Source organism: Patescibacteria group bacterium (genome assembly GCA_041650895.1).
Classification (GTDB): domain Bacteria; phylum Patescibacteriota; class Patescibacteriia; order 2-01-FULL-39-33; family 2-01-FULL-39-33; genus CAISTG01.
In genome coordinates, this window is sequence record JBAZKF010000001.1 from 1 (window position 1) to 230,686 (window position 230,686).

At 42.5% G+C, this 230,686-nt stretch carries 224 protein-coding genes, 6 tRNA genes and 1 other RNA gene; 49 read left to right on the forward strand and 182 right to left on the reverse strand.

The window, feature by feature from the left end; all coding sequences use genetic code 11:
* Positions 1–390 precede the first annotated feature (390 nt).
* The 13 genes from WC473_00005 (at position 391) to WC473_00065 (ending at position 11,316) form a co-directional block, all read left to right on the forward strand.
* The gene (locus WC473_00005; protein MFA5124198.1) at positions 391–732 is read left to right on the forward strand and encodes a GIY-YIG nuclease family protein; all 342 of its coding nucleotides are present in this window, start codon (positions 391–393) and stop codon (positions 730–732) included.
* Positions 733–817: 85 nt separating this feature from the next.
* Positions 818–3,175, forward strand: a complete 2,358-nt coding sequence (pheT, locus tag WC473_00010) for a phenylalanine--tRNA ligase subunit beta (GenBank protein ID MFA5124199.1) — start codon at positions 818–820, stop codon at positions 3,173–3,175.
* Positions 3,176–3,193: 18 nt separating this feature from the next.
* On the forward strand, positions 3,194–3,502 hold the full coding sequence (locus WC473_00015; protein MFA5124200.1) for a hypothetical protein: 309 nt from the start codon (positions 3,194–3,196) through the stop codon (positions 3,500–3,502).
* 9 nt (positions 3,503–3,511) lie between these two features.
* The gene (locus WC473_00020; GenBank protein MFA5124201.1) at positions 3,512–3,742 is read left to right on the forward strand and encodes a hypothetical protein; all 231 of its coding nucleotides are present in this window, start codon (positions 3,512–3,514) and stop codon (positions 3,740–3,742) included.
* Positions 3,743–3,874: 132 nt separating this feature from the next.
* A complete protein-coding gene (locus WC473_00025; GenBank protein MFA5124202.1) occupies positions 3,875–4,414 on the forward strand; it encodes a hypothetical protein in 540 nt (179 codons plus the stop codon).
* 77 nt (positions 4,415–4,491) lie between these two features.
* Positions 4,492–4,818, forward strand: a complete 327-nt coding sequence (locus tag WC473_00030) for a hypothetical protein (protein MFA5124203.1) — start codon at positions 4,492–4,494, stop codon at positions 4,816–4,818.
* Positions 4,808–6,316, forward strand: a complete 1,509-nt coding sequence (lysS, locus tag WC473_00035) for a lysine--tRNA ligase (GenBank protein MFA5124204.1) — start codon at positions 4,808–4,810, stop codon at positions 6,314–6,316. Before WC473_00030 ends, lysS begins: the two co-directional genes overlap by 11 nt.
* A 3-nt stretch (positions 6,317–6,319) precedes the next feature.
* On the forward strand, positions 6,320–7,027 hold the full coding sequence (locus tag WC473_00040; protein ID MFA5124205.1) for a peptidylprolyl isomerase: 708 nt from the start codon (positions 6,320–6,322) through the stop codon (positions 7,025–7,027).
* A gap of 10 nt (positions 7,028–7,037) precedes the next feature.
* A complete protein-coding gene (locus tag WC473_00045; GenBank protein ID MFA5124206.1) occupies positions 7,038–7,508 on the forward strand; it encodes a hypothetical protein in 471 nt (156 codons plus the stop codon).
* 27 nt (positions 7,509–7,535) lie between these two features.
* On the forward strand, positions 7,536–8,789 hold the full coding sequence (gene serS / locus WC473_00050) for a serine--tRNA ligase (protein ID MFA5124207.1): 1,254 nt from the start codon (positions 7,536–7,538) through the stop codon (positions 8,787–8,789).
* A gap of 12 nt (positions 8,790–8,801) precedes the next feature.
* Positions 8,802–9,380, forward strand: a complete 579-nt coding sequence (locus tag WC473_00055; GenBank protein ID MFA5124208.1) for a histidine phosphatase family protein — start codon at positions 8,802–8,804, stop codon at positions 9,378–9,380.
* Between the two features lie 14 nt (positions 9,381–9,394).
* On the forward strand, positions 9,395–10,243 hold the full coding sequence (locus WC473_00060; protein MFA5124209.1) for a hypothetical protein: 849 nt from the start codon (positions 9,395–9,397) through the stop codon (positions 10,241–10,243).
* Between the two features lie 104 nt (positions 10,244–10,347).
* A complete protein-coding gene (locus tag WC473_00065; GenBank protein MFA5124210.1) occupies positions 10,348–11,316 on the forward strand; it encodes a tyrosine-type recombinase/integrase in 969 nt (322 codons plus the stop codon).
* A gap of 48 nt (positions 11,317–11,364) precedes the next feature.
* Here the strand turns inward: WC473_00065 and WC473_00070 are convergent, their stop codons facing one another.
* Positions 11,365–11,589: a hypothetical protein gene (locus tag WC473_00070; GenBank protein ID MFA5124211.1), complete on the reverse strand. Its 225-nt coding sequence runs from the start codon at positions 11,587–11,589 to the stop codon at positions 11,365–11,367.
* Positions 11,590–11,695: 106 nt separating this feature from the next.
* A complete protein-coding gene (locus WC473_00075; GenBank protein MFA5124212.1) occupies positions 11,696–12,919 on the reverse strand; it encodes a peptidoglycan DD-metalloendopeptidase family protein in 1,224 nt (407 codons plus the stop codon).
* A 126-nt stretch (positions 12,920–13,045) separates the two neighbouring features.
* Here WC473_00075 and WC473_00080 point away from each other — a divergent pair, with 126 nt between their 5' ends.
* Positions 13,046–13,273 (forward strand): hypothetical protein, encoded by a 228-nt coding sequence (locus tag WC473_00080; GenBank protein MFA5124213.1) that lies wholly within the window; start codon positions 13,046–13,048, stop codon positions 13,271–13,273.
* An 87-nt stretch (positions 13,274–13,360) separates the two neighbouring features.
* On the opposite strand, the gene gltX is transcribed toward WC473_00080, so the two are convergent.
* The 3 genes from gltX to WC473_00095 form a co-directional block, all read right to left on the reverse strand.
* Positions 13,361–14,848, reverse strand: coding sequence for a glutamate--tRNA ligase (gene gltX, locus WC473_00085; protein MFA5124214.1), 1,488 nt, complete (start codon positions 14,846–14,848; stop codon positions 13,361–13,363).
* A gap of 77 nt (positions 14,849–14,925) precedes the next feature.
* Entirely contained in the window at positions 14,926–15,675 is a 750-nt protein-coding gene (locus WC473_00090) for a WecB/TagA/CpsF family glycosyltransferase (protein MFA5124215.1), read from the reverse strand.
* 4 nt (positions 15,676–15,679) lie between these two features.
* A complete protein-coding gene (locus WC473_00095) occupies positions 15,680–16,426 on the reverse strand; it encodes a hypothetical protein (protein ID MFA5124216.1) in 747 nt (248 codons plus the stop codon).
* A 109-nt stretch (positions 16,427–16,535) separates the two neighbouring features.
* Between WC473_00095 and WC473_00100 the strand changes: the two genes are divergently transcribed.
* Complete coding sequence (locus WC473_00100; GenBank protein MFA5124217.1) at positions 16,536–17,954, forward strand: hypothetical protein; 1,419 nt, start codon at positions 16,536–16,538, stop codon at positions 17,952–17,954.
* A gap of 10 nt (positions 17,955–17,964) precedes the next feature.
* A complete protein-coding gene (gene amrB, locus WC473_00105; GenBank protein ID MFA5124218.1) occupies positions 17,965–18,756 on the forward strand; it encodes an AmmeMemoRadiSam system protein B in 792 nt (263 codons plus the stop codon).
* A gap of 51 nt (positions 18,757–18,807) precedes the next feature.
* On the opposite strand, the gene WC473_00110 is transcribed toward amrB, so the two are convergent.
* Positions 18,808–19,083 carry a hypothetical protein gene (locus tag WC473_00110; GenBank protein ID MFA5124219.1) on the reverse strand — a complete coding sequence of 92 codons (276 nt, stop codon included), beginning with the start codon at positions 19,081–19,083 and terminating at the stop codon, positions 18,808–18,810.
* 85 nt (positions 19,084–19,168) lie between these two features.
* On the opposite strand from WC473_00110, the gene def reads away from it, so the two are divergent.
* Both def and fmt read left to right on the forward strand, forming a co-directional pair.
* Entirely contained in the window at positions 19,169–19,630 is a 462-nt protein-coding gene (gene def, locus WC473_00115) for a peptide deformylase (protein MFA5124220.1), read from the forward strand.
* Between the two features lie 5 nt (positions 19,631–19,635).
* Positions 19,636–20,580 carry a methionyl-tRNA formyltransferase gene (gene fmt, locus WC473_00120; GenBank protein ID MFA5124221.1) on the forward strand — a complete coding sequence of 315 codons (945 nt, stop codon included), beginning with the start codon at positions 19,636–19,638 and terminating at the stop codon, positions 20,578–20,580.
* A gap of 23 nt (positions 20,581–20,603) precedes the next feature.
* Here fmt and WC473_00125 read toward each other — a convergent pair whose 3' ends face one another.
* The 15 genes from WC473_00125 to WC473_00195 all read right to left on the reverse strand — a co-directional run bounded on the left by WC473_00125 (position 20,604) and on the right by WC473_00195 (position 35,381).
* Positions 20,604–21,914, reverse strand: coding sequence for an O-antigen polymerase (locus WC473_00125; GenBank protein MFA5124222.1), 1,311 nt, complete (start codon positions 21,912–21,914; stop codon positions 20,604–20,606).
* A gap of 9 nt (positions 21,915–21,923) precedes the next feature.
* Entirely contained in the window at positions 21,924–22,703 is a 780-nt protein-coding gene (locus WC473_00130; GenBank protein MFA5124223.1) for a glycosyltransferase family 2 protein, read from the reverse strand.
* A gap of 81 nt (positions 22,704–22,784) precedes the next feature.
* Positions 22,785–23,090: a 50S ribosomal protein L21 gene (gene rplU / locus WC473_00135; protein ID MFA5124224.1), complete on the reverse strand. Its 306-nt coding sequence runs from the start codon at positions 23,088–23,090 to the stop codon at positions 22,785–22,787.
* Between the two features lie 127 nt (positions 23,091–23,217).
* Positions 23,218–24,408, reverse strand: a complete 1,191-nt coding sequence (locus WC473_00140) for a radical SAM protein (protein ID MFA5124225.1) — start codon at positions 24,406–24,408, stop codon at positions 23,218–23,220.
* Entirely contained in the window at positions 24,401–24,865 is a 465-nt protein-coding gene (locus tag WC473_00145; GenBank protein MFA5124226.1) for a hypothetical protein, read from the reverse strand. Before WC473_00145 ends, WC473_00140 begins: the two co-directional genes overlap by 8 nt.
* A 138-nt stretch (positions 24,866–25,003) precedes the next feature.
* Positions 25,004–25,909, reverse strand: coding sequence for a protein translocase subunit SecF (secF, locus tag WC473_00150; protein MFA5124227.1), 906 nt, complete (start codon positions 25,907–25,909; stop codon positions 25,004–25,006).
* A 27-nt stretch (positions 25,910–25,936) separates the two neighbouring features.
* On the reverse strand, positions 25,937–27,763 hold the full coding sequence (gene secD / locus WC473_00155) for a protein translocase subunit SecD (protein MFA5124228.1): 1,827 nt from the start codon (positions 27,761–27,763) through the stop codon (positions 25,937–25,939).
* A gap of 117 nt (positions 27,764–27,880) precedes the next feature.
* Entirely contained in the window at positions 27,881–28,879 is a 999-nt protein-coding gene (gene gap, locus WC473_00160; protein ID MFA5124229.1) for a type I glyceraldehyde-3-phosphate dehydrogenase, read from the reverse strand.
* Between the two features lie 152 nt (positions 28,880–29,031).
* A complete protein-coding gene (locus WC473_00165; GenBank protein MFA5124230.1) occupies positions 29,032–29,244 on the reverse strand; it encodes a hypothetical protein in 213 nt (70 codons plus the stop codon).
* A 15-nt stretch (positions 29,245–29,259) separates the two neighbouring features.
* The gene (locus tag WC473_00170; GenBank protein MFA5124231.1) at positions 29,260–29,508 is read right to left on the reverse strand and encodes a hypothetical protein; all 249 of its coding nucleotides are present in this window, start codon (positions 29,506–29,508) and stop codon (positions 29,260–29,262) included.
* A gap of 187 nt (positions 29,509–29,695) precedes the next feature.
* Positions 29,696–30,499, reverse strand: a complete 804-nt coding sequence (gene ricT / locus WC473_00175; GenBank protein MFA5124232.1) for a regulatory iron-sulfur-containing complex subunit RicT — start codon at positions 30,497–30,499, stop codon at positions 29,696–29,698.
* Positions 30,500–30,517: 18 nt separating this feature from the next.
* On the reverse strand, positions 30,518–31,306 hold the full coding sequence (tsf, locus tag WC473_00180; protein ID MFA5124233.1) for a translation elongation factor Ts: 789 nt from the start codon (positions 31,304–31,306) through the stop codon (positions 30,518–30,520).
* Positions 31,307–31,392: 86 nt separating this feature from the next.
* Positions 31,393–32,094, reverse strand: a complete 702-nt coding sequence (gene rpsB, locus WC473_00185) for a 30S ribosomal protein S2 (protein ID MFA5124234.1) — start codon at positions 32,092–32,094, stop codon at positions 31,393–31,395.
* A 231-nt stretch (positions 32,095–32,325) separates the two neighbouring features.
* Positions 32,326–33,642, reverse strand: a complete 1,317-nt coding sequence (locus WC473_00190) for a hypothetical protein (protein MFA5124235.1) — start codon at positions 33,640–33,642, stop codon at positions 32,326–32,328.
* A gap of 179 nt (positions 33,643–33,821) precedes the next feature.
* Positions 33,822–35,381, reverse strand: a complete 1,560-nt coding sequence (locus tag WC473_00195; protein ID MFA5124236.1) for a hypothetical protein — start codon at positions 35,379–35,381, stop codon at positions 33,822–33,824.
* Between the two features lie 189 nt (positions 35,382–35,570).
* On the opposite strand from WC473_00195, the gene rpmE reads away from it, so the two are divergent.
* The gene (gene rpmE, locus WC473_00200; protein ID MFA5124237.1) at positions 35,571–35,873 is read left to right on the forward strand and encodes a 50S ribosomal protein L31; all 303 of its coding nucleotides are present in this window, start codon (positions 35,571–35,573) and stop codon (positions 35,871–35,873) included.
* 76 nt (positions 35,874–35,949) lie between these two features.
* Entirely contained in the window at positions 35,950–37,020 is a 1,071-nt protein-coding gene (prfA, locus tag WC473_00205) for a peptide chain release factor 1 (protein MFA5124238.1), read from the forward strand.
* Positions 37,021–37,080: 60 nt separating this feature from the next.
* Here prfA and WC473_00210 read toward each other — a convergent pair whose 3' ends face one another.
* Positions 37,081–37,680, reverse strand: coding sequence for a hypothetical protein (locus WC473_00210; protein ID MFA5124239.1), 600 nt, complete (start codon positions 37,678–37,680; stop codon positions 37,081–37,083).
* Between the two features lie 77 nt (positions 37,681–37,757).
* On the opposite strand from WC473_00210, the gene prmC reads away from it, so the two are divergent.
* Positions 37,758–38,615 (forward strand): peptide chain release factor N(5)-glutamine methyltransferase, encoded by an 858-nt coding sequence (gene prmC / locus WC473_00215; protein ID MFA5124240.1) that lies wholly within the window; start codon positions 37,758–37,760, stop codon positions 38,613–38,615.
* Positions 38,616–38,666: 51 nt separating this feature from the next.
* Here the strand turns inward: prmC and WC473_00220 are convergent, their stop codons facing one another.
* The 6 genes from WC473_00220 to WC473_00245 form a co-directional block, all read right to left on the reverse strand.
* Complete coding sequence (locus WC473_00220; protein MFA5124241.1) at positions 38,667–39,341, reverse strand: 50S ribosomal protein L25; 675 nt, start codon at positions 39,339–39,341, stop codon at positions 38,667–38,669.
* Between the two features lie 159 nt (positions 39,342–39,500).
* Complete coding sequence (locus WC473_00225; protein MFA5124242.1) at positions 39,501–40,109, reverse strand: hypothetical protein; 609 nt, start codon at positions 40,107–40,109, stop codon at positions 39,501–39,503.
* 37 nt (positions 40,110–40,146) lie between these two features.
* Positions 40,147–41,166, reverse strand: coding sequence for a radical SAM protein (locus tag WC473_00230; GenBank protein MFA5124243.1), 1,020 nt, complete (start codon positions 41,164–41,166; stop codon positions 40,147–40,149).
* A gap of 100 nt (positions 41,167–41,266) precedes the next feature.
* Entirely contained in the window at positions 41,267–42,376 is a 1,110-nt protein-coding gene (gene rodA / locus WC473_00235) for a rod shape-determining protein RodA (GenBank protein MFA5124244.1), read from the reverse strand.
* Positions 42,377–42,450: 74 nt separating this feature from the next.
* Positions 42,451–43,689, reverse strand: coding sequence for an ABC transporter permease (locus WC473_00240; protein MFA5124245.1), 1,239 nt, complete (start codon positions 43,687–43,689; stop codon positions 42,451–42,453).
* A 15-nt stretch (positions 43,690–43,704) separates the two neighbouring features.
* Positions 43,705–46,713 (reverse strand): UvrD-helicase domain-containing protein, encoded by a 3,009-nt coding sequence (locus WC473_00245; protein MFA5124246.1) that lies wholly within the window; start codon positions 46,711–46,713, stop codon positions 43,705–43,707.
* Between the two features lie 132 nt (positions 46,714–46,845).
* Between WC473_00245 and WC473_00250 the strand changes: the two genes are divergently transcribed.
* Positions 46,846–47,115 (forward strand): hypothetical protein, encoded by a 270-nt coding sequence (locus tag WC473_00250; GenBank protein MFA5124247.1) that lies wholly within the window; start codon positions 46,846–46,848, stop codon positions 47,113–47,115.
* A 138-nt stretch (positions 47,116–47,253) separates the two neighbouring features.
* On the opposite strand, the gene WC473_00255 is transcribed toward WC473_00250, so the two are convergent.
* Both WC473_00255 and WC473_00260 read right to left on the reverse strand, forming a co-directional pair.
* Positions 47,254–47,324, reverse strand: a tRNA-Gln gene (locus WC473_00255).
* Positions 47,325–47,587: 263 nt separating this feature from the next.
* Positions 47,588–47,710: a hypothetical protein gene (locus WC473_00260; GenBank protein MFA5124248.1), complete on the reverse strand. Its 123-nt coding sequence runs from the start codon at positions 47,708–47,710 to the stop codon at positions 47,588–47,590.
* 1,164 nt (positions 47,711–48,874) lie between these two features.
* On the opposite strand from WC473_00260, the gene recR reads away from it, so the two are divergent.
* Complete coding sequence (gene recR / locus WC473_00265; protein MFA5124249.1) at positions 48,875–49,471, forward strand: recombination mediator RecR; 597 nt, start codon at positions 48,875–48,877, stop codon at positions 49,469–49,471.
* Positions 49,472–49,488: 17 nt separating this feature from the next.
* Here recR and WC473_00270 read toward each other — a convergent pair whose 3' ends face one another.
* From WC473_00270 to WC473_00450, 37 genes are all read right to left on the reverse strand, one after another.
* Positions 49,489–49,968: a hypothetical protein gene (locus WC473_00270; GenBank protein MFA5124250.1), complete on the reverse strand. Its 480-nt coding sequence runs from the start codon at positions 49,966–49,968 to the stop codon at positions 49,489–49,491.
* Between the two features lie 4 nt (positions 49,969–49,972).
* Positions 49,973–50,656, reverse strand: coding sequence for a pseudouridine synthase (locus WC473_00275; GenBank protein MFA5124251.1), 684 nt, complete (start codon positions 50,654–50,656; stop codon positions 49,973–49,975).
* 158 nt (positions 50,657–50,814) lie between these two features.
* Positions 50,815–51,498, reverse strand: coding sequence for a glycosyltransferase family A protein (locus tag WC473_00280; protein ID MFA5124252.1), 684 nt, complete (start codon positions 51,496–51,498; stop codon positions 50,815–50,817).
* Between the two features lie 3 nt (positions 51,499–51,501).
* The gene (locus WC473_00285) at positions 51,502–52,617 is read right to left on the reverse strand and encodes a glycosyltransferase family 4 protein (protein ID MFA5124253.1); all 1,116 of its coding nucleotides are present in this window, start codon (positions 52,615–52,617) and stop codon (positions 51,502–51,504) included.
* Positions 52,614–54,059: a flippase gene (locus WC473_00290; GenBank protein MFA5124254.1), complete on the reverse strand. Its 1,446-nt coding sequence runs from the start codon at positions 54,057–54,059 to the stop codon at positions 52,614–52,616. The genes WC473_00285 and WC473_00290 overlap by 4 nt, the downstream gene beginning before the upstream one ends.
* 121 nt (positions 54,060–54,180) lie before the next feature.
* Positions 54,181–54,513 carry a hypothetical protein gene (locus WC473_00295; GenBank protein MFA5124255.1) on the reverse strand — a complete coding sequence of 111 codons (333 nt, stop codon included), beginning with the start codon at positions 54,511–54,513 and terminating at the stop codon, positions 54,181–54,183.
* Positions 54,514–54,644: 131 nt separating this feature from the next.
* Positions 54,645–55,673 carry a pilus assembly protein PilM gene (pilM, locus tag WC473_00300; GenBank protein MFA5124256.1) on the reverse strand — a complete coding sequence of 343 codons (1,029 nt, stop codon included), beginning with the start codon at positions 55,671–55,673 and terminating at the stop codon, positions 54,645–54,647.
* A gap of 206 nt (positions 55,674–55,879) precedes the next feature.
* Positions 55,880–56,320, reverse strand: coding sequence for a 30S ribosomal protein S9 (rpsI, locus tag WC473_00305; GenBank protein MFA5124257.1), 441 nt, complete (start codon positions 56,318–56,320; stop codon positions 55,880–55,882).
* Between the two features lie 21 nt (positions 56,321–56,341).
* Complete coding sequence (gene rplM / locus WC473_00310) at positions 56,342–56,701, reverse strand: 50S ribosomal protein L13 (GenBank protein MFA5124258.1); 360 nt, start codon at positions 56,699–56,701, stop codon at positions 56,342–56,344.
* 13 nt (positions 56,702–56,714) lie between these two features.
* Positions 56,715–57,065, reverse strand: a complete 351-nt coding sequence (gene rplQ / locus WC473_00315; GenBank protein ID MFA5124259.1) for a 50S ribosomal protein L17 — start codon at positions 57,063–57,065, stop codon at positions 56,715–56,717.
* Positions 57,066–57,177: 112 nt separating this feature from the next.
* Positions 57,178–58,056, reverse strand: coding sequence for a DNA-directed RNA polymerase subunit alpha (rpoA, locus tag WC473_00320; GenBank protein MFA5124260.1), 879 nt, complete (start codon positions 58,054–58,056; stop codon positions 57,178–57,180).
* A 71-nt stretch (positions 58,057–58,127) separates the two neighbouring features.
* Positions 58,128–58,766 carry a 30S ribosomal protein S4 gene (gene rpsD, locus WC473_00325; protein MFA5124261.1) on the reverse strand — a complete coding sequence of 213 codons (639 nt, stop codon included), beginning with the start codon at positions 58,764–58,766 and terminating at the stop codon, positions 58,128–58,130.
* A 38-nt stretch (positions 58,767–58,804) separates the two neighbouring features.
* Positions 58,805–59,245, reverse strand: coding sequence for a 30S ribosomal protein S11 (gene rpsK / locus WC473_00330; GenBank protein ID MFA5124262.1), 441 nt, complete (start codon positions 59,243–59,245; stop codon positions 58,805–58,807).
* A gap of 66 nt (positions 59,246–59,311) precedes the next feature.
* Entirely contained in the window at positions 59,312–59,707 is a 396-nt protein-coding gene (gene rpsM / locus WC473_00335; protein ID MFA5124263.1) for a 30S ribosomal protein S13, read from the reverse strand.
* Between the two features lie 45 nt (positions 59,708–59,752).
* On the reverse strand, positions 59,753–59,866 hold the full coding sequence (gene rpmJ / locus WC473_00340) for a 50S ribosomal protein L36 (GenBank protein ID MFA5124264.1): 114 nt from the start codon (positions 59,864–59,866) through the stop codon (positions 59,753–59,755).
* 95 nt (positions 59,867–59,961) lie between these two features.
* A complete protein-coding gene (gene infA / locus WC473_00345) occupies positions 59,962–60,201 on the reverse strand; it encodes a translation initiation factor IF-1 (protein ID MFA5124265.1) in 240 nt (79 codons plus the stop codon).
* Between the two features lie 295 nt (positions 60,202–60,496).
* Positions 60,497–60,694: a hypothetical protein gene (locus WC473_00350; protein MFA5124266.1), complete on the reverse strand. Its 198-nt coding sequence runs from the start codon at positions 60,692–60,694 to the stop codon at positions 60,497–60,499.
* A gap of 74 nt (positions 60,695–60,768) precedes the next feature.
* A complete protein-coding gene (locus tag WC473_00355; protein MFA5124267.1) occupies positions 60,769–62,547 on the reverse strand; it encodes an alanine--tRNA ligase in 1,779 nt (592 codons plus the stop codon).
* Positions 62,548–62,778: 231 nt separating this feature from the next.
* Positions 62,779–63,564, reverse strand: coding sequence for a hypothetical protein (locus WC473_00360; protein MFA5124268.1), 786 nt, complete (start codon positions 63,562–63,564; stop codon positions 62,779–62,781).
* A gap of 222 nt (positions 63,565–63,786) precedes the next feature.
* Positions 63,787–64,305 (reverse strand): hypothetical protein, encoded by a 519-nt coding sequence (locus tag WC473_00365; GenBank protein MFA5124269.1) that lies wholly within the window; start codon positions 64,303–64,305, stop codon positions 63,787–63,789.
* Between the two features lie 30 nt (positions 64,306–64,335).
* A complete protein-coding gene (locus WC473_00370; protein MFA5124270.1) occupies positions 64,336–65,082 on the reverse strand; it encodes a lysophospholipid acyltransferase family protein in 747 nt (248 codons plus the stop codon).
* Between the two features lie 77 nt (positions 65,083–65,159).
* Positions 65,160–66,254 (reverse strand): tRNA 2-thiouridine(34) synthase MnmA, encoded by a 1,095-nt coding sequence (mnmA, locus tag WC473_00375; protein ID MFA5124271.1) that lies wholly within the window; start codon positions 66,252–66,254, stop codon positions 65,160–65,162.
* Between the two features lie 178 nt (positions 66,255–66,432).
* The gene (locus WC473_00380) at positions 66,433–67,164 is read right to left on the reverse strand and encodes a hypothetical protein (protein MFA5124272.1); all 732 of its coding nucleotides are present in this window, start codon (positions 67,162–67,164) and stop codon (positions 66,433–66,435) included.
* A gap of 271 nt (positions 67,165–67,435) precedes the next feature.
* Positions 67,436–68,668 (reverse strand): NAD(P)/FAD-dependent oxidoreductase, encoded by a 1,233-nt coding sequence (locus WC473_00385; protein MFA5124273.1) that lies wholly within the window; start codon positions 68,666–68,668, stop codon positions 67,436–67,438.
* Between the two features lie 75 nt (positions 68,669–68,743).
* Positions 68,744–69,070 carry a DUF488 domain-containing protein gene (locus WC473_00390; GenBank protein MFA5124274.1) on the reverse strand — a complete coding sequence of 109 codons (327 nt, stop codon included), beginning with the start codon at positions 69,068–69,070 and terminating at the stop codon, positions 68,744–68,746.
* A gap of 166 nt (positions 69,071–69,236) precedes the next feature.
* Positions 69,237–69,893 carry an HD domain-containing protein gene (locus tag WC473_00395; protein MFA5124275.1) on the reverse strand — a complete coding sequence of 219 codons (657 nt, stop codon included), beginning with the start codon at positions 69,891–69,893 and terminating at the stop codon, positions 69,237–69,239.
* A gap of 662 nt (positions 69,894–70,555) precedes the next feature.
* Positions 70,556–70,927 (reverse strand): hypothetical protein, encoded by a 372-nt coding sequence (locus WC473_00400; GenBank protein MFA5124276.1) that lies wholly within the window; start codon positions 70,925–70,927, stop codon positions 70,556–70,558.
* A 14-nt stretch (positions 70,928–70,941) separates the two neighbouring features.
* Complete coding sequence (locus WC473_00405; GenBank protein MFA5124277.1) at positions 70,942–71,403, reverse strand: hypothetical protein; 462 nt, start codon at positions 71,401–71,403, stop codon at positions 70,942–70,944.
* Positions 71,404–71,720: 317 nt separating this feature from the next.
* Positions 71,721–72,026, reverse strand: coding sequence for a hypothetical protein (locus tag WC473_00410; protein ID MFA5124278.1), 306 nt, complete (start codon positions 72,024–72,026; stop codon positions 71,721–71,723).
* A 433-nt stretch (positions 72,027–72,459) separates the two neighbouring features.
* Entirely contained in the window at positions 72,460–73,149 is a 690-nt protein-coding gene (locus WC473_00415) for a DUF5672 family protein (protein MFA5124279.1), read from the reverse strand.
* Positions 73,150–73,272: 123 nt separating this feature from the next.
* Positions 73,273–73,740: a hypothetical protein gene (locus WC473_00420; protein ID MFA5124280.1), complete on the reverse strand. Its 468-nt coding sequence runs from the start codon at positions 73,738–73,740 to the stop codon at positions 73,273–73,275.
* A gap of 282 nt (positions 73,741–74,022) precedes the next feature.
* On the reverse strand, positions 74,023–74,457 hold the full coding sequence (locus tag WC473_00425) for a GNAT family N-acetyltransferase (protein ID MFA5124281.1): 435 nt from the start codon (positions 74,455–74,457) through the stop codon (positions 74,023–74,025).
* Between the two features lie 3 nt (positions 74,458–74,460).
* Positions 74,461–75,162 (reverse strand): tRNA-dependent cyclodipeptide synthase, encoded by a 702-nt coding sequence (locus WC473_00430; protein MFA5124282.1) that lies wholly within the window; start codon positions 75,160–75,162, stop codon positions 74,461–74,463.
* A gap of 36 nt (positions 75,163–75,198) precedes the next feature.
* Positions 75,199–75,396 (reverse strand): hypothetical protein, encoded by a 198-nt coding sequence (locus WC473_00435; GenBank protein ID MFA5124283.1) that lies wholly within the window; start codon positions 75,394–75,396, stop codon positions 75,199–75,201.
* 77 nt (positions 75,397–75,473) lie between these two features.
* A complete protein-coding gene (locus tag WC473_00440) occupies positions 75,474–77,261 on the reverse strand; it encodes a caspase family protein (GenBank protein MFA5124284.1) in 1,788 nt (595 codons plus the stop codon).
* 8 nt (positions 77,262–77,269) lie between these two features.
* Complete coding sequence (locus WC473_00445) at positions 77,270–77,476, reverse strand: helix-turn-helix transcriptional regulator (GenBank protein MFA5124285.1); 207 nt, start codon at positions 77,474–77,476, stop codon at positions 77,270–77,272.
* 1,839 nt (positions 77,477–79,315) lie between these two features.
* A tRNA-Gln gene (locus WC473_00450) sits at positions 79,316–79,389 on the reverse strand.
* Between the two features lie 93 nt (positions 79,390–79,482).
* On the opposite strand from WC473_00450, the gene rnpB reads away from it, so the two are divergent.
* An RNA gene (rnpB, locus tag WC473_00455) (RNase P RNA component class A) lies at positions 79,483–79,891 on the forward strand.
* Positions 79,892–79,927: 36 nt separating this feature from the next.
* Here the strand turns inward: rnpB and WC473_00460 are convergent.
* The 3 genes from WC473_00460 to lepA form a co-directional block, all read right to left on the reverse strand.
* Positions 79,928–80,323, reverse strand: coding sequence for a ribonuclease HI family protein (locus tag WC473_00460; GenBank protein ID MFA5124286.1), 396 nt, complete (start codon positions 80,321–80,323; stop codon positions 79,928–79,930).
* A gap of 148 nt (positions 80,324–80,471) precedes the next feature.
* Positions 80,472–82,196, reverse strand: coding sequence for a single-stranded-DNA-specific exonuclease RecJ (recJ, locus tag WC473_00465; protein ID MFA5124287.1), 1,725 nt, complete (start codon positions 82,194–82,196; stop codon positions 80,472–80,474).
* Positions 82,197–82,419: 223 nt separating this feature from the next.
* Positions 82,420–84,195, reverse strand: a complete 1,776-nt coding sequence (gene lepA / locus WC473_00470; protein MFA5124288.1) for a translation elongation factor 4 — start codon at positions 84,193–84,195, stop codon at positions 82,420–82,422.
* Positions 84,196–84,319: 124 nt separating this feature from the next.
* Between lepA and WC473_00475 the strand changes: the two genes are divergently transcribed.
* Positions 84,320–84,925, forward strand: a complete 606-nt coding sequence (locus WC473_00475) for a hypothetical protein (protein ID MFA5124289.1) — start codon at positions 84,320–84,322, stop codon at positions 84,923–84,925.
* A 67-nt stretch (positions 84,926–84,992) separates the two neighbouring features.
* Here WC473_00475 and murJ read toward each other — a convergent pair whose 3' ends face one another.
* From murJ to WC473_00535, 12 genes are all read right to left on the reverse strand, one after another.
* On the reverse strand, positions 84,993–86,708 hold the full coding sequence (murJ, locus tag WC473_00480; GenBank protein ID MFA5124290.1) for a murein biosynthesis integral membrane protein MurJ: 1,716 nt from the start codon (positions 86,706–86,708) through the stop codon (positions 84,993–84,995).
* 46 nt (positions 86,709–86,754) lie between these two features.
* On the reverse strand, positions 86,755–88,812 hold the full coding sequence (locus tag WC473_00485; protein ID MFA5124291.1) for an acetate--CoA ligase family protein: 2,058 nt from the start codon (positions 88,810–88,812) through the stop codon (positions 86,755–86,757).
* A gap of 104 nt (positions 88,813–88,916) precedes the next feature.
* Positions 88,917–89,249 (reverse strand): hypothetical protein, encoded by a 333-nt coding sequence (locus WC473_00490; GenBank protein ID MFA5124292.1) that lies wholly within the window; start codon positions 89,247–89,249, stop codon positions 88,917–88,919.
* A gap of 471 nt (positions 89,250–89,720) precedes the next feature.
* The gene (locus WC473_00495; protein ID MFA5124293.1) at positions 89,721–90,605 is read right to left on the reverse strand and encodes a hypothetical protein; all 885 of its coding nucleotides are present in this window, start codon (positions 90,603–90,605) and stop codon (positions 89,721–89,723) included.
* 229 nt (positions 90,606–90,834) lie between these two features.
* The gene (gene ppdK / locus WC473_00500; GenBank protein ID MFA5124294.1) at positions 90,835–93,480 is read right to left on the reverse strand and encodes a pyruvate, phosphate dikinase; all 2,646 of its coding nucleotides are present in this window, start codon (positions 93,478–93,480) and stop codon (positions 90,835–90,837) included.
* 128 nt (positions 93,481–93,608) lie between these two features.
* A complete protein-coding gene (locus tag WC473_00505) occupies positions 93,609–94,559 on the reverse strand; it encodes a PfkB family carbohydrate kinase (GenBank protein ID MFA5124295.1) in 951 nt (316 codons plus the stop codon).
* An 86-nt stretch (positions 94,560–94,645) separates the two neighbouring features.
* Positions 94,646–95,215 carry an L-threonylcarbamoyladenylate synthase gene (locus WC473_00510; protein ID MFA5124296.1) on the reverse strand — a complete coding sequence of 190 codons (570 nt, stop codon included), beginning with the start codon at positions 95,213–95,215 and terminating at the stop codon, positions 94,646–94,648.
* A gap of 34 nt (positions 95,216–95,249) precedes the next feature.
* Positions 95,250–95,888 carry a tRNA pseudouridine(55) synthase TruB gene (gene truB / locus WC473_00515; protein MFA5124297.1) on the reverse strand — a complete coding sequence of 213 codons (639 nt, stop codon included), beginning with the start codon at positions 95,886–95,888 and terminating at the stop codon, positions 95,250–95,252.
* A 58-nt stretch (positions 95,889–95,946) separates the two neighbouring features.
* Complete coding sequence (locus tag WC473_00520) at positions 95,947–96,228, reverse strand: hypothetical protein (GenBank protein MFA5124298.1); 282 nt, start codon at positions 96,226–96,228, stop codon at positions 95,947–95,949.
* Positions 96,229–96,236: 8 nt separating this feature from the next.
* Positions 96,237–96,938, reverse strand: a complete 702-nt coding sequence (locus WC473_00525) for a hypothetical protein (protein ID MFA5124299.1) — start codon at positions 96,936–96,938, stop codon at positions 96,237–96,239.
* A 29-nt stretch (positions 96,939–96,967) separates the two neighbouring features.
* Positions 96,968–97,762: a YciC family protein gene (locus tag WC473_00530; protein ID MFA5124300.1), complete on the reverse strand. Its 795-nt coding sequence runs from the start codon at positions 97,760–97,762 to the stop codon at positions 96,968–96,970.
* Between the two features lie 53 nt (positions 97,763–97,815).
* On the reverse strand, positions 97,816–98,967 hold the full coding sequence (locus WC473_00535; GenBank protein ID MFA5124301.1) for a GIY-YIG nuclease family protein: 1,152 nt from the start codon (positions 98,965–98,967) through the stop codon (positions 97,816–97,818).
* A gap of 246 nt (positions 98,968–99,213) precedes the next feature.
* Between WC473_00535 and WC473_00540 the strand changes: the two genes are divergently transcribed.
* Complete coding sequence (locus tag WC473_00540) at positions 99,214–99,486, forward strand: 50S ribosomal protein L27 (protein MFA5124302.1); 273 nt, start codon at positions 99,214–99,216, stop codon at positions 99,484–99,486.
* Positions 99,487–99,612: 126 nt separating this feature from the next.
* On the opposite strand, the gene WC473_00545 is transcribed toward WC473_00540, so the two are convergent.
* From WC473_00545 to tgt, 7 genes are all read right to left on the reverse strand, one after another.
* Positions 99,613–100,641: a transglycosylase SLT domain-containing protein gene (locus WC473_00545; protein MFA5124303.1), complete on the reverse strand. Its 1,029-nt coding sequence runs from the start codon at positions 100,639–100,641 to the stop codon at positions 99,613–99,615.
* 207 nt (positions 100,642–100,848) lie between these two features.
* Positions 100,849–102,474: a CTP synthase gene (locus WC473_00550; protein ID MFA5124304.1), complete on the reverse strand. Its 1,626-nt coding sequence runs from the start codon at positions 102,472–102,474 to the stop codon at positions 100,849–100,851.
* A 21-nt stretch (positions 102,475–102,495) separates the two neighbouring features.
* Positions 102,496–103,098: an ATP-binding protein gene (locus WC473_00555; GenBank protein MFA5124305.1), complete on the reverse strand. Its 603-nt coding sequence runs from the start codon at positions 103,096–103,098 to the stop codon at positions 102,496–102,498.
* A 95-nt stretch (positions 103,099–103,193) separates the two neighbouring features.
* Positions 103,194–103,631 carry a 50S ribosomal protein L9 gene (gene rplI, locus WC473_00560; GenBank protein MFA5124306.1) on the reverse strand — a complete coding sequence of 146 codons (438 nt, stop codon included), beginning with the start codon at positions 103,629–103,631 and terminating at the stop codon, positions 103,194–103,196.
* A 4-nt stretch (positions 103,632–103,635) separates the two neighbouring features.
* Positions 103,636–104,970, reverse strand: coding sequence for a S41 family peptidase (locus WC473_00565; protein MFA5124307.1), 1,335 nt, complete (start codon positions 104,968–104,970; stop codon positions 103,636–103,638).
* 226 nt (positions 104,971–105,196) lie between these two features.
* Positions 105,197–106,249 carry a DHH family phosphoesterase gene (locus tag WC473_00570; GenBank protein ID MFA5124308.1) on the reverse strand — a complete coding sequence of 351 codons (1,053 nt, stop codon included), beginning with the start codon at positions 106,247–106,249 and terminating at the stop codon, positions 105,197–105,199.
* 174 nt (positions 106,250–106,423) lie between these two features.
* Positions 106,424–107,548 (reverse strand): tRNA guanosine(34) transglycosylase Tgt, encoded by a 1,125-nt coding sequence (gene tgt, locus WC473_00575; GenBank protein MFA5124309.1) that lies wholly within the window; start codon positions 107,546–107,548, stop codon positions 106,424–106,426.
* 104 nt (positions 107,549–107,652) lie between these two features.
* Between tgt and WC473_00580 the strand changes: the two genes are divergently transcribed.
* The gene (locus WC473_00580; GenBank protein MFA5124310.1) at positions 107,653–108,612 is read left to right on the forward strand and encodes a hypothetical protein; all 960 of its coding nucleotides are present in this window, start codon (positions 107,653–107,655) and stop codon (positions 108,610–108,612) included.
* A 76-nt stretch (positions 108,613–108,688) separates the two neighbouring features.
* Here WC473_00580 and WC473_00585 read toward each other — a convergent pair whose 3' ends face one another.
* The 3 genes from WC473_00585 to WC473_00595 form a co-directional block, all read right to left on the reverse strand.
* Positions 108,689–110,707: a hypothetical protein gene (locus WC473_00585; protein ID MFA5124311.1), complete on the reverse strand. Its 2,019-nt coding sequence runs from the start codon at positions 110,705–110,707 to the stop codon at positions 108,689–108,691.
* 136 nt (positions 110,708–110,843) lie between these two features.
* Positions 110,844–113,762, reverse strand: a complete 2,919-nt coding sequence (locus WC473_00590; protein ID MFA5124312.1) for a DUF4012 domain-containing protein — start codon at positions 113,760–113,762, stop codon at positions 110,844–110,846.
* A gap of 158 nt (positions 113,763–113,920) precedes the next feature.
* On the reverse strand, positions 113,921–115,042 hold the full coding sequence (locus WC473_00595; GenBank protein MFA5124313.1) for a glycosyltransferase family 1 protein: 1,122 nt from the start codon (positions 115,040–115,042) through the stop codon (positions 113,921–113,923).
* Between the two features lie 226 nt (positions 115,043–115,268).
* Between WC473_00595 and WC473_00600 the strand changes: the two genes are divergently transcribed.
* Positions 115,269–115,640 carry a hypothetical protein gene (locus tag WC473_00600; protein MFA5124314.1) on the forward strand — a complete coding sequence of 124 codons (372 nt, stop codon included), beginning with the start codon at positions 115,269–115,271 and terminating at the stop codon, positions 115,638–115,640.
* Between the two features lie 38 nt (positions 115,641–115,678).
* On the forward strand, positions 115,679–116,008 hold the full coding sequence (locus tag WC473_00605) for a hypothetical protein (protein ID MFA5124315.1): 330 nt from the start codon (positions 115,679–115,681) through the stop codon (positions 116,006–116,008).
* 86 nt (positions 116,009–116,094) lie between these two features.
* On the opposite strand, the gene WC473_00610 is transcribed toward WC473_00605, so the two are convergent.
* The 6 genes from WC473_00610 to WC473_00635 all read right to left on the reverse strand — a co-directional run bounded on the left by WC473_00610 (position 116,095) and on the right by WC473_00635 (position 121,508).
* A complete protein-coding gene (locus tag WC473_00610) occupies positions 116,095–117,189 on the reverse strand; it encodes a glycosyltransferase family 1 protein (GenBank protein MFA5124316.1) in 1,095 nt (364 codons plus the stop codon).
* A gap of 47 nt (positions 117,190–117,236) precedes the next feature.
* Positions 117,237–118,331, reverse strand: coding sequence for a glycosyltransferase (locus WC473_00615; GenBank protein MFA5124317.1), 1,095 nt, complete (start codon positions 118,329–118,331; stop codon positions 117,237–117,239).
* 132 nt (positions 118,332–118,463) lie between these two features.
* Positions 118,464–118,610, reverse strand: a complete 147-nt coding sequence (locus tag WC473_00620; GenBank protein MFA5124318.1) for a hypothetical protein — start codon at positions 118,608–118,610, stop codon at positions 118,464–118,466.
* A 123-nt stretch (positions 118,611–118,733) separates the two neighbouring features.
* A complete protein-coding gene (locus tag WC473_00625) occupies positions 118,734–119,186 on the reverse strand; it encodes a hypothetical protein (GenBank protein ID MFA5124319.1) in 453 nt (150 codons plus the stop codon).
* Between the two features lie 190 nt (positions 119,187–119,376).
* Entirely contained in the window at positions 119,377–119,814 is a 438-nt protein-coding gene (locus tag WC473_00630) for an HAD family hydrolase (protein ID MFA5124320.1), read from the reverse strand.
* A 320-nt stretch (positions 119,815–120,134) separates the two neighbouring features.
* Positions 120,135–121,508: a radical SAM protein gene (locus tag WC473_00635; protein MFA5124321.1), complete on the reverse strand. Its 1,374-nt coding sequence runs from the start codon at positions 121,506–121,508 to the stop codon at positions 120,135–120,137.
* Positions 121,509–122,023: 515 nt separating this feature from the next.
* On the opposite strand from WC473_00635, the gene WC473_00640 reads away from it, so the two are divergent.
* Positions 122,024–122,185, forward strand: coding sequence for a recombinase family protein (locus WC473_00640; GenBank protein ID MFA5124322.1), 162 nt, complete (start codon positions 122,024–122,026; stop codon positions 122,183–122,185).
* A 1,356-nt stretch (positions 122,186–123,541) separates the two neighbouring features.
* On the opposite strand, the gene WC473_00645 is transcribed toward WC473_00640, so the two are convergent.
* Positions 123,542–123,617 (reverse strand) — tRNA-Lys (locus tag WC473_00645).
* 445 nt (positions 123,618–124,062) lie between these two features.
* On the opposite strand from WC473_00645, the gene WC473_00650 reads away from it, so the two are divergent.
* The 3 genes from WC473_00650 (at position 124,063) to WC473_00660 (ending at position 126,190) form a co-directional block, all read left to right on the forward strand.
* On the forward strand, positions 124,063–124,449 hold the full coding sequence (locus tag WC473_00650) for a hypothetical protein (GenBank protein MFA5124323.1): 387 nt from the start codon (positions 124,063–124,065) through the stop codon (positions 124,447–124,449).
* 27 nt (positions 124,450–124,476) lie between these two features.
* On the forward strand, positions 124,477–124,980 hold the full coding sequence (locus WC473_00655; GenBank protein ID MFA5124324.1) for a hypothetical protein: 504 nt from the start codon (positions 124,477–124,479) through the stop codon (positions 124,978–124,980).
* Positions 124,981–125,062: 82 nt separating this feature from the next.
* A complete protein-coding gene (locus WC473_00660; GenBank protein MFA5124325.1) occupies positions 125,063–126,190 on the forward strand; it encodes a hypothetical protein in 1,128 nt (375 codons plus the stop codon).
* 160 nt (positions 126,191–126,350) lie between these two features.
* On the opposite strand, the gene WC473_00665 is transcribed toward WC473_00660, so the two are convergent.
* The gene (locus WC473_00665) at positions 126,351–127,139 is read right to left on the reverse strand and encodes a hypothetical protein (GenBank protein ID MFA5124326.1); all 789 of its coding nucleotides are present in this window, start codon (positions 127,137–127,139) and stop codon (positions 126,351–126,353) included.
* Between the two features lie 240 nt (positions 127,140–127,379).
* Between WC473_00665 and dnaB the strand changes: the two genes are divergently transcribed.
* Together dnaB and WC473_00675 are read left to right on the forward strand one after the other, a co-directional pair.
* Positions 127,380–128,753 carry a replicative DNA helicase gene (dnaB, locus tag WC473_00670; GenBank protein MFA5124327.1) on the forward strand — a complete coding sequence of 458 codons (1,374 nt, stop codon included), beginning with the start codon at positions 127,380–127,382 and terminating at the stop codon, positions 128,751–128,753.
* A 99-nt stretch (positions 128,754–128,852) separates the two neighbouring features.
* Positions 128,853–129,149, forward strand: a complete 297-nt coding sequence (locus WC473_00675; protein ID MFA5124328.1) for a YbaB/EbfC family nucleoid-associated protein — start codon at positions 128,853–128,855, stop codon at positions 129,147–129,149.
* Between the two features lie 89 nt (positions 129,150–129,238).
* On the opposite strand, the gene WC473_00680 is transcribed toward WC473_00675, so the two are convergent.
* From WC473_00680 to WC473_00750, 15 genes are all read right to left on the reverse strand, one after another.
* Entirely contained in the window at positions 129,239–129,685 is a 447-nt protein-coding gene (locus WC473_00680) for a hypothetical protein (protein MFA5124329.1), read from the reverse strand.
* A 289-nt stretch (positions 129,686–129,974) separates the two neighbouring features.
* Entirely contained in the window at positions 129,975–130,616 is a 642-nt protein-coding gene (locus tag WC473_00685) for a hypothetical protein (protein MFA5124330.1), read from the reverse strand.
* Positions 130,617–130,783: 167 nt separating this feature from the next.
* Complete coding sequence (locus tag WC473_00690) at positions 130,784–131,542, reverse strand: hypothetical protein (protein MFA5124331.1); 759 nt, start codon at positions 131,540–131,542, stop codon at positions 130,784–130,786.
* 60 nt (positions 131,543–131,602) lie between these two features.
* Positions 131,603–132,889: a Mur ligase family protein gene (locus WC473_00695; protein MFA5124332.1), complete on the reverse strand. Its 1,287-nt coding sequence runs from the start codon at positions 132,887–132,889 to the stop codon at positions 131,603–131,605.
* Between the two features lie 70 nt (positions 132,890–132,959).
* Complete coding sequence (locus WC473_00700; protein ID MFA5124333.1) at positions 132,960–134,816, reverse strand: penicillin-binding protein 2; 1,857 nt, start codon at positions 134,814–134,816, stop codon at positions 132,960–132,962.
* 23 nt (positions 134,817–134,839) lie between these two features.
* Entirely contained in the window at positions 134,840–135,214 is a 375-nt protein-coding gene (locus WC473_00705; protein MFA5124334.1) for a hypothetical protein, read from the reverse strand.
* A 48-nt stretch (positions 135,215–135,262) separates the two neighbouring features.
* Positions 135,263–136,150, reverse strand: coding sequence for a 16S rRNA (cytosine(1402)-N(4))-methyltransferase RsmH (rsmH, locus tag WC473_00710; GenBank protein MFA5124335.1), 888 nt, complete (start codon positions 136,148–136,150; stop codon positions 135,263–135,265).
* Positions 136,151–136,206: 56 nt separating this feature from the next.
* Positions 136,207–136,635, reverse strand: a complete 429-nt coding sequence (gene mraZ / locus WC473_00715; GenBank protein ID MFA5124336.1) for a division/cell wall cluster transcriptional repressor MraZ — start codon at positions 136,633–136,635, stop codon at positions 136,207–136,209.
* Between the two features lie 236 nt (positions 136,636–136,871).
* On the reverse strand, positions 136,872–137,285 hold the full coding sequence (gene tsaB / locus WC473_00720; protein ID MFA5124337.1) for a tRNA (adenosine(37)-N6)-threonylcarbamoyltransferase complex dimerization subunit type 1 TsaB: 414 nt from the start codon (positions 137,283–137,285) through the stop codon (positions 136,872–136,874).
* Positions 137,286–137,303: 18 nt separating this feature from the next.
* A complete protein-coding gene (locus WC473_00725; protein MFA5124338.1) occupies positions 137,304–137,696 on the reverse strand; it encodes a hypothetical protein in 393 nt (130 codons plus the stop codon).
* Positions 137,697–137,878: 182 nt separating this feature from the next.
* Positions 137,879–138,112: a hypothetical protein gene (locus tag WC473_00730; protein MFA5124339.1), complete on the reverse strand. Its 234-nt coding sequence runs from the start codon at positions 138,110–138,112 to the stop codon at positions 137,879–137,881.
* A 545-nt stretch (positions 138,113–138,657) separates the two neighbouring features.
* On the reverse strand, positions 138,658–138,936 hold the full coding sequence (locus WC473_00735) for a hypothetical protein (GenBank protein MFA5124340.1): 279 nt from the start codon (positions 138,934–138,936) through the stop codon (positions 138,658–138,660).
* 219 nt (positions 138,937–139,155) lie between these two features.
* Complete coding sequence (locus WC473_00740; GenBank protein ID MFA5124341.1) at positions 139,156–139,623, reverse strand: hypothetical protein; 468 nt, start codon at positions 139,621–139,623, stop codon at positions 139,156–139,158.
* Positions 139,624–139,969: 346 nt separating this feature from the next.
* A complete protein-coding gene (locus WC473_00745; GenBank protein MFA5124342.1) occupies positions 139,970–141,370 on the reverse strand; it encodes a L,D-transpeptidase family protein in 1,401 nt (466 codons plus the stop codon).
* Between the two features lie 33 nt (positions 141,371–141,403).
* Positions 141,404–142,009, reverse strand: a complete 606-nt coding sequence (locus WC473_00750) for a hypothetical protein (GenBank protein MFA5124343.1) — start codon at positions 142,007–142,009, stop codon at positions 141,404–141,406.
* 103 nt (positions 142,010–142,112) lie between these two features.
* Between WC473_00750 and WC473_00755 the strand changes: the two genes are divergently transcribed.
* Positions 142,113–144,344: a hypothetical protein gene (locus WC473_00755; GenBank protein MFA5124344.1), complete on the forward strand. Its 2,232-nt coding sequence runs from the start codon at positions 142,113–142,115 to the stop codon at positions 144,342–144,344.
* A gap of 93 nt (positions 144,345–144,437) precedes the next feature.
* Here WC473_00755 and rplL read toward each other — a convergent pair whose 3' ends face one another.
* The 3 genes from rplL to WC473_00770 form a co-directional block, all read right to left on the reverse strand.
* Positions 144,438–144,830 (reverse strand): 50S ribosomal protein L7/L12, encoded by a 393-nt coding sequence (gene rplL, locus WC473_00760; GenBank protein ID MFA5124345.1) that lies wholly within the window; start codon positions 144,828–144,830, stop codon positions 144,438–144,440.
* A 29-nt stretch (positions 144,831–144,859) separates the two neighbouring features.
* A complete protein-coding gene (gene rplJ, locus WC473_00765) occupies positions 144,860–145,363 on the reverse strand; it encodes a 50S ribosomal protein L10 (GenBank protein MFA5124346.1) in 504 nt (167 codons plus the stop codon).
* Between the two features lie 209 nt (positions 145,364–145,572).
* Positions 145,573–147,792, reverse strand: coding sequence for a helicase-related protein (locus WC473_00770; GenBank protein ID MFA5124347.1), 2,220 nt, complete (start codon positions 147,790–147,792; stop codon positions 145,573–145,575).
* A 379-nt stretch (positions 147,793–148,171) separates the two neighbouring features.
* Between WC473_00770 and murA the strand changes: the two genes are divergently transcribed.
* The 4 genes from murA to WC473_00790 all read left to right on the forward strand — a co-directional run bounded on the left by murA (position 148,172) and on the right by WC473_00790 (position 151,953).
* Positions 148,172–149,425: a UDP-N-acetylglucosamine 1-carboxyvinyltransferase gene (gene murA / locus WC473_00775; protein MFA5124348.1), complete on the forward strand. Its 1,254-nt coding sequence runs from the start codon at positions 148,172–148,174 to the stop codon at positions 149,423–149,425.
* A 1-nt stretch (position 149,426) separates the two neighbouring features.
* Positions 149,427–150,755, forward strand: coding sequence for a PEGA domain-containing protein (locus WC473_00780; protein MFA5124349.1), 1,329 nt, complete (start codon positions 149,427–149,429; stop codon positions 150,753–150,755).
* A 147-nt stretch (positions 150,756–150,902) separates the two neighbouring features.
* Positions 150,903–151,490 (forward strand): deaminase, encoded by a 588-nt coding sequence (locus tag WC473_00785; GenBank protein ID MFA5124350.1) that lies wholly within the window; start codon positions 150,903–150,905, stop codon positions 151,488–151,490.
* 37 nt (positions 151,491–151,527) lie between these two features.
* Positions 151,528–151,953 carry a hypothetical protein gene (locus WC473_00790; protein ID MFA5124351.1) on the forward strand — a complete coding sequence of 142 codons (426 nt, stop codon included), beginning with the start codon at positions 151,528–151,530 and terminating at the stop codon, positions 151,951–151,953.
* A 43-nt stretch (positions 151,954–151,996) separates the two neighbouring features.
* On the opposite strand, the gene WC473_00795 is transcribed toward WC473_00790, so the two are convergent.
* The 20 genes from WC473_00795 to WC473_00890 all read right to left on the reverse strand — a co-directional run bounded on the left by WC473_00795 (position 151,997) and on the right by WC473_00890 (position 168,637).
* The gene (locus WC473_00795; GenBank protein MFA5124352.1) at positions 151,997–152,404 is read right to left on the reverse strand and encodes an HIT family protein; all 408 of its coding nucleotides are present in this window, start codon (positions 152,402–152,404) and stop codon (positions 151,997–151,999) included.
* A 37-nt stretch (positions 152,405–152,441) separates the two neighbouring features.
* Entirely contained in the window at positions 152,442–154,160 is a 1,719-nt protein-coding gene (locus tag WC473_00800) for a hypothetical protein (protein MFA5124353.1), read from the reverse strand.
* A gap of 88 nt (positions 154,161–154,248) precedes the next feature.
* Positions 154,249–155,124 (reverse strand): TatD family hydrolase, encoded by an 876-nt coding sequence (locus WC473_00805; protein MFA5124354.1) that lies wholly within the window; start codon positions 155,122–155,124, stop codon positions 154,249–154,251.
* A 3-nt stretch (positions 155,125–155,127) separates the two neighbouring features.
* The gene (locus WC473_00810; protein MFA5124355.1) at positions 155,128–155,652 is read right to left on the reverse strand and encodes a CvpA family protein; all 525 of its coding nucleotides are present in this window, start codon (positions 155,650–155,652) and stop codon (positions 155,128–155,130) included.
* A 25-nt stretch (positions 155,653–155,677) separates the two neighbouring features.
* Positions 155,678–157,174, reverse strand: a complete 1,497-nt coding sequence (metG, locus tag WC473_00815; GenBank protein MFA5124356.1) for a methionine--tRNA ligase — start codon at positions 157,172–157,174, stop codon at positions 155,678–155,680.
* Positions 157,175–157,238: 64 nt separating this feature from the next.
* Positions 157,239–157,925, reverse strand: coding sequence for a 16S rRNA (cytidine(1402)-2'-O)-methyltransferase (rsmI, locus tag WC473_00820; GenBank protein MFA5124357.1), 687 nt, complete (start codon positions 157,923–157,925; stop codon positions 157,239–157,241).
* A gap of 105 nt (positions 157,926–158,030) precedes the next feature.
* Positions 158,031–158,954: a hypothetical protein gene (locus WC473_00825; protein ID MFA5124358.1), complete on the reverse strand. Its 924-nt coding sequence runs from the start codon at positions 158,952–158,954 to the stop codon at positions 158,031–158,033.
* 32 nt (positions 158,955–158,986) lie between these two features.
* Positions 158,987–160,138 (reverse strand): LUD domain-containing protein, encoded by a 1,152-nt coding sequence (locus tag WC473_00830; GenBank protein ID MFA5124359.1) that lies wholly within the window; start codon positions 160,136–160,138, stop codon positions 158,987–158,989.
* Between the two features lie 2 nt (positions 160,139–160,140).
* Entirely contained in the window at positions 160,141–160,878 is a 738-nt protein-coding gene (locus WC473_00835) for a (Fe-S)-binding protein (GenBank protein MFA5124360.1), read from the reverse strand.
* Positions 160,879–161,093: 215 nt separating this feature from the next.
* Positions 161,094–161,783 (reverse strand): hypothetical protein, encoded by a 690-nt coding sequence (locus WC473_00840; protein ID MFA5124361.1) that lies wholly within the window; start codon positions 161,781–161,783, stop codon positions 161,094–161,096.
* 232 nt (positions 161,784–162,015) lie between these two features.
* Positions 162,016–163,086 carry a cytochrome c biogenesis CcdA family protein gene (locus WC473_00845; protein ID MFA5124362.1) on the reverse strand — a complete coding sequence of 357 codons (1,071 nt, stop codon included), beginning with the start codon at positions 163,084–163,086 and terminating at the stop codon, positions 162,016–162,018.
* A gap of 31 nt (positions 163,087–163,117) precedes the next feature.
* Positions 163,118–163,867: a ZIP family metal transporter gene (locus WC473_00850; GenBank protein ID MFA5124363.1), complete on the reverse strand. Its 750-nt coding sequence runs from the start codon at positions 163,865–163,867 to the stop codon at positions 163,118–163,120.
* 18 nt (positions 163,868–163,885) lie between these two features.
* Positions 163,886–163,959, reverse strand: a tRNA-Val gene (locus WC473_00855).
* 5 nt (positions 163,960–163,964) lie between these two features.
* A tRNA-Ala gene (locus WC473_00860) sits at positions 163,965–164,035 on the reverse strand.
* A 36-nt stretch (positions 164,036–164,071) separates the two neighbouring features.
* On the reverse strand, positions 164,072–164,848 hold the full coding sequence (locus tag WC473_00865) for an SIMPL domain-containing protein (protein ID MFA5124364.1): 777 nt from the start codon (positions 164,846–164,848) through the stop codon (positions 164,072–164,074).
* Positions 164,849–164,941: 93 nt separating this feature from the next.
* On the reverse strand, positions 164,942–165,994 hold the full coding sequence (locus WC473_00870) for a glycosyltransferase family 2 protein (protein ID MFA5124365.1): 1,053 nt from the start codon (positions 165,992–165,994) through the stop codon (positions 164,942–164,944).
* Positions 165,978–166,313, reverse strand: a complete 336-nt coding sequence (locus WC473_00875) for a DUF2304 domain-containing protein (protein MFA5124366.1) — start codon at positions 166,311–166,313, stop codon at positions 165,978–165,980. Before WC473_00875 ends, WC473_00870 begins: the two co-directional genes overlap by 17 nt.
* A gap of 75 nt (positions 166,314–166,388) precedes the next feature.
* Positions 166,389–167,051 (reverse strand): glycosyltransferase family 2 protein, encoded by a 663-nt coding sequence (locus tag WC473_00880; protein MFA5124367.1) that lies wholly within the window; start codon positions 167,049–167,051, stop codon positions 166,389–166,391.
* A 3-nt stretch (positions 167,052–167,054) separates the two neighbouring features.
* Entirely contained in the window at positions 167,055–168,095 is a 1,041-nt protein-coding gene (locus WC473_00885) for an NAD-dependent epimerase/dehydratase family protein (protein ID MFA5124368.1), read from the reverse strand.
* A 113-nt stretch (positions 168,096–168,208) separates the two neighbouring features.
* On the reverse strand, positions 168,209–168,637 hold the full coding sequence (locus tag WC473_00890; protein MFA5124369.1) for a GtrA family protein: 429 nt from the start codon (positions 168,635–168,637) through the stop codon (positions 168,209–168,211).
* Positions 168,638–168,746: 109 nt separating this feature from the next.
* Here WC473_00890 and WC473_00895 point away from each other — a divergent pair, with 109 nt between their 5' ends.
* From WC473_00895 to WC473_00920, 6 genes are read left to right on the forward strand one after another with little or no spacing between them, the layout of a single operon-like run.
* Entirely contained in the window at positions 168,747–170,084 is a 1,338-nt protein-coding gene (locus WC473_00895) for a sugar transferase (protein ID MFA5124370.1), read from the forward strand.
* 13 nt (positions 170,085–170,097) lie between these two features.
* On the forward strand, positions 170,098–170,976 hold the full coding sequence (locus WC473_00900) for a glycosyltransferase family 2 protein (protein MFA5124371.1): 879 nt from the start codon (positions 170,098–170,100) through the stop codon (positions 170,974–170,976).
* A 14-nt stretch (positions 170,977–170,990) separates the two neighbouring features.
* The gene (locus WC473_00905) at positions 170,991–171,695 is read left to right on the forward strand and encodes a class I SAM-dependent methyltransferase (GenBank protein ID MFA5124372.1); all 705 of its coding nucleotides are present in this window, start codon (positions 170,991–170,993) and stop codon (positions 171,693–171,695) included.
* Positions 171,682–172,521, forward strand: a complete 840-nt coding sequence (locus tag WC473_00910) for a polysaccharide deacetylase family protein (protein ID MFA5124373.1) — start codon at positions 171,682–171,684, stop codon at positions 172,519–172,521. Before WC473_00905 ends, WC473_00910 begins: the two co-directional genes overlap by 14 nt.
* Positions 172,511–173,512, forward strand: coding sequence for a GNAT family N-acetyltransferase (locus WC473_00915; protein ID MFA5124374.1), 1,002 nt, complete (start codon positions 172,511–172,513; stop codon positions 173,510–173,512). The genes WC473_00910 and WC473_00915 overlap by 11 nt, the downstream gene beginning before the upstream one ends.
* 4 nt (positions 173,513–173,516) lie before the next feature.
* On the forward strand, positions 173,517–174,935 hold the full coding sequence (locus tag WC473_00920) for a radical SAM protein (protein ID MFA5124375.1): 1,419 nt from the start codon (positions 173,517–173,519) through the stop codon (positions 174,933–174,935).
* A 3-nt stretch (positions 174,936–174,938) separates the two neighbouring features.
* On the opposite strand, the gene WC473_00925 is transcribed toward WC473_00920, so the two are convergent.
* From WC473_00925 to WC473_01065, 29 genes are all read right to left on the reverse strand, one after another.
* Positions 174,939–176,366: a radical SAM protein gene (locus tag WC473_00925; protein ID MFA5124376.1), complete on the reverse strand. Its 1,428-nt coding sequence runs from the start codon at positions 176,364–176,366 to the stop codon at positions 174,939–174,941.
* Positions 176,363–177,337, reverse strand: a complete 975-nt coding sequence (locus WC473_00930) for a lysylphosphatidylglycerol synthase transmembrane domain-containing protein (GenBank protein ID MFA5124377.1) — start codon at positions 177,335–177,337, stop codon at positions 176,363–176,365. Before WC473_00930 ends, WC473_00925 begins: the two co-directional genes overlap by 4 nt.
* On the reverse strand, positions 177,337–179,172 hold the full coding sequence (locus WC473_00935; protein MFA5124378.1) for a hypothetical protein: 1,836 nt from the start codon (positions 179,170–179,172) through the stop codon (positions 177,337–177,339). Before WC473_00935 ends, WC473_00930 begins: the two co-directional genes overlap by 1 nt.
* A 9-nt stretch (positions 179,173–179,181) precedes the next feature.
* Entirely contained in the window at positions 179,182–180,270 is a 1,089-nt protein-coding gene (locus WC473_00940; protein ID MFA5124379.1) for a radical SAM protein, read from the reverse strand.
* A gap of 3 nt (positions 180,271–180,273) precedes the next feature.
* Positions 180,274–181,230 (reverse strand): glycosyltransferase family 2 protein, encoded by a 957-nt coding sequence (locus WC473_00945; protein MFA5124380.1) that lies wholly within the window; start codon positions 181,228–181,230, stop codon positions 180,274–180,276.
* A gap of 4 nt (positions 181,231–181,234) precedes the next feature.
* Positions 181,235–182,659, reverse strand: a complete 1,425-nt coding sequence (locus WC473_00950) for a radical SAM protein (protein MFA5124381.1) — start codon at positions 182,657–182,659, stop codon at positions 181,235–181,237.
* Positions 182,660–182,667: 8 nt separating this feature from the next.
* Positions 182,668–183,897 (reverse strand): glycosyltransferase family 4 protein, encoded by a 1,230-nt coding sequence (locus WC473_00955; protein ID MFA5124382.1) that lies wholly within the window; start codon positions 183,895–183,897, stop codon positions 182,668–182,670.
* Positions 183,898–183,900: 3 nt separating this feature from the next.
* Positions 183,901–185,235, reverse strand: a complete 1,335-nt coding sequence (locus WC473_00960) for an oligosaccharide flippase family protein (protein MFA5124383.1) — start codon at positions 185,233–185,235, stop codon at positions 183,901–183,903.
* Between the two features lie 10 nt (positions 185,236–185,245).
* The gene (locus WC473_00965) at positions 185,246–186,742 is read right to left on the reverse strand and encodes a radical SAM protein (protein ID MFA5124384.1); all 1,497 of its coding nucleotides are present in this window, start codon (positions 186,740–186,742) and stop codon (positions 185,246–185,248) included.
* A gap of 63 nt (positions 186,743–186,805) precedes the next feature.
* Positions 186,806–187,936, reverse strand: coding sequence for a glycosyltransferase family 9 protein (locus WC473_00970; protein ID MFA5124385.1), 1,131 nt, complete (start codon positions 187,934–187,936; stop codon positions 186,806–186,808).
* A 2-nt stretch (positions 187,937–187,938) separates the two neighbouring features.
* A complete protein-coding gene (locus WC473_00975; protein ID MFA5124386.1) occupies positions 187,939–189,354 on the reverse strand; it encodes a radical SAM protein in 1,416 nt (471 codons plus the stop codon).
* A 1-nt stretch (position 189,355) separates the two neighbouring features.
* Positions 189,356–190,726, reverse strand: a complete 1,371-nt coding sequence (locus WC473_00980) for a radical SAM protein (GenBank protein MFA5124387.1) — start codon at positions 190,724–190,726, stop codon at positions 189,356–189,358.
* Positions 190,719–193,283 (reverse strand): radical SAM protein, encoded by a 2,565-nt coding sequence (locus WC473_00985; GenBank protein MFA5124388.1) that lies wholly within the window; start codon positions 193,281–193,283, stop codon positions 190,719–190,721. Before WC473_00985 ends, WC473_00980 begins: the two co-directional genes overlap by 8 nt.
* An 11-nt stretch (positions 193,284–193,294) precedes the next feature.
* Positions 193,295–194,734, reverse strand: a complete 1,440-nt coding sequence (locus WC473_00990; protein MFA5124389.1) for a radical SAM protein — start codon at positions 194,732–194,734, stop codon at positions 193,295–193,297.
* An 18-nt stretch (positions 194,735–194,752) separates the two neighbouring features.
* Complete coding sequence (locus tag WC473_00995) at positions 194,753–195,448, reverse strand: glycosyltransferase family 2 protein (protein ID MFA5124390.1); 696 nt, start codon at positions 195,446–195,448, stop codon at positions 194,753–194,755.
* A gap of 4 nt (positions 195,449–195,452) precedes the next feature.
* Positions 195,453–196,109 carry a methyltransferase domain-containing protein gene (locus WC473_01000; GenBank protein MFA5124391.1) on the reverse strand — a complete coding sequence of 219 codons (657 nt, stop codon included), beginning with the start codon at positions 196,107–196,109 and terminating at the stop codon, positions 195,453–195,455.
* A gap of 9 nt (positions 196,110–196,118) precedes the next feature.
* Positions 196,119–197,237 carry a glycosyltransferase family 4 protein gene (locus WC473_01005; protein ID MFA5124392.1) on the reverse strand — a complete coding sequence of 373 codons (1,119 nt, stop codon included), beginning with the start codon at positions 197,235–197,237 and terminating at the stop codon, positions 196,119–196,121.
* On the reverse strand, positions 197,234–199,393 hold the full coding sequence (locus tag WC473_01010) for a radical SAM protein (GenBank protein MFA5124393.1): 2,160 nt from the start codon (positions 199,391–199,393) through the stop codon (positions 197,234–197,236). The genes WC473_01005 and WC473_01010 overlap by 4 nt, the downstream gene beginning before the upstream one ends.
* A complete protein-coding gene (locus tag WC473_01015) occupies positions 199,380–200,459 on the reverse strand; it encodes a glycosyltransferase (GenBank protein ID MFA5124394.1) in 1,080 nt (359 codons plus the stop codon). The genes WC473_01010 and WC473_01015 overlap by 14 nt, the downstream gene beginning before the upstream one ends.
* 4 nt (positions 200,460–200,463) lie before the next feature.
* Positions 200,464–201,198: a polysaccharide deacetylase family protein gene (locus WC473_01020; GenBank protein ID MFA5124395.1), complete on the reverse strand. Its 735-nt coding sequence runs from the start codon at positions 201,196–201,198 to the stop codon at positions 200,464–200,466.
* Entirely contained in the window at positions 201,182–202,273 is a 1,092-nt protein-coding gene (locus WC473_01025) for a glycosyltransferase family 4 protein (GenBank protein ID MFA5124396.1), read from the reverse strand. Before WC473_01025 ends, WC473_01020 begins: the two co-directional genes overlap by 17 nt.
* A complete protein-coding gene (locus tag WC473_01030; protein MFA5124397.1) occupies positions 202,254–202,856 on the reverse strand; it encodes a class I SAM-dependent methyltransferase in 603 nt (200 codons plus the stop codon). The genes WC473_01025 and WC473_01030 overlap by 20 nt, the downstream gene beginning before the upstream one ends.
* Positions 202,847–203,542 carry a glycosyltransferase family 2 protein gene (locus WC473_01035; protein MFA5124398.1) on the reverse strand — a complete coding sequence of 232 codons (696 nt, stop codon included), beginning with the start codon at positions 203,540–203,542 and terminating at the stop codon, positions 202,847–202,849. Before WC473_01035 ends, WC473_01030 begins: the two co-directional genes overlap by 10 nt.
* A gap of 15 nt (positions 203,543–203,557) precedes the next feature.
* Positions 203,558–205,030 (reverse strand): radical SAM protein, encoded by a 1,473-nt coding sequence (locus WC473_01040; protein ID MFA5124399.1) that lies wholly within the window; start codon positions 205,028–205,030, stop codon positions 203,558–203,560.
* A gap of 5 nt (positions 205,031–205,035) precedes the next feature.
* Positions 205,036–207,243, reverse strand: a complete 2,208-nt coding sequence (locus WC473_01045) for a glycosyltransferase (protein MFA5124400.1) — start codon at positions 207,241–207,243, stop codon at positions 205,036–205,038.
* Positions 207,244–207,251: 8 nt separating this feature from the next.
* Positions 207,252–208,697: a radical SAM protein gene (locus WC473_01050; GenBank protein MFA5124401.1), complete on the reverse strand. Its 1,446-nt coding sequence runs from the start codon at positions 208,695–208,697 to the stop codon at positions 207,252–207,254.
* The gene (locus WC473_01055; protein MFA5124402.1) at positions 208,694–209,845 is read right to left on the reverse strand and encodes a glycosyltransferase family 4 protein; all 1,152 of its coding nucleotides are present in this window, start codon (positions 209,843–209,845) and stop codon (positions 208,694–208,696) included. Before WC473_01055 ends, WC473_01050 begins: the two co-directional genes overlap by 4 nt.
* The gene (locus tag WC473_01060; GenBank protein ID MFA5124403.1) at positions 209,832–210,974 is read right to left on the reverse strand and encodes a glycosyltransferase family 4 protein; all 1,143 of its coding nucleotides are present in this window, start codon (positions 210,972–210,974) and stop codon (positions 209,832–209,834) included. The genes WC473_01055 and WC473_01060 overlap by 14 nt, the downstream gene beginning before the upstream one ends.
* Before the next feature lie 65 nt (positions 210,975–211,039).
* On the reverse strand, positions 211,040–211,891 hold the full coding sequence (locus tag WC473_01065) for a hypothetical protein (protein MFA5124404.1): 852 nt from the start codon (positions 211,889–211,891) through the stop codon (positions 211,040–211,042).
* A 75-nt stretch (positions 211,892–211,966) separates the two neighbouring features.
* On the opposite strand from WC473_01065, the gene WC473_01070 reads away from it, so the two are divergent.
* On the forward strand, positions 211,967–213,115 hold the full coding sequence (locus tag WC473_01070; protein MFA5124405.1) for a glycosyltransferase family 4 protein: 1,149 nt from the start codon (positions 211,967–211,969) through the stop codon (positions 213,113–213,115).
* A gap of 55 nt (positions 213,116–213,170) precedes the next feature.
* Here WC473_01070 and WC473_01075 read toward each other — a convergent pair whose 3' ends face one another.
* Positions 213,171–215,498, reverse strand: a complete 2,328-nt coding sequence (locus WC473_01075; GenBank protein ID MFA5124406.1) for an O-antigen ligase family protein — start codon at positions 215,496–215,498, stop codon at positions 213,171–213,173.
* A 163-nt stretch (positions 215,499–215,661) separates the two neighbouring features.
* Here WC473_01075 and WC473_01080 point away from each other — a divergent pair.
* Positions 215,662–215,733, forward strand: a tRNA-Glu gene (locus WC473_01080).
* Positions 215,734–215,854: 121 nt separating this feature from the next.
* On the opposite strand, the gene WC473_01085 is transcribed toward WC473_01080, so the two are convergent.
* The 10 genes from WC473_01085 to WC473_01130 form a co-directional block, all read right to left on the reverse strand.
* A complete protein-coding gene (locus WC473_01085) occupies positions 215,855–216,247 on the reverse strand; it encodes a hypothetical protein (GenBank protein ID MFA5124407.1) in 393 nt (130 codons plus the stop codon).
* Positions 216,248–216,553: 306 nt separating this feature from the next.
* The gene (locus WC473_01090; GenBank protein MFA5124408.1) at positions 216,554–217,135 is read right to left on the reverse strand and encodes a hypothetical protein; all 582 of its coding nucleotides are present in this window, start codon (positions 217,133–217,135) and stop codon (positions 216,554–216,556) included.
* 216 nt (positions 217,136–217,351) lie between these two features.
* Complete coding sequence (locus WC473_01095) at positions 217,352–217,816, reverse strand: hypothetical protein (protein ID MFA5124409.1); 465 nt, start codon at positions 217,814–217,816, stop codon at positions 217,352–217,354.
* 45 nt (positions 217,817–217,861) lie between these two features.
* Entirely contained in the window at positions 217,862–219,085 is a 1,224-nt protein-coding gene (locus WC473_01100; GenBank protein ID MFA5124410.1) for an ABC transporter permease, read from the reverse strand.
* Between the two features lie 3 nt (positions 219,086–219,088).
* On the reverse strand, positions 219,089–219,775 hold the full coding sequence (locus tag WC473_01105) for an ABC transporter ATP-binding protein (protein MFA5124411.1): 687 nt from the start codon (positions 219,773–219,775) through the stop codon (positions 219,089–219,091).
* A 12-nt stretch (positions 219,776–219,787) separates the two neighbouring features.
* Positions 219,788–221,557, reverse strand: coding sequence for an efflux RND transporter periplasmic adaptor subunit (locus WC473_01110; protein ID MFA5124412.1), 1,770 nt, complete (start codon positions 221,555–221,557; stop codon positions 219,788–219,790).
* 47 nt (positions 221,558–221,604) lie between these two features.
* Positions 221,605–222,108, reverse strand: a complete 504-nt coding sequence (locus WC473_01115) for a hypothetical protein (protein ID MFA5124413.1) — start codon at positions 222,106–222,108, stop codon at positions 221,605–221,607.
* A 41-nt stretch (positions 222,109–222,149) separates the two neighbouring features.
* Positions 222,150–222,554: a hypothetical protein gene (locus WC473_01120; protein MFA5124414.1), complete on the reverse strand. Its 405-nt coding sequence runs from the start codon at positions 222,552–222,554 to the stop codon at positions 222,150–222,152.
* 61 nt (positions 222,555–222,615) lie between these two features.
* The gene (locus WC473_01125; GenBank protein MFA5124415.1) at positions 222,616–223,185 is read right to left on the reverse strand and encodes a sigma-70 family RNA polymerase sigma factor; all 570 of its coding nucleotides are present in this window, start codon (positions 223,183–223,185) and stop codon (positions 222,616–222,618) included.
* Between the two features lie 30 nt (positions 223,186–223,215).
* The gene (locus WC473_01130) at positions 223,216–223,899 is read right to left on the reverse strand and encodes a hypothetical protein (GenBank protein MFA5124416.1); all 684 of its coding nucleotides are present in this window, start codon (positions 223,897–223,899) and stop codon (positions 223,216–223,218) included.
* A 151-nt stretch (positions 223,900–224,050) separates the two neighbouring features.
* On the opposite strand from WC473_01130, the gene WC473_01135 reads away from it, so the two are divergent.
* Entirely contained in the window at positions 224,051–224,755 is a 705-nt protein-coding gene (locus WC473_01135; GenBank protein MFA5124417.1) for an HD domain-containing protein, read from the forward strand.
* Positions 224,756–224,861: 106 nt separating this feature from the next.
* On the opposite strand, the gene WC473_01140 is transcribed toward WC473_01135, so the two are convergent.
* The 4 genes from WC473_01140 to WC473_01155 form a co-directional block, all read right to left on the reverse strand.
* Complete coding sequence (locus WC473_01140; GenBank protein MFA5124418.1) at positions 224,862–226,139, reverse strand: ice-binding family protein; 1,278 nt, start codon at positions 226,137–226,139, stop codon at positions 224,862–224,864.
* Positions 226,140–226,327: 188 nt separating this feature from the next.
* The gene (locus WC473_01145; protein MFA5124419.1) at positions 226,328–227,545 is read right to left on the reverse strand and encodes a hypothetical protein; all 1,218 of its coding nucleotides are present in this window, start codon (positions 227,543–227,545) and stop codon (positions 226,328–226,330) included.
* A 143-nt stretch (positions 227,546–227,688) separates the two neighbouring features.
* Positions 227,689–229,872 carry an O-antigen ligase family protein gene (locus tag WC473_01150; protein MFA5124420.1) on the reverse strand — a complete coding sequence of 728 codons (2,184 nt, stop codon included), beginning with the start codon at positions 229,870–229,872 and terminating at the stop codon, positions 227,689–227,691.
* Position 229,873: 1 nt separating this feature from the next.
* Complete coding sequence (locus WC473_01155) at positions 229,874–230,638, reverse strand: tetratricopeptide repeat protein (protein ID MFA5124421.1); 765 nt, start codon at positions 230,636–230,638, stop codon at positions 229,874–229,876.
* Positions 230,639–230,686: the final 48 nt, after the last annotated feature.

Genomic DNA, 230,686 nt, shown 5'->3' on the forward strand with positions numbered 1-230,686 from the left:
ACGAATACGGACAGGATATTAATGGAACTATCGCCAGAGAAAAGCAAATTAAGAAATGGAATAGGAAAAAGAAAGAATTTTTAATCAAGACGATTAATCCAAAATGGATTGATTTAAGTAAAGAGATGTTCGGTTTTTAAAATTAAGCGATCCCTCCACTCGGTCTTGAGGCCTCGGTCGAGATGACAATATAAAATAATAAAGAAAAATACTGAAAAATAAAATATGAACTTAAATATCTCTTACAACTGGCTAAAGTCGCTCGCCCGTTGTCATTCCGACCGAAGCGAAGCGTAGTGGAGGAATCCCTTTTGACAGTAAAAACCCATTAAAATAGTTTATTTAGAGTTAAAAGCGATCCCTCCACTCGGCCTTGAGGCCTCGGTCGGGATGACAAAATGGTTTAATGACGCCGATTGGGATGACAAAACGCACTCTATGACCAAATATTACTATTTGTATATTATGGCTTCCGAATCGGGAACTTTATATGTGGGGATGACTAATAATCTTGGACGCCGGGTCTGGGAGCATAAGAATGAAATTATAGAGGGATTTACTAAAAAATACGGTTGCAAAAGGTTAGTTTATTACGAATACGGACAGGATATTAATGGAACTATCGCCAGAGAAAAGCAAATTAAGAAATGGAATAGGAAAAAGAAAGAATTTTTAATCAAGACGATTAATCCAAAATGGATTGATTTAAGTAAAGAGATATTCGGTTTTTAAAATTAAGCGGTCCCTCCACTCGGCCTTGAGGCCTCGGTCGAGATGACAATATAAAATAATAAAGAAAAATACTGAAAAATAAAATATGAATTTAAATATCTCTTACAACTGGCTAAAGTCGTATGTCAAAACCAGTTTGACACCCCAAGAATTTGCCAAAAAGATTTCTTTGTCTGGCCCCTCGGTTGATCGCATTAATGTCGTTAAACCGAATTTTAGTAAAGTTGTTGTCGGCCAAATCAAAAAAATTGATCAGCATCCTAATGCGGACAAACTTCATGTCTGCAAAGTTAATGTTGGCAAGGATGAGTTGCAGATCGTCTGCGGGGCGCCCAACATCAAAGAAGGCCAGAAAGTTCCAGTGGTCTTGGTCGGCGGCAAAGTCGGCGAATTTGAAATCAAAGAAGCTAAGCTTCGCGGCTTAGAAAGTTTTGGCATGATGTGCAGCCAAAAAGAATTGGGGTTGGGCGAGGATCACACCGGAATTTATATCTTGCCGGCGGATGCCAAAGTCGGCGAGCCGTTAGAGAAGGCCATGCCCATGGATGATGCGGTTTTGGATATTGAAATCACTTCCAACCGTCCCGATGCCATGAGCGTTATCGGCATTGCCCGAGAAGCATCCGCGATTTTAGACAGCAAGTTTTTATACCAGACGCCTAAGCCGAATTTAACTATCAAAGGCGTTAAAAAGAATTTAAAGGTAAAAGTGCAAGAATCCAGGCTGTGTCCGAGATACTCGGCTATAATCATGACCGATGCCAAAGTCAGTCCGTCGCCATTATGGATGCAACAGCGCTTGCTCGCTTCCGGTTTGCGCCCGATCAATAATTTAGTGGATATCACGAATTATATTTTATTGGAATTCGGCCAGCCCATGCATGTTTTTGATTATGAGAAATTGTCTGGCGCGGAAATCAATATCCGCAAAGCCAAGAAAGGCGAAAGAATTTTGGCGCTTGACGGCGAAGAGTATGAATTATCCGCCGATCAGCTGGTAATCGCCGATAAGCAGAATCCGGTGGCGGTGGCCGGCGTCATGGGCGGAGAATTGTCAGCCGCGGCTTCAGGTACCAAAACTATAGTCTTTGAGTGCGCTAATTTTAATCCGGTTTCAGTCAGGAAGACCTCCAGAACCCTGAATTTGCGTTCTGAGAGCTCTGCTTTATATGAGAAGGGAATTAGCCCGGAAAATGTCACCGCCGCCATGTTGCGCGCCATTGAGTTGGCTCAGGAACTCTGCAGCGCCAAAGTTGCCGGCAAATTGATTGACGAAAAATCATACAAATACCAAGATAAAGAAATTGTTTTGGCGCAAGAGCGGGTTGATTCCGCCTTGGGCGTCAAGATTAAGCCGGCAGAAATCAAGAAAAATCTGGAAGCCCTGGGTTTTAAAGTGTCAGCCAAGCAGAATAAATTCAAAGTAACGATTCCCTGGTGGCGCGATAACGACATGGAGGGCCAGCATGATTTGATTGAGGAAATCGCCCGTATGCACGGCTACCAGAATCTGCCGACGGAATTAATGTCCGGCGTCTTGCCTCAAGCCGCCGCTGCCGCTAACTTTGCGCTGGAAGATAGGATTAAGGATATCCTGGCCGGTTTCGGCTTAACCGAGGTTTATACTTATTCTTTCATTTCCGAAAAGCAAATCTTGGGCGCGGGCTTGAAGCTGGCTGATCATATTAAGATCGCCAATCCTTTAAGCGCCGATTTTGAATATATGCGTCGTTCGCTTTTACCCGGCGTCTTGCAGATTATCGCCGATAATCAGGGATTTTTTCCGGCCGGCAAACTGTTTGATTTGAGCCAGGTGTATCTGCCTTTGGGCCCGAATGATTTGGCTGCTGAGAGATTTAAGCTATTAGTGGCTTGCTATGGCATTAATCTTGAAGATGCGGCCGTCGATGCTCGGGGGGTTTTGGATGGCTTAGCCCAAAGATTATATCTGCCCGCCTTGTCATTCCGATCAGAACATAGCGAAACAGAGGAATCGGTTAATAAAATTTATTGCGGTGATACGGAGTTGGGGAAAATTTATATTGTTAAAAATAAAATCTTGTCCGCTTTCAGCATCAAGAAAGCCGTGGCCGTGGTGGAATTGGATTTTGATGCCGTAGCCTCCTTGGCCAAATCCGCTCCGACCTATCGCCCGATTCCGAAATTTCCGGCAATTGAATTGGATTTATCGATGGAGATTGATAATGTGGTCACTTTTGCCGAGGTGGCTAATGTTGCTAGTGATGCCGGCGCGCCATTGATTGATAAAGTTGATTTCTTATCGGTTTATCAGGGCGAGAAGATTACGGAGGGTAAGAAGGCCTTGGCGATTAGGATTGTTTATCGTGATTTAAATAAAACACTGGAATTAACAGAAGCGCAAAAAGCTCATGATAAAGTTGTCGCCGAATTAAAAAAGAGTTATAATATAAGTGTAAGATAAAAACTTAATTTAATTCCCATGCTTGTCACATCAAAAGACCTATTCTGGGTCGTATTATCGTTCGTTATTCTTTTTGGCGGTATTTGCACCAGCTTCGCTATCTTTTATTTCGCCATGATTTTGCGAGATGGCTGGTACATTACCAAAGCCATTAGGCGTAAAGTGGAAGCGGTAGAGAAAGTCATGACCGCTTTCAAGTCCAAGGTGGAGAACACCGCCAGTTTTGTGCCACCGTTAATTGACGGCGTATCCAAATTAATTGAAGCTGTGGCGGAAAAGAAAAGATCTTCCGCTACCAAAGCCGGCAAAAAATCAAAAAGGAAATAATTTTACAATATGCTATCATCAATCGCTTTATTGCCGATTTTCGGCTATCCGGCCATTATGTATGGGGGAATTATCACTTTTATTCTTTTCCTCCTTGTCGCTTTGATCGGTTATCGGATTTTTAAGGGCAAATGCAAACTGTCTAATCCAATCAAGTGGCATCAGACTATGGCGCTTCTGGCGCTGATCTTGGCCGTGATTCACGGCATCCTGGGTCTGTCAATTTTATTGGGGTTTTAAAGATGATTAGAAATAACCGGTTGAAACCGGTTATTTTTTCGTTCTTGACTTTTTATTTATTTTTTGGTATCATAAGCAGTCGCACCTTGAAACTATTTATTTGCGGGTATTGCACATAAAGGAGAATCAACAATGAAAATTATCAGATGGTATTCCGGCGATACCAGATTTGTCCTGGTGATCGGTTTTTTGGCCTTTAAGTTTGCCAAGATTAATCCGTTTATGGCTTTAAAATGCGGGCTCAAGCAATTTAGTAATAGCCCTCACATAAGGCAGATGATCAAAAAGTACGGTTATACTTGCTCGTTTTCCCCGCTCTACTGGCTATTCCGCGGGGTTATGGCCAATTGGTCGGAATGGTGCTATTACCGGCGTACCCGTTTGCCAATTCTTGCCCCGACCCATCTGTCTTTGGGCTTAGTCAATATTCAGGCGGCCGGTGCTTATCCGCAAGTAACCGAAAAATATTTCAGAGACCAAATCAGCCACATCATCGGCCATGACGAGAATGATGATGAGGATATCCATGCCGATCCGCATACTCTCCGTCAAATAGAAAATTATGTCGTTCTTAATGGTAGATTGAAGATTATTGATTACGGATCGCCAAAATCATGGACGTTTTTGGAAAAATGGGGAAGAAAGATATTTGATGAGTTTATCGTTCTATAAGCCGAGTGCCCAAGCCACGGTTAGCCGTGGCTTTTTTATTTGCTATTTTTTGCTGATTTTCGTATAATATAAGCATTATGAAGATAGAAAAAGGGCCGGTAAATTCGGTTTTAATTGAAGCGGGATTGCAGGAATTTATCAGAAATCGCAAGATTCAAGAAGCTGATTTTCCGCTTTTGGAAGAGTTGGCAGAGATTCCCAAAGATTTCCTATTTGTTGAATTGCATAATTTTTTTAATTCTAATCGAGAAAGAAGTGCCGAGGAGTTGGAACACCAGCTTTCTATTATGGAAGAGGGCGATAAGAAGCGTTATTTTGAGTTATTGTTATGTTTTGCCCGGACTTATGACTGGACCGCTTGTTATAATTTGGTAAGAGTATTGGAAAGAAGATATGAAAAATAAAAATAATATGCCTCAACAATCAGCAATCAATCCTCTGGATGAAAAAGTAATGCGTCTTAAGCGTTTGGAAGAGATTAGAAGTTCCGGCATCAATCCTTATCCGGAAAAATTTGATAAGCGGCAGAGCTTGGCCGAGGCCAAAGCTGGCAAAGAGGGGACTAAGGTTCAGACAGCCGGCCGGATTATCACTATCAGAAGCATGGGCAAGATCGCTTTTTGCCATCTATCGGATTGGAGCGGCAAATGCCAAGCCGTGTTAAATATTATGGAAATTGGCGAAGAGAAATTCAAGTGGTTTAAGGATCATATGGATATGGGGGATTTTGTCGGAGTTAGCGGGGAAATCTTTACCACCAAAGCCGGCGAGATTTCTGTCTTGGTTAAGGAATATAAATTTTTAGGCAAGGCTTTATTGCCCTTGCCGGAAAAATTCCACGGTCTTAAGGATACGGATACGATTTATCGCCAGAGATATTTGGATTTAATCGTTAATGATGAAGCCAAGAAGCGTTTCCAGTTCCGGAGCGATTTTATCCGTGTTATTCGTGAATTCTATTGGCGGGAAAAATTTATTGAGGTGGAAACCCCGACTTTCATGCATCAGGCTACCGGTGCGACTGCCACGCCGTATAAGACGCATAACAACGCCTTGGATATTGATTTGTTTTTGCGCATTTCCCATGAGTTACCGCTTAAGGAACTGATTGTCGGCGGGATGGAAAAGATTTTTGAATTGGGTAAAGCGTTTCGTAATGAGGGCGTTGATCCGTCACATCTGCCCGAGCATACCCATTTGGAGCATTATTGCGCTTATTGGAATTTTGAAGATAATATCAAATTCACCGAGCAGATGTTTGATTATATTTTTGACCAATTAGGATTGGACAAAAAGATTAAGATTGAAAACAGGGAAGGGGAGAAGCAGTTGGTTGATTTTTCCACGCCCTGGCCTCGCGTTAATTTCATTGACCTGATCAAAAAAGATGCCGGCCTGGATATTATGGCTTATAGCGATGCCAAGCAGCTTCTGAAAGATATTAAGAAAAAGAAAATTGAGTTTGAGGACATGGACGGAATGAGTTTGTCGGGGTTGGTGGATAACCTCTACAAGAAAGTTAGCCGGCCCAAAATTGTCGGACCAGTGATTCTATATCATTATCCCAAATATTTACAGCCTTTAGCACGCCTTAATGACGATGATAATAATATTGTGGATCAATTCCAGCTCATAGTTAACGGTTGGGAAATCGTTAAGGCGTATTCCGAGTTGGTTGATCCGATTGATCAGCAAGAGCGTTTTGATGGCCAGAAATCAGCCAAAACCAAGGGTGAGGGCGAAGTAATGGAAGGTGATGATGAGTTTATTACCGCATTGGAGCATGGCGCGCCACCCATTTCCGGTTGGGGTATGGGCATTGATCGGACAGTCGCAATTCTAACCGGCCAAACTAATTTGCGCGATGTGGTATTATTTCCGCTTTTAAGACCTAAAGAATAGAGTATGAAAAAGAGTTATTTATTAATCGCTTTAATTATTTTTTCCTTTGCTTTGACCGGCTGTGGCATTCAGCAGGAAGCTAAAGTTTCTGTGCCGGCCGGGAGCGTTGCGGTTATTAGTCGGACAGTAACAGAATCGCCAATCGTTAATTCGAATAATGCCAGTTCCAGCCAAGCAACTTCATCTGCCATAACTAATAAAATATTTTCTATGCCGGAAATGATTATTGATCAAAACAAAACCTACACCGCTGTTTTACACACCAACCAGGGCGATATTACTGTCGCCTTAAACGCCAAAGCTACGCCGATCGCAGTTAATAATTTTGTCTATTTGGCCAGGAATAATTTTTATGATAATACGGTATTCCATCGCGTCATTAAGGATTTCATGATCCAGGGTGGCGATCCCAAGGGCGATGGCACCGGCGGGCCGGGCTATAATTTTGCCGATGAGAAGTTTACCGGCGAATATACCCGCGGCACCTTGGCCATGGCTAATTCCGGCCCCAATACCAATGGCTCGCAATTCTTCATTATGCACGCCGACGTGCCCTTACAGAAAGACTATGTTATCTTCGGCCACGTCACTAAGGGGTTGGAAGCGGTGGATAAAATTGCCACAGCTAAGACGACCTTGGGCGCTGATGGCGCCATGAGCAAACCAGTTACCCCAGTCAAGATTAATTCCATAGAAATAATTGAGAAATAATTTAATAACTATGAAAAAATTATTGTTAATTCTGCCGATTCTCGCTTTAATTTTGGCCGGTTGCGGCAAGGCCGACCGGGGCAAAGTTATCGTTGGCGATGTGGCTAATACTTATAACGCCGCTCAAGAGCTTAATCAGGATATGAATGATCCTAATAAAATTTCCTCAGAAGAGAATGTGGAGAATATCTATACGATTATGAATTATCAGGGCAGTGAATCCAAAGAGATTGTAAAAACAACAATCAAAGAGGGGATAGAAGCCGGAAAAAAACAGGATGAATTGGATAAGGATTTGATCAGAACTGCCGCTGCTAATGACAGCGGTTTAGGCACCGGTTATATGTTAGGCTACATTTTCGGTTGTAAGGCCGTTACCGGCAATGAGGACAAATGCAACGACGACATGGGTGAAAAATACCAAGCAATTATGGTGGAAGAGATGCAACAACAATTCCAAAATATGACCGCGACGCAATAAATATTTTAGATTTTTATAATCAATTTTATGTTAGATATCAAACAGCTCCGCGAGAATACGGAGAAAATCAAGGAGGGATTGTTAAAAAGAATGGATAAAAAGGTTCTGGAATCAGCTTTGAGCAAGATTTTAAAGTTGGATAACGAACGTCGCGAAGTTTTGCAGAAAACTGAGGACTTGAAGTCAGAACGCAATAAAGCGTCAAAAACCAAACCGACCCCGGAGATTATTGAGAAGATGAAATCGGTAGGAGAGGAGATTAAGGCCTTAGACACCCAATTAGGGGGGATTGAGGCTGATTTTGAATTGGCGATGGCTGAACTGCCGAATGTGCCGGCTGACGATGTCTTATCCGGCGATAAGGAGAATAACAAGGTCATCAGATCATCCGGCAGTAAACCGGAATTCTCTTTCACACCTAAAGATCATGTGGAGCTGGCGACTGAGCTGGGTCTGATTGACTATGAAAGAGGAGTGAAGATGTCCGGTTCCGGTTTTTGGATTTATAAGGGGCAAGGTGCATTATTAGAGTGGGCGTTGTTGAATTATTTTTTGGATTTTCATACTAAAAACGGTTATACCTTCATTTTGCCGCCATATTTATTAACCGAGAAGTCGGCCTATACCTCAGGCCATCTGCCCAAATTCCGCGATGATCTGTTTTGGACGCAAGATCAGCTTTGTCTTAATGCCACTTCGGAAATGATGCTGGGCAATTATCATCGCGATGAGATTTTGGATGAAAAAGAATTGCCGCTTAAATATTGCGCTTACTCGGCTTGTTTCCGCCGTGAAGCCGGCTCTTATCGCAAAGAGGAGAGGGGAATGATCCGCGGGCATCAGTTTAATAAAATTGAAATGTTCCAATTTACCAAGGCAGGCGAGTCTTGGCCGGCTTTTGATGAATTGACTCGCAATGCCGAGTCGTTGGTTGAGGGTTTGGGCTTGCATTTCCAGACAGTGCAATTGGCGGCCGGCGACGCTTCTGCGGCTATGGCCAAAACCATTGATATTGAGGTGTGGATTCCGTCTATGGGTATTTATAAAGAAGTCTCCTCAGCTTCTAACGCTCTTGATTATCAGGCGCGACGTGGCAATATTCGTTACAAAGACGCTGAGACAGGTAAGAATGAATATGTTCATACCCTGAATGCTTCAGGATTGGCCACCAGCCGTTTATTTCCCGCAATTCTTGAACAGTTCCAGCAAGCCGATGGCTCAGTGGTTATTCCTGAAGTTTTACGCAAATGGACGGGGTTCGACAAAATTGAAAAAAAGTAAGTTTATCTATTTATGGGGAAAATATTCATCGTGCGGCATGGGCAAGATACTGATAATGTGGCCAAGATATTAAACGGCCGCAGGGACACGGAATTGACTGATTTGGGCCGGGAACAGGCCAAGGCAACCGCTCAAAAACTTGCTGCTGCTTACAGTATTAAAATAATTTATTCATCGCCGCTTAAGAGGTGTTACGAAACCGCCCGGATTATTGCCGAATTTTTGCATGTAGATGAAATTATAGTTGATGAGCATTTAATAGAAAGGGAGTTTGGAATTTTAACCGGCAAACCATTAGCCGATATACCAAAGTATACGGATAAAATTTTGCATAGCGACGGGGTGAATTATTTTTTGGAAGCAGAGGGCACCGAGGATTTTTCCTCTGCTTATGAGAGAGGAAAAAAGATTTTGGATGAGATAAAAGAGAGGCATCCCCAAGATAATATTTTAATCGTTACTCATGGCGATACCGGCAAGATGATTCGCGCCGCCTTTCATGATTGGGGCTGGGAAAAAGGATTAATGATGCCGTATTTTGATAATGCTTCAGTTTTGGAGCTTTTTAACACGCAGGATATCATCAATTAAATTAGGAATGCAGCATGATTAAGGATTATTCTTACACCGGCGGGAAATCGGGAGTCAAGAAGGATTATCAGGTTAAGAACTTCAATAATCCCTACTTTCATCCGGAAAAAAAGAGTTTAACCAAGCACTTCAACACCAAGCTGTATCTGCAGATCCTCTTGGCTCTTTTTTTATTGTATGTGATTATTTATAGCGACTTGTTTAAGATTACTGCCGTTGGCATTTCCGGTACGGATTTAATTGATCAAAATGAAATCGGAGCCATGGCTGAGAAAGAGCTGAGCGGTTATAAGCTTTTTTTGTTTCCTCGCCGTAATATGATTTTTTTTAATCAGAAAAGACTGGAGCGGGAGATTAACAGCCGTTACGCCTTGAATAAGTTGGAAATAAAAAAAAGCTGGCATCGTTTGGATATCAGTTTGGAAGAAAAAGTCGCTTATCTTATCGCCACCAACAATCAGACGTCATATTTTGTTGACATGACCGGTACGATTATCAAGGAGTTGTCGCCTCAAGAGGTGATTGATTATTCACCGCGTTTTCCCCGATTGGTTTTGGCGCAGGAAATAAAAATCGGCGATCGACCGATTTCCGGAAGATTTGTCAATTATGTTTTGGAATTGGATAAAGATTTAAAGAGCCGTAACATCAAGGTTAAAGATTATCAGAGCGGGGGAGTGGATCAGGTGTTTATGAATGCCGAAGCCGGTTGGCAGGCTAAATTCTCCATTAACACCAATATCAAGTTCTCTCTGGAGAACCTCTACTTCTTTTTAGATAAGAAGCTTAAAGGTAAGGCGTTCCAATATATTGATTTGCGCATCGGTGATCATGTCTATGTTTTTCCGGAGCAGGGAATATAATCTTTATTATTATTTGCCTTAGTTTGCGTTTTTATTATATAATATATTTAACTTCGTATAACGCAGGATAACCGATGTAGTATCATCAAATAAGCCTATTAATTATGAAAAAGTCTTCGGAACCATTAATTAAGCATATCAATGACTTTTTAGATTATATTGAAGTGGAAAAAGGCCTTTCCCCTGTTTCCGCTAAGAATTATCACAATTTTCTCAAAGTGTTTATTGTTTGGCTCAAAGATAATAATCTATCTCAGATTAAACCCCATGAGTTGGATAGCAAGCATATTTGGGACTTCCGCCTCTACTTGTCGCATAAAAAGGATCAGAAAGGCCAATATTTAAAAAAAACCACTCAGAGCTATTATTTGAGGGCCTTAAGGCAATTATTGAACTATTTTACTGAGAAGGATATCAGTTCCCTGCCGGCGGAAAAAATTAAATTACCTAAATTGACTGATAAAGACAGACAAATAAAATTTTTTTCTTATAGTCAGGTTGAGCATTTGTTATCGATGCCGGATTTAAACGATATTTCCGGTTTGCGTGATCGGGTTATTTTGGAAGTCTTTTTTTCTACCGGTATGCGTGTCTCCGAGTTAACTTCGCTTAACTTGAAGCAATTTGATATTAGGGGAATTTTGAATAATAAAATCAAGGATTTGGAATTATCAATAGCCGGCAAGGGCGGCAAGGTCAGGACTATTTATTTTTCGCCTCGAGCCATTAAATATTTAGCTTTATATCTAAAAGTGCGTCAAGAAGACATGCTCATTCCCCTATTTATTAATTATAGTCGCAATACCGGCGATAAAGGCGAGCGTCGTTTAACTCCTAGGGCAATTGAAAATCTGGTTAAGAAGTATACGATTATGGCTGGACTGCCGATTAATGCTACGCCCCATACCCTTAGGCATAGTTACGCCACTGATTTATTGGAGCAAGGGGCTGATCTAAGATCAGTTCAAGAGTTATTGGGCCATAGTAATGTGGCCACCACTCAAATCTATACTCACGTTACTAATCCTCGGCTAAGAGATGTCTATAAAAAATTTCATAGTGGCAGTAGATAAACAAAAAAACAACCGGTGTTTGCCGGTTGTTTTATTAAGATTCGATTCTTATATTTTTTCCTCTTCTTCCTCGTCCTCGTCTGTGTCCTCATCTTCATCTTCGTCAATTTCCTCGACGTCTTCCTCGTCATCAGTGTTGGAATCGTCGATCATGTTGCTGCAGCCGCAAGCGCAGTCCGGGCCGCAAGCGCAACAATGAAAGCAGAGCGAGGTGTCGCAGCTGCATTTGCTGTCGTCACTAACGGGCATACCGCATTTGACGCATGTGTCCATACATTTAGAATAGTTATTTTTATTAGGGTTTTTTACCCTTTTTATATTATAGCAAAGATAATAAGAGAAATAAATATGGCTGTCAACCCCCCCAAATAATAAATATTTATGGCAAATAATTAAGTGGATCAACTGGGACTCCATTGGCTCTGACTTCAAAGTGCAGATGCGGTCCGGAGGAAAAGCCAGTACTACCGGATAAGCCGATTAATTGGCCTTTAGTGACATACTCGTCGCTACCTACATTAATGGAGCTTAGATGAGCGTAAAGCGTGGAAATATTGTTGCCATGGATAATCATGATGTAATTGCCGTACCATTTGGTATTTCGGCCGATAGTCGCCACATAGCCGGTATCGGCAGCTTTGACTGGAGTACCGGTTTTGACGCCGATATCAATGCCGGAATGCTCAAATAGATAGCGGTAAGGATATTCAGGATCATGAAAAATGGAAGTTAAACGCTGGCTGGCGGTCGGCCAGCTTAGGGCTGCCGTTCCCAATTGATTAAAGCGTTCTTTTTCTCCTTTTTTAGATAATTGATCACGAAGCTTTTTTTCTAATGCGGCAACCTGGGCATTGGCCGCGGCTTGCTCTTTTTTTAGATCGGTAATTAATGTCTGAAATTTACTTTCTGACTTCTTGGTTTCTGTAATCAGGTAATTTTTTTCTTGTTGTTTATCGTTTAATATTGATTTCTCATCTTCTAATTTATTCAGGGTATCGGCCAGTTGCTGTTTGCTTTGATCCAACTCTTTTTTTTGGTCAACTAATTTGTCGCTTAATTCTTGCAAGCGATTAAGCGTTTTTTGCAGGTCGCTTCTAATGTCCTCGGAATATTTTATTTGGTCAAAAAATTCGGAAAAAGAGTTGTTGCCCAAGAGTATGGAAATATAGTCTTTATCATCATATCGAGCTATTAGGCGCAAAACGTTGGCTAATTTGTTTTTTTCATTTTCCATTAACCCCTCATTCTTTTTGATGTTAATATTAGTGCGTTCAATTTCCAGTTGGACTTCTTTGACTTCCTCTTCTTTGATTTGGATATCTAAATTGGTTTTGCCTATTTGGTTGCTCAGTATGTTTAGTTGGTTTTGTAAGCTGACTTGTTCTAAACGATTGTATTTTACATTGGTTTGGTATTCGGTAATTTTTTGGGTCAGTTGGTCTATTTTGGCTTTTTGCGCTTCTATTTGCTTGTTAAGTTCATCGGCGGCCGCTTGATCATTACTCCCCTGTTCTGCCGCTCGGGTAAATTGAAGAGTGCCAAAAACAGCCAAGATTGCTAGGCAGAAGATAAATATTAATTTTGCGATTTTTTTGCCTTCCATTTTTATTAATTATAACAAATTATTCGGCGTTTGACAAAATGGAGGTTTTTTATTAACATTTTAATTGTTTGCCTTAGAATTTTAGAATAGCAAGCTTAATAATCCTATGGGAAAGGAGGAATAGTCATGATAATTCCGAAGACAGGCGGGCAAGTTGTTTGTGACGGAGTGAAGGCAGGTAAGGAATGCGGACAAATTCTTAATATTATGTTGCCGCCGGTCAAGGATTTTTTCAGTTACTGGGTAAACGTTTTGCAACAAGCATTGGATTGTGGTTGGACTTGCAACTACGACAATGGAAAGATTTTTTGTCCTCGATGTTCCCGACCGACTGATGATGGCGCAGGGAAATAAAACAGGTTGCAGTTTTGTAAAGATAGCACTTTAGATTGACTGAATGCATAAAGCAGTGATTTTGAAACCACTGCTTTTTATTTTTATTTAACTTAATTTTTTTATCGCCTGTCCGATCCTGTCCAGAGTTTTTTCTTTACCCAATATCTCAGCGATTTCAAACGGCGTTGGAGATTTTTCTTGGCCGGTTAAGGCGGCTCTAAGCGGCCAGAGCACTGCACCGTTGGTCAGGTTGGAATTCTTAATCCAAATTAATAGGGATTTCTCCAAATTTTCCTTAGACCAATCAGTCAGCCGTTTTAGCTCTTCGGTCACCAAAGATAGATTTTTCAAGGCAGTTTGCTTGTCTGATTTTTTCCAAATCAGTAGTTCCGGCCGGTAGTCCATCGTATCAGTAAATAAGAATTTTATTCCCTCCCCCGCCTCGGACAGCTTGCTTATGCGTTCCTGCTCAATCGCTAATATTTTTTCAATTTCAAAACCCTCAGGTAAAGCCCCGACATTATTTTCCAGGTATGGCCGGGCCAGTTGAACAAATTTTGTATTCGATAGTTTTTTGATGTATTCGCCGTTTAGCCAGTCAAGTTTTTGTTGATCAAAAATGGCTCCGGCTTTGTGGACTTTGGCGAGAGAGAACTGCTTGATTAGTTCGTCTAAGCTAAAAACCTCCTGTTCGGTTCCTGGATTCCAGCCCAAAAGCGCCACGTAGTTTATTAGCGCTTCCGGCAGATATCCGGCCTTCATATAATCCTCTACGGCCACGTCGCCTTGCCTTTTGGACAGCTTGGATCTGTCTTTATTTAGGATTAGAGGTAGGTGGGCATAAACAGGCGCTGTCCAACCGAAGTACTCAAACAGAACAATGTGTTTGGGTGTTGATGGCAACCACTCTTCGGCGCGAATGACGTGAGTTGATTTCATTAGGTGGTCATCAACCACATGAGCCAAATGATAAGTGGGAAAGCCGTCGGCTTTAAGTAATACCTGATCATCCAATTCTTTTGAGTTGATCATAACCTTGCCCCTGATCAAGTCATTGAATTTTATCTCCCTGTTCTCCGGCATCCTCATTCTGATAACATGCTTCTCGCCCTTGGCTAGGCGCTCCTTAACTTCTTCGGCGGTGAGTTTTTTACATTGGCCGTCGTAGCGGGTTGGACGCTTAAGTTCCTCCTGCTCCCGTCTGAGCTTTTCCAGTCGTTCAGGAGTGCAAAAGCAGTAGTAAGCGTAACCTTGGTTAACCAACTCCTGGGCGTATTTTTGGTATGAATCTAGGCGCTTAGATTGCGTGTAGGGGCCAAATTTGCCCTTTTCTGAGGGTTTTCCCGCCCGATCCAGTAAAACACCCTCATCCGGCTTAATACCCGCCCATTTTAGTACTTTTAGCAGGTTCTCCACCGCTCCCGAGACCTCGCGGCTTTGATCCGTGTCCTCAATGCGCAAAAAGAAAGTCCCGCCGTTTTGCTTGGCGAATAAGTATTCATATAGGGCGCTGCGCAAAGACCCCAAGTGAACATAACCGGTCGGGCTGGGTGCAAAACGGGTGCGAACCTTGGATTTGAATAAATTAAACATATTTTATTTGTTAGAGATAAAGTGATTAGGAACCGGAAAGTAAGAGATGGCCGATTATTGTACTGTTAACTGTTTTATTATTTTTGTTTAGGTGTTCTTTTATTTTTAAATTTTTCTTTTATCGCCAGCCGACTGAATACTACTGTGGCGCGCCAGATTCTTCCTATTCGTCGCGGTTCAATTATCAATCGATATAACCATTCCAGGCCGATAAAACGTAGACAATAGGGTGCGCGTCTAATTTTTCCGGCTAAGTAGTCAAAGGTGCCACCGACGCCTATAGCTACTTTAATGCCGGGCATTCTATCTAAATTTTCCTTAATCCATATCTCTTGTTTGACTTGGCCAAAAGCGACTAACAAAATATTGGCGCCAGAAGCGTTGATTCTTTCAATCACTGCTTCATTACGTTCTAATCGTTTGCCGTCAGGATTTATTTTGCCGCCGTCTTCCGCTCTGACAATTCCAGTGAACACAAATTTTGTTCGTGTTGCTTCAGCTACGCCGGGCGCGCCTCCTAGCAAATAAATTTTTGCCGTTGGCAGTTTTCCCGCTAACAGTTCACGACTCAAATCCGCCCCAGTCACGCGGGGTAACCGGCGTCTATACAGTAACTTGGCGGCCAGAACCAGGCCAAAGCCGTCGCAGGTGTTAAGGGCGGTTTGATTAAGCAGGTTTTGGAAATCAGGATAATCTTGCGCCATAACGACAAATTCCGGATTGACCGTAGCAACCTGATGCTGGCCCTCGTCAGCCAGCCACTCCCCTATCCGTGTCAAGACTTGGCTTTGATTAAGTTCGTCGATTTTTATTCCTAATATTTGCATTTATTTATTGCCGATTTAAATAATCAACAGTCATTTTTATTATACTGGAACCGTCAGTGGAAAAACTGTCACTTAAGGACATGGCGCCATCAATGCCGTTTTTAAAGAAACTCAAGTCGATCTCCGTTGATTGTACTAACCCGTTGACCGTAAAACCTTTTGTCTCTAATTGCTTTTTATAATATTCGTACAAGTCTTCTTTGGTTTTATTAATATTATCCCAGGATAGGGAGACCGTTTTAATTTCTTTTTTTACGTTGCCGTCGGTTGTTTTGACATCCTTAACGGTCGGATTATCCGGAATGTTTTCCGGTGTCCTGTTTTGGGCGATGATCTGGGTCTTTAAATCGGGGTATAAGCGGTCGGCAATCATTTGTATGGCCCAATCGGGCAGGGCCGCTGATAATTGTTCGATTTTTTCTTTGCTTTCTGGCGACAGGACTTTGATGCTGGCTTGATTGAGCTGATAGATAACCAGATCTTTAGGGAAATCATCGGGCAGTTCTTCAACGGTTTTAATGATCGGACCGGAAATGTAAACAGTCAAAAAAATAGCGCAAGCCAGAACGGTTGCGATCATTAGAAAAAAGCAGCTGAAAAATTCCAGGCAAGAATGGTGTCCGGAAGGCCGGTGGCTGCGATAATGCCGCGGTTCCTCCGGTTCTATCTCTATCCCTCTGCTTTCTGCCTCGGCTAAAACGTTTTTGGCCGCTTCAATCTCGTCCAGCGTGATGTTTTTGTCGCTTTCCATGTGTATAGGATAACAAAAAAGGCTGATTTTTGCAATTAAGTTTTATTTGTTGTGCGGCTTTCCGGTTTATGGTATAATATTTATGGAAGATAAATAACCACTATTTACAATGAAGTTGAATAAACTCTTTATTTTTACGTTCTGTTTTTCTTTAACCGCTTTAATCGCCGTTACCGCCCAAGCCGCTGATTTTAGCGCCGGTTATTTGATTTCTGACGCTGAAATGAATGATTATAACGCTATGGATTTAAGCGATATCCAGCGCTTTCTGGAAAAACGCAACGGCACTTTGGAAAATTACATCACCTTTGACAAGGAAGGTAATCCCAAGACGGCAGTTCAGACGTTTTTTGAAACTTCCCGCAATTGGCAGATCAACCCCAAGTATCTGTTGGTTTTGGTGCAAAAAGAGCAGAGCCTATTGGATGACACCAGTCCATCCCAAAAACAATATGATTGGGCAACCGGTTACGGCGTTTGCGACAGTTGTTCCATGGACGATCCCAATATTCAGCGTTTCAAGGGATTTTATCGCCAAGTGAATTCCGCCGCCGCTCAAACGCGATATTACATGGATAACATCAAAGAATTTTCTTTTCAACCGGGTAAGACTTATAATATTGACGGCCAGACTGTAACTATAAAAAATACGGCCACCGCCGGCCTGTTCAATTATACCCCGCACATTCATGGCAATCAGTTGTTTTGGAATTTATGGAATAAATATTTCGGCAAATCTTGGCCTGATGGCAGTTTATTGCAAGTTGAAGATAGTGATCAAGTGTATTATATTGAAAACGGAGTTAAACGTTTAATCGCTTCTAAAGCCGTGTTTGCCTCGCGTTTCAATAATAGTAATATCCTGACAGTCAATCAAACCGATCTAGATACTTATGATGATGGCGCACCGATCAAATACCTGAATTTCTCCATCTTGCAAAGTACAACCACCGGCGAAATGTATATGATCATCAACGATGTTAAGCGCCGTATTGTCAGTAATGTTGTCTTTAAAAAATTAGGCTTTGGCGATGATGATCTGGTAAAAGTTATTGATTCTGAATTGCAGTTGTACAAAGACGGTCCGGATATTACTGAATACACTATTTATCCGACCGGAACTTTATTACAAGATAATAAAGCCAAGACAGCTGACGCTGGGGTATATTATGTTATCAGCGGTGAAAAGAAGCCCGTATTAACTAAAGAGATATTGGTTGCCAACTTTCCCGGCATGACCGTCAAGAAGGTTTCTAGTGTAGAGTTAGATAAGTATATGACCGGATCCAACGTAACTCTGCCCGATGGTTCATTGGTCAAAATAGACCCCAAGGCATTGAAAGTCAAAACTAAAGAAGCTCTGGCCGCTGCCAGTACGGTTTATGTTATTTCGCACGGTAAACGTTTGCCTATTATTTCCGGCGCAGTATTCAAACAGATGGGCTACAACAGTAAGAGTATTAAGGTTGTTTCCGAAGCGACTCTCAATACTCATGATTTAGGTCCTCTCATCACCGGACAACAGTAATTACAAACATATGTCACTCATATTTGCAGCTATTACGCCGCATCCGCCGATTTTGATACCGGCTATTGGCAAAGACAACATCAAACAGATTGATAAAACCAAATTGGCCATGGAAAAATTGGAGGAAGAATTGTATTCGGCCAAACCGGACATTATCATGATTATTTCACCTCATGGCGAAATGAGCGCGGATTCTTTTACGGTGAATTTAAGCGACAGTTATGAGGTTAATTTTGAGTCGTTCGGCGATTTTACCACTAAACTTAAATTGAAGGGGGAAACCGTCTTGATGACTATGGGTAAAGAAAAGATTGCCGCTAAATCACCATTAAATATCATTTCTGAGTCAATACTTGATCATGGCGCCGGTGTTCCCCTATTTTATTTGATGCGTCACCTGCCGCAGGTGCCGATTATTCCGCTGTCGTTTTCTATGTTAGATAATCAGGCTCATGTGGAGTTTGGCAAGAGTTTGAAAGAGCTTATTTTGAGCACCGATAAGCGCGTGGCCGTTATTGCTTCCGGCGATTTATCGCACTGTTTGACTAAGAATGCCCCCGTCCCCTATAATCCGGCCGGTAAGGATTTCGATCAGACATTAATTGAGTTGGTTAAGAAATGCGATACACAAGGCATAACCAATCTTGATCGTAAACTGGTTAATGACGCAGCCGAATGCGGTTTACGTTCCATCCTGATATTATCCGGTATCTTAAGCGATATGAAGTGTCAGCCCGAGGTCTTGAGCTATGAAGGGCCGTTCGGCGTCGGTTATCTGGTAGTAGAAATAAAATTGGATTAAAATTTTTATAAAATCACTCCGGCGGAATGCTCGGAGTGATTTTTTATTGTGTTATTTTTTTGCATTAGTCGGGTTATCTATTAGTTTGAAAAAATACCGCCATTTCGCTCCGCTTCGGCAAAGCTCCTTAGTTTCATTGAGTGCTCGTTCTACTGGTTCCTTGGGGTTGTCGCGGCAAACTTTAAAGACCGAGCTTTTTTTGAAAGCCGGTACGCCTAACTCTTGAATGATTTGTAAAGCTAAGTCTTGCCATTGGTAAGCGGGAGCTTTCCTAATTTGTCTTTTTTGCAAGAGCAAGCCTATTTTCTGCGGTTGAGTTTTGAACATATTATCATTTTATCAAGTAAGATTAAGTTAGTAAAGTTTGATTTTTTTCTTGAAACATGTTATAATTTTTTTATAATTTAAAATAATGTTAAAAATACTGACCATACCCCATCCCCTACTAAGGAAAAAGGCTCTGACGATTAAAAACCCCTTAGATAAGGAAATACAGAAGCTTATTCCTCAGATGGTAGAAATTATGCTGGCTAAAGATGGAGTCGGCTTAGCCGCGCCCCAGATCGGCCAGGGCATCAGATTAATAACCGTCCGCCATAAGGATGGTAATTTAGTCATGCTTAATCCTCAAATTATCAAAAAGTCAATGATTAAAGAGTGGGACGAAGAGGGCTGTTTGTCGGTGCCTAATATTTATGGCGATGTCAGGCGTTGCAAAAAGATCACAGTCAAGTTTGTTGATAGTACCGGTAAATCAAGGAAGCTAACCGGCGAGGGGTTATTAGCCCGTGTTGTCCAACATGAGGTTGATCATTTAGACGGGGTGTTGTTTATTGATAAGGCTAAGAACTTAAGAAAATTGGAAACAGTATAAATAAAATGAAACCACTTAAGATAATTTTCGTTGGTACGCCGGAATTCGCTGTTCCCTACTTGCGCGGCTTGTTGGCTGATGCCGATTTTGAGGTTATCGGTGTGATCACTCAGCCGGATCGTCCTAGTGGGCGCAAGCAAGAATTTACTTCTCCACCGGTCAAGTTTTTGGCGGTGGAAAAAAAACTAAATATTTGGCAGCCGGAAAGATTAAGGGGTAATCAAGAATTATTGGAAGAAATTAAGAAAATAGATTTTGATTATTTGGTAGTCACGGCTTACGGCTTGATTATTCCCGCAGAATTTTTGGCTTTGGCTAAGTCCGGCAATATTAATGTCCATCCGTCCCTATTGCCTAAATACCGGGGCGCTTCCCCTATTCAGAGTGCCATACTTAATGGCGAGACCGAGACCGGTGTGACTATTATGTTAATGGACGAGAAAATGGATCATGGAGCGATTTTAACGCAAAAAAGTATTATTTTAACTGGTGAAGAAACTAATGAGTCATTGCATTTTCAGTTAGCCGAGTTGGGCGTGCCCTTATTGGTTGAAACCATTAAGGATTTTACCGCCGGAAAGATTAAGCCACAGAAGCAGGATCATGAGATGGCGACATTTTGCACTACAATCGATAAGGAACAGGCGCAGATTGATTGGAATAAGACGGCTGAAGAAATAAAAAGGAAAATTTATGCTTTTTATCCTTGGCCGGTGGCGTGGACGACTTTAGGCGGTTTGCGACTTAAAATTTTTCCGCCGGTCGCGATTATTGCCAACGTTATGGGCAGTTCTGAGCCGGGGCAAATCAAAGTTGACGGCGGTTTGGCTGTTTGTTGTGGCGAGAGGTGGCTGGAATTAAAACAATTACAGTTGGCAGGTAAAAAGGCTATGTCTGCATCGGATTTTGTCAGGGGTTATGCCGGCTTGGCTGGCCAAGTATTGAAATAAATATTGAAATAAAGTGGTAAAATTTAGGAACGTCCTTGCGGGCGTTTTTTTGTTTGTCTGGTTATTAAATAAATACACAGTAAAGCGGTTAAATCCATGAATAATTCTTCCCGTTGGAAGTAGTTGGTATAAATGGACATAATACAGACGAAAGAAAAATAGGCGAATAACATGGTGGTCAGCGGATTAGGCCGGCGCCAGGCAAAAGCGTAAATCACTCCCAATAGCACGCCCCAGCCCAGTCCGGCTAAAGCAATCCCCCACCAACCGAAGTCCAGAAAGTATGCAAACAAGAAAGTAGCAGTAATCCACCAGGGTAAAAATATTGCCGGCCAATCAATGGGCGCGGAAAATTGTGGCCAGTGAAAAATTTTTAAAGCTGAATTAAAAACCGCTAACTCGGTTCGGCCGAGATAATATTGTCCCGCATAGAGTTCCATTCCCCTGTCCAGCGCCTGCAGATTGAAAGACGGGATTAAATAGATCGGCGTTAAGAATTGCAAGTAAGGCGGTAAGCTGACTTGGGAAATGGTTGTCAGATAAGAAAAAGGATTATACTCTCCGGTATAGTTGTAATCGCGATAAGTGATGAATTGCCGAAAAGCCGGAATGGCAATGGAAACGCTTAAGATTACTACTCCAGCTAAAACAGTGCTAACTAAGAATTTTTTGAATTTAATGGTCTCCAGGTTAATAATAAGATAACCGAAATAGCACAAGAGTACAGTAATTACGATGATTAGGCGGGAGGCATACAAGGATAAGGTGATGAAACCGATAATAATCGTCAGCCAATAAAAAATTTTCTTTCCGCGAGTCAGACGTTGTTTGTCTAAGATTAATTCCAAGAAAGACAGCGGAATAAATAAACGGGGTAAAAGAGATAGCCACTCAAAAACACCGAAGATTTCTTTGTTAATGATAAAGCGCATTTTGTCGGGAATGGAAGATAGGATGGGCAGAGTGCCGAAGCGGCTGAAGATGTAAATATTAGCCGCAATACTGGCCAAAACCATCAGGCCGATTACCCAAGTTATTAGGCGATTATCCATTCGTGGTCTTTTTTCTGTAGTCGCCAGCTTTTTGGCAGTTAAATGCTTGGCTAAATAATATGCCGCAATAAAGAGCGGGAAAAACAGGCTTAATGCCAGCCATAAGCGCCAGGTCAAAGGCCGCTCCAGCGGACTTAAATGCAACTGGCTGACGGCCAGAGCGGCAGACCAGAGAGATAATAAAAGTTTGGCCGGAGAGAATCTTTCCCGGCCAAAAAAATAAAACCAGCCGAAGATAATTGCGGCTAGAATAAAAATAAAAAATAGAAACCAAGACAGCATAAAAAATAATTAGCTCAAGCTGTTTTTTATAAAATATAGCAAGGCTGACTTAAAGAAACGCCATTGATTAGTTACGACTTTTTGTTGCCCAAAGCTTTTTCCGCCGTAGTGGACGATTTTTGTTTCCGGCGTATAGATTATTTTGTAACCGGCTCGGCTGACGCGTCGGCAGAAGTCAACCTCCTCAAACCAGACAAAAAATCTTTCATCCAATAACCCGACTTTATCCAGAACTATGCGCGGAATGAGCATAAAAGCGCCCATCACCTGTTCTACTGCTTGTTCTTTCGTGTAATCGAAATCTTCAGCCAAGTAATGGCCGATTGATTTTAAATGAGGGAAGAGCTTAGGCAGTTTTAGGAGCATAAGGATTACCGGCCAAAGAGTCGGCAAACGCCTGACTGAGGGTTGTAAACGGCCATCGGGATAAACCATTTGCACACCCAGAACTCCGCAGGTTGAATGACGTTTAGCGGCCGCCAATGATTTGCTTAAGGTGTCGGGAAATATTTCGGTGTCAGGATTAAGCAATAGAACATACTCCCCCGCCGCTTGCTTAATGGCCAGATTGTTGGCCCTAGCAAAGCCAAGATTCCTGTCACTGGCGATTAAGTGTGATTGGGGGAATCTTTTATTAACCATTTCCGTCGTGCCATCGCTGGAAGCGTTGTCCACGACAAAAACTTCCACAGTCAAGTCGCCTTGATTCCGGTAAATTGAGTCAAGGCATTTCTCCAATAGGTCTTTAACTTTATAGGAGACAATGATGATGGAGAGTTGCGGTTTCATAACTGTTACAATTATACCATGCTCTGGCGTCAGAGCAAACAAAACGCCGCCCTCTTTGCGGGAGAGCGGCGGCGGAAAAAATTAAATTTTTTCAATTATGATCTCGGTGAAACACTGGCGATGGCCGAATTTCTTGCGGTATCTTGTTTTTCTTTTGTATTTAATGCCGGTAACCTTGTCGGCGCGTCCTTGGCCGATTATTTTGGCCAGGACTTTGCCAGCCAAAGTCGGTTCGCCCATCTCAACTTTTTCGCCATCGGCGACAAGCAGAGTTTCCAGTTCAATTTTGGAGCCGTCGGCGTCAACCAACTTTTCCACTTTAATCTTATCGTTTTCTTTAACCAGGTATTGTTTCCCACCGGTCTTGATAACAGCGATTTTTGCCATATTTGTTTGTTTTGGTATTTACTTAACTATTTTAGCTCAATTGGCGTCTTTTGTCAAGGCGGTTATTCAGGGGTATAAAAAAAACTCTTTCCGGCTTAATTGAGCCAAAAAGAGTTTGCCTAATGTCCTAAATCACTTTTAATTTTACATCTGATCGTACCGTATCTTTATAGAGTACGCCATATTTGCCCCACAAGTATTCATCAATAATCCTACAGGATTCCAGGTAGTGGCTATCCCACTCTCTAATTTTTTTAGCGCTGAATTCTTTCGGATCCTTGCCCTCCCTTAAGGCCTTGGCCTTGAGTCGGGCGACAGTCGGTCCGTAGGACTTTATCGGGCCAATATGGACGCGCAAAGCGAAGTTATCAATGTGTTTTTCAATCATTTCCAGCCAACCTTTTAAGGTGGCCGGATTTGGGTTATACATCTGCGGATAAATATCCAACCCCGCTTCAACTAGCGTGCGCAGGCAGAAGACTTGATCGGAAATGGTGGCATTGGCTTGGACGTTATCATGAAGATTGGCGTTGTCGGTGCCCTTAATGGCAGCCAAAACTTTAACCGGAAAAACTGCCAGGTGGCGGTAATAATCAATCGGCCATAAATGGGGTGTGGAAAGATTGGTGTCCACTTGCCCGACAATATCTTCTCCTCGTTCTTCAATTCGGCGCCAGAGTTTAATGATCCAATCCAGCGCTACAGTCGGCTCACCGCCGGAAACGCGCAGGACCTTAATATTCAAATCAATTCCGGTTTGTTCCCTATAGATTTCCCGTACTTTGTCTCTGGCTATTAGAAAGCTGTCAATAACATCGTCAGCATCAACCAGCCATTTCTTTCTGGTTTCCTGTAGGCCGTCATTGAGTTCATTATCCACGAAGCAGTATAAACATCCGCCGTCACAGGTTCCGGAATGGAAATTACAGCCGGCCACTTGCAGAATGAATGGCGCGTTATAATCCAGGGCGCGGGACAGCTCATAACCGGCTACATGTTTATACCATAGGGCAAAATCAAATTCCTGACGTTTGAGGTATTCCTCGACTTCACCTGGTGACATTCTACTGAGATCAACAAAATTCTTGCCGTAAGCTTTAGCCGCCAAGGGATCAACATCTTTGGCATTGAATTTAAAACGAAAAACCTTTCGCCCGTCTTTGTTAGGCATTAATTCTATAACCTTGCTGGTGTCTTTGCCCTGCAAGGTAGCGGAAAAATCAGCCACTAACAGCCGGCCGCCAGGCGTGATTAGTGTCTGGCGTAAGGCTTGAGCACGGTCTAAAGGACTTTGGACATACGATGGATTTTTAGGCATAATGCTTTTCTCCTTTCTTCAGCAGTTTTACGAGTTCATTGGTTAGTGCCTGTATTTTTTGGCATTTTTCCGGTGTTAGCGTTTCTAGAACCTGTTGTCCTTGATAATGCAATTTTTTTAAGAAAATGTATTCCGACTTGTTCTGCGTGTTAATTTCAGTAATTAAATCGGCCATTTCCATACACCATAAAGCAGTCCCTATTGAATCCTCGTACCAATCGCCATTGCATCCCGAGTAGTGGTAGAACCGGCAATTTTGGAAAAAATCAGCAAAGCGTTTCTGACTGCTTAATTCTTTCAGTACATTGCATATCCTGCCTATACGACTGTCAATTATTGCCTCGCAATCGCTCAGGCGGCTGATTAGTTTTGGTCCGGATAAATGGAAAACCACGATCAGTAGATCCAGTATGTCAAGTTTTTTAGCCGGTGTCTTGTTGCGCGTTTTTGTTGGCATATCTGTTGCCTCCCTCGGTTGTCGCTGGTTTATTAAGTTTTAATGTTCGGTTGAGTTATCTTACTATATTGAGGCCAAATGTCAAATAAATTAAAAATATCCCCGCAGATCATGTCTGCGAGGATGTTATTATGTCGATTATTTTTTTAATTTTTTGTCCCAGATATTCCAGTCTACCAATAGACAGGAAGCAATAAAGATTGAGGAGTAAGTGCCGATAAGAATACCAACCAGAAGCGCCAGAGTAAAGTTTTTGGTGCTGGCTCCGCCGAACAGGTAGAGGCAGAATAAAACCAATAATACTGTTAAGGAAGTGTTAATGGAACGCGTTACGGTTTGGTTGATTGAATCATTAACTACCTCATCAAATTTTCCGGTATAAAATCTGCCTAAATTTTCTCTGGTGCGGTCAAACACCACAATAGTATCATGAACGGAAAAACCCATAATAGTCAGTAGCGCGGTAATAAACAGGCCATCAACTTCTATGCCGACAAAATGTCCCAGGACGGCAAATAAACCGACGACAATGGTAATATCATGAATCAAAGCTAAAATCGCCGTGATGCCGTATTTCCAGGACTCTACCGGTTTGGACACCTTACGAAAAGCGAAAGCAATGTAAAGGATAATACATAAAGAAGCCACGGCGATGGCCATCCAGGCTTTTTTTTGCAGTTCTTGCCCGATTACCGGGCCGATTGATTCAAATCTTAATTCTTGGGTTTGGCCGGGGAACTTTTCGTCAATTGACTGCAAAACTTGCTGATGTTGATCTTCATTAACATTTTGAAATTTCAAGATGACATTTTTGTCTCCTGACGGTTGAATGATTACTTCGCCCAAGTCAAGATGATTAGTCGCTTCTTGGATTTCCGCATTTTGCGGCCGGTTGTCGGCAAAAGATAATTCTAAGAGCGAGCCGCCGGTAAAGTCTAGACCTGGTTTCAATCCCCAGGCGATGATGGCTAAAACGGAAGCGACAAATAAAACGCCTGATGCCAAGTAGTAATATTTTCGATTCTTGATGATTTGTAGTTTCATATGTTCTTTGTAAATGAGAATCGTTGATTAAATTTTTTTCTTGACTCCATATAGCCACTTGTTTTGAGCCCATTTCCATTTAGCGGTCAAGAGCAGGAATTGCCGGCTGATGACAATAGCCGAGAACATGGAAACAGCGATACCCAGGGCCAGAGTAAAAGCAAAGCCGCGGATGATACTGGAGCCGAACCAGAATAGAATAGCGCAAGTAATCAAGGAAGAGAAATTGGAATCGCGGATAGAAGTCCAGGCACGGCCAAAACCCTCATCAATCGCCTTCATTAAGTCTTTACCGGTGCGTAGCTCTTCTTTTAGGCGTTCAAAAATTAAAACGTTGGCATCCACGGCCATACCGATAGACAAAATGAAACCAGTGATACCGGCCAAAGTCATGGTTACATGAACGATTTTAAACAAAGCTAAGGAGATGGCGGTATAAATTACCAAAGCGACAACCGATAGTAAGCCGGGTAAGCGATAAAAGCCGATCATAAATAAAGCCACGGCCAGCAAGCCGATAAAACCGGCGAATAGGCTCTTTTGCACCGCTGCTTGACCTAGAGTGGCTCCGACAGTGGTTTGGGAAACTAATTTAATCGGCACAGGCAAGGCTCCGGCATTTAAGCGTTGGGCTAATTTTTTAGCTTCGTCTTGGGTAAAATTGCCTTGGATTACGGCTTGGCCGCCTAAAATCGGTTCATTGACTTTAGGGATGGAAATCGCCGTACCGTCCAAGAAGATAGCGACCGGTTTGCCTACGTTTCTAGTGGTGATATCAGCAAACAACTGTGCTCCCTCATTGTCAAATTCTAAAGATACCTGTGGCACTAAAGCGGTTTGATCATACTCTACGGAAGCTTTTTTTAGATTTTTTCCCGAAAGTTTGGTGTTAATCCATTCTGGTTCTTGGGCTATGCCTAAGTCAGTCGAGGTCTTGGTTTTTAGTAAAATATGGCGGACACTAACCGTACGGTTATCCCCTGTCCCCTGATCCCCTTCCAATTTAATAATGTGATAACCAAAGGTAGTTTTGACCAAATCGGTATAAACCTCGCCAACTTTTAATTTATTGAAAGCAACATCGTCAAATTCAGTAACGAATTGTCCCTTTTTAACGCCTTCATATAACCCACCACTGTCTTTACTGCCGGGATCTTCGCTGTATTGTTTGGCTAAAGCGGAAAAATCACCGCCATTTTTTATCTGTTGTAAAACATCTACGGCTTGCTTACGCACTGTCAGATTCATGTCATCCAATTGTTTTTGTTGTTCCGGAGTCAATTGTTGCGCTTGCGGATTCTCTTCTTTGAATTCCAAAAGCGGCGTTTCGCCGATTATTTTGATGGCGGAATTAATGTCATAAACTCCGGCCAACTCCACGCTGATGCGTGGATTATCGCCGGACATGGATGTTTGGACGACCGGTTCGGAAACACCTAAGGTATTGACACGTCGTTCAATTACATCTTTGACCCCGGCTAAAGCGTCGTTTTTGCCAGCTAGAGAGATTTGAGATAAATCGGCGTCATAAGTCAGTTGAGCACCGCCTAGAAGATCAAGGCCTAAACGGAAGGGCAGGCCGTAAGATGATAATTCGATTTGTTTGATATTGCGCCAAACCAACCGACTGCTATTATCGGAAACGTTTTTTTCCATTTTGGGAAAAACATTCAGATTGGAGACGACGGGAATAGCTGATAGTCCGGCGTCTATCGTGTCGGCTGCTTTATTTTTGAAGCCAATAATATCAATATAGGCGGTAATCAAAAATAAAACGGCAATACCAAAAAGCACCCAGCGGAGTCGGCCTCTTTGACCGGGTTTTAGCAGTTTTTCGAAGAAATTTTGCGGCATGTGTTTCTGTGGATAAGAGTTAAAATGATGGATAAATCTTAACAAAATTGAGAAAAAAAGGCAAGAACAGGTTAGAGACTCGCCTTTTAAGCTATTGTATATTCAACTGGTTGCCGATTAAATGGCCATAGCCATTTCCACTAAACGATTGGAGTAACCCCATTCGTTATCATACCAAGCCAGAATTTTGACTAGATTGCCGTCAACAACTCGGGTATACTTTAAATCCACAATGGCTGATTCGGTGGTGCCGATAATATCGGAAGAAACTAACTCGTCATCGCCGTCGGCAATAGCCAGAATGTTTTTGTATAGAGGGTGTGAAGACATTTTGCGGAAAGTATCATTAATCTCTTCAATGGTAACGTTTTTTTTGAGGACGGCTGTGATATCTGATAGCGAACCGCAGATAACCGGTACACGGATGGAAATGCCGTCAAATTTGTCCTTGAGTGTCGGGATAACTAAGGTTGTCGCTTTGGCAGCGCCGGTAGATGAAGGCGCCATATTGGCAGCGCCGGCTCGGCCGCGCCTTAAATCCTTGGCATCAGGTCCATCAACTAGGCGTTGGCTGGCAGTATAGGCATGGACTGTAGTCATAATTGATTTAATGACACCAAACTTTGATTCCAAAATTTGCATCACTGGAGCAATACAGTTAGTAGTGCAGGAAGCATTGGAGATTATTTTGTCTTGGCCGATCTTTTTTTTCGTTAATTCGGTGCCGAATACCAGAGTCGTTACTTCATCCTTGGCCGGCGCGGACAGGATGACTTTTTTGGCTCCGGCTAAGGTGTGTTTTTTTAGGTCTTCAGCTTTTTCAAAGACACCGGTGCATTCCAAGACTGCGTCAACCTTGTATTTTTTCCAAGGTAGTCTAGCTGGATCTTTCTCAGCAAAAACCGGTATTTTTTTACCGTCGACAATAATATTTTGCTTGTCGTAGGTGACTTTTTTACCGTACCGGCCGTAAACCGTATCATGCTTGAGCATGTAAGCTAAAGTTCGGGTATCGGTCAGATCGTTGATGGCGACAATTTGCACCCCTCTCTTTTCCAGAGCTATTTTAAAGGCACAGCGGCCGATACGGCCAAAGCCGTTAATGGCTATTCTCATAGATTTGTATTAGTTAGCTTGATTTGTTGGTATTATAGCATAAAAATAAGAAATCAGGAAAATAATAGGCCGAGGAGATTATGGCGGAAGAAACAAAAAAAACCGCCAAGCGCATAGAGCGCGAGGCGGTGGTAAGGTGCGTGCATTCTCAGCTATTCATCGGGCGGTTTTATTTCTGATTCTAATCTTTGCAGTTCTTGCTGTAATTGCTGGATTATTAGCTGATCTTTGTTAATCAGGCTTTTTAGACGTTGACGGAATCTCAGCGTAATCGGTTCATTCAATAGTTCTTCCCATTGACGATTAGCTAAAGTTAATTGCGCCAGCGTTTTTCTTATTTGTTTGATGCGGCGCTTGACACACATACCAGTCCCCCTGTCTTAGGCGGACGGTTCAGTGGCCGAGGCGTTATTGCCGTCGCGTAGCAGTTTTCGTGTTTCGATTAACACTCGATAGCATAAATCTAAACTAGTCTCATAGGTTATTTTTACTCCCGGTTTTATTACCATCGGTAGAGCGACGGAACAGGTTCCGGGAAATTCTTTCGACATTTCATCCATTAACCCAATTATCTGTCGGATTTTTTTCTTTATTTGTTTTTGTTTCGGTGATTTGGGAACGGTACCCATGACGCTTTCTCCTTTTTGGTTGCCGACATTGAATTAATCTATGGTTTTAAAAGCCAAACTTTGTTATTTTGTTGTAATGTCCTTATTGGTGCCGACCTGAATGGAATGAAAAATTTAGTTTAATCTTAAATTTTTCACTTTATCCAGATCAACAATGGAAAGCGGAAGCCAGTTATGATGGCGCAGGTTAATCCTTAGTTATTGGAATTTCTACAACTACTGCTTTATTTTGATCTCGTTCCTTATCCAGCTCCACATCAACGCTACAACGCAGGACGTGCCAGCCGACGACTACGCCGCGGCCGTGTTTGGTTTTAACTTTAGTGCCTAAGGCCGGTAACTTTGCTATCAGATCTTGATAGTAGGATTCTTCGTAAGCCAGACAGCATTTGAGGCGGCCACAAATGCCGGACAAGCGTTCGGCTCCGCGATGCACTATTTGCTGGTCTTCGGCGAAATCTGAAGACACGTTGCCGAGTTTTTTCAGATGACCGCGACAACATTGTCCAAGTCCGCAAGAGCCGACATCGCCCACCAACTTGGCTTCATCTCTGACGCCGATTTGTTGTAAACGTATTACGCGATTAAAAGTTCGGCTTAATTCTTTGACTAGTTCACGGAAATCAATACGGCCGTCAGCGATGAATGCAAAAGATAATCTTTGGCCGTCAATAGAAAAATGAGCATCAACGATTTTCATTTCCAGCCCGTAGCGTTTAACCGCCTCTCGGCAATCCCGAATCACTTCGTTTTTATTTTGGCGGTTTTTTTCCAACGCTTCCCAATCGTCGGCCTTGGCTAATCGCTCAACGTTATTGGCGATGGCTTTAGCCTCTTCCTCTCCCGCTTCTTTGAGTTCTGTGATCTTTCCCGCTTCTTCGCCATATTCGGTATTGATAACGGCAAAATCACCGATAGACAAAGTCAGGCCGCCAGTATTGGCGGCACTGAGCTTTTCCCATTGGTTTATTTCAACTGTGGCGATGATCATATTTACTGATAGGCGGTATTAACAGCTGGACGTGCCTTCCAAAATGTATTTGGCCCAGTTGGATATTTTGGCTTCACCCAGAAGATCTTTGATTTTTTTGCTGTCGTCCTTAATGAAGATTTGATTAAGCAGGCAGTTTTCTTCGTAAAATTTATTGAGTTTGCCTTCAATAATCTTATCCCAGATTTGTTCCGGTTTGTTTTCGCTTTTGAGCTGTTCGCGATAGATTTCTTTTTCTTTTTCAATTACGGCAGCATCAACGGCAGACGGTTCCAGCCAGCGCGGGCTCATAGCCACTATTTGCATGGCAATGTCATTAGCTAATGTTTCATTGCCACCGGTTAAAACGCAGATGCCGGCCACTTTGAGGTTGGCATGGATATAGCGCCCCACGACTTCGCCTTCATAAATCCCGAAACCGGAAAGTTGCATATTCTCCCCTACTTTCATCACTAATTCCTTAAGCTGATTTTCTGCCCAAATTTTAAATTCCTCGGGTTGAGAAACTAAAAGTTTATCCGCAAAGGATTGAACGGTATTGCGGAAATCTTCCGTACGCGATACGAAATCCGTTTCGCAAGCCAAGCCCACGATAGCGGTTTTCTTGCTGTCGCCGGAAACGGCGATAACGCCTTCTTTGACAGCGCGGTCGGCTTTTTTGGCGGCCTTGATTTCGCCTTTCTTGCGCATGATTTCGACTGCTTGATCCAGATTGCCCCTCGCTTCTTCTAAGGCAGTTTTGCAATCGCTTAAACCGGCGCCGGTTTTTTCGCGCAGTTGGGAAATGAGCTTAACATCAATGGACATATGATAGAAAATTAAAATTTTATAAAGTCAAAGCCATAAGATCAATAATGATTTTGTTCATTACTTTACAGGCTTTGGATTACGGATTATACTGTTTCCTTTTTTTGTTTCACCTTGCCAAAATTAATGGCCTCGGCGATAACGCGAGTGATCAGATCAACTGAGTTAAGGGCGTCATCGTTGGCCGGAATGGGATAGGTGAATAAATCAGGATTGATGTTAGTGTCGCACGGCCCGATAATCGGAATTTTTCTTTTTTTTGCTTCTAAAACGGCGGTTTTTTCCCGTTTGGCATCAAGAACAAAGACGGCGTCGGGCAAACGATTCAAGCTTTCCAGTCCACCGACCATCTTATCTAAGCGTTCAATCTCTTTACTGATCATTACTTGCTCTTTTTTGGTGTATTTTGCCAAGGCGCCGGAATCACGTTGTTCTTTCAATGAGCGGTATTTTTTTATCAGTTTTCCGACATTGACGAAATTAGTGAATAGTCCGCCGACCCAGCGTTCTTTAATGTAAGGCATGCCGGCCTGTTTGGCATACTTTTCAATCAACGGTTTGGCTTGGCTTTTGGTGCCAACAAAAAGAATATTGCCGCCGTTAGCGCCGATTTTCTCGGCAAACTCGGCTGCCTCTTTAAGTTTGGCCAGAGTTTGTTCCAAATCAATGATATGGACCCCGTTGCGTTCGGCAAAGATGAATGGTTTCATCTTGGGATGCCAGCGGCCTTTTTGATGGCCGAAGTGGACTCCTGCCTGGAGGAGTTCCATTAATGTTGGTAAATTCATAGTTTTCCTTTCTTTCTTTGCAGTCCCTAATCCGCGGGTTGGCCGCAGATTGGCCCGATTTTAGTTGATTTTATATTACGGGCAAGGATTGATTCGGGGCTGCTGTTTATTAATAAAATGTATTAAAAGATTATCATAAATCAACGGATAAGTCAAATCTTGATCTGCTGGAAATAAAAACCACCCCCGGAGGGAGTGGTGTAAAATGAGCTATTTTGGCTTTAGCCGTCGTTACTTTTTCGGCCAGGACCTGTCAGCCGGCCATTCGGCGATGGAAACAGTATCAATCTTAGCGCCAGTTTCAGTCAAGTAAAGTTGAGTATTTGAGGTAATGGCGTCAATGATATACCCTCTGTATCGCGCCGATTCTTCGGATATATTGGTCATAATACTACCGGCGCTGTCTATTGCCGGATCGGCGAGATTTGACCATACCGTCTCTACCGGCAGACATTCTGCCAATACCTGCATTGCCTCATTTTCGACAATGCCGGTAATATACTCTTCAAGAGCTTCTTGATGGCCGAAGGCTTGGAGATTTTTCAGATAACTCTCATCACTGAGCAGAGTGTAGCCAACGGTTAATCGTAGTTTATTTTTCCCGATTTGGGGTACTTCAACTGCGATGCCGTTTCTGGCGGCGGCTATGCCCGGAGCGTATTTCTTGGTAAATAGATTTATCCATGATCCGTTATAAACTAACAGTTTATCATTATTATTGGTGGCAAAACGGGCGCAGAATTCTCCATTAGATCGATTAACAAGAACAACCGGGTTGAGCCGATTGGCTAAAGTGTAAGTCGGGACCTTAAACACCATAAAGGCGGATATAATAAGGGCCGTAATAAAAAATGTCTTAATCGATTTTCTTCTAATACCTGCTTCCTCTATTGCTAAACTCAATAACATCGCCGGGAATAAGACCGTAAGAATGATGAATAGTAAACTAAGAGTAGTATCTGCCAGAAAAATATTGAACAATATGCACAGGTAGATTGTCAGGCCGATAACGGCAATAATTGTGACTATGGGGATTATCAATTCTATAATAAAATCCATGACGTCCGGACCGAATTCATTCCACCAGTTCTTTGTTCCTTTGGTTGCTTGGGTAAAGCCATAAAATAGCCAGCCTAGAATCAGACCGAATGGACTGATGGTTCTCTTTAACATTCGCACTGCCTTATTGGGCGGTTTTAGCAAGGCTTTGGCTTGCGACAGACTGACAATTCGATTGGACGTCAATGAAGCGATCAATCTCCTGTATTGCGAGTTCAAAGAAGGTAAGAGTTCGGGTTGCCATTCCATTCCCGTGGCTAAATGAAATAATGTTAGACCTAATTGATGGAAGGCTTCGCGTACATCCTTGACCGAATTTGTCTGGCCGTAACCAACTTTATTATTATGGTTGATGAAAATATTTCCTGGTTCGTACCTTACTAATTCTTTTCCTTCTTTCAGACGCTCTTCCATATCTTCCAGCAGTCCCGACGCAATAGTATACAGCAGGTCATCGTTTAACTTGACTTCGAAACTTTTCTTCCTCATCGTGCCGTTCTCCTTCATGGTTATGGCAACAATTGTTCCGGTTAAAGTTTGAGACCAAAATTGTAAGGTGCTTGTTATCCATATAACAATACGGTAACTTAGCATAATACCACAAAAATGTCAAATAACATAAATAAAAAAGCCGCTTTCCAGAGAAAAGCGGCGCTGAATGAACTGTATTATTTGGCTTCCTGCTCGGCCATGACTTTGGCCGGCGGGTTGCACGGTGAAGCGGATGAATCGGCCTGCGTTTGTTTTGCGGCCATCTCTCCTGGCCCCCTTGGCTCCTTGATCTCAAGATAATTGTATTGATCCTGGAATTGTTCGCGCAGTTGGTTTTGGATATTATCCATAATTCCCCGGCGTTTATTGTTTATTGCTTTTTGCCGGCGCGACAGGAGTTCGTTTCTGACTAAATTAACAGTGACATCGCGTATGACTTGGTAATCAACTTCTGACAGTGTGCCGTCCGCGCCTTTGGCTTCTACGGTTATGCCGCTAAGTTCTTGATCAATTACCTCAAGCGGTTTAACGGCGCCGCTTTCGGTTATGGCCTTTTTAGCCGCGGTTTGGCCGGCGTTAATAAGCTCTTGTTCCAGATCGGCTTGCGTCTGCTTATTTTTCATCATCCGCTTCCAGTCGCTTTCAAATGTCGCCTGGTCTGTTATGGCATACTTGATCCAGAAGCAGAACTTTTCTCCGTTTTTATCATTGTCCAGCGGCACCTCAACTGGGATGCCCTCGCGTTGGATGATTATGCCCGGCGCATAGCTTCTGGTGAACAAATTGACATACGCGTTTTCGTAATGCGGGATGTAATGTTTGTCTCCGCTATCGGCGATACGGCCGATTAAATTGCCGTTGGAACGATCAATTACCACTAAGGGAGGACAAAAGCCAGCCGTTGGAGTCTCAAAGACTTCATAAATTGAAAGCGAGGTGATTAAGATCAAAAAGACAAAAAATCCCCTGGAGATGCAGTCATCCTCTGTCATGTTGGTAAGCATAGCGCACATTAAGGATACTGTGGCTCCTAGTATAAAGGAGGCAACTATAATTAGAAGGCCACAAAACCAAGCCAGACTAAAGCTGAAATAAGCAATATTGACAACAGCCAAGCAAATAAATGAAGCAACAGCAATAACAATCAGCGTTATGTAGATAATAAGCGAAAACTTACGCTTTATAAGTTTCAATAATTTCAATAGTTTGGTTGCCGTTTTTTTTGTTTGCGGATAAACATCGCCGGCCTTAGTCATTAGCCATTTGAAAGTCAAAACCACCCCCTGGCCAGCTAAAGCAATCAGCCAAAGCATAGCCATTATTATCGGCTTCAAAGCGCCATTGGCGAGACGTTTTATAGCCGGCGGCGGTTTGAGCATGGCTTCCACTTGGGGCAAGCTGGCCGCCGATTGCGATAACAGCAACCTAAGGAGGGGCCACATTTTTGATTTGAACGGCTCATAAACAAAACCGCCTTCATTATAAGATGATCGGCCGGTGGCTAAGTGGTAAAGGGTAACACCTAAGGCGTAGAGCCCGTCACAAACATTGTTGGCCGTTTTGATTTTAGCCGATTGCTCACAGCGGACCCGACCCTTGTTGTCAATAAAAATATCTCGCGGGTCGTAGATGATATAAGTGCCATTTTCCGCCTGCTCCTGGAATTGCTGGAAGATGAAGCGAGCGACTTTGCCCAAGTCATCATCAAGCATTAACCGATTCGATACTTTTTGCATGATTTCTCCTTTGGCTGTTCGGCCGGTTGTTTGTCTATAGACTTAATATCTTTTTAAATTTTAAGGTGCCAATCCGACTATGCCGGAATAGAGAATCTTAGCATATTTTAGATAAAATGTCAATCTATTGACATTTTGGCTAAAATCAGATATAATTAGCCATATTATCAATTAACGTATTAAGCGTTTATGAAAAAAGAAGTCCACCCTCAGTATTATCCTCAAGCCAAGGTCATCTGCGCCTGCGGCAATGTTTTTGGTGTCGGGTCCACCCAAGAAGAGATTCATGTTGAAATCTGCTCTGCTTGCCATCCGTTTTATACCGGTAAACAGAAGTTATTGGATACGGCGCGCCGTGTTGACAAGTTCGTCAAGCGCGTTGAAGCTAAGGCTGTTAAAGTCGGCGGCAAGAAGGTTAAGAAAGAAAAACAAAAAGCCATCAAAGCCGCTAAGAAAGCCGACCAAGAAGGAGTCAAAATCATCAAAAAATAACTGCGATAGATAAAAGGATCCCCAGCGCCTTAGCGGTGGCGGATTCTTTTTATTTAAGGTATAATGTAAGAGAAATATGCAAGATAAATTGCAACAATTGCAAATCAGGTTTGAGGAATTAGAACGTCTACTGCAGCTAGACGCCGTGATTAACGATCCTGCCAAAATCAAAGAAGTGTCGCAGGAGTATGATGATTTGAAAGAAATTATCGCCGCCAAGAAGCAATTGGATAAAACCAATGCGGAGTTGGCGGGAGTGGAAAAGATGTTTTTGGATAATAAAGATGACCAGGAATTATACAAGATATCACTGGAAGAGAAAACTGATTTAACACGCCAAAAAGAAGAAACAGAAAAATTAATCAAATCGTTATTAATTCCCAAAGACCCGGCTGATAAGAAGAATGTTATTGTGGAGATTCGCGCCGGCGCCGGTGGCGATGAAGCGGCGCTGTTTGCGGCCGAGTTGTTCCGTCTTTATAACCGCTATGCGGAAAAACATAATTGGAAAACCAAGCTGATTTCTGACAGTCGTATTGGCATTGGCGGATTCAAGGAAGTGATTTTTGAAATCGCCGGCAATGGCGTTTACGGCCGGTTGAAATTTGAAAGCGGTGTGCATCGTGTCCAGCGCGTACCGGAAACCGAGAAAAAGGGTCGCGTCCATACTTCCACCGTTACTGTCGTTGTGTTGCCGGAGGTGGAGGAAATGGATATGAGAATTGAATCCAAAGACATCCGCATCGACACTTTTTGCGCCGGCGGTCATGGCGGCCAGTCGGTCAATACCACCTACTCGGCCGTACGCATCACCCATCTGCCTACCGGACTGGCTGTGTCTTGCCAGGACGAACGCAGCCAGTTGCAGAATCGTGAGAAAGCCATGTTAGTACTGCGCTCCCGCTTGTATGATCTGAAACGCCAAGAAGAAGAAGCCAAACTTTCGGCGACTCGCAAATCGCAAATCGGTACCGGCGATCGGAGTGAAAAAATCCGCACTTACAATTTCCCTCAGGATCGCATTACTGATCATCGCATCAATGAGAATTTTTCCAATATTCCCGGAGTTATGGATGGCGATTTAGACAGGATTTTGGATCGTCTTAAAGAATATTATGACGCCCAAGCCATTAGCGGGCAGGAATAATCAAGAAATAAAATAAAAAGCGTTCCTTTTAGGGAACGCTTTGTTAGTCAAAGTGCTTACTTAATAACGACTGTTAGGGCTGTCGGGCAGATTTTTATGCGGACGGAGTTGAATGGCATCATCCAATTTGAAGCGTTTACGTGTAGATTGATAATGAGCCTGTAAGAGTAGCGGTTGTTTGCCTTCCAATTGATTACCCCAACGCAGTTTACAGAGCCCGATGAGATACTCGGCATGGCCGTTCTGAAACGCCGGTGACTCATGGATGGCGCGAATCGGACGCCATTCATCATCCGTTAAGATTAAAATACTATTTTTGTAAGGCGAGACGCGGAAGAGACGGGTAAGATAATCAATTTTGCTGGTGTAATGCATGAGCGAGAATAGCCACATCCAATATTGGTGCAGTTCGTTATCTTGAATCGGTTCGCCGTTTAGGCGGCAGGTCATAGCTATTGCCGGTGGCAATTTGAATTCTTTAATAAGAAGTGAGCGCGGTATTTTGGCGTAATTCATGCTGGCAAGGCATAGGGTTACCATTATATCTTTATTCGGCCGTTGGCCGGTTGCTTTGGCCTCCCAGAATTGAACTACGGCCTTCAGGTAATTATCAATAATTTGTCTGTATTCTTCCAAAGCGTCGCTACAGCCACAAGACATGTTCAAGTCCTCCTTCGTTTATTGTTTTTGTTAAGGTTCTATTTAGTAAATAATATATTATCATCTTTGTTTCCATTATGTCAATAGCTGAAATATTGCAGCCAGCTGTCAAAAAATTAAAAAATCGGAATATCATTTCGGCTGAACTGGACGCAGAATTGCTTCTGGCTTCTGTTTTAGCTCGGTCGCGCGAGTTTGTTTTGGCTCATCCGGAATTTAAGCTGACTGCCAAGCAATTGGGCAGGTTTAAAAGTCTGCTGGAACGTCGGATTAATTATGAACCGATAGCCTATATTCTGGGGAGTAAAGAGTTTTTTGGCTTGGAACTCAAGGTTAACAGAAACGTCCTAATCCCCCGCCCAGAAACTGAAACCGTGGTGGAAATGGCGCTTGATTATTGTCGCCGTTTAAAAATTAAGAAGCCGTGGTTGATTGATGTCGGCACTGGTTCTGGTGCCATTGCTTTAGCCCTGAAAAAAACCTTGCCTCAAGCGGAAGTTTTGGCTGTAGATAATTCAACACCGGCTGTGGCTTTAGCTAAACAGAATGCCAAACATCATGAATTGGAGATAAAGTTTATAAAAAGCGACTTACTTAGTCGGGTTAGTGATACTGAGCTAAAAGGTTCAGTAATTGTCGCCAATCTGCCTTATTTGAGTCCGATAACGATTAAACGGTATGCTCCGGCCTTAAAACGACAGTTAGCTTATGAGCCCAAAGTTGCTCTTTATGCCGGCCGTTACGGCACTGACGCTTATGACAATCTATTCCGGCAGTTGGTTTCTCGTCCGGTTCGGCCACGGGCCGTGTTTTGCGAAATCGGGCCATGCCATTGGCGAGAATATTACCGAGTGGCTAAGAAATATTTTCCTCTGCAGAAGCTGGAAATCAAGCCTGATCTGGCTGGCAAGAAAAGGTGTTTGATTATCTATTAGTAGTTAGTATAAAAAAACAACCCGCTTGCGCAGGTTGTTTTTAATTTCAAACTATTTTTTATCCTTGTCTTCATTAGCGGTTGCAGTTTCGCCTTCGGCAGGAACAGTTTCGCCTTCGGCAGGAACAGTTTCGCCTTCGGCAGGAACAGCCGGAGTTTCTTCCACTTCAACTTTCGGTCGAGCCACATTAGCTATAGCATCGTCAGGATGATGATGTAGAACTTCCAGGGTTGCCGGGATTTTTAGGTCGGCTAAGGTGATGACATCGTCAAAAGTATTCAAAGGTGTGATATCAACTACGATTTCATGGATCAAATCAGTCGGTAAACAGTGCACTTCCAATTCGGAAACATTATGCACTAATACTCCGGCGTCTTCCTTAACGGCGCGGGATTCGCCGGTGAATGTTAGAGGAATGGTGGCGTGCATCTTTTCTTTCATATTGATCTGATGCAAGTCGGCATGGGTAATGCGTCCTTTGACCGGTTCAAATTGGACTTCGGAAATAATCGTTTTGATCGGCGCTCCGCCGTCAATACTTAAGTCAATAATGGTGCTCTCGCCAGCTTCTTTCAATACCTTTTCAAATTCAATATAATTGAATTCTAGATTCTGATTGGTTTGGCCGTGGCCGTAGATTACCGCCGGGACAGAGCCTTGGGCTCTTAGTGCTTGGACTTTTTTGCCCAATTCTTTACGGGTTTTAGCTTTTAGATTCAATGTCATATATGGATGTTAATTCGTAATAACCAGGTTACTTTAGCATTAAATTATTTTTTTGTCAAATTAGCGTTACCTGCTTGCAGTATGGCGAATAACTAGCTTTAAAATAAGAAAAAAAGCCCCATTAATTGGGGCTTCGTTTGGTTTAATTAAAGGTGCTGATTATTCGGCGGGAACGGAAGGTTCGGTGTTAGTGTTCTTTTTAGTAAAGGCGCCGTATTTAATCATTGCTGTCCCTGAACCGCCGGGCCAGTCAGAGAAAGCTCCATAAAAAGTCATTATGCCGTCCGGCGTACTGGGCGGGAAAAATGGTCGCCTCCTCAGTTGCCGGGGAAGGGGCGAGCTTTCCGGAGGTAGTTCCGGGATGGGGGGTAAATTATTGTTTTGGTCTAGCTGTTCAATTAGCACTTGTTCCGCCGTCTTGAAAACAATTTCTTGTTTCTCGTGATCATAATCAGCAAACAAGCGGTTAAAGGCAAAAACAATTTGCAAATCATCATTAAGCAGGACGCCGTAGTCGCAAATAGTTTCTTCGGCACCAAAAATTCTAATGGCTAAATTGATCATCCCGGTTTCTTGGGGATAAGTGGCCATAAATTCTTCAGCTAATTTGGTTTGGCCTCGCATGACAATTAAATAATAATCTCGCGTCATTTCTTCCATAGAGTCTTGGGGATTCTGCCGATTCGGTAACTTTACTTCGACTTGATGACGCTGTAGGTCAAGCCGTAAAAAATTAAGGGCACCGTCGCCAGTTTTTGGGTTGCTCATCTTTTCTCTCCTTCTCGATTGTTGATTGACGTTTAAATTAGTTAGATAAGCTATGCATGCAACAGAATGGCGCTCGTCCGAACTTATCAAAATGAGCTAAGGCCATGGATTTGCACCCGCCTTGGCACCAGGAGTATTCCTGGCAGTTTTGGCAAATTCCCGCCGCTTGGCAAATTTTATCATCTCGAAAAAATCTCATAACTTCGCTGTCTTGTTGCCAGATCTCCCGCAATGTTTTTTGCCGTATGTTACCGAGAATAAAGCGTTCGTCCATTAGTGATAAACAAGGTAATACGTTGCCACAGGCATCAATGCCGACGGTCTGTTTGCCGGCAGTGCAGCCGGGCCAGTCAGAGCCGCGCAAGATGTTGCAATCGTAGTTGAAGCAATCAGCCGCTCTAATATCCAAACGATGATCGTAGTTCCGTCGCAACCACGCCAAGGTGAGGCAAACATGGCGAAAGATTCTTTCATTAATCATTAGTTTGCTGTTACCCTTGGCTCGATCTATCGGTGAGATCAACTGGACTTGCCAGCCGGAAGCCCCGACTTGATATAATGTATTAGCCAAGTTGTGTAGCATCATATAGTTTAGGCGGTTGACAGTAGTAATGGCGGTAACTGGCAGGCCGATAGAGTTAGCTGTGGCGATGGCGTTTAGCGCTCTGCGCCAAGACTGGCAGTTGCCACGGATATAATTATGCACAGTCGCATCGCCGTCAATGGAAACGCCGATGGTGTAGGCCCCGGAATCTTTAAGACGTTTAGCCAAATCATCGGTCATAGTCAGACCGTTGGTGATTAAGGCGAAGCCAAGCTGTTTTTCCTTTAAGCCATCAAGCAGTTGCGGAAAATCATCTTTAATAGTCGTTTCACCGCCGGATAAAGCCAACTGTTTTAATCCTAGTTCTCGCAGTTGATCAAAAACTCCCAGCCATTCATCGGCTGTCAGCTCATTAGCTTTAAGGGCTTTTACGCAACCGGAGCCACAGTGCCTGCAATTGAGGTTGCAGCTTGCGGTCGTTTCTATCACTGCGTTAGTAATCTTATCAAACAATACATTATCCTCCTTTCTATTTTTTGTTGAATTGCCTGGTTATACTGTTAGGTTGTAAGGATCTTTTGATGTTTCATCTTATTCCTAAAAGCAAAAGTTGTCAAGTGGTGCGATGGCCATATCTGGCGATGGATAAATTGATGCCGATAAGTATCATCATGGTCAGCAAAAAACTGCCACCGTAAGAAACTAACGGTAAAGAAATTCCGGTTACCGGCAATAAGCCGACGCACATACCGATATTAATGAAGACATGGGAAAACACCAGGGCGGCGGTCAGCAGGGCAATAAACATGCCCAAGTCATCGGGCGCGCGCGTGGCAATGCGATATAAGCGAAAAAAGAACAAACTGAATAATCCTAAGACTAGGCAGACGCCGACAAAGCCGATTTCTTCAGCGACGACGGAAAAAATAAAATCTGTCTGGCTTTCCGGAATAAACTTAAGCTGGCTTTGGCTGCCGAAGCCTAATCCTCGACCCATCAGTTTTCCGGCGCCGACGGCAATGATGGACTGGCGCACATTGTATCCCCTGCCTTGCGGATCCAGTGACGGGTTAATAAAAGTGAAGATGCGGGCTTGCTGATAATCTTGAAAAACAAAAAACCAGGCAAAGAGCAATGAGGCTGTAATTAAACCGAAGATTAAAAAGATTTGCCAGCGTTTTTGGACGATTAATATGAATGCCGCTAGCCAGATAAAAAACAGTACCATGGCTGATCCGAAGTCCGGCTGTAAGGCGACTAAGCATAACGGTACGGCTACGATAGCTCCCAAGAATATCAAATGCCAGAATTTGTATAAGGTGCGGCTGTAGCGACTGCAAATGTCAGCCAGAACGATAATTAAGAATATTTTGGTCAGTTCTACCGGTTGGAAACTCATAAAGCCAAAATCAAACCAACCGCGAGCCCCGTTGACCACCTGACCCAAAGGAGTTAAAACCAAAATCAATAGCACAATGGATACGGCATAACCGATCCAGCCGACATAGCGGAAAACCCGGTAATCCAGAAAAGAGATCGCGCCGGCTGCGCTCAGGGAAATAAACAACCAGAGGATTTGTTTGCGGAAATTATCAAATTCGCCCAAACCGCGGCCCAAGGCAACACTATAAATGGCGGCTAAGCCGAAAAGCATTAAAAAAATCGAGCTAGCCAAAAGCCACCAATCGATTTTTTTGAATAAATTTGTAATTAAAGTTTGCATGTTTACTTATTTTATCAAATACGGCGAATATGAAAAAAAATGGCGTAATATTTTTGTGTAATATCCGTAGTTGATTATTCGTGTCTTAAGGCCGCAATGGGATTCATATTGGCCGCATGGCGCGCGGGATAGTAGCCGAAAATCAGGCCAACAGCGCCACAGAAGCCGAAAGCGATAATAATGGATTGCGGCGGTAAAATGAATTGCCAACTATAACCCAATAGTCCGGCGGCAAAACTGATAAAATAGGCAAAACTGATGCCGACAATTATGCCCAAAGCCCCGCCTATCAAAGTGATTATAATCGCTTCATAAAGAAATTGCCAGAGGATTTGGGCTTTCTTGGCTCCGACGGCTTTACGCAGGCCGATTTCAAAGGTGCGTTCGGAAACCGACACGTACATAATGTTCATAATGCCCACGCCGCCGACCAGCAATGAAATGCCGGCAATGGCGATTAGAAGCAAAGTGATGCCATCAAAAATAGTATTAATCATATCCCGAGCCTCGGTCATAGTGGTTACGGAAAAGTCATCGTATTGGGCATCATCTATTTCATGACGGGTACGTAATAGGTAGATAATATCATCAGCCGTTTGGTCCTCTTTGGAAGTGTCAGTAATATTAGTAGTAACGGTTTGGATATAATCAATGCCCATGATGATTTTTTGCAAAGTTTTTACCGGCACATAAGCTAATTGGTCAAAATCAAAACCGAAAGTGGCTCCAGCCTCATCCATTACGCCGACAACGCGAAATTTATTTTTGCCGATTTTTATTTCTTGCCCCAATGGTTCTTGATTGCCGAACAATTTAGCTGATAGTTTACTGCCTAAAACCACTACGCGCGCCAATTCATTATCCTCATCTAAAGTGAAAAACCGGCCGGTTTTGACTTTAGTCTTACCCATCTCCACATAAGCCGGCAAAGTGCCCATCAGGTTGACTGATTTTTGTTGATCCTGAAATGATATCACTTCCTGATCCATAATCATCACATAGTAGTTTTCAATATTGGGCAGTTTGCCGATAGCTTCAGCGTCTTCCATAGTCATAGTGGTTACGGCTACACCCTGCGCCATGCTGGTGGCATTTTGAGCGGAGTTTTTGCCCGTGGTCGGCACTTTGACTTCTATTTGGATTATTTTTGAACCAAATGCTTCCAGTTGGCCGAGAATTTCTCCCTTGAGTCCTTCCCCTGCCGACATGACGATAATCACCGCGGCAATGCCGATAATAATGCCGATCACCGTTAAAACGGTACGGGTTTTGTTATTTTGCAATGATTTTAAAGCAATGTTAAGCGATTGCATATTGCGGTATGTGATTTAAGCGCGGAAATCGCAGATGCCGTTGTAGTCGCACCATTTACAGGTGTTTTCCGACGGTTGAGGCGGGAATTTTCCGCGTTTTATTTTAGTTACGGTATCAATTATTTTTTCTTTCATTTTTTCCAGTTCTTTGGCCGTGCCCAAAAATGATAATTCCGAATTGTTATCAAAGTAATAATAGGCTAATTCTTTGACTGGTTGTCGTAGTATCTGTTCGGCGGCCAATTGATAAATTAATAATTGATCTTTGTCGTCCGTTTCCAGCTTTTTTTTGGGACTGCCGGTTTTGTAGTCAATCAGCCGCAATCCGCCGTTAACTTCATCGATGCGGTCAATGGCGCCACGCACCGACACCTCCGGTGCCAGCTTGACAGTGAAGCCTTTTTCCAGTTCCAGAGCCAGGGTCGGCGTTTGTTGCCAATGGCCAAAAAAATTTTTCAGGCAGTCCAGGCCGTGATCATGGTATTTGCGTTTGGTCAGCACATCAGGATACCATTCATCCACAAATGACATTTCATAGAGATCTTTGACTTCGTCCCAGGATATCTCCAGCGATTCGCCGGTTTCGCCAAATAGATTTTTTTGTTTGGCCTCGGCCTTGGTGCGCGCCAGAATGAAGAATTTCTGCATGGTTGAATGCATGGTCTTGCCGAAAGAAAAAACTGGTTTGCCTTTTATGGGCAAGCGCAGGATGTGGGCGAAGCGGTATTGGTAAGGGCAAGATTCAAATGATTTCAGCTGGGTGAAGGAGATGGTGGGCAGAAGTGGTTTATTGCCGGATGGCAAAGACTCGTCTACGGCCTTGGATTTGACCGTAGACAGTAAGTCGGAACCGGATACGGCCAGCGTTGTTGCGGCCAAGGCAAAACCATCTTCATTTAGCTCCAGCAAGAAGCGGGAAAGTTTCTTGGTTCTGGCGCCACCGTAGTCTTCGGCTGAGGAAAAGTATAACCCCTGCTTAGCCCGCGTCATAGCGACATAAAACAGCCGTCGCTCTTCTTGCAGATGCGCGTCGCCTTCGGGCAAGATTTCCTTAGTCAGGGCCGTAGGTAATTCCAGCCGGTCGTTTCTACTGCCCGAGGGGAATTTTCTGTCAACCAAGTTGGCGATAAAAACATATTTAAACTCCAATCCTTTGGCCGAGTGAACAGTCATAATTCTGACTGAATCGGGACTGAGGTCTTCCAAATTTGGTGCCAAAGCTCCTTCCTCCCCCGCTTCCAGTTCCAGTTCCATTAGAGCGCGGAAATTGTTCAAACTATGATCCAGATTATCTTTTTCAAACATCTGCATTTTGCGATAAAACTGGTTAAGGTAATTGAGCTCTTGGCGGTTCTCCAAGTTATCCTTGGCGGTTAACCGTTTGAGATAGCCTGTTGCTTCCAGAAACTCCTGGCACAGTTCTGTCGGCCTGGCGCCGGCTTGGGCGCGGGCGGTTTGCGCTTCAATCAACCCTGCGATCTTAAGCAGTTTTTTTCTGCCTTCTTCGGATAGCCCGGATAGCAAGGAATTCTGTTTGGCGGCTTCAAATAGCGACCAGGCGTGCTTCCCCGCCTGATAATTGAGCGTGCCGAAATCAGTCAGGTTGATTTGCCAGGCCGGCAAGCTTAAAACGCGGAACATGGCGATGTTTTCGCGGTAATCATCCAGCACCTTGAACCAGTTCATGATGTCCAAGATGATTTTTTTGCCGTAAAGCCCGCGTGAGGCCATGAAAATATAAGGGATATTGGCTGATTCCAAGAGATAACAAAAGTTGTCCGCTGAAGCGTTGGCGCGCACCAGAATGGCAAAGTCCGACCACTTGGTTTCCTTATTGGAATTATACAATTCAATTATTTTATCTACTACCGCTTTGGCCTCATCAGCAATGGTTTGACCATGAAGATGATTGATTTCTCCGACGCCCGCTAAATGAGTGGCGAGTTTTTTTGATAATTTTTTCTGTCCTTTGGATAGTTTTGCTTCCAGACGATCGGGGTTGTTCCGTTGGATGAAGTTATAAGACAAGTCCAAGATATTCTGGCAGGAACGGTAATTGTCGGTCAGCAATATTTCTTTGGCGCCGGGAAAATCATCTTTGAACTGCAAAATATTGGATACTGATGCGCCGCGGAATTTGTAGATTGATTGGTCATCGTCGCCGACCACTGTTAAATTGTTTTTGGGTTCGGCTAAGAGCTTGACCAGCTCGTATTGCGCCCAGTTGGTGTCTTGGAATTCATCCACTAGAATATATTTGAATTGCGAACGGTATTTATATAATACTGTTTTCCTGGTTTTGAATAGTTTAAGGGTGTAATTAATCAGATCGCCGAAATCCAAGGCGTTGTTTTCCAGTAGCAGTTGCTGGTAGGTGTGGTAAGCATCGGCGATCTCCAGTTGTTTGGCGATTTCTTCCGTTTTCAGCGCAGCGATTTCTGTCGGCGACAAGTCTTCTTGCCCCCCTTCTTTGATTATTGATTTAAGAAAATCAGCCGAGTCGCAATTTAATTTTAAATTTTCCGCATATTCCAAATAAGCGTCGGCGGAGATTTCTTCATCCTTGGCGCGAGAAAATAACTTTAGCAAATCATGAATGAATTTGGTGGGATTGCCTAAGGGACGATAATGCTTAAGATTGAAACGATCCAGATTCTGGCGCACCAAAAGCCATTGCTCGGTCTGGGTGAGCAAGCGGAAGTCAGCCGGCAAACCGATTTCCAGGCCGTATTCTTTGAGAATGCGTTCGCAGAAAGCGTGGAAGGTAGAAATCCATAAGTCGTTATAGCCTAAAGGCAGAAGTTGATCCACACGTTCTTCCATTTCGGACGCGGCTTTTTCGGTAAAGGTCAGAGCCAAAATTTCCTCTGCGTGGATATTTTTTTCCATTATCAAGTAAGCGATTTTCCTGGTGATAACCGTGGTCTTGCCCGTACCCGCCCCGGCGATAATTAAAAGGGGCCCGCTGTCATGTAAAACAGCGTCTTTTTGGCTGGAATTCAGGTCGGCTAATTGATTATTCATGGATATACTTTAACATATTTTACTTGTCTTACCAAGGTCTTAACTCTTAATATTTTAAGTGATAAAATATTGTTATTAATTAATTTGGCGTTGTAACAGTAGATTAACAGAAGCAAAGGAAAGGATTAGAAAATGGCGGAGAACATCGGAATCAAGCGAAAAAGCGGACAGGTCAAAGATGGAAAATGGTTAGTGTTGACAGAAAGTACTGGTGAGCCGGGCGTGGGTTTTCGGCATAGTTGTGGCGCGGAAATTATGGCGCAACAAGTCGCTCGTCCCATTTGGGATGGGCCATTTCCCCTTTCTGGCAGTGGCCGGTGCAGTTATGAGAAAGTTCCTTATTGTCCACAATGCGAAGAGATACCAAACTATCATGGCGCACCGATAACTCCTCGGAGTTAATTTTTCTAAATAAAGTACCAACTATGAACGGGATGACACTATCATCCCGTTTTTTTATTTGATATGTCGTAGATATTTGAATTAGTACGCGTTAGTTTTTTTATTTGAGTTAAGACAAAACAAAAATCACGTCCATAGCTCGGGGACAGGGGCTCGAACCCCGATTAACGGCTTCAAAGGCCGCTGTCCTACCATTAGACGATCCCCGAGTTATAGACGCGATTTTTCATTAACGCCTTATCTGGTTTTAATTATTTGCTTCGGGGCAAAGCCCCTGTCCAGGGTTGGCGTCCAATCTGCCACTGGCAGATTGTCCGACGCTCGACTGCGTCTACCGATTGGTCTCGCTTCCAACCAGTCGCAGATTACTGCGACCCATTAGACGACCCCCGAGTTATAGACGCGATTTTTCATTAACGCCTTATCTGGTTTTAATTATTTGCTTCGGGGCAAAGCCCCTGTCCAAAATGTTTTACTTATTGTAAGGCCGGCCAGTCACTTTGGTTTCAAACTTCTTTTTTTTGGCGCTTTTTTTATCTTCCAGTTTAACTAAGCGAGGCACTTTGATTTTCGGATCTCTTTTTCTTTTTGCCATATGATTTTATTATTCTGAGACAAAATGGGATAATCTCGGATTGTGGAGATTATTGATTTTGCTTTTATTTTAATTTTAACCTGTATTTGATTCTAACAAATTTATTGCCATTTGGCAAGATTTTGCCAAAAAAAAGAGCCCCCGTAACTCTAGTCTCACACCCATGAAACATTACTATTTATTGGTGTGTGGCCGGTTGGCGGGGGGTATAAAGGAAGGTGCTATTTCGAGTAGTGGCGGGGATCGGGGCGCCCTTCTGGCATCTCGGCCGAGTCCGGAAACGGCTCCACGTGCATGCCCAATGCATGCGACAATTCTTGAGCCGTGACATGCGAGAGCTCCGCTAAACACCGCGCAGATGCCTATTTTACTATCTCATTATGGCAGCGCGCGATTGACAGGTGCGGACCTTATTTCACAGAATCTCCGGATAGTTCGGGCCACATCTCGCGCCCCGATCCCCAAATTTTAGCCGGTGGTGATTATTCCTGAGGGGCCCGGCTTTGCCCCTAAGTACATCGTTTTCTCTTTGGCACGGGGTTTCACTCCGTTTTTTGGTGGCCGATTTCGTTAGGCCTTTTTCTGGGCCGGCTTAACGCACCGCTTTCACTAATGGTCGGTGCGCCTAACCATCTGGCAACATGGTCGGGATACTCCCAAATCGGGTAGTCCCCTGCTATATTTTTATTCAAGTTGCCAGTTCGTTAGCCTAGGTAACTACACGAATCCTACGGGATAGCGACTCATTATGAGCCCTCCAGTAATTTTGGCCGACGTTGGCCACGCGCCATTCTAACTGTCCGGATGGTCGCCAAAGGCGAGCCCCGGAAAAAAACGATACTACTGCTGACTGTTAAGGAGCTTAGTGAGACGAGACGGAAGCGGCCCTTTGGGCCTAGGAATGGAACGATAATGGTTGGTTCCTCCACTTTCCGTCTCGTCTCACCTTGAGCTTCAATCATATCACATCGTGAATATTTTGTCAATAGCTTTATCCACAGGTTAACTATAAACAATTAAAATTTAATCTAAATTTAGCTAAAATAAATTAGATTAATTTATGATTAAAATACCGATAATCCGTTATGGGCGGACTTATCACAGTAAATGTAAGTTCAATGACAGGCTTGCTCCAATAGCGTCTATCAGTTAGAATGAAGTTATATGTCCGAATCAAATATCAAAATTCTTATTGAAAAGTTTGCCAGATTTCCCTCAATTGGCCCAAAAACAGCCGAGAGGATGGTGTATTATCTGTTAAAACAAGCGCCGGAAAGGATGGATGAGTTGGCTTTGGCCATTTCTCAACTCAGAAATAGCGTTACCACCTGCAGTATTTGCTTCAATTTTAGCGAATCCAATCCTTGTCCGATCTGCGCCGATTCCAGGCGCGATCGTCGGGTCATTTGTATCGTGGCCAAACCGCAAGACATTTCGGCCATAGAGAAAACCGGTTCATACAATGGCGTTTATCATGTCCTGGGTGGTAACATTAATCCGTTGGAGAACATCATGCCCGAGAACCTGCGGCTCAAGGAACTTTTAGCCAGGATTAAAGATAACGAGGTGTGCGAGTTGATTTTAGCTTTAAATCCTGATATGATCGGTGGGACCACTTCTATTTATCTGTCTAAATTGTTAAAGCAGTTCTCCCATGTGACAGTAACGCGTTTGGCGCGCGGTCTGCCCATGGGCGCCGATTTAGAGTATGCTGATGAAGTAACATTAGAAAGCGCTATCTCCGGCCGCAGGGAAGTATAAATTAAAAAACAACCGGTTTAAACCGGTTGTTTTTTAATCGCGTCTTTTTTTTCGTAATGTTCTTTTTCCGCTTCAGAAAACATTTTTGCCCCGCGTTTGAATTCATCAATTAGTATGTCAATAAAATCATTGAATATTTGGCAATGCTTCTGATCGGTTTGCAGTTTTCTGTCTCTTAAACTTAAGATTATGTCGCTGTTTCTTCTTTGCGCAAATTCCAAAACATTAGTCATAGCTGAATTAATCCGACGGATAAGATCTCTTTTTTCCTCATCGGGCAGATTTTCATTTTCTAACATACCCAGTAGTTCTTCATAGATTTCATAAAAATGACCAATGGCGGTTTTTCGGGCAATTTCTATATCCTCATCGTTGATGTAAGAGTTGCGTTCTTTTGCCTGAGAAACCCAATCGGTGAAGAATTCCTCTTTCCCCCATTTGGTGTCGGGCATGATATCTTCCACTAAAGAAATTTCTTTTCCTTCAAAAATAGCCATAAATTTATGATAAAAAAGCTTTTTGAGGCGTTATTATTTGATATTCCCCTTCTTTTAATCCTCCCAATTTCAGTTTGCCTATTCTAATTCTTTTTAAATCCTTCACTTCGTAACCCAGTTGTTCGGCCATGCGGCGGATTTGGCGATTGACGCCTTCTTTCAGAATCAAAGTTACTTGGTTGCCTCGCTGTTTTACGATTTTTATCGGTTGGAGTTTTTTGCCGTCCAAAATCAATCCCCGCTCTATTTTTTGTGCGTCGGTTTTATTCAGAGGCCGATCCAGCTCAACTTTGTATTCTTTTTCGTGGCCGAACTTGGCTTGGGTCAAGCGATAGGCGAAATCGCCGTCATTGGTTAGGATAATCAGCCCGCGCGAATCTTTGTCCAGCCGTCCGACCGGATAGATGCGTTGCTTGATTTTAACTAAATCCAATACCGACTTGCCTTGCGAACCGGTGGAAGAAGTGATATATCCCATGGGCTTGTTAAGCGCCAGATAGATTTTCTTCGTTTCTGCCGCCAGTTTCTTGCCGGCTAACTCCACTGTGTCATTGTTTTCATCAATTGCCAAGCCCAAATCCTTGACGCTTTGGCCGTTGACTTTCACCTTGCCGGCCTTAATCAGCTCATCGGCTTTCCGTCGCGAGCACACGCCAGCTTGAGCAATGTATTTGTTTAAACGAATCATAATTTTTCGTCATTGTGAACGGAGTCAGTCCCTTGTCATTTCGACCGGATCGAAGCGGAGTGGAGAAATCGCTTGCATTTAATTAATAACCAAGGGATTTCTCGACTACGCTCGAAATGACACTGTGGTCGCATTTTAGAATACGAAAATAAAATAAATTAAATTCCATGTTTTTCTTGCACAATCTTTTTCCACTTCTCATAATTTTCTTTAGCCGGCAACTTCAGCCAAGGCAACTTGTACACAAACGATGGCAGCCATTGGCTCATGGTTCCGCCGGTCGTGACTTTAAACAATACTTCGGGAATAAAGACGCCCTTGCCGCCTCTTTCGGCCAGAGTTAAAAACAGATCCCAGTCTTGGAATTTTTTTAAGGTCGCATCAAAGCCGGGAAGTTTTTCCCGCCTAATTAAAGAGCAAGTATGAATATATGGCTGCTGTTTTAATTTTTCCGCATCAAACGGCCAGAGTTTGAATTTTTTCCAGCCCCAAAGGAATTGGCTGTAAGCAAAGCTGGCTTCGGATATGGTCTTAAGCGCCAAATGCATTTTTTCTAAGGCCTGGGGCTTAAGAACGATATCAGCGTCAACAAAAATCACTTCCTTACCGGAAGATTGGCTGAAACCGTAGTTACGCGCCGCCGGAGCGCCTTTGTTTTCTTGGTTCAAGATGGTTAAACGATGACTGCAAGTGGTTAAAGCTAAAAGCAAATCATCGGTGGATCCGTCGTTGACTATAATAATCTCGTAATCCTTAAAGGTTTGGTTAAAGATGCTGTCTAAGCAGGCGGTGATGGTCTTGCTGGCGTTATATGCCGGGATGATGATGGATATTTGCGGCATAGCTTAATTATCAATTGTATTTTTGATTTTTTCAATTTGTTTGCTCCAATCAAACTCTCGCGCTCTTTTTTGTCCGGCCTCTGTCAGGCGTCGCCACAATTCCCGATCGGTGGCGATTTTAATTATCGCCTCTTTTATCTCTCTAGTGATCTGCGGGTCAACTAGAATGCCGGTCACCCCGCCTATTACCGCCTCCTTGGAACCGCCGAATTTTGACGCGATGACGGCGGTTTTGGTCGCTGCGGCTTCCAGATAACCAATACCGAAGCCCTCGGGTTTTAATGATGCTGTAACATAAATATGAGCTAATTGCAAGTAAAAAGCTTTAGCCTCAGGAATATTAGTCACTTCTCCGGCGAAGATTACATTGTATTTCAATCCTAATTGTTGAGCTAAGTTTTTTAATTTTTCTTCTTGCGAACCGCCGCCGACGATAATATATTTGAGTTCCGGCACGACAGATAACAGTTCTGGCATTATTTTAATAATTGCTTCAATGTTTTTTTCCGGCTCCAGCCGGCACATGGACAGCATAATAGTGTCATTGTCATCCAGCCCCAACAGCTTTTTCTTACCGGCAAAATCTTCGTCCGGCTTATTGAGTGCTTCATAGTTGATGCCCGGATAAATTACTGTTACCTTCTGTTTGTTGCCGATTAATTTACTTATTTCCTCGCCCAGATATTCGCTATTGGCGATAAATTTGCGACATAAGGGGCTGTTATAGACTTGTTTCAGCATCCTTTTTTGCCACCAATTGTTGCCTATTTGGGTAATGTCCGTGCCATGGGTAAAGACATAAAATGGCAGTTTAAATTTGCCGGCTAAAGAATTATAAGGGTGGAAATGGCCAAAAATTAACCGTTCTATTTTTTCTGTTTGGATGATACCGCTAATGTCTTTGGCCAGCGGCCGCCAGCGTGGCGGGATTTTGCCACTAAAAAAATCAGTGCGGTAAATGTGGTAAGGTTGAGTTTGATCAAATTCTTTCTCCCCCGCTTGAGCTTGCGCCAGGACGCAAATCTCGGCCGGCGCCAAACGCGACAGCAGGTTAAGGTAATAATTTTGCACTCCCCCGGCTTGTGGCGGGAAAAAGTTGGTAATTAGCAGTTTTTTCATAATTCGCTTTTCCCTTTAAAATCCCTCACTAAGTCTTTAAACGAGCCCAAACGGAACAAGCCCAAGGCGTAGGCCGCGGCAAAATAAGTCATACCGCCAACGGCAATTGCCACAATAAAATGTGTTCGTTCCTTAAGCAACCAGACCGCTAAATACATTATAAGGCAGGCTAGAAGAATTTTTGAGGCCGACCAAAGCAGGAATTTCCAGTCATAATCAATCACTTGGCCGACAACAATAGTACCCAAGCCGAATAATAAAGCATAGCTGGCAATATTGGCTATGGCCGATCCGTTATAACCCCAGATAGGAATCAGGATTAGATTGGCGATGAAAGAAAAGCCGGCCACTATTCCCAGATGCCAAGTGTTTCTGGCTTGGCGATCGCAGGCATTGAGCATGGCGCCGACGGGAAAACACAAGAAGACGAAAACCAATGACAGCATTAGGATATCCAGGGGTAAAACAGAAGCCGTATAATGGTTGCCAAAAACCGGACCAATTACCTTGTCAGCGATGGAAATTACGCCAATAGATATGGGTAAAGAAAAAAACATCAGCCAATACATGGATTTGACAAAAAGTTTGGATAATTTTTCCTTGCTGTGGGCGAAGTAATTGGCGAATGCCGGGTAGATTGAAGCGGAAAAAGCCAGGGCGATGAATTGCAGAGCAAAGGCCACCTTAAAAGCCACGGAATAGATGCCCACGGCGTAATCTCCGGCCAGCTTTGATAGCAAGACAATATCAATGGCTGAAAAAATACGATTAAAAATTCCAGCTAAGGCAAAAGGAATGGAAATAAGCACTAATTGCCTGATTGTCAGCCAGTCAAAAGAAAAAATTATCGGCACACTATATTTGTGGCGTAAATTAATTGTGGACCATAAAAAATTGATCAGACTGCCTAAAACATAAACAGCCATTACCCAGGTCAGCGGCGCGCCACAGAACAATAATCCTCCGCCAATAATTAAAACCGTTAGTTGATTAATGATAACTCCCAAACTTTCATACATGAGATCCTGGTGTCCGCGCAGAGTGCCATAGACGCTTAATGAAAGTGAATCTAACAGCATGACAAAACCGGAAATATACACTAGCGACTTAGTGAGCGGTGGATAACCCAGAATATTAACCAGAATCACAATAATCAAATAAACCAAGGCCGAAGCTACGAGTTTATAACCGAGGATATTGGCGAGGTATTTGGCGGAATGTTCGCGATTCTTGGCCACTTCGCGGATCAGTACTTGGGTCAGTCCTAAATCCAAGAACATGGCAAAAATGGAGGTAAAGCTCAAAGCAAAAGTAAATCTTCCTTGATCGGCCACGCCGATGGAACGCGCTAAGATAATGAAATATAAAAACGACAGCGCCTTTTGGACAGCCAGTGATGCGCTGTAAAAAAAAGTATTTTTGGCTAAACTTCTGTTGGACATAATGGCAATCAGACGATAAGTCAGGAGTATTAAAACATATGAATTATACCATAAAAATAAGCAAAAAATAAAGCCCGCTAAAGATAGTGGTAGCGGGCGGGAAAGGTGCAAAATGTTGCGATTATGATTCTGCCGGCGCATTAGTCATAGCGTCATAGAATTTCCAATCAATACCGGACAGTAAGATGGAGGTAGAAGAGTTGCCGCAGATTAGGGCAAAAATCGGAAAGAGCCGCGGGAGTTCCTTGGGGCAGTGCTTAAGGCAATTGGAATAGAGCTCCGATATGATCTGTTGCAAACAACCGACGCAGATTTTAGTATCTTTGTCAACCAATTGCGCTCGTTTGACCATTAAAGCGGACATTAATTCTTGTAGAATCATTTGTCGTTCATGTGGTTTAGCGGATTGTTTTGCCGCCTTGACCAGTAATTCGTAGATTCTTTCTTCAGTCATGGCGGGTACCTCCTAAGGTTAACAACCTGGCTTAACTTTAGCAGATCTAAACCTTAGTGGCAATTAAGTTATCCCCCAAGATAAAAAGCGTCCGCAATGGACGCTTGTAATTAAAGTTCTCTTATTAGCGATTAAGGCGCCAAGTTGATATCAAGGCCGTGCTCCGGATAGAGATATTGAAAGTTCAATCCGGCAGTCGGGATCCAAAAGCCGTCGTCGCTGATAATTCTATCCACTTCAACTCCCAGTCTTTCCTTTAGCAATTCGTCTATGCCAGGCATTAACGATCCTTCGCCGGTTAGCCAGATTTGGCAGATTTTTCGGCTGTCACGCAAACCGTTGAAGTAGGCTATGGATCTGGAGATTTCTGAAACCAGATTACTCAATATTTTTTGGACGGCTGGTCCTGTACAACGCAAGGGAATCAAGCCCATTTTACCTTTTTCTGCCTCAGGATATGCTATCCCCAGCTCCTGGCTTAGGGCCGAAGTGATATCGGCGCCACCCAAACTGATTGAACGGAATAAGGGCGAACAGTGACCGCTTTGTGCATAAGGTTTTCCCAGGCATAAAACTTCGGTATGTTGGCAGCCAACATCAACAACAGCAAGGCCTGGTTGGATAAGTCCGTAACGATTCAGCCAATTGTAGGTAGCGATGGAGTTAACTCCCAGAAAATTGACCCTGTAGCCGGCGTCGTTTACCATTTTTATCTTTTGGAGAGCTACATCTCTCTTGACGGCGACGATAAGCACTTCATATCCGCCGTCATCGTCCCGATCGAGGATATCAAAATCATAAATGATTTGATCAAGACTAAACGGAATTTGCTGCAGAAGTTCAAATTCAACAAATAGTCTTAACTTTGAGTTGGCCGCCAGAGCCGGAGAAAGATGGCGTACGCGGCTGAAAACCGCCGTACTAGGCAAAAGTGTGGCCACCCTTTTCCGTCTGTCAATGCCGCCAAAAACAGTGTTTAATGCCTCGGCTGTTGCCCTATTTTGTTCTTCTTTATCCGCGGGGTTTTCAATGGTTATGCTACTGGAACGGTTATTCCACCCCTGACGCATTAAACGCACTGTTCCAGCACCGACATCAAGAAATAATTCACTCTGTCGATTAGCTCTTTTCTTTTTGAATTGTTTTTCCGTCTGACTCATGTCGCGTCCCTTTCTTTGGTTGGTGAGCCTATTAAGATTGTTAATGTACTTTTCTCACTATTTGATCCGTTTGTATTATAGCACTATTAATTAATTTGTCAATAGCGAGTGGCGGGGGTTTTAATCAGCCGATAAAAATAGATTTTCAAATAAAAAACCGCATAATATTGAATTACGCGGTTTTTTATTATAACATTTAAGATATTTTAGCGTTTAGACCACTGCGGAGCGCGACGGGCGCGTTTCAAGCCAGGTTTTTTTCTTTCTTTGACTCTGGGATCGCGAGTCATTAATCCCTCGGCTTTCATAGCCGGTCGCAATTCCGGATTGAGTTGTTCCAATGCTCGGGCAATGCCGTGGCGGGAAGCCGCAGCTTGGCCATTTTTACCGCCGCCGGCTACATGGATGGAAACAGTGGTATTCTTATCGTGGCCGGTCAGAACTAACGGCTTTAAGACGACATCTTGCAGGTCTTTGGTGGGAAAATAAACCTTATAATCAAGATTATTGACTATGATTTCTCCTTTGCCCTTCAGATACAGGCGGACATTGGCGGAGGATGTTTTTCGGCCACCTCGGCCATAAAAAAACTTGCCTTCCGGCTTAACAATCTCGACTTCTTTAATTTCTTTCTTTTTGGTAACCATAATATATTATTGCCAAAACAATTAGTTAGTGGTTTTTAACCGCTTAATCATCTGATCGCGCAGTTTATTCTTGGGTAACATACCCCAAACGGCTCGTCTGAGGACTTCGCCGGCATTCTCTTTCATAACCACGCTGGCTTTTTTGATTCTTAATCCGCCGGGGTGGGTGGTATGCCATTTGTATTCTTTTTGATCCATTTTCTTTCCGGTTAACTTCAGTTTGGAACAATTAGCAACTTCAACGAAGTCGCCGGCATCAATATTCGGAACAAAGGTGGCTTTGTTTTTACCGCGTAAGATAATGGCGATGCGCGTGGCTAAGCGCCCGACCGGTTGGTCAGTGGCATCAAGCTGATGGGTTTTTCTTTCTATTTCCTTCATAAAATAAGTTAAATTAGACGAATTCAATAATAGCCACTTCCGCTCCGTCATTGACGCGCGGAGCCAATTTGACGATTCTGGTGTAGCCGCCTTTGCGGTCTTTATACTTCGGGCCCAAAACCTCAAACAACTTTTTGACCGCACCCTGAGTGTAAAGCACTCTTAAGGCCTCACGGCGATTGTGCAGGGTGTCGTTCTTGGCCAAGGTGATTAGTTTTTCCACTTTGGGGCGGGTTACTTGGGCTTTGGCTTTAGTGGTTTTGATTTTTTCATATACCACAAGAGAGGTAGCCAAGCTGCGTAACAATGCTTCTCTTGGCGCCTTTTCACGACCTAGTACTTTTCCTTTTCTGTTATGTCTCATAATATATTGGTCATAAAGTCTAATGGCCTATAAAGTCTAAAGTTTGTCAGGCCGGTTATATTTCTCCGGCTGTTAGTTTTACGGACTTTACGGATACTTGACTTTGTTCTGTTTATTCTTCGATTTTTTTGGGTCGGCCGCGCTTCTTGGGTTTAGGTTCTTCCCCGGTTTCTTCGCCGATTTTTTCTTCGGTCTCCTCAACGACTCCGGTGTTTTCTTCCAAAATCTCCTCCGCTTTTTCTTCAGCGGCGATTTCCGGCAGAATGATCGGCGCCTCAATATCAATTTCTTCCATTTCTCTGGCTCCGCCTTCCATAATCCAGCTGAATTGATTGGTTAGGATTTCAGCCGCTTTTTTTACGGCGTCTTCCGGAGAGATGGTGCCGTCAGTTTCAATAGTCAAAATTAGTTTGTCATAATCGGTGCGTTGGCCGACGCGAGTCGCCTCTACTTCTAAACCGACATTAATAACCGGAGTAAAAATAGAATCAGTCAAAATCGTGCCGATTTCTCCCTTGCCCTTACTCTGATCCTCTACTGGAACATAACCAATGCCTTTAGCTACGGTTAATTCCATTTCTATTTCGGCGTTTTCCGCGCTTAGCGAGGTAATGACGGCGTCTTTATTGACCACCTCAGCATCAATTGATTGCTGGATGTCGGCGCCGGTAACTTTCTTTTTTCCCTCGGCCTTAAGCTGCAGGGTAACCGGTTCATCGGAGTAGACTTTGAATCTCAGGGTTTTTAGGTTAAGAATGATCTCCAGGACATCCTCCGGTACATTTTCCATGGCCGAAAATTCGTGTTTGACACCCTTGATTTTAACAGCGGTAACAGCGCCACCCGGTAAAGATGACAGGATGATTCGTCTTAGGGCATTGCCCAAAGTCAGACCGTAACCGGGAAAGCAGGGCTCGATTACAATTTGAGCCGATTTGCCCGGAACTGATTCTTCAACGATGAATTTTTTAGGCAAAGGAATGTGTTTCATAATATTTCCTCCTTGGCTGCCGGAGCTTTAGCGCAGACAGCTCGTTAACTTAAAAGTAATTAAATTATTTATTATTTGCTGTAGTACTCGACGATGGTTCGCCAGTCAATATTGACTGCAATATCTCCCAATTTAGGCTGGCTGGTAATCTTGCCTTCAATTTTTTCCGAGTCAATAGTCAGCCAAGCGGGGATATTAGTCAGTTTGCTTAATTTTTGTTTAATTTCTTTGTAGCCGGAGCTCTTTAAGATTTTGTCGGATAGAGTAATGATATCGCCGACTTTCATTTGATAAGAAGGGATATTGACTTTTTTGTTATTAACTCTGACATTGCCGTGGCTGACTAATTGGCGGGCGGCGCGTCGGGAAGTGGCAAAGCCCAGGCGATAAACCGTATTGTCCAAGCGTCCTTCCAGAAATCTGAAGAGCCATTCGCCGGTGTTGCCGACTTTGCTTAATGATTTTTTGAAGTAAATCAAGAACTGCGCTTCATAAATTCCATACATGCGCTTAGCTTTCTGTTTTTCCATCAATTGTTTGCCGAAATTGGTTTTTTTACCAACACGTTGCAATGGGCCGTGCATGCCGGGCGGAAAATTACGTTTCACCATGGGGCATTTGGCGGAATTGCATTTTTCGCCTTTCAAAAATAATTTTTCACCGGCGCGGCGGCAAGATTTGCATTGGAGATTTCTAGTGAAGTTAGACATAAGAGGATAAGAAATAAAGAAATAGGTATAAGATAAAATTAAACGCGGCGAGGTCTGGGCGCGCGACAACCGTTATGAGGAATCGGAGTAATGTCTTTAATAGTGGAAACAATAAAGCCGTTAGCGTTAATGGCGCGAACTGCTGATTCGCGACCGCCGCCAATACCGCGAACAAATACCGAGACTTCTCTTAAGCCGTATTTTTTAACTTTTTCCGCAGCTGTTCTGACGATGATCGTCGCGGCGTAAGGAGTGGCCTTTTTAGGTCCTTTAAAACCGCATTGGCCGGCTGAACACCAGGACAACACATTGCCGTTTTGATCGGTAAAAGTGACAATAGTATTATTGTAGGTGGACTTAACATAAGCCCGGCCGCTGGATACCTGGCGGGCGGCTACGGTTTTTTTGACTTTCTTTTTCGACTTGTCGGCCGGTTTAGCGGCTACGGTGTCAGCGTTGGCTTCCACTGGAGCAGTCATAACGGTCGGTTCGTTTGTCAACAATTCTTCAGACATAATTATATTGGTATTTGGCTATTATATTGATTAAGTTTTTTGGCTGGTATCTTTTCTGCCAGAACCCATGGTCTTTCGGACATTGCCTCGCACAGTGCGATTGTTGGTTTTGGTGCGTTGGCCGCGAGCCGGCAATCCTTTCATGTGGCGGATTCCTCGGTAGGCTTTGATTTCTTTCAAGCGTTTGATATTGCTCATGACTTCACGACGCAAATCGCCTTCAATACTAAAGCCGCCTTTTTCTACGGCTGTTCTTAAGGCGATTACTTGTTCTTCAGTCAAATCGTTAACTCTGGTGTCAGGACTGATTTTGATGCTGGCCAGGATTTTGCTGGCGCGCGGTTTACCTACGCCAAAAATATAAGTTAAAGCGATTTCTACTCTTTTATTATTGGGGATGGTAACTCCTGCGATTCTAACTGCCATAATATTTTAGTTTATAAAGTTTATAAAGTCTGCTTGACTTGATTATTACCCTTGGCGTTGCTTATGCTTGGGATTTTTACAAATAACAACCAGGCGCTTCTTGCGTCTGATAACTTGGCAATCCTTGCAGATTTTTTTAACTGAAGCTCTAACTTTCATAAAGATAAAAATTGAGAAATAAGAAATTAAGGTAGGCAAAACTCACTCTTGGCTTTTAGCCATTAGCTGTATGCTGTATGCCATAAGCTACTGAATTAATAACGATAAGTAATGCGTCCGCGAGTCAGATCATAAGGCGTCATTTGGATTTTGACTTTATCGCCGGGTAACAGGCGGATGTTAAACATTCGCATTTTGCCGGACAAATGAGCCAAGATTTCATGGCCGTTCATTAACTTAACGCGGAAATTGGCTGACGGCAATGATTCCGTCACCTCGCCATCTAACTCCAAGAAATCCTTAGAGTCGGCGGCATTTTCTGGTTGTTGTGACATTGTAAGGTTATTCTTTAATAACAAATTACTTTAATGATCCTTGTTTTAGCCTTTGATTGGTTAAAACAGTGAATAAAGCTAAATTTTTTTCAGATAAAACAAAAACTCACGGCTCCCCTCTTTGCATCCAAAATCTGTCATACTTTTAAGGAAATTAAGCCAAATTTTGTCTTTTTCAAATCTGAGATAATTATAGCAGATTGAGTATATTTGTCAATACTTGCCGAATTTAATTTAATTTTATAGTAATTTCGGCTTATTGTCAAGAAAAACCCGCCGCCAAATGGCAAACGGGTTAGGGTTTTGTCTTACCAGCCCCATTTTGCTCATTTAGCTTTCTTTTCAGGCCTTTGTTTTCTCGACGCAAACGTTCGTTATCATTAATGATTTGCATCATGCCGTAAAGCAGGAAGCCAAAAAGCGCTAATACTAAAGTAAAAACGAAATAGTGTTGGCAAAATATTAAAAGAACTAAATAAGCTGATTCTTTCATTATCCCCTCCTTTCACGATTATTGTTCCGCCGGGATGTCTATTTAGACAACGGCGGGTATTAGGATTTTTACAATTAATCAAGAATTGCCTTGATGCGCCTGATGCCGGATGAAGATGCTTCCTCTTTGACAATTTTAAAATGTCCGATTTCTCCGGTATTTTTAGCGTGTGGTCCGCCACAGATTTCTTTGGAAAAGCATTGTTCAAAGGTGGCATCGCCGCCAATGCTGTAAACTTTGACGCGGTCGCCGTATTTGCTGTCAAAAATTCCCATGGCTTCACATTTGCGGGCTTTTTCAATGGACAACTCTTCACTGACAACGGGTAGATTCTTTTTTATTTGCTCATTGACTAGATTTTCTATTTGTTCCAGTTGTTCAGGCGTAACTTTTTCCGGATGCGAAAAATCAAACCGAATGCGTTCGGCGGTGATATTGGAACCGCGTTGAAAAACATGATCACCCAAGATTCGGCGCATGGCCGCCAGCATTAAGTGGGTGGCAGTGTGCATACGCGCCGATAATTCGGAGTTGTCAGCCAGGCCACCCTTGAATTTTTTTTCCGCTCCTTGGCGCGAGGTCTGCTGATGTTTGGCAAATTCTCTTTGGTACTCTTCTTCGTCGATTGTTAATCCTTTCTCTTTGGCTAATTCCCGCGTCATCTCAATCGGAAAACCGTAAGTAGAAAAGAGCTGGAAAGCGTCTGTGCCGGAGATTTTTTTGTTTTCTATTTTTAACTTATCAAATTTTTTTAAGCCGTTCTCTAAAGTAGTATTGAACTTTTCTTCTTCTTTATTGAGCTCATCAATGATTTGATCGCGCTTCTCTCGCAGTTCCTTGTAGAAACCGCCTTGCAGTTCAATCACTGCTTCGGCTACTTGGTAAGTGAAGGGAGAGTTGACGCCCAGTTCGACTCCAAACCGAATGGCTCGGCGCAATAAACGACGTAAGACATAACCTTGCTCTACATTAGACGGAACTACGCCGTCAGCCAAAAGAAAGGTGGCGGCGCGCAAATGGTCGGCGATAATTCTGACCGGTTTTAATTCTTCCGGTCCTAATTCAGCAGGCAAGAGGCCGCATAAGGCGCAGACCTGGGCGACAATACTATAAAGCGGGTCAATGTCATAAGCACTGGATTTGCCGTCCAAAGTGGCCACGGTGCGTTCCACACCCATGCCGGTGTCCACGTTTTTCTGTGTCAGCTCGTCATATTTGCCGTCGGCTGTCTTGTTATAAACCATGAATACGTTATTCCAGATTTCCACCCAGTGTTTGTCGCTCGGATCAAATTCCGCCGGTGCCGGCTCTTCGCCGGACCAATAAAACATTTCCGTATCCGGGCCACATGGGCCGGTCTGGCCGGCCGGGCCCCACCAATTGTCGGCTTTGGGCAGGTAAGCGATGCGCGCCGGTTGAACCCCCAGTTCCTGCCAGAGAGCGAATGATTCTCTGTCTTGTGGCGCATCATCATCACCGGCAAAACAAGTAAAAGCCAGTTTGTCCAAAGAAATTCCTAATTCCTTGGTTAAAAAATTAAAACTTAAAGTGATAGCCTCTTTTTTGCCATAATCGCCCAATGACCAATTGCCCAACATTTCAAATAAGGTCAGATGCCAAGCATCGCCGACATCGTCAATATCGCCGGTACGAATGCATTTTTGGACATTGACTAACCGTTTGCCGCAGGGATGTTTTTCACCTAATAAGTATGGTACTAAGGGGTGCATGCCGGCAGTAGTGAATAGGGCGGTTGGATCATTCTCCGGCACTAACGGCGCGCCGGGAATAATGGCGTGGCCGTTCTTTTCAAAATACTCAAGAAATTTTGTTTTGAGATCTTTGGCAGTCATAGTTCGATGCGTGGCTTATGGCGTATAGTTAATGACCAAAACCTTGATTAATTTAGTTTATTGGAAGTCCTTTAAATACTCCGTCCGCTTGGCGGCGGGATCAACTTCATATATGAAATGATAACAAAATCAGCTGATTTTGGCAAATTTAAACTAATTAAAATGTGGTTGAATAAATTGCGTAAAATGAAAACGCCCGGCGGATGTATACCGCGCGGGCGTTAAAGTGCGTTATACAGTCGGTTTAGTCGGCTCCGGGGTGGCCAGTCCCCTCTTGATGAGCTTCGTTGCTTCCTCAGTATTCAGTGACCCGAAAAAAGCATAATTCATCTCCTTTAAAATTACCAAGCTTAGTATTTCTGTTCCAGCCAGGTAATCGAATTGCTCACGGACGCGACTTGATAAGTCCCCGATATTAACAGAGGTAAAAACCTTGCTGTGGTCGCTGCAACGAAAACATCTCTTTATCGCATTGCTTAATCGACCGCGATATTTTTCATCAAGCAGATGTTTCGATATTCCTTGTGCGTTATTCACTAAGTGAACAAGAATGTCGTCCAGGCCATCATTAAAATCCTGGGGTATTCGACGGTCCCATGATCCTGCCAATTCCAATAAAGATAAAATAAGACCAAGCTTGAATTCATCACTGCAGTAAAAATAATTCTGGCATAGGGCCTCCATCCACTTCTTAATCGTAAGGCCGTTTATGTTGTTTTGACTATCTAAAACATGTTTAGTCACTATGTTGATAATACGGCAGGTATCGTCTATCCCATGGTCACATGATTTTATTGTGCCATCAATACTTCTGACGATTTTCTTAAAATCTAGTTTACCGCCATGAAGGAGTATTATTATTTTCGATACCTCGCCATCTATCGCTTGGAGTCCCTTACATAGGACTTTCACCAGACAACCCAATGCTTCCGGAGTTGCCATTCCTAAACAATCGATCAGGTTCAGGGTTGGGTCTGTGCCGGCAACCGCCGTTGATTGCGAATCTTCATTAGCCATGATGCGTTCCTTCCTGGCCTATCGGCCATCTTCTTCTTTCAAAGAACATTCTCCCTCTCAGGAGATGAATACGGAACATCCGTATATCTGATCTATGATAGCATAATTTTATAGATAAGTCAAGTTGCTGTTTGAAGATTAAATAATTTTATCTAATTTTAAATAAAAAGCACCGATTAATCGGTGCTAAAAAGTGCTGTTAACATTGACCATAGGCGGTCGTCAGAATTTGTCAATTAATTCTTCAACTCTTTTATGATCCAGTTCTTTTTGTCGGTTTTTGGCCTCGGCCACCTCTGTTTCTGTGGCCGGATAAAAGTCGTAGCTGGCCTGGCACCATCCTCCTGTTTCAGCTAATTGGAGACAGAGAGAGTTCAAATAGCGTAAATAATAACTCGGCCATTTACCTGTTAATCGCACTAAATCAAATCCGGTCGGGTCCAGTGGTTTTTTTGCTTGTTCATCATTATGGGTAGTCTGGAAATAATATTCCCCCGCTTTAATGTCTTTCACCGGCAAGCGCAATCGTGATTTTTCCTCTTTGGCCAGGCGTTTTAAGGCTGCTTGATATTTCTTATAGCCGGGAAAATAATCCCTGACTTTTTGGACTGCCCCGCTAACGCTGTTGCAGGTTTGTTCCATTACTGTGTCGCAATCTTTGCAACCGAACCAGTTTAAACCGCTATGGCGGTATAATTTAGGCAGGAGATCCATTGGCTTGCCGCATTTCGGACAGAGCATGATTCTTTCCTCCCTTGTCTTGTTGTTGTTTTATGCAAGTGCTTGAGCTATAACTGTTTCCAATTTTTTTCTCAATTCATTAAAATCAAAATTCTCATATTCCGCGGGTAGAATCGGCGGCAGGAATTCAAAAGTTATGATCCCCGGTCTGACCATTAAGCTGCCGCGCCTCCATGACTGATAGGCACCTCTGATTACGCAAGGAATGATAACGGGCTGGGCATTTTTTGCCAAATGAAAAGCGCCTTTTTTAAACTCTTGCAACCGGCCGGTTTTGCTTCTCTCGCCTTCCGGAAAGACCGCTAGTGATTCGCCGGCATTGATCGCCTTTTCTATTTTTTTCATAGAGGCGATTGCTTGTTTGCGATCTTTATTGTCTACGGGAATAATGCCGTGGGCCTTCATCATCCAGCCCCAAATCGGCAATCGGAAGTATTTGGCGGCACCGACGCCGGTGATTCTTTCCGGCATGGCGTATGCCACCAAAAAGGCGTCCAGAAAAGATTGATGATTAATCAGATACAGATATGGTCCGTCGGCCGAGTTCGGTATTTGTCCCTTGAACTCCACTCGTTGGCCGAGAATTTTCAGGCAAAGCCAGCCACAGGGTCGAATCCAGAAGTGCCATAAGAATTCCCGTGGCAGAAACAGTAGCCAGACAATATAAAGGATACAGCAAATGGCTGCAGAACAGCAGAAAATCGGAAGGAGAATTAACGACCTTAAGGCGACAAGAAGCCAAGCGATTAACTCGCCGATTTGTTTCAATAAGCGCATTAGTCATCTCCTTTTGTTTTTATTTTTCAAAGGACTTGGTGTTGACGCAATATACCATAAATAATCCCGTTAGTCAATCATTCTATAACACCTCCGCCGAGCAATTGATTATTGTCGTAAAAAACGATTGATTGTCCGGGGGTGGCGGCGCGAGGAGACTGGACGAATTCCGCCAGATAGCGCCGACCGATTTTTTTGACTCGGCATTTTTCCGGCCGGACATGATAGCGGATCTGCGCTTCGCAGGATAAGGGTAGCTGGATTTTTCCCGTCAGCCAGTTGGCGGACTTAAAAAATACCCGTCGATTATACAGTTTATCGCTATCGAATTTTTTTGACACTACTAACTTGTTTTTTTTGCGGTTAAAGCCGATGACATACCAAGGCCCGCCCGATAAGCCGATGCCACTGCGTTGGCCCAGGGTATAAAGGGATAGTCCTTGATGCTTGCCGACAGCCTCGCCTTTTTCATTAATAATTTCTCCTTCTTTCAGTCCCAAATATTTTTTTAGGAATCTCGTGTGGCTTTGGCCGACAAAACAGATTTCTTGGCTATCGGGTTTGGCGTGCACGGCCAATTTGAATTTTTTGGCTAATCCCCTAACCTGGTCCTTGGTGTAACCGGCTAAGGGGAACAAGAGATGTTTTAATTGTTCTTGCTTTAGGTTGTATAAAAAATATGTTTGATCTTTGTTTTTATCTTTGGGGCGGTATAAATCAAATTGGCGTATGGCTCCTGTTTTTAGATTTTTAACTTGCGGTTTGAGCCGCACATAATGTCCCGTGGCGACATAATCCGCATCAAAAACTGTCCGCGCATAATCCAGTAGTAATTTGAACTTGATGAACTTATTGCAAGCTACGCAGGGGTTGGGCGTCCGGCCGGCTTTGTATTCGGCCAAGAATTCGTCAACAATTATTTTTTTGAACTCTTTGCCGAAGTTGACTTTATGGATCGGGATATCCAGTAGGTGCGCCACCTCTTTGGCCTCATTCCAGGCCGCCAAACTGCAACAGCGATTCTCGCCATACTTCTCTCCGCTGGGAAACCAAAATTGCATAAAAACGCCCATGACATTATAGCCTTGGTTTTTTAATAGTGCCGCAACTACCGAGGAATCCACTCCGCCGGACATGGCCACTACGACTTTTTTGTCTTGATTTTTTTTCATACTTCAATCATAGCCGATATTTTTCAGAAAAACAAACAAGGGAGGGAAGATTATTTTTATAGACCCGATGTTTACTGAGATTGTTATCAGACTGCTTAAAAATTATCAATAAAAAATGCCGGAATGGATTTCCGGCGTGGTGCTTGAATGGTCAGATTTTAAAAGCGTAATTTTTTACCTAACAGCCTTTGCTTTTCGGCTGGTTGAATTTAGCAAAGCTGGACAGTAAAATTCGTTCAAAATATCCCTTGCAGAAATTGTACAAGTTTTCATATAACCTGACCACGAATTCTCGCAGGATCGTATGTGGCATTGATAGCGGCCACCAAACCCACCAGAAGAGCAGCTTCTCCTTGTATTTTTCGAGACTGGGTTTGTTATCGACGCTATATGTATCGCAAGAGTTATCCCATTCTCGCAATAGATCATCGGGGATTTGGGCTCCCTTAATATTTTTATGGTTAAGGAACCATTCAAGGTGCTTGCCATATTTTTCCGCCAAAGAAATACTCAGCAACTTTAATTTGATGCTTGCATAAACCAGGCCGATCACGATGTAGCCGACAATAATGCCGACGATAACCCAGGGATTGGCGTAGGCGTATTTAAATAGCATCATAAAGGGATTAAAGGCGCCAACAAGCCACATAATAACCAGGCCGACCGCAATCAAAATTATGGGCGTTCGCCATTCGTCATCAGTGCAGTAGCATATAAGGATAACCAGCCAGACGGAACAATAAATCCAGAAGCCCAGTCCGCCGAATACGAAAAGATTGAATATGGTCCAACTGCTCAACCCCGCGAAGAACGATGAAGCTGGGACACTATCGGCCTGACTGACCACGCAACCAGACATAGCTATTGCACCCAGTGAGAATAACAGAGTCAACAACAACGCCTTTTTCATTTGTCCGTCTCCCTTGCCTTGTTTGTTCCTTTATTTTTTTATCAAACAAATTGATTATTAAAGAGCGTCGATCGTCATTAATTAATTGTCTAGCGCATCCCTTCCTCCTTTGGTTGTCTCAACTTTATCTGGAATGATAATTAAGCTTAGCAAAGATGTCGCATATTGTCAATATATAGCGAATAACTGACAGTATTCCAACAAAAGTCGGCAATTTTAAAGATTTTATTTAAAAAACAATGATTTTTGGTATTTGGGATATTTGGATTTTTTAGGCGGCGTTGTCGCCGGCGACATAGCCGGTGGTCCAGCAGATTTGTAAATTGAAACCGCCCGTCGGTCCGTCTAAATCCAAGATTTCTCCGGCTAAATATAAGTTAGCAATGATTTTTGAACGCATGGTTTTAGGGTCGATTTCATTGATTTTGACTCCGCCCTTGGTGATTATGGCTCTGTCATACCCTTCTAATCTATTAATGGCGGCCTTAAGTCCCTTGAATGATGAAACCAATGATTTTCTTTCTGCGCGAGTAACAACGTTGGCTTGCTTGTCAGGATCGATTCCGGCTGACTTTAAGGCAACATCAATCAGTTTGGTTGGCGCCAAAACGGTTAGAGAATTTTTTATGGTTTTATTTTTTTGTGCTTGCCATAATTCCCTAAGATTAGTATCAATTTGGCTCTCGGTTTTCGATGGAAAAAAGTCCACAATGATGGCGGTGTCGGAGCTTAGCCTGTCAGTAATCAGTCGGCTTAGGTTAATCGCGGCCGGACCGCTGATGCCGTTAGCGGTAAAGATGATATCGCCGTTTTCTTGAGCTATTAAGCGGTTGTTTTGTTTGACTGTTAACTTGATTTTTTTAAAGCTTACGCCCTCTAATGATTTATTGGTCCTTTCTTGCAAGACGATCGGAGTTAAGGCTGGCCGCGGCTCAATGATTGTGTGTCCTAATTTTTGCAACCAAGCATAGGCTTCGCCGGTTGAGCCGGTCAAGGGGTAAGATTTGCCCCCGGTTGCCAACAGATAGTTTTTAGCTGTTATTTCTTCGCCCTTGGCTAAAATAATTTTTTGGATTTTATTATTTTGAGCAACGATTTTTTTTACGGCTGAGTCGGTTTTTATTTTTATCTGATATTTTTTTAAGTCAGCAAGCAGGGCTTTTAGGATGTCTCGCGCCTGATCGCTTTGAGGCAGGACCCGATTATTGTCCTCTACTTTCGTTTTGACTCCCCTGGCGGCAAAAAAAGCGATTGCATCTGCGGCGTCAAATTGGCTGAAGCCGGATAGTAAAAATTTGCCATTATTGCCGTAGCAATCAGCCAGTATTCTATGGTTGTCAATTTTATTGGTTAGGTTGCAACGGCCATTGCCGCTAAGCAGCAATTTTATTCCCGGTTGGCGGTTTTTTTCAATTATAATCACTTTAGCGCCGAGTTCCCCGGCGCGATTGGCGGCCATTAGTCCGGCTGGTCCGGCACCGATTATCGCTAAATCATAAATCATATTGATAATTATATCATGGTTTATGTTATTTATATATTGTTTATTTAATAGTGAAATAAAAACCACTGAAATTAATCAGCGGTGTTTAATTAGTAGCTTAGGAATAAACAATTGGCAAGCTTCTGCTAGAAGCCGGCGATGGCAATGTTCGCATGTTTCTTCAATACACAGCAAAGTCACGTCATTTTTTATCGCCAAACAAGCCAAGTAATTTATTAATGAACATTTTGGTTCTTGTTTGATCTCGTTAAGATATCTTGTTTCAAACTCCGCCCAAGAAATGCCTCTCTTGCAGTAATCACCGATGAGTTTAGGCGACGGACCCAGAATAGGCATATGAATATCAAATTTTTGTATCCGCGCATCAGGAGTGATGCCGTCTGAAAGTGTATGCCGGCTCATAATTGATATCCGTATTCCGTCTTGGGGCTCAGGACTTTCCAGAATGCATTTGGTGAATAAAGCCATTATGGATTCCTTTCTTAGGTACGAACGAACTATATGAAGTGTTAGCTTACAATTTTTAATTGTTTCCGTCAATACTAATACTTATTTGCTTAGAATATCCCTATTTAACTCCTTTCCATTCATTGAAAAATTCCTGCAAAAATTGTTCCATATATTTGTGCCTTTTAGCGGCCATTTTCTTGCCCGTAACCGTGTTCATATTATCTTTTAGTTTCAATAATTTGCTATAGAAATGATGAATGGTGGATATATCCTCTTTATTTTCATCAAAGTATTTGCGTTTAAACGATTTTTCCGGAACCCACATATTTAAAGATTGAGCGCCTCCGTATGCAAATGTCCGACCAATTCCAATAGCTCCCATAGCATCTAAGTTATCGGCATCCTGAATAATCAAGGTTTCAATGTCCGAGACGGTTTTGCCTCTTTTAGAAAAATTATATTCCTCGTGGTATTCAATACAATGCAGTATTTTATTTTTTTGTTCAGAAGTCAATTTTGTCTCATTAATAATTTTATTGATTTTTGGCAATGAATTTTTTGGCGAGCAAAAATTGCCAGTCTCGTTTCCTATGATTCTGTGGATGTCGTGCAAAAACGCTCCAACGGCAATAACTGTCCTATCCCCCCCTTCCTTCTTTTGCAAATAATTAGCGATGTTCAGAACCCTTTTCAAATGGTAAATATCGTGCCCACTACTTTCATTAGAAAATAATGATTTTATTTTTTTTTCAATTTTACTAATAATCATTTCCATAAGTATTTTTTATTCATAACATAATGTTACCAAAACATCATAAAAAAATCCAATGTTCACATCTCGGTATCAAAAATATCCCTAAGGGGGTGTTTTGTCGCATCTGCGGGACAGGGATTTACGCGCTCGGTTGTCGCCAAAAAGCGACAACCCCACTTGTCCTGAGTAGCCGTCAATCGCTCCCAGGGTCGCGATTGCCGTCGCTCAATTATCCGTCTCGGCTTCTGCCTCGACTTATATCTCGCTCGCTACCTGTTCGAATCACTCACATAGACAAATAAAAATACAGCTAATTAAGCTGTATTTTTATTTGCTGACTGACTCGGTCTAGAACCGATCCATATCAAGTATTATAAGGGTTTTCGGAATTATTTTCAGAGGCAATTTTAGGCGTCTCGGTCGGGTATAAATATGTTATGAAATGCGACAAATGCGACAGTACTTTGATACTATTTTAAATATAGAATTTTGGACAAAAAAATGAGACAAATGAGACACTAAAACAGGATTTTCAAAAAGAAACACAAAAGTGTAATTTGTGTCTAATTTTAGATTAAAATTTGATGAGACAGTAAAAAATTGACTGCCTCATTTTCAATAAATAAAAACCGCCACCCAAGGATAAACCCTGAGTGGCGTGATGTGTGCAATTGCCGCGTTGCTTAGCGACTGATTGGCAGGAATCCCAGCGATCCCCAATGATCGCGTTCGAGGGAGCGATCAAACGTCAATCCGTCGGAGCCGAAGTGGCCAATAGAAACGCGATCGTAGTTTCCGCCATAAGAGACTGTCGGCGTTGCAGGCGGAATCAAATCGGGTTGATTGAAATGAGCGCTGAGCAGCTCGTCGAGCGTGGCCAGCCGATAACCCCACCACTTGGAAAGGATGGAGATTCGTCTGAAATTCGCGCCGCGCGCCGCTTGGAAGAAGGCCAATTCGCCTGCACCTTGCGGGCGGTAAGCCTTTTGCCGCAGCACTTTGCCGCGCAAATAGGCCACGATAACCCACAAATAATCCAGAATAGTCTGTTTCATGTCGTATCTCTCCTTTATTGGATTTCGTTGATGGCTTTAGTGAGCGAATCGCTGTCTTTTGCGTAGCTGACGCGTTGCGCCGTTTCAAAAAGTTTGAATATACCATCACAGAAGTTTCCGCGATGAGTATTCTGATAGAGGGCAATCATCTTTTGGATAACGATCATGAGCGCCCGCGCCTTCTTGGAATCTTTCGATTCATCCAAGATATGGTCAGTTCTGAGCTCTTCCTCGAATCTCATCTCGCCCTTGCGAGTATCGGAGAGATAGTATATGGATACTCTGACGTTTTCATTCTTGTAATCCTTCGGTTCGACGACGATTCCCTCGATTTCCCAAATCGTTGCGGTCGGATGCCGCCTTCTGGCGGAAACAATCTTGACGGTAATATCATACGCGTCATGGGTGTGGATATAGTCGGGCGTATGAAATTCTACTGTCCGCTCACCCAGCTCAGTATCGAAAAGGGCAAGCATGAGATCGAGTTTTGATGGACCGCCGTCCACCAGGTGTGTTTCTTCTTTTCTTTGTGTCATACGACACTCCTTTCAATGTGCTGCTGCGCATTAGCCGAGGAACGCGCACAACCTCCTTATTCCCCGCCATTCAAGCAAGGAAACGACTTAGCCATACAGCTAAGAATTACTATATATTAGCATATAGACATTATTTTGTCAAGTATTTTATCCACAATTAATCGAAATATTATGTATATTTACCTAAAATTAAACAAAAAAATGCCAGTAATTATTGGCATTTTTATCGCAAATATTAATAATTCTATCTTTTCTTACTATTTCTGCTTTTCCTGGTATTCTAACACTTTTTCCATCGGAGAAAGGCCGCCCAAAGCCATATGAGGGAAGTAATTCCAAGCGTCAGTTATTGTTTCTAAAATATTACTTAATTCCGAGACATCACCGCCCCGGTCGAACCTAGCAATAATCGTCGACATATCATCATTATCTTCTTCTTGATAAATGGCATCAAGAATATCTTCCAGTGCAAAGTCGCTCTCGGTTTCTGCAAGCAAATCAATAATGTCTTGTTGGATTGCTTCGCCTTCAGATAGGATTTGTTGTTGGGAAAGGGGTTGCATAATGATTTATTATAAAATATATACCACTTGAAAATGAAAAAGATTTTACGCCTGAAGATTTTGCTTGGTATAATATGACAATAATAATTGCTGATAATAAAAAACATGACATCTCAAATGATGAGTTGAAGAACAGAGTCAAAGATTTCCTTTTATTTGCAATAAGATAATATTGAATACTAAAAATACCACGGCAAAACCGTGGTATTTTTGAAGCTAAATAATTGAGGGGACTCAGTCATTTGAATTAGCGTGTATTGGCTGGAGGTTTTTAATAAAATCCGAACCGAATTTCAGAAAAGCTTGCCCTGAGCGAAGTCGAATGGGTCATAATCGGTCGGGCGGAACCTGCCTGCCGGCAAACAGGCGAAACATTTGGACGACTGAGGCGGAATTGCAATTTCCAATCTTTTAGTGATATTAATAATAGAATCTAGAAATGTTCATTCGGTTTTTCTCTCAATTCATTCTTAATCCCATATTCGGGATGCTTCTTTATCCAGTCTGAAATGTCAGTCCATTTAAGGCCATGAAAACCAAATTGACCATTCCATTTGGCACCGTATTCTTTATTTTTTTCAAAACTGAATTTGTGCGCTAATTTAACTGGAGCGAATTTTATGCCTAAGTTTTCTAAATATTTACGTTTAATGACAGAAATAATCCAATCTTCATTTTCCGCATATTTGTGGCTTGGTGAATCTTCAATATTAATACTTGGATCATTTTGCAATATTTCTAGCAGTTTCTTGCTTCGCAGACTAAAACCGCCATTGCCAACAACCAACTTATCTTTTACCCATAATGGTGCACCAATATAATCGTATTTCAAATATTCATCATCCCAAGCAGTGGAATTCAAAATAAAACCGTCATATTGAATAATCAAAACAAAATCAGTCTTTATATAATTATTCAACTCCTTGAGAATGAATTGCGAGTATTTTTTAATCGATTCTACGGGGTTGATTTTGATGACATTTTTATTATCGGAAGAAATTGATGATAATAATTTAATATCGGCAAATTCAAAATCTTTGCAACAAATTTCTGCGGCTTTTATAAGTCGATCAATATCAACACAGTCAAGACCAAACAGTGTTACATTTTTTAGTTTTTTCATTTCTATGGATTGATAAAATGTTTTTGAGTTCTGAAAATTGTAATTAGCTAACACTGACACGGTCTCATAATAGTTATCTAAAAAATTATTGCCCCATCACGCCACTCACTATAGCTTTTGTAATCATTTTTTAATTGAATGCTTATCGGAAAATTTAGGGTTTGCAATGAATTCAGAAGTATCCGTATTGATAAATCCGATGATGTTTTCTGGAGAAATAACATTACTATCTTCCGTTTTAGAAAAAATATGTTCACTTGATGCCTTGATTGATCTTTCACGTGCTGAATATCCTCCAAAATCAGAAGAGTCGAATCCTTTGGGTACTGCAATTAGAATAATAATTGTTCTGCCACCATAATCCCAACCATCTAACTTGTGTAGCAAAGAATCTTGATTTTCTGGAATTCTACAGGCGATATCATGTATGGCGTTCCATTTGGTTCGAAGTCCTTTTTCAAGAATACTATCAGCTATTTCTCGATTTGAAACTCCATGACCCCAAATATCAACTGATTGTTGATATGTTTCCAATGTTTTTAACAAATGGGTGTGTCGACTTTCAGAAGATTTTTTTTCAAACTTGTTCATAAATCTCAAGTTTATTTTACTATCTTGTTGTTAAAATATCAAACAGTTCTAACGTCCACATTTCGGTATACAAAAATACCCCTAAAATAGGGGCATTTTGTCGCATCTGGAGGTCTTTAATCAAATCCGAACCGAATTTCAGAAAAGCTTGCCCTGAGCGAAGTCGAATGGGTCATAACCGGTCGGGCGGAATTCCCCCCCAAACCCCTCCTTCCGCCCGACCGAAACATCTGGACGGCTGAGGCGAAATTGCAATTTCCAATTTTTCTTTGGCGGCATTAATTATATAATTTTATCAACCCACAGAACAGTGCCTTCTCTTTTAAATCCATATCTTTCGATAAACTTAGAAAATAACTCCTGATCTTCGGCATTCACACAAAGCATAATATAAGTATATCCAAGATCTTTAACTTGCTTCAATCCTTCCTCTGTTAATTTTGCGGCCACTCCCAATCCGCGAGCGGATGGTGTCACGTAAAGATTTTCCCAAGTAATTTTCTTTGTTGGTATGTGAGCGGAATAAAAAGAAAAGCCAATAATTTCATTTTTTGTTTTTGCCACTAACAGAACATCACTAGGACTTTGACACCATTTTTTTAATTGTTCTTTACTCCAAAAAATTCCACTAGCACTAGCAAATTCTTTCTGTAAAGCACCTAGTTTATAAATCTCATCAATGTCCGTAATATTCATTCTAGATATTTGAAAATCCATATATTATTCGATATCGGCTATGCCTGTTTTATTTATAATTCTTAATTTATTCCTTAAACCATTATACTCATTACTTTTAATAATTTTTACTACTAATTCATCAAATTTACCTAATCCCGGATACAAAATAACTGAATACAATTCACCACGATTAATAATCGAAACTCCATTCAAAAATAATGGCAATTCTTGTAGGACATAAAGAGCCACTGACTCGGCTCGATCTTTTGAAATAGTGCGTCCTCGTATTTTTAGCATTTCGTTAGAAATTTCCATTACCGAATTATAAAAAGCCTTTTGTTCAGAAAATTCCCTCATTAATACCTCTCGTTGTTTAACAAATTTTGGCGTTAAAGCATCATCATAGTTGGCGATAACAACCTTCTTTTGATCTTTTGCGGGCAATCTTGAGACGATTACTTCGACTTCTTGTCTTTTCTCATCTTCCATTTCGAAAGCCTTTTTTAATGATTGTGCTCTGCTTAAATTATCAATATACCTTAAATTAGAAACCTGAAGTCTCCCTGGGATTAAAATTAACAAGGATTTTTTAGTATGTATGAGGCCAAAATCAATAAGTTTTTCAAGATTATTTTTCGTGAACCATTTATTACCAAAACTTAAACCTATCCAAAGATTATATCTTTTTTTAAAGATATAATCTTTGGGAATTAATAATGTTTCTTTTATTTGAATTATTTCCATATACGATTAATCTTATATGATCATACCAAAATTATTTTATTCACAATAATAAAATACGCCACCATATTGATTTTTTTCTTGAAAGCTTAGGCTATCATAATCTTCAACACAGCTTCTAAATTTATCGTATTTATCTTCAGATTCATAATAATTATCTGACCACTCCTCAGCAGTCATACTTTCATATTTACCAATACTACAACCACTTAAAAACAGGAGAAATAGTAATGACATAAATACAATGTAATATTTTTTTATCATAACAAATATACATTTTATTTTAGATTCAAACTAATATTATAAAATTAACTTTATTTAATCCCAGCCACTTTTTTTTCTTCGTCTGTCATTAGATGCGCGGGATTAATAGACTCCCACCAATAATTATTAAGACCTCTTTTTTGTATCGTTGTGATGTATTCAATTAATTTTAGTCTTACCTCAGTTTCTTGTAAATTCATTAATCCTGCAAGCTGTATACGAATATTTTTATCAAATAGAATTTTTTTTACGAATGGCATAATTCTCTCTCCATAATATCTGCCAAAATCAGCCCATAAAGGTTCCCCATTATGCTCGGACAGTACAACAAGTAGGAAATTGGCCTGAAATTGAAAATTTTCAATTTTTCCATCCATTTTTGGTACTAATTCAATAAGCCAATCTTGATTTTTTAAATATTCCCTAATGTATTCATTCACTTTAGTTGAATGACCAGTCAGGGCACGAGTATAATGAAAATGATTATCTTCTAAAAAAGACATCGGTGGCTGATCAAAGTAATTTGGATTATCGAACTTAGTTTCAAGTAAAATTTTGAGTGGCGCATAATTATCTCTGGCTATACAAATAGTAGCTATAATGTATAAGATTTCAACAATTATAACTTCCGGAACCGCAATCAGAGAAATTAGACCGGATTTATTATTTGTAAGTTCAACTAAAGCTGTCAGATATTCACAGTATATTTTTATCTGATTTTTGTTGCCATATACTGAAATTGTAGCACCTAAATATATATACTGATAACTACTCGCTTCCATGCGCGAAATAGCCTCTGGTATGCGATCCACATCCTGACCAATTTCCTGAAAAATTATTTCCCATTCCTTTTTTATTTTAGTGATTAATTTGTGGCACAATCTCTCAAAATTTAATATATTAATAGTTTCCACACTAGACCCGGAAGAACCAACAACAAAATTAATTGTTTCCTGCAAAAGTTTGTTTTTTTCATCCATCGTTAAATCAATCACTGGCACAGAAAAAATAGCATTTTGTAATTCTGGCGTTTTTGGTATCTCAATGGTTTCGGGCTTTAAATGCAACCTCTTTTTAAACACTGGGAGAGTGAGATTACCCTCTAATTTACCTAACATGGTTGGTGTTTGAGTGTGTTTCCATTTGTCCCTAGCACGAGAGCTTACACCTTCTGCGATTGGACTAAAAATGTCTGTAGCTGAAAAATATTCACTAGGACGATTTTTTTGGAGTTCATCAAGTACATAATATGTAAATAAACCATTTTTAAGTTCAGGATCTTCGATTGAAAGTTCATCATCTTTACTGGCAGTAAAAATCATACTACCATTACCAATTACTGTATTTGAAAATGATTTAATATTTTTAAATCCCTTGGTATTGGGGATTGGGTAATTTTTGGCATTTTTACTTACTGACCCACTAAAACAAGAATCAATAAAAATTAAATTTACTTTTGATTTTAGGGATGTGAAAATATTTTTTATATCCTCTACTGATAAACAAGTATTTACAATATCATGAGTTGCATCATACGGCACTAAAAAGCTAAGTCCTGAATTAATATTATTAGGATCATCAACTAATGCTCCGTGACCGGAATAGAAAAAGAAGAAAACGTCATCTGACTCGATATTATCCAGTAATTCTTTTCCTAACGCAGTCTTGATTTCTGAAAGAGTCGCCTCTTCATCAACTAAAAGTTTATTATACCCAATATTGCTAATATTTTGTTGAAATAATGAGAAAAACTCTGTTGCATCTTTTTCTGCAAACGCTAGATTTGTAATTTGATTCTTATGCTTAGAAATTCCAATCGCAACAATATGATGTTTCATGAAATTAATTATTTTAGTAATTCCCACGCTTCAACTCCCAAGGCATTGGCTAATTTATATAAATTTTCTAATGTAGGGTTTACCCGGCCACTTTCCACCCGGCAGATATAGGCGCGGTCAATTCTGCTTGAACGAAAAACGTCGCCTTGAGTTAGGCCTTTTTCCTCTCGTATCCGTTTAAAATTAACGGCAAGTTTTTTGCTTAATTTATGCATAGTTATTCACAGATATTTTACCAATTATTGTATATCTTAACAATATTGTTGTATAATACAATAGAGAAGTGGGGGTTTGTGTTAAAAAAAAGAAAAAGTTTGATTTTGTCCAAAATATAGTTCGAGCCGATTTTTTTAATCTGGTTCTTTGGCGGTTTTATTCCGCCTCAGCCGTCCAGATGTTTCGGTCGGGCGGAAGGAGGGGTTTGGGGGGGGAATTCCGCCTGACCGATCATAATTTTTGTTGAAATTCGGTTCGGATTTGTTCATAAACACCCAGCCAGTTTCGCTTTTCATTTTTTAAAACAGAATTCCAACCGTTTTTTGGCTTAAATTCAAATTTTTTGCCTTGGTTCCGATTACTATCGGAACGCCAGAATCAAACTTTTTCTTTTTCTTTAATTCAATACAAATATGAAATACTTTCTTTACGCCCGCAAGTCGACAGACGAAGAGGAGCGTCAAGTCCTTTCAATTGAAGCCCAGCTCGCAGAGCTGAAGGAGTTAGCCGCCAAAGAAAAATTGGAAATTGCTGACTCGCTCTGCGAGTCTAAAACCGCCAAAGAACCAGGCCGAAAAATTTTCGGCGAAATGCTCGCTCGGATTGAAAAAGGTGAAGCCGACGGAATTTTAGCGTGGCACCCAGATAGATTGGCCAGAAATAGCGTTGATGGTGGGAAGATTATCTACATGGTGGATATTGGCCAGATTAAAACGCTGAAATTCCCGACTTTTTGGTTTGAGAATACTCCGCAAGGTAAATTCATGCTCAATATCGCTTTCGGCCAGAGCAAATACTATATTGATAATTTAAGCGAAAATGTTAAGCGCGGATTCAGACAAAAGTTAAGGCGTGGCGAATATCCCAACAAAGCGCCTATTGGCTATCTTAATGACCGCATGGCTAAAACCGTGCTTATTGATCCTCTGCGCGCCAAGCTGATAATCAAGATGTTTGAGATGTACAGCACGGGAGAATTTTCGCTTAAATTTCTAAAAGATAAGTTTTGCGATATCGGTCTGACCAGTAAGCGAGGAAAAATCCTGACTGTCGGCATGATTTCTAATATATTGAGCAATCCCTTTTATTGCGGAGTATTCAAGTTTAATGGCGAAATATACCAAGGCAAGTACGAGCCGATTATTTCCAAGAAGCTTTTTGATGAAGTTCAGGCGGTAATGCGGGATCGCGGCCGGCCGCTCGGGCAAGACAAGCACGACTACGCATTTACAGGACTAATGAAATGCAAATGCGGCGCCTGCATTACCGCTGAACGGCAAAAAGGCCATATCTATTATCGCTGTACGAAAAAGCTCGGAGCCTGCGATGAAAAGTATATCCGCGAAGAAAACTTGCTGGAGCAATTCTATGGCCTTTTTCAAAAAGCTTCTTTGTCTGATGACTGGATTGACAAGATGCTCGCCAAACTGGACGAGGAACAGAAAAGCGATATGAAGTCATCTATTGGTCTGATTGATGAGGTTAAAGCGCAAATTGGTGGCCTAGAGAGCAAGTTAGACAAGTTATTAGATGACCGATTAGAAGGGTTATTGGACAAGGACGACTATTTGCGCAAGAAAGAACAGCTCATCAATCAAAAAATCACTTTTGAGGACAAAATCCAGTCAATCAGGCAAACAGGAAATAATTGGCTCGAACCGATGAGAGAATTCCTTTTCGCCAATAAACAAACCAAAAAAGTCGCCAATGGCGGCGACCTTCTAGAGATTAGAGCATTTATTAAAAAAATCGGCTCGAACTTTATTTTGCAAGGCAAAAAATTTGAATTTAAGCCAAAAAACGGTTGGAATTCTGTTTTAAAAAATGAAAAGCGAAACTGGCTGCGGGACAGGGACTCGAACCCCGATACCACCCTCCAGAGGGGCGTGTCCTACCATTAGACGATCCCGCATTATTTTTTCTATTTAGCAGTATAGCACATAAATCAGGATAAATCAAGGCGTAGTCTTGACAAAATTAAACATCTGTGATAAAATTATAACACTGAGTATGACGGATAGTTACTCTTTGGCCTTAGGCCGAAGAGAGGAAAGTCCGAACACCCTTTTCGGCGCAAGCCGGAATGTCGCGGTAATGGGTAACGCCCACCCGGACAGTCGTAAGGCTGGCCGAGGACCAGTTCCACAGAGACAATACTAACGAGATGCGCAAGTATTTCGCGAAAGGTGAAAAGTGTAGCGAAGTATTAAGTTGAGAGTGAGATATCTCCTCAAATTAATGCCACCCTACTCAACTCCCAGCGATGGGCAGTTGTGGTAAACTCTACCTGGTGCAACCCCGTTTCGGGGGCTTGATCATGCCGGTAACGGCAATGACAGACAGATGACTATCGTTTTTTACGGCCGCAAGGTTAGTAAAAAATACAGAATTCGGCTTATAGTCATATTCAGTTAAAAAATACTTCGCTGCTGCGAGGTATTTTTTTATATTTATTCGTGTCTATCAATCGCTTCGTTGACTAGTTTGTCCGCTAATTTGTTTTGCTCGCGATAGATGTGTTTGAAAGTGACTCTTTTGAATTTGGTGCTTAGGTTATAGACTTTAATGAACAGTACTCCCAGATCCTTATCTTTGACTCGGTATTCGCGATTTAATTGCTTTACCACCAGTTCGGAATCCAAAAGGCATTCAGCCTCGGTTACCCCGTTTTCTAAGGCATGCTCCAGAGCCAAAATTAAAGCGCGATACTCCGCCTGGTTATTGGTGGCTTCGCCGATATAGCGTTTAAGTTCCAGTTGTTTCTCGCCGATTTTTATTACGGCTCCGATACCGGCCGGACCGGGATTGCCCCGCGCTCCGCCATCAGAATAAATTATTGCTTTCATATTGACTTTTTCAGTATAAAGAGTTATGTTTCTATTATTGTTCTTTAATTATAACTTCAAATAGCGTAATCAACAACCTGAAAGGAGAAAGCCATGATCGTTAAATCCGATCCGATAAGAATTTTCACACCGCCCATATGAGGCGGTTTTATTTTTCACTTATTTTTAAATCTTCAATTTTCAATTGCAATTCTTTATTGCCGTTCCATTCATTTACGCCAAGCTCAAAAACTATATCAATCTTGTCCCCCGCTTTGAGTCGCGCGCACCATTCGCCAAAAGAAAAGCCAATTAACTTGTGTAAGTTGGATAAATCCCCGTTTTGCGACACTAACACCTTAAGATGTTTGCCGTCGACTCCGACCGTCTGCACTTGCTCCACCGACAAACCGAAAGCGGCAAATAGCGGTTGTTCGTTATCTTCGCCGAACGGTTCAAATTTACTGACTTCCTCTAATAATTGCCAATCGATTTGGGATAGTTTTATTTCCGTATCAATCAACAAAGTCGGAGTCAGATCAAGCCCGATTAATTTTCCTTTCGCCAATTGTCGGATTTTCTCTTTAAATTTTTGAAAATTATCCTCGCCAATAATCGTCAAACCGCAAGCCTGGGGATGTCCGCCATATTTGGCGAGCAAGTCATGGCATTGCTTAAGCGCCTCGGTAATGTCAAATTCCTCAATGCTTCTTCCAGATGCCAAATACTTGTCGCCTTCTTTGGTGAATACCAGGGCCGGCCGGCGATGCTTGTCAGCCAAACGTCCGGCTACCAGCCCGACTACTCCTGCCGCCCAACCCTCGCCTTCAGCGATTAGAATATGTTCTTCTTCGGCGGTTTTAGCTATTTGAATGAAGGCGGCTTCTAGAATCTTACTGGTGATCTGCTGCCTTTCCTTGTTGTTATTTTCAAGAAATTGCGCCCATTTTTCCGCCTCTTCCTCCGATTCGGCAGTCAATAGATTAAATGCCACGGAAGCGTGGCCAACTCGTCCGGCGGCGTTGATTCGCGGTACAATCCGCCAACCTAAGTATTCGGTGTCTAAGCTGTTGTGGCGATTATTAACTAATTCCATCATTTTTGCCAAACCCAAGTTGCGGGTCTTCTCCATTACCATCAAGCCGTATTTGACTATAATCCTATTTTCGCCCAGTAGCGGTACAATGTCGCCGACCGTAGCGATTGCCGCCAAATCCAACAGCCATTTTTCGTAACCCTCAGGCAATTGAATCGGACTATTATTCTCCTGCTGATATTTAATGATGGCCTGTATGAATTTAAAAGCTACGCCAGCGCCGCATAACGGGCTTTCGGGATAACCGCAAGATTTGACCTGAGGGTCAATAATTGCCAACGCCTGAGGCAACTCCAGTGGCTCTTCATGGTGATCCAGAATAATGACATCTATGCCGGCCGTGGTAAATTCGGCAATTTCTTTTTTATTGGCAATACCGCAATCTACGGTGATGACAAGATTGAATTTTTGATTAATAATCTGCTGAACAATCTTTGTGTTCAAGCCGTAGCCCTCGCTTTCGCGAAAAGGAATGTAGGTATCAACATGGGCTCCCAGAGCGGAAAGCGTTTGGAATAATATGGTGGTAGAACAAACGCCGTCAGCGTCATAATCGCCATAAACCATGATATGCTCCCCAGCCAGCAAAGCCTGGAACAAGCGTTCTACGGCCAAGCGCATATCTTTGAATAAGTAAGGATCAAATAATTGCCGGTCAAAATCAGGGCTAAGGAACTCCTCAATCTTATTTTTTTCCGTTAATCCTCGGTTAAACAAAAGCTGTAAGACCAGCTCGTTGTAGTTGGGGTGTTGTCTGGTCAATTCCGGAGTAATTTTGTCTTTAATTTTCCAAATCATTGACTGGGGGTGGTTAATTCCGTTATAATTGACTTATATGAAAATACGTAAAAAGCGCTTAATGAAAATAGTCTGGATTATCGTAACCGTCCTAATGATTACTTCCATGGTCTTCTTTTCTTTATTGCCAATTTTAGGTTAAATATCAGAATAAAAATAAAATAGTCTAGTTGCCATTCTGGGTGGAGGAAAAGTTATTACCGCGCTTAGAATGGTATTTTATTTATCTTTTTAATACCGCTAAAAAAGCGTCGGCCGGAATATCCACTTTGCCCATAGCCATCATTTTTTTCTTGCCTTTCTTCTGTTTTTCTAAAAGTTTGGCGCGACGAGTCCAATCGCCGCCATAAAGCTTAGCGGTAACATCTTTGCGCAGGGCGGAAATGCGTTCTGAGGCAATAATTTTGCCGCCGATAGCCGCTTGGATTTTAACCATAAACTGTTGGCGAGGCAGGGTTTCTTTTAGGGTATCCACTATTTTGCGTCCTACCTGCTGAGCGTTATCCTTATAAGTGATAAGGGACAGGGCCTCCACTTTTTCTTCCGCTACCAAGATATCCATTTTTACCACCTCAGTCGCCTCATAGTCGTAAAAGTCATAATTAAGCGAGGCATAACCGCTGGTAATGGATTTGAGCTTATCATAAAAATCAACAATGATTTGAGTCAGAGGCAGATAATAATGAAGAACCGCCAAGTCTTCGTCCAAATATTCGGTATTAATATAAATTCCGCGCTTCTCGGTGGATAATTGCATGACTCCGCCCAGATATTCTTTGGGTGTAAAAATGTCAACCTTCATTATCGGTTCTTCTACTTGTTTATAATAAGTCGGATCGGGGAATTCTTGCGGATTATAGACGTCTTTTATTTCTCCGTTGGCCATATGTACTTTATAAGCCACACTGGGAATAGTCACCACTAATTCCAAATTGAATTCACGTCTCAATCGTTCTTGGAAAATTTCTAAATGCAACAACCCCAGAAAACCGCAACGAAAACCAAAACCCAGAGCCGAGGAATTTTCCGGCTCGTAAGACAGGGCGGCATCGTTTAATTTTAGTTTTTCAATGGCTTCACGCAAATGACTGAAATCGGAACCGTCTTTACAGAAAATTCCGGCGTAAACCATAGGTTTAACTTGTTTGTAACCGGGCAGAGGCTCTACGGTCAGATCTTTTATGGTTATAGTATCGCCGACACGGCATTGTGCGACTTCATGCAGGCCCGTGACGATATAACCGATTTCTCCCGAAGATAGTGTTTTATCTTTGATGTACTTGGGGGCAAAATGTCCGACCTCCAACCCTTCGGCCAACTGCTGGTTATAGACAAATTTGATATGGTCTCCTGGCTTAATGCTACCATCAAAAATTCTGACATAAGCAATGACGCCGCGGTATTCATCATAGACTGAATCAAAAATCAGGGCGCGCAAAGATTTGTCCGGGGATAGTTTCGGTGCCGGAACTTGAGCGATTATGGCTGACAATAATTCCGTTACGCCTTGGCCGGTTTTGCCTGACACATGAAAGATTTCTTCTTTTCGACAGCCTAACAGCTTGATTATTTCTTCAGAAACGCGCTCCACTTGAGCATTAGGCAAATCAATTTTGTTGATTACCGGAATAATTGTTAAATTGGCATCAAGCGCCAAATACAAGTTGGCTAAGGTTTGGGCTTGGATGCCCTGCGTGGCGTCAACCAACAGTACTGCTCCCTCAACAGCATATAGACTGCGCGATACTTCGTAAGTAAAATCTACATGTCCCGGAGTATCAATCAAGTTAAGCTCATAGCCTTGATACTGCATGCGAACCGGTGTTAATTTGATGGTGATTCCCCGTTCCCGTTCAATGTCCATTTGATCCAAAAGCTGTTCTTTCATGTCACGTTTGGAGATGGTTCCGGTCAATTCCAACATACGGTCAGCCAAAGTTGACTTGCCGTGATCAATATGGGCGATAATACAGAAATTACGGATATTATTTGAACTCATAGATTAAGGTAATGGAAAAATTTTAACATAATTCGGCCAAATTTACAAATTTGACTTTTTTATTATTTTATGATAGTATTCGCTAAATGCAGTACCTTTAAACTAGAATAGAAGGAGAATCACCATGGTTAAGCACCAAACGACCGGGTCAAGCCGTTTGACGACAAAAATCGTCATGGCTGCCGCCTTGATAGCCGCTTTGGTATTAACCGGCGCGGCCACAACTGGCAAATCGAGCATTAAAACGCGTGACTTGCAAATAAGATTAGAGACAAAAAAGGAAAAAAGCGGGGAAGAAAAGGTTAAATCGGTCAAACCGGAAAAACCCAATCCTACCAAGGAAAAACTCGAGTTTCCGTTAGCTAAAGGTGATATTCCCGATGAGAAGCTGTATGTTGGCTCGGCCGGTATGATGGTAATAAACCCGCGCTGTATTGATTATGCCGAATTGGTCAGAGCCACTTCATCCTATCAAGAGTTAAAAGAACGCAAGTTAGCGCCCAGCAGTGCCGCTTATTGGTTTCTAATTACTGAAAGCGGCGATATTGCTTGGCGGGAAACCAATAGGTATGCTGAAAAGCAAAATATCACTTTGATCACTGATCGAGAAAATCTGGTGAAATTCCTCAAAAAGCAAACACGCTTCAAGGATAATACCCCCGAGGAGTTGATTGGCTGGTTTGATGTTACCGATCAAATCAGCGAAATAATAAAGAACCTTAAGAAATGAACGCCCCGACTCACTTGTTGAGCCGGGGTTTTTATTTGGTGGGTAGTTAATAATTAACCGATTAAAGCTAAGTGCTGCTACCGTTATTAATTCCGCTATCAGTCATGACCACCGCTGATCTGAATAATTTGCGCTTCATGGAAGTCAGAAAAATAAACATTTCCTCAATCTTTAAGATTAATCCCAATACCACATAACCTAATAGTCCCAGCAAGCCGGCAATAAATCCCTGGAAAAAAATTCCCCAGAATGTTTGCATGGACACATAATCATCAAAAAGTTGCAAAGAAAAGTAGCTTACTAGTCCCCCGCCGATGGAGGCTATAGTGATGCGCCAAGTGGAATTGGCGATGCGTCTGATATCTAGTCGACCAATCTTGTTTCTTAAAAGTATCATTAGCAAGACCAGCTCAAAGATTGCTGATATTGACATGGCTGTCGGTAAAGCCAAAACCCGCATATCCACATAACCCCATAAATCCGACAGGCGCAAGAGAGCGGTGGCGGCAAAAGAAAACCAATTTTGGAAGGAAAAAATAAAACGAAAAATCAATAGTGCCGCTACATTGACTATCATAGACAGTAATCCGGCGTAAAACGGTGTTTTGGTATCATGCAAGGCGTAAAAACTGCGAATGATAAGGGGGTAAGCGCCGGCGGCGAATAAGCCGATACAGAAAATAGCTAAAGAGGCGGCGGTCAAGCGGGTGTCATACCAATCAAATCGTCCGGCGCCCAGAAGTACACGGACGATTTGCGCGCGCAAAACATAAAGTATAATAGCTACCGGCACAATCAAAAACAGCGTTTGGCGAAAAGTAGTGGAGACGACTGTTACAAATTCTTGATTTTTCTTTTGTGCCGCCAGGGCAGATAATACCGGTAGAGCCGCTATGCCCAAAGATACGCCAAAGATACCCAAAGGAAAATTTTGTAAATTGTTGGAAAAAGTAAAAATAGACAGGGATCCGGCAGCCAAAGTTGAAGCTACCACGGTGATGATTAAAAAATTGAATTGACTGATACCCAAAGAGATAGTGCGCGGTACCATCATCTTAAACACTTCCATAACATGTTTATTGCGCCAATTGAAATCCAAGCGGTATTTGAAGTCAGAACCGAATAATGGTAAGAGCTGAATGATCATATGCAGGAAAGCGCCAATGACAACACCCCAGGCCAAACCCATGACGCCGAATGGTTTAATCAAAAACAAAGCGCCAAAAATAATACCGAGATTATAAATAATCGGCGCCAAAGAATACAGAAGGAACTTACGTTGGGATTGTAAAACCGAAGAGAAGATTGATGATAAGCCGAGAAAAATCGGCGACAAGAACATAATACGGGATAGAGCGATGACTAAGCCCATCTTTTCCGGCGCAAATCCCGGAGTGATCAAAGGCATTAATAGCGGAGCCAGGGCAAATAGCACGCCACAAGCGATCAATAAAGCGATTGATAAAAGATTTAAAATACTGTTAATTAGTTTCCAAGCCTCTTTTTCCTGATGTTTGGCCAGAAGCGAGGTAAAAACCGGAATCAAGCCGGCCGAAACTGCGCCTAAAATCAAAAGATTATACACCAAGTCGGGTAAACGAAAGGCGGCATAATAAGCGTCAAGAATATCGCCAGCGCCGAATTGTGAGGCTAATACTCTGTCTCTGATTACGCCCAATAGCCGGCTGGCGACAGATAAACCGCCAATAATAATAGCCGCCGAGGTAATGCTCTGCGACTCTTTGTTTATTTTACTGATCAATTTTTTGATTTTTTTAAACATTGACAATAGTAACAAAATTTGCTAAACTGCAGTTTTTTAATTTTTTTTATTTTGCCATCCTGACATCAACTACTTTTACTCCCCTGCCCCTATCCAGCACCATAATCGGATTAAAATCAATTTCTTTCAGTTCCGGATATTTTGCTACCAGACAAGAAAATCTTACCAATAAATCAGCCAAAGCGCCAATATCAGCCGGTTTTTGGCCGCGCGTACCGGCTAAAAGCGGATAGATTTTCAATTCTTCAATCATTTTTTGCGCTTCATTTTTGTTAATAGGCGCCACACGAAAGACTACGTCCTTAAACACTTCTGTATAAATTCCGCCTAAACCAAGCATAATAACGGCGCCGAATTGAGGATCTCGCTTTAGGCCGACAATCACTTGTTGGCCGCTAACCATCTCGCCTAAAAGATACCCCTTAATTTTGACTCCTTTGACTTTCTGAACAATATCCGTGTTCATCTTTTTTATAGCGGCCAGCAATTCCGTCTCATTATTTATGCCCACTTTAACCCCGCCTACATCGGACTTATGTATTACTTGAGGCGAAATAACTTTAAGTGCAATGGGGTAACCGACTCTTTTACCGGCCTTGGCGGCTAAGGAAATATCTGCAATAAACTCGGCGCGGTGCACTGGGATATCATTTTTAATCAGTAGTTGCCGACAGACATCCTCCGTCAATTCATTGGATAATATTTTATTGGGCTTAATGGCGGGGGCTTTTACTGTCGGTTGTTTATTTTTGAGGTATTGGTAATATTTGGCCATAGTGCTTAAGACACTGACGGCCTGCTCAGGAAAGTTGAATTGCGGTAATTTATTATCGGCAAAAGTCTGATAATATTTGACAATCTCCAATTCACCCAAAAAACATAGGACGATTGTTTTACTTGTGGTTTTTTTGATTCGGCCGATCGCTTCAGCCGTCTCTTTTATCTGCGTCATTCTCTGCGGGGTTAGCGCTACGATTATGGCGTCAACGTTCTTATCTTTAACCACTTCGCGCAGAGCGATCTCATAACGGTCAGCCAGAGCATCACCTAAAACATCAACCGGATTATGGTTGCTGGCTGCGGCCGGTAAAACTTTTTTTAATTTAGCTTTGGTCGTTTCAGATAATTCGGCTAATTTTAATTTATAGTCTGGCAACCAGTCAGTCAAAAGAATGCCCGGGCCGCCGGCGTTGGTGACAATAGCCACGCGATTGCCGCGAGGTAAATCTTGGTAGGCAAAACCCTCAGCCAAATTAAAAAAATCCATAACATCACGCGCCTCAATCACGCCGGATTGCTTAAAGGCGGCGCTATAAACCTGGGCAGTGCCAGCCAGCGATCCGGTATGGGAAGAAACAGCTTGACTGCCGTCCGCGGTCTTACCTGATTTTAAAACAATAATCGGCTTTTTATCGGAAATTTTATTGGCTATAGATAAGAACTTTTGGCCATCATTAATGCTTTCCAGATAAGCCATTATGACCTTGCTGTTTTTATCTTGGTTGAAATATTCCAAAAGATCCAGTTCGTTAATATCACACTTATTGCCCATGGACACAAAATAAGAAAAGCCGAGTTTCTGGGCTTCGGCCGTATCTAAAATAGCCGTACCTAAAGCGCCGGATTGGGAAAAGAAGGCTACATTGCCCGCCTTGGGGAAGGTGGCGGCAAAGGAAGCGTTTACTGACGGCTTAGTATTGATATAACCTAAGCAGTTCGGACCGAGTATCCGCAGTTTATATTTATTTTTTAATTGCAGTAATTTTTCTTCCAATTTAACTCCCTCACCGCCAACTTCTTTAAAACCAGAAGAAATAATCAAAATATTTTTTGTTCCTCTCTTGCCACAATCTTCCACTACAGCCAATACAAATTGCGCCGGCACGACAATAATCGCTAAATCAGGAATCTGTGGCGTTTTTAAAATTGACGAATATGCCGGCTTGCCCTCTATCTTGGTTTCAGAAGGATTAATGGGAAAAATCTCGCCCCGGTAATTGACCAAGAGATTCTTTATCACATCATTGCCGACTTTACCGGTATGATTGGAGGCGCCGATTATTGCTACGCTTCGCGGGTTAAAAAACGATTTAAGGCTATTCATAGTATCTAATTTATAATAATCTAATTTTACCATAAATATCCGATTCAGCCAAAATAAAAAGCGGGTTAACTAAAGCAACCCGCTAACTCTGATAAAAAGAGCAATTAATTGTAATTGGCAACCCGAATTTCAGCGCCGTCGCTGAAACCTCCGCCAGCCGCCATTGCCGCTCCGCCGGCCCCGCCAGCTAAGCCGGCCCCGCCAACCAAAGTGTACACATTGGAACTAGCCACTAACTCCGCTAATGCACCCTCAAGGGCAAGCGGGTTACCAATCGGCACTGGCGAATCGATCACCGCTCCGTTTTGATTGGCATTATTAGTAATGGGTACAGATAATGATTGAGTCTGGGCTTCAAGCTTATTGCTAGTGAAGTTTCCTCCGATGATTGAAAGAGCGATTAGGCTGATAAAAATCCACAACACTTTCTTTTTCATGGTTTTCCCTCCTGTTGCAGTCTCTTTTACAAAAAACAATTAAGTGCTTATTACTATAAACTAAATAACAAATTAAGTCAAATAAAAACATTAACAATTAAAAAAACTGACTCGAAATTAATCGAGTCAGCGGTCTGAAATGTTCTAGGTTGGCCCAGTCAATGCCGCTGATAATAAGCGGCAGGTCGTATACACGTCATTGCCGTCGCCATCAACAATTACGGTTTTTTAACTTCCTTAATTATCGCTCGTTTTACCATCGGAGCGAAAAAATCATCGCCCCTCAATAAACGAAGCCACTGCTGCCCAGTTTGTCCGTGTTTTTTATAATTATTAGATATTAGAGAATTTTCTGCCTCCATTATTGAGGTAAATGGCCCCCTAACATCAATATCATCGGAATGGGATTTGGTGATAATAATTACGTAATTTCCAGTCCCCATCTCTACTATCCTTTCAAATGTTCTAGTCCTAGTCTTCCCAGGCGAAATCAATGTTTACATTCAGCCCCCCAAACGCGTCCGATTCCACGTAAGGAAAGGACAACGCATCAGAGAAACTGAATTCGGCCCAGTCAATGCCGCTGATAATAAGCGGCAGGTCGCAATACACGTCATTGCCGTCGCCATCAACGACGTAGAGTACGCCACCGCCGAAGTTTAGTGGCAGGTAGGACTTAAAGACCATTTCCGCCTTGCCCCAAACCCATGAGGCATAGTAACTCGCGCCGTCCGGAGAAATCAGCGTTGAATGACCATATCCCCACTCATCAGCCTGATACCAACCGGGCAGGTTGGTGACGCTAAATTGGAAAGGATAGTTGTAAACAAAGTTCATCACCAGGTTTTCATTCCTGTTGATGCCACCCTCCACGGTAACATCCTTCCAGCCAAACAATAGCTGATTGCCGTAGTCATCCTGGAAAGAGATAGACAGGTAGTAAGTCCCGGGCCGAATTCCGCCGCAATGAGCGCGGAATTGATGGTCGATGATCGGCACATAGAAGGAGTAATAATCGGTCCCGCCTCCCTTACCTATTTCCACTCCATTATCGGTAGAATATAGGTAGATGTAAATGCGTGTGGCCTGATCCTTGAGTGAATCTCCAATTTCTTGGAGTTCCTCCTGATTCAAGCCACTAATTCCGTCGCCGTTGTAACCGCCACCCTTTTCCAGGGATTTGGTCACTTCGCCGACGAAATCGTGGTTGATCTTTTCGACGACGGCCGACAAATCTCCTTCGATCCAGAACCCGCCGAGTTCGGCTTCGGGGATGGTTTCGGTAATCGGCGGACAGCCCGCCAGAGTCATAGCCGAGACAGTCAGAATGGCAAAGAGAATGGTAGTGTAACGCATGATGCTTTCCTCCTAAGGTAAGATTGTAACGACCCACACATCAGCCCCACATTAGGACTAATACATAATCATATCATACTTTGTTAATTTTGTCAATAGGTTTATCCACTCTGCCAGATAGTTGATTACAATTTTAGCCAAATTTAGACAAAATTAATTATGATAAAACAAAAAGATAACTAAAAAAGCCGGCAAAAACCGGCTTTTTTATCTAAAATTAAATTATTACCTATTTTCCATTATTTTCCTTAATCACCGCCTGGGCCGCGGCTAACCGAGCAATCGGTACGCGGAATGGCGAACAAGACACATAATTAAAACCTTCACGATGACAGAAATTGACAGTTTTGGGTTCTCCGCCATGTTCGCCACAGATGCCAATCTTCAAGTCTTCTTTGGCGCTTCTGCCTTTCTTAATGGCGATGCGGATAAGCTCGCCGATGCCTTCCTGATCAAGCACTTCAAAAGGATCATATTCAAAAATACCTTGAGTCACATATTCTTTCAAGAATTTTCCAGCGTCATCACGGGATAAACCGGCGCCCATCTGAGTCAGGTCATTAGTGCCGAAAGAAAAGAATTCTGCTCCGGCCTCCACAATCTTATCAGCAATCAGCGCCGCGCGAGGCACTTCAATCATGGTACCGATTTTGTATTTTAATTGGCTATTGGCAGTGGTCAATTTTTCTTCCACCACCTTAACGATGCGTTCTTTGAGGATAGAGAACTCTTTGACTGTAGCGACCAAAGGAATCATGATTTCCGGTTCCACTTTAATCCCCTCTTTTTCTACGGCAATCGCCGCTTCAATCACGGCCGCGGCTTGCATGTCATTGATTTCCGGATAAGTGATGGCCAAACGGCAGCCACGATGACCCAGCATGGGGTTAAATTCGTGTAAATCGTCAATTTTGGTTTTCAACACCTCAATCGGCACATTCATTTCAGCAGAAAGTTCCGCAATGTCTTTTTCTTCTTTGGGCAAGAATTCATGCAATGGCGGATCTAGGAAGCGAATAGTTACGGCATGGCCATCCATAGCCTTAAACAAACCGATAAAATCTTTTCTTTGATAGGGTAACAGTTTAGCCAGGGCTTTTTCTCGGCCGGCTATATCAGAAGCTAAAATCATTTCTCTGACAGCTTTGATTCTATCACCCTCAAAAAACATATGCTCGGTGCGGCATAAGCCGATGCCCTCAGCGCCGAATTTTCTGGCGACCATGGCATCATGAGGCGTGTCAGCGTTAGTGCGAATCTTAAGTTTTCTAACTTCATCGGCCCAATCCATTAAGGTACCGAAGTTACCGGAAAGTTCCGGATCCTTGGTGCCAAGCTTGCCGTTATACACTTCGCCAGTGGAGCCATCCAAAGAGATAAATTCTCCTTCTTTTAACGTCAGACCCTTATCTTTAATAGTTAAGGTTCTGGCTTTTTCATCAATAATGATGTCAGCGCAACCGGCAACGCAACAAGTGCCCATACCGCGGGCCACCACGGCCGCGTGAGAGGTCATACCGCCTCGAGCAGTCAAAATGCCTTTGGCCGAATGCATACCGTCAATATCTTCAGGAGAGGTTTCGGTGCGGACCAAGATGACATCCAAACCGGCTTGAGTTTTTTCAAACGCTTCAGTGGCAGTAAAAACGACTTCACCGACAGCCGCTCCGGGAGAAGCCGGCAAACCGCGAGCAATAACTTCACCTTCGGTTTTAGCCAAAGGATCCAGTTGTTTATGTAATAATTGATTTAATTGATTCGGTTCTACGCGCATTAAAGCTTCATCTTTGGAGATTGCTCCTTCGGTAACTAATTCTACAGCGATGCGCACAGCGGCCGCGGCAGTTCTTTTGCCGTTTCTGGCCTGCAGAATAAATAATCGCCCTTGCTGAATGGTGAATTCCATATCTTGCATATCGCGATAATGTTTTTCTACTGTATTGCAAGTATCAACCAACTCTTTGTAAATAGCCGGATTCTGTTGTTCCAAAGTGGATACGGCAAGCGGAGTACGAATACCGGCGACCACATCTTCGCCTTGCGCGTTCATTAAATATTCGCCATAAAATTTGGCTTCGCCGGTAGAGGGATTGCGGGTAAAGCAAACACCTGTGCCCGAATCTTCTCCCAGGTTGCCGAACACCATGGTCTGAATATTAACAGCGGTGCCGATCAATCCCTTAATATCATTGATTTGGCGGTAGCGGATGGCGCGATAGTTGTTCCAAGAATTAAACACGGCATTGATCGCAGCATATAGCTGATCAATCGGGTCTTGCGGGAAATCCACTCCTTTGACTTCTTTGATTTTAGCTTTATAGCGATTGGCGACTTCCTGCAAATCTTCGGCCGTCAAATCAGTGTCAAATTTAGCACCCTTGGTATCTTTGACATTCTCCAAAATATGTTCGAATTCGGCATGCTCCACTTCCATCACCACATTACCAAACATTTGAATCAAACGACGATAAGAATCCCAAGCAAAACGGGCGTTGCCGGTCTTGGTGGCCAAACCCAAAACGGATTGGTCGTTAAGGCCTAAATTCAAAATTGTATCCATCATGCCAGGTAAAGAAGCCGCGGCGCCAGAGCGAACGGAAACTAATAACGGATCATTGGCATCGCCCAAAGTCTTGGACATCTTTTCTTCCAACTGTTTTAATTTGGTGTTGGTTTGTTCCTTGACTTCATCAGTGATGGTTTTGCCGGCTTTGTAATACAAATCGCAAACTTCGGTAGTTAAGGTAAATCCCGGAGGGACATTAATACCCAGACTGGACATTTCCGCCAAGTTGGCGCCTTTGCCGCCGAGAAGTTCTTTCATGCTTTTATTCCCTTCTTCAAAGGAATAGACGTACTTTTTCACATCAGACATAATTTATATTGAGTTATTTATTATTCACTTGTAGGTTATGGTCGGTGGCTTGCGAAAAACAGACTAAAATAAAATGACAGGTACGCAAGTCTGCGTGCCTATCACTCCTTAGAAATAATACTTGATATTTATTTTTCTATTTCTCTTTTCGTGAGTAGGCCTTTTTGCGCTCCGATGTGGGCTACGACTGAGGCGGAATTCTTGATGCCCCAGGTGAGCGCTTCTTTTATGTTTTTATCATAAACCAGAGCTGAAGTCAAGGCCGATCCGAAAGCATCGCCAACACCCAAGGTATTAATCGGTTTAGACGACCTGGCTTTCATATAGTACTGTTTTTTGTCGTCTATGGCATAGGCGCCGTTAGCGCCATCGGTAATAACCGCCACCTTGGGCCCAAGGGATTTGAGATGTGCTAATAAACCTTTCATGTCTTTAAGTTTTTTAAATTCCAGAGCCTCATCATGATTAACTATCAGCACTTCTATCTTATTTAAATATTTCTTAATGGCCGGGATATTTTTGAGTTGCTCATTGCCGGGATTCCAAACAATCTTTCTTTCGGTAGCGACCAGTTTATCCATAATTTTTTGCCAACCGACAGCCGGCAGAGACGTAACATAAAACCATTTGGCATTAATGGCCAATGAAGGCAAATCTTTATCGTTTAGCGCGGTATTGGCACCACGATGCACAAAAGCGATATGTTCCTTGCTGGGATTGTCAACGGTCAGGATGACTGTGAAACCGGTGGGATTTTTTTCATCCAGTTTAACTAAGCTGATATCAACTTTGTTGGCAGTCAAATTAACTAATATCCGCTTGCCAAAATCGTCTTTGCCTACGCGACATAAGGCCGCAGTTTTCAAACCTAAGCGCGCCGCCGAAACAGCAACATTGGAACAACCGCCACCGAAGGTGTTAAAAACCCTATCGGCCACGATTTTGGCGCCGTATTCAAAAGCCAAGAGCTTCTGTTTGACGGCATTGCCGGTAGAGACCAGCTCACCTTCCTTGGAATAAAAGGAAATATCCACGGTGGCACCGCCGACGGTTATCAAGTCAAATTGCTTCTTGGGCATATAATTATATTTTATTCGCTATGGTATATGGTATATTTTAACAAAATTTTCCGGCTTTTACAATCGGCCGGAGCAACTCAATCAGACTACCTTTCTATTTTTGCCTTTCCTTGGCGTAAAACCTCCACTTGGCCGTTTTTTATCCCAATCAAAGTTGACGGCAGGGATATTCTTTTGCCGCGACCATAATAAAAGTCAGGATTATCGCCAAAATACTTCTTCGCTCCCTTAATGTCATCAGCCGGACTCTCTCCCTCCGGATTAGCGCTCGGTGCCACTAACGGGCCGGTCTGAGCAACCAAATCTCTAAGCCATTTCTTATTCGGTAACCGGAAAGCCAACGATTTGGTCCCGCGATGCAAATATTTAAACTTGGAATTCATGCAAGGCAAAATTACACTGACGGCATTAGGCCAGATTTTGAGTAGTACTTTTTTATCTCTTGCCGGCAGTTTAATGCCGAATGAATTTAAATCGGCCAAAGAAGAAATAATAATAATCAGCGGTTTTTCCGGCGAACGATGGCGAACACGATAAATTCGCTCAACCGTTTTTTTATTGGTAGCTCGACCAAGCAGGCCGTAAATAGTGTCGGTCGGCATCACTCCGATTCCGCCTGATTTTAATATTTTTGTTATTTCTTTTCTAGTTGTCATATTTTATTAGGCCTGGCCTAACCAATAATCCGAATTATCTTGTTATTTCCTCAGCTTTAATGGCATCTTCCAGCTGATATTCCCCCACTCTGATCCGTACCAAGTCGGACATATAAGCGCCGCAACCAAGCATCTGCCCCAAATCCCGCGCTAATGATCTAATATAAACCCCGGGGCCGGTAACGACTCTGATTTTTAAATCGGGATATTTATATTCAATCAATTCAATGCTTTTGATTAACACCGGCCTGGCTACTAATTCCAACTTACCGCCTTGACGCGCTGTTTTATAAGCGGGTCGGCCAGAAATTTTTATAGCGGAAAATTGCGGCGGTACTTGCTGGATCTCTCCAATGAAACCCTTAATCGCCTCCAATATCTCCTCTCGTTCAGGCTTATATTCACTAACAATGCTTTTTGCCCCTTCTTCATCGTCAGTAGTGCTGATCACGCCCAACCTGATATCCGCCACATACTCTTTTTCTTTGGCTACCTCTTCGGAGATCTTTTTTGTCGCTTCTCTGCCGATAGCCACAACCAAAACGCCGGATGCCAGGGGGTCCAGTGTGCCGGCGTGGCCGACTTTCTTTACGCCCGTACGCCGTCTGACTTGAGCGACAATATCAAATGAAGTCGGGCCTTTTGGCTTATTGATGGCAATGATGTTTTCCATGATATTAATCTAACAAAAAAGCGGACTTTATAAAAGCCCGCCTTGGTCAAATAAAAAATTATAAACCTAAATCCTTATCAGATAAGTTAGTCGCCTCAAAACCGGTGGTTTTTATTGTCTCCATAGTTGCATCCAAATCCTCCAACGACTGATCAAGATCCACTTCCGTTATTTCCGGTTCTTCCGCCGGCTGAACCGCTTGGCTTTCAATTGGCGCCGCCGCTTTTTCCCCTTGATTATCTTGCAGATTGATCTCCTGCGACGTTCCGCAACCAGCCAATAATCCGCCAACCACAAATACTACTGACAATAAAGCGATCAATGATAAATGTTTCTTCATATGTTTTGTTACTGCGTTAAATTATTAACGGTGGTTGATTCGATTAGATCTGGATTCGGCAAGGCCGACTGGGGCGCGGCCGGAGAAGAGGTGGAATTGCCGGCAGACATGGCTTTGATGATGGCCCTAACTCTGGCTATCTCGGCTTTAATTGTAGTGTTATAGTAAGCCCTAATATCCAACGCGTCGGCATTAACAGTTTTTAAAGCAGTCTGCGCTTCCTTAAGTTCAAGCTTGAATTGTCCAGCTGATTTGCCACAAACCGATTCCTGACCCTGTTTGAGTAATGAGACATAAGTGGCATAATCATCGCTGAATTTTTTTATTTTTGTATCCAGAACGGCCAAATCCGCTTTGAGTGCCGTCACATCTATACCGCGGGCGACTAAGCGATCGGACATGGCGGACAGCTTGTCTTTGAGTGTCTGGTACGCCTGCATATGCCTGACTTTGCTGTTATCAAAATTGGATACCTTAATTTGAATCTTTGATTCAATCACCGGACAACGGGCAATCGCTCCGGCCGCCACTTTTTTGACTAAGTTAATTGTGGAAGTCACTTGGGCGGCCACTGTTTGCGCTTTGGGGATATTGCCGAATTTAAGATCTGCCGGAGTCAAAGCGCGAGTGGAAATTCCGGCTGCCATCGTCCCCTCTGCCAAAAGTAAAGGCAATAAAACGAGAGTTAACAAAATAATTTTTTTCTTCATATGTTTCTGATATTGCTAATATTACTAAGCTACTTTTTAATTTGTTGCAATGATTGATATAGCAAGATAATGTAGATCAAATACATCGGACCCAAAACCAGTTGGGCTAAATCCAATAAGATCGTAGCGACTTCCTGATTGGCTAGACGCAATAAGCCGGCAATAAAAGAAACCAAGAATACCACCAAGAGCCACAAAAGCAATCGGCCGAAAACCGCCCACCAATAACCCTTAGTCAGTTCCCGGCTTCGTTTAAGCGAACCAATAATCGATGTATCCTCAAAAATTAGAATCACCGACGCCAAGCAGAATATTACCGCCCAAAGAAATCCCGGTATGATGAATAGAATCAGACCGCCGACAATAATCAAACCGAAAAGCAAACCGACAACAAAATATTTAACCCAATACTTCACTGAGCCCTTAATCGCTTCCGTTAAACTTAATTTTCCATCCGACTTCAAAATTAACAACTGGCCGATCACCATTGATAGCGACACTGCCAGCCCTAAAATACACACTATGATTACCAGAATGATCTTGCCCCATAAAGGTAAGGCGTCAAAACCGCCGGCAGTAACGAAAGAGAAGCCTAGAGAAGAAATAACAGGATCAGTAACTTTGGCGACTTGAGCCTCACTGGCCGGCAAATAACGGATTATTCCCAGCACCCAAGCCAGCAGAGTCGCAATTCCCATAATAATCATGGGAATCAAGGTTAAAATAACTAGTTTTTGCCAATTTTTTACGTACAAATCCCAAGTCGCCCTTAACAGAGCGCCGGGTTCCGTTAATATCGGCTTAACGTTTGAATTTTTATCCATATGTTTTTAAATTATGACTATATTATAGCACAAATCAAAAGCAGTGGTAAAGCTTAGCGAATTCTCATTTTTTTCTGGCGAGCCGAATTGCCGAAACGATGCGCTTCATCCCGGGCCTGTTTTAAAGTAATCAGCATATTAACAGCCAACTCCCGGACGTTTTTGGGGGTACCGGCGGAATAAACCAGTTTATCTCCGCCAAATTTGGATAAACCCAGAAGCGGTTTGACAACTTTCAATTTTTTGAACAGTTTACTGATCTGATTGATTTGCGGACGGCCGCCGTCAACCAAAAATAGATCGGGCAGGGGCCATTCCGGATGGTTAAGACGGCGACTGATCATTTCTTCCAATGCTTGCACGTCATTGTTGGTCACTGTTTTTATGTTGAATAAACGATACTGCGATTTGTCCGGCTGATCGCCGATAAATACAGCCATGGCGCCGACAGTTTCTTTACCCGATAAGTGAGAAACATCATACGCCTCAATCCGTCCGACACCGCCGTTGCCGGATATTTCATCTCGACTGATTAATGAAGCGTCGGAAATGTGGCGGAAAGCCCCGGATAGTTCCGGATTCTCTTTAGCTAATTTTTTTACTAACTGCTTTTTTTTGCCTTCAAACAGCCAGATAATGTTTCTGATATTCTTTTTGTACTCCTGGGGCGTAATAGCTGAAACGCAAGCGCCCGGACATAAGCCGATTTGATAATCAAAACAAGGCTGGCCGCTGCCGGGCTGACAAGTGGAATAAGGGAAAAGTCGTCTGATGATCCGCAAAGCATTCTTAATCAAGGTGGCGTTAAGGTATGGCCCGAAAATATGCGCTCGCCCTGGCGAATATTTCCCCAAATCCTTGCCTCGGACGATTATGGGCTTGGGCCAATCGCTTTTGGCGATCACGACGTAAGCAAACGAGCGGTCGTCTTTGTCTTTGACATTATACTTGGGCCAGAATTTTTTAATAAGATTAGCTTCCAAGATTATCGCTTCCAAAACGGAATCAGTCTTATTATATTTTATATTTTTGGCTAAGGATACCATCTCCCCTATCCGCAATTCCATATCCGGACGGAAATATTGCAAAACCCGATGGCGCAGATTGGTGGCGCGTCCGATATATAATATTTTGCCTTTACCATCTAACCAACGATAGACACCCGGAGATAGTGGCAGTTTTTTAGCTTTTTCTTTGAGATTCATAATTTTACCAGGTTAAATGCTGTTGCAAGAATTATTGCTTCATAGCACTCCACGGGATTAATCTTAACATAACGCGACTTTAACGACAAAATCCGCCGAATAATCATTAGTTTCTTTATTACCGCCACCAATTTATCCGTCTGACTAACGGTTTTGCCAATATCGGCCTAATTGCTTGACAAATTAACCAAAATACGCTAATATTATATCAATCGTTAAAAAATCAACATTTAAGCAAAATATACTATGTCAACAAAAAAAGCAGGCGGCAGTACAAGATTAGGCCGAGATTCCAATGCGCAACGCTTAGGCATTAAGCTTTACGGAGGCGAAACCGCCCAGTCCGGCAATATTATCGTGCGCCAACGCGGTACACATTATCGCGCCGGCAATGGCACCAAACAAGCCAAGGATGATTCCATTTTTGCCGTTCAAACGGGTAAGGTTGGCTTTAACAAAAAGAAAGTCAAAAAGTTTACCGGTAAGCTTGAGTACGCTCAGGTTGTTTCTGTGCAATAAATCTGGCAATAAAAGCTGCGGCTTAAAAAGATTTATATTTTAAACACCCCGTTTTATTCGGGGTGTTTTATTTTTTCAATAAAAATCGCCGCCTCGGTAAAACCCGAGACGGCGAGCAAGGTACGATTAAGATAAAGGAGATGCGGACTGGGGCGACTCAGTCAGTGATGCCAGTAGCGACTGACTGGTTAAGACCGCTTCTTTGGCGCACAATTCAATCCGCTCCCAGACAATAGCATGGAATTCCTTAACCTTCTTTTCGTAGTTTTTGGCGCCACCGGAGTAACGCGCCAATGCTTTGGACCAGTTGCCCTTTTCCTTAACCAGAAAATAGTGCAAGACGAAGGCGCCCATGCGAATGTTATGTTCCGGGTTTTTCAGAATACTAATGAGATTTTCCCGGAATTTCTCCACTTGACGAACTCTTTCCCGTGCCTCCTTTTTATTTTTAGCGGGCTTAATGAACTTCGGTTCTGACCAAAGACCGAAGCGCTTGGCTACTCCTTGGCCGGTACCGTATTGAACCTGCATCAAGCCATACGCTTCGGCGCAAGATTTGGCGTTCGGATCATGCCATGATTCGGTATGGGCAATCGCCACTAAAATCCCCCGCGGGAATTTATAATGGCTTTCCCATTTCTCAAAATCACGCGCCCACCTGTTGGCTTCCGCATCCGACACGCGGTGGTTGTCCCGTTGAATAAAGGCGACATAGACATTAATAACTTCTTGTGGCGACAACAACTCCAAATTAACCAAGGTCGAATCAGTCGCCTCAATTGATTGACTAAGAATCACTGACTCGGACTCGCCTGAACTGACTGCTTGTTGTTGCAGAAAAATCTTCTCTGCCTGCAATAGTTCAGAGTCCAATTCTCGCTCGTCAATAAAATCAACCGGCTCAATAGCATTCATTATCGTTAAGGCCGGCCGATCTGACTCGATCCGTTTAATCCGACAGTCTGCCCGACATTTTGCGGTATCAATGCCGGCCGCCAGAACTTGGCCTTCGCCCAGCCAGGCACCCAGCGCCACAACGGCAGAAAACGCTAAAAATGCCATAACCAACATCAGATTAACGCGTTGGATGAAAAAGTTAACGCATCCTTGGACAATCCGAATATCAGCCGATTTGCCATCAAAAAAACTGTTCATTGTAAATGTTCCTTTTGATATCTTCCCTAATTTTAGGGATTTTTTTTGACACAAGTTGGTCACAGCGACCAATGTTTATTATTATATCACACCTTTACTTTTTTGTCAAGATGTTTATCCACAGGGGGGCTAACATGCCTATCTTGATCTTTTAGAACCCAAAACCCGCCTCGGACATAGCCGTGACGGGTTTTAAATTTACCTGAATCATTTTTTTAATCCCGCTTTAATCAAGCCGAAAAACAAGGGATGCGGTTTAAGCGGCCGGGATTTGAATTCCGGATGAAATTGCACACCCACAAAAAACGGGTGCTGATCTTTAGGTAGTTCAATAATTTCCGTCAGTTGGCCGTCCGGACTTAAGCCAGAAAATACTAAGCCATGTTCTTCCATCTTTTGTTTGTAAGCCAAGTTAAACTCATAGCGATGCCGATGGCGTTCTGATATTTCCGCCGTTTGATATAAATCCCTAACCAGACTCCCCTCCTGCAAAATGCAAGGATAAGCGCCTAAGCGCATAGTATTGCCATATTGCTTATTGGCCAGTTTTTCTTCTTGTTCGGGAATAATATGAATAACCGGATTCATGGTATGCGGGTTAATCTCAGTGGTATGCGCATCGGTCAGGCTGCAGACATGGCGGGCGAATTCAATAGTCGCCAGTTGCATGCCATAGCATAAACCCAAATAAGGTATTTTATTTTCCCGCGCAAATCTAATCGCCTTGATTTTTCCTTCGATGCCGCGGCTGCCAAACCCGCCCGGCACCACTAAACAGTCAAAATCCCTTAGTTCATTCAGCTTATCCGGTTCCTTTTCGTATAAATCAGAATTAATCCACTCAATCAATGGTTGGCGATTATTATGCCAGGCGGCATATTTCAAACTTTCAATGACTGAAATATAAGCGTCAGATAAAACAAAATCACCGCTTTCAAAATATTTGCCGACAATGCCGATTCTAACTGTTTCTGTTGCGGCGTTTATTTTATCTACAAACGCTCGCCACTCCGCCAGATCCTGTTGGCGCGATTCCAGATTCAAAACCCTTAAAATCTTATTGCCCAAATCTTCTTTCTCAAAATTAATAGGAATATCATAAACGCTTTCTACATCCGGAGCAGAAATAACATTCCCCGGTTGGATATTACAAAACAAAGCCAGTTTGGCGCGGCGCGGCTCATCCACGGGATGACTGGAACGGCATAGCAGAAAATCCGGTTGAATACCCACTTCATTAATGGCACGCACCGCCATTTGCGTCGGCTTGGTTTTCATTTCACCGATTTTCGCCGGCACCGGCAAGTAGCTGACCATGACAAATGCCACATCGCCGGGATTTTGGAACTTAAGCATTCTGGCCGCCTCCAGATACAAGACATTCTGGAACTCGCCGACTGTACCGCCGATTTCAATAATACTAATCTCCGCGTCCGCTTTTTCCATGGCGCGATTAATGCGATCAATCACTTCGTAAGGGATGTGCGGCACCGCCTCTACGCATTTGCCGCCGTATTCCAAGTTGCGTTCACGATTAATGACTGACTGGTAGACGCGCCCGGAAGTCATATAATTATCGCGGCAAATGTTCTGGTCTAAGAATCTTTCATAATTGCCGATGTCCTGATCAGTTTCATCGCCGTCTTCGGTTACAAATACTTCCCCATGCTCCACCGGATTCATGGTACCGGCATCCACATTAAGGTAGGGGTCGATCTTTATGGCTGTAACCCTAAAACCTTTAGAGGCCAAAATTTTACCAATGGAAGCTGAAGCGATGCCTTTGCCGACGCCAGACATCACTCCGCCCATGACGAAAATGTACTTGGACATAATATTTGATTATTATTTATTTTATAAATATTTTCTTACCACCTCCAACGCTTTATGGAATTTCTCTTCTAAACTCCAAGTACTGGGTATCACCTGCCAATTCGGGTGGCTCTGCCAAACTTCCTTAATCAACAGGTCGTGCTTTATCGCCTCCTCCAGCGAAGTGTAGCGATTTTCATTGTTATGCTTGCCGTATTTTTCCGGTTGCGACAATGCGATGGTTTCCAGGTGAATGACCGAATCGTAATCCAATAATTCTTTTTCAAAATCAATGCCATACATAACTACGAATTCTTCAATTCCGCCCGGCATATAGGCCGCCCCTGATGGCAGGCCATTATCGCACAATAGAAGTTTGGCGCCTTTGCGATCAGCCATCAGCGAATAAGTGTTTTCCAAGGACTTCTGTAAATACAAAACGCTTTTCTGAAAAGAGTGTTGCCACCCATTGCACCAATCCAAGTGTTTGCCGGGCATGGGAAAACCGCCGGCCAAAAGCAAGGTCGCCGCTTCCGGTACGGTAATAATAATATCGCCAAACTCTTCTTTCAAAAGATTGATGATGGAAGTCTTGCCGGCACACGGCCCGCCGGTAATAACCACCTTTTTGATATCTTGGCTCATAATTTGGACGGATAAAATAAATAAATAGCAATAGCAATAAAATAAAAATAGAGGCAACGAGTCCTCTATTCAATAATGAAAAATAAAAAATCCCCTCATACGCGAACTAAGATTATTATTTCGGACATTAAACCATGGCCAAAGTCAACCTGAGCCTTAAAATCCCCGACTTCCTTCAAATGGCCGGGAAAAATCACTTTGCTCCCGCCGATATCAAAGCCTGATTTCTTCAGCGCGGCTTTGACTTCCTGTTCGGTTACAGCCGCATACAGCTTGCCGTTTTCATTGGCTTTGCCTGTGATTTGTATTTTGCGGCCGCGAATCTTTTCCGCTATTGCTTTGTATCGATTGACGGCGCTTTCCTGCGTCTTGATTTTTTTGTCTGCTTCCTGTTTAATCTTAATCAAATTTTCCGCCGTAGCCGCTAAAGCCAATCCTTGCGGAATTAAAAAATTCTGCGCATAGCCTTCGGCCACGTCTTTGACATCGCCCCGTTTATAAACTTTGGAATTTTTTAAGTAAATAACTTTCATATCGTTATTTCAATAATTCTACCGCCTTATCCAACTGCGGATCGCGATCATAATTAAAATCGTCTTCGGTTAAGTCCACTTTAACGTCCGGCTCGATTCCTTGTTCATCAATTGACGTACCACTAGGAGTAAACCACTTGGCAATGGTTAATTTGATCTGGCTGCCGTCGGGCAAATCAGTTAAATCCTGCACTGAGCCTTTGCCGAAGGTTTTCATGCCGACCAGCGTGGCTTTGCCCCAGTCCTTTAGGGCGCCGGAAACTATTTCTGAAGCTGAAGCGCTGCCGCCGTCAACCAAGACTACGGTTTTGTAATTAGCTAAGCGCGGTTGGGTATAGGCGCGATGATCCGTCTTGGCGCCATCACGATTCCTCTCCGACACCACGACTCCCTCGCCGTTCCATTCGCCGGCTATTTCTACGGCTGACTCCAGATAGCCACCAGGATTGTTGCGCAAGTCCAAAATGATTCCTTTAACTCCCGACTTGGCTAATATATTGGAGATGGCGCTATCAAAAAGCGGCATCGTATCGCCATTAAACTGTCGAACTTTAAGGTGGGCGATCGTGCCCCCGGCTAAATATTCCAAAGCCAGGCTTTTGACCACAATGGGCGCTCGGGTGATTTCAATCACCTGCGATTCTGTCCAGCCCTCGCGATAAATCGTCAAATTAACCTTAGTTCCGGCTTTACCGCGAATCAAATTAACGGCTTGCTGGGAACTCATATCTTCGGTGGAGGTGCCATTGATCTTTAAAATCCAATCTTTCGGTTTTAACCCGGCTCTCATGGCCGGTGAGTCATCTAAAGGCGAAACAATAATAAGCTGACTGTTTTTGACGGCGATTTCCGCGCCAATGCCTTCGAAGGTGCCATTAAGATCTTCCTGAAATTGCTGAGCGTCAGAAGGGGTAAGGAAAACTGAATAAGGATCGCCTAAAGCCGCCACCATACCCTGCAAAGAACCATAAAACAACTTGGTATCAGGTATGTCCCGGGCGTAATATTTATCATGGATAATACCCAAGGTGTCCCAATACAACTGAAAATTAACGTCCTTCTTGAGATAAGCGGGCAAGACTGATATAGCGGCGTCATCAACAGTAGAGCTTGCCGACTCGGCCGCCCTCGCTTCGCTAGTTGCTATTATTTGATTATCCGATCCTTTAATGATCTTAACATCGGATATTATATTGCCCCGTCCGCCAACCGCCGCGCCGATAATAAAACTAATAAGCACCAAAACGACGGTTATCCACAAGGCCAAAGGTTGACGCAAAAAAGACCAGTGCGAAGGATTGTCTGCTATTGTTGGATTATTATTGGGCATGGAGTCCATAAATCTTTTAGTCATTACTCAAATAAAGCTGTTTGATCCTGCGAGCGGTAAAAACGAAACAACTTTTGACATCATTATAGCATAAATCGCCGGCATGGCAAAACCGTCCTCTAACCGCTATCTGTCAGCTAATAAAATAAAAACCTCGGATTAAAATCCGAGGGTGTAAAAGTACGTGTTTTAAGCGGCAACAATTGGCAATTAGATGCTGAAGTTGCTAATAAGGCTAATTCAGAATTAAATTGGTAATCAACGCCTGGGCCGTCGCTATCCGTTGCATCTTATTGATGGAAGAGTGGAAAAAACCGAACGCAAAAGGCAATTGGACTCCGCCTTCCCATAATCCCCATTTGGAAACTTTGGCTCCGCCAGATCCGAAACGGGAACGTATGAACTCATCAAGGGGCGTGCCGAAATCGGTGCCGCGTGCCGAAATCACAATTTGATTGTCATCAACCGTGGCCCAAACTACAGCCAAAGAAAACCCCTTGATCCGAATAAAAAAATCCGCTACGCGAGCAATGACCGTGGCTTCTTTTGAAGTTACCTCTCCGGCATAAGCCACCACCTTCATGCCTTGAACAGACATGGAGTTCAAAGCGCATTTAAGCGCTTCCATGTAGATTTGGGAAATCTGATAGTTAATGAAAAATTGCAGATCCGCTTCTTTGGCCAGACCGGCGACTTCGGCAAACGCTTCGCGATCCTTGCCACCGGCACTGATTAGTCCCTTGGTATCCATATAAATACCCAAAGAAAGCAGTAGGGGCAAATCTTTAAAATCGCCGTTGAACTTAGCGGTGTTCAACAAGTCCAAACCCGCGATGAGCTCGCACATCATGGTGGCGCAGGCGCCAAAATCTTCCAGCCAAATAAAATTCTCGTCGGTTTCCCGGAGTCTGTCATTTCGATGATGATCAATGACTATCGTAAGTTGCAATTTATCCTTAGCGTGTTTGAGCCGACTGTCGGAGGGCGAGTTGGCATCAACCATAACATAACTGTTGCTATCCGGAAAATCATTCCAACTGCCAATCGGTTGCATCCGCCGTTCTAAAGACAATTTATTGATGATGGCCTCATTCTGTTCATCGGCGGATTCGTCGCAGTAAAGGACTGTAATCTGCTCAATACCGAATGACTTGGCAATAAATCTCATAGCTTCAGCGGAGGCCATGGAGTCGGGATCCAAGTGAGTCAGAATTACAACCAGCGGTTTGCTGTTATCTTTTATTTGCCCTAAAATACGCTTAAATTTTTCCAAACGATCATTTTCCATCGTAATTCTCCCTGCTGATTCTGTCGGATCAGCTTGTTATTTATGCATTTCTTGGTTTTAACGTGCTTCTCAACAGTTTATTCTACCTGATTTTTATCTTATTGTCAAGGGCCAGCTGAGGATAAAAAACATCCGAGTTTATCGGATGTTAATCATGATTTATAATAATTATTTTTATAAGTTGCCTTTTTTAATTTGTCGCCGAATATCCCCCATCAATTGCAAATAAAAATCAAGATTATTAAGGGTGGCCAAACGCATAGCTAAAGGTTCGCCGGTTTTGAACAGATGATGCAGATAAGCTTTGCTGTATTGTTTGAGGTTGGTTTGATTGATGGGAGAGAAATCGTGTTTGAATTTAGCGTTGGTAATGTTGATGGCTTGATAATCAAATTGTGAATTGACTTTCGACTTTATAGACTTGCGACATTCGACTTGCACATACAGTCTTCCATGACGGGCTTCGCGGGTCGGGATGACGCAATCAAACATATCCACGCCTCGTTTGACCGCTTCAATAATATTTTCCGGCGTGCCCACGCCCATCAAATATCTCGGTTTATCCGCTGGCATCTGCGGCGCCAGATAATCCAACACCTCGTACATTTCTTTGTTGGTCTCGCCTACAGCCAATCCGCCGACCGCATAACCGTCAAAATCCAGTTTAACTAAATCGGCGAGGGATTGTTCTCGTAAATCGCGATAGACTCCGCCTTGAATGATAGCAAAATACAATTGCTTGTTTTGATCTTTGGCTTTGGACTTTCGGCTTTTAATCACTTTTGCCGCCTCCTTTGCCCATTTGGTTGTAACTTCAACCGCTTCTTTGACTTCTTGATGTTTGGCGGTTGAAGGCGGACAGACGTCCAAAATCATGGCGATGTCCGAACCGATAGTTTTCTGAATATCCAAGACCGATTTAGGCGTCAAGATGTGCTTACTACCATCCAAGTGCGATCTGAACTCCACACCATGAGGCAGGATTTTCCTGATTTTGGATAGCGAAAACACCTGAAAACCGCCGGAGTCGGTCAGGATGGCTCCGCGCCAATCCATAAACTTATGCAAACCGCCGGCGGCAGACAGCACTTCCCTGCCCGGCGTCAAATACAAATGATAGGTGTTGGATAATAATATCGGCGAACCAAGATCTTTAACATCATCGGCAGATAGATTTTTGACTGCGCCCTTAGTGGCAATCGGCATAAAAAACGGCGTCTTAATGATGCCGTGAGCGGTTTTTAATTTTCCTAACCGCGCTTGAGATTCATTGGATTTTTTAAGCAGTTTAAAACTCATCTTGACAAAATTTTATCTGTTTGTTATAATGATAAGTCATGAATAAAGCACTTTAAAAATATAGTTCAATAAACCAACAAACAACAATTCTGGAGGGACAACTCATGAATCATCAGAACAATTTGTCAGAAGCACGTAAAGAATGCCAGAAGGTCTTGATAGCGATTCTGCTTGGCTCTGCCATCGGCGGAGTTATCACCCTAAAATATTTGCCTGGACTATGGTGGATATTGGGCGCCTTCATCGGCGGATTTATCGCGGTGATCTCGTATCAGCCATCAACTGTCTGGAAAGCACTGCTTTTTATCGGCAAATCACTGGTTTATATCTGCCGCTTAGTGAAGGCGGGTTGGCAATATATTATTGTATTCCTGATTATAACGATAATTTTTGAAGTCGGTATGGTGGCAGGCATGGGGTTTATGCACTGTGGCTTATTCATTTGCCAGCACAACAACCTTCATTATTGGGATAATGGGACACGTTTACCCATTACCAATACCTATGAAGGCAATACTGATGATATCGTCTTTGGAGGCCTTTGTATTTTTCTAATAACCATGATTGTGTTCATGAGCTTGTTATCACCACTAATTAACAGATTAATCGACTGGTATAGGAGAAAAATTAACCAACCGAAAGATGATGACGTTGATCACTGGTTTATTGTATTCCTCCACCTATCGCTAATCTTCAACCTGATCGGCCTTACCCTTTTCGGACTGTTCAATCCCTGGACGGCGGAAGCAACCTGGGGTTATATCGCGCCTTACTGCCTGATTGGCTTAGTTTTATTAGGAATGATGATAATCGTAATATTATGGCTTCTGTTCGTCTGGCTGGTAATAAAGTGCGTCTACTGGCTTTGGATCGTAGGCCGGTGGCTAATCAGGCTGATATTCAATGACGGCCGATTGACCTGCTTTGTTTGCGCCTTTTTCGGTGTAGCCGGCAGTGTCGGGTTTGACGTCGGAATTGTCGGTATCGCAACCTCGGCTTTAATCTCTGCTATTTTCGGATCTATAGCAAGAGCTTTCGTTCTTCATGGCCCTGTACAAAAATAACGTGCAGACATGAACCGCACTTTATCCGCCCTGGCGCTTTTGCGCCGGGGCGATTTTATTTGCCGGTACCGCCGCGCTATTCCACTATACCTGACAAATTACCAATAATCGGATCGGAAAAAGCCGTGGTAACCGCCCTGATCGTCTTGGAAATATCCGAACCTGTTTCCAAGTCCTTGGCCGTCAATTTAAACTCCGGAATCAGAATCAACACTCGACCGATATCGTCAGTCGTCGGCTTAATGGACACGTTAAAATCAATAGCGGCATCTTTGACTGATTTGGGAAGTTTGGAAATCCGCCAAGACAGCCTTTTAGTTTTGGAATTATACAAAAAATCTCCGGTATTGTGGTTTTCCTTGTCATCCCAATTGACAAATTTTGGCAAAATAGCGCTAACTTCAATATTACCGATGTCATGCAGATTATTAGTCAAAGACAGACGAATATTATAAGAAGAAGTTTCATCGGCTTGGGGTGTAATCGGTCCAGAACCTAGGGGTAAATTATCTTCATTATAATAACGCGCCCCGGCAATCAAACTTAAGTCGGAATTAATGGAATTAGTGATGGTTTTTGAATTAATAGTATTAACGCCATCCGTATTTTTAACTTTGGCTTGAGCCGAGCTTTCTACGCTGAATTTAGACACATCCAGCGAGCTGATGGCCGCCAAATCCTTAACCCTTAACTGAAAAGACACCGCGCCTTCTTCGCTGGGACGCAAATTCAACAAACTGGGTAACTCTTTACCGGTCCAAACAATCACATCCTCGCCGACTTTACCCAGATGATCACTGCTTAAGGTCGCCCAGTCCAAAATCTGAGAATCTAATTTAACTGTTAACTCCACATTCTTTATGTCTTCGGTACCGGTATTCTTAAAATTAATCGTATACACCAACAAATCGCCGAAAGACACCGGTTGATCCTCGCCTGAACCATTGACCACCACGCTCAAGCTTAATTGATCCCTAACCACAGCGGTAATGGCCGATTGCTCGCTTTGCAGGATATACTCGCTTTGATTTTTCAAATTGACTTTAACTTTGAATTCCTGATTGCCTGAATCAATAATACCCGAGTAATTGCCGCCAATGGTTATTTTTTTGTCGCTGGTGGTGGCGATATCGGTGGAAGTTGCCAGATTGGCTATAGCCCAGACATTGTTGGTGCCATCTTTAGCGGCAGGCGTAGTGGAAGACAAAACAAATCCCGGCGGATATTCAGCCACTACCTCCAAATCAGTCAAGACCTCGGTGCCGACATTGCGCAAGTCAACAGTGTAAAAAATATTCTGATTGGCCAGGGTTTTATCGGGTCCGGATACGGTCAAAATAATCGTGGAAGCGTTAACGCCCATATCCAAGTTGAATTTCTGGCTGAACTCAGCGTTTAAATTGGCCGGCTTGAAAGTCATGGCGCCACTAATGTTTTGCACAGAATTCAAAGGAGCGATAATTATTCCGCGCAATTCTATTTTTTGCGTTTCGCCAATTTTTAAAACCGAAATATTCCAAGTATTCTTCTTGTCGCCGGTTGCCAATGGTGAAGAAGAAACGAGCTGAAAGGTGTCGGGATATTTTAATTCTATATCTAAATCATAAAGATTGACTCGCTCGCGATTAGTAATAATAACGGTATAAATGCCCTCCTGGCCGGAAACAATGGAAATAGGCGGTTCTAATTTGAAAGTCACGCGTTCGTTGGTAAAAGTATCACTGTTAAGATTAGCAAAAATCAGGTAAATGATAGCCGCACCGACCAACAACACTGCCAAAACCGCGATCAAAGTATAAACTATGGTTTGCCACAAAGGCCGTTCATTAAGCTCCAATCTGGTCAAATCCGGTATGACTCCGTCATCATCAGTATAAACCTCAGCTAAATCGCGGGAAATTTCTTTTTGCCTGCCGGCACTGCCGTGCTTTAATTGAAACAAACTGCGTTTAGCGGGTTTAGCCGCCGGCCGATTATTTTTTTCCATCACTTCAACAATATCATCCTGCATGATGCCGACGTTATTTTTCATTTCCGGCGATTCTTGATCATTGGCTTGATCGCTAATCTTGCTTTTTAAATTTTGTTCTGACATAAAATAATAAGTGTTCCATAATTTTCAATAATCAATTCGCAAACAATTTCCTTATGATAAAATCATAAAAATTAAATGATTCGGTCATTGTTTGGAAATTGCAAATTAAAAATTATGTGTTATAAGTTATTTAAAATCATTTAATGAAGGCGATGCTTAAATAGCGGTTTTGATCCGTTAAAGCCCGGGAATACACGTTATTGTTTTCTACTGTGGCAGACTTAGGATAAATCAGCTTGGGCGACAAATTATCGCTGTAAGTGACAACGCTTTGGATCTGGTCGTTACTGCGTCCGGATTGTTTCTGAAAAACAAAGTTATACGGCGCTATTTCCGGAGTGAAAAAGTCAGCCGCCGACATGATTAATCCTTTGGGTTTAAAATTTTTTCCGACCTTAAACGGCAAGCGATAAATCAACACCGCTTCCTGACTTTCACCCGGACCGATTACTGTCCAATTGGCAAAAACCGTATAATTGTTTTCTTGATAAATTTTAGTTCCTCCGATACTGTCAACCGCTCCTGTTTCTCCCGCCAACGAGTCACTTTCAACTGCGCCTTGATCCAAATCCTTGTAAGCGGAATCGGCAAAATCTTTAAAGCCGTAAGCGCCCAAAAGTTCACTGCCTGAAGGCACATAAACCCGCAGATAAGTATTATTGGCCGTCTTTCTTAACGGGTCTTCCGCCGAAGAAGCGTTATAGCGACTGATAACGACTCGATCTATGACCGAACCGTCAGCTTTTATTTCCGCTTGATGGTATATGCTTTGACGCACCAGATCATCGGTTTTACCGCCACCGATATTGGTAGTGACGACATTTAAGTAGTCCGTGTAAGGGGCGGGCGTTGCCAGGGCGCCGGCCCAATCATTTTTGAGCGCAAATTCCTGCAAGTCGCCACTGGTAAAATACAACTGAATATCACTGGATCTAAGGGCGCCGGCAATAACCTCAGCCAGACGCAGATTGTCTTTGGGCGGCAAATTGAAAATCTTATCCAGAATTTTTGGCGCTAATTCCGATAATATTTTCTTAGGTTTGGACTTATCCGCCGCTTGCAGTTCAATACTGCGTTGCAATTCCTCTTCAAAATTATCAGCAGTGATCGTTTTACCGTATTGCGACAAACTAATCGGCCCGGTCACTTGGAGTAAGTTTTTGAGCCAGCCGGAATTGATGGCGATCACGCCGTCTACGGTCGGCCCGCCGGATTTTTCATAAAACCATTTGATGTTAGCCGCCGAAGTCGGCCAATCAGGCCACCAATTGGCGTCCTGGAATTCCCAACGACTACAAACCAAACGCAACGGTTCGGGCGGAGTCAATATCTTATTAAAACCGGCTTTAACATCATAAGTGCCACCTTGCGGGATAGTGATTTTCTCTATTTTGCCGTTTTTAAAATCAACCAAAGCATAACTGCCCATGAATCCGCCGGTAGCGCGCAGCTCATTGTCATTCTGGAATACCAGTAAATAACGGCGCAATTCATTATCGCCCAAAACGGCAGCGGAAAAATCCAAGGTTTCTTGAAGTTGACTTAACGCACTGACAGCTTGGGGCAAGGCGCTTTTAAGTTTGATAAATTGCTCCTTACTGCTCTCTGGCAAATGAGCCGGATTGACTGATTCGGCGTTAGAGGCGGCGGCGGATAATTCAGCCACGGCCGGCTTGACCGCCGAAGAAAAACTCCTAACCCGATTAGATAATGATAAGTCAGTGGAAGAAGAAATGTCATTGATGCCGGACAATAATCCGGAAGCGGCGGCGGACAAATGCTCCCCCATCTCCAGGGTGTTCTTACCGCTTTTATAAATATTACCAGCCGGAGTTATATCAGCCAAAACAGTAATAAACGATTTAATTTGGTCTAATTGCGACCGCGCCGATTGAAAACTCTGCTGAGCCGAGGCAAAATCAGTTTGCGCTGAAGCAAAATCAAGGGTCTTGAGTTTATCACCGGCATCAGACATATTGCCCACCGCTTGCTCGGCTACGCCCATCACTTCGCCTCTGACACTTAAAGCATTATCCCAATAAGTGATGACTTTGACTGAACCGAATAGGGCCAAAAGTACGCCGCAAAAAACCGCTGCCGGCCGAAGTAGCGATTTGCGGAATTCAAAATTGGAAAAAGAAAAGTCCAACTGACGTTTAGGCCAGCCGACTGACGGCGGCTGAGAATTCAAAACTACGCCTCGACGCAAAAAAGGATTGGTTTCCAAATATTTTTCCCGTACATCCTTGGCCGAAAGTGGCGTTGGCAACGGGCGAATCTTAGTTTGAGGCGAGTACTCCTTAATCAATTCTGCAATGGTCGGCGCCTCATTAACGATGATTAAATCACTGATCACCGCCGCTTTATGCGGTTCATCGCCGGGTTTGGGCAAATAGATCACCTGATCACGGGACTTGGCTTTGCGGACAAACAGATACATCAGCCAAAAAAACTTATACACAGACAAATAAACACGATAAAACTGATTGGTAATAAACAAAAACAAATTGACAAAAGATATTTCCGCCAGGCGATCAATTGCGTTGTTGCCGGTTTGAGCCGGCAGTTTGGATTCCAATTTGGCGCGGGAAAATAGAATAAGAAAAAAAATCTTAATGATCTGGGCGGTTCTTAATAGATACAAGTATATTTCACTGCGCGAAAAATCAAAAAACTCTAAAATCCCGAATCGAGACAATATCTTTCCGGCCGGCATATCCTCTACCGGCCAATCGCGGCGTTGCTCCGGTTTATTCTTCTCTATCCTTCCGGCCTTGGATAGATTCAATAAATGGGGGGAACGATAAACATCCAATTGATTTTCGGCAATGCGCAAATTAAAAGTTTTGAGCGGTGGCTGATTGACGATTATCTCGGTTTTATCGGCCGGTTTGCCGATCGCGCTACCACTAGGACTGCCGTCTGGCGCAAACAAAATATCAGCCGTTTTGCGGCTGGAAGCGCGTGATTTTCGGACCGTTTTTTTGACTTTCTTCTCCAAATCAAAAAACTTTGGCTCAAGTCCTTCTTTGTTTAAAGATTTTTTCTTTGCCACCTTGATAAATTTTGTTTACATCTGGATATATTATAACACAAACACCAGAAGTCAAACAACTCCGGGTGTGGATAACATTAATGACTTATAATTGATAACGATGATACCATTTATATTTTATGCTTGAGACATCAATACAAATGAATTATACGGATAATCTATTTAACTATTGAATCATACAACACGACTGTTTCCTCGGCCATCCTCTGCCAAGAAAATCGCTTAATATTTTCCCGCGCCCGATCAATCAACTGCTGCCGCAGATCGGCATCAGCCAAAACTGAAACAATCTTATCCGCCATACTCTTGGAACTTTGAGGGTCAAAATAGGCCGCTGAATCATCCAAGACTTCCGGCAAGCAACTGGCATTTGACGAAACTACCGGCAAGCCATAACTCTGAGCTTCCAACGGCGGCAGGCCGAATCCTTCCATTAATGACGGAAAAGCATACAAACGCGCATTGGAATACAAACAAACCAATTCTTCATCTGTCAAATAGCCGGGTAAAATTATTTTATTTTTCAACTCTTCTTTTATTCCCTCACCCAAGCGCTGATAAAAAAAGCTTTCTTTGCCGGCCAGAACCAATTGCCAATCAGGCTGTTGCCTTAAAATGATTTCAAACGCTTCAATCAGTTTTTCCAGATTTTTGTGCGGATAAGCCGAACCGACATAAAGCAAAAAATCCTGTTTGATGCCTAGCCTCTCAAACAATAACGGACAAGAAACCGGCGACAGGCGCGGTAAATCCGTCCCCTCATAAACCACCGAGATTTTTTCCGGCCGGATTTCCAGTAAGCGCGCAATATCATCTTTGGTGTAGCGGGAAACAGCGATGATTTTTCTGGCACGCTTGGCCGCCCGAGAAATTACCAGCCGATACATTGCTAATTTAAATTTATACAACCAGGGGTTAAGGGTGGTGGCTCGACTGGACGGATAATGGCTGACAATCAAATCATGGATGGTTACAACATAACGGCCGAAAAAAAACAGTGGAACATTGAAGTGAGTAAAGTGAACTAAATCCGGCTGGTGGGAATAAATTAAAAACGGTAAAAGAATCTGTTCAAACAAGCCATAAACCCGGAAATCTGCGCGATATTTTTTGAAGTTGGGATTCTGTGGCTGATACTCATCATAATTCTGTTGTTGCAACAAGATGACATACTGATTATGCGTGTCCGTGACTTCCAGGTTTTTGATAAGTTCCTGGGTGTAACGGCCAATACCGGCATGTTTAGTGCCATAAAGGCGCGCGTCTATTAGTATTTTCATAATGCATTAATATTAACACTTATTTGATTTTTGAACAAAAATAACGTATATTGTAAGTAACTGTTTTATCTTATTTTAGGTATTTTATTGCTCTTAGAAGCATGCAAGCCATATTCTGTGGATAACTGTCTTGACAAAATAATCAAGGTGTGCTATAATTATATAATGTAGTTTTTGTAATTTTTTGAAGATAGGCGTGGACATTAACAACTGAAGGAGTGTAAGTATGCCTTTGGAAGCCGAGGAAAACTGGGGACTCTGGTATGACTTGATGGAAACCCCGCCGGAAGTGCCGGATCTGGGACACCAGAAACCGCCACGCCGAAAACGGCTGAAAATCCGTCTGCCTGGCGGCCGTCGTAAAGTCCTAAAGGGCAAACGTGGCGGTGAAAACGTACCCTGGTATGCAAGGTACAAGGATTCCTGGGGTAGCTTTCCGACACGCTCGGAGCGCCTGGACGCGCGCCATGATTTGCGCGAGGCCATAAGGGATGCCGTGGAAGAGGAACCGTCCTCCTTAAAACAACCCCGACGCGAGCTTGTCTTCGCTTCGTATGGCGGAGACGGCGAGGGCAACGCCGGTTGCCTGATGTACTAAACTAACCGATGAAATTGAAATATAAGGAGACTGGTGAGATGGAAACAAATCCGATTGGTCGCATTCTCATTATTGTAGGGGTTGCAATGAGCGTGATCATGTTATTCTTTACCATAAGCAATGCGACGAACGACGAGAAAGCCAGAAAGGTTGCGGAGACCTACGGATTTTCCAGTGTTATGATCATTGACCAAAAAAACGAAATTGACAGCCACGGCAACAGTATCGGCGTATTCTATTGCGTCGCCACTAACGCCGGTGGCAATCCTGCGGTGGTCAAGGTGATCAAATCGCTGGACGGCGGCGATTGGAAAATCCGCGTTCAAGGCGATATGCCTGATTTCCCGGCGCCACTAAAGCACCCATAAAAACTTCGCACCTTACTCCCCGCTTGGGCCTTCTGCTCAAGCGGGTGTTTTATTTATATTTATGAAAGGTAACTCGCTCAATAATATTAAGAAACAATGCTTTTCAATGTCTCCTCCGCTGTTTTATCCCAACCAAACATCTTAGCCCGCTCGCGTCCGCGACTGGAAAGCTCTGCGCCCAACTCATTATTCCGCCATAACTCAGACATCGCTTCAGTGATACTGTTTATATCATAAGGGTCAACCAACAGACCGCAATCAGCCAATACCTCACCCTGTGACGAATTGTTGCCGGCGATAACCGGACAGCCCGAAGCCATAGCTTCCAAAATAGGCAAACCAAAACCCTCATAAAATGACGGGTAAACCAAAGCGCGCGCCAATCGGTATAAGGCCGGCTTATCTGCTTCCGGCACGTAACCGATCATTTTTATCCTCTCATTACTTTTAATGGCTTTTAACTCCTTCTGATTCTTCCAACCGCCGGCGCCGGCTATAACCAGTTGAGTCTCAGGTATTTTTTCTAACGCCTTTAAAACGCCGAGCAAGTTCTTGCGCGGCTCCAGCGAAGAAACAAACAACAAAAACTTATCCGGCAAATCATACTTTTCTTTCACTGCTCTTAATTCCTCGGCCGGAATTTCCTGCTGATACTTCTCCCCCACCCCCAAATATACAGTCTTAATCTTTTCAACCGGCAAGGCCAACAAATCAACCAAGTCCCGCTTGGTACTTTCGCTATCGGCTATAATAGTATCGGCGCGATTCAATACTCCCGAAGCCAAAATCAATTTATGCCACCATTGCTGTCGAAATGTAAAGAATTCCGGATGAATTAAAAAAGACAGGTCATGGACGGCAATGATCAACCGGCAAGAATCGGCAACGGAAATAAAATTAAGATTCGGCGCAAAAAACGCCTCCGCCCCGCCACAAAGCTTATCCAATTTCGGTCGGCCGGTAGAACCCAAACTCAGATTCAATAGTTTATTGGGATAACGGAAAATCTTTGTTTGGTAGCCCAGGTCCGATAAATCGACTGCCTGGGATGAGTTGGCAAACAATAGCCAATCATGACCATTATCAATTAAACGCAGGTGCCGTGACAGATTATGAGCATACCAGGAAACGCCGGAATATTTTGCGTCCAACAGGCAACGGCCATCAAAAATTATTTTCATAAATTATCAACTTTAGATCATTCGCTTCACTCGTAATGACAGGATAATTATTTGGGTAAAGTTATTGTCCTGATAAACTCCATCATGTTCTCCTTAAATCGCTCGGTAGAAAATTGCTCGGCATGCCGACTAATCGCCTGAGGATCGTATTTCTCCGGCTGGAAACGGATTACCATATCAGCCAAATCTTCCCAAATCTGTTCATCAAATAATTCTCCGCTCAAACCAGGCTCAATAGTCTCAGTGGCACCGCCACGGTTATAGGCGATTACCGGCCGGCCCGAAGCCATGGCTTCAATGGCGGTAATGCCAAAGTCCTCTTCCTGCGGGTTTATGTACGCTAAACAATTAGCATATAATTCCCTTTTGGTTTCATCGTTTACCCGGCCCAAAAATTCCACATTCGGCTTAGCCAGCGACTTTAAACGTTTTAGCTCCGGCCCCAGGCCAAAAACCTTAAGCGGTATGCCCAAACGGGAAAAAGCCCGCACCGTCAGATCAAATCTTTTATAAGGCACCAGCCGTCCGCCGGCCAAAAAATATTTTTTCGGCTTGTCGGAGATCGTGAACTGCGCCGTATCCACCGGCGGATAAACCACTTGGCTACCGCGCTGATAGTATTTCTTGATCCTGCCGGCCACAGTCTGCGAATTGGCAATAAAATAATCCACGCGGTCAACGGCCAGACGATCCCAAGTGCGCAATTGGCGCAAGGTCAAGGGCAAGAATTTTTTAATCGGCATGATGACTTTGAGTTCATCCAGATAATTATGAGTGTCGTGCCACAGGTAGCGGGTCGGCGTATGGCAATAACAAATATGGATTGTGCCGGGATGCGTAATAACACCCTTGGCAAAAGATGAGGCCGAAGAAATGACCAAATCATAACCTCGCAAATCATGACTCTCAATAGCGGCAGGCATCAACGGCAAATACCATTGGTATTTTTTTACGCCCCAAGGAAACGACTGCAAGAAAGAAGTATTGATTTTCTTGTCTGCAAAGTAACTGTTGGTCTTGGCTTTGTCCGCGACAATAGTGAATATCGGCGCTTCAGGAAACATTCCCTTAAGCACCTTTAATACTTGTTCGGCGCCCCCGTCCTGCACCAGATGATCGTGGATCAAAGCGATTTTGGGCATAAAGATAATGCTGTTATTTTAGCCGATAGACAAAAATTAGGCAAACTAAAACCGTTTAAGGCTTCTCTAATTAAAAAAGCTCTGTGCAATATTGAACAGAGCGTAACTATGGATTGCATGCAGTAATAGCATTTATGCCTTTAATGCAGCATCAATGATTTTCAAAGCGATTTCTTCACTAAACTCGCTTATTAGTTGGCTATATATCTCTTTTGTAACATCAAATCCCGCAGCGATTACCTTAATAGCTTGATTCTCACCAAAACCCGCGCTTTGCATTGCGCCATAAATTTTCTTTAAAGCCTCAAAATATCCTTTGGAGTAACTCTTCTTATATCCATCTTCCTATGTCTCATCCATAGACACTTCTAATGAGTCAGGCATATTATTCCTCCTTTCTCATTATTCAATACTAAATACTAAAGTATTGGCAGCAACCCAGCAATTTTCAAAACATTTTGCCTGCTCTCCAGGCCAACGGAAAATCAATCCATCGGATTTGCCTGACAACCGATTGCATTTGCCGTTCAATTGAATAAATGAAAGAAATGATTCTCTGCTTTCCATATAAACCTTATCAGAATAATGTGTCGAAGAATGAGAGGGAGCAATAAGAAAAACAAAAGCCTTGCCGTAACGTTTTTCCAATTCACCTTTAATAACACAGCGGAATTCCACACTACCAACAGTAACCGTTTGTGAATGCAAATCTCGCGGATCGTACGCTTCCCATTCCAATGAACAAATATCGCCATGTTTTAAAACGGCCGATAAAGCCTCAAGCTCATTACGCTCTTTTGGCAATCTGGCTGTAATTGTGAACAATTTTTTCTCCGGCTCATAATCAAATCTCATACCTTGCTCCTTTCTGTCTTTTCGTCTATGCAGTAATTTAAAATCGTAATTTTGTTTTCAAGGTTCGACTAATAGGTCATTTTACCAGATATTTTAAAATTGTCAAACTAAAACTGTTTAAGGCTTCTCTGTGTCTTAATATTAAATCAATAATTTAAAAGCAAAAAACGTCTACTCGCTTGAGTAAACGTTAAAAATCGGAAATAACTACTTGGGAAAAACTGAATTTATCAGCAACAATTTTATAGCTCGGAACTAAGACCTTATGGGCTTGTAAAGGCGCTTGCGACAAATCTTTATCATAATCATTGCCGATTACCAACAATTCCTCATCCTTAATGCCAAAAAATCGTAAAATCTGCTGATAAATCTTAGGGTACATGGAAAGCCTGAAAAAACCATCGAATATTTCCAAGCCAAAAGGCGCTGTACCATTAAGGGTGGCGGCTAAATCCAATTGCATGTTAGTCAAATCGGAGTCAGAACTGGTAACTGTTTTAATTTTCAAATTTTTAGCATGCGAAATGAATTCTATAAAGCCCGGCCGTGGCGGCAAAGCATTTTCATAGTCATCAGAACAAAGAATGGTCCCGTAAACATCAAAAGCTATCACTTTTATTTGAGCCATGATCATCTCCTTTTATTGTAAAGACATGACTAAACGAACCTTCTAATGCTGTATTTTAAAGATAGCTCGAACGCATTTTGGCTGTCCGCCAGAGGCGGACGCAGATTTTCTTCCCGACGAAATCCAATCCTGATTCTGATTTACGGCAATTTCCAGTTTTTCAATGAGTTAATCATAACTCATTTCAGTAAATTTTTCAAGAGCTGATTTATTGAAAAATTTACTGGGTTTGGCGGCAAATTCTTTTAGCTCTTTGAAAATTAAATAAAAAAAGAGGTGGCCGTCAACCGTGTTGACTTCCACCTCGGGTACTAATCGACTTACTCGATTCTATCTAAGAATCCCAAAATCGATTTCTCTAACTCCGGATGTCTGCGTATCTTGTCCGCATAGTGCCTTTTCTGCTTATCCGCAGAGTGATACTCGCTGACGATCTCTTGGCGCGCCCGATCCCATTGTTTCTGATCCATTCCGGTTTTGTAGATGACCTTGTCTGTTGTGTAGTCGTCATAGCCGGTAATGGTGTCGCCGGGATTCAATCGGTTTGCCGTTACTGTTCCAGGAAACGGCACTTCAAAACTGACACGTAACTGGTCGGCTCGAAACGGCAAAGATTCGAGAGCTTGCTTTTCAGCTTCAACATCGGTGGCAGTCATGCCAAGACCGCCGATCATGAAATATGCGCGTGTCAGAATTCCAGCTTCGTCGCACAAGCCATAAGCCAACTCAGGATTTCCGGGTCGTTTGCCTCTTTCAGTGCGGACATCAGTTCGAGCAAATTCCAAGCCCATCATCGCCATAAATATTCCGGCGCGCTTCATGGCCTGCACCATTTCGCGATCCAAATTGAAATCAGGCAGACAGAAAGCGGGAAACGGACCTCGTTTTTCCATTTGCTGGCAGAGTTCCATTACCCAACCGCGGTCGGCGTTGAATAACGGATTGGCGATGATGTAAACAAGACCCGGTCCGAATCGTTTATCGAGCGCGCACATCTCATCGACGATATTGGTCGGCGAACGATGTAGGGTCTTGGGCGACATTATCCACGATGAACAATAGTCGCACCGGCCGTCGCAACCGAATGATCCGGCGATTGTGATACGTTTTGTCGGGTTTTTGATCAGTGTTTCCGGTGGGGCGAAGAGAATTTCATTCTTCGTGAATCTCGCCATGAACTCCTCAAAACGCAACGGCCACGGCAAGTCATCTAACGGATAAGGAGATTGACAGCCACCAGACAACTCTCTGACTTGAACAACACCTCGTTTGGCGCTACCAGCAGAGATATCATCCAACAACTGTGGCAATGCTCTCTCGCCTCGTCCCTTTACTACGAAATCGGCTCGTCCCTCTTCAAAAACTACCTTGGCCATTCTACCGACTCCTGCATGGTATCCGCCGTAAATGATCGGCACCTTCCCCTTGAAATTTTCGGCCACGCGATCGGCCAAAGATTTCGTATAGCTGTAAGGGAAAAGAGCCACTGCATCACAATCGCCGGCCTTGACGGCGGAGATAATCTGTTCTACTTGTGCGGTATCTTGCCGTACATAGCGAACTGACCAGCCAGCAAATTGTTCGACGCAAGCCGCAACAAGTTGAGCGCCGATTTCTTCCCGACCGATTCGGGTTTGACCGCTACGATCGGTTACAACCGATAAATCTGTGTCAACAAAAACAATCGTTGGCATAAAACCCTCCTTTCAGTCGAGTTTTGCTAATAACACCTGATGTTTCAAAGAACATCCCTCACATTGGGAATATCCAATTTTAGCAAATATTTATCAAAATGTCAACCCAAATAAAAAATGTCTGAAATGCGTCAAAAAAAACAGAAATCATAATAATTTCTGCAGTCAAATAAACATAAAAATTTTCTTTTACCAAAATGCGGTTCGACCCGATATTTTTTCCGGTTCTTTGGCGGTTTTTTAAATCAGAATCAGGATTGGATTTCGTCGGGAAGAAAATCTGCGTCCGCCTCTGGCGGACAGCCAAAATGCGTTCGAGCTATCTTTAAAATACAGCACCAGAAAGGAATAGTCAAATTTTTCCGCTCCTCGCCACCGCAGGCGGCGACCAAATCATACGGAATTTTATAATCAAAAAGTAATTGGCGGTTTTGTCTGAATATTAATTCAGGGTAAAAGAAAAATTTTATGTTTATTTGTCATTATCAGAATTAAATTATCATTAAAATATCAATATGAAATACTTCATTTACGCTCGCAAGAGCACCGAAGACGAGGATCGTCAGATACTTTCAATCGAAGCTCAGATTACTGAGCTAAAAGAATTTGCCGCCAAACCCAGTAAATTTTTCAATAAATCAGCTCTTGAAAAATTTACTGAAATGAGTTATGATTAACTCATTGAAAAACTGGAAATTGCCGATTCATTTTTTGAATCAAAAACCGCCAAAGAACCGGGCCGAAAGATTTTCGGCGAAATACTGGCCAGAATAGAGCAAGGCCAAGCTGATGGCATCCTATCGTGGCATCCAGATCGCTTGGCGCGTAATAGCGTTGACGGTGGCAAGATTATTCATTTGGTTGATAGAGGAGTGATAAAGGCCCTCAAATTTCCTTGCTTCTGGTTTGAACCCACCCCGCAAGGATTATTTATGCTAAATATCGCTTTCGGCCAATCAAAATATTTTGTGGACAATTTACGGGAGAACGTAAAGCGAGGATTAAGACAAAAGCTAAGGAACGGTGTTTGGCCGTCTTTTGCGCCAGTGGGCTATCTAAACAATGCGAGAACTCGAGGCATTGATGTGGATACTGTTAAGAGCGACAAAATCAGGAAAGTGTTTGAACTTTACGCCACTGGCAATTATGCGCTTTTGTCTTTAGTTAATTGGTGCGAAGCTAACGGCTTGACTGGCGGTTATCATCGCAAATTGTCCGTTAATGCGATATTTAGCATGTTACAAAATATTTTCTACCTTGGTTTGATGCGCTACAAGGGTGAAGTATTTGAGGGCACTCACGAGCCATTAATATCAAAGAAATTGTTTGAAGAGGTGCAAAAAGTGCGCAATACCCGAGCGAGGACACGAAAAAAATTACACAGAGAGTTTGCATTTACTGGACTAATGAAATGCTTGTGCGGTTGCTTCATTACCGCAGAAACACAGAAAGGCCACAACTATTATCGTTGTACGAAAAAACGAGGCGAATGCACTGAAAAGCACTTTTTGCGCGAGGAAGAATTGGAATCACAAATCAAACAATATCTTCAAACAATTGCTTTGAACGACCAAGACCAGGAAAAGATTATGATTGAGTTGGACAAAGACGAACTAACAGCCAAAACGCAAGCTCAGACCAATGTTCAAAATCTCAAAAGCGAGTTAGAGAATATTAATCAGCAATTAGAGAAACTGCTTGATGTCTATTTGAGCGATACAATCTCGACTGACGAATACACCGCTAGAAAACAAAAAATCCTAACTCGCAAGTTAGAACTTAATGAGAAAATCAAAGATTTTGAACATAATAACTGGTCTTGGGTCGAACCGGCTCGTGAGTTTATTTTATCGCTCAACCAAGCTGATAATCTGCTACGAAATTCAGAAAAGTCAGATCTGGCCGCATTTCTAAAAAATATCGGGTCGAACCGCATTTTACAAAACCGCCAATTGCTTTTTGATTATAAAATTCCGTATGATTTGGTCGCCGCCTGCGGTGGCGAGGAGCGGAAAAATTTGACTATTCCTTTCTGGTGCGCCCAGCTGGACTCGAACCAGCGACCATCAGCTTAAAAGGCTGTTGCTCTACCGACTGAGCTATAGGCGCGTAATGTTTAGTATTAAATTGTTTTATCTTTCTTAGTTGCTGTTCGACCTGTCGGTCGAAGTTGCTCTTCCTCAACAGCGCTGATTTTATGAAACTATTTAATATTATACAGTAAATAATTTCTTTTGGCAAGTCCCTTGTGGAGAAATAAATCAAAACAAATATTGCTCTTGACAAAATATTAAAAATACTGTAAGATATGTTGAAGTTCGTTAAAAGCACTTTAAAACTTAATGTTTCAGATTAGCCGTTAAACAGCCAACCGCCCAAATCATTGGGCAAAATAGGAGAAAAAGCCATGGCCCCGCATTGTCTGCTACCCAATTGTATACTACTCATCTTCCTTTTTCTTGTTGCCTTGCAAATCACGCCGTTTATAATTTTTTGGGCCTGGCTAAGCTGTTCCGCGATCAAGGCATTTGTTACCGACAATAAATCCTGGCACTTGAGTAAAAAACAGGATTGGTTTCTCTATAACTTTTGCCTATACCGATCTTTTCTTTACGAGGTTGTTAGTTTTACGGAACTTAGCGATGATATTGAGCGTGGCTATCAAGCAATAAAAAGCACCAACAACAATTACTTGGTTGTTATAAGGGATGTACTTATTATTTATCTTATTAACCTCATCATCTTGGCCATCTCATTCTTTGCCCTAACGGTTATATTAGTAGTCGTTACCATAACTTTCCCGATCAGTCTTTATGTTTTCCTGGCCATGTCAGGGTTCGCTTTGATCATTGGGACTGGTTATGTGTCCTTACGCCTGGCGCGTTTCTTCTATCGCCTGCAAAGAAGGCTGAACATATCCGGAGAAAAAATAAAGTTTTAAAACCGCAACCAATTGGGAGGATAAAAAATGCATTCCTTCATGCCCTTTGCCGGCTGGCTTTTCCTAATGGTCTTTGTCTTGACCCCCGTCTCTTACTACAGCTGTTTGCTTATCAATTGGACTATTCTTTATGTTAAAGACGAAAAATGGCAAGCCTCCAAAACAATCAGGGATCTGCGTTATTATCTCTGTTGGGAGTGGCTGATTTCTGGAATTCTCGATGTGCTGAACCGAACAGAAAATAACTTGCTAGACCTAACAGGAAATAACTATTATGATAACATCTTAAAGGAAGGCATAGACTACTACATCGGAATTCCCTTTATTGCGAATGTCATTATGTTTATTTTCTTTATTTGCGTTACTCTGGTGAGTCTGATAATTCTTATAGAATTTGGCTTATTCTGGCTCTTAGCAATATTGGGGCTGATACTCTGTGCCGCGATTTATTACCTTGTTATTCGCTTGATACGCTTCTTCTATCGTATGCAAAAAAAATTAAACAAAAAAGGCAAAGAGGTGGCTTTTTGAGAACCGCCGGAAACCAACATATGAGCCAAACCCGTCTTGCGCTCATAGAACTAAACACTGTTATATCGGATAGGAGGCATGAATGACGAATAAAGAAAATCCCGATGCCATTACTTTACCAAAAATCAAAGGAGTGGTAGAAATACCCAACTGCGGACTTTATGCCAAGGGTCCGCGAAAATTAAGAAAGCTCTTTGAGTGGCTAAGCCAATACTACGATATTGAGGACTGTTCCAAGAATGAAAGCTACCCCTCTCCCGGCACTTGGTATGCCAGAATAAAGCCGAGCTTGGTGCATGAATGTGTCAAATGTAATTGGTGCGGATCCTATATAAACCCAGTGGGAGTCGGTATCCATGGTCATCGTTGCGAAATCTGCAATAAGATAACAATGGAAAGATTCACCCATAACGGCACGATCCGTTTCCGTTTCGCAGATGACTGCGATATTTCCGATATTGAAATGAGAATATTCGGCTATGATGACGCTACCGAAAGCATACTGCTCTATCCGAATATAGTATCAAGCGAAAGATGCTTCATACTTACACAACAACAAGCTCATAAAAAATTCAAAAGATTTTCTGCTAGCTGGCAAGAGGTGGAACGCAACGGCCAAAAGCTGATCGCCATCCCCAGAAGCAATATTAATTCGGTTGAGATCATAGGCCAAAAAAGACATTATAAAGCAGTCAGACTATTTGCCGGTAAAGAGTACGATGGTTGGCCCCTCAACGATCTGCCCGTCACTGAGTCATACATGATTTATGAGGCCTGGCGTTGGGCGCCACTTAGGCCATCGCCAAAACTGCACGAGAGCATAATCCATGCCGCAGGCATGGTCAGTCGAGTTGATTTTTATTATCAGGATGGTCGCCGGGCCTTTGACGACATTCACCTTCAACGCATGCGGCGATTTGTCCATCATTTTACCACTCTTGACCTTAATGAGTGGGATCGGATGATCAGCCAAAATGATTTATCCGGCCCAAGCATGATTAGGGCGATCGCTCGTCTCTGCCACCCCAACGCACAAGTACGAAATAAACCGAACATCAGCAATTTAATTGACGCCACTGCTAAAATCGCTGATGGAGAAAGTCTTTGTATGAATGAAATGATGGCCGCAGCCGATGCTCTGAAAAATCCCAGAATCTGCAGGGAGTTCATTGATATTATGGGATGTGGTATCAAAATCCAAAACATATAAAACAAAACAAGCACCTTACGGAGCTCCGGCCAAACTGGAGCTCTTTTTAATTTCCGCCTTCTTAATATTAAGAAGGCTTTTTTAATACAAAATTTTAACACAAAAAAAGCCGGCGCCATAAAGCAACCGGCCCTAACAAAAAGTTTCAAATGAGCAAAAGTCAAATGGAAAGGGAGGAACGATAACCGTCGAGCTGTTCCTTCCAAACCTGAAGGAGTTTTGGCTGAGCCGGTTCTGTTACAAACCATTGAACCTTTTGCCAATACGACAAATAAGGTGACGGATTAAATAGACGATCACTAAGAGCTAACTGCTCAATCAATGCCCGGCCATTGGAAAATTCTGCGAATAAGCTATTAACAGCACGGATACCAGTCAGACCCAAATCAGCCCAAGTTACCAGGATTTCGCCATCACTTGAAGCCAACTCTTTGGCTATAGGCGGAGCAGATTCATCACTCTCAACTAATATTTCAAACATGCGCCGGTTAGGCAGACGATCGCCTGCCGATACATAACAGCCGTTTGCTGTCGGCCATAACACAATCCCGCACTTCTTAAAATGGATAAAACAAGAAGCACACAAAGAAATTCGCAAATCAAATTTACTCTTTTGACCTTCCACTAAGCGGAAATTCCACCAATTGCTGGGCAAAAAATCCGAATTATTTTCTTGCGGATTATTATCCACTAAAGTAAAAATTTCATTATAGCAATCGGGACGCAGTTGCTGCCGAATCCCTAGGGAAGCCAAAACCGCCAGCAATCTATTATCCAATACATATTCTTTAATCGGTTTGGAAGACGCTCCCGGCCGATCCGAATATAAATAGCCAAACTCCAACCCCTTAAAGGCTATGGCCTTTTGCAGAAGATCCGATTCCGTTAAAGCTTCTTGACCGACTACCAAAGGTCCGAACATTGGAGGCGAAACGACTTTATTTCCCATAATCCTACTCCTTTCTATTGTTGTTCAGTACTGTTTAAAGTGCGAATTAAACAAAATCTGTCTAATTGTCTGGATAGAGATTACAACAAAGTGGGCAAAAAAGCAAGCCTTTGGACCTAATAAAGTTATACCCCTTGGCGTGTGCATAAACTGTCCAAAACTCTTCAAAACCGGTGGTTTGCCAAGGTGGGACAATTAAGGTAAAATGTAAGGGACTTGAATGCCCTAAAGGTGACAAATATGTCCGACAACTCCTTACGCAAACTGCCGCCGCAAAACCTGGAAGCCGAGCAATCGCTTTTAGGCGCTTTATTGATTGACAAGGATGCCATTATCAAAATCGCCGATCTCATCACATCCGAAGATTTTTACCAGACGGCGCACGGCATTATCTATTCTGTCATTTTGGAATTGTTTGAACGCAAAGATCCGATTGACATTTTAAGTTTGAGTAGCCGATTGAATGAATTGGGTAAAATCGATCTGGTTGGCGGACGCAGTTATCTGATTACCCTGACCAACCAAGTGCCTTCGGCGGCGCATGTCGTATCTTATGCGCAAATCATCCAGAAAAAAGCCACCCTGCGCCGACTGATTGCCGCCGCTTCCAATATTTTGGATCTGGGCTATCAAGAAGACAAAGAAGTCAACGAAATCCTGGACAAGTCCGAGCAGTCTGTTTTCGCGGTTTCGCAAAAATTCTTAAAAGAAAAATTCACCCACATCAAAGATGTGCTGACTGGCGCCTTTGACCGCATTGACGAATTGCATCGCGAGAAAGGCAAGTTGCGCGGTTTGCCCACCGGCTTTACTGAAATGGATAACGTTTTAGGGGGGTTGCAAAAATCCGATTTGATTATTCTGGCCGCCCGCCCTTCGGTCGGCAAGACGGCTTTGGCCTTGGATATCGCCCGCAACGCCGCCATCCGCCACAAAAAATCCGTCGGCATCTTCTCGTTGGAAATGTCCAAGGAGCAATTAGTTGATCGTTTGATTTCTGGCGAAGCAGGAGTAGATATGTGGAAGATGCGTACCGGCCGACTATCCGAAGCCGGCGAAGATTTCCCCCGTATCGGCCACGCCATGAGCGAATTGTCGGAAAGCAATATTTTTATTGACGATTTTGCCAACACTAATGTCATGGAACTCCGCACCAAGGCGCGAAGATTGCAAATTGAACATGGACTGGATTTGATCATCCTGGATTATTTGCAATTAATGGAGGGTTCGGGTAGCCGCCAATCATCGGAAAGCCGCGTGCAAGAAATCGCCGAAATATCCCGCGCTCTTAAGGGTTTGGCGCGCGAACTCAATATCCCCGTTTTGGCGCTATCCCAGTTATCCCGCGCCGTGGAAATGAATAAGCCGGCCATCCCTAAGTTATCGCATTTGCGCGAATCCGGCTCCATTGAACAGGACGCGGATGTGGTTATGTTTATTTATCGCAAGGCCTCCGACAGGAATTTTGACATCAATTCCTTAACCGAAGAAGAAAAGCACTCGGCGGAAATCCATGTCGCCAAACACCGCAATGGCCCGACCGGCCTGGTGCATTTGTATTTTGAAGGCAATACTGTATCATTTAAAAATTTAGACAGAAGCTATAATCAATAACCGGCTATAAAGTCTGCAAAGTCAATGGTCTGCTGGTAAACAGAGCCAATAAACCTAAAAAATTAACTTTAATAACTTTTAACTCTTAACCAAACTTATATGTTCAGTAAAATCAAAGCCATTCAGGATTTAAAAAATCAAGCCAACACCATCAAAAAAGCCTTAGCTGAAGAAGCAATTGAAGGCCAAGGCGGTTGGGGCAAAGTGAAAATCTCCATGGATGGTAATCAGGAAGTCAAATCCGTAGTCATTGATCAGGAAATCGTGGGCGATAAAACCAAACTGGAAACGGCCGTCAAAGAAGCGGTCAATGACGCCGTCAAAAAAGTCCAGCGCGTCATGGCCAACAAGATGTCGCAAATGGGCGGACTCAATATTCCGGGAATGGGCAAATAAATAAAGAGGCCACACAACAAAACAAATAAAAAAACGCTTCACGGCTTTGCCCGCGAGGCGTTTTAATGTACAACATGATTGTGCTTGTACTACAAGCCTAATAACTCTCTTTCCAGTGATGTCAATCTATGTTTAAGGTGGCTATTCCTCTTTATATGACCGCGCAATCGCGGTATCTCTTTCTCTGAAAGAATTTCTATCAAGGAGGGACAACTGCCGGAAACCGACTTCTTCCCAGAAGGCCATACAAAATCGGCAGTATTCGGGATAAAACCATTCCGGCCATCCTGAGTCAAAACAAGGACCTCCCTGACAACCCCATCTCCGCCCCACCAGCCGATGCCATAACTGGCGATTGAGGCCAGAATTGAATCATCATAAAATCCCCGAGAATCAAAATCACAGGCCAAGCATACTGAGTGTTCGCGCTTACTGCTAAGAACTTCATAGCATCTGGCTAAACGCCAACCGGACAAATCCTGCAAATCTGTCAAATCAAGAATGGTTTGTTTAGGTATTACTCGTTTTTTAGGCATTATTTGTCTCCTTGGGCTTAGCCCGGTCTTTTTACATCGTTTACGTTAATTGGTTTTAATGGACTGTTTAGTTGACACTTTATTATATCATACCATAAATATTTTGTCAATAGTGATAATCTCCGATGGACTTCCACCTCAAACCGTGGCATATTCTATTACAGCAGGATATAAAACACGATAAAATTACTTCGGCTAAAAAACACCTCGGGTCAAGCTATGAGGTGTTTTTTATATAATCGTCCTGCCGAGATAACAAATTACGCCAACGTTCAAGTAGCGTTAATAGCTATCTGCGAACAAAATTGTCAACAGACGGGTGTTTCTCTAATAACGGCACCAATCCGCTTATTATCTCTAATAATCGTTGCCGAGATTTTATCAGCCGGCCGCCAAAACGTTCTTCATAATCAGGAATACCGGCAATAATATTACCAACATCATTAATAGCATTTACAAAATCATACGATGAATTAATTTTGTCAAAAAGCGGATCAAGATCAACTAAATATATATGGCTGACTGAATCGCCCTTCTGCTGACCGAAGATATACTGAGAAAAACTATCCACATCGCATAAATACTCTTTGCCGGATTCACCTGATTTAATAACATCAAAGTAATAACTGCCCAATGAAAGGATAAGATCATCAAATTCTGAAATAAGCCTTTTTTTATCAGCCGATGACAATGGCGTAGAGTCTGTTTCATCGACTAACTTGGATAAATTATGGCCTTCCACCTTATTGGCCAGAACAAAAACCGCCGGCCTGTTAGCATTATCCTTACCGACAACAAACTGCATTTTGGGCAAGCGAACATGGTAATCATCAGCCAATTCCCTAAACAAATCATTGCCAATATGCGCCTGCTCAACAACGGTCCTGCTAACATCGGCTTCTTGACTATCAGTATCTCTGTCAAAAGCCATCGCCCTAACAAACACCTGATCTTACCCTTGTCTAATTTCTCCTAAATGCAATTCGTTGTACCTTGAGTGCACAAAATCAACCCTAGCCAAAGGAACCTGATTCTCTCCCTCGTTCCTTGGCAGGCGTCCCCGATACCAATTTACGCTCTCTCTATTTTCCATAATGATTATAATTCATTCAAATAATCCCGCATATTATTCTTCAAACTCGCATCCGCCACCAGATTAGGCTGCTTCAGAAATTCAGAAATTTTTAATTTGAGTTTTTCTTTTACCGGACTTAAATCTATCCCTAAATCTTCCTCGATTCCCTTAACGTCATAAACCAGACTACTTAATGCCGCTCGTGATAAATGATCCTGGTTATTAATGCGAATTTCAATATCAATCATGTAGGGGTGTTTCTCTTTTTCCTGGCCTATACATCCATAAACATACTGTTTGGTTGGAAAAACATCCCAGAATAACTCTTGATCAGAGACTAGACAATCAAAATAATAATCAACTAACCCCGACCATGTTTCAATCAAATCTTGCCTCAAGACCTCCGCTTCGTTTGGTGAAATATCATCTTTTTTCAACAAATCCAAATTAATACCATTTACTTTATTAACAACCGCGTAAGCGGCTAATTTCCCTTCACTATCATTGCCAATCGCAAAAATGAACGGAGCGATTTTGACATGATAATGATCTCTCAAACGTTGAAAAATTTCTTGAGCCTCGTTAAGATTATCCCTAAGATCCGCTAACTCAAAGCGATCATCCCAACTAGACAAAAGTCTCACAACCGAATCAGAGCCAAGCTCATTTTCTGACATAGTGCCAAAACCCGCATCTACAAAACTATCTAGTTTCGGATTAAGCGGTATTTCTGAAGTATCTAATTTAGCGAAATCAATTGATTTACGTGTTAAATTTCTCATAATAAATTCAGTCGTATATTTTTTCAGCCGTATTATTTCTGTGGTTTGTATGCGCAATGATTACTTCAGCCAACTGTCATCTTGCCTGACTAATAATTCTTTAGCCAAGGACAAATCAGCTAAAATAATCTTAACCGTTTTCTCCATACGCATGCCTTGCGACCCCTTGATCAGCACCAGATCTCCGGCATTAAGTTCTTTGAGTAAATAGTCACCTGCTTCTTCGCTATCAACAAATTTAATCACATGCTTCCTACTAAATCCGGCTTCTATGGCCGCCTCGGCGATAATTTTGACCCTATCGCCGACCACGATCAGCAAGTCAATTCCCTCCTGCGCCACAGTCTGACCGACTAAACGATGTCCCTTATCCTCAAAGTCTCCCAGCTCCAGCATATCGCCCAATACCGCGATTTTCCGCCCATTAGCCGGCAATTTACCAAGCACCTGAACCGCCGCCACCGTCGGTTCGGGACTGGCATTATAAGTATCATCAATAATCAATGAATCCCTGACACCTTCAATGAGTCGCATGCGTCCGGAAGGCGCACGAAAACTCTGCAGGGCCTCGGTTATTTCCACTAAATTCAAGCCCATGATTATGCCGACCGCTACTGCGGCCAAAGCGCCATAAATCAAATGTTCGCCTAAAACCTCAGGCAGAAACACCGGCACCACCTTGCCATCGTAAGACAGCTTAAAACTAACACCTTGCAAATCGTTTTTCTGGCTTAGCAGAGTAACGTCATGCGCCCGCACCGCCGCTTCGGAACTAAAGCCGTAAGTCAAGAATCTGCCTTTAACGTTATTTTTTAACTTAGCCGTGTGTTCATTATCGGCGTTTAAAACCCCCCAGCCTCCGGCGCGCAATCGTTCTACCAATATTCCCTTCTCGTGAGCGATGTTTTCTATGGTTTTAAAATATTCCAAATGCACCGGGCCGATATTGGTAATAACGCCAATATCCGGTTTCGCCAATCTGACCAGATACGCCATATCGCCCGGCCGATCAACTCCCATTTCCAAAATCAACGCCTCGGGAAAAGTTTTGTCATCAATCACCCACAGCTTAACGGCATTAAAAAACAGCTTCAGCCAGCCAAGCAAATTACCACCGGGCGACAGCTCGCCCAAAATCGTCAACGGCAAACCGATTTCATTATTATAATTCTTGATATTTTGCCGGACACGAAATTTGTCCTTAAGTACGGTAAAAATCGCCTCTTTGGTTGAGGATTTACCGATGGAACCGGTTACGCCGATAACTTTCGGCTCATATTTATTCAAGACGGCTCGCGCCAAAACAAATAATATTCTTTGTAAGATTTTTTTCAAGAAAGATTTCATAATTTAAGCGGGATCTGCGATTTATCTTTGAATTAACACTTAATACAGGATATAAACAACATATCATGGACTACTTGTCGTGTGGTACATTATAATACTCCAGAGCGAATTTGGCAACCTCCGTAAAAACCGGCGCCGCCACTGTCTCGCCCAGCCGGCCCTCAATCGGCTCGTCTACACGGACAAAAATAGCAATGCGCGGGTTCTCAAACGGCGCAAAGCCGACAAAGGAGCCGATAATGCTGTCATCTGATTTATAACCGCCGCGCATGTCCGGCACTTGCGCCGTACCGGTTTTTCCGCCTACGCGCCAACCGGGAATCTGCGCTTTCTTGGCATGGCCGTTCTCCACCACCGACACCAACATGCCTTTCATCAGAAGAGAAGTTTTGGGCGAAATCACTTGTTTGATTTCTTGCGGTTGGATCTGTTTGGTTTGGCCGTCAATAACTATCTGATCAACCACGTACGGTTTCATTAATTTGCCGCCGTTTATAATCGCCGAAAAGGCAGTAATCATCTGAATTGGCGTCACACTGATGCCTTGGCCGAAGGTAGCGGTAGCCGTATTTATTTCCCCTTTGCGACTCAAGTTGGAGATATTGCCGGTAGTTTCTTTAAACAAATCAATGCCGGTAAAATCGCCAAAACCGAAAGCTTTAACATATTGAGTAAAAACCTTGGTCGTCATTTGACGCATGGCGAAGATTACGCCGGTATTGATGGAATACTCCAGAACATTGGTCATGGTGGACAAACCGTAAGATTTATTTTCAAAATTCCTAATCTTATAATCGGTATAGTCCACTACGCCGGTATCCGTATAAGTCGTTGACGGAAGAACAGCGCCGGAATCAATGGCCGCGGCCATGGTAACAGCCTTAAAAATAGAACCCGGCTCATAGGAGTCATTAATCGCTTTAACGTTATAAACTGAGGCATCTTCAACCCTATTATACTCGTTAGGATCATAATCGGGAAAACTGCACATGGCCAGAATTTTTCCGCTGAACGGATCCATCACGATGATAGAACCGCTTTTTGATTTGTGCTGATCCAAAGACTTCTTTAATGATTGACAAGCTTGGTATTGCAAGGGGCGGTTAATAGTCAAAATTAAATTGGCGCCATCCACTTTTTCCCTTAGATAGTTTTTACCTAAAGCGATGACATTGCCCAAAACATCCTGTTCGGAAAAAATTTCACCGGCTCGGCCGGCCAGCAACTGATCGTAATAGCCTTCCAAACCATACTTACCGCTACGATCATTGCCGTCGTAGCCCAAAAAGCCGAACAATTGTCCGCCTAAAGATTTTTCCGTATAAAAACGATAACTCTTTTCGTTAAAACCGATGCCTTTAAATTGCAATTCTTTCAACATCTCAAAAACACTGTCTTCCAAACGTTCCCGCACTAAAAAATATGATTTTTCTTTTTGATTGAAAACATTGATCAATTCGTTCTTAGTCGCATCTCTGATTGTTTGTTCGGCGTACTTGTCCAAATCAGAAAAATCGGTAGAGGTGGCGTTGCCACGGAGCCGTTCGGCTAAGTCCTGAGCCGCTTGCCGGTCATCTTCGCTCAAACCTAGGATTTCAAGCAGTTTCTCCGCGGTAGTGGTGGCATCAACTATTTCTTTGGGTATGGCATAAATGACGTGCATCGTACGATTAGTGACCAACGGATAAGAAATATTTTTATCGCCCGTCTTCTCCTGAACCAGGATGGAACCGCGTTCGGGGAATAATTTTTTGTAGATTTCATGCTGGTCGGCGGCCAGCGCGGTATAAAAAGCGCCGCGCAGGATCTGCACATCAAACAATCTTCCCATCAAAACAACGCCGACAATCAAAAAAACAACCGACAGTACGGTAATACGTCCGCGGTTGTCAGAAACTTTGGTTTTGGGATGCTGATAAACTGTCATATCCGTCGAATACCGTGAACTGGCTAACGTTTAGCTATCTGATTAGATGTTCTTACCATGACGATTTCCGGACTGCCGGCTGGGACCAAGTTAAAATCAACGGCCGAGGCGGTTATTTGATCCATGGACTGCAATTTCAAGTAATTAATGGTCAACCGCCCGTTTTCTGACTGCAGTTTGGTGATGCCATTTTCCAAATCTTTGATTTGATAACCGATGGTAGCGGTCAAATTAGTCTGAGTCAAATAAACAATGCCCAGAATCGCGGCTACGACATATATTCCTATTAGAGAACGTTTGCCCGTCAAGCTATTCCAAACCTGCAAACGCCAGTTAATTTTGGTTTTAAGTTCTTTAAAGTGATGATTGCATTTTTCTTTTTTCCAAAATTTGCACATAGGGTTGTATATTTAATTTAAATTTAAATATTAGCGATGGCCCGCACTTTAAATTCTTTCTACGACTCTCAATTTGGCGGAGCGGCTCCGCGGATTGTTGGCTGTTTCCTCTGCCCCGGCTTCTACCGGCTTTCGGGTGATAATCTTGATTCGTGGCGCCTCACTGCCGGCCATGTCTTTAAAAAATCTCTTGACCAGGCGATCCTCGCCCGAATGAAAGGAAATAACGGCTAATCGTCCGCCCGACGACAAGAGATCAATGGCCTGAGGCAAAGTGGCAACAATATTGCCGAATTCATCATTGACCGCTATGCGCAAGGCCTGAAAGACTCGCGTAGCCGGATGCTTTTTGGACGGCGTCTTGAATTTTTTCTGGTAAATGCCGGAAACGACTTCCACCAAGGTTTCTACTGTTTCTATTTTCAGGCCCTGCTGACGCGTGGCGATTATCTCGCGCGCGATCGGCTTAGCCAACGGCTCTTCGCCATAATCGGTAAAAATCCTGATTAATTCCGCTTCGCTTGAATTGTTGATCAATTCGGCGGCGCTTTGGCCGGCCGTCGGATTAAAACGCAAGTCCAACGCGCCCGTTGACCGGAAGCTGAAACCGCGCTCATCATCGGCCAACTGATCGGACGAAAGCCCCAAGTCCAACAAAATGCCTTTAATCGAACCGAGGTCCGGAATCTCGCTGACAATTCTTTTTAAGTTGCGATAATTATTATTAACCAAAATAAGATTTCCATTGGCGCTGTCTTGAATCGTTTCGGCATCCCAGTCAATCCCCAATACCTTGCCTCCAGGCTTGATCAGTTCCAAAATCGCCAGAGAGTGACCGCCGCCGCCAAAAGTGCAATCAATAAAGTTGTCGCCCGGCTGAGGATTAAGATAGTGCAAGACTTCCTTAAGCAAAACCGGTTCATGAATGGAGGGCATAACTGGTAGCCACAGTATGTGGCTTATGACTTATGATTAATGCTGATTGTTAATGATTATGATTTGAGATCATGCAAGGCTTCGGCGATCTCGTTGTAGCTCTTTTCTGTTTCCGCCTGATAACTGTTCCACCTGGCTTCATCCCAAATTTCCAAACGGTTATACAGTCCGGCAATAACCACGTTTTTACTCAAACCGGCGAAACGACGCAAATAGTCGGGAAGAATTATACGTCCTTGCTTGTCAAATTCCACTTCGGCGGCGCCCGCCAACATGGAACGGGAAAAGGCGCGATTGCCGGATTTGTCTATGGGCAGATCAGCAATACCTTCAGCCATCTTCTGCCATTCCTTCTGCGGATACAGAAACAAGCAGTTATCCAACCCCTTGGTTACAACGGCTTTCTTGAGTTCAGGACGAAACTTAGCGGGCACAGCAACGCGTCCCTTGTCGTCCAAGTTATGATTGTATTGACCGATGAACATAAATAAAAACTTTCTCAATTGTGGTTTTTGCTAATTATATTTCACCACATTTCACCACTCTGATATAATTATACACCACTTAGCACCACCAAGCAACCACAATTCAACATTTTATTGCAATAAAAAAATAGCCAATTTTAGCTATTTTTAAGTAATATTTTTTAATATTTTTCAGGCGGTGGATAACTTTTTTGCTTAATGAAAATTAACTAAAAAACTTATCCACAACTGGCCGATTATTTGGCTTTTGCCTTAGTAATATTGGGTTCGCGATCATAGTAAGGCAACACGATTTGCGACGGTTTGACCCCCTTAAGCCGTTCCTGTATCTTAGTCACCAACTCCCTGGCCGAAGAAAACTCGTCAACCTTAACGCCGGCAATAGGCAAATTACGGCCAAAGGCCAAAGCATTGGCTACGGCCACGCCGATACGCACCGAAGTAAACCCGCCGGGCCCGACGACCACGCCAATCCCCCTTAATTTGTCCCAGGCAATCTTATTGGCTGTTAAATAAGCGGCGATAGCCGGCACCAATTTTTCCGAATGATGAAATTTGCCCGTCACCTTTTTGCGCTTGAAGTCATCGCGATTGCGCGCTAAAAACAACTCAAAATGATCGGCGGGAGTCGTGTTAATAATAAGAATCATAGTTAAAATTTTATTGCATTAATCGTTAATCAGCTTCTGCCTCTTTCTCCGACGCCAATTAACCAAAAACAAGATCCCCACTAAAAACGCCCCGCCGGAAATTTCCAACATCCAGAACAACATATACCACTCGAAAGGGTTGTTAAGCACCATGGCAATGTATGTCAGTCCAAACAGGACAAAAACAATCCCGCCGACTATCTCGTATTTCCAAGAAACGATAATGATCGCCAAAAGGATTAAGGCCGGGATATTGTGTATCAACAGGCCGAGTACCGTCGGCCAAAATCGCAGCCCCATAGAGAAGATATCCAAAGAAAACAGGGCCAGAAAGCCGACAAACAGCAACCCCAAAATCCTGGGTAACCAATAGATTAACTGATTGATTACTTTGTTTTTTTCTAATGACATAGGATTTGAGTTATTAATAAAAAAAATTAAAGGCCAACTCTTAATTTTACTTTATTAAAAAGTCATAATTTTTAGGTTTTACTTCATGATGAGGTAGGGGTTCCAGACGTAGGGTTTCCATAGCGATTTAAATTAATTTAATAATTAAAAGCTGACGTTTCGTCATAATGTGGCACAAATAATCATCCGACATTAACCAATGCGCCTACGGCAACAACCGTTAAAATCAAAATACCGATACCCAACAAGAAAGATAGAATACAGGCGATTAGCCAAATATTATTAATCTTTATGTTTTGCTCTCGGCCCAATATCTTCCTAAACAACATAACCACTCCCCAGGCCAATACAAACAAAAATAACAAAATAATCGCCCAAAAAATTGCTTTTATCACTAACGCCGGTATTAATGACATAGGATTTGAGTTATTAATAAAAGTTTTAGTTATTAATTGACAATAGAAATAGACTCAAAAACATTACCTTATTCTAGCTATTTTTACTTCAAGTATTAACAAAATAATAATTATGCGCTAATTTATCAATTATAAGTTACGAAACAATGCGATAGGAGTAGTACAGCCAGAAAAGGAGAAAAGCGATGGATCAACATAGGCACGAGTTTGGAGAGAATTTAGATCCTCATTGCAGTTGTGGCGTGGTACTCTGTGGCTCTACTAGTCCTGATAAAAATTTTGCATGTAATTTGCGTAGAGGGCATGTAGGACCATGTGTAAACACCATTTACCCACAGAATGGAATATGGGATAAAACCACGCCCCAGAATACTCCCCAGGAATAAAGCCTGGGAACAAAAGAAACCTGTCCGAGTCCCAAGTATGACTTAAAACTGCTTTTTTATTTTGCCAGCAGGCAGAATATTGGCTAACAAGTCAATAAAACAAATACTTTTAGGAAACGGGGAAGAAGTAATGCCTCCCCCTAAAATCAATGAGCTAGTTCAAATAACGGTGAAGTCGATTTTGAAAACAATGAGTTCCTCCATGACACGATCCAGAGCCTCTTTCGGGATTACAAGTGTTAGGCCGTTATTTTCCCATCGCTTTGGCATACCCAAAAGGTCGCGCCTTACCCACTGCTGGTGGAGTATACCATCAACTTCTTCTGGGTGTTCTACTTTGTGAGCATCATCAAGACTTTTGAAGTTTAATCTGACTACGTCTGCGTCAAGTTTACGGTTTCTCCATTCTGATGAATAACCAATTCTCGACTCGTCCATGTTTCACCTCCTCTTTAGTTGGTAGTTTCCTAAAAATATTTGTTTTAAAGAGCAATATTTCCAATAACATACCGACGTATCTGATGTTAACTTGATTAACCCTGTAACATAGTGAAGGAGTAACAAAAGTTAATTTGGGCAGAAGCTAAAAAATTGTTTCTTATTGGGCCGTAGCCAGATGCGCCACGTTGTCGGATGTAAATTTTAATTTTCTTAAAATTATTCAACTGGGGAAATAGTAATCGAATGATTTCTGCTATTATACACAGTCCTGTACTCAGAAGGGCCTGACCCAATAATAAGTAATGGTTTTTGAACAATTCTTCTTACATCATCAGGATAACAGCAACTATAAATAATCTCATCAACATCCGAGAATCTTTCATTTGCATACCCAAGTAACTCATCAGAAGAAACTTCGTGTTTATCTTCGGGGTGCTTAAATTTACCACCATCATAATGAAATGAAAAAAATGCAATTCTTTTGTCTTTTGCGTCAAGATAAAAAGCACCGTTACCCGCCTCTTGCACATTCAAAAATATATAAGTTAGTCTACCGTCTTGATTTTTTGAATACTTGTAATTGATTCCAAGAGAATCAAGTCTTTCTAATATTGTTTTTTCAACAACTTCAAAAGAATCGTTTTTTCTTTCCTTGCCAAAAAAATTTTCAGAAATAATTTTCATTCTAAATAACTTTAACAAAATAATAATTTATTACATCTAATGTTTCGGCTTATCTGAAGTTGTGCCACTACCTTTATTTTTCTAATAGAATGGCGAAATGTAACTTTTGCCCTTGCAGACATGCCGTGTTATCTGATGTTTGATAAATATTTTTATGACAATTCTTTTATTAAAACATCTAGTATTTTAAACGTAATTTATATTGTTCATTAGATCTTCCAATATTATTTTCTTTTCCTTCAATCACCATAAAATATTCATTTAATTTCAGCTAACTATCTATTATAAGAATTGTTTTCGTATAATGTGTAAATATTGATTGTTCTACGAACCGCTACTATCCCACTTAATAAATAATCACCGGCGTGCCGATATCCACCCAATCATAAATAATCTTGGCTTCGGGCGTTTTCATGTTGACACAGCCATGACTCATGGGATGGCCAAAATTACTATGCCAATAAGTGCCATGGATGGTGTAAGGGCCTTTAAACGAGGCGACCCAAGGCACATTGGGCAAGAAGTAATTCCAGGGGTTAGAGGGCCCGTAATACCAGCTCATAGTAACTTTGGGGCGCTTCAAATAGATGTTATACTCCCCTGTCGGAGTCGGCGTGCTGGCCTTGCCTGTTGATACCAGAAAGTCGCCCAGCCATTTGCCGTCCTGCCAATAGGTCAACAATTGATCAGCTAAATTGACGGTAATGAATTTATAAGACCGGCTTTTGAGTTCGCCAATACGTTCCGGCACAGTAATTATTTCCGCCACGCCATCATTATTAGTATCGGTCATAGCTACCTTCACTCCCCGGTCAAACCCGTCCCAGCCATAAGCCATAAAATCGCTTAGGCGCTTGCCGGAAAAATCATAGACGCTCACCCAATCGCTGCCGTTGAAACTTAATCCCACAACTAACTCATCCCTGCCGTCGCCATTAACGTCTCCGGCCGCCAGATTAAACCCACCATGGTAATTAGCATCGCCAACAGTAATAGTAGAAATTATTTTATTATCCTGATCCAAAATATACACCTCGGCCGGATTGCCCGAACCGCCGGCCAAAGCAAACTCCTTAAGGCCATCGCCGTTAAAATCCCCCACTACGGCATTAAGGCCGGAAAAATAATCAGCCAGCCAATTAGGCTTGAAGCTTCTGATCTGGTGACCGTCATTGCCCAGAAATAATATTTCAGCCGGAGCATTGTAATTGCTTAAAGCCATGATCTCCGATTGATTATCGCGACCCAAATCCCCGGCCAGTACTCTGACACCCTTGCGAGTGTCACTATCAAAAGGAAAGAAAGAATATTGAGGCTGATCGCCCCGCCACACCCGGACATGCGGACCGCCCGTGTAGCCGGCGCCGGTAACGACTTCTATATGTCCGTCAGCGTCCAAATCGGCGGCCGACACATAAACTCCGCCACGAAACGTCTCGGCGTAAGCCAAAAATTCATATCGTTTGATGCCGTCAACTCCGTATTCTTCCACTAACGGCTGATTATTGCCACCGGCCGATACGACAATAATCGGTTCTTCCTGCCCACCCTTGGCCGCCGCCAAGTCAATACTGCCGGCATAACCGTCGCCGAACACCATAAAGCTCTTCTGCAAAATTCCGCGCCAATTAAAAATCCTGACCTCAGGCTTGACCAAGTCAACGGCCGAAGCCGCTACAGGCAAAACCAAAAAAGCCAGGGAAGCCAATAGTACGATCGGTAAAATTAAAAATAATTTCCTAAGCATAAAAGTTATTCATGATCGCCATTTCAACCGGATTTAATTTTTCTCTGTATCTTCTTTATGAAAGCGATCAATTAAAATGATATTTTTGTTTTCTAACAAATCAAACAAAAAACGATCAGCCAGTGCGCGACGGTAAGTGTAGTCGCTTTTGCTGAGCACGGTGTAATTGATAGCGCGGCCGACTTCGCGTTCAAAGGCCGCCACCAGCCGAGCCAGCTTGGCGCGATTGGCACCGCCGACAATCAGCATATCAGCCGGAGCGTCATCGCGACCGACAAATAGTCCTGACAGCAAAAACAAATCAATATTACCCAGCTTTTCCACTTTGCCCACCAACGCCCTTTCCATCAGTAAGTGTGATTTAACCAAAACGGAACGTAACTCCTCAATAAACGGGAAGTCGGGATTGAGCTGATAATATTTACGATTGTCGCTGGCTTGCCCTTCTACTTTCTCCAACTTGTCAAAACAGCTAACAATCTGCAAATCTTGCAGATTTTCCAGCTCACGTCGGATAGCATTAAGGTGGGAATCCAAATTACGCGCTAATTCGCGGACGAAATAGGGTTGATTGGGGTTATTCAGGAAAAGCTTGAGCAAGAGGACCCTAGTTTTGGAACCGAATAGTTTTTCTAACATAAAACTGGTCTCGTAGCTTGATATTAAGATATGTATATTGTATAATATTACTATCATAATGTAAAGGGCTAAATTTAAGAAAATTCTGAATTTTCTCGCCTAAATGGAAGGAAAAAATCTGACAACAGCCCGATTGGCTATGGAAGCCGACGCTAACATCATCGGCAGCGCTTTTGTCGTCAAGCCGGAGAAAACCCTAATTAACCGGCTAGGCGTGATTTTTGGCATTGTAGAAATCTACAATTTGAATGATATTTTCATTGACCGAGTACTGGACGCCATCGGCGATCTGAAAACCGAATATTACTTGCCCCCATTTGACGATAAAAAGCCGGAAAGACGTTTTGAGGAAGCTTTAGCCAGAGCCAACCGCCGCATTAGCACGGCTGTAAGCGAATCTATTTATCCGATTGATCTGAGGAACCTGCGGATTGTCATGGGTTTGTCTTTGGGCAACAAAATCTTCTTAAGCCACACCGGCCGCTCTCAAGCCCTGTTTTTCCGCCAGAAAAAAAACGGCAGTCTGCTGATTTTAAATATTTTAGACACGGGCGAAGAACGACCCAAGCCGGAACCGGAAAAAGTTTTTTCCAATATTATCTCCGGTGAGATTACGGAACGCGATACTCTAATGGTATGCAATAATGAATTCCTGTCGCTAATGTCGCAAAACGACTTGGGCGAAATGCTGGCTTTGGCGCCCGCCGAGGAAGGCATAAAAAAACTGGAGGCGACTCTTCATTCCCAACCATTAAAATCCAATTACTATTCGGTTTTGCTTAAATCGGCCGATTTCCAACTGATTGCCCCGACAGCCGCTACGGCGATGACCGCCACAACCGAAGCCGCAACCGCCGAAACTGCCGAAACTGTGGCACCGACAAAAACACCATATCAATTTGATCGGATGCGAGTTGATAACCCCCGTCCGGCCGGCCCAGGACAAACATCTCCGGGAGAAAGCAAAACTCAATCTTCTCTGGACCGCCTGCTTATCACACAGGTACGAACCGAACAATATCTGACGCCATCGCTGATGCCGGCCTGGCAAAAATTTTTCTTTTTGTTATTCAAATATTTTAAGATTTCCCTGGTCTGGCTGGGACGGGGGCTCAACATTACTTTGGTCTGGCTGGGACGGAAACTTCATACCGGCTACAATTTATTGGCCAACAAAATCATTGCCGGACGCGCCGCCAAAGCCAAACGCATCATCAATACCATTGAACCGAAACGGCCGACTCAAGGAGAGATTCTCAATAAAGATCTGACAACCGATGAATTTATGTCGGCGCCCGAACCGATGCAAAGCGAAGTGGCGCAAGATGCCATAGAACAACCACGTCCCCGATCATCGCTCAATTGGCAAGAAAGATTTAGTTCAGGTTGGCTAGCGCAAAAAATCAATGCTTGGATCAATGGAATGATTGAAAACTTCCTCAACCTGAGCATCTGGCAAAAAGGCTCACTTGTCGCCGCTCTGCTTTTGCTGTTAATTTTCAGCCAAAGCGTGGTTTGGATCGGCAGATCTTCAGAGCTGAACTCGCCTCAAACCTCGCCCGTTGGCAAAATCGGCAACCAGATACAAAGCTTAGTGGATAATGCCGAAGCGCAAAATATTTTTAACGACGAAAAAGGCGCTTACGCTTCCCTGGCTCAAGCTGACGAATTACTAAAAACAATCCCCGTCAAGCGATCTAATCAGTCCACAATAAATAACTTAAAACAAAAAATAGATGATGTCCGGCGCGTTTTAGGAAAAGAAATCAACCTGGCCGACCTCAAGCCGACAATTGACCTAAAGCTCAGCAATCCTTCGGCCGATATTATCGGCTTGGCCAAAACCGGCAAATATTTCTGGGTATTTAATAATAGCGACGCCAAATTCTATCGTTTGGATTCCGGCGCCTGGCAATGGACCACCGCCACTTCTACCGTCACGAATGCCAAGAAACTATCGGCCGTTGATGACAAGAGCCTGATTGTCATTACCGGTGACAACTCCTCCTATAAGCTGACTTTGGCCAGTATGGCGGCTATAAAGTTCAAGCCGAGCAAGGATTATTTTAATATTAAAACCGATCTTAAATCTTTGACCCTGGAACCGCCTATCGCCTCCTCTACTATCAGCCAATCAGTCAAGGATGGCGTTTATCAGTATTTATTGGATACGACGGTCGGACGATTAGTGGTCTTGGACGACAAAAATGTCCTCAAACGCCAGTACACTGGGCCGTTCATCGCTGACGGCGCGTCTTTTGTCGGTTCGGCCAAAGACAAAAAATTCTGGGTACTGTTTGACGGTAAGATTTATCAGATCAACTGGGATTTCTAAATCCGTCATTTTAATGATAATAATCTTTAAAGACAAAAAAACATAAACAAAAAACACACCCATTTCACTGAGTGTGTTTTTATTTGGAAAAAATTATTTCAAGGTAACGGTAGCGCCGGCTTCTTCCAATTCTTTCTTAATCTTCTCGGCTTCTTCCTTCTTCGCACCTTCTTTGACCATCTTCGGAGCACCATCAACCAAGTCCTTGGCTTCTTTCAAACCCAAATTGGTAATGGTACGGACAGCCTTAATGACATTGATCTTCTGAGCGCCAGCGGCGGTCAACTCAACGTCAAAACTGTCTTTTTCTTCAGCGGCGGGAGCAGCGCCAGCGGCGGCCATCATGACCGGGGCAGCGGCAGAAACGCCGAATTTCTCTTCCAAAACTTTGACCAATTCGGCCAAGTCAATAACGGATAACTTTTCAATTTGTTCAACGAGAGCCTTGAACTTCTCGGGAACAACGATGTTTTTTTCTTCAGACATATGATTTGTTTAGTTTATTATTATATAGTTTAAACGGCTTCTTTTTCTTTGCTCTCTTTAATGGCGTTCAAAACGCGGGCGATACCGGACATCGGGTTGGCAATACAGCCGACAAGTTTGCCCAATAACACCTGACGGGAAGGAATTCTGGATAACTCTTTGACTTTGACGGCATCAATATATTGACTCTCAAAGATGCCACCGGCAAATTGAATTTTATCATGGTCCTTGGCAAAAGTAGCCAAGATTCTGGCTGGCGCGACTTCGTCTTCGTAAGAAAACAAAGTGGCGATCTCGCCTGAAAATTCTTTTTCTGCTACTTCTTTCATTTTTTGTTCACCCAAGGCCTTCTTTAACAAAGTCTTTTTGGCCACCAAGTAGTCAATGCCTTCCTCACGGCATTTTTCTCGCAACTTGTTAAGTTCCTTAACCTCAATACCGGAAAAGTTAAACATGACGGCGGCTTTCATTTTGGCCAACTTGTCTTCCAAGTTTTGCAAAATAACCGCTTTTTGTGATTTGGTTTTTGGCATATTTTTATACTGTTTATATAAATAAAAAAACTGCGTTTCCGCAGCAATAAATAGCCAAAATAGGCTAATTTCCTCGGCAGGACTTATCGGGGTTTTGTATCTCCCCCGCCCACTTTCTGCGGAATATGTTCTAATTATAGCAAATAGGCGAAAAATGTCAAGAAAAAGAGGCCGGGGGAAATTCCCAGGCCTCGCGAAAGTGCTAAGATTCAGTGCTGAAGCAGATCAGCGAAACTCGTACCGAAAGTACTCGAGGCCGGAGGCGGCGTCGTCCTTCCAAACCGTGATGCGCCCATGGTCACCGTAACCTTCGGTTCGCTACGCAGTTTGACTTTGCTCCCAATCTCCGGCGGCAAGCCTTCAGCTTCTGCCGGCTCAGTGATTCTCCGAGCGACCAAACAACAGATTTCCTCAAACTCGGCTTCGGTCATCTCGCCGGAGTCAACCAGCGCCTTGAGCTCGTCAAAGCTCATATACTGGCGATCGGGCAACTCAAAACGAGCATCCTCCAAAGTCAAAACCAACGAACACGAAATACTGTTAGATTCCCAACGCCAATTGTAACGTTGGATCTTCGCGCAATGCGGAGCATGGCGCACGACTATCTGCGGGTCACTGATGATCGTCGCCATAGTCAGGAGCTTCAATATCTTTGGGAGGTCGAACCGTCCTTTCACGGTGAGGTCGACCGGTTCCCCGACCACTAATTGGCCGGACGACGAACTCGAGATGACCGAACGGTTGCTCAACTGCCTCTGTTCAAACCCATACATGGGATAACTTTCTCGGCCAGTGCTGACTTTGGCGCTAAGACCATCAGAAACCATGTGAAGCTTGTCCAACATGCCGCTAACCACCAGCTCGGCCATTAGGTCATCGTTAATGTCGGGAGATTTGTTCTGTCCCCTGTCATCAGCCGACAGATATTGCAGTTTGCGCTCTATCTCTTGAACGCGCCGATAATGCTTCAAAGACAGTCCATGGTCAGAGAACGTCTGTGGATCCTTCCGTAAACCGTCTGCGAAACAGCAATAATGATATTGCGCAACCGCGTCAGAAATCCCGACGTAAGGCGGCAACTTTATCCAGCTATCCTTGACCCGCGACTGGATTCCGCCCACCTCCCTACAAGCAACAATACGACGCATGGCCGGCAACTGGCCGACTTTCTTTGCCAACACTAATGATTTTGCTGAGTTCACAGAAACCGGCCACCGGGATATTAATTCACCCAGCGACGACGCCGTGCCATCAGCCATTACTGCTCCCAGAATTCGCAGAGTCCGATAAGACTCGGCCATAGCAGATCTGTTCGGCTGATGGAAGAATTCCAACTCCATCACATTAATACCATGGCAGGCCAGGCGTAGGATGAGTTGATCCAGACGAACCCGCTCAATCTCCGCCTTGGGAAAATCTTCTTGGTCCTCCCAACCGCTATAACAATTGATATATACCCCTTCCGAGTCCCTACCGGCTCGTCCCCTGCGTTGATCGACTTGAGCCTTGGAAATACGGCGTAGATAAAGCCCCTCTACGCCATCCTTGGTTTCGATGCGCTTTTCCAATTGCGTATCAAGTACCCCGTTAATTCCGGGTACTGTGACCCCGGATTCAGCTATATTAGTGGTTACGATAATTTTCGGTTTGCCGTAATCCACAAAAACCAAATCTTGTTCCTCCGGGGGCAAGTCCCCATGGAGGGGTAGAATTACCGCATCAGTATCAACGCCCATTTGGCGCAATCGATCAATACAATCATAAACTTCCCTTTTACCGGGCTGGAACAACTTGATAGTGCGGCCCTCCTTGACTAACAGTGCCGCTTCTTCTTCAATTGACCCTGTTGTCATGGGACGATCCACTACCGGAAACAACCTGCCTTCAACGCTCAATACGGGCGCATTGTCAAAATATTCCGACAAGCGCTCAGCTTCAAGCGTTGCTGACATAATGACCAAACGAAAATTAGCTCCTTCCTTCAGGCGCTTTTTGGCCCAGGCCACCAAGGCCTCGGTCTCCACGCCCCACTCATGGACCTCGTCAATAATCAAGACTTCCGGTTGCCAGTCAAAGACGATCTCACGAATCGACTCCGCTCCATCAGTGCTATACAGCAATCTGGTATCTGCGGAGCAATTCCGTTCAAATCCGGTACGGTAACCAATTTCCCCGCCTAACTTGCAACCATTCTGTCGCGCCACATAACACGCGACCGAACGAGCAAGGAAACGCCGTGGCACAGTGCATACCACTTTGAATCCGGCCCGCCAAAACATTGGCGGTATTAAGGTGGTTTTACCGGAGCCGGTCTTCGCCGTAATAATAACCACCGGGTTATCCAAAACCAACTCAGTAATCTCTGCTTCACGAGCCGCGACCGGCAGGGTTGATGGATTAACTAAAGAGATCAATATCTTATCCTCCATTAATCATGAGAGAAATTTGAGTTCTCTCCGACAATGGAGAGAACGACCGTTGGGCCGTCAAATTTTATCTCCCTACTTTAAAGTATTCAATTTTTAGGTACGCCGCTAACTTTTAAGTTGAGCGGTTAACTCTGACTTTAACCGTCTATACATCCGATTAAAAACAGGCAAAAACCGTTCAAATTAGACATAAATTCAATATGTAATTATATCACACATTAATTATTTTGTCAAGATAGTTATCCACAATATAAAACATGACTTCTGGTGTATGGTTTATAATATCTAAATTTAGATAAAAAAATATGATAATTTAGCCAATATATTTGCTTTAAATGCTCAATAATGTTATTATTAAACTAATAAATACTTATTTTATATGGAAAAATACATCATCGAAGGCGGGCATAGATTGTCCGGCGAAATTAGCGTCCCCGGCGCCAAGAATCAAGTAGGCAAAATGCTGGCCGCCAGCATCCTCTCCTCCGAACCATGCGAGCTGACTAATGTACCGGCGATTGAAGACGTAACGCACATGCTGGAGCTTTTGGAAGATATCGGCGCCAAAATTGAACGGAGCGAAGGCCGCCTAATAATTGATCCGTCAGGCGTCAATAAATCAGAACCGTCGGCCGAGCTGGTCAAACGTCTCAGATCTTCGGTTATGCTGGCCGGGCCGCTTCTGGCGCGCTTCGGCAAAGTGACCATGGCGCATCCCGGAGGCTGCGTCATTGGCAAACGTCCGATTGATATGTTTCTTGCCGGCTTCAAAGCTTTAGGAGCCAAAATTGAAGAAAACGAAAACCACTACACCCTACACGCCAAAAAATTAATCGGTGCTAAAATCGTCATGCCTTGGATAGCTGTTACCGCCACTGAGTCACTGATGATGACTGCAACTTTAGCTGAAGGCGTCACGCAAATCATTAACGCGGCCATGGAACCGGAAATCCCGGCTTTGGCTGATTACCTTAATTCCTGCGGCGCCAAAATCACCGGCGCCGGCACGCCAGTTATCACAATTGAAGGTGTAAAAAAAATCAGCGGCGGCAAATGCCAACTAATCCCCGACCGCATTGAAGCGGGAACTTTCGTCATCATGGGACTTCTGACTGGCAGTGAAATTACAATCACTAATTGCGAGCCCAAGCACTTGGACGTGGTTCTAGCCACACTGGAAAAAGCCGGAGCCAAATTGGATGTGGGAGAAAATTACATCAAAACCAAACGCAGCAAAGTAAAAGCGGTGGAATTACGCACCCATGAGTATCCGGGTTTTCCTACCGACCTGCAAGCGCCTTTTACCGTGCTTATGACTCAAGGCGAAGGATTATCTTTGATCCATGAAGTAATTTATGAAGGCCGGCTGTTTTATACCGACAAGCTTAATGCCATGGGAGCTAACATTATTATGTGCGACCCTCATCGAGTAATTGTCTCCGGGCCGACAACTTTACACGGCAAAAAACTGGAATCGCCTGACCTGCGCGCCGGTATGGCCTTAGTCTTAGCCGGCCTTGCCGCCCAAGGGAAAACTACGATTGACAATATTTATCAAGTTGAACGAGGCTATCAGGATCCGATCGGCCGCCTGCGGGCATTAGGCGCCAAAATTGAAAAAATCAAGGAGTAATATGACCTTATTATATCGTCGTATAACTTACATTTCCTTCATTATAATTTTCCTGATTATTACGCCTCTTATCATCGCCTATACGGCCGGTTATCGTTATAATTTCAGCAAAGGCCGGGTGCAAAAAACCGGCATCCTGCGCATTACTTCTATTCCTCGTGGCGCCAACATCTACCTGAATAGCCAAATACAAAACACACAGACTCCGGCCAAAATCCAATATCTGATGCCGGGTGATTACGAGATTAAACTAACCAAAGAGGGATATTTTGATTGGCAAAAAAAACTGCCGATTACAGAAAATAATACCACCTTCGCTGAAAAAATAATCCTCTGGAAAAAACCAGCGGCAAAAAAATTAAACGCCACCACCAGCGTCTCCTCTTGGCTTATTTCACCCGATAAAAACATTATCGCCTTCAGCCAGCTGGACGGATCTATTGGTATTATTGACGTCAATTCCGGCTTATTCGGCGAGCTATCAGGCGGTTCACTGGAAATAATCACTAAAATTTCTGATTACGGCGAAGTTAAGTTAATCAGCTACTCCCCAACCGGCCGTTATCTGATCGCTGAAAGTGGTAAAAGCAACGCTAAAACCTATTTCCTCATCGACGCTTTTTTAAAAAAATACGATAAATTGCCGATAAAAAACTATTCTGCCATTAAATGGGACAGAAACTCCGACACGCTTTATGCCAACGATAAAACAAGTTTGTGGCAAATTAATGTTTCCAACTCAACAGCCAAACAATTATTAAAAAGCTTTACCGGCGATTTTTATTTTGATAATCAAAACTTTTACATCTTTAAAAATTCCATTTTAAGCCGAGGCACTCTGACTAATGCTAATATCAGCGATATAGCAGCTATCACCTGCGATGCTTGCCGAATTGAAACGATTAAAGGCAACCGCCTGTATCTTTTTAACCGGCTCAGCGGCGACTTGCGTATTATTGATTTATCCGGCAAAACCAAATCCGCCAGCCTGAAAGCCAAGTCTTTTGATTTTCTAGCTAATAATTCAGCTTTGATTTATAATGATTTTGAACTATCAATTTATAACAGCGCCAAAGATGAACCAGAACTTATCACCCGGCTGGGCCAGCCTATTTCCGCCGCCGCCTGGCACCCAACCGGACGCTATATTTTCTTTGTTACTGAAGGACAATTAAAAGTCATTGAATTGGATAACCGCGAATTGCGCAATATCATTACTATAATTGACGCCCCTGCTGATTTCATCCAATTGGATCGTGCCGGCAATAATGTTTATTTCAGCGGGTTAATAGACAAACAGGAAGGCATTTACAAACTGGACATCCAATAATCCCTAAAATCATAAGGCAAATTAATAATAAACCGCCACTATTGACAAATGGCGGTTTTTGAGTTATCATAGAACAATCATAGAACTTTAAAAACAATAAAAAATTGTCTCGGTCAGTGCCTCGACCAAACAAGAAGGAGAACCCAGATGGATTCATCGCCAGAATTAGTGGAAGAAATAAAAAGATTCAGAGTGGGATTTGCTTATCTAATGGATGTTATGTATTCATGTGCGGCGAAGAGCAATGATCCGGACACGCATATCGGAGCAGTTATAGTTCGACCCGAGTTTAATAAAACTGTTTTAACGGCCGATTTGCGTAGAAGCATAGTTTCCACCGGCTGTAATCATTTTCCTCGCAACATAAAAATTACTCCGGCAATGCTGGAGCGCCCGGAAAAACACCTTTGGACTGTTCATGCCGAAACTGATGCTATTTGTTGCGCCGCCCGTTACGGCGGATCTTTACAGGGTTGCCACCTTTTTACCAATGGCCTGCCCTGCTCCGAATGCGCCAAAGTGATTGTTGAGAGTGGCATCGCTTCAATTTATATTGACCGAGGCTGGGAATCATTCGGTGATCCCGGTTTCCAGAAGACCTGGGCGGAAAAATTTAGGGTCAGTAGAATCATGCTTGATGCGGCCAATATTCCGGTTATTCCTATCCCTTACCTCCATAACATCTGCAGTGAAGTACGAAGAGTGCCACGCTTCAAGCGCGGCCAATGGTTTTAAAAGGATCAATGATCTTAAACCGATAAAGGAAAATACCATGAGAAAATTACTCTTGATAGAATTTGACAAAGAAGCCAGATCGGCGCTAGGACGAACACTTGGCGATGCCGGCTACATCGTACACGCCAGCGATATGTCGCGAGCTGAGCTGGGAACAGCCAGGGAAGCGTTACTCGGAGATAAGTTTGACGCCATCGTTATTGAGCCGGAAATGCCCTTGGATGAATTGGCTAAGGGCCCGGAAGCGTTGAGCGGGATAAAACTCTTAGCAAAATGGCGAGAACAAGGTCTGACCCTGCCACCGATAGTCGCCTTGACCTGGCGCAATTACAGTTATTTTTTTGGCGACGAGAAACTATACCAACACGGCATTGGTTGCGTGGTGGATAAGATTGGCGGTTCAGATTCATTGCTTAATGCGCTTGAATGCCTGTGGGAGAAAGAAGAAGAGGAATTTGATTGAACAAAACAACGCCCCCTATTAAGGGAGCGTTTTAATTTTGCCTTTAAGTTATTTGCGTTTTAATTTTCTCCGCTAATTCCTGTTGCCGGCCTGGTTCATATTCTTTACCCGGCCAGAGCTTGAGGCCATCACCCTCAGACCGGGGCACAATATGAAAATGCACATGGCCGACAACCTGACCTGATGCCCCGCCATTATTAAGCATCAAATTGAAAGCATTGGTTCCGGTGGCGGATAGAACCGCCGGCGCAATCTTCTGCGCCAAACCCAAAAGCTGGCAAGCGTCATCAGCCGGCAAATCCAGCAAAGTTTCATAATGGGCCTTAGGAATGATCAAGGTGTGACCCGGGTTGACCGGCGCAATATCCAAAAAAGCCAAAAACTTATCATCCTCATAAACTTTGGCTGAGGGGATTTCTCCGGCAATGATTTTACAAAAGATACAGTCCATATGGTTTGATTATAAATTAAAAATAACAAGTTAATGATTATTTGCTGCAAATAATATTATTAGTTGTCTCCTGAAACTCCTTGGCAGAGACAGCTTCCAAAGACAAAATTATCGGCAAAGACTCTTTGATGCATGGCCTTTCGGGCAAGTCCTTTATTTCTTGCCAGACAACTTGCGCTTTCTGCCAATCGGCATCGGTTATCACCAAGTCCATGACCGGCCCGGAATAGTAGTTGGCCACAATCAACAAGGAAAGAATAACCACGGCTAATTCCGCCTGATGGCGCCTTTTAATAGCCGAGATGATCAACTGGCAAAACAATAAAAGCAAAGGCAGAATGGCAAAAAGCGTCAAACGACGCGCCAAGGAGTGCTCGCCCGATAAAAATCCCCAGCTAATAAAGTAAGCGCCGAGAGTGATCAGAGAAAAATAAGAGACTAAGCGCCACGCCGCGTCATTGCGTTGCCAGGCGACAATCAAGGAAACCAAATAAACTAAGATAAAAATTGTAGCCACGGCTAAATCAAAGATTTTGGGCATCAAACCCCACTGCGGCCATAACTTCAAACCGGAATTAAAATACCATAAATTGCCGGCGGTCCAGGCCTGATATAAACCGCCTAAATGAAAACTGACTTGCCGGCTGGAAACAAAATCCAGAGCTACCAATCCTATTATCGCCAACAAAGCCACGATTGCCGACCAATCGCGTTTTCTGGCAGTCAATGTTAATAAACCAAAAATTATCAGCAAAATAAAGGCCAACGAATAATTAAAATAATTAAGTGCCGTAAAAGCCAAGGCCAATAAGGCCATTTTATTATTCGGGCGCCTCAAATAGGCCAGCCAAAGCATGACGCCGAAAGCAAAATTGAGCAACCCCCAACTTGCCGGCAAACCCTGTCCGCCATAATACTGCCATAAATAAAAACCGGAACTTAAAACGGCTGCCAGCAGGGCAAACTGCCGATTAGGGTATAATAACGAAGCAATAACAAAAATAATTAACGGCAAAAATAAAGACCAAAGAAACGGTAAAAGAAAACGATTGAGCTGAAACACATCAATTGAAGTTATCTTGGAAACAACAGCCTCCAGCGACCATTGGGCGCCATAAGACAACTTGGCCGGATCCGCTAAGGCTTGCGGAACTTTTATTCCACTAACAGCAACGTACCAGACATCACCGGCCAATAATGTCGGCTGATATTCCAAACCCGATAATAAGCGGTATTCCGATCCAAGATGACGGAAACGATCACCACCAAAACCATTCGGATAAACCAATAAATAAGAATGGATTAATAAAGAAAAAATAATAACGGAAAATAATGCCACCGCCAAAGATATGCGACTCTGCGACAAATATAGGGCAGCCAAAGAGCAGACAAAAACGATTACTAAAAACAACGGACTGAGAGTTTGCCAGGGACTGACTAATCCACTGCTATTTATACCAGCAAAAACAAAATAACCGCCGATAACAGCCAAGACCAATAGGATAGCGGCATAACCGAAATAAGCGGGCAAAAACGGCTCGCTCGAGTAACTTCCGGCGCCGCAGGCAGGCAATTTAGCATAATAAAAATACAAAACAACAATAAAGACTAAAGAGATGATGAAAGCGGCAATAATGAAAATGTTAGAAAAAGACAACCAAGCCGTGAAAATATTAGTTACCAACGACAAAATAGCCAAACTAAAAAAAATCCCCAACGCCATGGCCAATTGCCTATTGACGGGCAGGATTCTCAAAAGGACTCTACCTGCGAAGTAAGTTGAGATAAATAACCAGACAAAGGATAAAATAAGATAGAGAATCATAAATAACAAATCATAAATATCAAATACCGAATAATTCTTTGGCATTTTTGGTTGTGGCTTCGGCCACTTCGCCATAAGTCAGATCCTTTAGTTGTGCAACTTTTTTAGCCACAAATTCCACGTATTGCGGAACATTCCTGGCTCCGCGGTGCGGCTCCGGAGACAGGAAGGGCGCATCGGTTTCAATCAAAATCCTATCAAGCGGCGTCTCCCGAACTATCTGTTGGAGTTCTTCGGATTTTTTCTTGAATGTTATAATGCCGGTAAAACCCAAATATAAACCGAGTCGCAAAAATTGCTTGGCTTGTTCGGCATTACCGCCAAAGCAATGCACTACTCCTTTGACTTTCCTATCGGAGCCAATCTTGTCTTGTAAAATGCGCAAAATATCATCATAGGCATCAGTCGGGTTAGCAACAGAGCCTCGGCTGTGGATAACCAAGGGCAGATTAAGTTCTTCAGCCAAAGCGATAAAACCACGGAAGGCCTGCTCTTGTTTAATCTTCAATTGCGCGATCTCCGCAACAGAAAATTTACCGAAATAAAAATAATCCAATCCGGTTTCGCCGACAGCCACGACTTTCTTGGATGATCGGGCTAACTGGCGGTATTTATTAGCATCAAAATCCTCTTGCGCGGTCTTAAAAGTCTGCGGTTTGCCTTCAATAATAATAGTTTCTTCCCCCGCTTCAATTAAATGAAGCGGGTGCAATCCGACTACGGCATAAACCCCGCGCGGAAATTTTTCCGCCAAATTAATCGCCCGTTCGGAAGTGGAATATTGCGCGCCCACATTCAATAAGGCGTAATTAGACGATAAAAAATCAGCCGCCACTTTAGTGGCGTCATCTCTAAAGGAAATGAAGTTTAGATGGCAATGAGAGTCTACCAACATACATTAAAATATTGACTGTATTCTATTAAACGCCTCGGGCAAAAGCTTAGTCAGCCAAGTGGCCGACAAAACCAGCCAATAAGCTATCTGGGAATTGCCCAAAAAATTCTTAACTAAAGAAATATCTGGAGCAATTTTGGCTAAAACGAATATTATAATGCCGGAAGTCAAAACACCTTCCACTAACCCCAATAGCGCGCCGCCCAGCCGATTCAAAGAACCCAAAAAAGGAATAATGGAAATCAACTTAAAGCCACGATCAACCAGATAAAATAATAAAACCGTCAAACGGTTTACTGCAATAAAAACAAATAAGAAGGCAACGATTCTAGCGGCGATAGCATGGCCCATCAGCACCGGCGTCAGCCAATCGGCTACCGGCATAAAATAATGGCCGGCCACCCAAGTGCCAAAGATCATGCCGACCAAAGCGCCAATCGTGCGTATCAGTCCCATAACAAAGCCCCACATCACGAAAATTAAAACAATAATAATCAAAATGACGTCGACAAGCGTAAAAACCATCATATAGATAGCTTATGATTAATATTTACTATATCCTGGGGAATAAGCCAGTGATCTTCTCTACTTTACTCTGGGGCTCCAAAAGACCCCAAACAGTCAAGGTTTTATAATCTTGGCCAAAAAAGCCTGCTTGACCCAAGGCGGTCATAATCCTTTCTCCACTTTCCGGCATAATCGGCCAAAGCAAGACACCGACATGACGCAATAACTCCAGTAAGTTATAGATTACTTCTTCTAATCTTTTAACATCGGTCTTAGCCAGTTCCCAAGGCTTATTTTTTTCCACATAAGCGTCACCCAAAGCGACTAAGCCCTTAACCGCTTCAATGCCGTTATCAGGCAGGAAATCACTCATAGCTTGATTATATTGCCCGATGAGCTTTTCAGTTTCCGCTTTCAATTCGTTATCGCGATTCGGCACTAAACCAGCAAAATATTTTTCGGCCATGGCCGTAACGCGGGAAGAAAAATTACCGATACCATTGGCCAAATCTGAATTATACTGAATAACAAACTTATCCGCCTTGATATCTCCGTCCTGTCCGAACGGAAATTGCGACAGCAACAAATACCTGATAGCGTCAACGCCAAATCCTTTAGCTAATTCTAAGGGGTCAATAATATTACCCAAAGATTTGCCCATCTTATGCCCGTCAACCGTAAAGAAACCATGGGCAAAAATAGTCATGGGGGGTTGGATTTCCGCGGCCAATAGCATGGCCGGCCAAAAAATACAATGAAACTTAATAATGTCCTTGCCGATAACGTGTACATCAGCCGGCCAAAACTTATCCAGCTTAGCTTCGTCGCCGGAACCATAACCCAAAGCATTAATATAATTACTTAGAGCATCGGCCCAAACATAAGTAACTTGTGTCGGATCCCAAGGCAAAGGTATGCCCCATTTGAGATTTTGACGAGAAATGGAAAAATCAGACAACTCCTGTTTGAATAAGCCCAGCACTTCTTTCTTTTTGCTGGCAGGCAGGATCCTAATTTTATCCGTATCAATTAATCGCTCTACTTCCGGCAAATACTTCTTCAAATTGAAAAAGTAATTCTTTTCTTCAATAAGCTCCGGCTTGGTTTGGTGCACCGGACATAAACCGCCGACCAAATCCTTTTCTGTCACAAAAGCCTCACAACCCTTACAATAATAACCCTCATACTTGCCCTCGTAAATCGCTTCGGCCTCTTTTAACCTTAACAGCAGTTTAGTGACGCCATCCTTGTGGCGGTCGGAAGTAGTGCGAATAAAATCATCATTAGAAATATTAAGCGCGTCCCAAGCGAATTGCCATTTAGCCGCCATAGCGTCGCAGAATTCCTGCGGCGATGCATTAGCGGCCGCAGCCGAATCTGACATTTTCTGGCCATGCTCATCCACACCGGTTAGATAGTAAACTTCATCGCCGAGTAAACGATGATAACGTGCCAGAACATCAGCAGCGATTGTCGGATAAGCCGAGCCGATATGCGGTTCGGCGTTAGAATAATAAATTGGGGTGGTTATGTAAAACTTCATAAATTAATATTTATTTCTTCCATTTTTATAATTCGTAGTTCGTAATTATTGATTCATAATTGGCCTACTTTCCTTCCACTACCACAACAAACTCGCCTTTGGTAGTATCGGACTTTAATTGATCTAAAATTTGCTTGATATTGCCGCGATAAACGGTTTCAAATTTCTTCGTCAGTTCGCGACCCACAACGATTCGCCTGCCATTATCCGCCCCGGGGGGCATCATCTCGTTTAACTTTTCCAAAGATTTGATAATCCGATGAGTAGATTCATAAAACACTGTCGTCTCTCCACTGTCAATTATTCTTTTCAGTATTGTCTCCTTGCCTTTCTTATGAGGCAAAAAGCCCAAGAACAGAAAACGATCGGTCGGCAAGCCGGAAATAGACAAAAGGGCGACAATAGCTGACGGACCGGGAATAGGGATAATCTCGCACTGACTGCCAAATCTTTTGACTGCCGCTTCCACCAACAAATTGCCCGGATCGGAAATTCCCGGAGTCCCTGCGTCAGTAATAACCGCCATCTCCCCCGTCTCGGCCAGCTTATCCAACAAAAAATCCACCTTGCCGGCTGAGCTATGCTGGTGATAGGAAACTGTTTTGGTTTTGATATCGTAAGCCGCTAAAAGCTTGCTGGAAACACGCGTGTCTTCGCAAGCAATCAAAGGCACGGACTTGAGTACCTCCAAAGCCCGGAGAGTTATATCTTTTAAATTTCCCAGCGGCGTCGCGACAATATAGAGTTTCATAAAAAAACTATACCATTTTTAAGCAAAAAAAGCAACTTTAATTATAAAACCCGCACGACGATATGGCGTACGGGTTTTTAACTTTTCAATAACTGTAATACCTGTTTATTTGGTGGTTGCCGTAGTCTGGGTTGTGGCCGAACCGGAAGCCTTAGTCGCATCCGCTTTCACCTCTGTACCGGTCGTCAGATCCTTATAATCTCCCATCAGATCTAAATTAGTGAAGATATAAGTACCGTCATCAGCGACAATTCCCACATCCGCCCAAGCCTGAGTGAACACCAGGTACTCGCTGACTTCTCCGCTGATTAATATTGTCGGCGCTTTGGTTATCTTGTACTTCTCAACCAAATCTTTGCCGGCAGGCGAAGAAATATCTACAGTTTTAGCTCGGTTAGTCGGCACGCCTAAGTTTTCCAAAGCCGTTGCATGAGTCTTGACATCATAACAAGTCTTGCAAGATTCATCAGTCAAATAAGTAACCAATATTTCTCCTTTGAGTTTATTTAAAGCCAAGTCATAATACGGCGCTAAAATTTTGGTCAAGACAAATTGATTATCAACAGTATTACCCAAAGTGCTGGTGAAAAAAGCAGCTAAATCAGGATTTTTGCTAAAATCTGTTTCTACTACGACAGTCGGGACTTTGGTTACTTGTAACTTCTTAGCTAACGCCTTGCCTTTACTCCAGGGCCACCAACCATCAACCTTGAGGGTTTCCACATCGGTGATTTTGATGCTTCTGCTTTTTAAAGCGTCAATAAATAAGCTAGTATCCCAGCATTTATTACCACAATGCGTAGAAGTTAAAACAATCACTTTGGCTTCAGCAATAGGATTAGCCGGTTGGGAATCGTCTTTCTTTCCGTCCCACACGCCGGATAGCCACAAGACCAACACCAAAATAACAATAATGACTAAAGCAATGGCCAAACCGATTATCAAACCGCGCTTGAAATTGCTTTGCCCTTCGCGTTTAGCGCAAACATTCTTGCACCAGTCAGAAATTTTAGAAATAATTTTCTTCATATTTTTTAACGATAAATATATAATCTGATTAATTAACAGCAAAATAGCTCATCTGGTGTAGCACCTTCTGGGACTTCGCCGAAAGGATTGCCGTAGTGCTTTAAGTTTTTAAGCATTTTGGCATTAACCTCGCTAATCTTGCCTTCGGCGGTAAATTTCTCGCGATAAACTCTGGTAATATTCTGCCAATCAATCTTGGCCGGACAGTTGACTGTGCAATTCTGGCACAGAGTGCAAGTAGAATTAGTTTTATTGTTTGAGACCTTGGGCATGGTCAAAGTCAGATTCCAAGCCGGGCAAAGGTTATAACAAGCTCCACAATGGATACAGTATAACATACTTTCCAACTCGGTGCCAACTTTTTTATAGGATTGCCCTTCAATCAGAATTACCGCCAAATCCTGAGCTCCTTGCACACCGGTAATTAACTCGTTTTCAATATCGGCTGTTTGCGACGGTCCGCCAATAAACGACACGTAAGACGTCCAACTCTGACCGGTCCCCCAAACCGCAGCCGCCTTGGCAATTTTAATCGCGTCGTCATACGAGGCCACGACTTTTTCCACGTTAGCCACAGCAATATGCAGCTTGGGCAAACGAGTGATCAGAGAAATATTGCCTTCGTTCTCAAGTAGCATGATTTGCCCGTCGGCGGTAACGGCGTTAACGCCGGTCAACCCCACTTCGGCGGATAAGATCTTCTCCCTGATAACAGTTTTCAATTTATTCACTAATTCTTTAGGGTTAGCCGGCAAATCAATCCCTTTCTGTTTGAATCTCGCAACGATTTCTTCCACCCGTAAATCAATAGCCGGCAAAACCGGATGATCGCTGTCACCGCCGATTTGCGAGACAATATAAGCACCCAAATCGGTCTCTGTCAATTTATCGCCCAGGATTTCTTTTAAACTTAATTTATCCAAAGTGTTGGACTTGCTTTTGACTGCCTGGCTTGAGCCGACTAACTCTTTAATTAATGCGGTAGCGGCAATATTGTCCTTGACCACATAAACCTTAGCGCCGGCTTGCTCTAATTTGTTCTTGGCCTTTTCTACTAATTCTGCCAGCCTGGCTGCTGCATTTTTTTTCAAATCAAAAATCTGATCGCGCAGCTTCTCCTGATCTTCACGGCTTAAGGCGGTATCTCGCTTGCTAAGATAATTGTAAACAAAATCGCGATTCATAATTATATTTTTCCTAATAGCACTTCGGAAAACTCTACGACTTTAATTTTATCGCCCACGCCATTGCGCAAATTATAGGTACACATAGGGCAAGGCGTAACTAAATATTCGGCAGCTGTGTCCACGGCTTGACTCACTCGCTCGGTTGCGATCTTTTCCGCCAATTCCTTATGATTGGATTGCACTCCCCCGCCCGCTCCGCAACAAAAAGCATGTTCGCGGTTCAGTACCATCTCTTGCAAATCAACGCCCAGAAGTTTAAGCAATTCCCGCGGTTCCTCATAAATCCGGCCATGCCGCCCCAAATGGCAGGGATCATGGTAAGTGGCTTTGATTTTTGCTGCCGGCAAATTCAGTTTCCCACTTTTCAATTTCTTCAGTAGATAAGTAGTCATGTGCTCAACCTCAATATCCCACAAGTCTGACAGAATTTTAGGATATTCATGGCTGAATACGCGATAGCAAGCCGGACAGCCCGTAATGATTTTTGTAATATTATACTGCTTGAACAATTGCAGATTTTTCTCGGCTAAAGATTCGGCCTCGGCCTTAAAACCGGCATTAATGGCCGGCGAACCGCAGCAAACCTCCTTATCCGGCAGAACAATGGGATCCTCTCCGCACATTTCCAATAGTTTTTTGTAATTATCAAAAATATCCTTAGCCACGTATTTGGTCAGGCAGCCGGGATAATATAAGGTATTGCCGGAAGATTTTAAGACTTTATCTAAAAAAGACATAATTTTAACTGGCAATTATGTAAATATCTTATCAAAAATATGTTAATTTGGCAATTTGGCCCTGTAAATTATGAAGTTAAAACCATCCGGCTGGAATTAACAAATTATCATCAAAATAAAAGCCGCGCGACAACATACGTCATCGCACGGAAAATTCAAGGGATTAAGGTTCAGGGATCCAGGGAGCCAAGGATCCAAGGTGTCAGATTGTCTACCTACCGGCAAGCAGGCTCGCGGACAACCGCAAAACACCAGTCGCTACTGAAGTTACCCCCGAGCTTATCCATATCCAAACAGCGCCCCAAACCAATCATACGAAGACAAGCAAAACCACGGCCGAAGGTAAACTCCAAAATTGAGCCCAAAGCGGCAATGGGAAATAGCCGTTGGAGTCCGGGTTGAGCCGCGCCCAACGCCAGGAGTTCTTCAATCTGAACGAAACGATAACGATAACCCGCTCCCCGACGCAACAACAAATCATTAACTTCTTTCAATTTGTCGATAACCTGTTCGCCATTGTCAAAATTCTGACCAAAACAAAGCAACTCAACTATAATTTTTCGTTTGCCTGGTAGTGATCCCTTAATAATGCGTAACTGCTTGATGTCCGAATCTTCCCTGTCATAATGGCCAGCATAAATCATCTGTTCAATATTCTGACTAAGATCCACAACCACCTCGTAGCTGTTGACTGTATAAAGCAATATAGCTTGCTTTGCAACGGTCTTAGCGTCACACACTTTGGCCATAACCAATTCGGCGATTTGCCGTCGCAGGCCACTGTCCGTCTCAATGAGACGAATCGCCTCGTCATCACCACCCAAGGACAGAATTTCGTCCGTCAGAGACTTCCAAATTTGCCACATAGTACCCAAGGCGCCCAAAAACTCACTCTTCTTTTTCATGGTCTTTCTCCCATGCTGCGGCTTACCTCCTACTAGAGAACTATTCTCCAGCCTAAGGCCTACCAATGTACTGCACACATTATCTCACAATATTAATATTTTGTCAAGATATTTATCCACTTCACTGAGCAAATAATATTTTTATCTAATTTTGAACAAAAAAATACGTTAAATCTGGAGTTTGACGTATTTTTAACTGACAGCGATAAAAATATAAAAACAACAACTAAATTTAAAACAAAAAGATCAAACTCAGGCCCAATGCCACCAACACTAATCCCATAATGAGCCGTAGCCACTTGCGTTTAGACGTACGCCAGGATTCCAGCTGTTGGGGCGATACGCCCTTATAAACAATCGCCAGAATAATAAACAAGGGCGCCACAAAAACAACGTTATAAAACAGCAAATAAACCACCCCGCTCCAATAAGTGGTTTCTTGCGCCAGTAGCGCCAGAATGGCCAAGTAGAATCCGCCAGTGCAAGGCAACTCAAACAGGGCGACCAAAAATCCTAAAACAATTGCCGCCGGCAAGGAAGCGTGTTTGATATATTTTTCTAATAATGACCTCTTGCCTTCGGGAATAGCCAGAGTGATCCCCTGGCCGTACCAAAAAAAATCTTTGATATTAATAAGTCCGGCAATAATCGCCAGCCCCGCCGCCAGCCACAAAACATATTTACTAATAACGCTAAGCCACTGAAGGGCTGCCAAAAGACCCAGCCCCGCCGCCAAATAAACGACATAAACAGTAATAACATAAGTAATACCGACCTTAAGCATCCGCTTCTTGGCGCCAATGGCCAGAAGTGACAGCATCAAAAAGATCATAACCGAAAAGGCGCAGGGATTAATAGAATCAGCCAAGGCCGCCACAGTTACCGCCCAGACAGTCAGCTTGTGCGGACTATTGGTTGATACGGCAACGGTTTTAGACGAATCATCGCCAATCAAACCCAATTTAACTTTAAAAAAATCAATGATCGGCTGATCCCCGGACAAGCACTGGCCCTCAAAATGCAAATAAGGCACGCCGATATCTTCGGGCGGCACGCTCTTTGCCACGCACAAATCATAAAACTCCTTGGCATTTTTGGGATTTTGCGATACTTCCTTCTCTATGATGTTGTATTTTTTTAATATATCATATTGATCAAAAAACTCGTGGACCTTAAGGCAATGCGGGCAAGTGGCTGAATAATAATAAATATTCTGATCATCACCGACCGGCGAATATTGAGCCAGCGTCAAGGCCGGCCAAAACATTGACAGCAAAACAATCAGATATATGATTTTTTTCATAGTTTTGTTTGGTGGTATTAGGGGAAAAAGGTTACTCAAACAGCACTTTCATAAAGTACATAAAAATCAAAGCCAGGATGAATAGAACATAAGATAGGACGGCGCGGGTCAGATTTTTATCCTTATGCAATTCGGGAATCAAATCCGAGGAAGCGATATAAATAAAACCACCGGCAGCAAAAGGCAAAAGCAAGGCGGAAATCAATTCGCTTTGCCGGTAAAACATCCAGCCCAATAATATGCCGATAAAAGCCATGCAGGCGGAAAGTAGATTATAGAATAAAGCGCGTTTTTTGGTGAATCCGGAATACAACAGAACGGCAAAATCACCCAGCTCTTGAGGAATCTCATGAAGGATGATTGACAGGGTTACAGGTATGCCCAGAGCCGGACCGCCCAAAAAAGAAGCGAATATCACCATACCGTCAATCATGTTATGGAAACCGTCACCGATAAGATTGAGCCAACCCAAATGGCTGTGTGTTTCGCATTCTTCATTATGGCAATGATGCCAACGCAGAAATCTTTCCAAAACGAAAAAAAGCGAAAAGCCGACTAGGACGGCAATAAAAACATCTAACGAAGGGATAGTTTCCAAAACTTCAGGCAACAGATGGAAAAAGGCGGCGCCGATCATTGATCCGGCCGCGAAAGATACAAAATAAATCAAAATCTTGTTCAACCGCTTTTCATTAAGAAACAGACTGAGCGCGCCGGAAAATGACAATAAACTGACAACGGCTACTGCCAAGATTGACCATAAAAGATTTGATACAACCATAAGGATAAAATGATAATGTGGACATTACAGGATTCGAACCTGTGACCTTTCGAATGTGAATCGAACGCTCTAACCAACTGAGCTAAATGTCCATTATTGGACCTAGGCGGAATCGAACCGCCGCCTCTACAATGCGAATGTAGCGTCGTACCACTAGACTATAGGCCCTTAAAGGGGATGTTTTGGCAACATCCCCTGAAAAATTTATTTTAATCTGTAATTTACATTCATTTCCACTACGATTTCGTAACTGCCGGTCGGAATCGTGGCACCGCCACTACTACTGCCGCCGCCCAGTCCGCCTTTATCGGCATAATAAGAAGCGCCTTGTCCCGGACCTTGCACATAATTCTCCCACCAGCCAGTAATCTTTCCTAATTTAACTTCGGCCACAGAAGCCATTTTGATTGCTTTATTATTGGCATCACCTAAAGCTTCCACTCTAGCCTGTTGTTTTAAATCATCCACATTGGAAACATCAAAAGAAATTCCCAAAACCTGATTGATGCCGGCCTTACTGGCTTCGGCCAAAACCTTACTAACCTTATCCGGGCTGGCTTTGATATCCCTCACCTTAACGGTAATTTGTTGATTAGCGTTATAGCCAGATAAGCTACTGGTGTTGTTAATATAATCGTACTGCGGATACAAAGAATAATTCTGTGTAACAATATCTTCCGGCGCTATGCCCAAAGCTTTGATGACCGCAACGATCTTGGTGATTTTATCATTCAATTGGTTTAGAGCTTCATCCGGCTTAGCTACCTTGTCAATCTGGACGCCCAAAGTGACGATAGCGATATCCGGCTGGTAAGTCACCTTACCTTGACCGGTAACGGAAACCGAGTTCTGCGGATAATTGACGATACGATCACGCACGATAGAAACAACGGCCACGGAGGCTAGCGCCAGGATTAAAATGATGTAAACAGCGATCTTGCCGCCGCCCATTCTCTTAATCGGCTGTGTAATTTGATCCATAATTTTTACCCTTCTTTATCACTGTATTATGTTTAAATACGGTGAATTTTGTGTTTTTAATTATAATGTAAAATTAAGAAAAAATCAAGCCCCCTACCAAAAAACAACTAACCGGACTAACAAGAAATAAGCTTCCAAAAGCGGATTTGCCACCCAAGACAATAACTTATTCTCTACTTCCTGATTGGTAATCGGACCGACAAACAAACTAAGGATCTCCCGATCAGAAACTCGCCGTAAATCCTGGATTTTCCGACGCTCGCTCATAATATAACCGAAGTTTTTTATCAGCCACAACCAACCTTTGAACTTTTCCTTAGACCACTCGTTCTTGATAGAAAAAGCCGTAATGCCCACTTCCATTATCAGTAACATGGGTGCTAACAAAACTATGGTCGCCAAACGGTAGTTCTTCAGTAAGACAATCCAACGATTGCGATCCATGTAATAAAACTTGTATCTGGCCTTGGAATAACTGTATTTATGATAAACCACGGAAAGCGGGTCAATAACCACACGATAACCCGATAGCCGTAAACGCCAACCCAAATCCACATCCTCGTGATACATGAATAATTTTTCATCAAACAAGCCGATTTCCTGAAGCGCCGACAATTTTAACAGTACGGCCGCACCCGAGGCGTAAGGCAAATCAAACAAAGCCGTATAAGCATGGCTATCCGGCTCGCGGTAATGATCGCAAAAGGCGAAGCCTAAGAATTGGAGGGAATTACCCAAGCTATTAATCAGGTTCTTCTCCGGATAAAGCAATAGTTTTGATTGCACAGCGGCGATTTTCTCATCGCCGGAAACAGCATTAACCAAGCGCGACAGCCAATACGGCTCCACAATCGTATCATCATTAAGCAAAACCAGATAATCCGCCTGGTCTTTAGCCCAGGAATAAATCTGGTTATTAGCCGCGGCAAAACCCGCGTTTCTATCATTGGCGATAACCGTTACTTGCGGCCAAACTTCGGCCAGATATTCTTTGGTTGAATCATGACTGCTGTTATCCACTACCACTACCTGAACCAACTCGCGCGGATAATTCTGCCGGTTGACGCTATCAAGACAATCAGCGATCTTATGGCGTGAGTTATAGGTAACAATGCCAATGACAACTTTTTTATGAGGATGAATCATCTTTTTCCTTTAAGGCTTCGGCCCGAACGACTTTGGTCAGGTCTTTTTCCAATCTCTCAATGCGCCAAAACAAACGAGATAAAATATAAAACAAAAAAACCAAAGCCAAATAAACCACCAAGTCAGAACCGCGGCCCACGCCCACGCGATTGGCGATGTCCACTGTCAACTGAGGCCAAATAACAGCCAGCCCGGCCAAAAACCACAATAACAACCAGCCGATAAATTGCTTGCCTGGCAATTCTTTGGCACGATACTTGGCTGCCAAACGCAGGACAATAACAGCAATAATGATTAAAAGAATAATTTGTATAAGCATATTTTGTCTGATGATAATGATTAATTGTTAATTGATAGATAATCAAGGCTACCGGCAAAAACCAACTATTGATGACTACTTAATCAGCAAATCCCATAAAATACCAAACGCATTCCAAATGCTTTGGCCTTTCTTGATGGAATAATCGGTATAATGAATTGTTACCGGCACTTCACAATATTTGAGTTTGAGACGCTTAATCTCATGCAACACCTCACTGGCATAGGCCTGCCGATCCTGTCCTAAATCCAGAAGTTTTAAAGCTGTTCCGGCCCAGGCCTGAAAGCCGTTATGCGTATCGGTCAGTTTTAAACCGGTAGTCCAGCAGGTAAAATATAAAGCCAGCTTTTTAGTGATTCTTTTCATTAACGGCATATTCAAGGCGCGACCCAGATTCCTGGAGCCCAACACCGCGTCATAACCTTCAGCCAATTTAGCGGCCAATAATTTAATCTCTTGCGACTCCATCTGCCCGTCCGCGTCAAAAAAAACAGCCGCGTCAACGTGGCGGCGAAGAGCATACTCAATTCCGGTTTTAAGCGCCGCTCCCTGGCCACGATTAATTTTGTGCCGTAAGACATCGGCGCCGGCCGAAGCGGCTAGTTCAGCCGTCGCGTCGCTTGAGCCATCGTCAATAATTACAATCAGAGATTCAGGCTGAGCGGCCTTGACTGCCAAAACAACAGAACTGATTTTTTCCGCTTCATTGTAAGCCGGAATAATTATCGCCAATTTCATAAGCTAAACCATCTTGACGGAACCAAGGGTTGTTTCCGGACGCCTTATTCCCTTTTGCGCGCTTAAATAATCAATGGTTTTCTGCAAGCCTTCATCCATCAGAATTATCGGGAACCAGCCCAACTTTTCTTTGACCAAAGAGATATTGGCTAAAGGCTGAACCTCAAAATGAGCCGGGCGATTTTTAAATTCAATAATTGACTTGGAGTTAGTCAGGGTGATTATTTTTTTAGCGATTTCATTGATGCTCATTTTCCATTCCGACGCCATATTGACCGGGCCGCTCTCCCCGCTTTCCATTAACTTCATTAAACCGCGGATTAAATCTGTAATATAAAAATAAGAAGCAAATTCGCTTTCGCGGCCGTAGATGGTAATGGTTGTCCCGCTGTAAGCGGCAGAAATCATTTCTGGAATCATTCGACCGTCAGTTAAGCTTAGACGCGGACCGTAACAATTGAAAATCCTGGCGATTTTGGTATTAAGCTTATGAGCTAAGCGGTAATTATTAACCAAGGCTTCGCCAAAACGCTTAGCCTCGGCATAGCAGGCGCGGGGGCCAAATTGATCAACCGGGCCGACATAATCTTCTTTGATCGGCATAGGGCCAGTACCGGCACCGTAGACCGCAGGCGCCGAAGCGAATAAAATTGAAGCTTCGTATTTAACCGCTAAATCCAAAGCATAACGTAAACCAACCGAGTTTACCAACAGTGTCTCCACCGGATGAGCCATATAAGCTTTGGGTGATGTCGGGGAAGCCAAAAAATAAATTTCTTGCACTCCCTGAAAAGCGACTTTGAACTCGGCTAATTCCGGACGACTCTCCAATTCAATAGGATTTATAATATCATGATTAATAAACTTGAAATCAGGATTGGCCAGCAAGTGGGCGATATTGGACTGATCGCCGGTAAGAAAATTATCAAGACAGATAACCTTAGCGGTTTTGACCAGCTCATCGCAAAGGTTAGAACCGACGAATCCGGCTCCTCCAATGACTAAAATATTCTTTTTATCAAATATCGCCTTTTTGACGGGCATACAGTTAAAAGTTACAAATTACTAATTACTTAATTAATTCAATCAAATACGTTACTGCCTTAATCTAATATTCACTCCCTTATATTATACCACAAAATAATAACCCCAGACAACTATCTCTTGAAAGTCCAGAAACGATTTAAACTGAAATTAAAAATAGCGACAATAAACGAAGAGACGGCTTTGGCCAACAAGTCTGGAATATGCACCAATTCGATCAATAAGCTCAAAAGGCATAAATTCAATGACAAACTTATAATATTGGCAACAAAAAATTTAGCATACTGCCATTTCAAACCAGCGCTATGATGACGGAAGGTCCACTTGCGATTCAACTCAAAACTCCAGGTTACAGCCACAGCAAAAGAAATAATGGAAGCGACAAGATAGTGCAGACCGAATAGGCGGGTCATCAGCCAATAGACGCCCAAATCAACCAAAAAATTAGATGTGCCAACCAGGCAGAATTTGATAAACTGCCGGAACAGTGACTGTTTGAATAACGGCAACTGATAAATCCTTTCTTTTATCATTTTTAACATAAAAGTCAGAACCATTAACTTTATTCCATTATAACACAAATCAAATTAAGTCAAAACTTGTTTTTTCTCCTTAAATATGGTATAAATAGTTCTGTAATTGATTAATATTATGACCAGTTTTATTATAAAAACCAAAAAATTACTTCTAATTTTAGGCGATATCGGCTGTCTTTATCTGGCGCTCTACCTGACTCTTTGGCTCCGTTACGGCTCGAGTTTCGACGCCAATTCCTGGCAAATCCACTATCGCGCCTTGACTTTTATTTTTATTTTGTGGCTATTGGTTTTTTACATCAGTGATTTTTATGATCTAAAAACCAGCTATAATAACTTTTCCTTATTTTCCATCTTATCCAAGGCCACAATAATCAACGGCATTATTGCGGTTTTAGCTTTTTATTTTCTAACTCCGTTTTTCCCCGCCATCAAACCGCAGAAAGTCTTGATTATTGATTTGGTTATTACCTTCGCTATACTTTTTGCCTGGCGCAAAATTTTTTACGGCTTGATTAAATCGCCACAGATCGCCAACCATCTTTTGGTCATCGGACAAAAAAACCTAGCCGAAGAATTAATGAGAGAGCTGGCGCGCCGGCCCCAGTTAGGTTATAGAGCGACGCACCTCAACCAAGTTCCGGAAAATCTAAAAAAATACTGCCTGGACAGCAACATTGACATCGTTATTGCCGATAATAGCCTGCACACTGACGCCGTTACGGCAAAAAAAATCTTTGATTGTTTGTCTTTGGGCATTGATGTGCATCAACTGACTGACTTCTATGAAATCATTACGCAAAAAGTGCCGGTGGAATCGATTGAACTAGGATGGTTTCTGGAAAATCTAACTGAGAATTCCAAAAAATCATACGAGATACTCAAGCGTCTGATAGACATACTCCTATCCGGCATCGGCTTAATCGTAACAGCACCTTTCGTACCCCTTATCGCTCTCATCATTAAATTAGAAAGCCCCGGACCGATTCTCTTCCGACAGATTAGGGTGGGCAAAAACGGCAAAGAGTTTTTAGCCATTAAATTCCGCTCAATGATTGAAAATGCAGAAAAAAACGGCGCTCAATGGGCGACAAAGAATGATTCCCGCGTTACCCGTTTCGGACGCCTAATGCGTAAAACCAGATTAGATGAAATTCCCCAGTTGCTTAATATCCTCCGTGGCGAAATGTCCCTAATCGGTCCCAGACCGGAACGGCCGGAATTCATCCAGTCTCTCTCGCAGGAAATCCCCTTCTATAGCGAACGACTCTTAGTTAAGCCGGGTTTAGCCGGCTGGGCACAACTGCTGGGTCCAGCCTATGGCGGTTCCAAAGAAGAAACATTAGAAAAACTCAAATATGACCTATACTACGTCAAAAACCGCTCTCTGCTTCTTGATTTAAGTATTATTTTAAAGACAATTAGAGTTGTCTTAGGCGGTAGAGGCCAATAAAACATTTTACTTTATGAATACATTCCCGGCTTTATCAATAATCATCCCTAATTTCAATGATGGCGAAGCCCTTCCCAAAGTCATTGATTCTTTAGTTAAAGAATTAACCGAAAACCAGATAACCCACGAGATTATCATTGTTAATGACGGCTCGACCGATCAAAGTGGAGAGTTATTAAGATCAGACAATAGAGTGCGGCTGCTTAATCATCCCTATAACAAGGGCTACGGCGCCAGCTTGAAAACCGGAGCTAAAAATGCTCGCCACGAATGGCTGGCATTCTTTGACGCTGATGGACAGCATCAAGCCGAGGATATCAAAAAAATGCTTGCTTATACGGAGAACTTTGACTTGATTTCCGGTGAACGAACCGGTTACCAAGGACCCTGGATTCGCCAACCCGGGAAAAAATTGATCCACTTATTGGCTATATATTTGTTAGACAAAAAGATAACTGACTTCAACTGCGGTTTAAGAATCATCAAAAAGAAAGATTTTTTAAGATTTGTCCATATTTTACCTAATGGTTTTTCCTGTTCAACTACAACATTATTCGCTTTTTTAAGGGAAGGATTGAATGTCAAATTCGTGCCAATTCAAATAAATAAGAGGGAAAGTGGACAAAGCATGGTCAAACCGAAGGAGTTCATAACTTACTTATTCTTAATCTTGCGGCTAATCATGCTTTTTTCACCCTTAAGGATATTTCTGCCTATCGGCCTATTATTATTTTTATTAGGCGGAAGTTTATTGGCATTTGACGTTATTAATCAGGGCCGGATTAGCGCCAGTACGGTATTAGTCTCATTATCTTCAATATTAATATTTTTCTTCGGCCTGATAGCCGACCAGATTTCCGCCCTCCGAAGAGAGATTAATAACCGTCAATAAAACATCACGCATTTATGCCAACCGGAGATCTGCAAGAAAAATTCTGGAGCCAAGACAAATCAGCGCGTCGCTCTCCAGAACATCCCATTGTGAACTATATTTTCAAAGATAAAGCGAAAAAAGTAAAAAATATATTGCCGAACGATATTGGCAGTATTCTTGATTGTGGCTGTGGCAACGGCTTTTTCCAAAAAGCCCTATCCGATATCTTTCAGATAGAATGTGTGGGGATAGATTATTCAAAAGAAATGATTGATAACAACCCCAATCCGCAAAAAATGGTTGCTTCAGTTACGGCCATACCTTTTCCGGACAACTCCTTTGATTTAGTAACCTGCAGTGCGTTGCTTCACCATATGAACAAGCAAGAAAGGATTGAAGCCGTAAAAGAAATGTCCAGAGTGGCAAAAAAATATATTTTCTTATGCGAACCGAACGGAAAAAATCCGGCGGTAGCGGTCTTCTCTCTCCTAAATCGAGAAGAGTTGGGTGGCCTTGATTTTTCCTTGGGTTACTTAAAAGGATTAGGTAGGGCAGCCGGATTACAGCCGACAAAAGCCTTTATTGACGCCATGGTTCCACCCAATAAAACACCGTTATGGGCTTTCCCTGTCATACGGTATCTGGACCAAACAAAACTCAATTCGCTTCTAGGATTAGACGCGAATGTGTTATTTGAAAAAATATACTTAAACGATCCGCATAATGAACGACAATAAGCCCAAAATTATTCTTTCCTTTGATTTGGAATATTGGCATTCAAGCAAATTTTTGGAAAAATATTTAGCCGGAAAACAGGCTGACACTCCGCTACTGAACATAACTCTCTTGGAAAAAATTCTATCTCGGCTTAGCGACTATCCGAATGCCAGTGCCACTTTTTTTGTTCTGGCTGATTTAATGGATCGCTTCCCCGACTTACTGAAAAAAATCAAAGCTAGCGGCCAAGAAATCGCATTGCATGGTCTTAATCACACACCGATAGATCGCTTAAGCCCCGATGAATTCCAAAGGGATATAACCAAATCAACGGAAATCTTCCAACGTGTAATTAATGAAGCGCCAAAGGGATTCAGGGCGCCTAATTTTTCAATAAACAAAAGCAACAAATGGGCCTGGGAAACACTGGGGAAAAACGACTTTGTTTATGATTCAAGTTATTTCCCGTTCTCCTCTGATCCGACAGGGTTAACGCCGATCCAACCCTACAAATTAATGACTGAAGCCGCACTCTTAGAATATCCCATTTCAACTTTCCGCTGGCTCGGGATCAATTGGCCAATATCGGGCGGTCTTTATTTCCGCCTGTTGCCTTATCCGATTTTCTCTTACTTGTTAAAGAAAAAAATCTCAAAAAACCAATTAGTGGTGCTTTATTTCCACTTAATGGATTTGGATGAATCAATACCAAACATAAAAATCCCTCACTGGCGCAAAACTTTAAAATATTTCGGCGTCAAAAAAAGTTGGAATAAATTCAACCGACTGCTGAATGATTTTTCCGTTGAGAGCATTGAACAACATAGGATTAACCATGGCCATTAAAGAGCTGACAAAAGACCAAGAACAAGCTTGGGAAAATTTCTTAAACAATTGCGAAGAATCTAACTTCTCCCATAGTCTTAGAATGCGAAAAATTATCCGCGACAATTATGGATTCGCTGATAATTACCTGGTTAGCACCAACGACCGAGGATTAATCGTCGGGATTCTGCCGCTTTTTAAGATCAACAAGAAAAAGTCAGTCTCATTGCCCTTCACTGACTCAGCCGGCTTTATCGGCAATGAATCAGCCTTATCGGAATTTGCTGATTACCTGATGAGACAAACTGCTAAGGATAGCAAGGAATATGAATTACGCCAAGCTGAGGCGAGAAACTTTAGCCAGGCATCGCTAAGCACCGACAATATATCTTCGATGATTGATTTAAAAGAAGATTCAGACAACTTATGGAAGAGAATTGATAAAAAAGCCAGAAACCAGGTGCGCAAAGCCGAAAAATACAATCCGGAATATTTAAGACAAAAAGAATTATTAGCCGATTTTTACCTGCTCTATCTCAAATCAATGAAACGGCACGGCACGCCAGCCCATAAAGTGACTTTCTTTGCCAACATAATGGAACAATTTGACGGCATCATCTGCGCCGTTAAATACAATAATCAGACAGTCGCCGCCGCTTTGACTTTTATCCATAAGAATATATTGCATATTCCTTGGGCGGCCTCTGACAGAAAGTTTAAATCATTAAATTTTAATGACTACCTCTACTGGCGGATGATTTCTGAATCATGCGACAGGGGGCTTGACGGAGTAGATCTCGGCAGATCGCAAGTTGATTCCCCTGTAGCCAAATTCAAAAATCAATGGGATTGCCGCGATACCGTTCTGCAATACTATTTAATATCATCAAAAAGAAAAAATAATAAAGCACCACAAAAATCCGGGTTACGTTATTTAGCAAAGATTTACCGTTTATTGCCATTAAATATCACTGCCCTAATCGGTCCCCGACTAAGGAAATACCTGCCCTAAAACTATGACAAAAAAAATACTGCTAATTAACCCTGCCCAGTTTCAACCGATCGCCGCCAATCAGCCAGAAATCTACGACAAAGAAATAGATTACCTGCCGTCATTGGGAATTTTATATTTGGCTTCCTATTTGAAAAAATTCGGTAATCATGAAATCAAAATTGCGGATTGCGGCGTAGAAAATATCAGTTACGACGGAATTGGCGATATCGCCAAAGATTTTAAACCGGATATAGTCGGTATAACCGCTTTAACTTTCGTCCTATTAGACGTCATAGCCATTATTAAAGCGATCAAAACGTCATTTCCCGGGACTTTAATCGTTCTAGGCGGTCCTCATCCGAATTTATACCCCAATGAAACCATTAACCTGCCCGGAGTGGATTTCATTGTCCTGGGCGAAGGCGAAAAACCGTTTAAGGAGTTGATTGATAATATTGATGATCGCGAAAAATTAAAAACAACACCTGGATTGATCTTTAAACTTAATGGAGAAATAATCAACACCGGCCATTGCGAATTAATCAGCAATTTGGACGAATTGCCTTTTCCAGCTCGACAACTGACAAAATATGACAAGTATTTTTCTATCATCGCGCAAAAATCTCCGGTTACCACTATGTTCACTTCTCGCGGCTGTCCTTACCGCTGCCTGTTTTGCGATCGGCCGTATTTAGGGAAAATTTTCCGCGCTCGCAGCGCCAAAAACGTCGTTGATGAAATGGCAGAGATTAAAAAAATGGGGATTGAAGAAATCTTCATCTATGACGACACCTTCACCATTAATCGCCAGAGAACTATCGACATTTGCCACGAAGTAATTAACAGAAAATTAGAAATCAATTGGGATATCCGCGCTCGCGTCAATACGGTTGATGAAGAGGTGCTTCACTGGCTAAAAATAGCCGGCTGCCGGAGAATCCATTTCGGCGTTGAAGCGGGAACTCAAAAGATACTTGATATACTCAAAAAAGATATCACGCTGGAGATGGTGGAAAAAGTAATCGGCTGGACAAAAAAAGAGGGCATTGAAACCCTCGCCTACTTCATGATCGGCAATCCTTCGGAAACCTTGGCCGACATTGAACAAACAATAGCATTCGCCAAAAAGATTGATCCGGATTATATTAATGTTTCTATTACCACTCCTTTCCCGGGCACCCAGTTATACGATCAGGCTCTGGAAACAGGCATCATCAAAAGCGATGTCTGGAGGGAATTCGCGGCCAACCCTTCAACGCAATTCATTCCGCCGTTATGGACGGAGAATTTCTCCCGCGACGAGCTGATCGGCTTAATGCGTCAATTCTACGGTTCTTTCTACCGACGCCCCAAATATATCATCAAAAAACTTCTGGCCGTCAAATCCTGGGGCGAGTTAGTCAGAAAAGCCAAGGCCGGCTGGCAAGTATTAAAATTCTAAAACCTATTTAAGGACGTTTTTAAAAATGTTAAGTCCCAGCAGAATATCTTTCAAGTCTGCCAGGGACTTGATTTTTTTTAGCCGATAAATAATATATTTCGGACGTAAATAAAACTTAATAAAGGCTTTGCGTTTTAATTTCAGCAGGGTATCACTGCTTAAATCGGGCAAATCCATCGGCGGTATATGATTGGAGACTGAACAAAAATCACTCCAATCAAAATCTTTCCTGATGTATCCGCGAGCCTTTGCTTCTTCATACATGGGAGTTCCCGGATAAGGAATGGCAACAAAAAAGGCTGCTGTGTCCAGATCCAAGCTACAAGCAAAATCAATCGTCTGATTAACCGTCCAAGGATCTTCGTCAATATAACCAATAATGAATGCTCCGGAAACCAAGATGTCGTTTTTACGGCATAAGTCAACGGCTATTCTAGCTTGTTCCAGTGTGGCGCCCTTGCACATCTTATCTAAAATTCTCTGCGAGCCCGATTCAAAACCAAAACCGATCCTTTTACAGCCGGCCCGTCTCATTAACTTGAGCATTTCATTATTTACCGAATCAACTCTGGCCATAACCACCCAAGAGATATCCAGCTTCCGCCGGATAATCTCTTCACAAAATTCCTTCACTCTATCTTTATTAGCCGTAAAGAGTTCGTCATGGAAATTAAAAGAAGTAGCCTGGTAATTTTTCATGCATTCTTCAATCTCGGCCAAAACATTACTCACACTCCTAGTACGATAGCGCCTTTTCCAAACTGATTCCGCCATGCAAAAACCGCAACGATAAGGACAGCCGCGGCCGGATATGATATTAATCGCCTGCCCCGAGTCCGTCGTTCTGGTCGGCGGCAAGTAATACTTTTCAACCGGCAATAAATCACGAGCCGGGAACGGTATGGTATCAAGATTATCAATCAGCGGGCGGGGTTCTGTTATTAATATTTCAGCATTATCGCGATAAGCGATGCCTTTAATCACCCCGAAATCGACTTGCTCGGATATTAAGGCGCGGATTAATTCCAAAAAAGTGACTTCCCCTTCGCCCAAGACGCAAAAATCTATTGCCGGCATACCCCGCATTGTTTCTTCGGCGGCAATTGTCGGATGTGGCCCGCCGACAATGATTTTTATTGCGGGATTAATGACTTTTATCCGCCGCGTAATTTCTTTGAGTTGTTTATAGACAGGCGTGGGGAAAGTCAAAGCGATAAATTGCGGCATGATTTCCTTAATCTTTTCATCTATCTGATCATAGGACATTTCCAATGCCTCACCGTCAAGAATTGTTATTTCTACTTCCTGTTCATATTGGCGCAAATAAGCCGCCAGATAAGCCAAATTAAGCGGAGCGGTTTTCCCACCCTGCCCTTCGATACCGTCATAATTAGTGAAAGGCGGATTAATCAATAAAAGTTTATACTTCATAAGTCGGTCTTTTTAAAAAAATTCTTTACGGGTAAAAAAATAGCAATTAAAATTAATAAATAAGCGAGACTAAACAAATGTACTATGAAACCAGAAATAATAGACGCTTCCTTATTTAAGCCTAATAGTCCGAAGCTGATAGCCCAACCTGTTTCATAAGTTCCGAAGTCCCACAATCCCTGGATAGGCAAAAAACTTATTAATTGACTAAAAATCAAACCCAGAGTTACTTTAAGCCAGTTAAAATCTATATTTAGGGCACGGAAAAAAACTACGATCATTAAAGAAGCGGACGCCAGCCACAAGAACGAAATCAACAAATTAGTCAAGTAAACGGGCCAGGAACGAATTGTTTTGACGCTTGTTGCAACCTCTTCCAACTTAGTAGCCAGCTTAGCGCCAAATTGAAATTTAGTCAATCTTGCCCAATGCATTAAAATAACAACCGCTTTAACCAGCCAATCAAGGTAGAATAATATGGCAATCGTGGCTAACCCAAGCATAAAACAGCTTAGATAGATTCTATTAGGCGGAATGTAGCCGGGGTTAAGCAAAATAAAACCGATCAGAAAAGAAAAAGCCACTGCCAAAAGATCAAAAAATCTGGCTACCAACAGGACACTAAGCCCTTCTGCTATGGCTACATTCTCACGTTTTTTTATGAAATAAACAAAACTTAACTCACCGCTTCTAAACGGCATTAAATTACAAAAAAAAGTATAACCCAAAGTAATTTTCAAGGAACTCAAAAAACTTATTTTCTTAGAAAGAATCAAGACTTGCCAGCGCCAAGCCCGCAAACAAACGCCGATAAAATAAAAAATAAACGCGATTAAAGCGTAAGTCCATGATATATTTGAAATAATATCCCTGGCTTGAGTGAAATCAATCTGAGTTAAAAGCAAACACAATAAAATTATGGTTACGGCCAAGGAGATTGTTTTTTTGCGCTTGGTTATCTTTTTCAACATTATTTTATCAAGTTAAGAAACCACATCTTGCCGGGACTGGTTTCAGCTTCTATTATTCCCGCCTGAGGCCAATCGACAATGTTTATCGCTTGGCTACTGGAGGAAATCTGCCCCGCTAATTCAGCATCATAACCAATTATATATTTTACATTATAAACGTCAAAAGCCGACTGAAGTTTTTGCTCCTGCAATAAATGGTTGATAGTATTCGGAGAAAAATAGACAGTTGATACTCCGGTTAAATAATTCAACAGAGGATGCAATGACCTATTGCCTACGGCCACCGCCTCTTCCGGTTTGATGGCGACACCCCAAGAACTGATTTGCTCAGCTGAATAAGCAATTTTCAAATTTATATTATTATCATATCCCCGGCCCCAATAGACATGATTAGCCTGGACTAAGCCATAAATGATTAAAAGAATAATCACCCCGCCGGCCAGCCGACTAAATCTCTTTGCAACATAATAATCGCTGATCATCTTAGCTAAGCTCATCAAGCCCAGACTGATAAAAAGAGCAATCACCCAACCCCAATCCATTAAATGATTGCGTGAGGCCAGAACGACGTAACTGGAAATAAAAATAGAAAACACCAGCCAACTGACAAAAAGATTGGTTAGATTCTTGTCTCGACGACTCAAGTCTTTAATACCCAATAACATTAAAATAAAAAACAGTGATCCGCCAATATACTCCAAGGCGAGAAATCGAGAAAGATGCGCCAGCAGATTATTGGATCCGACAAGAGCCCGCTCCGCCAAATTGATGGGGCGTATGCCGATATTGGCCCCCACCTTAATCAAGTCAATGCTCTTCAATAATCCTCGACCAGCTATGTCGGAATTAAATTTGTCTAAAACCGTTTTCTGATCAAAATAAAAAGTATAGGGATCGGGGAAAAGATGGCCGTAAAAATTAAACTCAGACCAATTATTGGTTTGCGTCTCGCTGGCAAAAAACACCCTGAAATAATCATTATTACCGCTAAAACCGAATATCGCCGGCAACCAGAAAAAAGCTAATATTACAAAAAAAGGAACAAACACCAAACTGATGTTTCCAAGACTGCTTTTGACGGCATTGTTCCTTAAACCGGTTAAGACGGTTTTAAAACGTAACCAAATCAATCGGAAAAAAGACAAATCCGTACGGGAATCGATAATAAGGGGTTGCTCTGAGGACTGAAAAATCAACCAAAAAAATAAAACTGGCGGAAATAAGAACATCACTTCCCGCGACAGGCAAGCTAGCGACAAAAAGACTCCGGACAAAGGCAGAAAAAAATATCTGCCCTTGACTTTACGGCCGATAAAAAACAAAACGCAAAAAACTGAAAAATACAGCATCGCGAATTCGTAGGTGCCGATAGTTTGAACCATCTGGGAATTAAACGGCAATAAGATATAAACCAAAGAAAATATTGCGGCTATTTCCCAATCAAACAAATAAAACACGACGGCCGCAAATAAAACCAAAGCCAATGCCTGAATAATTACGGCAATGACTATTAAAGTGTTGAAATCTGGCAAGCCGATCAACTGAAATAATGCAGCATAAGACCAGGTAGTAAACTTATTGCCCTGGGTACTGAGCTGAGCCCGCTGGCTGACTAAAGACGGCGCCAAAACGACATTGCGGCTGTCCTCCATGCCGTAAACCCCCGTTTGGACAAGATTCCTGGCCAAAATAAAATTCTCCGCTTCGGCCGGTTGGGCAGTACTGCCCTTAAAAAAAACCGGAAAATACCAAAAACCGGCTGCAACAAAAAAAACTACGGGCAATAAAACAAAAAGAATCGAGCTCTTAAACCTAAAATTTGGCTGTTGCGACATAATTTAGAGTTACTTTAAATGAAAATTCCCAAAAACCGCCCTAAACAAATGCCAAGGGCTCATCATAATATTAGGAAGTTGATAACAATAATGAGTACACCAACATTTCTTATTCTTAATATCTAACCGTTGCTGTTTCGCAAGGGATGACTGCCAGGCCTTTCTAAAATCATAATCATAATCCCGCAGATTACCTATCTTGGGCAACATTTCGCAATTATACATATTACCCCAAGCGTCAATAACGGGGAAAAATAAAGCTGAGCGGCAAGGTAGGATTTGTTTTTTTTGCTTCATTATTTTTAATGCTATCTTATGGTAATAAGCATAAAACAGCTTATTGGCCAAATCATTGGCCAATGTCTTACTCTTGAATAAAACACGGCTAAGCAATTCCTCATATTGCCCCAAATCTACGGGTGCGATTTTTTGCGGGTCAAACGAACCGCGGATTACTTCAATCGTATGATATGTGATGCCGGGATGCTGATCAACAAAATCAATCACCGCGGCGATATTATCTTGGTTTACATTAGAAATAGTGGTATTAACACTGACCTGCAACAACTCATTAGTCTTAGCGATAGCCGTCAATTTCTCATACGTATCCAAAAAAAGCTTAAAGTTTCCAGCTATTCCTCTTACCCGATCATGCACCTCTCCGATTCCGTCCAGAGATAGGACTACTTTTAGTTTTATTGGCACGCGAACCAGTATCCTTTCGACTTGATCCGCTATCTTATCCGGCAAAAGACAATTAGTCGGTATGGCAATTTTTCTAGTGGCGCTGCAACGGTAAAAAATCTCGCAAATTTCCGGCAAATCCGGCCGCAAAAACGGTTCACCTCCACCCAAAGTAACGCTTCTTATGTCGCCAATGGTTTGGGTAAATTTTTCTATTTCCGCTAAAGAAAGCTCCTTAGTTTCCGTGTTTATCACTTGCCAGTTAAAACACATTAGACAACGGGAGTTGCACTTGTTGGTTACTTGAAAAATTAATCCGTAAAGCGGCCATTCCCTTTTTGATAAAGAATAGAAATAGAACTTGCTTACAGGAAAATATTGTTTAATTATTTTTAATCGTTTAATAAAATCCATAAATTAATCTAGATTAAATAACTGCTCTAATTGGTTATTGCTGATCTTTTTTAATCGGCTATTCCTCATTCTGGCATGAAAAATATCAAATGAATTAATAATTATGGAGACAAGGCTTTTCATAAAGGGCTGGAGATCGGCGGGTTGTCTAAGGCAATGGGCGATATTAAAACGGATATTAAGAGGCAATGATCTGATCAAAAGCAATGCCGGATAATTCCTTAGCATAATCAATAGCCGATTACGCATCCACAGGTAGACCGTCCGCTTATTGCCTATTGTCTTATTTACGGTCACGCTCAAACCATGATAGCTAACGCTGTTTGGCTGATAAACAACTTGATATCCGGCAATATTAACCCTCAACGACAAATCAGTATCTTCATAACCATGATAATATTTTTCGCAGAAACCACCGATTTTCTCCAAAACACTGCGCCTGATAATCATGGAAGCGCTACAGGCATAAAGAACCTGCCGACGCTGATTATATTTTGGATCGCTTGATTCTGCGCCAATACCAATATCATAGCCTTTACCGCGAAACAATATACTACCGCCGGCAGCAGCGATTTTTTCCGGCATACCAGCGAAAAGAATCTTACCTACAGCCTGGCCGACATTACCATTTGAATCCATTAATCGCACCATCTCAGCCAACCAGGTTTTAGAAAGAACGGCGTCATTATCCATAGTCACTACATATTCAGCTCGGCCGGAATCAATCCCTTTATTACGCGCCGCCGCCGGACCCAGGTTAGCCTTATTCTCAATAACGGTAATTCCAGGATAGTGCCGTCGAAAATAATCCACTGAGTCATCCGGAGAATGGTCATCAACCAAAATAATATTATAGTCAATATACGTTGAATCCAACAAAGAGTCAAGGCATTTCGCGGTCAATTCCTTGTTCTTGTAATTACAAACCACAATATCAATTTTGGGATTAATTTGATTCATAAAATTACGACGGTTTCCTGTGACCTTTAAATAATTTAGGAATCGCCCTTAGCAATTTTCGCCATAAAACTTGCGGAGCGTATAACAGTAAAAAATACGCCATCTTCAATCTGAATATAGTCGGACTTTTCGGTATCTTAAAAACAGCAGAGTATGATTCAGTGGATAAATTAGCTATTTTCCAAGCCTTCAACCGATCCTTAGCGCTAAAATCAGCGGTTTCAAAAATCGGAATAATCTTATCCCCTGTTTTGGAAAAATGGCGGCCGAGCGCAAAATCATTCAATAATTTACCATTGTTTTTAACCCAGTCCCATAACTCCGTATGAGGATAGGGAATCAAAAAATTCCACTTAATGCCGCCGTTTAATTTTAATTGATCAAAAAACTTCACTGTTTCCCTGGTATGTCTAAGATTATCACCGGGTAGGCCGACAATAAAAAATCCCGTAACTTTGATGCCGCTTCCCATTAATATTTTAGTGGCCCTGACAATATCTTCTAGTTTCTCACCTTTTTTTATCCGATCAAACACTTCAGGCACGCCGCTTTCTATGCCTAAGGAGACATGACGGCAACCAGACTCATACATAGCAACGGAAAGTTCTTGGGTAATCCTGTCGGCCCTGACGCCATTGGGGCAGCCCCAGACAAGCTCCAATTTTTGGCCGGCTAATGACCGGCAAAATTGCAAAGCCCGGTTGATATCCATAGTGAAATTATCATCAACCAGTTCAAAGCTATTTATCAGGTATTTCTCCTTGGCCAGAACTAATTCTTTAATAATATTTTCTACACTTCGGGATCTCCAATTGCGCCCACTGACAAATTTAACCGAACAATAAACGCAGTTGTAAGGACAGCCGCGGCTGGTTAGAAGCGGATAAGGTCGATCTTTAAAATATTCCCGAGGATCCAATTCTGAAAAATGATCATAATCGGGAAAACTTAATTTATCCAAATCAGTAACAAAAGAATAATGATTAACCCGGCATTCGCCACCGACTCGGTAAACCAACCCGGGAACTTCGTTGATTTGCTTTTTGCCGGATAGAAAATCAAAAAAAAGCGGCAAGGACTGTTCGGCCTCAAACTGCAAGCCATAATCAATATCGGGATTCGTCTGCAAATATTCCACCCCCAATAAACTGACATGGGGTCCGCCGACGATAATTAAACTGTCAATCTTGCCTTTTAATTCGGCAATAAAATCGCCAATTACCGCTACGTTAGTAGACTTTACGGAGAAACCCAAAACTCTGGGATTAATTGCAATAATAAAATCTTTCAAATGATCAGGCGACCAAGCCAAAAAGTTCAAATCAATAATGTTAAAAGAGAGGCGCCCGGCAAGCGAACCGCCTAAATAGGCCAAGCCATTATTGATGTATTTATTTGTCCCCCTAACTTCAATAAGCAACAAATCCATAATAATAATTATTTATCTATAAACTTATTATACCAGTCAAGAGTTTCAGCCACCTGTTTATCAAGAGAAAATTCCTTTACCACTCTTTGTCTGCCGGCTTGACCAAATTTTTTTGCCAAATCCGGATGCTTTAACAGATCAATAATCTTGCCTGCCAGCTCCTCAGTCTTCAATGGGTTGACTATATAACCGGTCTCACCGTCAACTACGATTTCCGAAGTCCCGCCGAAGCATGTTCCCACGACCGGCTTGCCAGCTGACATGGCTTCAATATTAAACAAATTAAACGGATCAAAATAAATTGATGGCGTAACACAAACTTCCGCTGAAAAAAAAGCCAAGCCCATTTCCGAACGACTCAGCCAGCCCGTAAATAAAACCTTGTCCGTGAGCTTGGCGGCATTGCTTTTATCCATTAAGTACTCTGCGTAGCCGGTCATTTCCCCGACTATCATTAGTACCGCATTGTCAACCTCCTTTACCACCTGAATCATGGCTTCAATAATGGCGCTGCCGCCCTTGGCTTCGCTCAAACGTCCGCCGAACATAATTACTCTTTTGCCGATTAATTTGAATTTTTCCTTAAACGCTTCAATTGCCGAATCGTCCTTCTGCCAATAATCGCCGGCAATGGCGTTATGAATAGTGGCGGTGTTGGTAATGCCATTCAAAGCCAAGACATCTTTTTGTATATTAGTGATACAAAAAATCTTGTCTATATATTTGAGATAATGCCTAATCAGAACATTGCGCAAGGGGTTATATCTTTTTTTGGCGTTCCTTAAATTATCCCAGAGAGTGACTTTATAATTACAAGCGCCATTTTTTAAATTAAGTTTACCGTAATTAAAAAGCATCATATCGTGCGCCGTCAAAAAAACCGCTCGAGAATACCGACTACCGAGAAAAAACGTGTGGTAAGATATGTGGCCGTGGACATTATGAAAATGACAAACATCGGGCTTAATCCGACTAATTATCTTTTTAAACTCAAAAATGGTTTGGGGATTGAACAAGCTAAGATAACTAATCCAGCGATCCGGATAATGGGCGTAAATCCGATGAACTTCTATACCATCGTAAACCCCCACACCGGCCTGCTGCTTATCCTGAACGCTAGCGATAACAAAAACACTATGGCCTAATTTTATTAAACCCTGAGCTAAATTATAAACCACTATGGACGGACCGGTATGCGTTATGGGAGGAAAATCATCAGAAACGAATAGTATTTTCATAGTTTAGTTTAGTTTAGAAAAGTATCCTCTCAAATAAGAAAAATGGGCTACTAAACTGAAAAATGACCAATAAACTATCAATGAGATAATGGCATTCAACGGGGAAGTCAACTTCAAAACAAAAAATATCAGAATAAACCCAGAAACAAGATTGACGAGGTTTATAGCAATAGCATAGATATTTTTATTGATTGTCCGATAAACTGACCCCAAACCAATCGTAAAACCGGAAAAAATAATGCTTAATGACAGCGGATAAACCAGCTTAATGCTTAAATTAAATTCCGGGCCATAAACAATTCTAATAAGGTAAGGAGCGACAGCCAAAGACGCTAAGACAATGAAAAAAAATATAAACCCGGCAAAAAGCGACGATTTATAAAAATTGGCTTTTAGATCTTTAATCCCGGCAACCTTGGCTTTAGGCAACTGCACCTGCAATAAACGACTGATCGGGGTCAGAAAAACATTAGACAAAGCCAAATAAGCCAAGGCTATTTTCAGGTTAGCCACCTCCGCCGATGAAGCCAAGTAACCAAGGATTAATAAAGGCAGAATATTAAACAAACTAGCGATATTTTTATCCACAGCCATGACAAAACCGAAATTAAAGTATTTCTTAATTTTGACCTGATAAAAATTAGATAGAATCTCACCAAACGCTGGTACTAATTCATTGCGACGAGAAAAATTACGATAGACTAAAATAGAAAAAACCATGGATCCGATAATCGTTAATAAATAACCCCAAACGATTCCGGCTAAGCCAAAACCCATAAAAACAAAAATCACCGGTAAAAACACGGCAAAAAATTTATTAATATTCTCTGCAATAGTCAGATATTTTATCTTTCGCATGACTTGAAGCAGGTTCACTAATAAACCAAAAAATATTTGGAAGATGTAGCCGACGATTATTAATCTGGCTAATTCGCCGATCAAGCGGTTATGATAAAACCACTGGGCTAAGGCGGGAGCTAAAATAATAGCGGCCAAGCCGAAAGTAAAGGAGATGATTAAGTTCAATTTAAAAAAATAGGTGATGATATCCTTGATATCCTGACGGCTTCTTCTGGCGTAAGCCTCAGCCAAAAGCGTCAAAGTAGCATAACCGGTGCCCCAATCCATAAATAACCCGGCAAAGCTGGCTAAAGCAAAAATCAAGGCGTAATCACCGTACGTGCCGACGCCCAAAACCCTGGCATAAATAACAGAGGCGATCAGCGACAGACCCAAATCCCAAAAGGAGCCCCATTGCAAAACCAATAGGTCACGAAAAAATTTCAGCTTCCATAAATATTGCCAACCGGAGATGATTTTTTCTTTAATTACTTTCATTGTTTTAATATTAGAAATTAATCATCTTTTTAATGCAAATCAAAGCTTTGACTAAGGGTTTAGGAATTTTATTTTTCTTAACGAAAAATAGATGCAAAATAGAAACACCTAAACGCACAATAGGATTCCTGCGATTTTTTATCAAGAATTCAATCTGGATCTTCTTAAGTCGGGGAATAAGATAAATAACCTTATTCAAATAGCCTTTATTCAACAAGTGGAACTGTTTCTTTAAGTATGCTTGCCCATCGGTCAGATGACCGTCAGCGATGGCTCGACGGTATAATTCCGTGCCAGGATAAAAAGTCAAGGAGAAAAGCGATAAATGAAATGGCTTTCTAATTCGATTAAGAATGTCAATGGTTAAAAGCAAATCATCCTCGGTCTCGTAAGGATTATCCAAAATTACATCAATAATGACATTTAATCTCCCCCGATATTTATCCAAAAGCGACATGGCCGTTAAAAATTGGCTGGATTTGGCATGCCTCAGATAGATATCCTGATTTACTCGATCGCTACCGCTCTGCAGACCCATTTGGATCATATCTAATCCAGCATCAACTAACAGTTCTAATTTAGCGGCATCAATAGTGGTGGGACTAGCCAAACAGAAAAACGGCAAATCAATCTCTGCCTTATAGCGCCGATTAAATTCCCTGATCCAATCCAAATCATTGACAGCAAAGCTGTCATCCATGATTTTAAATGATCGAATAAAAGGGAATTTATTTTTTATCATTTTCATTTCCGTGACCAATTGATCAACGGAACGTTTTCTCAAAAAAATACCGCTATAGATGTTACGAAAAACAGAATTGCAGCAGTAGGCGCAGGCATGGGGGCAACCGCGCGAAGATAATAAACGATGGTCGCCCCGCGCCGCCGGATAATACTGCCGAAAAACACTTTCCGTCATAGGCAGTAATTCGCCCTGATGAATAATGTAATGGTCGAAAAAATCATAGTCTGGAAAAGGCAATTCATCAATCGCGCTGATTAGAATTGATTTTCCGCCACTAATAATTTGACTGCCATTCTTATGCCATAAGCCGGGAATATTAACGTTCTTATAATTAAGCCAATTATCATTCTCTGTTAATTGCAAAAGGGCCGACTCGCCCTCTCCAACGCAAACCAAGTCGGCGTAAACCAAACAATTTTCCGGATCAATGGTGGGATGAATTCCGCCCCAAATTACCGGCACGCTTGGAAAATTATCTTTGATTGACTTAGTGATATTTTTTGCGCGGAAGAAATGGTTGGACATCAAACTCAAACCAATTAAATCTGGTTTATATTTATTGATCAACTCTGCAATCTGTTTTAATTCCTGTTCATTCTCCAACTCGCCATAAGGTTTGGCCAAAAATAAAATCGCCACATCCCGGCCGAATTTTTTTAAATAAGAAGAAAGATACCTGACGCCTAAAGCGCTGATATCGGTCGGAGCCTTTTTGAATTCCTCCACATCCTGCTGATTGAGTGAAATTAACAGAATCTTCATGAATATTTAAAAATTATAAAACCGATTTAATGTGTTTAATTATAACAGAAAATACACAATTAATCAATGGCCTATTAATTCTCGGCAAGCAACTAAAACCTGTTCTGGCTTTATAGCCGAGAAGCAAATTTCCACCTCAGCAATATCAATGTCACCGTTATACAACATCTTGCATTGTGGCCGGCAAACCCGACGATCAGTGACTAAACGATAATTATTTTCCGGCCGCTGGTTGTTATCGTCGCAAGGGCCCAGGATATCAACTACGGGGACTGACAGAGCATCGGCGATATATAATAAACCAGTGTCAACGCCAATAAACAAACGGCATTTCTTCAGGTAGTATGGCAAGATATTCAGATTTTTACCCAAAATCAAATAACTTTCTCCGCCCGCTTCTTGCCTAATTTGCTCTAAGTATTCCTCTTCATCCTTGAGGCCAAAAATAAAAAAAATCGGTTGATACTCGGCATTTATCTTCTGTATTAATTCAATCCAATAATCTTTAGGCCAGACTTTATAGTCTTTGCCGGATGAAATAACGGCACCGAAAATCATTTTATCGTCTAAGGAATTGATATGAAAAAAATCCTCTACTTCCGGGCAAGTCGCGAAGAAAAACAGCTGATTGCTTTTATTCTCAACGCTGAAACCAGCTTCCCGCAATAATTCAAAATAAAACTCCTTAATTGAGCGGTCAAATTTGTAATCTTTAGTTTTGTAATACGGATAAAGCAGACGTAATGATCTGCCGTCTAATCGCGTGGCAACCGAATAAGATTTGGCAGCATTTAAAGATAAACCTAAAATGCCGCCCTCAAAATTATTCACTAAATTAAAATAAGCTGTAAGCTCAAATCGGCTTAAATATAGCCACTGCTTAAGCAGCCATTTCAGGCTACCTGCCTCCCGCTCATGGACAAAGCCAATTCTCTCATCAATAAAGGGATTGCCTTGCCAAATATCCAAAAATTTATTCCTCGCAAAAACAATCAGTTTCGTTCCCTGGTTAGCTTTTTTTAAGGCCTCTAAAACCGGCGTTAAACAAACCATATCGCCCAATTTGCCCGTATAAAAAACCACTATCGCCCGACCGATTTTTCTCCCCCGATAAAACCGTCCCAATAAGCGTAGCAATAAAGCCAGAGGCAATAAAAATATTTTTCTGATTGAGTCAAATGAATAAACCCTCATAATCAAGAAGTTTTAGTGGTAAACCATTTTATTATATTTTTCCTATTTTTCCATAGCTTACGCGTTGAGAAAAACGGGTGCGACAAATAATATTCTATTTTGGCTCGCCGGGCGAACTGAAAAATCTTTTCATAGCTTAAATCCGGCTGCTCAAAAATCGGCACATTAGCGCAGGACACTAATGGAGGATACGATCGTTTTTCTTCATAAAATTCCGCCCAGGAAAAATCATTTGGCAGGGTGCCGATTTTTTTGGCCTCCAGCTCAATCGCAGTATGAGGATAAATCATCGTTAGGGTTTGAGTTGTCTCATCAACGCCCAGTTTGTTCTCCAAGTACCGACTCAAAAAAACAGTCTTCTTGATATCCGCGTAAGTTTCTCCCGGCAAACCATGCATGAAAAATACTTTTAATTTTATCCCCGCCCCCTTGATTATTTTTATAGCCTCAATCACCTGGCTGACGGTAATGGCCTTCCTGATATTCTTTAAAATTTCATCACTGCCTGACTCCGCCGCCATGGCAATATGCTCGCAACCGGCTCGCTTCATCCAATCAACCAACTCGGCATCAATATTATTGGCTCGAGCCTCGCACCACCAACTGACCTTTAATTCTCTGGCGATTATCTCCTGGCAAATTTCAATGACACGCTGTTTATTCATCGTAAAACAATCATCAAAAAATCCAACGCCATCAAGTTTGTAAGTATTTAGCAGGAACTGTATTTCATCCACGACATTTTTAGCGCTCCGATAGCGGATGTTATGGCCCCACTGCTCCGCTGTGGAACAATAAACGCAATTATACGGACAGCCGCGACTACTGATAACACTGGTACAAATCTTCGTTGATAATGGTATAGTCTGGCGATATTCATTAATCGGAAGCAAGTCTCTGGCTGGCAACGGCAAACTGTCTAAATCGGCAATTGCTTGACGGTTGGCATTATGGATTATCTCCCCCTGATTATTGCGATAAGATAAACCATTAACGCCAGATAGATCTTCCTTATTCGCAATAGCTTTAATTAATTCTAAAAAGGTCAACTCCCCCTCTCCCCTGACAATCATATCAATTGACTTAATATGCTTTAGAGTATCACCGGCGGTCAGTGTTGGATGAGGTCCGCCGGCCACAATCGGCACTGCCGGCAGATTGTTTTTAATCAGTTCGGCCAACTCAAAAGCATAAAAACGATTTTGCGTGCCAAACGACAACCCGACAATATCAGCGCCTTGTTCTTCTAGGATTTCAATAATCTTTTTGTTGTCGTACCTGTTGATAACACTATCAATAATATAAACATCATTAAAACCGTTTTCCCGCAAAACCGCAACTAACCACGCCAAACCGAGTGGCGGCATGGTTTCTTTTGTTTGATAAAGGGAGGGAGGAAAAATTAAAGCTATTTTCATATTATTTTTTAAAAATCACTTCCTGCCAAAAAACCGGTTTATACCAATATCCTCGGCCGTATTTAAGGCGATTCTTATAATCCCTTAAGAACAATAAACTCCAAAAAGGCTTCAATTCGGTATTAATCAATCCCGCATATTTTTCAATATTATTCCAATGCAACCTTTTACCGGGGAATTTATTTTTTATCCGCTCGAATAAAACGGTTCCAGGATAAGGGATAACGGGCAAAAATTGTTTAACTTGCAAATTATTTTCGACAATAAAATCTATAGTTTCTTTAATGGTCTGCCGATTTTCTCCCGGTGCGTTCAATAAAACACAATACCCTCCGGCTACGCCGTTCTCTTTTAAGATATCAATCGCCGATCGTAAATCTGCCGAAGTTATTTTTTTATTAATTTCAATTAAAACCCTGTCACTGGCGGACTCCATGCCTAAATTTACATTAATACATCCGGCTCGCTTGACTAAAGGCATAATCCCCCTACTCTTAATGATATCAGTCGCCCGGGCATTGGCGCCCCAAGAAAACCTGAGGCCTCGATCAATGATAGCTGAACAAATCCTCTCTACCCTGTCGCCATCAATAAAAAATTCCCAGTCCTGAAAAAAAACTGATTTAATTTGAAAATTATTTATCAAGTACTCAATCTCTTCTATTACTTTTTCAACACTCCTAACAATATAACGTCCGGGCATCATGGCCTTAAGGCAGAAAACACAATTGTAAGGGCAGCCGCGCGAAGTCATTATGACAGAAAAAGGCTTCTCATAATCATTGCTGGAATATTTATCCATCGGCAACAGATCATAGGCCGGCAAAGGCAAAACATCCAGATCAATGATTCTCTCACTTGGATTATTCACGATTTTGCCGCCTTGACGATAAGACAAGCCGGAAACTTTCGAAAATGCCTGCTCTGCGGCCAGGGTAACAATCAAATCAGACGCGGATAATTCTGGCTCACCCCTGATAATAAAATCAACTTGGCAATTATCAAACACCCATTCTGGCATAGTGGTGCCGTGACTGCCGATCAATATTTTGTACTTAACCTTTACCCGGTCTATAATCTTAAAAATGTTTTCAATATGGGAATTAGGGCACTCCCAGCGGTCAATCGGCGTAGAGGTAATAATGAAGGCCTCGGGACCGAAATCATTGACTGCCTGGTAAATGGATTCTAACGGCAAATTCAAAACATTGGCATCCAATAATTTGATATCGTGGCCGGCCTGCCTTAAAATAGAGGCGATAATAGCCATCGACAACGGCTGCCTGGCCCTGACATTCATAATTGACTTCTTCTCCTGGTTAAAATTAGGAATTAATAAAAATATTTTCATTTTATCGATTAAGTTAATCATTGATATAAACCGCTTTGCAACATCTGGAACAAATCGGTAACGAATGCTTGAATAAATATTGACGGAATTTTTGGTAATCATTGGACAGCCAAATCTCATCAGGAGTCTTATCCAATAAGCTCCCGAAAGATTTTTCAATGATATCGCACCAAACAACTTCGCCACGCTGATTAATGCGCAACTCGGGCTGCAATAATTTCAAACAAAAAGGCCGGGACGGTTTCTGACCCAAATACTGCGGTAAGTTATGATAATAATTCAACGGAGAGAAATTAACAAAACAGCCAGTCTTAAGTCCGTACAATCTGATTTTAGCCAATTTTTTCTTCAACTCTACGGCGTCAGTATCAGGAGGAAAAATAGGATCCCTAATCTGCGTATTAAGGCGGTAATCGCGGCCCTCTTCCCAGCCAAACTCCCGATTAAAAATACTCTTGGCTTGAGCTACGTCGGCAGATGAATAAACTTGCTCAAATAAGACATTAATTGTTGTAATGCCTAATTTTTTAGTGGTATCAATCAATTCAAAAAATTTATCTACATTATCATTAATTAACAAGGTGGCGAAAATGGTAATAGGAACTTTAGGCATTTTGGCCTGCAAAAGCTTAATGGCCCGCTCCAACCGATCAAAAGTACCCGGTACGCCCCTAATAGCGTCATGTAACTCCTTGGGACCGTCCAGCGAGGTTAGAATATCAGTCAGATGCTTATAACCCGCTAATTGATCAATATTACGCTCATTAATAAGCGTACAGTTAGTTTGAAGGATTACCCGTTTACCGAGAGAATCCCAAAAAGCAATAAGCTGCAAAATATCTTGGCGGGCGAATGGTTCGCCGCCGACTAATTTTATTTCTTCCACCTGGCTGGACATTTTTTTAAACACCTCAAGAATCTGTTCAGCTGACAATTCCTGCTGGCGTAAATTCCTATTCTCTCCTTGATAACACATCTTACAACGCAAATTGCATCTGATGGTCGGTTCATAGCCGACTTCATAAACTAGCGGGGACTCGGTTTGAAAAGGCAGAGCCGGCGCTTGAATAAATTTTTTAACCCTGATAATCGCCAACCTATTCCGCCGCCAATCATAAAATATTTTTGCCAGCGGAGAGATTATTGGCACGGCTTTTACCGCTTTTTTAAGCTGATGCTTATTATTTTTCAAATAAGTTAAGAATAATCCGCAATCATAAACTAAAGGCGAAAAGAAAAAGACATAAACCGGCAGGCGATAACGCGCCAAGACAAAGGGCGAGACCATCAAAGCGGTATACAGAATTATCATCACTGCAAAAATGAAAAATAGCAGTTTATCCCGATCTTTAAAATAAGAATAAATTAAGGCGATAGCCAAGGCCAGAGAACTAATACCCCATAAAGCAACACCGGCCAAATAAGTTAATAGTTTAAGATTAATCTGTTTGATGAAGTCAAAAATTCCCTGCCAGTTGCCATTCAAGATAAATCCGGTGATATCCGGTTTAGAAAACTCCCCAGTGCAAGCCGACCACATCTCGAAGTATCCGGGCTGAAAAAAGAAAGGTATTGTCCTAATCAGATGAACCTTAAGATAGCCGCCCAGATTGCCTAATATATAAGCCTTGGCCGTTTGACTGTAATAATCCAGCTCGCGATTGAATTCAGATAAGCTGACTGACAGGCAATCGCCTTGATTGCCGATATTTTTCCCCAGAGCGCTATCGGCTTGCCGGACAATAAGATTATAAGCATCAGCGTAAGGAATTTGTCTCTGATAAGAGATCAGCGCTGGCAGATTATAAAAATAAATATTAGTATCAAATAGATTGACCAAAGCCGGCCGATTATAAACAACCTTATTCCTAATAATGATCGGCGAAATCACCGCAAAAAATACAATCATGAAAGCAACACAACTTAACAAAATCTTGCGCCAACTCAACTTCGCCAATCCGCCGGTCGGTACGAGTTTCCGAACCAAATAAACTAAAACAAGACCGGCTGGAAATATTAAAAGCAAGGGGGAAGTATTTTGCCTAGCTAATGTTGAAATGCCGAGCCAAAAAGCGCTCAGCAACAAATCCCTGCTCTTAGCGCTGGAGAAAAATTTCAAAAAATAATATGTGCCGCCTAAAAATAACGGGATGGCCAAATTCTCGCTGACCAACAAAAAATTATGCCAAGCCCAATAAGGTTCAATGGCAATCAAAAAAGTAACCAACAAAGAAATCTTCTCGTTAAAAAACAAGCGAACCAGCTTATAGCCGATGATTAAGGTCACGAAAGCCAAAACTACTTGCGCCAAATAAATCGTCCATTCCCCTCCCAACCAATGCAATAAGACCGAAGTCGTCAAGTAATACAATGGCGGATGCCAATCACAGTAATCGTGAAAAATACCCAATAAAACAGAAACAGCCGGCTGAGCCTGGTTATAAAAATTCTGCCAACCGCCTTTATTTAAGCTGGCCTGCCAAAAAGTGATAAAAATTGAAATACGCACCGCCAGAAAAGCGGCGACAATGACCAGCCATGACCGATATTTAAAAACGATATTTCTTATATTTGACATAGTATTTTCTGTTATTGCTGCTTTTTACCGCTAAGGATCCACTCGCACAGTGCTAGAAATCCTAAAAAATAAATTTTAACGTGTTTCGGGCTTCTTAGACGTTTCACATAATTAAGGATAATCCGCGGACGAAAATAAAATTTACGGAAAAACAAGCGATTAGAAGCTATAAGTTCCTCCCGCGTCAAGCCGAACGGCACGAAAACCGGCTCCCATTCGTTCATTTTTTTCCAATCCTTATCAAAAGTCCCATACTGGGAATAATTGCCGCTGATTTCCGAACCGGGCAATGGCGTCATTAGAGTGCAATGGAATTCGTCAATTTTAAGTGACAGCGCAAAATCGATCGTTTCTTTGATCGTCTCGCGGGTTTCCCCGGGATGGCCCATGATAAAAAACGCGCCCACATCAATTCCTGCCCCCTTAGTCCAGTTGATAGCGCTTCTAATCTGCTCCTTAGTGGTGTTTTTCTTAATTAATTTTAAAATGTTTTCATTGCCTGATTCCACGCCATACCAAACCTGCCAACAGCCCGCCTCCTTCATTACTTTAAACATTTCCGGCTCAACCATATCAACGCGGGCTAAGGCTGTCCAGACCAAATCCAATTTTTTTTCTTTCAGCAGTTCGCAAAATTTGTAAAGACGCGGCTTAAAAACCGTAAAATTATCATCGCGAAACTGAATCTCCCTGATGCCGTATTTATAATAAAGCAACAAGACCAGCTCCATCATATATTCCGCAGAATGAGCCGACAGGACGTTGCCATAAACGCTTCTAGTGCAGAATGTGCACTGACCAGGACAACCTCTTGAAGTAACTAAAGTTGAAGCGGGAAATTTTTTAACCGTATGAACCGGCGGAGAATATTTGACTAAATCGGGCAATAAATCAAAAGCCGGTTGAGGTAAGGCGTCAAGATCAATAATTCTGGCACGCGGCGCTGTAATAATAAATTCATCCGACACATCAGATTTAAAAATCAATCCATTAACCTGTCTTAACTGATCCTTGCTCAAGCCGTTTTGAGATAATATCGATAATAACTCAACCAAGGTCCTCTCACCCTCGCCGATAATCCCCAAATCGAATTTGGGATAAAGCTTCAGGGTTTCTTCCGGCGCCGTGCTCAAATGATGGCCGCCGATCAAAGTGATTATGCCAGGTTTGATCTTTTTAATTTCCCGAGCAACCGCCGCCGCGTTATCAATAGAGATAGTAACTGCCGTAAAACCAACAATGGCGGGATCGGCTGCCAAGACTCGTTCTGTAGTTGCAACGGTGCCCAAATCCATAATTTCCGCATCAATAATACTAACCTCATGACCCGCCGCCCTGACGGCAGCCGCCAAATATACCAGTCCCAAAGGAATAGACTCTCCCCCGCTTTTGCTTTTTATCCCATATCTTTCTTCTAAAGTTAATGGGGGTTGGACTAAAATTATTCTCATAATAGAAAATACTAAAAATTAAAAACGATATTTAATCAGGGTCCAAATAGCAATTAAACCGTCGCGAAGTTTTATCTTTTTACCTTCTTCTTGCGAGCGGGGAATATAGGAAATCGGCACTTCATGAATCTTAACGCCCTGCCGAGAAATCTTGGCTGTTATTTCCGGACAGAATTCAAAACCCTTGGCTTCAATATTTATCTTATCCAAAACTTGTTTGCTGACCATTTTATAGCAAGTCGCCTCATCTGTTATGGCAGTGCCGTAAAGAAAATTAGTCAACCAAGTCAGATAGACTCCACCCAAATAATAAAACCAGCCGGCCTTAGGACTTTTCTTTCTGGTCAATCCTAAACGCCTAGAACCATAAACCGCTTGAGCGCCGCATTCTTCTGCTTCATTTATCAATCTTTTCAGATCATTGGGATTATATTCTAAATCAGCATCCTGAACGACAGCATAATCGCCGGTTGACACTTTGTAACCGGCAGCTACGGCCGCGCCCTTGCCTTGATTTTCAGGCAGATGGATAATGATATATTTATCCTGATAGCGATCAAGCACTTCTCGGGAATTATCGGTGGAACCGTCATTGACTATAATAATTTCTTTGTTAACGCCTAAATCAGCTTCCGACAATTTTTGTAAAATAGCCCCGATGGTTTTTGCTTCGTTGTAGGCCGGAATAACAATGGAAAGTTTATTGATTTTCATAATATTATTTCTTTTTGCAAACTAAATAATAACCGCTAGTTAAAATGCCATTTTCCGGCCGGGAATGCCTGATATCGCCGAACTCACTCTTTATCGGCGAAGGCAGCCAAACCAATAATTTAACTAATAAAAATAACGGGATTTTCATTAAGCGACCGCCGAATAAATTGGCTTGAAAACCTATTCTTTGTAATAAAGCGGCCAAAGTATCCTTAGTTGACAACTCATTGCGCAATTCGATTATTTCCCAGCCGTCACTAAATAAAAACCTTAGGCCATACTTGGTAAAACGATAGTAATCATTGGGAATATCATGAAGAGGAAAAATAAACCTGGTAGTCAAAAGCAACACTCCGCCTGATTTCAGGACTCTTTTCATCTCGGCGACGGCTAAGTGAGGCGAATGCAAATGCTCCAGCAATTCAGTACATAAAATCAGATCGAATTTATCATCGGTAAAAGGCAACTGATGAGCGTCGCCCACCACATCAACATTAATCCCCGGCCGATGGTCAAAACCGATGCGGTTGGGAAATAAACTTTTGTAAGAACCGTCACCACAACCCAAATCAAGCACCAATTTTTCCGTTGACTGGTACTGGGCGATGAAAGCATCGATTTTTTTTCTGGTTATTTTGGCAGTTAGAAATTCTTTAATCATTTTTGCCGTTTATGAATTAATGAAAGAGACGATTTTTTCAGCGCGCTTCTTCCAAGTATATTTTTCCGCATCGCTCCGGGCGCAACGAGAGATATTCTCGGCTAATTGCCGTTGCGTCAAAGCCCGGTTAATGCCCGCCGCTAAAAGATCAGAATTATCCGGCTCAACTAAAATAGCATTATTATCATTTAAAATTTCCCTCAAAGAAGGCAAATTAGAAGCGACTATAGGTACGCCACTGGCTAAATATTCAAAAAGTTTAAGCGGTGAAGTATAAAATTGCGATATTTTTTCCTGCCCGGAATTAGGCAAAACCAAAACATCAGCGGCCTTCAGATAGAACGGGATTTGCTTATGCGGCTGATGGCCGAGAATTAAGACATTAGCGCTATTGACATTTTTTTTCTTAAAAGCTTCAACATCTTCCTTAGTACCGCCGATAAAAACAACCAGGGATTCATTAGACAGATACCGGGCGGCTTCAGCCAAAACCTGCGCTCCTTTCCAACCATAAAGATGGCCGGTGTAAACAATCAATTTTTTATCCAACGGCAAATTAATTTTTTTCCTGGACTCCGTGGCGGTAATATTCAGATCAAACTCAGCCAAATCAACGCCATCGGGAGCAATTAATATTTTATCAGCAGCGATTCCGTTGCTGGCCAGAGCGGATTTAATAAAATCAGTCAGAACAACAATCCGTTGAAAACACCGCCAAAAAAGACGATGATACGATTTGATTGTTGCAGGCAAGGAGTGAAGTTCCAAAAAAGACGATTTAAAAAATAAGCCGAACTGTTCTTCGCGTGTATATATAATATCATACTCCCTGAAAGACACGTAGATTCTGCTGGCTAACAAAAAAGTTGCAGTCGCCAGCCAAAAAGCCAGATTACCAATTGTTTTATCCAAAAAAATCAAATCTAAACAGGGTAATTCGGTAATCTTAAAATTAGCCGGTAAACCGTAATAGTTGAAGGGATCGGCTTTAAGATTATTAGAACGCCGCGGTACCACCAATTCAACTTGATGACCCAAAACAGAGAAAGTCTCGCACATTTTCATGATTTGCCAGCCATGAGCCTTCTCGGTCGGTATTCTGATGTTTGCCAAATAAATTATTTTCATTTTTTTGTTTTTACTAAATAACACATTTGATGGCCGAACATATTAGGCCAAATATCTTTAAGACGAAAACCATTAGACGATTTAAATCTAACAACATCTAGACCCAAATCATTCAGCCAAATCAAAAAATCCTTATGGCTCCAAAACCGCAGGTGTTCTGACGGATGTGTCATCCATTGGGTAAAAAATCTTCCTCCAAACATTAAGCCGAAACGATAACGGTAAAAAGCGGAATTAGGAACTGAAATTGCCAAATAGTCGGCATTATCTTTTATTTTAGAGATTAAATCCTCGGGATATTTGATGTGTTCCAAAACCTCTGAAATCACAATGTAATCATATCGGTCGTCCAAATTAAAATCAGCGCTCTCGATATCGGCTTTTACTCCGTCAATGCCGGCTTGCTTTAAGTTATTGATTACTAATCCGGAAATATCCAAACCACTGACCCGGCAACCCTTCTTTTCTTTTAATTCATAAGGCAGACGCGAACTGCCACAGCCAAGATCCAGAATTTTAGCTCCGGGCTTAATCCAATCCATAAAAATCACTTCCCTTTCCATTAATTTGCTACGCATCTTGAAGCCGCGCTCTGACCAATACTGATCATAATCAAGTTGTTTGGTGATATTTTTGAAATCAGGGCGACGCGTACCCTCAAAGAAGAACGATTTCGAGACGCGAGCTATGATTTTGTCAAAATAATACTTAAGCGCGCGCTTGACTTTGAATAATATAAAATCTAAACGCTCTTTTTTGTTACCCAACTTAAGCCAGATTTTTGCCAGCTTCAAAAAGTGGGTTAAGCCTCTCTTTTTTACGCCCTCAAATATCTCCTGACGCCAACTCTCAAATAATTTTCCCAACTCCTGGGAATCACTGACGCCAGAACGATTGAATTTGTCCTGGCTTTGGAAAAAAGAGAAATTACAATAATCGGAGGTATTGATACGACCCTTAAAAAAATCATTAAAAAGCTTCGTCCCTGGCAGGGCGGTAAAGATACTGAAAGAATAATGATCAGCTTTGATTTTCTTGGCGAATTCAAAGGTTTGCCGCATTTCTTCTTTAGTTTCGCCGGGCAGGCCGATCATAAAGCCGGCTTCGCGACGGATGCCGTGTTTCCGGCAAAGTTCCAGGGCTTTTTCCACATCGGATAATTTTATCCTTTTATTAATGATTTCATCTAAAACGCGCTGATTACCCGATTCAACGCCAAAATCAAGCTGTAAACAGCCACTTTCGGCCATTAACTTGATGATTTCTTCATTAACCAAATCCACTCGCGATTGAGCCCCCCAATACAGACCGGCTTCCTTCATAATCTGGCAAACCTTCCTAACATGATCGTAATTAGCCGTTAAGGTATCATCAGCAAACCAAATTCCTTCAACGCCATATTTATCCCTTAAAAGATAGATTTCTTTTTTGATGTTTTCCAAACTGCGATAACGCACCTGACGCCCAAAAACCTGATTGCAGGCGCAAAAAGTGCAGCTGTAGGGACAGCCCCGGGAAGCCATAACCATCACCGCTTTCATAGGGATGCCTCGGATAATATCGTCCCAGATCTTAGTATAGTAGGTCATATTCACCTTATCATAAGCCGGCAAGCTTAAATCAGTCAGATCCATATACTCCCGCCGTTCATTGATGACAACTTCATTATTCTGATCCGGCCAGGCGATGCCCTTCACCTTCCTTAGATCGGGCGACTCCTGCTGTAATTCCTTAATTAATTCAAAAGTAGTTTGTTCGCCTTCGCCGATAATGGCGGCATCAAAGCCGGAATTAACTACGCCAATCGGATCGGCTGTAGCTTGAGGCCCGCCGATAATCGAAAAAACTTTGAGTTCTTTTTTAATCCTCTGATTCATTTCCACAGCTTCGGCAATTTCCATGGTCGTGGCAGTAAAACCGATTACTTGCGGCTTAAACTCTAAAACAGCCTTAATGATCTCCTCCTTGGCTCTTTCACGATTATCGTATTGATAGCCTCTGTCCGCGAATATTTTCCCGTCGATAATCAAATTATCAAAACCATGATCCCGCAAATATCCGGAAATATACATCAAACCCAAAGAATAACGATGCTCCTTGAGCCGTTTAGGGGGAAGAATAAAAATCAAATCTTTATCTTGGCTAATTTTTATCATATTTGTTTTTGGGGCCTAATAACTCTTCAATAAGACCGCCATCTAACAATTGTTTGACTAAAATTTCCGGCCGGCATAATCGGCAATAAATCTCATAACCATTATCGGCGATTTTTTCATAATTTATTCTACCCTCTTTCAGCGCTAAGATTTTAGACGCCAAATCCTGGGCATCGGCCAAACGGCAAAAAACCGCATCTTGGCCGTCCGTAAGCAATTCCCTGATAGCCGAAGAATCACCGGTCAAAACCGGCCGCTTGGCCGCTAAGCCCTCATAAACCTTATTAGGGATAACTCTTTTAGCTTTATCAGTATGGCCGAATATACCTAGGCAAACATCAGCCTCCGCCAAATAGCCCCTTAAATTATCAATGGACACGGGCTCTATAAAATTAACATTACTGACTTTAAGCCGGCTCGCCAAGTCAATTATTTCCCGGTAAGTCTGACCGTGGCCGATAATATTAAATTTGATATTTTCCCCCTCTAGAATTTTCGTCGCTTCAATAATATACTCTATGCCCTGTAAAGGAATAAAACTGCCATGAAAATGAACCAAAAAATAATCTTTTTTCTTAGGAGTAATAGGAAAAATAACCTTATCATCACAACCGACTAAAACCCGATAAAACTTTTTTCTCTCCAACTTTAATTCTTTTACAAAATAGTCAATCTGGGCATTGGTATCCAATAAAATTTTATCCGCCAAACGGCAGGATAACCAATCCAATAACCAGTAATACCTTCCTTTAAGGCTTTGCGCTTTAACGATTTTCCTATCTTCAACCATGGAATCAAAAAAAGAGTAAAAAGCGTCAAAAACAATCGGTTTAACGGTTAAAAGCCTGGCCAAAATCATGGCCTGAAACCCCGGAAAACCAACGATCATAATATCATATTTCTTACGGATTGACCAGTGTTTTTTAATTAAATCCCAATACTTCAACGGCCCTTTGACGCTTGTTCGGCATTCAATCACATCAACGCCGTTTAACTTAAAACCGCCAAGCAAAATCCTATTGCGGCTATAATCAGGATCATAAATTCCGAAATAACAAATAATCATAATATTATAGTTTGCCGAATTTAATCATGGCTCTGAATTGAACCGGGCTGACGGCAGAATCGACGGCATTGCGTTTGAGCAACCATCGGTCGCTCTTAGGTCTGACAACGCCCTTAGCCACAGTCAAAGCCGCCTTAAAGCCGCTAGCTTTCAGTAACCCAATGATTTGCTGGTTATAGCGACCATAGGGATAGGCAAAATAAGACACCGGTTTGCAATATTCCCGTTCAATGAAGGCTTTGGACTCGATAATTTCCTGCCTAGCCTCAGTCAAACTGATTTTAGTCAGCTTGGCATGGCTGACGGTGTGGGGTTCAAAATCAATCAAACCGGAAGCGGCCATCTCCGAAACCTGATCCTTGTCCAACAATGGCAGATCAATAGACGGCAAACCGGTCGCTAAAAAAATCGTAGCGGGAAAATTATATTTTTTCAATAAAGGAAAAGCTATGGAATAATTGTCTGTATAACCGTCATCAAAAGTAATGGCGACTGTCCGAGGTGGAATTTTACCTGCCGTAAGATAGTCCAATAATGCAGACAAAGAAACAATATTATATCGCTGTTGTTTCAGATAAGCCAACTGAGCTGAAAAATCCTGGGACTCAACGGTGAAAAATCTGCCATTATCGCCTACGGAATGATACATCAAAATAACTGCGCGATTAGGCAGGGCGGGGAGAAAGGCCAGTAAGCTAGATAAAATATTTTTTAAAAAAAACTTAATTCTCTTCGCCATAGGCTTTTTTGATATTAACGACTAAATTTTTAATACTATAAGAAGCTACGACAATGCGACGCAACTCAACAGCCATAACCTGCTTCTCGGATGAATCCAATTCAGACAATTTCTTTATTTTGACCGCCAATTCCCGACTGTCAGCTTTTTCCAATAATAACAAATCTTGGTAGTCGCCCAGGATCACGGAAAAAGTTTGATTATAAACTACGGCCGGCACGCCACAGGCCAACGATTCCAAAACCACTTTGTCCAATCCCCCGGTGGGGCACAAGTTAATGCTTAAATCGGCTTGCTGATAATAATAAGGCAGGTCCTTATTGGGGATATTGCCTATCCAATCAATATAATCTTCCAGTCGGCGTTTTTTTATTTCCTCTTTCAATAAGGCAGCGTATCTCAAACCATCAAGATTCGGCGGTGAGCCGATAAAAGACAAGGTGATATTTTTTATTCCTAATTCATGCACCAAAATATCAACAGCTTTAATCAATAATAATTGATTTTTTATTTCGCTGATCCGGCCGACGCTGACGATTTGTAATTTATCCTGTCGAGCCGTCGCCCAATCTTTAAGACAGAATTTATCAATATCAATGCCATGGCCGACGATTTTCACTTTGGCACTAGCAAGCCGGAAACTTTCGGGCGAGGCGGTAAAAATAATATCAGCCAACAATTCAGCTAATCTTAATTTAAAATTAACCGCTTTATGCGCATACCAGAGGCCGATAATTTTGCCCTGCAAACGCCAGATCAAACCAGCCAGAATGACATAAACAACATTCATGTGAACAAAAACAGCATCATAATCATGGCGAACCAACCATAAATATTTATAAAAACGCCACAAGTAACGCCAACGCGACGGCCTGTCTTCCTTGCCCAAAGATAAAACCCTGACATTGGCAGGCAAATCATACTTACCTTTATATAGGCAGATAACAGTCACTTGAGAAAAATTATTGGCAAACTCTTTAAGCCAATCATGAAAAAATCCCAACAGACCGTCGGCGTCATCCACTTTCTGAGTCAAGATTAATAATTTCAATTTTTTATTTTTTGGCAATGGCATATAAATTCAAACCTAATTCGAAGCTGCCGCCGGTGATTTTATCGGCCGCAAAGCCGGTGGCGGAAAACTGTTTAAATAATTCCTGTCGACTATAGAACTGCTGATGCTCACCGATCTCATCCGGTGAAACTATTTTAAACGCGGCCAATAACGACAGCAGACCCTTAGTTTTTCCCCAGGGAGTCGTCACTATAAGCAACCCGCCGGGAACAAGCGCTCGATAAGATTGAGCCAGAATATTTAAAGCCGCGGTTTCATCCAAATGTTCCAAAACTGCCAGCATGGTTACAACATTAAAACAACTGGGACTGACCGGCAAATTATCGCCGGTTTTGAATTCGTATTTTTTTAAGCTAACTCCGTCGATCATTCCTTCGCTGACCGATTTATCCAATCCGACTTTGGCCGAAAACTTAACCTGCGCCAAAAAATAAGGATAAGAACCGCAGCCGATATCAAGAATAGCTCCCGACCTTAAATCAGCAGGAATCAACCTGTCAACTTTATTAGCCCGACGCCGGGCCAAGTATTTCTCTAAGACGCCATACCCCCTGGTAGGAGCGGCGGAACCGGTTATTTCCATAAGTTAAACTTAATAATATACCAAATCGCCGCCAAACCATCTTTCCAGCTTATTTTCTTGCCCTCTTCATAAGTGCGGCCGGCATAAGAAATACCGACTTCATAAATCCGGAATTTACCCCTGGCTATCAGGGCGGTAATCTCCGGTTCAACGCCGAATCGATTGGCAGTCAGGCGAGTTTTCAGATAATCAATAACCGGACGATTGAACGCCTTATAGCAAGTCTCCATATCTGTTAAGGTCAAATTACTCATAATATTGGAAAAAATAGTCAAAAAAGTATTACCCAGATAATGCCAAAAAAAGAAAACACGGTGAGGTTTGCTGGTAATGAAACGAGAACCATAAACAACATCAGCCTTGCCGTCAATTATCGGCCCCAATATTTCCTGGTACTCTTGCGGATTGTATTCTAAGTCAGCGTCTTGAATAATCAATAGATCGCCGGTTGCCACATTAAGGCCACGTTTGATGGCCGAGCCTTTGCCCTCGTTCTTATCCTTTAGAATTACGACGCATTTATCCCGCGGGCTTGAAATAATATCTCTAGTGCCGTCGGTGGAACCATCATCAATAATAATAATTTCCTTCTCTACGCCGGCAAGCGGCGCTGCCTCCACCTGGCGCAGTAGTTCCAAGATAGTTTTATGTTCATTATAGACTGGTATGATAACTGACAATTTCATAAAAATAATTAATATTTAATCGCGTTTAGTATTGATGTCCGGAGATTTAGGCAAGAAAAAAGAGACTAAAGCCATAAAACCATCAAACAAAATTTTTATATCGTCTAATGATCTAATGCTAAAAATCTTCTTAAGGATGAATTTCGGACGAAAATAAAAACTGCGATACATGATTTTATATAAATTCTTTATTTCTTCCGCTGAAAGATTCTCCAATCTCATAACCGGCTTAGCCAAATTAAAATCATCCCAATTTTCGCTCAACAACAAATCACGTTCCTTGGCCCAATTAAACATGGCCGTGCCGGGAAACGGCGTAGTAATATTGACGATCAGCAAATCGGGATTTATTTTCTTAACAAAACGGATGTTCTTTTCAATCACTTGGCGACTGTCGCCGGGATTGCCGACCATGAAAGCCAGACGGCATTCTATCCCCGCCTGCTTAGTCCATTTGACGGCATTGATCACTTGCGGCAAATTGATTTTTTTATTGATATTCTTCAATACGGCCTCATCAACATTTTCCACCCCATACATGATCTGATGACAACCGGCGTCTGACATTTTCCGCAACATGGCCTCGTCAACATAATCAACTCGGGCAAAACACGTCCAAGACAAATCCATTTTATTTTTTATCAGCAGATCGCACAAGTCAATGACGTTCTGACGAAAAACAGTAAAAGTATCATCATAAAACATGATCTGCCTGATACCGTAATTATCGGCCAAGTATTTTATCTCGGCAAAAATCCCGGTGGCCGACTTAAAGATCATCTGATCACCCAAGGTTTTATTGCAGAAAGTGCAACGCCCCGGACAACCTCGGCTAGTCATTAAACTCATGGCCGGCAACTTCTTATACGAGCCCTTAGCCGGCCGATATTTATCAATCGGCAATAAATCATAAGCCGGCAAAGGCAGATCATCCAAATTGGCAATCCGCCGACGCGGCGCGTTACGGATTATTTGTTTTTCGCCATTCAATTCTTTCTTATAAACCACGCCGTCAATCTCTTCAATCTTCTTGCCGGATAATATTTCTCCCAAAGTAATCTCCCCTTCGCCGATAACCACCGCATCAACAAATGGTTGATTAATAACCTCATCAGTAACAAAGGTTGCATGAACGCCACCGAAAATAATCAAAGCATTAGGATAATATAATCGGCAAATTTCCGCCGCCTGATAAGCCTTTTTAATTTGTCCGGTGGTGGCAGTAAAGCCGATCACTCTAATATCCCTGTGATGATCAACAAAATTTTCCTTTAGATAATCGCCGAAGGCCTGGACCGAGGGGCAGGAAACTTCACAATCAATTATCTCTACACTTTGATCCTGTTGACGGACATAGCCGGCAATGGAAGCCAGCCCCAAAGGAGGGAAATTTGAGTTAATCTCACGCCAAATATTATTCTCATCGCCATAATAATCAGGCGGAGCGATCAACAAACAATCCAAATTTTTTTGATTATCTTGCGACATAGCTTTTAAAGGAATCGACTAAAAAACGCTCTGAATCCGTCACTGGTCAACAACCATAAATAGTCAACCAAAACAATAACGATAACGACCGCAACCCGACTCGGCCAGCGGTAAAAATATTTTCTTAACCCGTTAACGGCCAACAAGGTTAATAGCAAAGCCAGGACAAAATACAAACGAGATGACACACCGGTCCAAAGCAAAAACATAAACGACGGCAGAATCAGGCACTTAACCAGGAACCTCTGATCGGCGGTAAACTCCCGCCATTTAATCAATCCTAACGGCACCAAAAGCCAAGCAGCCAGATAAACGCCGACGATACTCTTAACAACAAAAAACGGCTGATATTCGGAACCGCTGGGAGCGCTAATGCCCAGTTTATACCAATCCAAATATGAATAATGATAAATGAAATAAACCACGATTTGCCAAGCGATTAAGGGCAAGCCGACCGCTAAGGTTGATAAAAATAATTTTTTGAGTTTTTCGGCTCGAGGCAGTTGCGGATGGAAACATATCACCAGATACAGGAAAGCCATACCCAAACTGCTATATTCTTTCCATAACATGCCAACAACAACCATCAACGAAGTTAAAAATAAATTAAAGTTGTTAGGCCGTTTATAAAATCTAATGACGCCGATAGCGGCCAAAACCCAGAATAATTGGGCGCCCGACTCGGTAAACAAATCCAAGCCATACTTAAGTAACGGATAGGAAGAAATATAAATCAACGCTCCCAGAAGCGCCATTCCTCTATTTTTAAAAAACAAATAAAATAAAACGTAAACGGCTAAAGCCAAAAAAACATAAAATATAATCGCCTCTATCTCAAAAGCTAACGATAGATTGCCACCGGTTAAAAACGACAGTCCGGCAATACCCATAGGCCCCAACGGTTTTAAAATTCTGGAAGGAAAACTCTCCGCCATTTGTCCCATAAACAGCTTAGCCGTTTCCATATACTGATAAGCATCGCCGTTAATGCTAAAACCGACAAAATTGAGCCGAATAAACACGTTCAACGCTACCGCGGTTAAGATTAAAAGAATCGGCCAAAAATGATTATTGGTCGACTTGGTCGGCCGGCACTTTTTGTCTATGGCTGTTTGCCAGCTTTTCAGATAAAGCGCCAAATTTTCCTCTCGGCCGGGCAAAATGTTAATCGCCGATTCGGCCGACTGGCTGAGTTGCCGGCGCAAGCCAATATTCTGAATAATCTTTTTCATGGCGTCAGCTAATTTTTCTTCGTCGCCAACGGGCGTGATTAATGCGCTGACTCCGTCTTTCAACACCTCACCGGCGCAACCGACATCAGTCATCACTACCGCCAAACCGCAACTGGCGGCTTCTATTATCACCATCCCCCAACCCTCATAATCAGAACTCAAAACATAACTATCGGCTGAGTTGTAATAATCATAAATATTGTCAGTCCAACCGATCAAAAAGATTTTATCCTCCAAGCCGGATTCTTTTATTTGTTGGGCGAGTTTGTCTTTTTCCGGACCGCGACCGACTATAAGCAAAACCGCCTCCGGCAATTGCCGGGCAACCGTGGCGAAAGCTCTGATCAGCAACGGCAGATTTTTCTGTTTTACCAATCGAGCCATAGTCAAAAAAACAGTTTTGCCGACTAAGCGGCCGAAAATCTCCGGCTTAGTTTCGCTGAATTGCTTCTCGGGCTTAACATAGACAGGAACAACAACAATTTTATCTTCGGCTATATGCAAATCATTAACCAAAGTATCCTTTATCCGCTCACTGACTGCGCGCACGCTGTCGGCTCGCTTAATCAGCCAGCGCCCCAGATAATAACGGCAAAAGTTAATAGGATTTTCATTGCGCCAATAAGTCGCGCTAAAAAAATCGCCATGTTCCTGAATATTCAAAGCGCTCTTGAATTTCCTAGCCAGCAATAATCCCATCAGCGACAATTCAAAAGGATCTTGAACCGTTATGACATCATAATTATTCTGGCGGAACAGTTTTTTCGCTAACCGATACATATTGAATAGTGCCGCTAATCGGTTGCCGCCACCCGTGCCGTAAGCCGTTACTTTTTCTGATAATTTAATTTCTTGCGCTGGCGTAGCGGGCACGATAATATCATAAGCGTCCGTCATAACGCCATACTCAATCAAACGCCGAGTTACGGGTGATGAGGAAACGAATACGCCTTTATCGGTGCCTAAGTTTAATACTTTCATCTCAATAATTATTTAGTAATAAATTTCTTGGCCAATTTAAATTCCACCGGCCAGAAAAAAAATTTCAATTTCCAACGCAGTTTACATAAACAAATAAAACAGAATTTGAGTAATTTATTGGAAGAGACAGTTGAATTCATCGCGCTCTTGAATGACAAGGCGCCGAATCTGACATAGGCCTCCATTGATTCCACAAAGTCCTTGTCCTTAACCCAAGGAAAATTCTCTACTGACATGTAGCTCAACTCGTTCTCTGAAACCTTTTTCCATTCCTCAAGCGACTGCGGTTCCCGCCAGCCGGCCTTGACGCATTCCTCATATAACTCTGATCCGGGGTAGGGGCGAAACGCTTGAGGGCCCAAAATCTGGACCTCGTCGCTTAAGGCGATTAAGCGATCAATCAACCTCAGGGTTTCCTGCATATCACTCCGCGACTCGCCAGGCAAACCAATCATGAATGAATACTGAGGTATGATGCCATGCTTGAGGCAGGCCTTAGCGGAAGCGACTATGTCATCGGCGGTAACGTCTTTTTTGATCATTTTTAAGATACGGCTACTGCCGGATTCGGCGCCGAAAGACAACAAATAACAGCCGGACTGCTTTAACTTGGCTAAAAGTTCATCATCCACCATCCCCGGCTTAAGGTAATCGGCGCGAATAGTGGTTTCCCAAGGCAAAACCAGATCTTCCCTAATCATGCCGTCAATGATCGCCTTAGCGCGGCTGATATCCACAAAAAAGTTCTCGTCCCAAAAACGCAATTTCTTGCCCTGGAAATACTCCTTGGCCTTAATTATCCGTAAATCCTCAAGCACCTGCTCGGTCGTCCGAGCGCGCCAATGATTTTTCAAAATCGCATTAATGCAAAAAGTACAACGATGCGGACAACCGCGCGAAGTTAGAGAAGGAATCAAATATAGATGCTCTCTGATTTCCTGAGGCACTAAATCCCAATTAAATAACGGCATGGCTTGGGGTTGATGCAGGGGTTGCGGCTGATTGACAATAACTCTCCCGTCAGCGCAATAAGCGAGGCCTTTGATTTCTGCCAGGGATCGGCCTCGCGCCAACTGCAACATGGTTTCTTCGCCTTCGCCGATAACTACTATATCAATCAGCGGATTTTTGGCTGTCTGCTCAATAAAAAAAGTCGGATGCGATCCGCCCCAAACAATTTGGGCGGCGGGATTGATTCTTCTGGCCAACTCGGAGATTTTCAAGGCATTGGAGATCTGCATGGTCATAACTGAAACACCGATCAAATCAAAATCCTTAATCGCTTGCTCCAATAAGCTCAAATAATCCTTCTGCCTGACGCCGTCTATCATCTTGACCTCCACTCCTTGACTATCTAAGTAGGTGGCAATACTCAACAAACCGACAGAAATAGAGCTGTCGTAATTATCTTTAACTATATTAAATTCGGGATTGATCAGTAAAACTTTTTTCATTGCATTTTTTTCAATAAATCAACGGTTTGATCCACTGTCTGCCGCCAAGAAAAATCTTTCAGCTTGACTGTTGCCGCTTCGGTCAGCTTTTGAGCCAAAGGACGGTCAGTCAATAGTCGGAAAATCGCTTCAATTAATTGTTTTTGATTATTGTAGTTTACCAGCAAGCCGTTCTGGCCGTCTGTAATAACCTCGGGATTGCCGCCGACGTCAGTGGCGATTACCGGCGCCCCGGCTTTTATGGCTTCCAATAATGTATGGGACAGGCCTTCATAATTGGTGTTTAAAACAAAAACATCGGCGTGACTGAAATATTCCAAAACTTTTTCATGCGGTACGCGATCAAGAAACTTTATTTGCTCGGCCAGTTTCAAAGACTGAGCCAGGTTCTGCAGATTCTCTAACTCCGGACCATCGCCCAAAACGATCAAATAGGCCCGACCCAAACGCTTGATGATTTCCGGCATCGCCCGGATTAATTGATCCACGCCCTTCCATTTGGTTAACCGGCAAGCCGTCATAATTATGGAACCGTCGTTAGGCAGATTAATGGGGGCTGATTTATTAACGCTAACCTCATCGCCAAAATCAATCGCATTATATATGACATTTATTTTGGCTAAGTCAACGCCGATCAGCTTGGCCAAATCGCCCATAAAATTGCTGACGGCAATAATCGCATCGGCTTCCAATAATATCCGGCGGCGACGCGCTTTCATTCTTTCAATTTGTTGATTATAAATATTCTTTTCAAAGTCGGTGATGTAATCGGTTGTCCAGCCGTTAGCGGTGGCTGTTTCCCAGGCGGCATCGCCGGCAAACCTGACTAAATATTTTTTCTTGGTTATTTTTTTTATCAAATTGGCAAACCAGCCGACACTGTAGATATCGGTTACATAAATCAGGTCGGCGTTAAAAGACAGGAAAAGCATAGCCAAAAAATAATGCAACCGACTGAAAACTTTATTTTTTGCCACTCGATAAACGTCTTGCTCTGAGCGTTTTTGACTAGAGTAAGTGATGACCTTGACGCCAAAACCTTCGGCGCGCAAGGACGAGGCCAGCGCCTTAAGCATTGTGGCCGGACCGCCAATATCCGGCGGGTAAATGCCGGTGGCGATTAAAATTTTTGTGTTATTCCTGTCCATTTGCCAATTTATTGAAAATATTTTTCATCTCGCCGACGATCTTATTCCAATTATATTTTTCGGTTACTAATTTTTGGGCATTTTCAACCACTCTTTCAACTTCGACTTTATTTTTTTCAGATAAAATGTAATTGATTTTTTCGGCGATACTCTTGGGATTTTTCACTTCGCAGAACCAACCGGTCTCGCCGTCTTTTAAAAAATCAGGAATCCCACCAACCAGTGTGCCCACGATAGGTACATAAACTCCCATGGCTTCTAAAAAAGAATTGCCGAGTCCTTCCGACAATGACGGCCGACAAAAAACATTGGATCTCATAAGATAGTTATAAACCTTCAAATTGTCTATTAATCCTATAAACTCTATCTTATTTTTTAAATTTAATTCTTCTGTTATTTTCTCCAACTCCTCTCTTATACTTCCATCCCCAATGATTAACAGCTTTCCGTCAATATTTTCCATCGCTCTAATTAAATACTCCACTCCATTTTTTTTCTCTAATCGAGAAGCGGTGATTATTATTTTAGAATTCCTTAATTGTTTTAATTGGTCATAATCACATCTACTAAGCCATTCGTTCCTTACTCCGTTCGGCACCACTTTAATCGGGCACTTCGCTCCCAATTTTTTTGCTCGTCCAACTAAAAAATTAGATATCGCCTGAATCTGGTCAGCGCGACGGTAAATCGCTTTGTAGATCGGCCGGATAAACCAAGTTTTCAGCCAAATATCCCACTCGCTATCCCCTTCTTGCAAAGTCAATAAATAAGGAATCTGCGGAAAACGGCGTTTGAACTTCATAGCCGCCCAGCCCGCCTGGTTAGCCATCATCGCCCAAATCAAATCATAGCCGTTCTGCTGTTGTAGTTCGGTTGCTTTTTTGTATGCCAGCCAGGGAAATAGATACTTGTCCAATCTGCCCCGGCCAAGACGATAAACCCTATTAATACCGTTAAAATCCTGTTCTTCCGCCGGCTGACGTCCGTCCAAATTGACAGTAAGCATATCAAATTCAAAATCTCCACCCAACCGCTTGGTGATTTCTTTAACGGCCACTTCGGCTCCGCCCACAAACGGGTGGTAAGCCAAGGAGAAAATCAAGATTCTTTTTTTACTTTCCGCAGGCATGCAATTAAGATAAGATAAGTAATAAATTGCTACGTAGCTTGCTACGTAGCATGTTACGTAGCAGATTATTCTTTAGCTATTTCCTCGCCGTAGACGCCCCTAAGCAAGTCCAAATCTTTCCGGCTTTTTAGTAATAACTCAAGATTCTTTTTTTCCAAGGCGGAAAAGATTGCGTCCGCCGATTCGTCATTCAAGTTCTGCTTGTAAAAACGCTTGAGCGCAGCCAAATCTTTAATGAAACATTCTCCGCCGGCGCCACGACCGCTCTTGTGCACCGGATCAATATGCATATTGCCGATCCACGGGTCGTTGGCCATGATTTCCCTCAAAACTTCCCAGCGACAACCCAACTTCTTGGACAAGTCATAAAGCATGTTCATGTAAATGACTTTGGTATAGAAAAAACAATTCCGCAGATATTTGAACAGCTCCGCTTCTTTGGCGGAGGTAATAAGAGAAAAATCAGCCTGGGGCAATACCGACATCACTTCCCGAGCCTTGCTTTTGTATTCTTCATTATCTGTCGGCATGCCGACGATATTCCTTTGCGGATGGCGGGAATCGTCATAAGCAGTGGAAACCGACAAAAACTCCGGCGAATGGAACAAATAAATACCCGGGGTTTCTGCCTGAATTGACTCGGTCGTGCCAGGCAAAACAGTTGATTTGATGACCGCGATTTTGCCTGCGCCGACCAGCTTTACGGCGCTTCTAACGATGGAATCATCAAAACCCGCCCGGGTAGTCGGCGTCGGTACGGCAACAAACACAATATCGCACTCGCTGATTTTTTCCTTATTGGCGAGGTATGGTTCCTCCAGGGAATAACGAATCACTTGATAACCCCTGGACTCAAAATCATCGGCATAATTTTTGCCGATCCAGCCCTGGCCGATAAAACCGATTAATTTGTTCATGGCGGTCTTGTAAATTATCGATTAATACCTTAATATTATATCAGAAATAAGCTAAAAAAATCAAGGCAACAACTTATGAAAGTGCTATTTGTCATAACTCAATCATCTTGGGGCGGAGCGCAAAAATATGTTTATACTTTTGCTCTAAATTTAGCCAAAAAAAATGATACTGAGGTCATAATAGCCGGTGGCGAGGAGTCAATCGGAGAATTAACGGCGAAATTGCAGGAAAAAGGCCTAAAATTTGTACCTCTTAAAAAACTAATGAGAAAAGTTAGTCTGCTTAATGATTTGTTAGCAGTCAAAGAGATAAAAACGCTGATTGAACAAGAACGACCGGACATTATCCACTTAAACAGCAGTAAGGCCGGAGCGGTAGGATCCTTGGCCGCCAGATTATCCCGTCATCGCGCCAAGGTGGTTTATACGGTGCACGGTTGGGTTTTCAATGAAAGCCTCAATCCCCTGGTCAAACTGTTTTATTTTTTGATAGAAAAATCATTTGCCGGCTTCAAGGACTGTTTTATCTGCCTATCCGATTTTGATCGGCAAGCCGGCCTTACAGCAAAAATCGCTCCCGCCGAAAAGTTAATCACCATCCATAACGGCCTGGATTTGCCGGCTGATTATTTTTTGGATCAAGAGACGGCTCTAAATGAACTATTGGATACTAAACCCGCCGACGAAAATCGGCCGCTGATTATCGGGACTATTGCTAATTTTTATCCGGCTAAAGGATTAAATTATTTAATTGATACTGTCAGTCTCCTGCCGGCTGACGATTATAAACTGATAATCATAGGCGAGGGAGGATTAAGAAACGAATTGGAGAGACAAATCAAGAAATTAAAATTAGAAAATAATTTAGAAAATAATATTATCCTGGCCGGTAACAAACAAGAAGCCGCCAGATATCTGAAAGCCTTTGATCTGGCCGTAATGTCATCAGTCAAGGAGGGTCTGCCCTACTTCATACTAGAGGCTATGTCCGCCGGCTTGCCCGTCATAGCCACCAAAGTCGGGGGCATCCCCGAAACGATTGATGACGGAGTTACCGGTTATCTGGTTGACCCGCGATCACCCGGCCTGCTGGCGGAAAAAATAAAACTGCTGGCGGATAAAGAATTAAGAAAACGATTCGGCGAAGCGGGATTATCCAAGGTTAAAAAAGAATTCGGCCTAAGCCAAATGATAGAAAAAACCTTGAAAGCCTACTCAAAATAAGGAAATCCATTTAAAATTACATAAAAAATCCCCGGACTAATCCGGGGATTTTTTGTTATTTGATTGTTGCCAAATATTGTTTTAATTCGGGAGTGCCCGCTTCTGAAGCAATCAACCAGACTGCCATAGTTTTTAGTTTTTCCTTCCTTTGCGCCATGATTCCTTCCTCATCATCGGGCGCATCAGACCATTGAGTCAACTGTTTGACTAACTCAGTTGGCGATAGACCGTCTATCGGTCCCGTAGCCAATGATTGAGCGAAGGTATCGGCAATCTGGGCGTTGTTTTTAACGGATAAAACAAAATCGCTAAATTGATCAAAACCGTCGCCGGCCTGATTGTTGATTTTAGCGCCCTGCCAAAATCTGGTCAAAGCTTGTTGATATTGTTTTTTGGCTTCCTCGGGATTATTTTTTTCAGCCAACAAGAAACAGCCCAAATAATAATTGGATGATCCCGCTTCGTAGTATATCTGAGGCCTGCCCGGACTTAAAGCAACCATTTGATCGGCGATATCAATGGCCTTCTGCAAACGATTAACATTGAAGATATAGGAAATATTATAAAATCTTTCAAGTAACAGCCAGTTAGTGACACTATGAGAATTTTCTTTTATCTGGTTGAGAAATTGATTTTCCATTAAATTGGACCAATCAGCCATTTGCTTGTCTTTGCCCGAGGTGCGGTTGGAAGTTTTAGACAAATAGCTCATCAATTCATTGCCGTAAAAATCAAAATAATGCTTGCGATATTCCTGATTGCCGAGAGTACCGCGGCCGATTACCTCCTCAAAAGATTCAATTTTATCTTGCAAAGTCGGCCAAGGACTGGTTAGGGACTTGATAAAATCAGCGTTGGCATAAAGCGGTTTCAAATTGAAAAACCAAATCGCCGGCAGTAACAAAATACCAACAATAACCGCCAAAACAGCTTTAAAATTATAATTATTCAAAAAATTAAGATTCCAACTCCGGCTGTATTGGCCGACAAAACTCAAGACGATTATAAGCGGGATATAAGTCGCTAAAGCTTCAAAAATAAAAAAATTCTGAATCAAATAAGCGATGATCAGGATACTGAAAATAACCGGCGTCAAATATTTTTTATAATCCCTGCCCGTAGTTTCTTGCTCTTTATTATTGCCCTTATTGCCGTATTCCTTAAAATAATACTTCCATAAAAAGAAGAAAGGCAGTAATAGAACGGCTAAATAAGACAGCAGACCAATAACCCCGCCGGTAACGGCGCGATCGCAAAACATGTTATGGCAACGGTCAAACCACTGCTCCGAACTCTTGGTTGTATAGTATTTATCAAAAACTTGATAAAAATTTTCTTGGCCATAACCCAAGATAGGTCTGGCGATAATGCCTTTGAGGCCGATAATCCAAGCCACAATGCGGTTATTGCTGGTAACGTCGGTCAAAGAAATAGAGTTGATTCTTTTTAAAATCGGATTGGCATAATCGAAATTATTGCAGACCGCGGTTTTATGGAATCCCCTCTCTAAAGAAAAACCGAATCCCGGAGTTAAAATCTTGCCGCTGCCACAACCGAATATGGCGGCAAAGAATAACAAAGCGATGGCAATTACAGCGGTAGCGGTGATTTTTAGCCAGAGCTTATTATAATAAAAGTAACCTAAATAGATCAGAGTGATAAGGCCACCCAGACCTAAAGCCAGATAGGCGCCACGGGTGAAAGTTTGAACGGCGATAAATAACTCCAAAACAATCGCTAAAACGTAAAGAGTCTTGGCCCACCACTGCGATCGCTTCAAAGCCATAAACAGGGCGGTAAAAATACCGAACACCATGTAGCCACCGACATAGCCGGAATTACCAATTGTTCCGGCCAAACGTGCGCCGTTGGAGGAAGGCAAAAAATGATCCTTCCAGGAACCGACAAAAGTCAAAGCCAAATACTGATCCAAAGCCACCAGAGCCACGGCAAAAGAAGCTAATAAAAATAAATCAAAAAGATATAGCCACTCTTTGACGGAGCGAAAGAATCCTGACAACACGGCGGAGAATAAAAATAAATGAGTCAACAGCAGAATGCCGTCACTACGTTCGTTATTTGACCAGAAAGAATGATAGAAGTCATTGCCGGAAAAAGCCGAGGCGACGGTCAGAATCACCAGATAAAGCAACAATAGAAGCACAGTAACATTAAGCCGAATGCGATATTTGTCATCAACCAGGCAAAGCACCAGGAAAGCCACAAACATCACTTCTACGGCAATCTGAAAAGCAAAAGTCTTAGTGGTAATGAAAGGAAAAAATAAATGAGAACTGACATATAAGGCGGAAAACAGGATAACGCTCAGACAAACCCAGATTATGCCTTTTAACACTACTGTCAAAAATTGTTTTTGATTCATAGGATTGGTTAAGGATGGTTGGATTAATTGAGTTAATTTTACAATAAAATTAAGGCGAAAACAAGTGAGGGACAAAAGCGATTGGCCCGGCGACAATCATTCGCCGGCTTGATTATTTCAAATGTTTATGATATAATAATTTCGTAATTCACAAATAATATTTGCCGCCATCGTCTAATGGTTAGGACGCGGCCTTCTCAAGGCTGTAATCGGGGTTCGATTCCCCGTGGCGGTACATAAAATAAAAAAACCAGGTATGATCCTGGTCTTTTTATTTTTATTTCTAGTCGAGGAATCGAACAGAACGGGGCGGTACCAAATAAAAAAAGACCCCATTTTAAGGGGTCTCACAAATTTCAAAAAGCATATGCTCCTTGGTCGGTAACCAATGTAATACTTCTCGTCTCTGAAGAAAAAAGGGGGGATTTTAAATTAAAAGCAAGTTTGTATCTTCCTTCTCCTCCATCACTCAACGTAACTGACGCCGTAAAAGTATCCTGCTTTTTCCCAAATAAAGCATTTTTCTTAACTTGCAAAAAAGAAATTGTAACTTTACTGCCTGTAGCCAAAACTTCGCCTCTAACAATCTTAATTTCCCAATCTACCGGCAAAGCAATTGACCTTCCTTTACCCTGTCTTGAGGAATGGAGACAAAACAGTACCTGTTCTATTTTAAAATGTCGCATACATCTCAAATTAACCAAAGCACCCGTGTCTTCTTTACCATATTGACGAACAAAGCTCGACATAATCAGTCTCCTTATTTTTTACCCTTCTTTGTTAATGTCCAATTTAGTAATCTACCGCTTTAATAAATTAATACTAATTTGTCAACCTCAACCAATAAATAACCCCATACCAATTTTAATATCCAACACTAGTTGATAATATTAGCAAATAAATATAGTAATGTCAACAACAGTTAATAAAAAAAATAAACATTTTATCATTCTTCCTAATTTTAGAAAAATATTGCCTTAATAATACAATTATTAACAAAAAAAATGTCAACCAGCAGTAGTTAGTTGCTGATTGACAGTAATGTTCTGTATTTTTTATACCTTCGGATGTAGGATCTGCAATCTATTCAGAGCTGCTTCTTTAAGGCATTTGTTACGAAATGCCTCACTTGCCGCTCGGCTTGGCCGAACATATTTGTATTGATTTGTATCATTGAGTCTGGAGAACTTCTTAAGAATAGAAAGATTGCGAGTCGCGCCGACGGCCGCCGTTTGAATGAATCCGTCTACCGCATTTTGGGCGAGATTGTCAATAAACTCTGGGTCACTATCATATAATTCTTTGTCCCTTTCTAAGATAAACCTGCTTTCTGGACTTTCTGCGCCGTTATCATCCAGAGCCTTTTTGGCAATTAATTTTTTGATATATGGCAAATCATTAATCCTGACAAGAATCTCGGTCCGAATATGCCAACTCCAATTCCCACCCCATCCAGTGTACAATCTGTACAGCTTTTTCAAAAACCGCTGGTCTCTTTGAACTAAGTTCAGTAATCCCAGAACACGATTTCTTGGTGAGCTAGTAGGATGATCTTTCTCATAATGAACATCATACCCGAATTGCTCGGCTATTTTCTCAACCTGAAGCAAATATTTCTGCGCCTCTTTCTTTAGCATTGATTCATCCTTTCTTATTTAGTATTTTGTTAATGTCCGTTCCAAAAAATATCATCATATAATGATAGCATATCATTATTTTTTGTCAAGCAGCTTAAATTAAATATCCCATTATTCTTTCTAATTTTAAACAAATATTACCTTAATATTATGATTATTAACAAAAAAATACCCCCGCAAAGAGGATATTTTTTAGCGGCCAAAATTATTTAATAATTATTTAACTGGATTAACGGGCGCACCTAAATCAGGATTAGCCGTAGCTGGACGGATCTGAATAGATTGGGCGATAACACTGCCATCACTGTTGGTTTTGCCGGTTACCACGACATTCTGCCCGACAGCCAAATCACTAACAGCACCGGTGGCAAACTTGCCAACTTCCGTTGAGGTGGCGAAAAAGACCATTTTAGAACTGCCGTCGCGACCCTTGACTGTGAGACTTTTTTCATCCAAAGACAAAACATCGCCATTTACCATCCCCCCGCCGACATTAATTCTCCGGCCGGCCGTGGTGGCATTGCCTTGCTGTTGGCCTTGGCTAAAATTACCGCCGCCGAATGAATTAAATCTCTTGGCTGAAGAATACTTGGTGCCGGCATAAAAAGAAGCGGCGCCGACAAGCACGATTACGACCACGGCAACCAAAATCATTAAAGGAAGAGGTAACTTTTGTTTCATAGATTTTAAAATTATTATTTATTTATTAATTAATTTATTATTGTTTTATTGATATCGTAATGCATCAATCGGATTGAGCTTGGCCGCGCGCCGCGCCGGATAATAACCGAACACTATGCCGATCAAAGCCGAAATGCCGAAAGCTAATAATACTGAAGTCCAGGTAACGCTCGTAGCCATACTGGCCAAAGCGCTGATAATGTAAGACGCCAGCCAGCCGATAATAATGCCGAAGAAACCGCCGACAAAGGTCAGAGCCACGGACTCGGCCAGAAACTGACTGCTAATATCGGAATTGGTGGCGCCTAACGATTTTCTTAAGCCGATTTCCCTAGTACGCTCGGTTACGGTTGTTAACATCATATTCATAATGCCGATACCGCCGACTACCAAGGAAATGCCGGCAATAGCGCCCAAAAGCCAAGTCAAGGTGGAGGAAACCGAAGACATAGTGCTCAACATGTCTGCCTGATTCATAATACTGAAGTCAAGATTATTAACATCGCTAACGCCATGGCGAGTCATGAGTAAATCGGAAATTCGCTGTTGGACTGAGTCCATTAAATCAGCCGATGATACTTGAACGCTGATATTGCTAACAGCCTTGTTGCCGGTAAAATATTGCTGAGCCACGCCAATGGGGATATAGATCAAATCATCGGAACTGCCCATCGTGGTGCCACCCTTGGATTGAGTAATGCCGATAACAGTAAACTCCTGACCGCTGATGCGAATTTTCTGTCCGATTGAATCGGCGCCTTCACCGAATAAACTGTCTCTGGTAGTAGGACCGATAACAGCCACGCGAGCACCGGAATTAACTTGCTGAGCGCCGAATAACGACCCCAAGTCAGTGGTCACACTTTTAATGGTAAAATAATTTTCGTCAATGCCGTAGATACTGGTGTTAGTGTTAGTGCCTTTGGCCGTAACTTGTTTTCGGGAAGTAACTGCCGGGGCTACCGCAGTAATACCATCAATGGAGGCGTAAATCGCCTCAGCATCCTCTAGGGTTAAAGTCGTAGCCTCTCCCATGCCGCCGCGCACCAGTTCTCCGGCACGACGTTGCGAAGCCGGCGAGATTACCAATAAGTTAGTGCCTAACGACTCAATCCTGCTGGTAATACTGGAAGTTGCCCCCTGACCCACGGAAACCATGGCAATCACCGAAGCAATGCCGATGACAATACCTAAAATCGTCAAAATAGATCGAGACTTGTTTGAAAGCAAAGAAAAGTATGTTTCTTGTGATAAATCGTAAAACAGCATAAATTATCTTATTTTTTTGTCGCTAGTAATCCGGCCGTCCTTAATCTCAATTACCCGGTCAGCATGGCCGGCGACATCATGATCATGAGTAATAAGGATTATCGTATGACCGAATTCCCGATTTAGACGTTTAAAAGTCTCCAAAGTAATCTCCCCCGTTTTGGAGTCAAGATTGCCCGTCGGTTCGTCGGCCAAAATAATATCCGGATTATTAATCAGTGCCCGGGCGATGGCCACACGTTGCATCTGCCCGCCGGATAATTGGTTGGACAAATGATGCCAGCGACTTTCTTCCAAACCTACGGCCTTCAATGCCTGCTCCGCCAAAGCCAAGCGTTGCTCTTTCGGTACTTTGGCATAAATCAAAGGCACCATAACATTGCGCAACACCGTGGAACGCGATAATAAATTGAAGGATTGAAAGACAAAACCGATCTTCTTGCAACGGATTAACGCTATTTCTTCGTCAGACAAACTGAATACATCCTGATCATCAAGATAATACTTGCCGATACTGGGATGGTCCAAGGCGCCCAAAATATTCATCAAAGTGGTTTTGCCGGAACCGGAAGGACCGATAACGGCAACGAACTCTCCCCTGTCTATTTTAAAATTTATATCAGACAGGACCGCTAATTCGTTATCTTCGCCCATCTGATAAATCTTATTGATATTTTCGCATCTCAGCATAAATAATATTGGTTAGAACCCCATCATCATCCCGCCTTGAGGACGGTTGCTAGAACTGCTACCGCTAGTTGTTTTAGCGCTGGATTTACCTGCAGTAACAGTCTGCGTCACCACTTCGTCGCCTTCATTTATGCCGTTTAAAATCTCAGTCATGGTATCACTAGCTAATCCAATAGTAACTTCTTTCTGTTGCGGTTGGCCATTGACCAAAACCTGAACGTAGGTAACGCCGTTCTGTGTCTTGATGGCGGAACTGGGGACTTGCAAAGCCTCAACTTTAGAATCAATTATAATACTGACATTGGCGGTCATACCTGATTTAATCTGGTCGTTTTGCGAATCAAAAACTATCTTGACTTCATAGCTGGCCACACCCTGAGTGACCGTGCCGATCATATCCACATCAGCCACTGAGCCGGTAACAGTCAAATCGCTAATGGCGTCAAAAGTAACACTGACCTTCTGGCCGGTTTTGACTTTGGACACATCAACTTCATTAAGCGAAATATTAGCGATTTTCTGGTCGGTAATCAAAGTAACGGCGCTGGCGCCGGAAGAAACAGTATCACCCTTGGTGACAGCCACATTAGCCACAACACCATCAAAAGGAGCGACTACCGAATAATTGGCATATTGCTCCAAAGCATCAGCCAAGGAATTCTGCCGTTGCTGGACGCTCATTTGTTGTGCCCTAAGATCCAATTCATCGGCCCCGGCTTCTAAATTGGCCAAACTGGCAGTTTTCTCGGCGATTGTTCTATTGGCATTAGCAATCGCATCCTTATCTGTTTTTAAGGTTTGTTGAATAGCCAACAGGGTAGTCACATGATTGTTGACTTTACCGATGTCGGCGCTTAAATCATTCTGATAGCCATCAACCGTATTGAAAATAGACCAGTTGTTTTGCGATCTATCTTCCACCCAAACGTCAAGCATGTTATTTTCGCTCTTGGCCGCCTGAGCAACAGCTTTGACGTTCTCTATAGTTTCGGCCAGTAATGTCTCTATTGTTTGATTGTCGGCATAGCGATTAGTGGCTTTAAAACTACTAAAATTGGCCTGATATTTGGTATAAGCGACTTTATAATCGTTTTCCGCTGTTAACTCATACAATTGAAAAGAGCTCTGATCCTCAGACGCCAAAGAATAAAGCAAGGCGGGTATATTATTTTGATTACTGCCAACAGTCTTTTCTGCTGTGCCTATTTCATCACTATACAAAATATCATTCAACTTAGTCATAATGGTCGGCAAATCCAAGAAAGCGTTGGAGATATCGTTAAAAGCGTCTTCGTAAGCCTTAGCCAAGGCATACTCGGAATTTTCTTTGTTCTGCTGGGATTGGATCAGGGAATTTTGCGCTTGGATCAAAGACAGCTCATCGGTCGGCTGTTGCAATTTTTCCAGTGACAGTTCAGCCGAATCCAAATTGGCTTGAGCATCACGCACCGACTTAGCCGCATCCTTGGCGTTAAGCTGAACCAGAACGTTACCGGCCTTAACCGCATCGCCCTTCTTAACTTTAACTGCCGTCACGTCGCTGGAAGCTTTGGTTTTCAACTCCACTTCACTGGACGCCGCCACAGTGCCGCTACCCGAAACAGTTGAAATGATTATGTCTTTAACGGCTTTAGCAGTAACATAACTCACTTGCTGTTTTCCGCCAAACAATGATTGCCAACCAAAATAACCGCCGATAATTACGGCAACCAAAACAATAACAGAAATAGCCTTGTGGCCCAAAACGAATTTTTTAAACAATCCTTTGATCTTATTAAGCATAAATTATAAAGTATTAAAGCAATAAAACAAATAACTAAATCCGATAATTATTTAATTCCCGGAGCAATAGGAGAATTGGAAACAGGCGCTCCGGCAGGCGGAGTCGGCATCACCCTGATAAGTTTAGCGATAATTTGGCCGCTAGTAGTCGCCGGATCGCCAATAATGACAACTAAATCATTCAACTTAAGATCATTAGTCTTGATTGAGTCGCGCAAGCTTCTGACAACAGTATCTTCTTTGGTCAAGACAGCTCTCTCCACATTATCATTGCCTTTGATAATGATCGTTGAACCGTCAATTTTTATAATTTGTCCGGCAATGCCGTGAGCATTAATCAAATCCTTGCCTTGGAAGGGTTCGGCAAAACCGCGTTGCGGTCCGGCAAAGTTGCGCTGATAATTTTCACTCCAATGATAGGAAAACTCAGCCTTCTTAAAGCCAATAAACGACCCAGCCTGAAAAACCAACAATAAGACAATAAAAATCACCATGCCAAGAACAACACCTAAAAATAATTTTGATTGGAAAAACTTGTTAAAATCAATCATATGTTTATAAGTTAAAAATGTTTATAAATTAAATGATAGCATTAAACCAAACGCGGATAGGCGCTTTTGAAATTTTTTACCAACAATTTCAACGACTCCATAAAGACCGCCAAAGTAGTTAAAAATAAAGCTAAGCTCAAAACCGGCAAAACCTCCAGAAGCGCCAAGACAAAATTCTGCCAATAAGCCAATGCCATATCGGGATCGGAAAAGAACAAAGAAATGAAGTCGGTAAAGCCGGATTGACTGATGTCCTGCCAGATCAAACGTAATGCCGGAACGACAGCGACTAAGGAAGCGACCAGGGTCAATGAAAAAATCGCCAAACGCCGTTTAGCTCGCTTGGCTTGCTCCCGGTTTAGCCCAAAAACTATCTCATTCAATAGTTCTTCGGATGGCTCGGGAGAATGGTAGGAAGAAAAGATTTTTCCTAATTCTTGTGGCATATGGTTATTAATACGATTTAAAGACGCATTAGGTTGCGTCTTTAATATTTTTATTCTAAATTTAGGCAAATTTTTCGACTAAATCATCCCTCAATAACAGTAAGGCTCGCCGATGCTGACTTTTTACCGTATTAAGCGGCTGGCCGGTTATTTCCGCTATTTCCAACAAAGAGAATCCATCAATATGATAGAGCCTAATGATCGGCTGATATCTGGACGGTAAACTGTTTATGGCCTCGCCTAATAATCTACTCAAATCATTGCGTTCAAAAATCTCATCAGGCAACGGCCCGGGATCGGCCAATGTTTCTGCCAACACATTATCGCCCTCATCGTTTTCAAAAGCGGAAAAATTGAGCGGTTTTTTCTTTTTCAAATAATCCAGCGCGGTGTTTTTGGCAATAGTAAACAACCAAACCTTAAAACTTTTCTGATGGTTGAACCGCCTTATCCCCCGCCAGACCTTGATAAAAGTTACCTGGGTCAAATCTTCGGCTTCGTCCTGATTCTTAACATAACCGAAAATAAAGCCGTAAACGGCTTTAAAATATTTGGCGACTAACTCCTCCAAAGCTTTTTCATCGCCGGACAAATAATCAGCAACTGATTTTTCATCAATCCGTTGGAACATTTTTAAAAAATATTAGTAACAAAAATTATTTTATTTTAATTTCAGCAACTTCGCCACATATTCTTTCGCTTTCAATTGTTCGGCTACGGTGTTTTCCAATTCCAAAGCGATAAACTGCGGCAAGTATTCCTGATACCGAACACAATAGTCAAATTCGCTTAGATTTTTAAAACTATGCCTGTCATAGCCATAGTCATCATCCTCAATCTTAACTATCGACTCCGGTTTGATGGCATTCAAATGCCAGCAACCGACCGGATATTTTTTTAATAGTTCCACAATCTCTCGATAAAGAGGCAGTCCCAATAACCGTTTGTTCTCGTGATGCGACACATCCAAACATAAACCCGCCCACTCGCTGATTTCATCGGCTATGGGGCTATTGGTGTTCTCCAGATAGATCATAGACCTAAAACGAGACAGATCATACTTTAAGGGAAACTGTTTCTGGCTATGGATGTTAAACATCTTAGTGCCATAATTATCAATCAAATAATCTACTTCCTCCGGCGGCATATCAGAACGCAAGTGCACGAAAGGTATACTCTTAACGCTTGACTGCTTAAGCGCTTCAAAGACTTTTTCATGCTCTTTGGCGGGCAAGGCGCTTAAAAACAAAGCCACTTCCTGGACACCCAAGGAAGTGCAATCACTAATCATCTGTCGCCAATCAGCATGGCTTGTTGTGGTAATGGAAGGTAAAATTAATGTCATACTACTTTGGATAGTAGCAGAAACAGCTTTATTTTTCAATTTTAATGGCTACCAAAGACTGACAAACTTGACATATCCCCTGAAATTGCTACAATAAACAATCAATAGAACCTTTATAAATACGAATCAAAAACCGCAGGAGGAACCAGCCATGACCAATACCGGTACCGGCGTAGGAAGCAAAAAACATCAAGAAAATTGGTTGCCTCACCAAGAATTCCTTAAACTGTTGGAATTCAAAATGTCGCCTGGGGATATTGAATTAGTTGATTTCGCCTATGAACTGGGCAAAGCCGGCCATCACGAACAGAAACGCGATGATGGTACGCCGTATATTGAACACTGCAAGAACACGGCACGGATTATCATGCAAGAATTGGGCATCTGGGATAAGGATCTGATCATCGCCGCCCTACTCCACGATTTCCGTGAGGATGCTCCAGAACTATTATTACGCCTGGCCACTCCCAGTAAATTAACCGCCATTTTCGGCCGACGCGCCTCCAGTTTGATCGTCAATATGACCAAGCCGTCCAAAAACGATCCGCGATTCAAATCGGACTCCGAGAGGCATCAGTTCTATTTCCAACAGCTTAATAAAGCCAACCCCTGGATTAAACTGCTTAAATTGTGCGATCGTTTGCACAATATGCGCACCATTCACCATTGCGCTCCGGAAAAACGGACTCGCAAAATCAAAGAGACCATTGATATCTACCTGCCCATGATTGCAGCCATTGAGCAAATCAATGTTAATTTCTGCCGTTATCTGAACCATGAACTGCGGGAAGCGATTGAAATAGCCAGGACTCTGCCGGCCGAACAATCGGGACCGCCGCGAGCCAGTAACACCTGAACTTTTATCCAACCACCTCCGTCGCCAAAACGGAGGTTTATTTTTTAAAACAAAAACTCCCACCCAGAATAAGGCGGGAGTTTTATAGAATTACTTTAAATAAAAATTAATCAGGTTTCTGCGAACTGGCGGTCAAGGTGCCAACAGCATTGCCGTGGTCATAATAACCCTCTCTGAAGCCAGCTTGGATAATCGCGGGAACGGCTGAGCCGTAAAGCGCGGTCTGAGCGGCTGAATCAGCCAATTGGTAAAGATTGCCTCTCGTAGCAACGGCATAAATTATCGGACTGTTATCAAACTTAATCAAACTGCCCGGTTTGGCGATTAGATTTCCACCAGTAGGAATAGCATCAAATTCCGCTTGAGAAACTAGGATAAGGGTAGCAAAGTTATTGGCGCTATCACCGGCGTCGGAGCTCCAAGTCGTATAGGTGGCACGATTAACGAATAAATATTTCTTGCCATCAACAACATAATAAACAGCCGGACGGTCACTGGCATTGACTTTTATGATTGAACCAGGGGTATTACTGACGACGACTGACGCCGGAGCGGCGGGAGCGGCGGGAGTAGCCGGGGTTTCAACTTCGGGCGTGGCCGGAGTGGCGGGCTCAATAGGAATTTCTGATACTGAGGATGCCTTAGTAATAGTATTAGAATCCAAAGTTACTGCGGTCTGAGCTAAGGCTCGGCCGTTTAATGTTGCGCCGTTTTTCAAAACAATCGCCGTTTGATCCAAAATATTTCCGTTAAAAACAGCATTCGTTTCAATAGTCGTTTGTCCTCCAACTACCCAAAACACGTTGTTTGCTTGCGCTCCACCAGTTAAGATAATTTTTACACCAGAATCAATAGTAAGATTTCTCGTAATCAAAAAAATCCAAACATCTTCCGCACCGCCGGATAAAGTAAGATCCGCCGGTATTCTCACGTCAGTAGTCCATTTATAAATATTAGGTGCAAATATCTGCCCACCAATATTTCCGGTTAATAGATCAATAAAATTAGACAATCGTCCTATATTACCGGTAAACGCGTTTTGCATGTCATCTATCGCCGTGGTCAAATTAGCGGGGGTTGGCTCTGCATAATCCGACGCGTAGACTTTTCCCGTTACTAAAGCTGAAGTGGAAAATGCCCCCGCCGCAGGCAAAGTTAAGGCAAACCCAGTTATAGCACTTGCGGCGATTGGACTTACCCCAATATCACCGACAACCGCAGTTGACCCGGTAGTTGAGATACCGGTTTTTGCCAAAATTGCATAATCACCAGCTGAACCGAGATCCACGATTTCCGGACCGGCTGCGAATACGGTAATGGGCCCCGCCAGACTAACCGTAACGGCCATAAGCATAGCCGTTGAGAGTATTTTTAATGTTTTCATAGTAATTATATTAATTGTTTATAGCTATTCAAAAAATCCTTTTTAAACTTAGAGTTTGATTCTCCCCTATTATTGATTACTTTAAGTATACCACTAATACTAAAAGTAAACTACCTCGTCAATCCCTGTAAACAAAAACTCCCACCCAGAATAAGGCGGGAGTTTTATAGAATTACTTTAAATAAAAATTAATCAGGTTTCTGCGAACTGGCGGTCAAGGTGCCAACAGCATTGCCGTGGTCATAATAACCCTCTCTGAAGCCAGCTTGGATAATCGCGGGAACGGCTGAGCCGTAAAGCGCGGTCTGAGCGGCTGAATCAGCCAATTGGTAAAGATTGCCTCTCGTAGCAACGGCATAAATTATCGGACTGTTATCAAACTTAATCAAACTGCCCGGTTTGGCGATTAGATTTCCACCAGTAGGAATAGCATCAAATTCCGCTTGAGAAACTAGGATAAGGGTAGCAAAGTTATTGGCGCTATCACCGGCGTCGGAGCTCCAAGTCGTATAGGTGGCACGATTAACGAATAAATATTTCTTGCCATCAACAACATAATAAACAGCCGGACGGTCACTGGCATTGACTTTTATGATTGAACCAGGGGTATTACTGACGACGACTGACGCCGGAGCGGCGGGAGCGGCGGGAGTAGCCGGGGTTTCAACTTCGGGCGTGGCCGGAGTGGCGGGGGTGGCTGGTACGGCGGGAGTAGCTGGCGTAGAATTTTCAGTACCACTACCACAAGTAACCGTAGCAATCCCGGTGTCAGACCAGTCGGTAACCTCCCCTTCCGCATTTTTACCCTTAACTCTAAAACTATAAGACGTATTACATGATAAACCGGTGGAAGACCATACTAATCCGGCAGTCCAACCGGAATTGGTTCCTGCGGTAATATTCTCCGCATAATAACTGGTTGCGCCCACATCGGACCACGATACTGCAATTATGGATGGGCCGGTGACATTAGCGGTGGGGGCGGTTGTAGGAGCCGTAGCCAATGTATAACCATTAACAGAAACATAAGTTGAGGTCGCTACACCATCTCCGGCAGCCACCCTAAACCAATATTGGGTATTGGCAGTTAAGCCGGACCAAGTGGAACTGGCATTATTGCCAAGACCGCTTCCCGCCGGAGTAGATGTTGCCTGAGTGGATGTAACAAATGTTACACCATCGGTTGAAGTGGCAAGAATATAAACCGTGGAGCTATCAGCTGTTCCTCCCGACCAACTGAAAGTCAAATAATTGGTTGAGGTGACAGAAATGTATAGACCGGTCGGAACCGGAGGCGCCGTCGCCGACGCATCATTGGCCATAAAACCAATGGCGAAAACAACCGCGATTAGCACGGCTGATGTTCTAGCCAGCATTAAAAACCGGCTGATTTTTATACCTTCCATATTTTTATCTTTTACTTTCGCCAAATAGCGAAAGTTTATAAATGTAAATTGCAGATCTATATAAAGAATAGCACTTTTAAACTAAGAATAAAAGACCACTGTGGATAACTTTAGATAAACAAAATTATTAATTTACCCTAAATTTACTGCTTTTTCTTGTCTTCTAAATATCTAATATAATCATTAAGTGTGTCCGTCCACTCAGAGTGAAGCTGGATCATTTCCCTGGCATAATCCATGGCCCGGTCATATTCTCCGCGGAATTCATAAATAGACGCCAAAGATATCCTGGTCGGTAGATAATCCAGATCAGCCGGAATAGCCAAATCACGAACCACCCTCTCAGCTTCGGCTACATTGCCAATATTAAAATAATACTGCCCTAAACGACGATAACCGTCGGGAGTGATGTTCTTAATGGTGACCAAAAACTCCTGGATATACTTGTCCATTTCCACCAAATCTTTCTTTTGCGATAAAATATTAATCAAATTAAGATACTGATCTTCATCCCAATTATTGACGGACAGAGAAATCTTTAAGTTTTCTATAGCTTGGTCAAGATCACCTTCCAAATAATAGCCTTGGGCCAAAATATTGTAAATTTCCTTCTTTTGCGACGAGTCGCCAAGAGCGCCTTTCATAATCTCAATTGATTCACCGGTATAAAAGGAATTCTCTTGGGCATAACTTTGATAAAGCAGAGACAAAAATACTTTGGCTTGGACATTATGCGGATCGGTTTTCAAATAATCCAAAAGAGCCTTTTCAGAAAGCTCAAAATATTCTTTCTTTTTGATTGAATCAAATTCGCTTGACTCATTAATTTGGCGATCCAATTCCGAGAGTTGCAAAACTAATTCACGATTGCCGTAAGTGTCCAAGGCGATGGCCCTGTTCAGATAATCAATCGCCTTCTCCGGCGAGACATCGGCGTAGGCTGTTGACCAGGCGCCTAAATATCCGGCGTAAGCCGGCTTTAAGGCCGTAAAATAACCAATCAAAACCAAAATAAATATTATTATTCCGGCGACGGCAAAATCATACTTAATCAAAAATTTTGGCAAATCATTCTCGCTGGCCTCTTTCTTAGCCCAATGGCCAGCAAAAGCCAAAATCGCCAAAAGCGGCAGCCAGGTGCCGATAGTGTCAAAGTTAAAAAGATTGCTGATTAAAAAACCGGCTAAGGAGCTAATAATGACGGCGGACAAATAATAATTATTTTTTAAATTCTTAAACAACAGCCAACCCGCCAAGCCAAAAATGAATAAATATGACAGCAAACCGATAATACCGCTAGTCAACAAAATGTCAAAAACAAAATTATGAGCGCGGTCAAACCACATTTCCGATATCCTGGGGTCGTAATGCTTGTTAATGCCATAAATAGCGTTCTCCGGCCCATAACCCAAAATAGGTCGACCCAAAAACGCTTGCCAAGAAACCTGCCAAACATGCAAACGATTAGCAGTACTGATATCGCTAGTAGAAATCTGAGCGAAGCGATATAAAAACGGCGTGCCCTTAACCCAATTAGCATCCCTCTGCTGATAAACAACGCCGGCAAACAAAATTAGGACTATCAGTCCGGCCAATAGCCCGTATTTTATCCTCTTCTCCGCCCTGATAAACACGAAAATACCTAAAATCAACAAGCCGAAAGCTAACCCCAAGATACCTGCCCTGGCGGCGTTTAGAAGCAGTACGGCTATATTTATAATCAAAATTGCCCCATAAGCAACTTGCCAATTTTTATTTTTTTCCAAGTAAAACAAAATCAAACCCAAGAAAATATTAAGCATCAAATAGGCGCCCAAAAAATCAATATTGCCCAAAGTAGCGCCATTATGCGGCCAAGTAGCCGGAAAATCGGGATTAAATCTAACAACCAAAGCGTAAACCGCTACAACCGCCGAACAAATCAGTGATGAACGTAAAAACTTCAACCAATCACTCTTGGTTTCCAAGACATTAATAATCGCCCAGAAAAACAGAGTCAAAAAAAATAAAGTAAACCAACCGCCCATGCGTTCAAAACTGCCAAAGAATGCCAAACGAGGATTGATAGCCAAAACAGAGGCGACCAAATTAACCAACAAAAAAATCAGCCAGGCCAGAAAGATCTTATGATTCAAAAAATTAATTTTCTTTTTTTGCATAATATAAATAGCCAGCAAACCAGTCAGAACCGTCATCGCTAAGCGAAAAAAGAAATTTTTAGGAGCGATATAAGGAAAAATTGCTTGATTATAAAAGACCAACGGCGTCCAAAGAGTGACCAGCAATCCCCAAAGCAAAATATTCTTTGTAATCTTTTGCCAGTCCATATTATTTTAATTCAATAGTCTGTTCCAACTGCTGTTCTTGCTGTTCCATTTTACTGCCAAGAACCTTTTCATATTCACGCTTAATCTCCTCATACTTAATAGCATCCTTTTTCTGTGTCTCTAAATAAACCAGATAATAATTCAATAATAACCGGTCATCGTCGGAATTTTTCCAACCCAATTCATAAATATCCTGGGTTTTCTCCGGCGCCTTGGAATACTTGAAATACAAATCGGCCAGCTTGGTATAAATCATGGCGTCCTTAGGATAAAGATTGATGGTATCGTAAAATTTTACAGCGGCGCTCTGCGGCAATTCCATCAGAATATACAAATCACCCAGATTCATATTGGCGCGATAATTATCAGGAAACGCCTCTATGGCTTTAAGATATGTTTGTTCCGCTTCGTCGTATTGGCCTAAAATCGCCTGGCTATTGGCTATAATTAGATAATCCCAGGACAAATCGGAGTTTTCTGAACTGGACGGCTGACCATCAACAATGGCTTGCCGAGATTTGGCGATTAAGGCATTATAACGATCGGTAATCTCTTGAGGTGGCACCACGCCGGAAGCAGATTTTCTTTCCCGATTAACAAAATCATTCTTGATTTCCTCCAAATTCAAACCAGACTGGCTGGGTTGATCCCCTGTTTTTGAATTGAATAGGCTATCGCGATTAGTAACAACATAATAACCGCCGACCAAAATCAAAATTACTAAAACTGTGGCAATAACTTTAATGATTGTTTTTGAGTTGGACATAAAAAATTTAATAATATTTATAATCTGAGTTCCCGCCTATGCAAGAAT

What these genes read in the sequence shown, in the direction of transcription:
- WC473_00005 (MFA5124198.1), top strand. Translation starts at nt 391, where the DNA reads ATGACAAAATGGTTTAATGACGCCGATTGGGATGACAAAACGCACTCT.
- pheT (MFA5124199.1), top strand. Translation starts at nt 818, where the DNA reads ATGAATTTAAATATCTCTTACAACTGGCTAAAGTCGTATGTCAAAACC.
- WC473_00015 (MFA5124200.1), top strand. Translation starts at nt 3,194, where the DNA reads ATGCTTGTCACATCAAAAGACCTATTCTGGGTCGTATTATCGTTCGTT.
- WC473_00020 (MFA5124201.1), top strand. Translation starts at nt 3,512, where the DNA reads ATGCTATCATCAATCGCTTTATTGCCGATTTTCGGCTATCCGGCCATT.
- WC473_00025 (MFA5124202.1), top strand. Translation starts at nt 3,875, where the DNA reads ATGAAAATTATCAGATGGTATTCCGGCGATACCAGATTTGTCCTGGTG.
- WC473_00030 (MFA5124203.1), top strand. Translation starts at nt 4,492, where the DNA reads ATGAAGATAGAAAAAGGGCCGGTAAATTCGGTTTTAATTGAAGCGGGA.
- lysS (MFA5124204.1), top strand. Translation starts at nt 4,808, where the DNA reads ATGAAAAATAAAAATAATATGCCTCAACAATCAGCAATCAATCCTCTG.
- WC473_00040 (MFA5124205.1), top strand. Translation starts at nt 6,320, where the DNA reads ATGAAAAAGAGTTATTTATTAATCGCTTTAATTATTTTTTCCTTTGCT.
- WC473_00045 (MFA5124206.1), top strand. Translation starts at nt 7,038, where the DNA reads ATGAAAAAATTATTGTTAATTCTGCCGATTCTCGCTTTAATTTTGGCC.
- serS (MFA5124207.1), top strand. Translation starts at nt 7,536, where the DNA reads ATGTTAGATATCAAACAGCTCCGCGAGAATACGGAGAAAATCAAGGAG.
- WC473_00055 (MFA5124208.1), top strand. Translation starts at nt 8,802, where the DNA reads ATGGGGAAAATATTCATCGTGCGGCATGGGCAAGATACTGATAATGTG.
- WC473_00060 (MFA5124209.1), top strand. Translation starts at nt 9,395, where the DNA reads ATGATTAAGGATTATTCTTACACCGGCGGGAAATCGGGAGTCAAGAAG.
- WC473_00065 (MFA5124210.1), top strand. Translation starts at nt 10,348, where the DNA reads ATGAAAAAGTCTTCGGAACCATTAATTAAGCATATCAATGACTTTTTA.
- WC473_00070 (MFA5124211.1), bottom strand. Translation starts at nt 11,589, where the DNA reads ATGGACACATGCGTCAAATGCGGTATGCCCGTTAGTGACGACAGCAAA.
- WC473_00075 (MFA5124212.1), bottom strand. Translation starts at nt 12,919, where the DNA reads ATGGAAGGCAAAAAAATCGCAAAATTAATATTTATCTTCTGCCTAGCA.
- WC473_00080 (MFA5124213.1), top strand. Translation starts at nt 13,046, where the DNA reads ATGATAATTCCGAAGACAGGCGGGCAAGTTGTTTGTGACGGAGTGAAG.
- gltX (MFA5124214.1), bottom strand. Translation starts at nt 14,848, where the DNA reads ATGTTTAATTTATTCAAATCCAAGGTTCGCACCCGTTTTGCACCCAGC.
- WC473_00090 (MFA5124215.1), bottom strand. Translation starts at nt 15,675, where the DNA reads ATGCAAATATTAGGAATAAAAATCGACGAACTTAATCAAAGCCAAGTC.
- WC473_00095 (MFA5124216.1), bottom strand. Translation starts at nt 16,426, where the DNA reads ATGGAAAGCGACAAAAACATCACGCTGGACGAGATTGAAGCGGCCAAA.
- WC473_00100 (MFA5124217.1), top strand. Translation starts at nt 16,536, where the DNA reads ATGAAGTTGAATAAACTCTTTATTTTTACGTTCTGTTTTTCTTTAACC.
- amrB (MFA5124218.1), top strand. Translation starts at nt 17,965, where the DNA reads ATGTCACTCATATTTGCAGCTATTACGCCGCATCCGCCGATTTTGATA.
- WC473_00110 (MFA5124219.1), bottom strand. Translation starts at nt 19,083, where the DNA reads ATGTTCAAAACTCAACCGCAGAAAATAGGCTTGCTCTTGCAAAAAAGA.
- def (MFA5124220.1), top strand. Translation starts at nt 19,169, where the DNA reads ATGTTAAAAATACTGACCATACCCCATCCCCTACTAAGGAAAAAGGCT.
- fmt (MFA5124221.1), top strand. Translation starts at nt 19,636, where the DNA reads ATGAAACCACTTAAGATAATTTTCGTTGGTACGCCGGAATTCGCTGTT.
- WC473_00125 (MFA5124222.1), bottom strand. Translation starts at nt 21,914, where the DNA reads ATGCTGTCTTGGTTTCTATTTTTTATTTTTATTCTAGCCGCAATTATC.
- WC473_00130 (MFA5124223.1), bottom strand. Translation starts at nt 22,703, where the DNA reads ATGAAACCGCAACTCTCCATCATCATTGTCTCCTATAAAGTTAAAGAC.
- rplU (MFA5124224.1), bottom strand. Translation starts at nt 23,090, where the DNA reads ATGGCAAAAATCGCTGTTATCAAGACCGGTGGGAAACAATACCTGGTT.
- WC473_00140 (MFA5124225.1), bottom strand. Translation starts at nt 24,408, where the DNA reads ATGCCTAAAAATCCATCGTATGTCCAAAGTCCTTTAGACCGTGCTCAA.
- WC473_00145 (MFA5124226.1), bottom strand. Translation starts at nt 24,865, where the DNA reads ATGCCAACAAAAACGCGCAACAAGACACCGGCTAAAAAACTTGACATA.
- secF (MFA5124227.1), bottom strand. Translation starts at nt 25,909, where the DNA reads ATGAAACTACAAATCATCAAGAATCGAAAATATTACTACTTGGCATCA.
- secD (MFA5124228.1), bottom strand. Translation starts at nt 27,763, where the DNA reads ATGCCGCAAAATTTCTTCGAAAAACTGCTAAAACCCGGTCAAAGAGGC.
- gap (MFA5124229.1), bottom strand. Translation starts at nt 28,879, where the DNA reads ATGAGAATAGCCATTAACGGCTTTGGCCGTATCGGCCGCTGTGCCTTT.
- WC473_00165 (MFA5124230.1), bottom strand. Translation starts at nt 29,244, where the DNA reads ATGTGTGTCAAGCGCCGCATCAAACAAATAAGAAAAACGCTGGCGCAA.
- WC473_00170 (MFA5124231.1), bottom strand. Translation starts at nt 29,508, where the DNA reads ATGGGTACCGTTCCCAAATCACCGAAACAAAAACAAATAAAGAAAAAA.
- ricT (MFA5124232.1), bottom strand. Translation starts at nt 30,499, where the DNA reads ATGATCATCGCCACAGTTGAAATAAACCAATGGGAAAAGCTCAGTGCC.
- tsf (MFA5124233.1), bottom strand. Translation starts at nt 31,306, where the DNA reads ATGTCCATTGATGTTAAGCTCATTTCCCAACTGCGCGAAAAAACCGGC.
- rpsB (MFA5124234.1), bottom strand. Translation starts at nt 32,094, where the DNA reads ATGAATTTACCAACATTAATGGAACTCCTCCAGGCAGGAGTCCACTTC.
- WC473_00190 (MFA5124235.1), bottom strand. Translation starts at nt 33,642, where the DNA reads ATGAGGAAGAAAAGTTTCGAAGTCAAGTTAAACGATGACCTGCTGTAT.
- WC473_00195 (MFA5124236.1), bottom strand. Translation starts at nt 35,381, where the DNA reads ATGCAAAAAGTATCGAATCGGTTAATGCTTGATGATGACTTGGGCAAA.
- rpmE (MFA5124237.1), top strand. Translation starts at nt 35,571, where the DNA reads ATGAAAAAAGAAGTCCACCCTCAGTATTATCCTCAAGCCAAGGTCATC.
- prfA (MFA5124238.1), top strand. Translation starts at nt 35,950, where the DNA reads ATGCAAGATAAATTGCAACAATTGCAAATCAGGTTTGAGGAATTAGAA.
- WC473_00210 (MFA5124239.1), bottom strand. Translation starts at nt 37,680, where the DNA reads ATGTCTTGTGGCTGTAGCGACGCTTTGGAAGAATACAGACAAATTATT.
- prmC (MFA5124240.1), top strand. Translation starts at nt 37,758, where the DNA reads ATGTCAATAGCTGAAATATTGCAGCCAGCTGTCAAAAAATTAAAAAAT.
- WC473_00220 (MFA5124241.1), bottom strand. Translation starts at nt 39,341, where the DNA reads ATGACATTGAATCTAAAAGCTAAAACCCGTAAAGAATTGGGCAAAAAA.
- WC473_00225 (MFA5124242.1), bottom strand. Translation starts at nt 40,109, where the DNA reads ATGAGCAACCCAAAAACTGGCGACGGTGCCCTTAATTTTTTACGGCTT.
- rodA (MFA5124244.1), bottom strand. Translation starts at nt 42,376, where the DNA reads ATGCAAACTTTAATTACAAATTTATTCAAAAAAATCGATTGGTGGCTT.
- WC473_00240 (MFA5124245.1), bottom strand. Translation starts at nt 43,689, where the DNA reads ATGCAATCGCTTAACATTGCTTTAAAATCATTGCAAAATAACAAAACC.
- WC473_00245 (MFA5124246.1), bottom strand. Translation starts at nt 46,713, where the DNA reads ATGAATAATCAATTAGCCGACCTGAATTCCAGCCAAAAAGACGCTGTT.
- WC473_00250 (MFA5124247.1), top strand. Translation starts at nt 46,846, where the DNA reads ATGGCGGAGAACATCGGAATCAAGCGAAAAAGCGGACAGGTCAAAGAT.
- WC473_00260 (MFA5124248.1), bottom strand. Translation starts at nt 47,710, where the DNA reads ATGGCAAAAAGAAAAAGAGATCCGAAAATCAAAGTGCCTCGCTTAGTT.
- recR (MFA5124249.1), top strand. Translation starts at nt 48,875, where the DNA reads ATGTCCGAATCAAATATCAAAATTCTTATTGAAAAGTTTGCCAGATTT.
- WC473_00270 (MFA5124250.1), bottom strand. Translation starts at nt 49,968, where the DNA reads ATGGCTATTTTTGAAGGAAAAGAAATTTCTTTAGTGGAAGATATCATG.
- WC473_00275 (MFA5124251.1), bottom strand. Translation starts at nt 50,656, where the DNA reads ATGATTCGTTTAAACAAATACATTGCTCAAGCTGGCGTGTGCTCGCGA.
- WC473_00280 (MFA5124252.1), bottom strand. Translation starts at nt 51,498, where the DNA reads ATGCCGCAAATATCCATCATCATCCCGGCATATAACGCCAGCAAGACC.
- WC473_00285 (MFA5124253.1), bottom strand. Translation starts at nt 52,617, where the DNA reads ATGAAAAAACTGCTAATTACCAACTTTTTCCCGCCACAAGCCGGGGGA.
- WC473_00290 (MFA5124254.1), bottom strand. Translation starts at nt 54,059, where the DNA reads ATGTCCAACAGAAGTTTAGCCAAAAATACTTTTTTTTACAGCGCATCA.
- WC473_00295 (MFA5124255.1), bottom strand. Translation starts at nt 54,513, where the DNA reads ATGACTGAAGAAAGAATCTACGAATTACTGGTCAAGGCGGCAAAACAA.
- pilM (MFA5124256.1), bottom strand. Translation starts at nt 55,673, where the DNA reads ATGAGTCAGACGGAAAAACAATTCAAAAAGAAAAGAGCTAATCGACAG.
- rpsI (MFA5124257.1), bottom strand. Translation starts at nt 56,320, where the DNA reads ATGGTTACCAAAAAGAAAGAAATTAAAGAAGTCGAGATTGTTAAGCCG.
- rplM (MFA5124258.1), bottom strand. Translation starts at nt 56,701, where the DNA reads ATGAAGGAAATAGAAAGAAAAACCCATCAGCTTGATGCCACTGACCAA.
- rplQ (MFA5124259.1), bottom strand. Translation starts at nt 57,065, where the DNA reads ATGAGACATAACAGAAAAGGAAAAGTACTAGGTCGTGAAAAGGCGCCA.
- rpoA (MFA5124260.1), bottom strand. Translation starts at nt 58,056, where the DNA reads ATGAAACACATTCCTTTGCCTAAAAAATTCATCGTTGAAGAATCAGTT.
- rpsD (MFA5124261.1), bottom strand. Translation starts at nt 58,766, where the DNA reads ATGTCTAACTTCACTAGAAATCTCCAATGCAAATCTTGCCGCCGCGCC.
- rpsK (MFA5124262.1), bottom strand. Translation starts at nt 59,245, where the DNA reads ATGACTGCTCCAGTGGAAGCCAACGCTGACACCGTAGCCGCTAAACCG.
- rpsM (MFA5124263.1), bottom strand. Translation starts at nt 59,707, where the DNA reads ATGGCAGTTAGAATCGCAGGAGTTACCATCCCCAATAATAAAAGAGTA.
- rpmJ (MFA5124264.1), bottom strand. Translation starts at nt 59,866, where the DNA reads ATGAAAGTTAGAGCTTCAGTTAAAAAAATCTGCAAGGATTGCCAAGTT.
- infA (MFA5124265.1), bottom strand. Translation starts at nt 60,201, where the DNA reads ATGTCACAACAACCAGAAAATGCCGCCGACTCTAAGGATTTCTTGGAG.
- WC473_00350 (MFA5124266.1), bottom strand. Translation starts at nt 60,694, where the DNA reads ATGAAAGAATCAGCTTATTTAGTTCTTTTAATATTTTGCCAACACTAT.
- WC473_00355 (MFA5124267.1), bottom strand. Translation starts at nt 62,547, where the DNA reads ATGACTGCCAAAGATCTCAAAACAAAATTTCTTGAGTATTTTGAAAAG.
- WC473_00360 (MFA5124268.1), bottom strand. Translation starts at nt 63,564, where the DNA reads ATGGCTAATGAAGATTCGCAATCAACGGCGGTTGCCGGCACAGACCCA.
- WC473_00365 (MFA5124269.1), bottom strand. Translation starts at nt 64,305, where the DNA reads ATGCTCTGTCCGAAATGCGGCAAGCCAATGGATCTCCTGCCTAAATTA.
- WC473_00370 (MFA5124270.1), bottom strand. Translation starts at nt 65,082, where the DNA reads ATGCGCTTATTGAAACAAATCGGCGAGTTAATCGCTTGGCTTCTTGTC.
- mnmA (MFA5124271.1), bottom strand. Translation starts at nt 66,254, where the DNA reads ATGAAAAAAAATCAAGACAAAAAAGTCGTAGTGGCCATGTCCGGCGGA.
- WC473_00380 (MFA5124272.1), bottom strand. Translation starts at nt 67,164, where the DNA reads ATGAAAAAGGCGTTGTTGTTGACTCTGTTATTCTCACTGGGTGCAATA.
- WC473_00385 (MFA5124273.1), bottom strand. Translation starts at nt 68,668, where the DNA reads ATGATTTATGATTTAGCGATAATCGGTGCCGGACCAGCCGGACTAATG.
- WC473_00390 (MFA5124274.1), bottom strand. Translation starts at nt 69,070, where the DNA reads ATGAGCCGGCATACACTTTCAGACGGCATCACTCCTGATGCGCGGATA.
- WC473_00395 (MFA5124275.1), bottom strand. Translation starts at nt 69,893, where the DNA reads ATGGAAATGATTATTAGTAAAATTGAAAAAAAAATAAAATCATTATTT.
- WC473_00400 (MFA5124276.1), bottom strand. Translation starts at nt 70,927, where the DNA reads ATGAAACAGACTATTCTGGATTATTTGTGGGTTATCGTGGCCTATTTG.
- WC473_00405 (MFA5124277.1), bottom strand. Translation starts at nt 71,403, where the DNA reads ATGCTTGCCCTTTTCGATACTGAGCTGGGTGAGCGGACAGTAGAATTT.
- WC473_00410 (MFA5124278.1), bottom strand. Translation starts at nt 72,026, where the DNA reads ATGCAACCCCTTTCCCAACAACAAATCCTATCTGAAGGCGAAGCAATC.
- WC473_00415 (MFA5124279.1), bottom strand. Translation starts at nt 73,149, where the DNA reads ATGAAAAAACTAAAAAATGTAACACTGTTTGGTCTTGACTGTGTTGAT.
- WC473_00420 (MFA5124280.1), bottom strand. Translation starts at nt 73,740, where the DNA reads ATGAACAAGTTTGAAAAAAAATCTTCTGAAAGTCGACACACCCATTTG.
- WC473_00425 (MFA5124281.1), bottom strand. Translation starts at nt 74,457, where the DNA reads ATGGATTTTCAAATATCTAGAATGAATATTACGGACATTGATGAGATT.
- WC473_00430 (MFA5124282.1), bottom strand. Translation starts at nt 75,162, where the DNA reads ATGGAAATAATTCAAATAAAAGAAACATTATTAATTCCCAAAGATTAT.
- WC473_00435 (MFA5124283.1), bottom strand. Translation starts at nt 75,396, where the DNA reads ATGTCATTACTATTTCTCCTGTTTTTAAGTGGTTGTAGTATTGGTAAA.
- WC473_00440 (MFA5124284.1), bottom strand. Translation starts at nt 77,261, where the DNA reads ATGAAACATCATATTGTTGCGATTGGAATTTCTAAGCATAAGAATCAA.
- WC473_00445 (MFA5124285.1), bottom strand. Translation starts at nt 77,476, where the DNA reads ATGCATAAATTAAGCAAAAAACTTGCCGTTAATTTTAAACGGATACGA.
- WC473_00460 (MFA5124286.1), bottom strand. Translation starts at nt 80,323, where the DNA reads ATGAAAGCAATAATTTATTCTGATGGCGGAGCGCGGGGCAATCCCGGT.
- recJ (MFA5124287.1), bottom strand. Translation starts at nt 82,196, where the DNA reads ATGATTTGGAAAATTAAAGACAAAATTACTCCGGAATTGACCAGACAA.
- lepA (MFA5124288.1), bottom strand. Translation starts at nt 84,195, where the DNA reads ATGAGTTCAAATAATATCCGTAATTTCTGTATTATCGCCCATATTGAT.
- WC473_00475 (MFA5124289.1), top strand. Translation starts at nt 84,320, where the DNA reads ATGGTTAAGCACCAAACGACCGGGTCAAGCCGTTTGACGACAAAAATC.
- murJ (MFA5124290.1), bottom strand. Translation starts at nt 86,708, where the DNA reads ATGTTTAAAAAAATCAAAAAATTGATCAGTAAAATAAACAAAGAGTCG.
- WC473_00485 (MFA5124291.1), bottom strand. Translation starts at nt 88,812, where the DNA reads ATGAATAGCCTTAAATCGTTTTTTAACCCGCGAAGCGTAGCAATAATC.
- WC473_00490 (MFA5124292.1), bottom strand. Translation starts at nt 89,249, where the DNA reads ATGAAAAAGAAAGTGTTGTGGATTTTTATCAGCCTAATCGCTCTTTCA.
- WC473_00495 (MFA5124293.1), bottom strand. Translation starts at nt 90,605, where the DNA reads ATGCGTTACACTACCATTCTCTTTGCCATTCTGACTGTCTCGGCTATG.
- ppdK (MFA5124294.1), bottom strand. Translation starts at nt 93,480, where the DNA reads ATGTCTGATGTGAAAAAGTACGTCTATTCCTTTGAAGAAGGGAATAAA.
- WC473_00505 (MFA5124295.1), bottom strand. Translation starts at nt 94,559, where the DNA reads ATGCCCAAGAAGCAATTTGACTTGATAACCGTCGGCGGTGCCACCGTG.
- WC473_00510 (MFA5124296.1), bottom strand. Translation starts at nt 95,215, where the DNA reads ATGACAACTAGAAAAGAAATAACAAAAATATTAAAATCAGGCGGAATC.
- truB (MFA5124297.1), bottom strand. Translation starts at nt 95,888, where the DNA reads ATGGAAAACATCATTGCCATCAATAAGCCAAAAGGCCCGACTTCATTT.
- WC473_00520 (MFA5124298.1), bottom strand. Translation starts at nt 96,228, where the DNA reads ATGAAGAAACATTTATCATTGATCGCTTTATTGTCAGTAGTATTTGTG.
- WC473_00525 (MFA5124299.1), bottom strand. Translation starts at nt 96,938, where the DNA reads ATGAAGAAAAAAATTATTTTGTTAACTCTCGTTTTATTGCCTTTACTT.
- WC473_00530 (MFA5124300.1), bottom strand. Translation starts at nt 97,762, where the DNA reads ATGGATAAAAATTCAAACGTTAAGCCGATATTAACGGAACCCGGCGCT.
- WC473_00535 (MFA5124301.1), bottom strand. Translation starts at nt 98,967, where the DNA reads ATGAATCTCAAAGAAAAAGCTAAAAAACTGCCACTATCTCCGGGTGTC.
- WC473_00540 (MFA5124302.1), top strand. Translation starts at nt 99,214, where the DNA reads ATGTCAACAAAAAAAGCAGGCGGCAGTACAAGATTAGGCCGAGATTCC.
- WC473_00545 (MFA5124303.1), bottom strand. Translation starts at nt 100,641, where the DNA reads ATGAACAGTTTTTTTGATGGCAAATCGGCTGATATTCGGATTGTCCAA.
- WC473_00550 (MFA5124304.1), bottom strand. Translation starts at nt 102,474, where the DNA reads ATGTCCAAGTACATTTTCGTCATGGGCGGAGTGATGTCTGGCGTCGGC.
- WC473_00555 (MFA5124305.1), bottom strand. Translation starts at nt 103,098, where the DNA reads ATGAGCCAAGATATCAAAAAGGTGGTTATTACCGGCGGGCCGTGTGCC.
- rplI (MFA5124306.1), bottom strand. Translation starts at nt 103,631, where the DNA reads ATGAAAGTTATTTACTTAAAAAATTCCAAAGTTTATAAACGGGGCGAT.
- WC473_00565 (MFA5124307.1), bottom strand. Translation starts at nt 104,970, where the DNA reads ATGGACTCCATGCCCAATAATAATCCAACAATAGCAGACAATCCTTCG.
- WC473_00570 (MFA5124308.1), bottom strand. Translation starts at nt 106,249, where the DNA reads ATGGAAAATGATCGTTTGGAAAAATTTAAGCGTATTTTAGGGCAAATA.
- tgt (MFA5124309.1), bottom strand. Translation starts at nt 107,548, where the DNA reads ATGAGTTTTAAACTGCTTAAAAAATCCAATGAATCTCAAGCGCGGTTA.
- WC473_00580 (MFA5124310.1), top strand. Translation starts at nt 107,653, where the DNA reads ATGAATCATCAGAACAATTTGTCAGAAGCACGTAAAGAATGCCAGAAG.
- WC473_00585 (MFA5124311.1), bottom strand. Translation starts at nt 110,707, where the DNA reads ATGTCAGAACAAAATTTAAAAAGCAAGATTAGCGATCAAGCCAATGAT.
- WC473_00595 (MFA5124313.1), bottom strand. Translation starts at nt 115,042, where the DNA reads ATGAAAATACTAATAGACGCGCGCCTTTATGGCACTAAACATGCCGGT.
- WC473_00600 (MFA5124314.1), top strand. Translation starts at nt 115,269, where the DNA reads ATGCCTTTGGAAGCCGAGGAAAACTGGGGACTCTGGTATGACTTGATG.
- WC473_00605 (MFA5124315.1), top strand. Translation starts at nt 115,679, where the DNA reads ATGGAAACAAATCCGATTGGTCGCATTCTCATTATTGTAGGGGTTGCA.
- WC473_00610 (MFA5124316.1), bottom strand. Translation starts at nt 117,189, where the DNA reads ATGAAAATAATTTTTGATGGCCGTTGCCTGTTGGACGCAAAATATTCC.
- WC473_00615 (MFA5124317.1), bottom strand. Translation starts at nt 118,331, where the DNA reads ATGCCCAAAATCGCTTTGATCCACGATCATCTGGTGCAGGACGGGGGC.
- WC473_00620 (MFA5124318.1), bottom strand. Translation starts at nt 118,610, where the DNA reads ATGCAAAGCGCGGGTTTTGGTGAGAATCAAGCTATTAAGGTAATCGCT.
- WC473_00625 (MFA5124319.1), bottom strand. Translation starts at nt 119,186, where the DNA reads ATGAGATTTGATTATGAGCCGGAGAAAAAATTGTTCACAATTACAGCC.
- WC473_00630 (MFA5124320.1), bottom strand. Translation starts at nt 119,814, where the DNA reads ATGGCTCAAATAAAAGTGATAGCTTTTGATGTTTACGGGACCATTCTT.
- WC473_00635 (MFA5124321.1), bottom strand. Translation starts at nt 121,508, where the DNA reads ATGCCAACGATTGTTTTTGTTGACACAGATTTATCGGTTGTAACCGAT.
- WC473_00640 (MFA5124322.1), top strand. Translation starts at nt 122,024, where the DNA reads ATGAAATACTTCATTTACGCTCGCAAGAGCACCGAAGACGAGGATCGT.
- WC473_00655 (MFA5124324.1), top strand. Translation starts at nt 124,477, where the DNA reads ATGCATTCCTTCATGCCCTTTGCCGGCTGGCTTTTCCTAATGGTCTTT.
- WC473_00660 (MFA5124325.1), top strand. Translation starts at nt 125,063, where the DNA reads ATGACGAATAAAGAAAATCCCGATGCCATTACTTTACCAAAAATCAAA.
- WC473_00665 (MFA5124326.1), bottom strand. Translation starts at nt 127,139, where the DNA reads ATGGGAAATAAAGTCGTTTCGCCTCCAATGTTCGGACCTTTGGTAGTC.
- dnaB (MFA5124327.1), top strand. Translation starts at nt 127,380, where the DNA reads ATGTCCGACAACTCCTTACGCAAACTGCCGCCGCAAAACCTGGAAGCC.
- WC473_00675 (MFA5124328.1), top strand. Translation starts at nt 128,853, where the DNA reads ATGTTCAGTAAAATCAAAGCCATTCAGGATTTAAAAAATCAAGCCAAC.
- WC473_00680 (MFA5124329.1), bottom strand. Translation starts at nt 129,685, where the DNA reads ATGCCTAAAAAACGAGTAATACCTAAACAAACCATTCTTGATTTGACA.
- WC473_00685 (MFA5124330.1), bottom strand. Translation starts at nt 130,616, where the DNA reads ATGGCTTTTGACAGAGATACTGATAGTCAAGAAGCCGATGTTAGCAGG.
- WC473_00690 (MFA5124331.1), bottom strand. Translation starts at nt 131,542, where the DNA reads ATGAGAAATTTAACACGTAAATCAATTGATTTCGCTAAATTAGATACT.
- WC473_00695 (MFA5124332.1), bottom strand. Translation starts at nt 132,889, where the DNA reads ATGAAATCTTTCTTGAAAAAAATCTTACAAAGAATATTATTTGTTTTG.
- WC473_00700 (MFA5124333.1), bottom strand. Translation starts at nt 134,816, where the DNA reads ATGACAGTTTATCAGCATCCCAAAACCAAAGTTTCTGACAACCGCGGA.
- WC473_00705 (MFA5124334.1), bottom strand. Translation starts at nt 135,214, where the DNA reads ATGTGCAAATTTTGGAAAAAAGAAAAATGCAATCATCACTTTAAAGAA.
- rsmH (MFA5124335.1), bottom strand. Translation starts at nt 136,150, where the DNA reads ATGCCCTCCATTCATGAACCGGTTTTGCTTAAGGAAGTCTTGCACTAT.
- mraZ (MFA5124336.1), bottom strand. Translation starts at nt 136,635, where the DNA reads ATGTTCATCGGTCAATACAATCATAACTTGGACGACAAGGGACGCGTT.
- tsaB (MFA5124337.1), bottom strand. Translation starts at nt 137,285, where the DNA reads ATGATTCTTATTATTAACACGACTCCCGCCGATCATTTTGAGTTGTTT.
- WC473_00725 (MFA5124338.1), bottom strand. Translation starts at nt 137,696, where the DNA reads ATGTCATTAGAAAAAAACAAAGTAATCAATCAGTTAATCTATTGGTTA.
- WC473_00730 (MFA5124339.1), bottom strand. Translation starts at nt 138,112, where the DNA reads ATGTCATTAATACCGGCGTTAGTGATAAAAGCAATTTTTTGGGCGATT.
- WC473_00735 (MFA5124340.1), bottom strand. Translation starts at nt 138,936, where the DNA reads ATGGACGAGTCGAGAATTGGTTATTCATCAGAATGGAGAAACCGTAAA.
- WC473_00740 (MFA5124341.1), bottom strand. Translation starts at nt 139,623, where the DNA reads ATGAAAATTATTTCTGAAAATTTTTTTGGCAAGGAAAGAAAAAACGAT.
- WC473_00745 (MFA5124342.1), bottom strand. Translation starts at nt 141,370, where the DNA reads ATGCTTAGGAAATTATTTTTAATTTTACCGATCGTACTATTGGCTTCC.
- WC473_00750 (MFA5124343.1), bottom strand. Translation starts at nt 142,009, where the DNA reads ATGTTAGAAAAACTATTCGGTTCCAAAACTAGGGTCCTCTTGCTCAAG.
- WC473_00755 (MFA5124344.1), top strand. Translation starts at nt 142,113, where the DNA reads ATGGAAGGAAAAAATCTGACAACAGCCCGATTGGCTATGGAAGCCGAC.
- rplL (MFA5124345.1), bottom strand. Translation starts at nt 144,830, where the DNA reads ATGTCTGAAGAAAAAAACATCGTTGTTCCCGAGAAGTTCAAGGCTCTC.
- rplJ (MFA5124346.1), bottom strand. Translation starts at nt 145,363, where the DNA reads ATGCCAAAAACCAAATCACAAAAAGCGGTTATTTTGCAAAACTTGGAA.
- WC473_00770 (MFA5124347.1), bottom strand. Translation starts at nt 147,792, where the DNA reads ATGGAGGATAAGATATTGATCTCTTTAGTTAATCCATCAACCCTGCCG.
- murA (MFA5124348.1), top strand. Translation starts at nt 148,172, where the DNA reads ATGGAAAAATACATCATCGAAGGCGGGCATAGATTGTCCGGCGAAATT.
- WC473_00780 (MFA5124349.1), top strand. Translation starts at nt 149,427, where the DNA reads ATGACCTTATTATATCGTCGTATAACTTACATTTCCTTCATTATAATT.
- WC473_00785 (MFA5124350.1), top strand. Translation starts at nt 150,903, where the DNA reads ATGGATTCATCGCCAGAATTAGTGGAAGAAATAAAAAGATTCAGAGTG.
- WC473_00790 (MFA5124351.1), top strand. Translation starts at nt 151,528, where the DNA reads ATGAGAAAATTACTCTTGATAGAATTTGACAAAGAAGCCAGATCGGCG.
- WC473_00795 (MFA5124352.1), bottom strand. Translation starts at nt 152,404, where the DNA reads ATGGACTGTATCTTTTGTAAAATCATTGCCGGAGAAATCCCCTCAGCC.
- WC473_00805 (MFA5124354.1), bottom strand. Translation starts at nt 155,124, where the DNA reads ATGTTGGTAGACTCTCATTGCCATCTAAACTTCATTTCCTTTAGAGAT.
- WC473_00810 (MFA5124355.1), bottom strand. Translation starts at nt 155,652, where the DNA reads ATGATGGTTTTTACGCTTGTCGACGTCATTTTGATTATTATTGTTTTA.
- metG (MFA5124356.1), bottom strand. Translation starts at nt 157,174, where the DNA reads ATGAAGTTTTACATAACCACCCCAATTTATTATTCTAACGCCGAACCG.
- rsmI (MFA5124357.1), bottom strand. Translation starts at nt 157,925, where the DNA reads ATGAAACTCTATATTGTCGCGACGCCGCTGGGAAATTTAAAAGATATA.
- WC473_00825 (MFA5124358.1), bottom strand. Translation starts at nt 158,954, where the DNA reads ATGAAGAAAATTATTTCTAAAATTTCTGACTGGTGCAAGAATGTTTGC.
- WC473_00830 (MFA5124359.1), bottom strand. Translation starts at nt 160,138, where the DNA reads ATGAATCGCGATTTTGTTTACAATTATCTTAGCAAGCGAGATACCGCC.
- WC473_00835 (MFA5124360.1), bottom strand. Translation starts at nt 160,878, where the DNA reads ATGTCTTTTTTAGATAAAGTCTTAAAATCTTCCGGCAATACCTTATAT.
- WC473_00840 (MFA5124361.1), bottom strand. Translation starts at nt 161,783, where the DNA reads ATGAAAAAGAAGAGTGAGTTTTTGGGCGCCTTGGGTACTATGTGGCAA.
- WC473_00845 (MFA5124362.1), bottom strand. Translation starts at nt 163,086, where the DNA reads ATGAAAAAAATCATATATCTGATTGTTTTGCTGTCAATGTTTTGGCCG.
- WC473_00850 (MFA5124363.1), bottom strand. Translation starts at nt 163,867, where the DNA reads ATGGTTGTATCAAATCTTTTATGGTCAATCTTGGCAGTAGCCGTTGTC.
- WC473_00865 (MFA5124364.1), bottom strand. Translation starts at nt 164,848, where the DNA reads ATGGATCAAATTACACAGCCGATTAAGAGAATGGGCGGCGGCAAGATC.
- WC473_00870 (MFA5124365.1), bottom strand. Translation starts at nt 165,994, where the DNA reads ATGATTCATCCTCATAAAAAAGTTGTCATTGGCATTGTTACCTATAAC.
- WC473_00875 (MFA5124366.1), bottom strand. Translation starts at nt 166,313, where the DNA reads ATGCTTATACAAATTATTCTTTTAATCATTATTGCTGTTATTGTCCTG.
- WC473_00880 (MFA5124367.1), bottom strand. Translation starts at nt 167,051, where the DNA reads ATGAAATTGGCGATAATTATTCCGGCTTACAATGAAGCGGAAAAAATC.
- WC473_00885 (MFA5124368.1), bottom strand. Translation starts at nt 168,095, where the DNA reads ATGCCCGTCAAAAAGGCGATATTTGATAAAAAGAATATTTTAGTCATT.
- WC473_00890 (MFA5124369.1), bottom strand. Translation starts at nt 168,637, where the DNA reads ATGTTAAAAATGATAAAAGAAAGGATTTATCAGTTGCCGTTATTCAAA.
- WC473_00895 (MFA5124370.1), top strand. Translation starts at nt 168,747, where the DNA reads ATGACCAGTTTTATTATAAAAACCAAAAAATTACTTCTAATTTTAGGC.
- WC473_00900 (MFA5124371.1), top strand. Translation starts at nt 170,098, where the DNA reads ATGAATACATTCCCGGCTTTATCAATAATCATCCCTAATTTCAATGAT.
- WC473_00905 (MFA5124372.1), top strand. Translation starts at nt 170,991, where the DNA reads ATGCCAACCGGAGATCTGCAAGAAAAATTCTGGAGCCAAGACAAATCA.
- WC473_00910 (MFA5124373.1), top strand. Translation starts at nt 171,682, where the DNA reads ATGAACGACAATAAGCCCAAAATTATTCTTTCCTTTGATTTGGAATAT.
- WC473_00915 (MFA5124374.1), top strand. Translation starts at nt 172,511, where the DNA reads ATGGCCATTAAAGAGCTGACAAAAGACCAAGAACAAGCTTGGGAAAAT.
- WC473_00920 (MFA5124375.1), top strand. Translation starts at nt 173,517, where the DNA reads ATGACAAAAAAAATACTGCTAATTAACCCTGCCCAGTTTCAACCGATC.
- WC473_00925 (MFA5124376.1), bottom strand. Translation starts at nt 176,366, where the DNA reads ATGAAGTATAAACTTTTATTGATTAATCCGCCTTTCACTAATTATGAC.
- WC473_00930 (MFA5124377.1), bottom strand. Translation starts at nt 177,337, where the DNA reads ATGTTGAAAAAGATAACCAAGCGCAAAAAAACAATCTCCTTGGCCGTA.
- WC473_00935 (MFA5124378.1), bottom strand. Translation starts at nt 179,172, where the DNA reads ATGTCGCAACAGCCAAATTTTAGGTTTAAGAGCTCGATTCTTTTTGTT.
- WC473_00940 (MFA5124379.1), bottom strand. Translation starts at nt 180,270, where the DNA reads ATGGATTTTATTAAACGATTAAAAATAATTAAACAATATTTTCCTGTA.
- WC473_00945 (MFA5124380.1), bottom strand. Translation starts at nt 181,230, where the DNA reads ATGAATCAAATTAATCCCAAAATTGATATTGTGGTTTGTAATTACAAG.
- WC473_00950 (MFA5124381.1), bottom strand. Translation starts at nt 182,659, where the DNA reads ATGGATTTGTTGCTTATTGAAGTTAGGGGGACAAATAAATACATCAAT.
- WC473_00955 (MFA5124382.1), bottom strand. Translation starts at nt 183,897, where the DNA reads ATGAAAATACTATTCGTTTCTGATGATTTTCCTCCCATAACGCATACC.
- WC473_00960 (MFA5124383.1), bottom strand. Translation starts at nt 185,235, where the DNA reads ATGAAAGTAATTAAAGAAAAAATCATCTCCGGTTGGCAATATTTATGG.
- WC473_00965 (MFA5124384.1), bottom strand. Translation starts at nt 186,742, where the DNA reads ATGAAGATTCTGTTAATTTCACTCAATCAGCAGGATGTGGAGGAATTC.
- WC473_00970 (MFA5124385.1), bottom strand. Translation starts at nt 187,936, where the DNA reads ATGAGGGTTTATTCATTTGACTCAATCAGAAAAATATTTTTATTGCCT.
- WC473_00975 (MFA5124386.1), bottom strand. Translation starts at nt 189,354, where the DNA reads ATGAAAATAGCTTTAATTTTTCCTCCCTCCCTTTATCAAACAAAAGAA.
- WC473_00980 (MFA5124387.1), bottom strand. Translation starts at nt 190,726, where the DNA reads ATGATTAACTTAATCGATAAAATGAAAATATTTTTATTAATTCCTAAT.
- WC473_00985 (MFA5124388.1), bottom strand. Translation starts at nt 193,283, where the DNA reads ATGTCAAATATAAGAAATATCGTTTTTAAATATCGGTCATGGCTGGTC.
- WC473_00990 (MFA5124389.1), bottom strand. Translation starts at nt 194,734, where the DNA reads ATGAGAATAATTTTAGTCCAACCCCCATTAACTTTAGAAGAAAGATAT.
- WC473_00995 (MFA5124390.1), bottom strand. Translation starts at nt 195,448, where the DNA reads ATGAAAATCAATAAACTTTCCATTGTTATTCCGGCCTACAACGAAGCA.
- WC473_01000 (MFA5124391.1), bottom strand. Translation starts at nt 196,109, where the DNA reads ATGATTAAAGAATTTCTAACTGCCAAAATAACCAGAAAAAAAATCGAT.
- WC473_01005 (MFA5124392.1), bottom strand. Translation starts at nt 197,237, where the DNA reads ATGAAAATAATTTATTTGGCAAACATCAGAATACCGACCGAGAAGGCT.
- WC473_01010 (MFA5124393.1), bottom strand. Translation starts at nt 199,393, where the DNA reads ATGATAAAAATTAGCCAAGATAAAGATTTGATTTTTATTCTTCCCCCT.
- WC473_01015 (MFA5124394.1), bottom strand. Translation starts at nt 200,459, where the DNA reads ATGATTATTTGTTATTTCGGAATTTATGATCCTGATTATAGCCGCAAT.
- WC473_01020 (MFA5124395.1), bottom strand. Translation starts at nt 201,198, where the DNA reads ATGGCGAAGAGAATTAAGTTTTTTTTAAAAAATATTTTATCTAGCTTA.
- WC473_01025 (MFA5124396.1), bottom strand. Translation starts at nt 202,273, where the DNA reads ATGCCATTGCCAAAAAATAAAAAATTGAAATTATTAATCTTGACTCAG.
- WC473_01030 (MFA5124397.1), bottom strand. Translation starts at nt 202,856, where the DNA reads ATGGAAATAACCGGTTCCGCCGCTCCTACCAGGGGGTATGGCGTCTTA.
- WC473_01035 (MFA5124398.1), bottom strand. Translation starts at nt 203,542, where the DNA reads ATGAAATTGTCAGTTATCATACCAGTCTATAATGAACATAAAACTATC.
- WC473_01040 (MFA5124399.1), bottom strand. Translation starts at nt 205,030, where the DNA reads ATGTCGCAAGATAATCAAAAAAATTTGGATTGTTTGTTGATCGCTCCG.
- WC473_01045 (MFA5124400.1), bottom strand. Translation starts at nt 207,243, where the DNA reads ATGAAAGTATTAAACTTAGGCACCGATAAAGGCGTATTCGTTTCCTCA.
- WC473_01050 (MFA5124401.1), bottom strand. Translation starts at nt 208,697, where the DNA reads ATGAAAAAAGTTTTACTGATCAATCCCGAATTTAATATAGTTAAAGAT.
- WC473_01055 (MFA5124402.1), bottom strand. Translation starts at nt 209,845, where the DNA reads ATGGACAGGAATAACACAAAAATTTTAATCGCCACCGGCATTTACCCG.
- WC473_01060 (MFA5124403.1), bottom strand. Translation starts at nt 210,974, where the DNA reads ATGCCTGCGGAAAGTAAAAAAAGAATCTTGATTTTCTCCTTGGCTTAC.
- WC473_01065 (MFA5124404.1), bottom strand. Translation starts at nt 211,891, where the DNA reads ATGAACAAATTAATCGGTTTTATCGGCCAGGGCTGGATCGGCAAAAAT.
- WC473_01070 (MFA5124405.1), top strand. Translation starts at nt 211,967, where the DNA reads ATGAAAGTGCTATTTGTCATAACTCAATCATCTTGGGGCGGAGCGCAA.
- WC473_01075 (MFA5124406.1), bottom strand. Translation starts at nt 215,498, where the DNA reads ATGAATCAAAAACAATTTTTGACAGTAGTGTTAAAAGGCATAATCTGG.
- WC473_01085 (MFA5124407.1), bottom strand. Translation starts at nt 216,247, where the DNA reads ATGTCGAGCTTTGTTCGTCAATATGGTAAAGAAGACACGGGTGCTTTG.
- WC473_01090 (MFA5124408.1), bottom strand. Translation starts at nt 217,135, where the DNA reads ATGCTAAAGAAAGAGGCGCAGAAATATTTGCTTCAGGTTGAGAAAATA.
- WC473_01095 (MFA5124409.1), bottom strand. Translation starts at nt 217,816, where the DNA reads ATGAAACAAAAGTTACCTCTTCCTTTAATGATTTTGGTTGCCGTGGTC.
- WC473_01100 (MFA5124410.1), bottom strand. Translation starts at nt 219,085, where the DNA reads ATGCTGTTTTACGATTTATCACAAGAAACATACTTTTCTTTGCTTTCA.
- WC473_01105 (MFA5124411.1), bottom strand. Translation starts at nt 219,775, where the DNA reads ATGCTGAGATGCGAAAATATCAATAAGATTTATCAGATGGGCGAAGAT.
- WC473_01110 (MFA5124412.1), bottom strand. Translation starts at nt 221,557, where the DNA reads ATGCTTAATAAGATCAAAGGATTGTTTAAAAAATTCGTTTTGGGCCAC.
- WC473_01115 (MFA5124413.1), bottom strand. Translation starts at nt 222,108, where the DNA reads ATGATTGATTTTAACAAGTTTTTCCAATCAAAATTATTTTTAGGTGTT.
- WC473_01120 (MFA5124414.1), bottom strand. Translation starts at nt 222,554, where the DNA reads ATGCCACAAGAATTAGGAAAAATCTTTTCTTCCTACCATTCTCCCGAG.
- WC473_01125 (MFA5124415.1), bottom strand. Translation starts at nt 223,185, where the DNA reads ATGTTCCAACGGATTGATGAAAAATCAGTTGCTGATTATTTGTCCGGC.
- WC473_01130 (MFA5124416.1), bottom strand. Translation starts at nt 223,899, where the DNA reads ATGACATTAATTTTACCTTCCATTACCACAACAAGCCATGCTGATTGG.
- WC473_01135 (MFA5124417.1), top strand. Translation starts at nt 224,051, where the DNA reads ATGACCAATACCGGTACCGGCGTAGGAAGCAAAAAACATCAAGAAAAT.
- WC473_01140 (MFA5124418.1), bottom strand. Translation starts at nt 226,139, where the DNA reads ATGAAAACATTAAAAATACTCTCAACGGCTATGCTTATGGCCGTTACG.
- WC473_01145 (MFA5124419.1), bottom strand. Translation starts at nt 227,545, where the DNA reads ATGGAAGGTATAAAAATCAGCCGGTTTTTAATGCTGGCTAGAACATCA.
- WC473_01150 (MFA5124420.1), bottom strand. Translation starts at nt 229,872, where the DNA reads ATGGACTGGCAAAAGATTACAAAGAATATTTTGCTTTGGGGATTGCTG.
- WC473_01155 (MFA5124421.1), bottom strand. Translation starts at nt 230,638, where the DNA reads ATGTCCAACTCAAAAACAATCATTAAAGTTATTGCCACAGTTTTAGTA.